The 230,686-nt window shown below is 53.4% G+C and carries 215 protein-coding genes, 6 tRNA genes, 1 other RNA gene, 2 pseudogenes and 1 riboswitch (2 of these 225 running past the window's edge); of the genes and pseudogenes, 104 read left to right on the top strand and 120 right to left on the bottom strand.

Annotated elements, in window-relative coordinates:
* The 3 genes from ACTJI9_RS09430 to ACTJI9_RS09420 all read right to left on the bottom strand — a co-directional run.
* A protein-coding gene (locus ACTJI9_RS09430) for a GumC family protein (RefSeq protein WP_440807517.1) crosses the window boundary here: on the bottom strand, positions 1 to 353 show its start. 1,822 nt of this gene lie to the left of the window's left edge; 353 of the gene's 2,175 nt are visible here — the first part of the coding sequence; the start codon lies at positions 351 to 353; its stop codon lies off the left edge, out of view.
* 121 nt (positions 354 to 474) lie between these two features.
* Positions 475 to 753, bottom strand: coding sequence for a helix-turn-helix domain-containing protein (locus ACTJI9_RS09425; RefSeq protein WP_307282839.1), 279 nt, complete (start codon positions 751 to 753; stop codon positions 475 to 477).
* Entirely contained in the window at positions 750 to 1,148 is a 399-nt protein-coding gene (locus ACTJI9_RS09420) for a type II toxin-antitoxin system RelE/ParE family toxin (RefSeq protein ID WP_337353618.1), read from the bottom strand. The genes ACTJI9_RS09425 and ACTJI9_RS09420 overlap by 4 nt, the downstream gene beginning before the upstream one ends.
* Before the next feature lie 68 nt (positions 1,149 to 1,216).
* On the opposite strand from ACTJI9_RS09420, the gene ACTJI9_RS09415 reads away from it, so the two are divergent.
* Positions 1,217 to 2,476 carry a lipopolysaccharide biosynthesis protein gene (locus ACTJI9_RS09415; protein ID WP_115051595.1) on the top strand — a complete coding sequence of 420 codons (1,260 nt, stop codon included), beginning with the start codon at positions 1,217 to 1,219 and terminating at the stop codon, positions 2,474 to 2,476.
* On the opposite strand, the gene ACTJI9_RS09410 is transcribed toward ACTJI9_RS09415, so the two are convergent.
* Genes ACTJI9_RS09410 through ACTJI9_RS09400 form a run of 3 tightly spaced genes read right to left on the bottom strand, consistent with a single transcriptional unit; the run spans position 2,473 to position 5,248 of the window.
* Positions 2,473 to 3,333: a DUF6492 family protein gene (locus ACTJI9_RS09410; protein WP_440807513.1), complete on the bottom strand. Its 861-nt coding sequence runs from the start codon at positions 3,331 to 3,333 to the stop codon at positions 2,473 to 2,475. The genes ACTJI9_RS09415 and ACTJI9_RS09410 overlap by 4 nt on opposite strands.
* Positions 3,330 to 4,076 carry a WecB/TagA/CpsF family glycosyltransferase gene (locus ACTJI9_RS09405; RefSeq protein ID WP_440807511.1) on the bottom strand — a complete coding sequence of 249 codons (747 nt, stop codon included), beginning with the start codon at positions 4,074 to 4,076 and terminating at the stop codon, positions 3,330 to 3,332. Before ACTJI9_RS09405 ends, ACTJI9_RS09410 begins: the two co-directional genes overlap by 4 nt.
* Before the next feature lie 2 nt (positions 4,077 to 4,078).
* Positions 4,079 to 5,248, bottom strand: a complete 1,170-nt coding sequence (locus ACTJI9_RS09400; protein ID WP_440807508.1) for a glycosyltransferase family 4 protein — start codon at positions 5,246 to 5,248, stop codon at positions 4,079 to 4,081.
* A 77-nt stretch (positions 5,249 to 5,325) separates the two neighbouring features.
* Between ACTJI9_RS09400 and ACTJI9_RS09395 the strand changes: the two genes are divergently transcribed.
* The 3 genes from ACTJI9_RS09395 (at position 5,326) to proC (ending at position 8,488) form a co-directional block, all read left to right on the top strand.
* Positions 5,326 to 6,324 carry a glycosyltransferase family 2 protein gene (locus tag ACTJI9_RS09395; protein WP_370878799.1) on the top strand — a complete coding sequence of 333 codons (999 nt, stop codon included), beginning with the start codon at positions 5,326 to 5,328 and terminating at the stop codon, positions 6,322 to 6,324.
* Positions 6,293 to 7,597, top strand: a complete 1,305-nt coding sequence (locus tag ACTJI9_RS09390; protein WP_440807506.1) for an O-antigen ligase family protein — start codon at positions 6,293 to 6,295, stop codon at positions 7,595 to 7,597. The genes ACTJI9_RS09395 and ACTJI9_RS09390 overlap by 32 nt, the downstream gene beginning before the upstream one ends.
* Before the next feature lie 72 nt (positions 7,598 to 7,669).
* Entirely contained in the window at positions 7,670 to 8,488 is an 819-nt protein-coding gene (proC, locus tag ACTJI9_RS09385; RefSeq protein ID WP_115051268.1) for a pyrroline-5-carboxylate reductase, read from the top strand.
* 61 nt (positions 8,489 to 8,549) lie between these two features.
* Here the strand turns inward: proC and ACTJI9_RS09380 are convergent, their stop codons facing one another.
* The 8 genes from ACTJI9_RS09380 to ACTJI9_RS09345 form a co-directional block, all read right to left on the bottom strand.
* Complete coding sequence (locus ACTJI9_RS09380; RefSeq protein WP_115051269.1) at positions 8,550 to 8,927, bottom strand: hypothetical protein; 378 nt, start codon at positions 8,925 to 8,927, stop codon at positions 8,550 to 8,552.
* 134 nt (positions 8,928 to 9,061) lie between these two features.
* Complete coding sequence (locus ACTJI9_RS09375) at positions 9,062 to 10,084, bottom strand: LLM class flavin-dependent oxidoreductase (protein ID WP_337353931.1); 1,023 nt, start codon at positions 10,082 to 10,084, stop codon at positions 9,062 to 9,064.
* 105 nt (positions 10,085 to 10,189) lie between these two features.
* Positions 10,190 to 10,396, bottom strand: coding sequence for a hypothetical protein (locus ACTJI9_RS09370; protein ID WP_115051270.1), 207 nt, complete (start codon positions 10,394 to 10,396; stop codon positions 10,190 to 10,192).
* Positions 10,397 to 10,571: 175 nt separating this feature from the next.
* Complete coding sequence (locus ACTJI9_RS09365) at positions 10,572 to 10,910, bottom strand: hypothetical protein (protein ID WP_440807501.1); 339 nt, start codon at positions 10,908 to 10,910, stop codon at positions 10,572 to 10,574.
* A gap of 601 nt (positions 10,911 to 11,511) precedes the next feature.
* Positions 11,512 to 11,724: a hypothetical protein gene (locus ACTJI9_RS09360; RefSeq protein ID WP_115051272.1), complete on the bottom strand. Its 213-nt coding sequence runs from the start codon at positions 11,722 to 11,724 to the stop codon at positions 11,512 to 11,514.
* A 154-nt stretch (positions 11,725 to 11,878) separates the two neighbouring features.
* Positions 11,879 to 13,150 carry a glycerate kinase type-2 family protein gene (locus ACTJI9_RS09355; RefSeq protein WP_440807498.1) on the bottom strand — a complete coding sequence of 424 codons (1,272 nt, stop codon included), beginning with the start codon at positions 13,148 to 13,150 and terminating at the stop codon, positions 11,879 to 11,881.
* Between the two features lie 5 nt (positions 13,151 to 13,155).
* Positions 13,156 to 13,467: a Dabb family protein gene (locus ACTJI9_RS09350; RefSeq protein ID WP_115051274.1), complete on the bottom strand. Its 312-nt coding sequence runs from the start codon at positions 13,465 to 13,467 to the stop codon at positions 13,156 to 13,158.
* Between the two features lie 85 nt (positions 13,468 to 13,552).
* Complete coding sequence (locus ACTJI9_RS09345) at positions 13,553 to 14,851, bottom strand: amidase (protein WP_440807495.1); 1,299 nt, start codon at positions 14,849 to 14,851, stop codon at positions 13,553 to 13,555.
* A gap of 182 nt (positions 14,852 to 15,033) precedes the next feature.
* Here ACTJI9_RS09345 and ACTJI9_RS09340 point away from each other — a divergent pair, with 182 nt between their 5' ends.
* From ACTJI9_RS09340 to ACTJI9_RS09330, 3 genes are all read left to right on the top strand, one after another.
* Positions 15,034 to 15,177, top strand: coding sequence for a DUF1127 domain-containing protein (locus tag ACTJI9_RS09340; RefSeq protein WP_336440595.1), 144 nt, complete (start codon positions 15,034 to 15,036; stop codon positions 15,175 to 15,177).
* A gap of 141 nt (positions 15,178 to 15,318) precedes the next feature.
* The gene (locus tag ACTJI9_RS09335; RefSeq protein WP_440807492.1) at positions 15,319 to 16,074 is read left to right on the top strand and encodes a glycosyltransferase family 25 protein; all 756 of its coding nucleotides are present in this window, start codon (positions 15,319 to 15,321) and stop codon (positions 16,072 to 16,074) included.
* 2 nt (positions 16,075 to 16,076) lie between these two features.
* Complete coding sequence (locus tag ACTJI9_RS09330) at positions 16,077 to 16,778, top strand: polysaccharide deacetylase family protein (protein WP_336440597.1); 702 nt, start codon at positions 16,077 to 16,079, stop codon at positions 16,776 to 16,778.
* Here the strand turns inward: ACTJI9_RS09330 and ACTJI9_RS09325 are convergent.
* The 7 genes from ACTJI9_RS09325 to ACTJI9_RS09295 form a co-directional block, all read right to left on the bottom strand.
* Positions 16,775 to 17,500, bottom strand: a complete 726-nt coding sequence (locus ACTJI9_RS09325; RefSeq protein ID WP_440807488.1) for a membrane-anchored protein — start codon at positions 17,498 to 17,500, stop codon at positions 16,775 to 16,777. The genes ACTJI9_RS09330 and ACTJI9_RS09325 overlap by 4 nt on opposite strands.
* Before the next feature lie 129 nt (positions 17,501 to 17,629).
* Entirely contained in the window at positions 17,630 to 18,358 is a 729-nt protein-coding gene (gene arsH, locus ACTJI9_RS09320; protein ID WP_115051280.1) for an arsenical resistance protein ArsH, read from the bottom strand.
* A complete protein-coding gene (arsC, locus tag ACTJI9_RS09315; protein ID WP_440807485.1) occupies positions 18,333 to 18,755 on the bottom strand; it encodes an arsenate reductase (glutaredoxin) in 423 nt (140 codons plus the stop codon). Before arsC ends, arsH begins: the two co-directional genes overlap by 26 nt.
* Positions 18,752 to 19,813, bottom strand: a complete 1,062-nt coding sequence (arsB, locus tag ACTJI9_RS09310; RefSeq protein WP_354342528.1) for an ACR3 family arsenite efflux transporter — start codon at positions 19,811 to 19,813, stop codon at positions 18,752 to 18,754. The genes arsC and arsB overlap by 4 nt, the downstream gene beginning before the upstream one ends.
* Before the next feature lie 11 nt (positions 19,814 to 19,824).
* Positions 19,825 to 20,316, bottom strand: coding sequence for an arsenic resistance N-acetyltransferase ArsN2 (arsN2, locus tag ACTJI9_RS09305; protein ID WP_440807479.1), 492 nt, complete (start codon positions 20,314 to 20,316; stop codon positions 19,825 to 19,827).
* On the bottom strand, positions 20,309 to 20,665 hold the full coding sequence (locus ACTJI9_RS09300; RefSeq protein WP_440807718.1) for an ArsR/SmtB family transcription factor: 357 nt from the start codon (positions 20,663 to 20,665) through the stop codon (positions 20,309 to 20,311). Before ACTJI9_RS09300 ends, arsN2 begins: the two co-directional genes overlap by 8 nt.
* A 69-nt stretch (positions 20,666 to 20,734) precedes the next feature.
* On the bottom strand, positions 20,735 to 21,265 hold the full coding sequence (locus tag ACTJI9_RS09295) for a DUF6428 family protein (protein ID WP_337353606.1): 531 nt from the start codon (positions 21,263 to 21,265) through the stop codon (positions 20,735 to 20,737).
* Between the two features lie 40 nt (positions 21,266 to 21,305).
* On the opposite strand from ACTJI9_RS09295, the gene ACTJI9_RS09290 reads away from it, so the two are divergent.
* The 4 genes from ACTJI9_RS09290 (at position 21,306) to chrA (ending at position 24,574) form a co-directional block, all read left to right on the top strand.
* The gene (locus ACTJI9_RS09290) at positions 21,306 to 21,635 is read left to right on the top strand and encodes an ArsR/SmtB family transcription factor (protein WP_307282780.1); all 330 of its coding nucleotides are present in this window, start codon (positions 21,306 to 21,308) and stop codon (positions 21,633 to 21,635) included.
* A gap of 32 nt (positions 21,636 to 21,667) precedes the next feature.
* Positions 21,668 to 22,930: an arsenite efflux MFS transporter ArsK gene (arsK, locus tag ACTJI9_RS09285; RefSeq protein WP_440807474.1), complete on the top strand. Its 1,263-nt coding sequence runs from the start codon at positions 21,668 to 21,670 to the stop codon at positions 22,928 to 22,930.
* A gap of 77 nt (positions 22,931 to 23,007) precedes the next feature.
* Positions 23,008 to 23,307, top strand: a complete 300-nt coding sequence (locus ACTJI9_RS09280; protein ID WP_307282771.1) for a PadR family transcriptional regulator — start codon at positions 23,008 to 23,010, stop codon at positions 23,305 to 23,307.
* Between the two features lie 52 nt (positions 23,308 to 23,359).
* The gene (chrA, locus tag ACTJI9_RS09275; RefSeq protein ID WP_440807716.1) at positions 23,360 to 24,574 is read left to right on the top strand and encodes a chromate efflux transporter; all 1,215 of its coding nucleotides are present in this window, start codon (positions 23,360 to 23,362) and stop codon (positions 24,572 to 24,574) included.
* A gap of 63 nt (positions 24,575 to 24,637) precedes the next feature.
* Here chrA and ACTJI9_RS09270 read toward each other — a convergent pair whose 3' ends face one another.
* From ACTJI9_RS09270 to ACTJI9_RS09255, 4 genes are all read right to left on the bottom strand, one after another.
* A complete protein-coding gene (locus ACTJI9_RS09270) occupies positions 24,638 to 25,387 on the bottom strand; it encodes a hypothetical protein (RefSeq protein ID WP_307282769.1) in 750 nt (249 codons plus the stop codon).
* A gap of 511 nt (positions 25,388 to 25,898) precedes the next feature.
* Positions 25,899 to 25,958: transfer RNA gene (locus ACTJI9_RS09265), tRNA-OTHER, on the bottom strand.
* A 45-nt stretch (positions 25,959 to 26,003) separates the two neighbouring features.
* Positions 26,004 to 27,242: a tyrosine-type recombinase/integrase gene (locus ACTJI9_RS09260; protein WP_440807470.1), complete on the bottom strand. Its 1,239-nt coding sequence runs from the start codon at positions 27,240 to 27,242 to the stop codon at positions 26,004 to 26,006.
* Positions 27,242 to 27,631 (bottom strand): Arc family DNA-binding protein, encoded by a 390-nt coding sequence (locus ACTJI9_RS09255; RefSeq protein ID WP_440807468.1) that lies wholly within the window; start codon positions 27,629 to 27,631, stop codon positions 27,242 to 27,244. Before ACTJI9_RS09255 ends, ACTJI9_RS09260 begins: the two co-directional genes overlap by 1 nt.
* 118 nt (positions 27,632 to 27,749) lie before the next feature.
* Here ACTJI9_RS09255 and ACTJI9_RS09250 point away from each other — a divergent pair, with 118 nt between their 5' ends.
* From ACTJI9_RS09250 to ACTJI9_RS09225, 6 genes are all read left to right on the top strand, one after another.
* On the top strand, positions 27,750 to 27,938 hold the full coding sequence (locus ACTJI9_RS09250; protein WP_440807465.1) for a DNA-binding protein: 189 nt from the start codon (positions 27,750 to 27,752) through the stop codon (positions 27,936 to 27,938).
* A gap of 69 nt (positions 27,939 to 28,007) precedes the next feature.
* Positions 28,008 to 28,850, top strand: a complete 843-nt coding sequence (locus ACTJI9_RS09245; RefSeq protein WP_440807462.1) for a hypothetical protein — start codon at positions 28,008 to 28,010, stop codon at positions 28,848 to 28,850.
* A gap of 230 nt (positions 28,851 to 29,080) precedes the next feature.
* Entirely contained in the window at positions 29,081 to 29,386 is a 306-nt protein-coding gene (locus ACTJI9_RS09240) for a hypothetical protein (protein ID WP_440807460.1), read from the top strand.
* A 15-nt stretch (positions 29,387 to 29,401) separates the two neighbouring features.
* Entirely contained in the window at positions 29,402 to 30,799 is a 1,398-nt protein-coding gene (locus ACTJI9_RS09235) for a helicase HerA-like domain-containing protein (RefSeq protein ID WP_440807457.1), read from the top strand.
* Positions 30,800 to 30,893: 94 nt separating this feature from the next.
* Positions 30,894 to 31,826, top strand: coding sequence for a patatin-like phospholipase family protein (locus tag ACTJI9_RS09230; RefSeq protein WP_440807455.1), 933 nt, complete (start codon positions 30,894 to 30,896; stop codon positions 31,824 to 31,826).
* 1 nt (position 31,827) lies between these two features.
* On the top strand, positions 31,828 to 32,730 hold the full coding sequence (locus ACTJI9_RS09225; protein WP_440807452.1) for a nucleotidyltransferase domain-containing protein: 903 nt from the start codon (positions 31,828 to 31,830) through the stop codon (positions 32,728 to 32,730).
* A 459-nt stretch (positions 32,731 to 33,189) separates the two neighbouring features.
* Here ACTJI9_RS09225 and ACTJI9_RS09220 read toward each other — a convergent pair whose 3' ends face one another.
* A complete protein-coding gene (locus ACTJI9_RS09220; protein ID WP_440807450.1) occupies positions 33,190 to 33,606 on the bottom strand; it encodes a hypothetical protein in 417 nt (138 codons plus the stop codon).
* Between the two features lie 248 nt (positions 33,607 to 33,854).
* On the opposite strand from ACTJI9_RS09220, the gene ACTJI9_RS09215 reads away from it, so the two are divergent.
* Complete coding sequence (locus tag ACTJI9_RS09215) at positions 33,855 to 36,014, top strand: hypothetical protein (RefSeq protein WP_440807448.1); 2,160 nt, start codon at positions 33,855 to 33,857, stop codon at positions 36,012 to 36,014.
* A gap of 43 nt (positions 36,015 to 36,057) precedes the next feature.
* Here the strand turns inward: ACTJI9_RS09215 and ACTJI9_RS09210 are convergent, their stop codons facing one another.
* Together ACTJI9_RS09210 and ACTJI9_RS09205 are read right to left on the bottom strand one after the other, a co-directional pair.
* A complete protein-coding gene (locus tag ACTJI9_RS09210; protein ID WP_440807446.1) occupies positions 36,058 to 37,281 on the bottom strand; it encodes a YbfB/YjiJ family MFS transporter in 1,224 nt (407 codons plus the stop codon).
* Between the two features lie 150 nt (positions 37,282 to 37,431).
* Positions 37,432 to 38,517 (bottom strand): NAD(P)H-dependent flavin oxidoreductase, encoded by a 1,086-nt coding sequence (locus tag ACTJI9_RS09205; RefSeq protein WP_440807444.1) that lies wholly within the window; start codon positions 38,515 to 38,517, stop codon positions 37,432 to 37,434.
* 516 nt (positions 38,518 to 39,033) lie between these two features.
* Between ACTJI9_RS09205 and ACTJI9_RS09200 the strand changes: the two genes are divergently transcribed.
* The 3 genes from ACTJI9_RS09200 to ACTJI9_RS09190 all read left to right on the top strand — a co-directional run bounded on the left by ACTJI9_RS09200 (position 39,034) and on the right by ACTJI9_RS09190 (position 43,145).
* Entirely contained in the window at positions 39,034 to 40,563 is a 1,530-nt protein-coding gene (locus ACTJI9_RS09200; RefSeq protein WP_440807441.1) for an aldehyde dehydrogenase (NADP(+)), read from the top strand.
* 758 nt (positions 40,564 to 41,321) lie between these two features.
* A complete protein-coding gene (locus ACTJI9_RS09195) occupies positions 41,322 to 42,359 on the top strand; it encodes an alpha/beta fold hydrolase (RefSeq protein WP_440807439.1) in 1,038 nt (345 codons plus the stop codon).
* A 471-nt stretch (positions 42,360 to 42,830) separates the two neighbouring features.
* Complete coding sequence (locus ACTJI9_RS09190; protein ID WP_440807436.1) at positions 42,831 to 43,145, top strand: antibiotic biosynthesis monooxygenase family protein; 315 nt, start codon at positions 42,831 to 42,833, stop codon at positions 43,143 to 43,145.
* 237 nt (positions 43,146 to 43,382) lie between these two features.
* On the opposite strand, the gene ACTJI9_RS09185 is transcribed toward ACTJI9_RS09190, so the two are convergent.
* Together ACTJI9_RS09185 and ACTJI9_RS09180 are read right to left on the bottom strand one after the other, a co-directional pair.
* Positions 43,383 to 43,853 (bottom strand): YybH family protein, encoded by a 471-nt coding sequence (locus tag ACTJI9_RS09185; protein ID WP_440807434.1) that lies wholly within the window; start codon positions 43,851 to 43,853, stop codon positions 43,383 to 43,385.
* Positions 43,854 to 43,919: 66 nt separating this feature from the next.
* Positions 43,920 to 44,594, bottom strand: coding sequence for a type 1 glutamine amidotransferase domain-containing protein (locus ACTJI9_RS09180; RefSeq protein WP_440807432.1), 675 nt, complete (start codon positions 44,592 to 44,594; stop codon positions 43,920 to 43,922).
* 307 nt (positions 44,595 to 44,901) lie between these two features.
* Here ACTJI9_RS09180 and ACTJI9_RS09175 point away from each other — a divergent pair, with 307 nt between their 5' ends.
* Both ACTJI9_RS09175 and ACTJI9_RS09170 read left to right on the top strand, forming a co-directional pair.
* Positions 44,902 to 45,561, top strand: a complete 660-nt coding sequence (locus tag ACTJI9_RS09175) for an MEDS domain-containing protein (RefSeq protein ID WP_440807429.1) — start codon at positions 44,902 to 44,904, stop codon at positions 45,559 to 45,561.
* 28 nt (positions 45,562 to 45,589) lie between these two features.
* Entirely contained in the window at positions 45,590 to 47,701 is a 2,112-nt protein-coding gene (locus ACTJI9_RS09170) for an ATP-binding protein (protein WP_440807426.1), read from the top strand.
* Positions 47,702 to 47,915: 214 nt separating this feature from the next.
* Here the strand turns inward: ACTJI9_RS09170 and ACTJI9_RS09165 are convergent, their stop codons facing one another.
* On the bottom strand, positions 47,916 to 48,152 hold the full coding sequence (locus ACTJI9_RS09165; RefSeq protein ID WP_440807423.1) for a hypothetical protein: 237 nt from the start codon (positions 48,150 to 48,152) through the stop codon (positions 47,916 to 47,918).
* A gap of 388 nt (positions 48,153 to 48,540) precedes the next feature.
* Between ACTJI9_RS09165 and ACTJI9_RS09160 the strand changes: the two genes are divergently transcribed.
* The 5 genes from ACTJI9_RS09160 (at position 48,541) to ACTJI9_RS09140 (ending at position 52,131) form a co-directional block, all read left to right on the top strand.
* Positions 48,541 to 49,266: an SDR family NAD(P)-dependent oxidoreductase gene (locus ACTJI9_RS09160; RefSeq protein ID WP_440807421.1), complete on the top strand. Its 726-nt coding sequence runs from the start codon at positions 48,541 to 48,543 to the stop codon at positions 49,264 to 49,266.
* 11 nt (positions 49,267 to 49,277) lie between these two features.
* Positions 49,278 to 49,763, top strand: coding sequence for a RidA family protein (locus ACTJI9_RS09155; protein ID WP_440807418.1), 486 nt, complete (start codon positions 49,278 to 49,280; stop codon positions 49,761 to 49,763).
* Positions 49,764 to 49,783: 20 nt separating this feature from the next.
* Positions 49,784 to 50,773, top strand: a complete 990-nt coding sequence (locus ACTJI9_RS09150; protein WP_440807416.1) for an enoyl-CoA hydratase/isomerase family protein — start codon at positions 49,784 to 49,786, stop codon at positions 50,771 to 50,773.
* Between the two features lie 157 nt (positions 50,774 to 50,930).
* A complete protein-coding gene (locus ACTJI9_RS09145; protein ID WP_440807414.1) occupies positions 50,931 to 51,458 on the top strand; it encodes a hypothetical protein in 528 nt (175 codons plus the stop codon).
* 37 nt (positions 51,459 to 51,495) lie between these two features.
* The gene (locus tag ACTJI9_RS09140) at positions 51,496 to 52,131 is read left to right on the top strand and encodes an isochorismatase family cysteine hydrolase (RefSeq protein WP_440807412.1); all 636 of its coding nucleotides are present in this window, start codon (positions 51,496 to 51,498) and stop codon (positions 52,129 to 52,131) included.
* 89 nt (positions 52,132 to 52,220) lie between these two features.
* Here the strand turns inward: ACTJI9_RS09140 and ACTJI9_RS09135 are convergent, their stop codons facing one another.
* On the bottom strand, positions 52,221 to 52,856 hold the full coding sequence (locus ACTJI9_RS09135; RefSeq protein ID WP_440807410.1) for a DsbA family protein: 636 nt from the start codon (positions 52,854 to 52,856) through the stop codon (positions 52,221 to 52,223).
* 325 nt (positions 52,857 to 53,181) lie between these two features.
* On the opposite strand from ACTJI9_RS09135, the gene ACTJI9_RS09130 reads away from it, so the two are divergent.
* On the top strand, positions 53,182 to 53,736 hold the full coding sequence (locus tag ACTJI9_RS09130; RefSeq protein ID WP_440807408.1) for a VOC family protein: 555 nt from the start codon (positions 53,182 to 53,184) through the stop codon (positions 53,734 to 53,736).
* Positions 53,737 to 54,197: 461 nt separating this feature from the next.
* On the opposite strand, the gene ACTJI9_RS09125 is transcribed toward ACTJI9_RS09130, so the two are convergent.
* From ACTJI9_RS09125 to ACTJI9_RS09110, 4 genes are all read right to left on the bottom strand, one after another.
* On the bottom strand, positions 54,198 to 55,028 hold the full coding sequence (locus tag ACTJI9_RS09125; protein ID WP_440807405.1) for an enoyl-CoA hydratase/isomerase family protein: 831 nt from the start codon (positions 55,026 to 55,028) through the stop codon (positions 54,198 to 54,200).
* 371 nt (positions 55,029 to 55,399) lie between these two features.
* Positions 55,400 to 56,386, bottom strand: coding sequence for a D-cysteine desulfhydrase family protein (locus ACTJI9_RS09120; RefSeq protein WP_440807714.1), 987 nt, complete (start codon positions 56,384 to 56,386; stop codon positions 55,400 to 55,402).
* A 287-nt stretch (positions 56,387 to 56,673) separates the two neighbouring features.
* Positions 56,674 to 57,483 (bottom strand): SDR family NAD(P)-dependent oxidoreductase, encoded by an 810-nt coding sequence (locus ACTJI9_RS09115; protein ID WP_440807402.1) that lies wholly within the window; start codon positions 57,481 to 57,483, stop codon positions 56,674 to 56,676.
* A 61-nt stretch (positions 57,484 to 57,544) separates the two neighbouring features.
* Positions 57,545 to 58,834: an epoxide hydrolase family protein gene (locus tag ACTJI9_RS09110; RefSeq protein WP_440807399.1), complete on the bottom strand. Its 1,290-nt coding sequence runs from the start codon at positions 58,832 to 58,834 to the stop codon at positions 57,545 to 57,547.
* Positions 58,835 to 59,052: 218 nt separating this feature from the next.
* Here ACTJI9_RS09110 and ACTJI9_RS09105 point away from each other — a divergent pair, with 218 nt between their 5' ends.
* From ACTJI9_RS09105 to ACTJI9_RS09090, 4 genes are all read left to right on the top strand, one after another.
* Positions 59,053 to 59,721, top strand: a complete 669-nt coding sequence (locus ACTJI9_RS09105; RefSeq protein ID WP_440807396.1) for a VOC family protein — start codon at positions 59,053 to 59,055, stop codon at positions 59,719 to 59,721.
* Positions 59,722 to 59,854: 133 nt separating this feature from the next.
* Positions 59,855 to 62,881: a PAS domain-containing sensor histidine kinase gene (locus ACTJI9_RS09100; RefSeq protein WP_440807393.1), complete on the top strand. Its 3,027-nt coding sequence runs from the start codon at positions 59,855 to 59,857 to the stop codon at positions 62,879 to 62,881.
* Entirely contained in the window at positions 62,878 to 63,252 is a 375-nt protein-coding gene (locus ACTJI9_RS09095; RefSeq protein ID WP_440807390.1) for a response regulator, read from the top strand. Before ACTJI9_RS09100 ends, ACTJI9_RS09095 begins: the two co-directional genes overlap by 4 nt.
* Before the next feature lie 36 nt (positions 63,253 to 63,288).
* Entirely contained in the window at positions 63,289 to 63,990 is a 702-nt protein-coding gene (locus ACTJI9_RS09090; protein ID WP_440807388.1) for a response regulator transcription factor, read from the top strand.
* On the opposite strand, the gene ACTJI9_RS09085 is transcribed toward ACTJI9_RS09090, so the two are convergent.
* The 3 genes from ACTJI9_RS09085 to ACTJI9_RS09075 form a co-directional block, all read right to left on the bottom strand.
* On the bottom strand, positions 63,987 to 64,226 hold the full coding sequence (locus ACTJI9_RS09085) for a tautomerase family protein (RefSeq protein ID WP_440807385.1): 240 nt from the start codon (positions 64,224 to 64,226) through the stop codon (positions 63,987 to 63,989). The two genes, ACTJI9_RS09090 and ACTJI9_RS09085, sit on opposite strands and share 4 nt — an antisense overlap.
* A gap of 79 nt (positions 64,227 to 64,305) precedes the next feature.
* Positions 64,306 to 65,016 (bottom strand): SDR family NAD(P)-dependent oxidoreductase, encoded by a 711-nt coding sequence (locus ACTJI9_RS09080; RefSeq protein WP_440807711.1) that lies wholly within the window; start codon positions 65,014 to 65,016, stop codon positions 64,306 to 64,308.
* Between the two features lie 111 nt (positions 65,017 to 65,127).
* Positions 65,128 to 66,075 (bottom strand): LysR family transcriptional regulator, encoded by a 948-nt coding sequence (locus ACTJI9_RS09075; RefSeq protein WP_440807383.1) that lies wholly within the window; start codon positions 66,073 to 66,075, stop codon positions 65,128 to 65,130.
* Positions 66,076 to 66,239: 164 nt separating this feature from the next.
* On the opposite strand from ACTJI9_RS09075, the gene ACTJI9_RS09070 reads away from it, so the two are divergent.
* Both ACTJI9_RS09070 and ACTJI9_RS09065 read left to right on the top strand, forming a co-directional pair.
* Positions 66,240 to 67,526, top strand: coding sequence for an epoxide hydrolase family protein (locus tag ACTJI9_RS09070; RefSeq protein ID WP_440807380.1), 1,287 nt, complete (start codon positions 66,240 to 66,242; stop codon positions 67,524 to 67,526).
* A 196-nt stretch (positions 67,527 to 67,722) separates the two neighbouring features.
* A complete protein-coding gene (locus ACTJI9_RS09065; RefSeq protein ID WP_440807377.1) occupies positions 67,723 to 70,032 on the top strand; it encodes an FdhF/YdeP family oxidoreductase in 2,310 nt (769 codons plus the stop codon).
* A gap of 143 nt (positions 70,033 to 70,175) precedes the next feature.
* On the opposite strand, the gene ACTJI9_RS09060 is transcribed toward ACTJI9_RS09065, so the two are convergent.
* Positions 70,176 to 70,736, bottom strand: coding sequence for an NADPH-dependent FMN reductase (locus ACTJI9_RS09060; RefSeq protein ID WP_440807375.1), 561 nt, complete (start codon positions 70,734 to 70,736; stop codon positions 70,176 to 70,178).
* Positions 70,737 to 70,955: 219 nt separating this feature from the next.
* A pseudogene (locus ACTJI9_RS09055) lies at positions 70,956 to 71,362 on the bottom strand (alkyl sulfatase dimerization domain-containing protein).
* Between the two features lie 133 nt (positions 71,363 to 71,495).
* Between ACTJI9_RS09055 and ACTJI9_RS09050 the strand changes: the two are divergent.
* Positions 71,496 to 72,713 carry a hypothetical protein gene (locus ACTJI9_RS09050; RefSeq protein WP_440807372.1) on the top strand — a complete coding sequence of 406 codons (1,218 nt, stop codon included), beginning with the start codon at positions 71,496 to 71,498 and terminating at the stop codon, positions 72,711 to 72,713.
* Positions 72,713 to 75,127 (top strand): PAS domain-containing sensor histidine kinase, encoded by a 2,415-nt coding sequence (locus ACTJI9_RS09045; RefSeq protein ID WP_440807369.1) that lies wholly within the window; start codon positions 72,713 to 72,715, stop codon positions 75,125 to 75,127. Before ACTJI9_RS09050 ends, ACTJI9_RS09045 begins: the two co-directional genes overlap by 1 nt.
* A gap of 1,031 nt (positions 75,128 to 76,158) precedes the next feature.
* Here the strand turns inward: ACTJI9_RS09045 and bla are convergent.
* Positions 76,159 to 77,016: a subclass B3 metallo-beta-lactamase gene (gene bla / locus ACTJI9_RS09040; protein ID WP_440807367.1), complete on the bottom strand. Its 858-nt coding sequence runs from the start codon at positions 77,014 to 77,016 to the stop codon at positions 76,159 to 76,161.
* Positions 77,017 to 78,120: 1,104 nt separating this feature from the next.
* Between bla and ACTJI9_RS09035 the strand changes: the two genes are divergently transcribed.
* The 4 genes from ACTJI9_RS09035 (at position 78,121) to ACTJI9_RS09020 (ending at position 86,830) form a co-directional block, all read left to right on the top strand.
* A complete protein-coding gene (locus ACTJI9_RS09035) occupies positions 78,121 to 79,530 on the top strand; it encodes a nucleotidyl transferase AbiEii/AbiGii toxin family protein (RefSeq protein ID WP_440807365.1) in 1,410 nt (469 codons plus the stop codon).
* Between the two features lie 111 nt (positions 79,531 to 79,641).
* Positions 79,642 to 80,283 (top strand): hypothetical protein, encoded by a 642-nt coding sequence (locus ACTJI9_RS09030; RefSeq protein WP_440807363.1) that lies wholly within the window; start codon positions 79,642 to 79,644, stop codon positions 80,281 to 80,283.
* Between the two features lie 713 nt (positions 80,284 to 80,996).
* On the top strand, positions 80,997 to 85,370 hold the full coding sequence (locus ACTJI9_RS09025) for an ATP-binding protein (protein WP_440807360.1): 4,374 nt from the start codon (positions 80,997 to 80,999) through the stop codon (positions 85,368 to 85,370).
* Positions 85,371 to 85,612: 242 nt separating this feature from the next.
* Positions 85,613 to 86,830, top strand: a complete 1,218-nt coding sequence (locus ACTJI9_RS09020; RefSeq protein WP_440807358.1) for a hypothetical protein — start codon at positions 85,613 to 85,615, stop codon at positions 86,828 to 86,830.
* Positions 86,831 to 87,498: 668 nt separating this feature from the next.
* On the opposite strand, the gene ACTJI9_RS09015 is transcribed toward ACTJI9_RS09020, so the two are convergent.
* A tRNA-Phe gene (locus tag ACTJI9_RS09015) sits at positions 87,499 to 87,574 on the bottom strand.
* A gap of 185 nt (positions 87,575 to 87,759) precedes the next feature.
* Between ACTJI9_RS09015 and ACTJI9_RS09010 the strand changes: the two genes are divergently transcribed.
* Positions 87,760 to 88,845 carry a Gfo/Idh/MocA family protein gene (locus ACTJI9_RS09010; protein WP_440807355.1) on the top strand — a complete coding sequence of 362 codons (1,086 nt, stop codon included), beginning with the start codon at positions 87,760 to 87,762 and terminating at the stop codon, positions 88,843 to 88,845.
* A gap of 27 nt (positions 88,846 to 88,872) precedes the next feature.
* Here ACTJI9_RS09010 and yacG read toward each other — a convergent pair whose 3' ends face one another.
* The 9 genes from yacG to ACTJI9_RS08965 all read right to left on the bottom strand — a co-directional run bounded on the left by yacG (position 88,873) and on the right by ACTJI9_RS08965 (position 94,666).
* Positions 88,873 to 89,082, bottom strand: a complete 210-nt coding sequence (gene yacG / locus ACTJI9_RS09005) for a DNA gyrase inhibitor YacG (RefSeq protein WP_370878797.1) — start codon at positions 89,080 to 89,082, stop codon at positions 88,873 to 88,875.
* Between the two features lie 29 nt (positions 89,083 to 89,111).
* The gene (locus ACTJI9_RS09000; RefSeq protein ID WP_440807351.1) at positions 89,112 to 89,738 is read right to left on the bottom strand and encodes a Maf-like protein; all 627 of its coding nucleotides are present in this window, start codon (positions 89,736 to 89,738) and stop codon (positions 89,112 to 89,114) included.
* A 33-nt stretch (positions 89,739 to 89,771) separates the two neighbouring features.
* Positions 89,772 to 89,990, bottom strand: a complete 219-nt coding sequence (gene infA, locus ACTJI9_RS08995; RefSeq protein ID WP_008122731.1) for a translation initiation factor IF-1 — start codon at positions 89,988 to 89,990, stop codon at positions 89,772 to 89,774.
* A gap of 127 nt (positions 89,991 to 90,117) precedes the next feature.
* The gene (locus tag ACTJI9_RS08990; RefSeq protein ID WP_115051291.1) at positions 90,118 to 90,585 is read right to left on the bottom strand and encodes an arsenate-mycothiol transferase ArsC; all 468 of its coding nucleotides are present in this window, start codon (positions 90,583 to 90,585) and stop codon (positions 90,118 to 90,120) included.
* Between the two features lie 17 nt (positions 90,586 to 90,602).
* Entirely contained in the window at positions 90,603 to 91,079 is a 477-nt protein-coding gene (locus tag ACTJI9_RS08985) for a UPF0262 family protein (protein WP_115051292.1), read from the bottom strand.
* Positions 91,080 to 91,086: 7 nt separating this feature from the next.
* Positions 91,087 to 92,379, bottom strand: a complete 1,293-nt coding sequence (hisD, locus tag ACTJI9_RS08980; protein WP_115051293.1) for a histidinol dehydrogenase — start codon at positions 92,377 to 92,379, stop codon at positions 91,087 to 91,089.
* A gap of 25 nt (positions 92,380 to 92,404) precedes the next feature.
* Positions 92,405 to 92,842 (bottom strand): DUF2948 family protein, encoded by a 438-nt coding sequence (locus ACTJI9_RS08975; RefSeq protein WP_440807348.1) that lies wholly within the window; start codon positions 92,840 to 92,842, stop codon positions 92,405 to 92,407.
* 129 nt (positions 92,843 to 92,971) lie between these two features.
* Positions 92,972 to 94,261, bottom strand: coding sequence for a UDP-N-acetylglucosamine 1-carboxyvinyltransferase (murA, locus tag ACTJI9_RS08970; RefSeq protein WP_440807346.1), 1,290 nt, complete (start codon positions 94,259 to 94,261; stop codon positions 92,972 to 92,974).
* A gap of 213 nt (positions 94,262 to 94,474) precedes the next feature.
* Complete coding sequence (locus tag ACTJI9_RS08965) at positions 94,475 to 94,666, bottom strand: hypothetical protein (RefSeq protein ID WP_115051296.1); 192 nt, start codon at positions 94,664 to 94,666, stop codon at positions 94,475 to 94,477.
* Between the two features lie 155 nt (positions 94,667 to 94,821).
* Between ACTJI9_RS08965 and ACTJI9_RS08960 the strand changes: the two genes are divergently transcribed.
* A tRNA-Thr gene (locus ACTJI9_RS08960) sits at positions 94,822 to 94,896 on the top strand.
* 157 nt (positions 94,897 to 95,053) lie between these two features.
* On the opposite strand, the gene ACTJI9_RS08955 is transcribed toward ACTJI9_RS08960, so the two are convergent.
* Entirely contained in the window at positions 95,054 to 95,956 is a 903-nt protein-coding gene (locus ACTJI9_RS08955; protein ID WP_307282722.1) for a LysR family transcriptional regulator, read from the bottom strand.
* A gap of 108 nt (positions 95,957 to 96,064) precedes the next feature.
* On the opposite strand from ACTJI9_RS08955, the gene ACTJI9_RS08950 reads away from it, so the two are divergent.
* Together ACTJI9_RS08950 and ACTJI9_RS08945 are read left to right on the top strand one after the other, a co-directional pair.
* Positions 96,065 to 96,682: an FMN-dependent NADH-azoreductase gene (locus ACTJI9_RS08950; RefSeq protein ID WP_337353588.1), complete on the top strand. Its 618-nt coding sequence runs from the start codon at positions 96,065 to 96,067 to the stop codon at positions 96,680 to 96,682.
* Between the two features lie 452 nt (positions 96,683 to 97,134).
* Positions 97,135 to 97,578, top strand: coding sequence for an MgtC/SapB family protein (locus tag ACTJI9_RS08945; protein ID WP_115051299.1), 444 nt, complete (start codon positions 97,135 to 97,137; stop codon positions 97,576 to 97,578).
* Positions 97,579 to 97,592: 14 nt separating this feature from the next.
* On the opposite strand, the gene galE is transcribed toward ACTJI9_RS08945, so the two are convergent.
* Complete coding sequence (gene galE / locus ACTJI9_RS08940) at positions 97,593 to 98,582, bottom strand: UDP-glucose 4-epimerase GalE (RefSeq protein WP_115051300.1); 990 nt, start codon at positions 98,580 to 98,582, stop codon at positions 97,593 to 97,595.
* Between the two features lie 525 nt (positions 98,583 to 99,107).
* On the opposite strand from galE, the gene ACTJI9_RS08935 reads away from it, so the two are divergent.
* Together ACTJI9_RS08935 and hemA are read left to right on the top strand one after the other, a co-directional pair.
* A complete protein-coding gene (locus tag ACTJI9_RS08935; RefSeq protein WP_440807341.1) occupies positions 99,108 to 102,497 on the top strand; it encodes an autotransporter domain-containing protein in 3,390 nt (1,129 codons plus the stop codon).
* Positions 102,498 to 102,693: 196 nt separating this feature from the next.
* The gene (gene hemA / locus ACTJI9_RS08930; protein WP_115051302.1) at positions 102,694 to 103,971 is read left to right on the top strand and encodes a 5-aminolevulinate synthase; all 1,278 of its coding nucleotides are present in this window, start codon (positions 102,694 to 102,696) and stop codon (positions 103,969 to 103,971) included.
* Between the two features lie 12 nt (positions 103,972 to 103,983).
* On the opposite strand, the gene ACTJI9_RS08925 is transcribed toward hemA, so the two are convergent.
* A complete protein-coding gene (locus ACTJI9_RS08925) occupies positions 103,984 to 105,150 on the bottom strand; it encodes a pyridoxal phosphate-dependent aminotransferase (RefSeq protein ID WP_307282709.1) in 1,167 nt (388 codons plus the stop codon).
* Between the two features lie 193 nt (positions 105,151 to 105,343).
* A complete protein-coding gene (gene mscL / locus ACTJI9_RS08920; protein ID WP_336440614.1) occupies positions 105,344 to 105,748 on the bottom strand; it encodes a large conductance mechanosensitive channel protein MscL in 405 nt (134 codons plus the stop codon).
* A gap of 196 nt (positions 105,749 to 105,944) precedes the next feature.
* On the opposite strand from mscL, the gene ACTJI9_RS08915 reads away from it, so the two are divergent.
* Entirely contained in the window at positions 105,945 to 109,430 is a 3,486-nt protein-coding gene (locus tag ACTJI9_RS08915; protein WP_440807338.1) for a PAS-domain containing protein, read from the top strand.
* Between the two features lie 27 nt (positions 109,431 to 109,457).
* On the opposite strand, the gene ACTJI9_RS08910 is transcribed toward ACTJI9_RS08915, so the two are convergent.
* Positions 109,458 to 110,120: a response regulator gene (locus tag ACTJI9_RS08910; protein WP_115051306.1), complete on the bottom strand. Its 663-nt coding sequence runs from the start codon at positions 110,118 to 110,120 to the stop codon at positions 109,458 to 109,460.
* 226 nt (positions 110,121 to 110,346) lie between these two features.
* Here ACTJI9_RS08910 and pip point away from each other — a divergent pair, with 226 nt between their 5' ends.
* Complete coding sequence (gene pip / locus ACTJI9_RS08905; protein ID WP_440807334.1) at positions 110,347 to 111,297, top strand: prolyl aminopeptidase; 951 nt, start codon at positions 110,347 to 110,349, stop codon at positions 111,295 to 111,297.
* Between the two features lie 40 nt (positions 111,298 to 111,337).
* On the opposite strand, the gene ACTJI9_RS08900 is transcribed toward pip, so the two are convergent.
* Both ACTJI9_RS08900 and ACTJI9_RS08895 read right to left on the bottom strand, forming a co-directional pair.
* Complete coding sequence (locus ACTJI9_RS08900) at positions 111,338 to 111,781, bottom strand: VOC family protein (protein ID WP_115051308.1); 444 nt, start codon at positions 111,779 to 111,781, stop codon at positions 111,338 to 111,340.
* 123 nt (positions 111,782 to 111,904) lie between these two features.
* On the bottom strand, positions 111,905 to 112,345 hold the full coding sequence (locus ACTJI9_RS08895; RefSeq protein WP_115051309.1) for a hypothetical protein: 441 nt from the start codon (positions 112,343 to 112,345) through the stop codon (positions 111,905 to 111,907).
* A 134-nt stretch (positions 112,346 to 112,479) separates the two neighbouring features.
* On the opposite strand from ACTJI9_RS08895, the gene ACTJI9_RS08890 reads away from it, so the two are divergent.
* On the top strand, positions 112,480 to 112,827 hold the full coding sequence (locus ACTJI9_RS08890; RefSeq protein WP_115051599.1) for a DUF952 domain-containing protein: 348 nt from the start codon (positions 112,480 to 112,482) through the stop codon (positions 112,825 to 112,827).
* Complete coding sequence (locus ACTJI9_RS08885; RefSeq protein ID WP_440807330.1) at positions 112,824 to 113,921, top strand: quinone-dependent dihydroorotate dehydrogenase; 1,098 nt, start codon at positions 112,824 to 112,826, stop codon at positions 113,919 to 113,921. Before ACTJI9_RS08890 ends, ACTJI9_RS08885 begins: the two co-directional genes overlap by 4 nt.
* Here the strand turns inward: ACTJI9_RS08885 and ACTJI9_RS08880 are convergent.
* The 5 genes from ACTJI9_RS08880 to ACTJI9_RS08860 form a co-directional block, all read right to left on the bottom strand.
* Positions 113,918 to 115,273: an MATE family efflux transporter gene (locus ACTJI9_RS08880; RefSeq protein ID WP_440807327.1), complete on the bottom strand. Its 1,356-nt coding sequence runs from the start codon at positions 115,271 to 115,273 to the stop codon at positions 113,918 to 113,920. The genes ACTJI9_RS08885 and ACTJI9_RS08880 overlap by 4 nt on opposite strands.
* A gap of 89 nt (positions 115,274 to 115,362) precedes the next feature.
* Positions 115,363 to 115,857, bottom strand: a complete 495-nt coding sequence (locus ACTJI9_RS08875) for a CAP domain-containing protein (protein ID WP_115051312.1) — start codon at positions 115,855 to 115,857, stop codon at positions 115,363 to 115,365.
* An 86-nt stretch (positions 115,858 to 115,943) separates the two neighbouring features.
* The gene (locus ACTJI9_RS08870; protein ID WP_115051313.1) at positions 115,944 to 116,210 is read right to left on the bottom strand and encodes a DUF6460 domain-containing protein; all 267 of its coding nucleotides are present in this window, start codon (positions 116,208 to 116,210) and stop codon (positions 115,944 to 115,946) included.
* Between the two features lie 93 nt (positions 116,211 to 116,303).
* Positions 116,304 to 116,377, bottom strand: a tRNA-Gly gene (locus ACTJI9_RS08865).
* Between the two features lie 60 nt (positions 116,378 to 116,437).
* On the bottom strand, positions 116,438 to 117,529 hold the full coding sequence (locus ACTJI9_RS08860; protein ID WP_440807323.1) for a 2'-deoxycytidine 5'-triphosphate deaminase: 1,092 nt from the start codon (positions 117,527 to 117,529) through the stop codon (positions 116,438 to 116,440).
* A gap of 82 nt (positions 117,530 to 117,611) precedes the next feature.
* Positions 117,612 to 117,691, top strand: a riboswitch (SAM riboswitch).
* A 61-nt stretch (positions 117,692 to 117,752) separates the two neighbouring features.
* Between ACTJI9_RS08860 and ACTJI9_RS08855 the strand changes: the two genes are divergently transcribed.
* The 3 genes from ACTJI9_RS08855 to ACTJI9_RS08845 all read left to right on the top strand — a co-directional run bounded on the left by ACTJI9_RS08855 (position 117,753) and on the right by ACTJI9_RS08845 (position 119,885).
* Positions 117,753 to 118,961, top strand: a complete 1,209-nt coding sequence (locus ACTJI9_RS08855; RefSeq protein WP_440807320.1) for an O-succinylhomoserine sulfhydrylase — start codon at positions 117,753 to 117,755, stop codon at positions 118,959 to 118,961.
* Between the two features lie 220 nt (positions 118,962 to 119,181).
* Positions 119,182 to 119,574 (top strand): Co2+/Mg2+ efflux protein ApaG, encoded by a 393-nt coding sequence (gene apaG, locus ACTJI9_RS08850; RefSeq protein WP_336440620.1) that lies wholly within the window; start codon positions 119,182 to 119,184, stop codon positions 119,572 to 119,574.
* 14 nt (positions 119,575 to 119,588) lie between these two features.
* Positions 119,589 to 119,885 carry a hypothetical protein gene (locus tag ACTJI9_RS08845; protein WP_307282669.1) on the top strand — a complete coding sequence of 99 codons (297 nt, stop codon included), beginning with the start codon at positions 119,589 to 119,591 and terminating at the stop codon, positions 119,883 to 119,885.
* Between the two features lie 11 nt (positions 119,886 to 119,896).
* On the opposite strand, the gene ACTJI9_RS08840 is transcribed toward ACTJI9_RS08845, so the two are convergent.
* From ACTJI9_RS08840 to ACTJI9_RS08825, 4 genes are read right to left on the bottom strand one after another with little or no spacing between them, the layout of a single operon-like run.
* Positions 119,897 to 120,109: an alkylphosphonate utilization protein gene (locus ACTJI9_RS08840; RefSeq protein WP_115051318.1), complete on the bottom strand. Its 213-nt coding sequence runs from the start codon at positions 120,107 to 120,109 to the stop codon at positions 119,897 to 119,899.
* 11 nt (positions 120,110 to 120,120) lie between these two features.
* Positions 120,121 to 121,173: an Hsp33 family molecular chaperone gene (locus ACTJI9_RS08835; RefSeq protein WP_440807317.1), complete on the bottom strand. Its 1,053-nt coding sequence runs from the start codon at positions 121,171 to 121,173 to the stop codon at positions 120,121 to 120,123.
* Positions 121,118 to 122,056: an ornithine carbamoyltransferase gene (argF, locus tag ACTJI9_RS08830; RefSeq protein ID WP_115051319.1), complete on the bottom strand. Its 939-nt coding sequence runs from the start codon at positions 122,054 to 122,056 to the stop codon at positions 121,118 to 121,120. Before argF ends, ACTJI9_RS08835 begins: the two co-directional genes overlap by 56 nt.
* Positions 122,057 to 122,066: 10 nt before the next feature.
* Positions 122,067 to 123,272 (bottom strand): aspartate aminotransferase family protein, encoded by a 1,206-nt coding sequence (locus tag ACTJI9_RS08825; RefSeq protein WP_440807314.1) that lies wholly within the window; start codon positions 123,270 to 123,272, stop codon positions 122,067 to 122,069.
* 499 nt (positions 123,273 to 123,771) lie between these two features.
* Between ACTJI9_RS08825 and ACTJI9_RS08820 the strand changes: the two genes are divergently transcribed.
* The gene (locus ACTJI9_RS08820) at positions 123,772 to 124,293 is read left to right on the top strand and encodes a GcrA family cell cycle regulator (protein ID WP_115051321.1); all 522 of its coding nucleotides are present in this window, start codon (positions 123,772 to 123,774) and stop codon (positions 124,291 to 124,293) included.
* A 63-nt stretch (positions 124,294 to 124,356) separates the two neighbouring features.
* Here ACTJI9_RS08820 and phoR read toward each other — a convergent pair whose 3' ends face one another.
* A complete protein-coding gene (gene phoR, locus ACTJI9_RS08815) occupies positions 124,357 to 125,622 on the bottom strand; it encodes a phosphate regulon sensor histidine kinase PhoR (protein WP_115051322.1) in 1,266 nt (421 codons plus the stop codon).
* A gap of 92 nt (positions 125,623 to 125,714) precedes the next feature.
* On the opposite strand from phoR, the gene ppk2 reads away from it, so the two are divergent.
* The gene (gene ppk2 / locus ACTJI9_RS08810) at positions 125,715 to 126,620 is read left to right on the top strand and encodes a polyphosphate kinase 2 (protein WP_440807310.1); all 906 of its coding nucleotides are present in this window, start codon (positions 125,715 to 125,717) and stop codon (positions 126,618 to 126,620) included.
* On the opposite strand, the gene ACTJI9_RS08805 is transcribed toward ppk2, so the two are convergent.
* Positions 126,613 to 128,439, bottom strand: coding sequence for a glycosyltransferase (locus ACTJI9_RS08805; protein WP_440807307.1), 1,827 nt, complete (start codon positions 128,437 to 128,439; stop codon positions 126,613 to 126,615). The genes ppk2 and ACTJI9_RS08805 overlap by 8 nt on opposite strands.
* A 299-nt stretch (positions 128,440 to 128,738) precedes the next feature.
* Here ACTJI9_RS08805 and ACTJI9_RS08800 point away from each other — a divergent pair, with 299 nt between their 5' ends.
* From ACTJI9_RS08800 to ACTJI9_RS08790, 3 genes are all read left to right on the top strand, one after another.
* Entirely contained in the window at positions 128,739 to 129,578 is an 840-nt protein-coding gene (locus tag ACTJI9_RS08800; protein ID WP_307282651.1) for a transporter substrate-binding domain-containing protein, read from the top strand.
* Positions 129,579 to 129,705: 127 nt separating this feature from the next.
* Entirely contained in the window at positions 129,706 to 131,361 is a 1,656-nt protein-coding gene (locus tag ACTJI9_RS08795; protein ID WP_337353577.1) for a lysine--tRNA ligase, read from the top strand.
* Positions 131,362 to 131,384: 23 nt separating this feature from the next.
* The gene (locus tag ACTJI9_RS08790; protein WP_307282645.1) at positions 131,385 to 131,768 is read left to right on the top strand and encodes a VOC family protein; all 384 of its coding nucleotides are present in this window, start codon (positions 131,385 to 131,387) and stop codon (positions 131,766 to 131,768) included.
* A 4-nt stretch (positions 131,769 to 131,772) separates the two neighbouring features.
* Here ACTJI9_RS08790 and ACTJI9_RS08785 read toward each other — a convergent pair whose 3' ends face one another.
* The 7 genes from ACTJI9_RS08785 to ACTJI9_RS08755 all read right to left on the bottom strand — a co-directional run bounded on the left by ACTJI9_RS08785 (position 131,773) and on the right by ACTJI9_RS08755 (position 141,995).
* A complete protein-coding gene (locus ACTJI9_RS08785; protein ID WP_440807303.1) occupies positions 131,773 to 132,651 on the bottom strand; it encodes a thermonuclease family protein in 879 nt (292 codons plus the stop codon).
* A 12-nt stretch (positions 132,652 to 132,663) separates the two neighbouring features.
* A complete protein-coding gene (locus ACTJI9_RS08780) occupies positions 132,664 to 133,305 on the bottom strand; it encodes a S24 family peptidase (RefSeq protein WP_115051328.1) in 642 nt (213 codons plus the stop codon).
* 168 nt (positions 133,306 to 133,473) lie between these two features.
* On the bottom strand, positions 133,474 to 135,693 hold the full coding sequence (locus ACTJI9_RS08775) for a 3-hydroxyacyl-CoA dehydrogenase NAD-binding domain-containing protein (protein ID WP_115051329.1): 2,220 nt from the start codon (positions 135,691 to 135,693) through the stop codon (positions 133,474 to 133,476).
* Between the two features lie 11 nt (positions 135,694 to 135,704).
* Entirely contained in the window at positions 135,705 to 136,913 is a 1,209-nt protein-coding gene (locus ACTJI9_RS08770; RefSeq protein WP_115051330.1) for an acetyl-CoA C-acetyltransferase, read from the bottom strand.
* Positions 136,914 to 136,940: 27 nt separating this feature from the next.
* Positions 136,941 to 138,113 carry an acyl-CoA dehydrogenase family protein gene (locus ACTJI9_RS08765; RefSeq protein WP_440807299.1) on the bottom strand — a complete coding sequence of 391 codons (1,173 nt, stop codon included), beginning with the start codon at positions 138,111 to 138,113 and terminating at the stop codon, positions 136,941 to 136,943.
* A gap of 66 nt (positions 138,114 to 138,179) precedes the next feature.
* Positions 138,180 to 139,973, bottom strand: a complete 1,794-nt coding sequence (locus tag ACTJI9_RS08760) for an acyl-CoA dehydrogenase C-terminal domain-containing protein (RefSeq protein ID WP_115051332.1) — start codon at positions 139,971 to 139,973, stop codon at positions 138,180 to 138,182.
* Between the two features lie 186 nt (positions 139,974 to 140,159).
* A complete protein-coding gene (locus tag ACTJI9_RS08755) occupies positions 140,160 to 141,995 on the bottom strand; it encodes a glycoside hydrolase family 9 protein (protein ID WP_440807296.1) in 1,836 nt (611 codons plus the stop codon).
* Positions 141,996 to 142,318: 323 nt separating this feature from the next.
* Between ACTJI9_RS08755 and ACTJI9_RS08750 the strand changes: the two genes are divergently transcribed.
* The 3 genes from ACTJI9_RS08750 (at position 142,319) to ACTJI9_RS08740 (ending at position 147,406) form a co-directional block, all read left to right on the top strand.
* The gene (locus tag ACTJI9_RS08750) at positions 142,319 to 145,483 is read left to right on the top strand and encodes a peptidoglycan-binding protein (protein WP_440807294.1); all 3,165 of its coding nucleotides are present in this window, start codon (positions 142,319 to 142,321) and stop codon (positions 145,481 to 145,483) included.
* Positions 145,484 to 145,736: 253 nt separating this feature from the next.
* Complete coding sequence (locus ACTJI9_RS08745; protein WP_370878855.1) at positions 145,737 to 146,615, top strand: sulfite exporter TauE/SafE family protein; 879 nt, start codon at positions 145,737 to 145,739, stop codon at positions 146,613 to 146,615.
* Entirely contained in the window at positions 146,612 to 147,406 is a 795-nt protein-coding gene (locus ACTJI9_RS08740) for a TIGR02186 family protein (RefSeq protein ID WP_440807292.1), read from the top strand. Before ACTJI9_RS08745 ends, ACTJI9_RS08740 begins: the two co-directional genes overlap by 4 nt.
* 3 nt (positions 147,407 to 147,409) lie before the next feature.
* On the opposite strand, the gene ACTJI9_RS08735 is transcribed toward ACTJI9_RS08740, so the two are convergent.
* Both ACTJI9_RS08735 and ACTJI9_RS08730 read right to left on the bottom strand, forming a co-directional pair.
* Complete coding sequence (locus tag ACTJI9_RS08735; protein WP_440807290.1) at positions 147,410 to 148,324, bottom strand: methyltransferase domain-containing protein; 915 nt, start codon at positions 148,322 to 148,324, stop codon at positions 147,410 to 147,412.
* Positions 148,325 to 148,329: 5 nt separating this feature from the next.
* Positions 148,330 to 149,409: a hypothetical protein gene (locus tag ACTJI9_RS08730; RefSeq protein ID WP_440807288.1), complete on the bottom strand. Its 1,080-nt coding sequence runs from the start codon at positions 149,407 to 149,409 to the stop codon at positions 148,330 to 148,332.
* Positions 149,410 to 149,619: 210 nt separating this feature from the next.
* Between ACTJI9_RS08730 and ACTJI9_RS08725 the strand changes: the two genes are divergently transcribed.
* On the top strand, positions 149,620 to 150,582 hold the full coding sequence (locus tag ACTJI9_RS08725) for a nitronate monooxygenase (protein WP_115051339.1): 963 nt from the start codon (positions 149,620 to 149,622) through the stop codon (positions 150,580 to 150,582).
* Here the strand turns inward: ACTJI9_RS08725 and ACTJI9_RS08720 are convergent.
* Positions 150,579 to 151,088 carry an N-acetyltransferase family protein gene (locus tag ACTJI9_RS08720; RefSeq protein WP_440807286.1) on the bottom strand — a complete coding sequence of 170 codons (510 nt, stop codon included), beginning with the start codon at positions 151,086 to 151,088 and terminating at the stop codon, positions 150,579 to 150,581. The genes ACTJI9_RS08725 and ACTJI9_RS08720 overlap by 4 nt on opposite strands.
* Positions 151,089 to 151,126: 38 nt before the next feature.
* On the opposite strand from ACTJI9_RS08720, the gene ACTJI9_RS08715 reads away from it, so the two are divergent.
* Positions 151,127 to 151,696, top strand: coding sequence for a helix-turn-helix domain-containing protein (locus ACTJI9_RS08715; RefSeq protein WP_440807284.1), 570 nt, complete (start codon positions 151,127 to 151,129; stop codon positions 151,694 to 151,696).
* Between the two features lie 170 nt (positions 151,697 to 151,866).
* A tRNA-Thr gene (locus ACTJI9_RS08710) sits at positions 151,867 to 151,942 on the top strand.
* 5 nt (positions 151,943 to 151,947) lie between these two features.
* Here the strand turns inward: ACTJI9_RS08710 and ACTJI9_RS08705 are convergent.
* Positions 151,948 to 152,190, bottom strand: coding sequence for a helix-turn-helix domain-containing protein (locus ACTJI9_RS08705; RefSeq protein WP_440807282.1), 243 nt, complete (start codon positions 152,188 to 152,190; stop codon positions 151,948 to 151,950).
* A 96-nt stretch (positions 152,191 to 152,286) separates the two neighbouring features.
* On the opposite strand from ACTJI9_RS08705, the gene ACTJI9_RS08700 reads away from it, so the two are divergent.
* Entirely contained in the window at positions 152,287 to 152,613 is a 327-nt protein-coding gene (locus ACTJI9_RS08700) for a hypothetical protein (RefSeq protein WP_440807280.1), read from the top strand.
* A 131-nt stretch (positions 152,614 to 152,744) separates the two neighbouring features.
* Here the strand turns inward: ACTJI9_RS08700 and ACTJI9_RS08695 are convergent, their stop codons facing one another.
* Positions 152,745 to 153,323, bottom strand: a complete 579-nt coding sequence (locus ACTJI9_RS08695; protein WP_440807279.1) for a TetR/AcrR family transcriptional regulator — start codon at positions 153,321 to 153,323, stop codon at positions 152,745 to 152,747.
* Positions 153,324 to 153,461: 138 nt separating this feature from the next.
* On the opposite strand from ACTJI9_RS08695, the gene ACTJI9_RS08690 reads away from it, so the two are divergent.
* Entirely contained in the window at positions 153,462 to 154,019 is a 558-nt protein-coding gene (locus tag ACTJI9_RS08690) for a DUF308 domain-containing protein (protein WP_440807276.1), read from the top strand.
* A 152-nt stretch (positions 154,020 to 154,171) separates the two neighbouring features.
* Here the strand turns inward: ACTJI9_RS08690 and ACTJI9_RS08685 are convergent, their stop codons facing one another.
* Positions 154,172 to 154,348 carry a YegP family protein gene (locus ACTJI9_RS08685; RefSeq protein WP_115051345.1) on the bottom strand — a complete coding sequence of 59 codons (177 nt, stop codon included), beginning with the start codon at positions 154,346 to 154,348 and terminating at the stop codon, positions 154,172 to 154,174.
* Between the two features lie 141 nt (positions 154,349 to 154,489).
* Here ACTJI9_RS08685 and ACTJI9_RS08680 point away from each other — a divergent pair, with 141 nt between their 5' ends.
* Positions 154,490 to 155,125: a class I SAM-dependent methyltransferase gene (locus ACTJI9_RS08680; RefSeq protein WP_440807273.1), complete on the top strand. Its 636-nt coding sequence runs from the start codon at positions 154,490 to 154,492 to the stop codon at positions 155,123 to 155,125.
* Between the two features lie 58 nt (positions 155,126 to 155,183).
* Here the strand turns inward: ACTJI9_RS08680 and ACTJI9_RS08675 are convergent.
* Positions 155,184 to 155,257 (bottom strand) — tRNA-Gln (locus ACTJI9_RS08675).
* A gap of 183 nt (positions 155,258 to 155,440) precedes the next feature.
* On the opposite strand from ACTJI9_RS08675, the gene ACTJI9_RS08670 reads away from it, so the two are divergent.
* Both ACTJI9_RS08670 and ACTJI9_RS08665 read left to right on the top strand, forming a co-directional pair.
* A complete protein-coding gene (locus ACTJI9_RS08670) occupies positions 155,441 to 156,865 on the top strand; it encodes a phosphomannomutase (protein WP_440807271.1) in 1,425 nt (474 codons plus the stop codon).
* Positions 156,866 to 157,100: 235 nt separating this feature from the next.
* A complete protein-coding gene (locus ACTJI9_RS08665; RefSeq protein WP_307282499.1) occupies positions 157,101 to 158,075 on the top strand; it encodes a LacI family DNA-binding transcriptional regulator in 975 nt (324 codons plus the stop codon).
* Positions 158,076 to 158,115: 40 nt separating this feature from the next.
* Here ACTJI9_RS08665 and ACTJI9_RS08660 read toward each other — a convergent pair whose 3' ends face one another.
* The 9 genes from ACTJI9_RS08660 to ACTJI9_RS08620 form a co-directional block, all read right to left on the bottom strand.
* Positions 158,116 to 158,571 (bottom strand): RbsD/FucU family protein, encoded by a 456-nt coding sequence (locus ACTJI9_RS08660; protein ID WP_307282496.1) that lies wholly within the window; start codon positions 158,569 to 158,571, stop codon positions 158,116 to 158,118.
* 18 nt (positions 158,572 to 158,589) lie between these two features.
* The gene (rbsK, locus tag ACTJI9_RS08655) at positions 158,590 to 159,519 is read right to left on the bottom strand and encodes a ribokinase (protein ID WP_440807267.1); all 930 of its coding nucleotides are present in this window, start codon (positions 159,517 to 159,519) and stop codon (positions 158,590 to 158,592) included.
* Positions 159,520 to 159,544: 25 nt separating this feature from the next.
* A complete protein-coding gene (locus ACTJI9_RS08650) occupies positions 159,545 to 160,540 on the bottom strand; it encodes an ABC transporter permease (protein WP_440807264.1) in 996 nt (331 codons plus the stop codon).
* Between the two features lie 8 nt (positions 160,541 to 160,548).
* Complete coding sequence (locus tag ACTJI9_RS08645; RefSeq protein ID WP_115051351.1) at positions 160,549 to 161,526, bottom strand: ABC transporter permease; 978 nt, start codon at positions 161,524 to 161,526, stop codon at positions 160,549 to 160,551.
* Positions 161,523 to 163,022, bottom strand: a complete 1,500-nt coding sequence (locus tag ACTJI9_RS08640) for a sugar ABC transporter ATP-binding protein (RefSeq protein ID WP_336440646.1) — start codon at positions 163,020 to 163,022, stop codon at positions 161,523 to 161,525. The genes ACTJI9_RS08645 and ACTJI9_RS08640 overlap by 4 nt, the downstream gene beginning before the upstream one ends.
* Positions 163,023 to 163,107: 85 nt before the next feature.
* The gene (locus ACTJI9_RS08635; RefSeq protein ID WP_115051353.1) at positions 163,108 to 164,151 is read right to left on the bottom strand and encodes an autoinducer 2 ABC transporter substrate-binding protein; all 1,044 of its coding nucleotides are present in this window, start codon (positions 164,149 to 164,151) and stop codon (positions 163,108 to 163,110) included.
* Positions 164,152 to 164,360: 209 nt separating this feature from the next.
* Positions 164,361 to 165,743, bottom strand: coding sequence for an FAD-containing oxidoreductase (locus ACTJI9_RS08630; RefSeq protein WP_440807261.1), 1,383 nt, complete (start codon positions 165,741 to 165,743; stop codon positions 164,361 to 164,363).
* On the bottom strand, positions 165,740 to 166,201 hold the full coding sequence (locus ACTJI9_RS08625; RefSeq protein ID WP_307282484.1) for a DUF4126 domain-containing protein: 462 nt from the start codon (positions 166,199 to 166,201) through the stop codon (positions 165,740 to 165,742). The genes ACTJI9_RS08630 and ACTJI9_RS08625 overlap by 4 nt, the downstream gene beginning before the upstream one ends.
* Before the next feature lie 322 nt (positions 166,202 to 166,523).
* A complete protein-coding gene (locus ACTJI9_RS08620; protein WP_336440648.1) occupies positions 166,524 to 166,703 on the bottom strand; it encodes a hypothetical protein in 180 nt (59 codons plus the stop codon).
* Positions 166,704 to 166,906: 203 nt separating this feature from the next.
* On the opposite strand from ACTJI9_RS08620, the gene ACTJI9_RS08615 reads away from it, so the two are divergent.
* Complete coding sequence (locus ACTJI9_RS08615; protein ID WP_115051607.1) at positions 166,907 to 167,833, top strand: transglutaminase-like domain-containing protein; 927 nt, start codon at positions 166,907 to 166,909, stop codon at positions 167,831 to 167,833.
* 112 nt (positions 167,834 to 167,945) lie between these two features.
* Positions 167,946 to 168,212: a hypothetical protein gene (locus ACTJI9_RS08610; protein ID WP_115051356.1), complete on the top strand. Its 267-nt coding sequence runs from the start codon at positions 167,946 to 167,948 to the stop codon at positions 168,210 to 168,212.
* Between the two features lie 4 nt (positions 168,213 to 168,216).
* Here the strand turns inward: ACTJI9_RS08610 and ACTJI9_RS08605 are convergent, their stop codons facing one another.
* The 6 genes and pseudogenes from ACTJI9_RS08605 to ffs all read right to left on the bottom strand — a co-directional run bounded on the left by ACTJI9_RS08605 (position 168,217) and on the right by ffs (position 173,454).
* On the bottom strand, positions 168,217 to 169,464 hold the full coding sequence (locus ACTJI9_RS08605) for a lytic murein transglycosylase (RefSeq protein WP_115051357.1): 1,248 nt from the start codon (positions 169,462 to 169,464) through the stop codon (positions 168,217 to 168,219).
* Positions 169,465 to 169,494: 30 nt separating this feature from the next.
* Positions 169,495 to 169,944, bottom strand: coding sequence for a pyridoxamine 5'-phosphate oxidase family protein (locus tag ACTJI9_RS08600; protein ID WP_115051358.1), 450 nt, complete (start codon positions 169,942 to 169,944; stop codon positions 169,495 to 169,497).
* Between the two features lie 95 nt (positions 169,945 to 170,039).
* Complete coding sequence (recR, locus tag ACTJI9_RS08595) at positions 170,040 to 170,645, bottom strand: recombination mediator RecR (protein ID WP_307282478.1); 606 nt, start codon at positions 170,643 to 170,645, stop codon at positions 170,040 to 170,042.
* 438 nt (positions 170,646 to 171,083) lie between these two features.
* Positions 171,084 to 171,407: a YbaB/EbfC family nucleoid-associated protein gene (locus ACTJI9_RS08590; RefSeq protein ID WP_008122553.1), complete on the bottom strand. Its 324-nt coding sequence runs from the start codon at positions 171,405 to 171,407 to the stop codon at positions 171,084 to 171,086.
* A gap of 17 nt (positions 171,408 to 171,424) precedes the next feature.
* Positions 171,425 to 173,257 (bottom strand): annotated as a pseudogene (locus ACTJI9_RS08585) (DNA polymerase III subunit gamma/tau); the annotation flags it as partial.
* A 100-nt stretch (positions 173,258 to 173,357) separates the two neighbouring features.
* Positions 173,358 to 173,454, bottom strand: an RNA gene (gene ffs, locus ACTJI9_RS08580) — signal recognition particle sRNA small type.
* 70 nt (positions 173,455 to 173,524) lie between these two features.
* Here ffs and ACTJI9_RS08575 point away from each other — a divergent pair.
* The 3 genes from ACTJI9_RS08575 to ACTJI9_RS08565 are packed head-to-tail and all read left to right on the top strand — an operon-like array spanning position 173,525 to position 175,748.
* A complete protein-coding gene (locus ACTJI9_RS08575; RefSeq protein WP_115051608.1) occupies positions 173,525 to 173,929 on the top strand; it encodes an HIT domain-containing protein in 405 nt (134 codons plus the stop codon).
* A gap of 40 nt (positions 173,930 to 173,969) precedes the next feature.
* Complete coding sequence (nudC, locus tag ACTJI9_RS08570; protein WP_440807253.1) at positions 173,970 to 174,914, top strand: NAD(+) diphosphatase; 945 nt, start codon at positions 173,970 to 173,972, stop codon at positions 174,912 to 174,914.
* A 24-nt stretch (positions 174,915 to 174,938) separates the two neighbouring features.
* The gene (locus tag ACTJI9_RS08565) at positions 174,939 to 175,748 is read left to right on the top strand and encodes an alpha/beta fold hydrolase (RefSeq protein WP_440807250.1); all 810 of its coding nucleotides are present in this window, start codon (positions 174,939 to 174,941) and stop codon (positions 175,746 to 175,748) included.
* Here ACTJI9_RS08565 and ACTJI9_RS08560 read toward each other — a convergent pair whose 3' ends face one another.
* The gene (locus ACTJI9_RS08560) at positions 175,749 to 176,612 is read right to left on the bottom strand and encodes a prephenate dehydratase (protein ID WP_307282471.1); all 864 of its coding nucleotides are present in this window, start codon (positions 176,610 to 176,612) and stop codon (positions 175,749 to 175,751) included. It lies immediately after the preceding gene.
* On the bottom strand, positions 176,612 to 177,355 hold the full coding sequence (locus ACTJI9_RS08555) for a 3-deoxy-manno-octulosonate cytidylyltransferase (RefSeq protein ID WP_370878854.1): 744 nt from the start codon (positions 177,353 to 177,355) through the stop codon (positions 176,612 to 176,614). Before ACTJI9_RS08555 ends, ACTJI9_RS08560 begins: the two co-directional genes overlap by 1 nt.
* Before the next feature lie 176 nt (positions 177,356 to 177,531).
* Here ACTJI9_RS08555 and ACTJI9_RS08550 point away from each other — a divergent pair, with 176 nt between their 5' ends.
* From ACTJI9_RS08550 to ACTJI9_RS08520, 7 genes are all read left to right on the top strand, one after another.
* Positions 177,532 to 178,188 (top strand): c-type cytochrome, encoded by a 657-nt coding sequence (locus tag ACTJI9_RS08550; RefSeq protein WP_336440653.1) that lies wholly within the window; start codon positions 177,532 to 177,534, stop codon positions 178,186 to 178,188.
* 139 nt (positions 178,189 to 178,327) lie between these two features.
* Positions 178,328 to 180,208 (top strand): extracellular solute-binding protein, encoded by a 1,881-nt coding sequence (locus ACTJI9_RS08545; protein WP_440807245.1) that lies wholly within the window; start codon positions 178,328 to 178,330, stop codon positions 180,206 to 180,208.
* The gene (locus ACTJI9_RS08540; RefSeq protein WP_440807708.1) at positions 180,205 to 182,073 is read left to right on the top strand and encodes an extracellular solute-binding protein; all 1,869 of its coding nucleotides are present in this window, start codon (positions 180,205 to 180,207) and stop codon (positions 182,071 to 182,073) included. Before ACTJI9_RS08545 ends, ACTJI9_RS08540 begins: the two co-directional genes overlap by 4 nt.
* A 30-nt stretch (positions 182,074 to 182,103) precedes the next feature.
* Positions 182,104 to 183,207, top strand: a complete 1,104-nt coding sequence (locus ACTJI9_RS08535) for a microcin C ABC transporter permease YejB (protein ID WP_337353554.1) — start codon at positions 182,104 to 182,106, stop codon at positions 183,205 to 183,207.
* The gene (locus ACTJI9_RS08530) at positions 183,207 to 184,343 is read left to right on the top strand and encodes an ABC transporter permease (RefSeq protein ID WP_307282462.1); all 1,137 of its coding nucleotides are present in this window, start codon (positions 183,207 to 183,209) and stop codon (positions 184,341 to 184,343) included. Before ACTJI9_RS08535 ends, ACTJI9_RS08530 begins: the two co-directional genes overlap by 1 nt.
* The gene (locus ACTJI9_RS08525; RefSeq protein WP_440807241.1) at positions 184,340 to 185,971 is read left to right on the top strand and encodes an ABC transporter ATP-binding protein; all 1,632 of its coding nucleotides are present in this window, start codon (positions 184,340 to 184,342) and stop codon (positions 185,969 to 185,971) included. Before ACTJI9_RS08530 ends, ACTJI9_RS08525 begins: the two co-directional genes overlap by 4 nt.
* A complete protein-coding gene (locus ACTJI9_RS08520) occupies positions 185,968 to 186,927 on the top strand; it encodes a 2-hydroxyacid dehydrogenase (RefSeq protein WP_440807239.1) in 960 nt (319 codons plus the stop codon). Before ACTJI9_RS08525 ends, ACTJI9_RS08520 begins: the two co-directional genes overlap by 4 nt.
* A gap of 179 nt (positions 186,928 to 187,106) precedes the next feature.
* Here ACTJI9_RS08520 and ACTJI9_RS08515 read toward each other — a convergent pair whose 3' ends face one another.
* From ACTJI9_RS08515 to ACTJI9_RS08505, 3 genes are all read right to left on the bottom strand, one after another.
* Positions 187,107 to 187,976, bottom strand: coding sequence for a C40 family peptidase (locus tag ACTJI9_RS08515; RefSeq protein ID WP_440807237.1), 870 nt, complete (start codon positions 187,974 to 187,976; stop codon positions 187,107 to 187,109).
* Entirely contained in the window at positions 187,973 to 188,320 is a 348-nt protein-coding gene (locus tag ACTJI9_RS08510; protein WP_115051373.1) for a MarR family transcriptional regulator, read from the bottom strand. Before ACTJI9_RS08510 ends, ACTJI9_RS08515 begins: the two co-directional genes overlap by 4 nt.
* A gap of 66 nt (positions 188,321 to 188,386) precedes the next feature.
* Positions 188,387 to 189,757: a leucyl aminopeptidase family protein gene (locus ACTJI9_RS08505; protein WP_440807234.1), complete on the bottom strand. Its 1,371-nt coding sequence runs from the start codon at positions 189,755 to 189,757 to the stop codon at positions 188,387 to 188,389.
* A 123-nt stretch (positions 189,758 to 189,880) separates the two neighbouring features.
* Here ACTJI9_RS08505 and ACTJI9_RS08500 point away from each other — a divergent pair, with 123 nt between their 5' ends.
* Positions 189,881 to 190,714, top strand: a complete 834-nt coding sequence (locus tag ACTJI9_RS08500; protein ID WP_440807232.1) for a tetratricopeptide repeat protein — start codon at positions 189,881 to 189,883, stop codon at positions 190,712 to 190,714.
* Positions 190,715 to 190,756: 42 nt separating this feature from the next.
* On the opposite strand, the gene ACTJI9_RS08495 is transcribed toward ACTJI9_RS08500, so the two are convergent.
* The 9 genes from ACTJI9_RS08495 to ACTJI9_RS08455 form a co-directional block, all read right to left on the bottom strand.
* Positions 190,757 to 191,782: a type II secretion system F family protein gene (locus tag ACTJI9_RS08495; RefSeq protein ID WP_336440657.1), complete on the bottom strand. Its 1,026-nt coding sequence runs from the start codon at positions 191,780 to 191,782 to the stop codon at positions 190,757 to 190,759.
* A gap of 15 nt (positions 191,783 to 191,797) precedes the next feature.
* Positions 191,798 to 192,811: a type II secretion system F family protein gene (locus ACTJI9_RS08490; RefSeq protein WP_440807229.1), complete on the bottom strand. Its 1,014-nt coding sequence runs from the start codon at positions 192,809 to 192,811 to the stop codon at positions 191,798 to 191,800.
* A 27-nt stretch (positions 192,812 to 192,838) separates the two neighbouring features.
* Positions 192,839 to 194,284: a CpaF family protein gene (locus ACTJI9_RS08485; RefSeq protein WP_307282447.1), complete on the bottom strand. Its 1,446-nt coding sequence runs from the start codon at positions 194,282 to 194,284 to the stop codon at positions 192,839 to 192,841.
* 23 nt (positions 194,285 to 194,307) lie between these two features.
* Complete coding sequence (locus tag ACTJI9_RS08480) at positions 194,308 to 195,591, bottom strand: AAA family ATPase (RefSeq protein ID WP_115051379.1); 1,284 nt, start codon at positions 195,589 to 195,591, stop codon at positions 194,308 to 194,310.
* A gap of 20 nt (positions 195,592 to 195,611) precedes the next feature.
* Complete coding sequence (locus ACTJI9_RS08475) at positions 195,612 to 196,289, bottom strand: CpaD family pilus assembly protein (protein ID WP_337353548.1); 678 nt, start codon at positions 196,287 to 196,289, stop codon at positions 195,612 to 195,614.
* A 14-nt stretch (positions 196,290 to 196,303) separates the two neighbouring features.
* Positions 196,304 to 197,863: a type II and III secretion system protein family protein gene (locus ACTJI9_RS08470; protein WP_440807226.1), complete on the bottom strand. Its 1,560-nt coding sequence runs from the start codon at positions 197,861 to 197,863 to the stop codon at positions 196,304 to 196,306.
* Between the two features lies 1 nt (position 197,864).
* The gene (gene cpaB / locus ACTJI9_RS08465) at positions 197,865 to 198,662 is read right to left on the bottom strand and encodes a Flp pilus assembly protein CpaB (RefSeq protein WP_115051381.1); all 798 of its coding nucleotides are present in this window, start codon (positions 198,660 to 198,662) and stop codon (positions 197,865 to 197,867) included.
* A 203-nt stretch (positions 198,663 to 198,865) separates the two neighbouring features.
* Positions 198,866 to 199,390 (bottom strand): A24 family peptidase, encoded by a 525-nt coding sequence (locus ACTJI9_RS08460; RefSeq protein WP_307282438.1) that lies wholly within the window; start codon positions 199,388 to 199,390, stop codon positions 198,866 to 198,868.
* Between the two features lie 3 nt (positions 199,391 to 199,393).
* Positions 199,394 to 199,594, bottom strand: coding sequence for a Flp family type IVb pilin (locus ACTJI9_RS08455; RefSeq protein ID WP_440807223.1), 201 nt, complete (start codon positions 199,592 to 199,594; stop codon positions 199,394 to 199,396).
* Between the two features lie 223 nt (positions 199,595 to 199,817).
* Here ACTJI9_RS08455 and ACTJI9_RS08450 point away from each other — a divergent pair, with 223 nt between their 5' ends.
* From ACTJI9_RS08450 to ACTJI9_RS08430, 5 genes are all read left to right on the top strand, one after another.
* Positions 199,818 to 200,252 (top strand): pilus assembly protein N-terminal domain-containing protein, encoded by a 435-nt coding sequence (locus ACTJI9_RS08450; RefSeq protein WP_115051384.1) that lies wholly within the window; start codon positions 199,818 to 199,820, stop codon positions 200,250 to 200,252.
* Positions 200,253 to 200,412: 160 nt separating this feature from the next.
* Complete coding sequence (locus ACTJI9_RS08445; protein ID WP_307282434.1) at positions 200,413 to 200,958, top strand: TadE/TadG family type IV pilus assembly protein; 546 nt, start codon at positions 200,413 to 200,415, stop codon at positions 200,956 to 200,958.
* 13 nt (positions 200,959 to 200,971) lie between these two features.
* Positions 200,972 to 201,565: a TadE/TadG family type IV pilus assembly protein gene (locus tag ACTJI9_RS08440; RefSeq protein ID WP_440807219.1), complete on the top strand. Its 594-nt coding sequence runs from the start codon at positions 200,972 to 200,974 to the stop codon at positions 201,563 to 201,565.
* Positions 201,566 to 202,471: 906 nt separating this feature from the next.
* Positions 202,472 to 203,338 (top strand): sensor histidine kinase, encoded by an 867-nt coding sequence (locus ACTJI9_RS08435; RefSeq protein WP_440807705.1) that lies wholly within the window; start codon positions 202,472 to 202,474, stop codon positions 203,336 to 203,338.
* On the top strand, positions 203,335 to 203,937 hold the full coding sequence (locus ACTJI9_RS08430; RefSeq protein WP_440807217.1) for a response regulator transcription factor: 603 nt from the start codon (positions 203,335 to 203,337) through the stop codon (positions 203,935 to 203,937). The genes ACTJI9_RS08435 and ACTJI9_RS08430 overlap by 4 nt, the downstream gene beginning before the upstream one ends.
* Before the next feature lie 89 nt (positions 203,938 to 204,026).
* Here the strand turns inward: ACTJI9_RS08430 and ACTJI9_RS08425 are convergent, their stop codons facing one another.
* Positions 204,027 to 205,955: an autotransporter domain-containing protein gene (locus ACTJI9_RS08425; RefSeq protein WP_440807214.1), complete on the bottom strand. Its 1,929-nt coding sequence runs from the start codon at positions 205,953 to 205,955 to the stop codon at positions 204,027 to 204,029.
* Between the two features lie 1,172 nt (positions 205,956 to 207,127).
* Here ACTJI9_RS08425 and ACTJI9_RS08420 point away from each other — a divergent pair.
* The 8 genes from ACTJI9_RS08420 (at position 207,128) to ACTJI9_RS08385 (ending at position 217,227) form a co-directional block, all read left to right on the top strand.
* Positions 207,128 to 208,357, top strand: coding sequence for a phosphopentomutase (locus ACTJI9_RS08420; protein ID WP_440807212.1), 1,230 nt, complete (start codon positions 207,128 to 207,130; stop codon positions 208,355 to 208,357).
* A complete protein-coding gene (mutM, locus tag ACTJI9_RS08415) occupies positions 208,350 to 209,243 on the top strand; it encodes a bifunctional DNA-formamidopyrimidine glycosylase/DNA-(apurinic or apyrimidinic site) lyase (RefSeq protein ID WP_440807210.1) in 894 nt (297 codons plus the stop codon). Before ACTJI9_RS08420 ends, mutM begins: the two co-directional genes overlap by 8 nt.
* An 11-nt stretch (positions 209,244 to 209,254) precedes the next feature.
* Positions 209,255 to 210,028: an enoyl-CoA hydratase gene (locus ACTJI9_RS08410; protein ID WP_115051393.1), complete on the top strand. Its 774-nt coding sequence runs from the start codon at positions 209,255 to 209,257 to the stop codon at positions 210,026 to 210,028.
* Positions 210,029 to 210,247: 219 nt separating this feature from the next.
* Positions 210,248 to 210,514, top strand: a complete 267-nt coding sequence (rpsT, locus tag ACTJI9_RS08405; protein ID WP_008122492.1) for a 30S ribosomal protein S20 — start codon at positions 210,248 to 210,250, stop codon at positions 210,512 to 210,514.
* A gap of 845 nt (positions 210,515 to 211,359) precedes the next feature.
* Positions 211,360 to 212,940 carry a chromosomal replication initiator protein DnaA gene (gene dnaA / locus ACTJI9_RS08400; protein ID WP_115051395.1) on the top strand — a complete coding sequence of 527 codons (1,581 nt, stop codon included), beginning with the start codon at positions 211,360 to 211,362 and terminating at the stop codon, positions 212,938 to 212,940.
* 167 nt (positions 212,941 to 213,107) lie between these two features.
* Positions 213,108 to 214,226, top strand: a complete 1,119-nt coding sequence (dnaN, locus tag ACTJI9_RS08395; RefSeq protein WP_115051396.1) for a DNA polymerase III subunit beta — start codon at positions 213,108 to 213,110, stop codon at positions 214,224 to 214,226.
* Between the two features lie 17 nt (positions 214,227 to 214,243).
* The gene (recF, locus tag ACTJI9_RS08390; protein WP_115051397.1) at positions 214,244 to 215,407 is read left to right on the top strand and encodes a DNA replication/repair protein RecF; all 1,164 of its coding nucleotides are present in this window, start codon (positions 214,244 to 214,246) and stop codon (positions 215,405 to 215,407) included.
* A 158-nt stretch (positions 215,408 to 215,565) separates the two neighbouring features.
* Complete coding sequence (locus ACTJI9_RS08385; protein WP_115051398.1) at positions 215,566 to 217,227, top strand: lactate permease LctP family transporter; 1,662 nt, start codon at positions 215,566 to 215,568, stop codon at positions 217,225 to 217,227.
* Between the two features lie 59 nt (positions 217,228 to 217,286).
* On the opposite strand, the gene ACTJI9_RS08380 is transcribed toward ACTJI9_RS08385, so the two are convergent.
* Positions 217,287 to 217,700 (bottom strand): pyridoxamine 5'-phosphate oxidase family protein, encoded by a 414-nt coding sequence (locus ACTJI9_RS08380; RefSeq protein ID WP_307282417.1) that lies wholly within the window; start codon positions 217,698 to 217,700, stop codon positions 217,287 to 217,289.
* Positions 217,701 to 217,809: 109 nt separating this feature from the next.
* Positions 217,810 to 218,028: a DUF2945 domain-containing protein gene (locus ACTJI9_RS08375; protein WP_307282415.1), complete on the bottom strand. Its 219-nt coding sequence runs from the start codon at positions 218,026 to 218,028 to the stop codon at positions 217,810 to 217,812.
* Positions 218,029 to 218,162: 134 nt separating this feature from the next.
* On the opposite strand from ACTJI9_RS08375, the gene ACTJI9_RS08370 reads away from it, so the two are divergent.
* A complete protein-coding gene (locus ACTJI9_RS08370) occupies positions 218,163 to 218,609 on the top strand; it encodes an SRPBCC family protein (protein WP_440807206.1) in 447 nt (148 codons plus the stop codon).
* A complete protein-coding gene (locus ACTJI9_RS08365) occupies positions 218,596 to 218,925 on the top strand; it encodes an ArsR/SmtB family transcription factor (RefSeq protein WP_307282411.1) in 330 nt (109 codons plus the stop codon). Before ACTJI9_RS08370 ends, ACTJI9_RS08365 begins: the two co-directional genes overlap by 14 nt.
* On the opposite strand, the gene ACTJI9_RS08360 is transcribed toward ACTJI9_RS08365, so the two are convergent.
* Entirely contained in the window at positions 218,902 to 219,516 is a 615-nt protein-coding gene (locus ACTJI9_RS08360; protein ID WP_115051402.1) for a TetR/AcrR family transcriptional regulator, read from the bottom strand. The two genes, ACTJI9_RS08365 and ACTJI9_RS08360, sit on opposite strands and share 24 nt — an antisense overlap.
* A 115-nt stretch (positions 219,517 to 219,631) precedes the next feature.
* Here ACTJI9_RS08360 and ACTJI9_RS08355 point away from each other — a divergent pair, with 115 nt between their 5' ends.
* Positions 219,632 to 220,837 (top strand): MFS transporter, encoded by a 1,206-nt coding sequence (locus ACTJI9_RS08355; RefSeq protein ID WP_115051403.1) that lies wholly within the window; start codon positions 219,632 to 219,634, stop codon positions 220,835 to 220,837.
* A gap of 154 nt (positions 220,838 to 220,991) precedes the next feature.
* Entirely contained in the window at positions 220,992 to 223,730 is a 2,739-nt protein-coding gene (locus tag ACTJI9_RS08350; protein ID WP_440807203.1) for an autotransporter family protein, read from the top strand.
* A 268-nt stretch (positions 223,731 to 223,998) separates the two neighbouring features.
* On the opposite strand, the gene ACTJI9_RS08345 is transcribed toward ACTJI9_RS08350, so the two are convergent.
* Entirely contained in the window at positions 223,999 to 225,150 is a 1,152-nt protein-coding gene (locus ACTJI9_RS08345; RefSeq protein WP_440807200.1) for a DUF2778 domain-containing protein, read from the bottom strand.
* Positions 225,151 to 225,355: 205 nt separating this feature from the next.
* Complete coding sequence (locus ACTJI9_RS08340; protein WP_307282403.1) at positions 225,356 to 226,282, bottom strand: adenylate/guanylate cyclase domain-containing protein; 927 nt, start codon at positions 226,280 to 226,282, stop codon at positions 225,356 to 225,358.
* Positions 226,283 to 226,549: 267 nt separating this feature from the next.
* On the opposite strand from ACTJI9_RS08340, the gene sugE reads away from it, so the two are divergent.
* The 4 genes from sugE (at position 226,550) to ACTJI9_RS08320 (ending at position 229,578) form a co-directional block, all read left to right on the top strand.
* Positions 226,550 to 226,864 (top strand): quaternary ammonium compound efflux SMR transporter SugE, encoded by a 315-nt coding sequence (sugE, locus tag ACTJI9_RS08335; RefSeq protein WP_307282400.1) that lies wholly within the window; start codon positions 226,550 to 226,552, stop codon positions 226,862 to 226,864.
* A gap of 287 nt (positions 226,865 to 227,151) precedes the next feature.
* Complete coding sequence (locus tag ACTJI9_RS08330; protein WP_336440674.1) at positions 227,152 to 227,931, top strand: molybdopterin-synthase adenylyltransferase MoeB; 780 nt, start codon at positions 227,152 to 227,154, stop codon at positions 227,929 to 227,931.
* Positions 227,921 to 229,177, top strand: a complete 1,257-nt coding sequence (locus ACTJI9_RS08325; protein WP_440807196.1) for an aconitase X — start codon at positions 227,921 to 227,923, stop codon at positions 229,175 to 229,177. Before ACTJI9_RS08330 ends, ACTJI9_RS08325 begins: the two co-directional genes overlap by 11 nt.
* Entirely contained in the window at positions 229,174 to 229,578 is a 405-nt protein-coding gene (locus ACTJI9_RS08320) for an aconitase X swivel domain-containing protein (protein ID WP_307282395.1), read from the top strand. The genes ACTJI9_RS08325 and ACTJI9_RS08320 overlap by 4 nt, the downstream gene beginning before the upstream one ends.
* A gap of 199 nt (positions 229,579 to 229,777) precedes the next feature.
* Here the strand turns inward: ACTJI9_RS08320 and ACTJI9_RS08315 are convergent, their stop codons facing one another.
* On the bottom strand, positions 229,778 to 230,686 hold the 3' portion of the coding sequence (locus ACTJI9_RS08315; RefSeq protein ID WP_440807703.1) for a 2-hydroxyacid dehydrogenase. The gene runs 93 nt beyond the window's last position; the window shows 909 of its 1,002 coding nt (coding positions 94-1,002); its start codon lies off the right edge, out of view — the gene reads right to left on this strand; it ends in the stop codon at positions 229,778 to 229,780.

Below are 230,686 nucleotides of genomic sequence, written 5' to 3'. Positions count from 1 at the left end.
GGCAGCAGGTCGTCATAGGTCGCCTCGGGCATGCGAACTTCGCTTTCGGCAGCATCAACGCGGCGATTGAGCTCGGCCTTGATCGCCGCCATATCGGCGCGCATACGGTTTATGGCATCCTGCTCGGCTGCCTCATCACTGAGATTTTCAGGGATATCATTGAGCGGCGGCTGGATAGATTCGGACTCAGCGGCAAGGCGTAAATTGCGCATTCTATGATAATGATCGAGATTGGTCTCGTTGCGCACAGATGATGCAGGCCCAACTGGCGATGGCTGTGCCTCCAAGCCCTCCTCGCTGGCAAACGAGAGCAGCGAGCGCCGCTTTACCGTCTCGTTTTCACGACTAGTCATCCGCAACTGAACTCCAACATCTCAACCCAAATGCGATCAATCGCGGATGCTGAGATCCACGGTTAATCCACACTAAAGTTCTATGGAAAATAAAACGTTAATTGTCATGGCACCTTCCGGCTTACAGGGGAGTCATATCAACACGCAACTCAAATCCCGTGGCCTCAGCGTATCGTCGCAAAGTTGCAATAGAGGGGGAGACCCTCCCGCCTTCGAGCCTTGCAATTGCGGACTGCGTGGTTGCCATGCGCTTGGCCAGTTCTGCTTGAGTCATTTTGGCCTGGGTTCGGCTGCGAATAAGCAACTCTATCACCGAATATTCCAAATCTGCTTGTTTGTAATGCTTCCGGAATTCCGGATCATTCATGTATTTTTCTTTCAGTTTCCCGAGAGTTTTCATGTTTCCACCTCATTCATCCGCCGATAGGCCAATGCCAACGCATTTCGGGGTGTCCGTTGTGATTTTTTTACAAAGACATGCAAAATCACAATTCGCCTGCCTGTTACAGCCACGTATAACCCTCGTGCTATTCCTTCCGGTGCCTTGGCGCGAAGCTCCCACAGCTTTCCATCAATATGTTTTACATGGGGCTCTCGCATGGCTTCGAGCCCTATACATTCCACCATCTCCATAAGGCGGGTCAATCGCGCCTGCAAACCAGAAGGCAGTGCATCCATCTCCGCTTCCGCCGAGCCTAGAATTTCAACAGACCAATCCATTTCAGTATAGCCTATATGATATAATTTTGAAATATGATGCAGAGAAAATAAGAAGCTATCTTCCGCAAGCGCCATTTACAATTGCTCCAATACGAGCCGTTAAGCCTTTTACGCTAAATCATTGAAACGTTGTTATGCAGGATATGAAATTGGTCGTTCGGCACGTGAAAGCCAATGCGGGGCTCATCCGCGACTATTTCTCGGTGATCAGCGGATCGGCGGGGCGGCTGGTTATATCGCTGGCCTATTTTGTCGCGCTGGCCAACACGCTGACAATTGCAGAGTTTGGACTGTTCGCCACAGCATCGGCGACCGGCGTGGTACTTTCACGCCTTGTCTCTTTCGGTTTTGTCTCGCCGCTTTACCGTATCTCGACGGTGAAACCGCAGTTAATCGGTGCATATACGGGCGGGTTTCTGGCGGCCGTCATCATATCTCTACCGATCTTCATACTCGCTGCCTATCTGGCTCATCTGGTATTTTTCGGTGCCGATCTTGCGCTTGGAACTTTTGCCGTCATTGTCGGCACTGAAGCCCTGCTCTGGCGCTCCATGGAAGTTGTCGTCATTGTCAATAATGGCCTCAACCGATTTGGCCGGGCAGCGCTGCTTGTCATTATCGGCACGGCATTACGAGCCGGTGCAGCGGTATTATTTGCATTTTCCAGCATTGCCAATCTTGCCATCTGGAGCTGGTGGTATGCAGGCGCCAATGGCATTGCCCTGATCATTGCCATCCTGTTTTTCTATCCGAGAGTGCGGTTGCGGCTGGTGCCGAAACTTTATCGCCGCAGGCTAAGTGACTCATTTGCGGTCACCGGCGCGGAAGTATTGTTCTATGTTCAGTCAGAACTGGACAAATTGCTGGTTCTGGCTGTTGGCGGACCGCAGACAGCCGGTGTGTACACGATCATCATGCGTCTCGTTGATTTGACCGCGCTGCCGGTGCGCTCTTTCAATATGATGCTGGTTCAAAAGCTGATGCGCACGCCCGATATGCTCAAGTCGATGAAAATCCGTGGCGGGTTGGAACTGGGCGTGTTTCTGGTCTCGACTCTGGGCTTGGCCGCGCTAGCGCTTTTCCTGCATATTTTTCCACGGGCCCTGGGCGACAATGTTGCATCAGTGGTTGCCCTGCTGCCCTTGGTCATCCTCGTACCGGGCCTGCGCAATCTCGTTGAATACCAAGCGGAAATACTCTATGCGCGCGGCCAATCGGGTTTGAGGGCAGTCAATCTTGCCGTGCTCGGTATTATCAAAGCGGGGCTGCTGTCCTGGCTTTTGGTGACATTCCTTGAGGTCAATGACTGGCTTGTCTGGCTCAACGCAATGTTCGTAGTGATCTATATCGCTTCTACCGCGCTCACCTACAGCGCGATCAAGAAACCGGCGCGGCGCGTCTAAAAGAACAGTTTGCGAATGCGATCGGTGCCATCACCAAGAAATGACTGAATGCCGATTGCCACCTGATAAGGTGCCATTTCCTCAACGAATTTCACCAGTTCGGCATCGGTTGGCGCGGGTGCCGACCAATGAATCCGGCAGAATTCGCGGCCATCATGGTAATGGCCCCTGGCGTTCAAAACTTCATCGACATAGCGGCCATAGATCATGCATTCTGAAAACTTGCGTGTGCGGCCAATAGCTGCCACCCAGTGCTTGCCGCTGCGCTTCTCTATGAGATTGCACATGCCGATCACCGCATCGCGCCGCCATGCAATGAGGGTTCCGATGTAATCATGCCCCACAATACTAACCGGCGTCACGCCGAGCAGATTTCCCGCATTTTCCGACCAGATGAGCTGATCGCCCGGGACTGGCCGCAACAGATCACCATCGCGCCGGAACAGCCGCATAGTGTTACCGCGCCAGAACGAAGCACAGTCAAATGGCTTGAGAAAAGTCACGTCTGAATCAATGTAGATCAGCGCATCATCATCTGTATATTTGGCAATAGCGATGCGCCGCAACTGCTGCATATGCCAGCCACGCAACGGCATGGTTTTTGGCGACAGCCAGATACGGCGCCTGCCAAAATTCGTGGGATCAGGAAAAGGCCTTATCCAGCCGGGTAAAAGATCGTTTTCATCGATGATGATGCGGTTGGGCGTTTCGAGCTGCTTGAACAAAGCAATATCGCGGTGCTCTACTAGGATATAATGCTTGGTATAGCCCGTCACAAAACGGTCAATGGTCTCGCACAGAAGTTGGCAACGCCGGAAATCCGGCGCGTAACTCGCGGTAACCAGTGCGTTCTTCAATTGCGACCCCTTAATTTTGCTCGCACGACGCGTAGCAGAAAAAGCGGGTTGCCGACAACATAGCGGCGCCACAAACGTCCCGGTTCCTGGGCTAGACGATAAAGCCACTCAAAACGCATTTTTTGTATGAGCAGCGGAGCGCGAGGCACGGCGCCCGCCATGAAATCGAACAATGCGCCGACGCCTAATGCCACGGTGCAATGCTGTGCCGTCAATTTTTGCGCCATGAATATTTCCTGGCGCGGAACGCCCATCGCGACAAGAAGAATATGCGGCGAGAAGTCGTTCAGTGATTCCAGGATACGCGGTTCATCTGCCGCGTTAAAAAACCCGTCGCTGATCACGCGAATCTCGTGCTGAGGAGCGATCCGCCGGAACTTGCCCGCCGCTTTTTCAACGACATCCGGCCTTGCGCCAATCAGGCCGATGCGCAGCGGATTGATTTCGGCTTGCAACAGAGCAGGCGTAAAGTCTGTTCCATTCAAATTGGCGGGAAACCGTGAGCCATGCAGAATCTTTGCGGCGATATCTACGCCGATGCCATCGGGTAGAACCAGAAAATTATCCAGCGCTGCGCGAAATCCGGCGTCTGTTTGTGCAACATTGGCATTGTGAGCATTGAGCCAAGTGATGAGCGTAAAATCATGCGTGGCAATGCACTGGCGCAGCAGATCAATCGCTTCCTGCCATGGCAAAGCAATAACAGACACGCCGAGAATAGAGCGGCTGGGTAAAGCGCTCATGCTCATTTCACCGCTTCAATTCGGCCAAGGCCGAGCTTTAGCTGGCGATCAAAACGGGCCTGTTGCGCTTGCCGGAAAACTTTACCGGAGCGGATCATATCTTCGCCGGACCGTACCTTGCGAACCATTTGGCTGACAGCCTTGGCGAACACTATCGGATCGTCGGCCACCACGCAGTTGTCCGGTATATCGGCAATGCCCCGTATAGACAGCGCTGTAGCGACACTCGGTAAGCCCAGCTCAAACGTTTCGATCGTTTTCAGCTGAACGCCTGTTCCCGCCCGGCTGATCAATGGAATCACCGCGCAGCTGCGAACAAAATCCGTTGCGTCCGGCACACGCCCAGCAAAATTTACCTTTGGCCATGCCGCTTTGAGATCAGCCGGGATGCTGCCAGCAACTGTAATACCAATATCATTGTCCAGATGGGGCGCTACTTCGCGCAGAAACCATTCAAGGCCAATACGATTGGGCTGCCATGTCCACGTGCCTATCAGGCCCAAATCATGTTCAATCGTGCGGCTGGACATTTTCGCCGGGTCCGCTTCAGTTACCAAAGGCAAGGCGGCGGCACGATCAGTTGTATCAAGTTGCAATGCGGCTATGTCTTCATCAGCCAATGTAAAGACGAATGCAGCACTATCGCAAAGGCGCTTTTCCAATCCTGCCAACAGCCGGGATTCGCGATCGAACAGATATTTTTGTATCGGGCTCGTCGCGGCCTCTGCGTTTTCGCGAGCGGAGCGGTGCTCGACATTATGGGCGATGAATATTTGCGGCTTGCCGGTAAAACAATCTTCGAAAGCACCCGCAAGCGCCACACCATTCAATATATAGGCGTCGAATGGTTCCGCAGAAGCAAGTGCGGCTCGAAACTTTGCCCTGGTAATGATGCGCAGTTTTACTGAGGATACGGTTAGTCCTGTGAGCACGGCCTTGCCCAGCCAACGCAATTTGCGGCTAAAGCTCGCCGTATCGTTTCTAACATCCACCTCGCCGAGCAATATTGTATTTTCCGGATCAAGCGGCGTGCTGCCCGGCCAGACAAAGCCGATTACCGTGACCTTTACGCCAGCGCGCTTCAGCCCATCGATAATTGCCTTATTGGCTATTTCATAGCCGGTGGCCGGTTTACCGTCCGGGACGATAGATGTGACGAAAACTACATGCATTGCGGCTCGAACGTAATGAAATATTGAACAAGTGTCTTCTATATCCTCATATAGATAAATAACGGATAAATAGCCCCGTGATGAAACTGAACGGCCACGACAATATAAGTATCGTCATGCAGTCGCCCGGCCTTTCGCCGGAAACGATTGACGTTGTTGTTACTCTGCCAACCTTCAAGCGGCCCGATCACCTGCTGAGGACCCTCGCCTCGCTCAAGGAACAGGCGACAGACCGGTCATTTGCAATTATTGTCATGGAGAATGAGGCGGAGAAACGCGAGGGCGCGGCTGTCGCTTCACCACTGTTCGAAAGCGGCGACTATAGTGGCTTGGTAATCGTCGCGCATGATCGCGGCAATTGTAATGCCTATAATGCCGGTTGGCAGACAGCGCTGGAAATCTTCCCGAACTTCACATCCTTGGTGGTGATCGACGATGATGAGATCGCGGCCCCCGATTGGCTCGAAAATCTTTGCAGAACGCGCGAAGCCTATAATGTCGATTTTGTCGGCGGCCCTCAAATCCCGATATTTGCAAAGCCGGAACACCAAATATGGGCAAAGCATCCTGTATTCAGCCCGCATTATGATACAACCGGACGTGTGCCGATTATTTACTCCTCGGGCAATCTGCTGATTGGGCGAAATGTGCTTGAGGCGATGCCTTTCCCGTTTCTCGACCTCACCTTCAATTTTATGGGTGGCGGAGATTCTGATTTTATCAGCAGGAGCGTGGTCAAAGGCTTTACCATTGCGTGGTGTGCAGAAGCGCCCGTCTATGAAACCGTGCCTGCCCGGCGCGTAGAAGCTGGCTGGATCAGAGCACGCGCTTTGCGCAATGGCGTCATCTCAAGCCTCATCGAAAAACGCAAACGCGCTGACGAACCTTTGGGCAAGGTAAAGACCGTTTTGAAAAGCCTTGCGCTGCTTGCAATTTCGCCTTTTCGCGCCGCGCTGAAAACAGCGCAAACCGGCTCGCTATCTATCGGTGTCTATCAAATTTATATTGGGCTTGGCCGCGTCTTGGCAGAATTCGGATATTCGAATGAGCAATATCGGCAACCTGAAAAGAACTGACGCGCCTATGGCGATACCGATGCGGCTTGTCGCCAGCCTTCTTGCCGGGCTGATTTTGTGTGTTCTGCTTGTGTCATTCCGGCCATTTCAACCGGCGAGCACTGCCATTGCCGGGGGCGGCGGTGATCTGGTCAACCAGCTGGGTTTTGGCGCCCTTGGCGGCGTTTCAATTCTTGCGATGATTGTGTTGGCTGATCCACGCCGTCTGCTTTCTCTTGCAAGCCCGCTGTGGATCGTCATGTTCGGGTTTGTTTTCCTTTCAACGCTTGTTGCTGTCGATCCCGGTGCGGCACAACGTGCGGTCATCTTCACCATTATCGGGGTATTATGCGTCGTGGCTGTTCTGGCGCTTCCACCCGACATGGACGGCTTCTCGCTTGCTCTGATTATTGCTGCAACGGCAGTACTTGTTCTGTCCTATGTCGGATTGGTCGTCGTACCCGATCTCGCCAAGCATACGGCGGGTGAAATAGAGTCTGAACATGCCGGACTTTGGCGCGGTATTTTTGCCCATAAGAATGTTGCCGGGCCTGTCATGGCCTCCTTCGCCTTTGCAGGCATTTATCTCATTCGCCGTGACTGGCGAAAAAGCGGGGCAGCAATTTTGGTATTTGCGCTGGTCTTTGTTGCGCATACTGGCTCCAAAACATCCACTGCGCTGGTCCCCATGGTGATCCTGCTTGTCATGGTTCCAGGTCTATTCGGATTACGAATACTGACTGCGCTGCTCATCGTGGCTGCGCTTGCAGGCTTTTTCTGTTTCACCATTGGCACGCTTTTCTTTCCTCCCTTACACGATCTACTGGTTCAAATGGGAGCCGATGCAACCTTTACGGGCCGAACATCAATATGGCAGTTTGGTCTTGAAAAGCTCAGCGAAACGCCATGGCGAGGCTATGGACTGGAAAGCTTTTGGGAGGCGGCAGTTGTCCGGCAAGCGGAAAACCCATATTATCTGGACTGGGATGTCCGCGGCATAGTTCATGCACATAATGGCTATCTGGATATTGCCATTGCCATGGGCGTTCCCGCGTTGATTTGCGCGATGGTCGTTCTGGTCGTGCTTCCGCTTGTGGACTATGTGCGAACTTTGAGGAAACGCGAGAATATATTTCTCTCCGATTTTCTTATGATGTGCCTGACCTTCTCGCTTATGAATGCCTTTCTTGAGAGCTTTTTCTTTCGCCGGGCGGATCCTGTCTGGTTGATTGTCGTCATGGCCTGTTTCGGATTGCGCATGACGGCCCGGGTTCCATTGCAATCGCGTTCCTGATTTTGACGGAAGCCAGTTGACCGAAGCACCCGGACCGGATCAAAGTGCCGCCCATTCAAATGGAGAGAAAAAATGTCCGATAATGTGGTTCTGGTTGGATGCGGCAATATGGGTTTTGCCATGCTTAAAGGCTGGCTGGACGCCGGGATATTGCAGCCTGACCAAGTCACTGTTGTCGAGCCAACCCCTGCCCTTCTCGAACGCGCTGCAAGTTTGGGCGTGAATGCTGTTGATGACGCATCAAAGGTTGAGGACGATCTCGCACCGCGTGTCATACTTGTCGCGGTGAAGCCTCAGGTGATGCGCGACGTGCTTCCTGCCTATGCGCGATTTGCAGGAACATCGACATTTGTCAGTGTGGCAGCGGGAATAAAAGTAGCATTCTTTGAAGAACATCTCGGTGCAAGCGCAGCGATCATCCGCACCATTCCCAATACGCCGGCAGCAATCGGCAAGGGCATGATAGTGACATTTCGCAATGCCCATGTCGCAGATGATAATGCAGCATTTGTTGACCGGCTGCTTGAAACCAGCGGCGCCGTGGCCGCAGTGGATGATGAAAGTCTGATTGATGTTGCAACAGCCGTTTCAGGATCGGGACCGGCTTATGTATTTCATTTCATAGAAGCGCTGACAGAGGCTGGTGTCCATGCAGGGCTTGAACGGAAGACCGCAGAAATACTGGCCATGCAGACAGTGTTCGGAGCAGGCGCATTGGCCGCTTCAAGCGAGGATACGCCGACAAAGCTGCGGGAACAGGTAACCAGCCCGAAGGGAACAACGGCCGCCGCCCTCGATGTCTTGATGGGTGCAGACAGGCTTAAAAACCTCGTGATCGAAGCGGTTTCCGCTGCACATAAGCGTGCTGTCGAATTGGGTAATCAGGCATAGAAATACGACCGGAAGTTTCCGGTCGTATTCACTGACTTTGCTGGAGGCAAAGAAATTTGGATCAGCTCGGCTTTTTGGTGACGAGCGTCAGCAGCCCTTTTGAATCGAGGCTGGCTATCACAACTGCTTCGGATGTGAGGCCTTTTTCCTTCAACGCGGATGTTACTTCCGGCGATTTATCGATGGAAGAACGCAGTTTCTTTACGTCTTCGTCGCTGCGCTGAGCAACGGCATCGTTGACCTGCGTTTTGGTGGCATCCGGCAATTCATTGATATCGACAATATTGATGGTCGTGATCTGCGGTGCCCCTGTTTGAGCTGGCGCTTCAGGTGATGGAGCAGCAGCGTTTGGAGCGGTCTGCGTAGCTGTCTGGGCATAAGCGGCCGAAGTGGCCAAGGGGAATGCCGCGCAGAGCGCGAGCACTATCATCTTTCGCATCGTTTTTCCTTTCAGATGATTGGCGAACGATCATCTATTGATGATGCCCGCCACTTCACCTGCGAAATTCGATCTCAACCAGTCGATGGCCGGGTTTTTTCAAGGCAATATTGCGGCAAAAATGCGTCCGCCACTTATGCCAACAGACCAACTGGCGCGGGCGTACTATCATGTCCAATCATTGTTTTGGCCAGAATTTCATATGATCGCACCCGCGCCTTATGCTCGAAAATATGGCCCGTAACCATGATCTCATCGGCGCCGGTACGATGGATAAACTCTTCGACACCGGTCTTGATGGCAGGCGCGGCACCAACGACAGAACAGGATAGAGCTTGACGCAGAATCGCCTTTGCATGCAGATCAAGCGTTTCTTCATAGCCCTGAACAGGCGCTGGAAGCGGTCCGGGATTTCCGGTACGCAAATTTACAAAGGCCTGTTGCTGGGATGTTTGCAAAAGTTGGGCTTCTTCATCGCTCTCAGCGGCAAATACGTTGAGACCAAGCATCACATAGGGTTTGTCGAGATAGCGAGACGGCTCGAAACGCGCGCGATAAATTTCGATTGCGCGCTCCATTTCCGCTGGCGCGAAATGGGATGCAAAAGCATAAGGAAGCCCCAATGCGGCAGCGAGCTGAGCGCCGAAAAGGCTGGAGCCCAAAATCCACACGGGAACATCAAGTCCCGCACCCGGAACGGCTATGACATGCTGGCCGGGTTGAGGCTCGCCAAAATAACTCAGCAATTCGACGACATCTTGCGGGAACCCATTAATATCCTGATTGAGATTACGGCGAAGCGCCTGAGCCGTGATCTGATCCGTACCCGGAGCGCGGCCAACGCCAAGGTCAATGCGGCCAGGGTGAAGAGAGGCAAGCGTGCCAAAAGCTTCGGCGACCATCAAAGGCGAGTGGTTGGGCAGCATGATACCGCCTGCACCAAGGCGAATTTTGGAGGTCCCCGCCGCAACATGCGCGATCACAACGGCTGTCGCCGCACTGGCAATGCCGCGCATACTGTGATGCTCGGCAAGCCAAAGACGATGATAGCCAAGGCGCTCGGCATTCTGCGCGAGATCCAGTGAGTTACGAAGAGACTGCGCGGCAGTGCTGCCTGCTGCAATCGGTGAAAGGTCGAGGACTGATAATGGGATCATGAGCTGAATATAGGCCGCGACAAACGCTACACAATGAGGCCACGCGATTTCATGATTCACAAAAATTGAACGTCGATTAAATCGGGATCTTGTTAAATCCTGTTCTTATCCGACTGTGCCGCTGCGAGAGGAAGCCAAGCGCAACTCCATGCCAACAACGGGGCGTCTTTCCTGTGAAAGCTGTTCATCGGATTCGCGAATGGCGGTTTCAATGAAATAGGCAATCATTTCAAAACCCTCATCATCTGCAAGAGCGCATAACCGGGAAAGCTCTGCTTTCAGAACTTCCAATGTCTCGGTCCTCTTATTCATGCCTGCCGCTCCCACAACCCAAAGTTGCGGGACCCTAATACCACATTTGGCATTTTGAAAAGACTAAATCTTGCACGGACCACAGGTTTCGTTAGTAATTTACAGTAAAATTAATTTCAAATTTTATCATGTTGCATGCAACCCTATGAGATCATTCAGTAACGTACTTGCTCAATTAAAAGCTAGACATTTGCACTTCAGGAGTTTCACACATCTTTTTTGATCCGGTCTTGGTGGCATTATCAATAATACCAGAGGCGAGGTCGGAAACGACTTCAACAGCGATATCTTCCGGCAAACCGGTCTCCGCCATGACGGCCCGCATAGCTGCCTCACTTGCTTCAGTACCAGTACCGCAAATATAGGCCTTGGCTTCCAATACAGCCGCCCTTTGGAACTTCTTATTACTAATATCGCCGCCCTCACCTTCGGTTTCCAGAGACCCCTTGATGCTGAAAGCATGACTTGTCATAACAGGGGCAAATGCCAGAAACCCTGTCGTAAGCAATATCATTGATGATCTTAAAAGGTGCATGATTCGCCCTTTCCAGCCATAATCCAAAGCGCGGCAGTTTGCCGTTTTCACCCTCGTTAACCTATTATAAACGATGCGGAGCCGTTTGCGTTCCCCAGGCCTCTTCAACTGGCTGTGATGTCTCGCTTAGAACCATGCGAAAATGTTGCATTGCACCAACTGCAATGCTGCTATGCAATATTGTCTGTATTAAATCACGGTGATTGAGTTATTTTCAGATCAGGAATTTTCGACAGCGTCACCTCCTCCCGACCCTGTCGAAACGGACGGTCTCTTCTCCTCCCAGAAGACCCTCCATAACCAACGAAACCCACCGCACCTCCTCCCGCGGTGGGTTTTGTTGTTTCTGGGCCTCAGGCTGCGCGGGCGCAGAACGGCCACCCAGCTGCTAGCCTCCCATGGAATTGTTCAAAACCCTGCTTCTACAGTGGATTGTGCCAGTCAGGTCATTGCGGGATAGCGGCCACACTCGAAATTTCATTCTCTCGGATGCTCGCCCGGCTCTCATTCAAATAAAAATGCCGTTTCAGTTCTTGCGAAATGAAACGACATTGTAATCAGGCCATAAACGTATCAGGGCTTATAGCTTGCCCGTCTCCAGTTTGCGCCTTGCGACGCTCTCTTCGAGGGTCAATTTCTTTTCAGGCTTTGCACGTTCAGTAAGAGACTTCGGCGGCGGGACAAACGAGACGTCCTTGACCGGCGAATTGGCGGGAACGCCACCAGTCGAACCGGTTGTGCAACCAGCAACGACGATTGCCGAAAGAATAATCAAGGTAGGTGCAACTCGCATTCAACTTTCCTTTTGCATAAAACGCCATTGAGTGGCGCAGGCCTCAAGCGCTGCGAATTTGACATTTGCGTCCCATCCGGTCGCAAACTCTTATGCAAATGTCAAACCCGTAAACGCGGACCACGGTTGACCATCGAATAATGGCGATAGCGCGTCAACGAACAAGAATTGCCCGCAAATCGTTTACATTTGTTCCAGTGGGTCCGGGTACAAAAAGATCCCCAATGGCATCGAATGCCGTCCACGCATTATTGCCATTGAGATAGGCCGATGCGTCCTGTCCCTTTGCCAGCAAACGCGCCACCGTTGTGCTATCGGCAAATGCGCCTGCATTGTCTTCGGAACCATCAATGCCGTCCGTATCGGCGGCAAAAGCACTGATGCCATGGGCGCCATCAATATCCATGGCGAGCGACAACAGGAATTCGGTATTGCGACCCCCTTTGCCTTTTCCGCGCACTGTGACTGTGGTTTCGCCGCCGGAGAGGATCACAACGGGTTTCGTAAAAGGCTGTCCTTTTGCAAGCACGTGTTTTGCAAGAGCCGCATGCACATGAGCAACCTCCCGCGCCTCGCCTTCTATTGCGTCAGAGAGAATGACGGCCTCGATGCCATTTTCCCGCGCAACTTTGGCAGCAGCTTCGAGGGAAACACCAGCCGATGCTATGACATGGTGTTCGTGACCTTTGAAAACAGCATCGCCTGGTTTTGGAGCATCCGCAGCATGTGATTGAAGATGCGCAAGAGCTGCGGCCGGCAAGTCGAGACTGTAGCGGTCCACAATTGCCAGCGCCTCTTCCCGCGTTGTTTCGTCCGGAACCGTAGGCCCGGAAGCGACAAATGCAGGATTGTCTCCGGGAATATCCGACACGACAAGCGAATATACCCGGGCCGGAAATGCCGCTGCAGCAAGACGTCCGCCCTTGATGGTGGATAAGTGCTTGCGAACCGCATTCATTGCCGAAATTGGTGCTCCTGAAGCCAGAAGAACCTTGTTCACTGCAATCTCGTCCTCAATGGTCATGCCGTCCGGCGGCGATGGCAGCAATGCAGAGCCCCCACCCGACACAAGGGCGATGACAAGATCATCCGCCGTCAAACCAGACACGGTTTCCAGAAGACGTTTCGAGGCGACGAGACCCGCCGCATCGGGCACTGGATGGGACGCTTCGATAATTTCTATGTGCTCGCAGACCACGCCAAAACCATAACGGGTCACGACCAGTCCTTCGATGGATGAATCAGGATATTTGGCCGTCCATGCTTTTTCAAACGCGCTCGCCATTTGCGCCGAACCCTTGCCTGCGCCGATTACAATCGTCCGGCCTTTTGGCCTTGGTGGCAGGTGAGATGCAATCACGCGCTCAGGATTGGCGGCGTCCACAGCAGCGCGGAACAGTTTGGTGAAAAACTCCTTGTCTCGCATGGGTGTCAAACTTCCAGATCGAACACAAAGACGCCGTCCGGACCGCCAATGGCTGAAGAGACGATGCGCCCGCCAATGGCTTGATGTTCCGGATGAATGAGATAGGCATCCCGCGCTGCGGCGTCAGCGAAATCAATCAGAAAGCCTTCGGTAAATCCTTTATCCATGCCCACCTCCGGGCTGACATTGACACCGGACCGGAAGGTCAGGGCGCCCGGCAGTTTCGCGCAGAGTATGGCGAGATCATCATAACAAGCCTGTCTATCCGACGTGGGAACCCCGTCACGAAAACGGATAAAAACACAGTGACGGATCATGAAAACCTTCCTTCTGAATATTGGATGCGCATCCTGACGGGATTGCTGAAAATTGCGAGCAATATTTCACTCCCTCAACAAAACGTCAGGTGAAAATGCGCTCTACGGCCATTGCCATAGCAAGCAACCTGCGGTCGGTGCCGTGCTGCGCCATGAGCATTAGCCCCGCTGGCAGTGCCATATCCGGCATCGGCAGGCTGATCGCGGTCAGATCAAACTGGTTGGCCACCTGCGTATTGCGCAGCAGCAGCGATTCTGTTTCCCGGTAGAAATTTTCATCGCTGACCGCCTCGATCGAAGGAGCCATAATTGGCACAGTCGGCAAGGCCAAAAAATTATAGACTCTCAATCGCTGATCCATTTCATGCATCAAAGACTGACGTTTCAACATGAGGTCGATGTAATCGGATTCGGACGTCTCCAACCTACGCAAGAGCGGACGCTGCACACGCTGGTCTACGTCCAGGCTTTCATCTCGCAACCATCCCGCGTGAATCCTGCTTGCTTCGATACCTGCAATCGATCCGGCCAAGGTTGCTCGCGCCATGGCCTCAATCAGGTCATCTATTGAACAGTCGACAATCGTCGCACCGGCTTTTTCGCAGGCTTGAAGACTTAAATCGAATGCCTTTTCAATTTCCGATCCGATATTGCTGAATAATATACCGCGCGGCACGCCAATATGCAGGCCGGACAATGAGAACTGATCGAGGGGCTGCGGACGCTCACCCGCCAAGACCGTGTCGGTAGATGCGCAGTCTGCTACGTTTCGCGCCAAAGGCCCAATGGAATCCAGACTGGGCGAAAGGGGAAACGCGCCTTGCAGAGGAACGCGCCTGGCGGTTGGTTTAAAACCGGTCACGCCATTCAAAGCCGCTGGAATTCGTATCGAACCGCCCGTGTCCGAGCCGATTGAAATTTCGCTCGTGCCTTCCGCTATCGAAATTCCAGCTCCGATAGATGAGCCGCCAGCCACGCGCGAAGAATCCATGGCATTGCCTGCTGTCGGATAGTGCGGATTCAAGCCTACTGCGGTGAATGCAAACTCGGTCATGAGTGTTTTGCCGATGATGACCGCACCCGCTGCGCGCAATCGCTGCACGATGAGCGCATCATTGGCCGCTGCCGCAGCCGTTTTCCGTATCACCGAGCCAGCCAAGGTCGCCTCCCCGGCAACGTCGAACAGATCCTTGATGGAGACTATTCGCCCATCGAGCGGCCCAAGCGTTTCGTTCTTGCGGAAGCGACTGTCCGAGGCCTGCGCCTCCTGGCGCGCTGAACCGGCATAGAGGCGGGTAAAAACCCGCTCGTCTGCCTCACGCTCCATCAAGCGCGCAAGAATATGTTCAAGCCTTTGGGAGGCCGACGGATTTGGATTTGGCAAGAAAATATCCCGCTGGAAATGTTGCGTCACGCTTTCTATAGCGCGAAGACCTTGCGGGTTAAAGTCCGGTAACTTGCCATGCACCGAGTGCAAGGGTGCGTTGCAACATTCACAGTTTTAAATCGATATTATTTGAAGCAATCTACGCAACAGGGAGGGCAACAATAAAAGGGGTAAGAGCCATGAGCCTTCGCAATCGCATTCAGAAATATCGTCAATATCGCCAGAATCTCCATGAGCTGCGCCTGTGCAGCGATCGCAATCTTGCTGATCTTGGTATTTCCCGCGCCGACATCCGCCAGGTTGCCTGGATGGCGTGCAACTAATCAAACCCGTAAAGTTTTAAAAGGGCGCCGTGGGCTTTGCTCCGGCGCTTTTTGTTGAGTGTTTGGTGGCACGACATCCGATGCATCGCATTGCACGGCGCACATCAAACCGGTACTAAGAAGCTCGTGGGACAATATCCGATGATCGGAGCCCGGGGTGAGCATTCTACAGTGATCAAAGCATTCATCATACATCTGGCACGGTCTACAGACAGACAGCAACAGGTAGATTTGCTTAGCCAAACGCTCCCTGTTTCGACCGATGTCGTCGACGCTGTCGATGCCAGAAAACTGACCGATGAAGATGTCCGCCGTGTCTACAAAGCCGGACTGCATGCTCCGCGCTATCCCTTTGATCTCAATATCAGGGAAGTCGCCTGTTTCCTGTCGCACCGGAAAGCATGGCAAGCGATCGTCGACCAAAATCTCACAGCGGGGCTGGTGCTTGAGGATGATGTTGCCCTGACGCCCGAATTTGCCGCGGCATATTCCGCAGCTGCCCGATTTGCAGGCCCGACGGATTTTATCCGCTTTCCATTCCGGCCTCATCGCGAACAGGGGCCGGAGGTTTTTGCCGCTGACAACGCCCGCATTCTGCGCGCCAAACCGGTCGGGCTGGGAATGGTAACCCAACTCATCGGCTACGAAGCGGCCAAACGATTACTGGCTGTCACCGAAACCTTTGACCGTCCGGTTGATACGATGTTGCAGATGAACTGGATAACAGGACTGTCGCCGCTCGCAGTCGTTCCTGGCGGCGTCAGGGAAGTTTCTTCGCAACTTGGCGGCAGCACAATTCAACAGAAGAAACCTTTGCTGGAAAAATTAAGGCGCGAAATATTACGGCCGATTTACCGAATGCGGGTCAACGCCTATTCTCGCGGCAAGGAGAGCTGACCGTGCCTGTACCAATTCTCCTATATCATCAGATCGCCACGCCACCGTTTCGCAAGACGCCCTTTAGAAGCATGATTGTAAGCCCGGAATCCTTTCGGCGGCAGATGGGCTGGCTCAAGCGATTGGGTTATCAAGGGCTCTCGCTGCGCGAAAGCTTGCCTTACATTTCCGGTCAGAAAACCGGAAAAGTGGCCGCTATCACCTTCGATGATGGCTTTACCAATGTTTATCAAAATGCCATGCCGATCCTGCAGGAATTCGGTTTCACCGCGACCAATTTTTTCGTCAGCAACCAGATTGGCGGCTCTAATGAATGGGATCGTCCGCTCGGTGTTTTACCAGCAACCTGCATGGATATCAGCCAGATAAAACAATGGCTTTCTTCCGGTCACGAAGTTGGTGCGCATACAATGGATCATGTGCATCTCAGTCAGATTCCCGAGACGCAGGCTTTCGAGCAGCTCTCCCTTTGTAAGGAAAAGCTGCAGGAGATCGTCGGCGACAGGGTCGAGACTTTTGCCTATCCCTATGGCGACCACAATGACAGGGTGCGCGAGCTCGTAAGGCAGGCAGGCTATATAGTGGCAGCAGGCACAGAACGGCGCCGCTCGACCGGCAATGACGATCTGATGAACCTGCCAAGGCTGACAATCCGCCGCGATGATACCTGGTTACACTTCGTCGCAAAGTGCCTGCTGCGCTAAGAACCCAGAGTCCAGTTATCCGCTTTCCAGAGCGGCAATCCCGTTGATTGCGCAACGTCCGGATCAGCGGTGTAAACAGGATGGCCAGCCCGAAGAAGTGCAACCAGCACATCATGATCAGTCTGGCTATGCTGACGACCCAGATTGAGATTGTTGTAAATGTGCCCTTGGGACGCAGGATTGATGCCGGTGATGATAACGGCGCGAGCCCCACTGGCCAGCGCGTAAAGCACGGCAGTCACACCATTTGAGAATCTTGTTTCAAGATCGTCTTCAGTGTTCAGATAGCCCATAATGCGCTTGAACAATGCCATGCGTTGCAGCCTGTTCACGATATGCAGGTGGCGATAGCTGTAATTGAACGCAGCCAGCCCGTCTTCAAGCTCTTTCCTGCTCTGGGTCCAGCGCATCACATAAAGATGCCCTGTCGACTGGTCTTTCAATGCCTTGCGTACCGCCACGGCATTGTCATTGGTGCCATAGACCTGCCTGTATTGAAGGAAAGTCACATCGGGATCGGCCAGCCCCCAACCGGTCGACACCGATTGCGACCCGTTGATCGTAAGAAGGTGGTAATTGGATTGATAACCTTCCGGCAGATTTGAAACAGGCGCAGATCCCACAATCAAAACAGGATTGCGAAAGGGCGAAGGATAGTGAGGCGGTTGCGGGCGAAGCGCATAATAACCGACCCGGCGAATGAGTGATTTATAAGCTTTCAATTTTCAAACCCGATGCAAGAGACCGAATGGTACATAGGCTATTTGCAGGGTTCTGCCCATCCTCAGTCTGCATAAGTTTGAACAGGACGGCCGCTACACGCGCCATCTCATGGAAGCCCCAAAGTGTTGTTAAACCGCTTCGTTCAGTTTCACACGCTTTTCCAGCATCGCGATGCTCTCTTTTCGCTCGCTATAGCGATCTGTCAAATAACCGGAAACATCGCGAGTCAGCAGTGTGAATTTGACCAGCTCCTCCATCACATCCACCACCCGATCATAGTAGGCGGAGGGTTTCATGCGACCGTTTTCATCAAACTCCTGATAGGCCTTCGCCACAGAGGACTGATTGGGGATAGTGATCATTCGCATCCAGCGTCCAAGCACCCGCATCTGATTGACCGCGTTGAAAGACTGTGAGCCGCCCGAGACCTGCATGAGGGCAAGCGTGCGGCCCTGCGTCGGACGGATTGCTCCCATTGCGAGCGGTATCCAATCAATCTGCGATTTCATGACGCCTGTCATTGCGCCGTGGCGTTCTGGACTGGTCCAGACCTGGCCTTCGGACCAGAGTGATAATTCCCGCAATTCCTGAACTTTTGGATGATCGACCGGTGCGTCGTCCGGCAGTGGCAGACCGGAAGGATCATAGATCCGCGTTTCGGCACCAAAATGCTCAAGCAACCGGGCTGCTTCCTGCGTCAGGAGACGACTATAGGCGACTTTGCGCAATGAGCCATACAGCAGAAGAATGCGTGGACGATGCGTCGACATCGGAGCACTGAGCTTTGCGGACTCTGGGAGACGCAGAGCCTCCGGATTTGTGTTCGGCAGATCAGACAAGGCGATTTCCTTCCGCATCTATAACGACTTCACCGTCTTCCTTGGTGAAGGGGCCTTGTTGTGCAGCAGGTAAAATATCCAGCACCCGTTCAGATGGCCGCGCCAAACGCACGCCGAGATCCGTTACAACGAAAGGGCGGTTGATCAGGATCGGATGTGCTTCCATTGCGTCTAATAATTGCTCATCCGTCAGGGATGGATCGTCAAGACCAAGCTCGGCGTAAGGCGTTCCCTTCTCGCGAATAGCCTCACGCACCGTCAAACCGGCTCGCTTGATCATGTCTTTGAGTTCTTTGCGGCTCGGCGCTGTCTTCAAATATTCAATCACGACAGGTTCAATGCCCGCATTGCGAATGAGTGCCAGCGTATTGCGCGACGTGCCGCAGGATGGATTGTGGTAGATGGTGACGGTCATCCGACTGTCCTTTCAATTTTCTTGAGATTTTGAACGGCGGCACCGCTTTCGTACCAGCCCTTGCTGCGATTTACGATCCACACGACAGACAGCATGACGGGCACTTCGATCAACACTCCCACAACTGTGGCAAGGGCCGCACCGGAATTAAAGCCAAACAAACTAATGGCGGCTGCAACGGCGAGTTCGAAGAAATTGCTGGCGCCGATCAGCGCGGATGGCCCTGCAACGCAATGCTGTTCCCCGCTTATGCGATTGAGCAGATAGGCAAGTCCCGAATTGAAATAGACCTGAATGAGGATCGGCACTGCCAGCAAGGCAATGATCAACGGCTGGGCTATGATCTGCTCACCTTGAAAGCCGAAGAGCATGATGAGGGTTGCCAAAAGCGAGACCAACGAAATTGGTTGCAAGATACCAAGAAGGCGTTCAAACGCAGCATTGCCCCGTCCCAGCAACTGGCGGCGGGCAACCTGCGCAATAATCACCGGAATAACAATATAAAGCACCACGGACAGGACAAGCGTATCCCAAGGCACGGTAATTGCCGAAAGGCCGAGCAGGAGGCCGACAATGGGAGCAAAAGCCACGATCATGATCGCGTCGTTCAAGGCAACCTGCGACAGGGTGAAATGCGGCTCGCCTTTTGTAAGGTTAGACCAGACGAATACCATTGCTGTGCATGGAGCCGCTGCCAGAATGATCAGACCGGCAATATACGAGTCGATCTGCATTTCAGGCAAATATGGCCGAAACAGCCAGCCGATGAACAGCCAACCGAGCAATGCCATGGAAAACGGCTTGACCGCCCAGTTGATAAATAGCGTGACGCCGATACCACGCCAGAACTGTCCTACATGGCCAAGCGAAGCAAAATCAATGCGCAGCAGCATGGGGATGATCATCAACCAGATCAGTACTGCCATCGGAATATTGACCTTGGCATATTCCGCCGAACCTATGGCCTGGAAAACGACTGGAATGAAATGACCAAGCGCAATGCCGACGACAATGCACAGGGCAACCCACACGGTGAGGTAGCGCTCGAAGATAGACATTCTGCTTTTCCTTAAAGAGAGACCGAGCGCACCATCATGGTAGCGGTTGAAGGGCAAAGACCAGAGGCTTGCGGTGTCGCCAGAATCTCGGGGGGCGCTTCGCTTTTGGCGATGGTCTTGAAACCGAGCTTGTTGAAAAATGGCGCGGCTCCCATTGTCAGCAAATATCCAGATTCTGCACCCGCCATCTCGGCGTAGCGCAACAGCGAGCGAGTAATGGCAGTGCCGTAACCGGACTTCTGCATGCCTTGCGGGACTGTTATTGAACGTAACAGAGCACTCTTGCCATGCAATTCGATTCCACCAAACCCGGCAGGCTCACCCTTATCATCCGTGAAGCGAAAGAATGTGCCTCCGGACTGCAACAGATCGTCAATCGGCAGCGAGGCTTCCTGCAGCGCTTTTGCCAATTCCTCATCGGACGACAGAATCGATTCGGCAATGACGGAGCGGGCGGAGTTTCCAGTGCACTGGATCGAGACATTGGAGATACGGTCAGCCATTGAAGGTCTCCTTGGGCGGGCAACAGGGAACGATATCCGCAAGCAGTGGCGCGCAAATGTCCGGATGTCCGGCACAGCAATCTTTCAGAAGATAATTGATCGCTCCGCGCAGGCTTTCGAAGTCCGCACGATAGATGATGGATCGACTTTGCCGTTCGGAGGAAATCAAGCCGGCCCGGGAAAGAATGCCAAGATGAGTGGACATGGTGTTTTGCGGCACATTGAGTATCCGTGAAATTTCACCCGCAGGAATGCCGTCAGGCTCATGCATAACGATAAGCTTGAACGCATCCATCCGCGTGGTCTGGGCCAAGGCGGCGAAGGCATCGATTGTGTTTTCTTTTTCCATATATCGAGATATACGGATATAAATGCTTGCAGTCAATTGATTTTGCTGCTCAACGAGAGCAAACTTGCTCTAGTTGCAGCATGTGGACGATGCACTGCTCGAGCCACAACAGCTAGTGGCAGCAACTTGCGCCGCACGATGTCTCGGCTTGCAGATCGCCGGACGAGCAACCAGGTTCAACACAAGCCGTTCAGCCTCAAGAATCAACGTGCTCGCGTCGAATATTTGCATGGGCATATCTGGCAGCCCTACTTCGAACGTCAGGCGAGCATCGGCACGAAGCTCAACCTTCTTTCCTACCAGGCTGAGGATGCTGCTGAATTTTTCCACAGTCATAAAGTCTCTACCCTGTTCCGACGGCAAGTCTTCGACCTGCAGGACCGATTCATGCCAGCTATCGGGATTGCCACCGCAGTCCAGCGTTACAAACGAACCTGCCTTCACCTCTGTAACATGATATCCGGGCTGGATGGTCCTCCCTGCATATTCAATAACAAGAGGGCGTTCGTGATAGGGTTCGAGCGCTGACAGCAATGCATGAAGTGAAGCATCGCCATGAAAATCTATGAGTATAGGGCTGGTAACGGAGTTCATGATCATATAACCTCATTTCAACATCTTTTGAGATATTGAGGTAATTATGAATGAATTGCAAGCCCTTGACGCTTTTGCGTCGCTCTCACAAGAAACCCGGTTGAGGATTGTGCGCCTGCTGGTCAAGGCTGGCCCGGAGGGAATGCCTGCCGGAGCGGTAGGCGACGCTATGGGAGCATCATCGTCCAAGATCTCGTTTCACTTGAGCCATCTGGAGCGCTCTGGCCTGATCCAGTCACGGCGCGAGGCGCGTTCCATCATTTACAGCGCCGTCTATCCCGCGCTCTCCGGGTTAATTGAATTCCTGATGAAAGATTGCTGTCAAGGACGGTGCGACCCAGTCGAGAAAAATTGCGCTGATACCTGCACCGACTGAGCCGCGTACCCGTTTGATCCAAGAGGTCCAGAATGTCCGCTTCCTCCCATCGGGACTACCTCGTCGTTGCCGTTCTCGGCCTAACGCAAATTATCGGCTATGGCACGCTGTATTATAGTTTCAGTGTACTTGCCCAAGCTATGGCGGAAGATTTTGGCTGGCCACCGGAATGGGTTTTTGGCGTTTTCTCAATTTCGCTTCTTGCAGGTGGATTGGCCGCTCCAGTGGCGGGCGGCTGGATAGATCGCCACGGAGCAGGCAAAGTCATGAGCTGGGGCACCATTGGCGCAGTGACGGCATTGATCGCCTGCGCGATTGCCCCAAGCCCCATAACCTTTACTGCTGGATTGATAACGATAGAGCTTGCCTCCACCTTCGTTCTCTACAATGCCGCCTTTGCTGTATTGGTACAGATCAACCCTGTCACCGCACCACGGGCGATCACTTATCTCACGCTTATCGCAGGCTTCGCTTCGACAATATTCTGGCCCTTGACCTCAGCGCTCCACGCGTCTTTGTCGTGGCGAGAGGTCTATATCGTCTTTGCCGCGCTCCATATAACTCTCTGCCTTCCAATACATGTCTGGCTGTCCTGTCTACCCGCCAGATCGAGGGCAGATATGTCTGGTGAGGCACCGACAACGCCCTCCGTCGAGGGCAGCCTTGCTCAAGACCGGAGACGATCAGGCTTTATCCTGATGTCCATGGGACTCGCCCTTGTAAGCTTCGTTGACGCAGCAATTCTTATCCACATGTTGCCGATGTTGACCTCATTGGGAATTGGAAGCACAAGCGTCCTGATCGGAACATTGTTTGGCCCCGCTCAAGTTGCCAGTCGACTATTCAGCATGTTCAGCGGCAATCATATCCCACCATTGGGTCTGGCGCTGATCTCAGCACTGCTCGTGCCTGTGTCCGTTTTCATCCTGCTGTTGAGCGGCTCATGGGTTCCCGGGTCCCTTGCATTTGCTATCATTTTTGGTTTGGGAGCTGGGCTTGCCAGCATCGTACAGGGAACGCTGCCGCTCGCTCTCTTCGGCAGCTACGGTTACGGACAACGCGTCGGAAAGGCCACCGCAATTCGCTTGGTTGCGACTGCCGCGGCGCCTTTCGCATTCGCATTTATCATGCAACATTTTGGTGTTCGAGCCGGCTTGATAGCCTTTGCGGTACTTGGATTAATGGCCGTCATATCGTTCGCCGCTCTCGGCAGGCAGGGCCATGGCGTTTTTGCCAAGAAATCAGCCCGCAAACCTCTGTCTGACTTGGCTGAGTTGACCAGTATTCCCGATTGACGACCGGCTTCTTCTCCCTATAGATTGACGATATCGAAAATCGCTATTGTGAGCCGAATAACTATAGCCGGGCAAACATGGAACATCAGGATTTACTCAGCGGCCTCATCCGGCTCCACGTCTTGCATCACGCAGTCGAAGGGGAACTTTACGGCCAATGGATGATCGATGAGCTTGCCCATCATGGGTATAGGCTGAGTGCGGGCACGCTTTATCCAATGCTCAAGGCCATGGAAAAGAAGGGCTATCTTGTGTCAGAAAATCGGCGCGACGGACGTACGGCCCGTAAATTTTACCGTGCCACCCCTTTGGGACGCGAGGCATTGGAAATCGCCCGTCTCAAAGTAAAGGAACTCTTTGGAGAAATGATTTCTTAGAGCTCTGGAAAAGAGCGCCCTTCCATCCGCAATAAGGAACTGCTGAGTGACCATGGTCGAACCCACCCCCATCGCTTCCGCCATGAACCGGATTGTCGAAGTATTCATTGTGTTCCTGAAACTCGGCCTTACCTCCTTTGGCGGGCCCATTGCCCATCTTGGCTATTTTCGAGAGGAATTTGTAAATCGCCGCAAATGGTTGACCGATGGAGCCTTTGCCGACCTGGTGGCCCTATGTCAGTTTCTGCCCGGCCCTGCTTCCAGTCAGGTTGGCTTCGCTATCGGAACATTCCGTGGTGGCGGGGTATTGGGAGGAATCGCAGCCTGGACGGCTTTTACGCTCCCTTCCGCGATTTTGTTGATCGCATTTGCTTATGGAGCAGCAAATTTTGCGGGGCCAATCGGTCAGGGCATTATCCATGGATTGAAACTTGTCGCCGTCGCCGTTGTAGCACAGGCAATCTGGGGCATGGCTCGTACTCTGACACCTGATAAAACCAGAATCGCCATTGCGCTGGCCGCAATAGCTGCAGCAGTTTTCCTTAGCAGCACACTCGGACAGATAGGCGCGATTGCAGGTGGCGCATTGGCCGGTCTGTTCTTTTGCCGCAATACCGATACTCAAGACACACATCGTCTCGGCTTTTCCGTTACCAGGCGCAGCGCCATCCTGGCCCTCATTCTGTTTGCGGCTTTGTTTGCTCTTCCTGTGATATTGCCAGATAGCTTGCACAGCCAAGCGATCTCGCTGTTTGACGCATTCTACCGTTCTGGCGCGCTCGTCTTTGGTGGCGGCCATGTGGTTTTGCCACTGCTCGAAACAGCGGTCGTGGCTCCCGGCTGGGTGAGCCATGAGGCGTTCCTTGCAGGTTATGGGGCAGCACAGGCAGTTCCCGGGCCGCTTTTTACGTTTGGTGCCTATCTTGGCGCAATCGTGAATTCACCGCCCAACGGGCTGCCCGGCGCGCTTATTGCAGTGATTGCATTGTCTCTGCCGGGATTGCTTCTTGCCTATGGAACCTTGCCGTTTTGGGACGACCTCAGACGCCTCCCCTTAGCGCAAGCAGCCATGAGAGGCGCCAATGCCGCTGTGGTGGGGATTCTTGCAGCTGCATTCTATAATCCTGTTTGGACGAGCGCAGTTTTCAAGCCATCGGACTTCCTGCTGGTGACAGCCGGATTCCTGTTTCTGACAATATGGAAGATGCCGCCTTGGATTGTCGTAGTCGCTCTTGCCATTGCTGGCGCGATCATGGGCGCTGCGTAGACTTCAGTCGTTACAAGAAAAGTGGCCCCCATTTGGGGCCACCTAACATTAATTTGACGTGGATCAGATACCGCGCAGCATCTTGCAAAGAGCGACAAGCCCGCCGTCATAGTTCATTGCATTAGCGGAAATATCGCGGCAACGCACCTTCAACTTCGTGCGCTCGGTTGCACTCAAGCTGGCGAACCGGGCGGATACCACACGGGCATTCAGGCGCGTACCGGGACTGACAGAAGTTCCCCTGGGAGTCACTCCAGCAGTCGTCCTGGTGCCGGGATTTATGCCACTGCCAGGATTAGTGATGGTGTTACCAATGCCGACGCCAACGCCAGCATTTATGCCACCTGCCCCACCAACGCTTAAGCCCGCCCCTGCACGGACCCCGCCAGTGACACTGGCGCCCACTCCGGCCGTAACACCACTGGTGCCGCCAACATTCGCTCCCGCGCCGACCGCCGTTCCTCCGGATCCGCCGATCGAAGCACCCGCGCCCGCATTTACGCCGCTTGCCCCGCCAACGTTTAAGCCTGCACCTGCATTGACCCCGTTATTGACAGAAGCTCCCACTCCGGTCGAAATACCGCTCGTGCCGCCGACATTTGCTCCAGCGCCGACCGTCGTTCCTCTGGATCCGCCAATTGAAGCGTCCACTCCAGCCTTGATGCCGCCGAGATCTGCACCAACGCTCGCACCGAGGCCGCCATTGCGCGAGCCACCGACGGAGATACCGCCTGCAAATGCTGGAACAGTAAGTGCTGTTATGATGACAGAATATGAGAGTAACTTGGTAACATTGGTTATAATTCTAGTCATTATGTCCTCCCTTATCCCAATTTTCAAACCAATGTGAAATACAATGGCAGCTTGGGTTGGAGAATAGTATTCATTATTTATTTCAAAATTACAAGTAAATCTAATACTAAGCTAATTACTATTCATAATACTATTAAAAATTCAAACAAAACTCTAACTCATCCAACGGGATGCGAAAACAAACAACACACTACTCAAGCATTCGTTACAATTTTATCAAAGTTGAAATGGCCCTCCATTCTTTTATGCCTATTCTATACTATTTTTTAACTTGTGCTTACAAACATTTGCAATCATCTGTCCATGGGAGCTTCACCACAATTCGCACGCCACTGGTTTGATTGTGGGTCACTGGAGTCGCAATGATCTGACGGACTTTGAGTGGCACGTGATCGAGCCGCCGCAAACGAACTAAAAAAGGAACAAAAGTGTCCAGCTTTTCACAGTGGTATGCGTTTGCTGACCAGTCTGGGCAAAGATAATCAACAACAAAAATGGGTAAAATGAGAAGTGGTGCCCAGACGCGGATTCGAACCACGGACACGCGGATTTTCAATCCGACATTGCCTATTGTTTTTATTACTATATTTCCTTTTATGTCGCGTTCATGTCGCACTTACGCCAGAAGCGCGTTCTCGGCAGCGGCCAATTCGTCTGCATCATCACCCCTCGGGAAAAGGTGTCCGTAGACGTCCATAGTCATCATTATCGAGGCATGACCGAGCCGTTCTTGCACTACTTTCGGGGGCAAACCCAAGCCACCATCTGTTGGCCGATTAATGCACCACGAGGCATAGAAGTGCCTCAGCGCGTGCATACCGGTGTACTTGGCTCTCATGATTGGATTGCTTTCTTTATCCTTCTCCCCGGTATCAACCGACACTCCAGCCAATACCTGTACCGGCAACAATGCGCGGTTAATGATGTTGGCCAAGGACTCGATATTTCCTGCTCCGTTCGGAAAGACATAGTTGAGTTCTTTGATCGGCTCGCCTTCTGAATTGTATTTTCCCGTCGCCAGTTTCGGACAAACCAGTTTCCACTCCCGCAACGCGTTTATCACTATGGGAGGAAGCGGAACTGAACGCTCTCCGGCTTCTGACTTCGGTTGACCCATTTCATTGAACCGATCCGCGCGCTCCCTGACGTGCAACTCACGCTTGTCGAAGTCAACATTAACCCACCGTAAACCTCGCAGCTCGGAAGCACGCAGTCCAGTAAATATCGTCGTGAGGAGCAAGGGGCGCCATTTGCCCTGCAAAACACCAACAATGGCTTTGACTTCTTCGCGAGTGGGAATATCCACACCGACCCGAAGTTTGCCCTTCTGGCGTCTCTCTGCCCGCCTGTCTTTGCCCTTGCGTCGTTTGCCCCGCATATCGCGGACAGTGTTTTTTGAGGTCAGCCCGCGTTCCTGAGCATCAGAAAGCAGAGAACCTAAACTTACCAGCACCTTCTTCACCATGGCGCTGGATCGACCCTTATGAGCCAAATCATCCTCGAATGCCCGGACGGCTGGAATATTCAACGCTGAAAGTTTGGTGTCTCCGATCAATGGCTTGATATGGAGATTCAAGTGCTGCCGGTATTGATCGACACTCGATTTCTCAAGGCCTGCCTTCTCAGCAGATGTGATCCAGAACTCACCAGCCTTTGCCACGGTTGTGCTGGCACTGTCAGCAACGTGGACCCCCTCCCTCACTTCGACGCTGGCCGTCGCAGCAAATTGGTCTGCTTCTTTTTTGAGTTTGAAAGTTTTCAGCCGACGGACACTGTTGGTATCGAGGTAATCTACCACCCAGGCGGTTTTTACCTCGCCCTTGGCATTGGTCCATGTGCGCTTGCGGATCGACATTAGAAAGGAGTGTCCTCGTCTAGCATCTTCTTTATTCGGTTACGGAGCTCCTTCCCAACCGACGTATCCTCATCAAGATGGAACATTGCTCCCGCTATCAGCCTCCTCATCAGCTTTTGGACGGTTAATCCTCGACGGTCAGCTTCTTGTTTGAGCCGCTCGTAAACAATGGGTGGCAAATCAACGTCGGTAGCTTCATCCAAAAGAAGCTCTTCCTGTAGCTCTGACAAGGCGCGAATCAAAGGGAGCTTGGGGTCGTCGAAAGTAGACTCGAGCCGAGAGACTATTTCTGCGGTCATACTTCGATGACTCAGCGAAGCAGCTGCCTGCACCTGGTGCTTCAATTCCTCCGGAATCCGGAGTCTAAAATGCAAATCTTCTCGAGCCATGCCTCACCAATGACACACTTTTTGATTGACAGCTATGCCCCACGCATGACACACATTACATGACACACGCATGACACACGCTTAATACGCGTCTTTCATTAATTTCCAAGGATTTCCTATGAACACTAACACAGATGAGTTGGACTTGGTTTGGGGACTGGAAGCGATCTCCAAGGTAATAGGAAGAACAGTGCGACAAACGCACTACATGCTTTCCACTGGCAAACTTCCTGCAAAACAAATTGGAAGTCGGTGGGTTGCCGAGCGCGGCAAACTGATACGCTTCTTTATGGAAGATGCTGCATGACTTTGGTTTGCAAAATATGTTCAGTTTGCGGCGTGCTCTTGAGCAGGTTTCGTGAGAGGGCGCTTTGAAATGAGCAGCGCGGCCCGCAAATGGCTCGACAAGCAGGCGGTCGAGGATGCAACGTTGCGCCACATCTTAAAAGTCTTGGCCGATGAAGCCGACACTGAAGGAGCCTGCCAAATCACACAGGCAAAGGTAGCCAAACGGACCTCGCTTGAAGAACGCACTGTTCGAAGGTCAATCATCTTACTTGAGAGCGTCGGGATGCTGTCGCGGTCACGTCCCAGCGCCTGGCATAAAATTGGTCGGGCCAGCGACCATATTTATCTCACCCTCAATGATGTTTTTAATCTCAACAGAGACGCTATTTTGGCGGCTCGGAAAGCGGGAGCAACCGGACATAAGGTCCCGCTGAACAGCGGGGAGCAACCGGACTTAGAGTCCGCTTCGCCCCGACCTCTCCCTATAAGAAAGACTATATATGGCAAACACTGTGCTGAAAATTCTCCAGGATTTATATACTCCAGTCGCGTCTGGTGGGATGTATCTCGGAGCAAGTGGCGCGCTCGATTTCGCTTAAACGGAATTGAACTTGATCTCGGCCGCTTCGGTTCCAAGGAGGAAGCAGAAGACGACCTCGCGATTTCAATGTCTGACGTTAAATTTACCTCCACTCACAGATCCGGCAGTCCTGTAAACGCCGTCAAAAATCCTTCACTCCAAAATCTTTCTGGCAGAGCGCTTCATAATTTTTTGGTTGGGGAAAGACTCCCATCTCAAGAACGGATCGAAGGCAGCAGCATTCGGCAGGGGATGGCCCTGAAGGCCACCCCCAGCGTTGGAGCCGTAGTTTCGACAGTACGACTGGCGCCGAGTTCGGGCCGGCCGTCAGGGCCGGACCCACAAATGTAAACCGCCACAAACTCCGGCGGGATGGGAGCGGACGAGAATACTTAGAAGTCAGCGGCGAACTCACCGCAAATTTCAACAAGGTCAATCTGGAGATTTCGATGAATAAAACATTGCATAGGATCGTGTCGTCAGACTGCCTCGATGCGCCTATTGCGACCGCGGCCACCAGGCCACACTTCCTTATCGACACGGAGCACGTAGCATGTGACCACGGCACGGGAGCTATCCACATGCAGAACAACCGTCACGACGCTGTCCCAATTCCTTTTCTTAATCCCACCCCTGCAAGAACTACTCTATTCGGGTTGATCGAAGCACATCAGCACGCACTCGTTCGAGTGGATAACGTGAGTGACGCAGATCAAGATGTTGAAGCAGGCTGTGACGCAGAAGAGAGTGCTCTCGAAAACCTGCTGAGCTATTCCCCGCAAGACATGGCTGAAGTGCAGGCGAAAGCTGCCTATTTCATTGACCGCCTGGAATTCCTTGGTTGCGAAGACCCGCGCATGCTGATGTTCATGCGTGCGATGCTGTAAATTTTGGAGGGATCGATGGCACTGGATTTAGGTGTTACTTCAAATGGCGCAACTGCCAGTCTGCCTCTCCGATTTGCTAATCGTCATGGTCTCGTCACCGGCGCAACCGGTACCGGCAAGACGGTCACGCTCCAGCAATTGGCCGAAGAATTTTCCCGAAATGGCGTCCCTGTTTTCGCTGCTGATGTGAAAGGCGATCTATCAGGGATTGCCACCTCGTTTCCTGCAGAGTTTTGGGACATCTATGGTCGCAAGGGATTCCAGATCAGGACAAGCGTGCAGGAAATGGGCGCTCAGCTCATCTCGCGGATGCTCGGATTGAATGAGACGCAGCAAGGCGCAATTGAGATTGCATTCCGCATTTCTGAGAAAGAACAATGCTTTTTGCTCACGCTTGACGATTTGCGCTGGGCACTGTCGGACATGCTCGATAACCGTGAAGACGTTTGCAAAGAGCACGGCAACATCACAGTAGCATCAATATCCGCGATCCAGCGCAACTTGCTGGCGCTCGAGGCGCAAGGGGGCGCCAATTTGTTCGGCGAGCCTCCCTTTGATATTCTTGATTTTATCCGAACCGATGACACTGGGCGAGGAATCGTCAATCTGCTTCATGCAGATCAATTGATGGAAGCGCCCAAGCTGTACGCCACATTCCTGCTCTGGTTGCTGACAGAACTATTCCGCCGTCTTCCTGAAGCTGGCGATCTGGACAAGCCCAAGCTGGTATTCTTCTTTGACGAGGCACACTTGCTATTCCGCGATGCTCCTCGCCCTCTCGTGCAGAGCATCGAGCGACTGGTGCGCCTAGTGCGCTCCAAGGGCGTCGGCGTGTACTTTGTGACCCAATCTCCCGCCGACGTGCCTGACACCGTGCTGGCGCAGCTTGGCAACCGTATTCAGCACGCTCTTCGCGCCTATACTCCCAGCGATCAGCGAAATGTGAAGGCATCGGCAAATTCATTCCGCCCTAATCCCGGAGTGGATGTCAAAGCAGAAATTACGGCGATGGGTGTGGGTGAAGCGCTCGTTTCAATGCTTCAGGACAATGGTGTCCCCCAGCCTGTAGAAAAGGTTCGCATAACCAAGCCTTCAGCTCAGATCGGTCCGGTTTCGGATCTCGAGCGTGAAACCACAATTGCGGGGTCCAGGATGTTTGAAAAGTACAAGGCGGGACTGCTCCCTCACGAGGCGTGCCACGCGTTCGGCAATCGGATGAAGGCGCAGAGGGGAATTGAATTTGATGCTACTGCTGACGCTCTTCCTCCCGAGGATAGCGTGTATTTGAAACACATTCCTAATCTCGGCGTCGAAGAACTTGGTGAACGGCCAAGTTTGGCGAAGCTCCTGCTGGAAGTCGGGTTGTGGGGGGCGGTGGTTCTTGGAGGGCTGAAAATAACAGGCGCCTTGTAGTCGATACATAGTATTCACGAACGCTCTGTGGAAAGATCAACTTAATCCAAACAAATATATAACAAGTGGTTACAGTGTGCTCAGAGGTTTCAATATGGCCGACGGCACTTTTAAAGTTCTGAGCTTGGACGGTGGCGGCGCAAAGGGCTTCTACACTCTCGGAGTGTTGCGGCAACTTGAAGGAATGCTCGGTGGTCGCCTAGCTCATCATTTCGACCTCATTTATGGTACCAGCACTGGTTCTATCATTGGTGCATTGCTTGGTCTCGGGCACTCCGTTGAATCAATCAAGGAACTTTATGAGGAACATGTTGTTAAGATAGTCGGGAAGAAATTGCCTTGCCAAAAATCAGCGGCACTCATGGAACTTGCCTCGTCGGTATTTGGTAAGCAGAAGTTTGATGCTTTTCAAACCGAGGTTGGGATCGTGACCACTAAGTGGCTCACGGAACGACCGATGATCTTCAAGACCAGCGCTTTCCAAGCATTTGGCGGCAAGGAAATGTTTGAGCCAGGCTTTGGTTGCTCAATAGCTGAGGCAGTCGAAGCATCGTGTTCGGCATACCCTTTTTTCAAAAGAAAAATAGTACGCACAAATGATGGAGAGCTGGAGCTTATTGATGGAGGCTATTGCGCCAATAATCCGACCCTTTACGCGGTTGCGGACGCTCGGGAAGCTTTGGGGATAGCAAAAGATCGCATACGTATTTTGAGCGTGGGCGTCGGTGAGTATCCACCTGTTCGGCGCCCTTTAAACGTCATGTGGTGGCTTAGTCGGTTGCCTAGCGTCAAGCTCCTCCAGAAAACACTTGAAATCAACACCCAGTCAATGGACCAGTTGCGAACTGTTTTATTCCGAGAGGTAAAAACTGTGCGTATAAGCGATAGTTTTTCGCAACCAGAGATGGCCACCGACTTATTTGAAAACGACATTCGTAAACTAAATATCCTACGTCAGCGCGGGAAAGACTCTTTCGCAAAAAAAGAAATAGAAATTAGGGAGCTGCTTGGACTGCAGGCTGAATGATATGGCTATTACTGAAGAGCAGCTGACAACTTGGTCGAATATCGGCTCACTGGTTCAGTCAGCTGAAACATATTCTTCAATTAAGCAAGTCATCGAGGATAAAGACGCGCCTTATGCAACAAGGAAGCCTGACTCGTTTTTGCAAGGATCTTACGGAAATAGAACCAATGTTTTAGGCACGGAAAGTGATGTGGACGTTGTTCTGAAATGCGGGTCAGTTTTTTATTACGATATAGAAAATCTGGAAAAAGACTCTCAGCAGCTTTTTAAAGCAATGAACCAAGCCGCAGATTATCGGTACGAAAATTTCAAAAAAGAGGTTTCCGATTGGCTCGAGGAAAACTTTGGTGCTGATTTTGATCCAGGCCAAAAGGCAATTCGAATTAAAGGTCGCAATAATCGACGTGAAGTGGACGTTTTGCCATGCGTAAATTTTCGCCGCTACACTCGCTTCACGGGTGCAGGGGATCAGGCAGATAGCTATGTTGAGGGCGTGTGTTTTTTCCTCCCCGATCAAACCAAGGTCGTGAACTATCCCAAGCTTCACCATGATAATTGCGCGTTGAAGAACCAGGATACAGCGGGATATTTCAAGGAAATGGTCCGTATTTTCAAGAATATGCGAAATAGAATGCGGGCCGATAATGTGGTGGAGGAGGGTATCGCACCCTCATATTATCTTGAAGGAATGCTTTGGAATGTACCGAACGAGCTTTTCGGTGGTTCGTACGAGCAAACCTTTATCGAGAGCTATAATTGGCTAATCAATGCAGACGAAGCTGCCCTAGTATGCGCGAACAGGCAGGCGTGGTTACTGCGCGAAGGTACACCAACGAGTTGGAATCCCGGCCATTTCAACGAATTCATGATAGCATTAGCGGACTTTTGGAAATCCGGCGGATAATCTTTTAATTAATGTATGTCTTACCACACCGCGACCTGTCCCTGGTTCAAGCTAGAAGCTATTACTTCGGCAGCTTTATCGCGACGCTGGTGGAATGTCGTGTATGACCATCCCCGTTTCCGACACTCTTTGCCAACAGTCCCCGCGATTTCCAAATGAACGATGCTACCAGGCATCGACGCATGCCATCACTTCCACTCAAGTATCCAACAACTTATGCCGGATGCTCCTTGCCGTCATTGCCGCTACGCCCAAGCAAGACCTTGTCTATATTGGAAATGTCGCGGGCCGAGCGCTGGATGCGGGCTTTCATGCGGCCGTCAGAGTTGGTGCCAGCAAGCTGCTATTCTGCGCAATAACCTGCCGGCCAATTCCTGGTGTGCGCGCGGGCCGACACCGCCAAAACCTCGAAAGCAGTCATCATCCGCTTTCACATATTTCGGGGTCCATTCAACCTGCTCATTCACCGTCGAACCGGCCATCCGTCACCGCTGCGTAGAGATCATCTGAAACAGCGCATATCGCAATCCGACGAAGATACTCCTCCGGCGGAATTCTAAGTTTTTTGGCGCGTTGGGTTAAGAGATGGCGTTCGTGGGCGACCAGCGAGACAGGTACCGTCGCAATATGCCTCCCACCGGTGGGAGTCATTGGCAGACGCCAACGCCGCCACATCGCCCGAATAGTTTCAGCCCGAACACCGTCATTCAAAACTCGAGCAATTTCCGTGGCGGGAACCCCTTTGCCGGTCAGATAGGCGACGTGGGCTGCCTTGGCATTTGTCCAACGCTCGACGAGCAGTTGCTTGCCGCGAAATCGGTCAGTGTGGTGGGTTTTTCGTTTGTTGAGCTTTTTCGGGAGTGGATCGGGCGTCATTTTTCTCACTTCAAGCGCTGGAGGCAGGGAATAATTTAGGATTTTACCGAATAGTAGGAGAAAACCCCTAAAAATTACCAAATGGTTTAGATCATGAATGAAATTTTGGAAGAGAGGCAGAACGGCGGGCGCGGATACACCCGGTCAGGACGACATTGGCGTTTCAACTCAGCCATGTGCCTTGGGAAGCAACTGAAACCCGGGCTTGAAACAGCCTAACTTTCACGATGCTAGCAAAGGAAAATGCAATGTCACGAACGTTTCTGGGGCAACTTATTCTGCGCCTGCAGGATCAAATGTCCGGCAAAGCCAAGAGAGCTGCGACCGACGTCACCGGCTCGATGAAAATGATTGAGGATCGTGCCCGCAGGCTCGCTGGCACCCAATGGGGCGTCGGCTTTCAGCGGCAAATGGAAAAGATGGGTGCATCTGCTAAGGAATTTGACCAGGTGCGCCGTTCATGGGACCGGCTTCAGCAGGATCTCAGGTCACGCAATCTCGGTACAGCGCTTCAAAAATCAGAGGTTGGTGGATGGAAAGTTGCTACGCTGTCGCATCTGGCAGAGGTTCGCTCCAGTATGCGCTCAACCGAGAAAGAAGCCCGTCGCATCGGACTGGCAATGAAACTGGCACTGAAGCCCGCTTACATCGCCATGGGAGGCTACAGCGGTGCTTATATGGTTGGACATGGGGCAAGTATGGCTCTTGCAGCGGCATCCGAAGATCGGCGCGTTCAAGCTGAAGCCAAATACTCGGGCCTCTCAGGTGGTGAACGGAGCAAGATTGATACTCGCGCAAATGACCTTTCGGAAAAATATCGGCTGAACAAATCCCAAATTTACGAGGTGATGAAAGAAGCATCGCTTTCCATGCCTTCGACCGATTCTGCCTTGGCGGTCTCGGATGATATGGCAAAGGCGTTTCTGGTACTGTCCAACGCTCTTGGAAGTACCGAACAGGCTATCGCTGGCCTGCGATCTTTCAACAAGGCAATGGACAATATCGAGCAGGTCTCTCCGGATGAGTACCGGTTCGGTCTCGAGAACTACATAAAGGCCCAGCAGGTTATCGGCAAGGATATTGATCCGGATGCCTTTGCCCAGGCAATCAAATATTCGCGGTCGGCTGGCAAGGTTGTGTCTCCCGAGTTTCTGTTCAAATGGCTACCAATGCTGATCGCGGAAACAGGCGGATCAGACGCAGGTACCAAATTGCGCGCAGGGTTTGATCAGTTCGTTGTTGGTCGGGCATCGAAGAAGTCTCTCCTGGCTCAGAAAGAGTACGGGATCCGCAGCGAGGACGGAAAACTTCTTGGCGAGGAAACGTTCGGTGAAAATCCTATCAAATGGATTTACGACGTACTCCTGCCGCAACTGGAAAAAAAGGGATTTAACAAGGATAACGAAGTCGAACTGGCCCGGGTTGTCGGTGAGCTGACCAACAACAGGTTGTCGTCTGACTTGATTATGAGTGGTATCCTGTCCTTCGCTCAGTATCGCAGGTTGGTGGAGGAACGTCTCCCAAATGCAACCGGACTGGACGCCGCCAACCAAGTGCAGACAGACAATCCATTTGCTGCGTTTCAAGGCTTTAAGGACAGCATATCAAATCTCTCCTCAGCTATCATGCCCATGACGACCATCAGTCAGGGTCTCAACAGCTTCGCCGATGGCCTGAATGCCTTCACCGCCAAAGTTCGGGAAGGTGATCCGAGCATAGCAACCGGTCTTGCTGTCGGCGGCATCGCGGCGGCAGGTTTGGGTACCTATAAGATTGGTTCGGCCATTTACGGCTTGATCACCGCCGGAACAAACTTGAATGCAGCCGCTCTTGCCCTGCAGCAAGCCGCTGCGATGCAAGGCGGGGGCGGTGCAGGAGAATTGCTCGAAGGCAAGAATAGCGGTAAGGCCGGTTGGTTCGCCGCCCTTATGCTGAAAGCAAGAAACTTGAGCTTGGCGGCCGCGCCGGGTCTTGCTGCTGGCGCTTTGACCTATTCGCCGGAATCATTCGAGGAGCAGGTTGCTCAGCAGCGAAAGAACAAAGAGCAGATGCAGCGCATGGCCGGATTCTTCGGTAGCAAGCAATTCTGGCTGGGCAAAGCTGCAGATCCGGATGTGAACGTCAAAGATGCGTTCGGCATAAAGCTCGGCAGGCCCGATGCCGGCGCCTCGCCAGAAGCCATGGACGAGATCCTGAGGAGTTCTGCTGATGTTGGCCGGCAAATGGCTGAAAACCTTTCCGTGACAGCCAAACCCAATGTTGATGGCTCCGGTATCAAGTCCGCATTGGCCGATGCAAAAGAGCTGAAAGCTGTTCTCAGCAGTCTTGGGTCGCTCGTGGCGACAGCACAGGAGAAGGTCGACTCGCAGATGCGCCGCAGCTTCGCGGATTACGGGGTGTCGCCATAACTGTAACAACGCGCATCGAGCGTACGTATCGACTTCGGTCGTCTTAGGTACGGGGCGTTCGACCAAGCTTTCCGAGACTTTTCATGCTTGGAAATAGGAGGATCATAGCGACGTATATAGCGGCACCGATAACGAGGGCGATGCTGGCGACTGAGAGCGCCAGATTGAAACCCGTATCGATGTTTACAACGTGCCCCATAATCGCACTAACAGCTGGCGGGCCCATGATCTGGCCAATGGCGAAAACGGCCGTCAGCAAACCCATGTAGCGTGCATGATGGCTGGACCGAATTCTCCTGACTTCGTTCATAGCAAAGTAGCTGATTGCAGTGAATGGCAGACCCACCAATACGCTGCTGAGGGCAAGACCGAGAGGGTCGCGCCAAATCACAGATATCGCAACGCCCAAAGCCTGCACCAGATGGGCGCCCACGAGATGGAGCCTAACGTCATCGGCGTGCTTCACGCGTGCTGCCAGCAACGACCCTGCGACCGCAGCCAACCCAAATAAGGGCCAAAAGACGGTAAGAAGAGCTGAACCCGGGATGCTATTTTTGGCAATTACCGGTAGGTAGGTCGCCGTGATAATATATCCGAAGCCTGCTAGCCCGTAGGCGATCGCAAACAACGGCATTTCCGACTTCGGTACTTTCCCGGAGGCTCGTGTAGCCACGCCAACGGAATATGCTTCTGATGGCGATGAATTTTTCCCGAAGGTACGCCAAATAATCCCGCTGATTGCGGCGGAGATCAAGGCGAAGACGAGCCAAGCCGTGGCTGCGGACAGGCCGAGAACCGCCATCCCACTGGCTGCCAAGCCCGAAACCGCTATCCCAGCGCCGGGTCCAGTGAATATGGCACTGGCGAACGAGTTCCCGCTTCCAGAGAGCTGGGCGAGGCACCAGCCGGAAGTAAACACGAAGCCAACCGCCGAGGCCACGCCCGCCAGAAACCGAAGAGCCGACCATGCTTGGGCATAGGGCGTGCACATCATGGCCGTAAGCAAAACTGTAGATGCCAGCGCTAGCCGAATGAGGAACGTATGGTCCCACGTTTTGGGCACAAGCATTGCCGCCAACGCGCCAACAAGGTAGCCGACATAGTTCGCGGTGGCCAATCCTCCTGCACGAGAGAAATCAAGCACCCCGTCATGAAGCATCATGGGAAGGATAGGGGTAAAGGCGAATCGGCCAACTCCCATAGCGATGGCGAGTGACGCGGATCCTGCGAGAACTACCGCATACGGATTGTGCCTTTGCTTCGACATTTGCTATCCTTCATTTTCTAAAAAATGTGGCCGTTGAAGTATGAGCGCCGGGATGGCGTGAGTTCGAGATGGTGCACTTGAGCGTCTGTGGGAACCTGCGATCCCCGCAAGGCAGCCCACCGCGTTTTGAAAGAATTGCGACGGCTCAAATCATGTGGGATTGAAGCGGCCAATAATCTCTTGGGCCCTTCGATAGAGCTCTCGGGTTAGTTCCTCGGCACCAGTTCTTGGGGCGAGCCTTGCGGCCTGACCTGACCATAAGTTCGTGAAGTCGTTTCGCGACGCCGCCTCTGCCCTTGCTCTGATCGGGGCGAGAGCGGCGCCCGCTGTTGGGAACGAGGGTACGCTGTCGGAAATCGGTCCCAAATCTCGCATCAGTCGGTTGACAACGCTTCTCGCTGGACGACCGGTAAACAGATTCGTGATCGCGGTACTGTCGTCTCCGGCTGCTGCCAGCGCTTTGGCGTGAACGGGGTGAACCCTTGCTTCAGGGCAGAACAGGTAAGCCGTTCCAACCTGCACGGCGGAAGCGCCGAGCATCAGGGCGGCCGCAACTCCTCGCCCATCAGAGATACCCCCCGCTGCGATGACCGGGACCCGAACGGCGTCCACCACCTGAGGAACAAGTGCCATCGTACCGACTTGCGTCGCCATATCATGCGTCAGGAAGTTTCCACGGTGACCGCCCGCCTCAAAGCCCATCGCAATGACAGCATCGACGCCATTTGCTTCCAGCCAGATAGCTTCGGCGACAGTTGTCGCCGAAGCTATTATCCTTGCACCGGTTGCCTTCACCCGCTGGACGAGTTCGTTCGCGGGCAGCCCAAAATGAAAGCTCACCACCTCCGGCCTGAATTCTTCCACGACTTCACAGAATGTCCCGTCAAATGGCGCGCGACCGACTCCGGTGATCGGCGTTCCCGAATCGAGACCGTACTCAGCATAGTAGGGGGAAAGCATGGCCTCCCAACGCTTCTGGGCCTCAAGGTCGGCGGGTGGAGAACGGTGCGAAAAGAAGTTGACGTTTATCGGCGCATTCGTCGAGGTCCGGATATGATTCAGTGCTTGACGCAATTCATCGACATCCAAGAGGGCACTGGGAAGAGACCCCAAACCGCCTGCCTTGGCAGTGGCGACAACCATGTCAACCGTTGTCGCACCCGCCAAGGGTGCCTGGATAATGGGAAGCTCTATTCCGAATAGGTCTGGAATGCGTCGATCCGGCCAATGAGTCATGTTGAACTCCGTCGTACTTGCTGCTGCAAATTTTGATATTCCTGGCCGTGTCGTACGTCTATTGTACCTTGGTCTATGTTGTGAGGCCGCCTTATAGACACTTTGGTATAATATCGTTGGTGGGCTTTAGCGTTATAGTTTCCGTTGGACGAGGCGGCAGCCTCTCTCAACTCTCATTGACTAGGTCAACATTGGAGCACGAACTTGTGCCCTGAAACTACTCTCGTTTGGACGTTCAGGACGGGAGCCGTGACTGAATCGTGGATTTTGACACTCGACTGATGAAGCTGTCAAAAATGGCAGGAACGACAACGACAGCACCTGTCCAGACATCTTTCGATACCTGGAATTGCTGACGGATGTTTAAATTCGCTGCAATAATCATACTTTTGCGTGCAATAGGTTGGCAAGAAGACCATCAATACCTATTTGAGGTCATCTCGCGCTCGTCAATTACCTTCAAATATCTCCTGTCCAATCTGTAGGGAATTCACAAATGATGGTTGGTAAGAACACATGAAAATCTCCGGTGACCTTTTGATCGGTGGCGCGGGCATCCGGGGAGCGGCAGAGGCTTTCTCCGCGGTCAACCCCGCCAACGGCATGCTCATGGAACCATCCTTCGGGGGTGCCACAAAAGAGCAAGTGGAAAAAGCCACGGCTTTGGCGTGGGAAGCCTTCCCGATATACAAGGAGATATCCCTCAAAGATCGTGCGTATTTCCTCGAAGCGATTGCGGAACGCATCCTCGAACTCGGCGACACTCTAATCCTTCGAGCATTAGATGAAACTGGCCTGGCGCGTGGACGCCTTGAAGGCGAGCGCGACCGAACCGTGGGGCAGCTTCAACTATTCGCCAACGAGGTTCGCGAAGGCAACTTTCAAGAGCTCCGCTTTGATCCGGCGGACGCTGATCGGAAGCCCGCCGCCAAGCCGGATCTTCGGCTACGCAACATCGCCCTTGGACCCGTTGCAGTGTTTGGAGCATCGAACTTCCCGCTTGCCTTCTCGGTAGCTGGGGGTGACACCGCGTCCGCTCTGGCCGCCGGCTGTCCTGTGATCGTCAAGGCCCACTCCGCGCATCCGGGAACATCTGCCTTGGTTGGTAGTGCGATCGTTGATGCTGTCAAAGCCTGCGGGTTTCCACCGGGCACCTTCGCACTGCTCTACGATTCGGGCTATGAGGTTGGGCAGGCTTTGGTAGCCGACCACCAGATACGTGCTGTCGGCTTCACCGGCTCGCGCCGGGGCGGTACTGCGCTCATGAAGATCGCCTCGGAACGGAAGCAGCCAATACCGGTTTATGCGGAGATGAGCAGCATTAACCCAGTCATCCTCTATCCGAATGCATTGCGCCATCGGGGAGCTGAGATCGGACATTCGTTCGCGTCATCGCTAATGCTGGGGGCCGGCCAGTTCTGCACGAATCCTGGCCTCGTCATTGCCATTGACGATACAGGGCTTGATGCCTTCATCGCAACAGCCACTTCAGCCCTCGTAAAATCTCATGCTCAAACCATGCTGTCCGCCAGCATCTGCGAAGCCTATTACAAGGGCGTCGCCAAGCTGACGGCATCTTCCTCGGTGTCACAGGTCGCCGCGGGAATGGGTGGAACGCCCCGTCAAGCCCCAGCGTTCCTTTTTGAAACAACGGCAGCCGCGTTTCTGGCGGAACCTAGCCTGCAGGATGAGGTATTCGGCGCCTCAGGATTGGTCGTCCGCTGCCAAGATGAAGCAGAGCTCAAGAACGTTATTGGATCCTTGGAAGGTCAGTTGACGATTGCTCTGCATCTGGACGAAGGCGACGTTCAGGCCGCCTCGAAGATGATCCCAACGTTGGAACTGCTTGCTGGTCGCCTACTTGTTAATGGCTTCGGGACCGGTGTCGAAGTCTCGCCGGCGATGGTTCATGGAGGGCCCTACCCCGCGACTTCGGACGGCAGATCGACCTCAGTTGGCACTTTGGCAATCTATCGGTTCTTACGACCAGTCTCTTATCAGGACTTCCCGATGGAACTGCTTCCGGAACCGCTCCGACAGTTATAACGTCTCCGACAGTACGATTGCGTCGTGGCTAATTTGCTTTCCTATGGTTTCGTCGAGTACGAACGGCTTCCTGCTGCCTTCGCCGCCTCACGCAGTAGTTGCTCTGATAACAATGGCAGGATTTTCCCTATTTGGAGCTAGTCTTCGACACCATTTCGCTAGCCGGTGTGGTCCCCGAGCGGGAGTTTTCGGCCGTGCCTATCGAAACCGAAACCAAAGTATAATTACGGCAAAAATTCCGTTGAATTATGGTTCTTCCAGACGGCAGCTCCTCCCCAATGCCGTTTCGGACTTTGTTCCGTTGAGGCCGCTCTCCCTGTGAGCGGCCTCTTTTTTAGCCGTTTGATTGGCCAGATGACAGATACTTCTAACGAAGCAAGAATCAAACTTTACCGACAAGTTAGTGAATGTCCGCGTTGGCCATCTTTCTCAACAATGTGTTGAGCAGTAAGCTCACGTTTCCCCTCCGACATCATAACTCAGGCGGTTTCGTCAATCGTGGCGATAATTTTGTCTCAGAAGCCGATACCCTGTTCTATTTTGTTTACCCTCGATGAGGGCAGGTACGCTGCTTTGAGTGTGGCCCGGTACTAAGCTCCGTCCTCGTGCAGTTGCACCTATTCTGTGGCATCTACGAATGTGGCAACAATCGCAACACCATCGTATAATAGAATTTATCGCCGTTTCGAGCGATTGAAGATCAGCAGCTTCGCCCGAAAGGTCGCGACTGTCCTCCCTCAATCAATTGGAGCATGGCGATGCAAGAGTTTCAGATCAATAATTTAAACCGACGTTCATTCGGCGCAATCACGTTGGCTCTTTCGGCTGCAGGAATTACGGGCGTGGCCGGCGTTGCAACCGACGCAACCGGCCAAGAAAAACCTCAACCAGCCGCCACCTTTCAGAATGTAAAGAAGATAAAGGCCGGCGACTTGAACGTGGAGTACGCCGATATTGGCCCAACTGATGGTTCCCCGATTCTACTGCTGCATGGCTGGCCATATGATATCTTCAGCTTCAGTGAGGTCGCGCCCATCTTGGAGGCAAAAGGTTACCGAGTCTTCATTCCGTACTTACGCGGCTATGGTGGCACTACGTTTGTCTCGCCGAAGACTAAGCGAAACGGACAGCAGGCGGCGCTCGCCATGGACATGATAAACTTCATGGATGCGATGAAGATTGATCGTGCAACAATCGGTGGGTTCGATTGGGGTGCGAGGACCGCGGACATAATGGCAGCTCTCTGGCCGACCCGCTGCAAGGCACTCGTCTCAGTGAGCGGTTACCTCATCGGAAGCCAGATGGCCGGGGCGACTCCTTTGCCCCCACAAGCTGAGTTGCAATGGTGGTACCAATATTATTTCGCGACAAAGCGTGGACGTGAAGGATATGCCAAATACACCAATGACTTTGCAAAACTCATCTGGAAGCTTGCCTCGCCGCATTGGCGATTCGATGACGCCACATTTGAAAGAAGCGCACCAGCGTTCACTAGTCCCGATCACGTTGATATAGTCATTCACAACTATCGCTGGCGTCTGGGCTTGGAAAAAGGTGAGCGCCGCTTCGATGAATTGGAAACGAAGCTTGCGAACGCTCCGGACATCACAGTACCGACTATCACACTCGAAGGCGACGCGAACGGCGCTCCGCACCCCGACCCGAAGGTCTACGCGAAGAAATTCAAAGGGAAGTACGAACACCGTCTTATATCGAATGGCATTGGCCACAACCTTCCGCAGGAAGCGCCGGAAGCATTCGCTCAAGCCATTATAGATGTAGACTCGTGGGCATAGCCTGCGATTGTGTCACGATGTTTGGGGTACCGTTTTTCTCGGTGCCCCCTTCGGACACGGAGATTCACGGTACTCTCCGGGACTAAGACCCAATCAACTAACGAAGATGACAGGGCCCTACAAATGCTTGATCATTAGATTACGACGCCCGTGATTTTGACGACGGCCTGCCCCATTTAACAAGGGCCCGCTGCTGTCTGGATCACGACCAAATCCGTTCCTAAGAGTCTGTCCGAGAATAGGGCTAAGTGATCGGATCGATGATTTCGCGAAGGTGTCTGCGGCTAGAGCGTCACGGACGCGTGGTCGTGTTGGGCATGACAAAACGGCGTAACAGGTGAAGCATGACGCTGCTCACTGACGCTCTACTGGCCTCAATGGATTGTCTTCGAAACTATTTATCCCCATGTGTGCGGAACAGCCGTGAACGAGCGGCCGAAAAATCACAAGATAAACGAAAGCAATATACCAATGACCGATGACCAAAGCATCGTAATGATCAACGTCTTTACCGTCAGCCCGGGCGATCAAGATAGGCTTGTGGATCTTTTGACATCCGCAACGAGCGGCGTGGTGGATCAAGCGCCTGGCTTCATTTCAGCAGCTCTGCACAAAAGTGTCGACGGTACCAAAGTCGCCATGTATGCGAGGTGGAGAAGCGCCGCCGACTACGAGGCCATGCGTGCCGATCCTAGGCCGCTGCCCTACCTCAAGGAAGCGCTGGGTTTCTCCACATTTGAGCCCGGGATGTACCGTGTCGAGCGTGCGTTCTCTCCTTCCGTATAGCAGTCCTATCTGTTCACACGATGAAACCATTATCTGACGGCAGCGCCATTATCGGCTTGGGCTAAGGCTGCGCCACTCGCCGGAACAGTAGTCGATCCCCAATGAGAAAATGGCCCGGATGATTGTCCGGGCCATTGCCATGTTAATTGTTCTCGTGTTCGTTTCGGTTGGTCGGGCTCCACATGGCGCTTCCATTTAGGATCGGCCCGATCACTCAACTCTATTTTCGGCGAGGCTCTAAGAAGTTTTACCGAAAATAATTCTCTGATAGTCAGCAAGCAATTTAGGATCTTCTACCGAACCATGATGGTGAAGCTGCCGCCACCCAGCGCTCGTTTTAATAAACCACCTTGTCGTTCGAAAAGCCAAGTCCAATGTTTCACTGGGCGTCTTGCATATCCCGCGTTCCCGGCCCACAAACAAGTGCCAGTTCGTGTCTCCCTGACTGGTAAAATCGTGGAAGGTAACAGAAACCTTCGCACTTCCGCCAAAGAGCTTCGAATAGGCCTCACCTATAGAGTCCCAGCCGCGTCGGATGCCGCCGATGGGATTGTCCATGCTGGCGGCCTCGCCCTCAATCCAATTGGCCTGAAGGCCTAAAGTGTCACCACCATTGAAGGCTCGATAGAATTCGACGAGCGCATCCATCGCGCTGCCGTCGCCAGCTGTGGCTTCCGAGCCGTCTATTTCGTTATAAATTGCGTCCATGGAAGTACCTCCTGCCCGGCAATCCAATCAGATAGGCCCAATTGGATTGCCTACAAGCATCTCTGATTAAAGAAGCATCAACAGGGCTTGCGCTGCGGCGGTGGACGACGCGGGATTCTGGCCGGTTATAAGCCGTCCATCCGTGATGGCAAAGCTTCCCCAATCGGCTACCTTCTCAAACAGACCACCCATTTGCTTGAGGTCATCTTCGACAAGAAACGGAACTACATCGGTAAGATCCACCGCCGCTTCTTCCGAGTTGGTAAATCCTGTCACACGCTTGCCCTTGACCAGCGGCTCACCTTGATATTTCACATGGTGAAAAACAGCAGGGGCGTGGCAAACTGCGGCAACGGGTTTTCCGGAGTTATAAAAACTCTCGATGAGCGAAATGGATTTCTTGTTGTCGACGAGATCCCACATGGGACCGTGACCTCCGGAATAGAAGACCGTATCGAAATCGCCCGCGTCGATAGTTTCAAGCTTAACTGTATTGGCGAGAACCGCCTGGGCCTCTTTATCGCCTTTGAATCGGGCCATCGAAGCGGTTTGATTGCCGGGTTCATCACTTTTTGGATCAATTGGAGGTTGCCCGCCCTTCGGCGATGCTACGGTCAGGTCAGCCCCGGCATCTTTGAAGACGTAGTACGGTGAGGCAAATTCCTCGAGCCAAAATCCAGTCTTCCTTCCAGTGTTTCCCAAACGGTCGTGGGACGTTAAAACCATCAAAATCTTGCTCATCGGCTTTCCTTTATGTTGAAATGTTCACGGCCGCTTCAAAGCTTGCCGGTGTTCTGGGAATTGGCCCGCGATACGCCAAACCAATTGCAACAAAAGGACGATAGCTAATACGTAAGAGATGAACTATTGTACTAAGGTGTCGCCAAATGGCCATCTGGTAGCTCACTACCGTTAGAAGCCCTGGGTGACATTCCACGAATAACACGATGATTTTGGATTTGTTACGGTACGTAGACGAGAGCAGTCGGTGGGGACGATCGAGTGACCAATTTCCGCACCAGTTGCCGATTGGGAGGGATAGAAAGCGGTGACAAAAGAAAACTTGAACGCTATTCGCTTCGCCGGCTCGGAACTCGGCCAAAACAGACACGCATGTGCGTTCTTTAACGGCGACGATGAAGCCTATCGGGTTCTCGAGCCATTCATCTGTGACGGATTTGACTGCGGCCATAAAGCGGTTCATCTCATCAAGCCTGGACAACGCGAAAACCATATGCATCGACTGCGTTGCGTGGGGATTGATACAGTTCTGGCAGAACAAACTGGTCAACTTGAAGTCCAAACAGCGCTGGAAGCCTATCTTCCAAATGGCCGCTTCGACCAAGGCCGGTTGCTGCAAAAATTTGAAGGATTGGCTAGCGGTAACGCTGAGGGCCCTTTTCCGCTGAGTCGGATAGTTTGCAATATGGATTGGGCGGCCGACGCAGACGTTCCCAAGCTGGATCTTATCGAGTTTGAGTCACGCATAAATGAGGTCTGGAGCAAGCACGACGACGTAGTGATCTGCGTATATGATCTGGCAAAGTTTAGTGGTGAAACGATAATCGCCATCCTGCGCACCCACCCTTTGGCTGTAGTCGGTGGCGTGTTACATGCAAACCCGTTTTACATTCCACCTGCAGAATTTTTGAAGGAGTTGGGGACGGGACATATGGCAGGGGAAGAGTTACTTGACGCAACTGGCTGAAGGTTCCGCAACACAAAGCGCTGCGGCGTTGGAAATCAAAAAACTCCGCCGTTGTATGAACGATCTCATAACACTGACCGCCCTTCCTTCGATCTGGAATGGCGGCGACGTCACATTGATCGGAAATACTCTGCTCGATGCAGTCGACGCCATAATGAACGTCGACTTCCTCTATCTGCGCCTACCGTCGCCGCAAGGCAACGCCGATTTAGAGTTTGCCCGTTTGCCAGGTATAAATAACTTCAGCGACGCGGGTCGATTTGGAGAGTATCTCTATAGTGAATTTGATAGTGCCCCTCCCCATTGGCCACGCTTTGCTACGTTGCAGCTAGAGTCAAAGTCTTATTCAACAGTTCTGGTGCAGTTGGGTCTTCATAGCAATGCAGGAATCTTGGTGGCGGGTACCAAAAGCGCCTCATTCCCCACCCAGCAGGACACGCTTATCCTAAATATTGCAGCAAATCAGGTAGCGATGGCGACTAGCGAAGCCGTACGCTTCCTTGAACAGCGAAATATCGCAGCAGAACTTGATCGCCGCGTCGTTGAAAGAACCGCAGAACTTGATGCACTCAATGTTGCATTGCGCACGGAGATCGCTGAGCGGAGACAGACCGAGGAGGCGTTGCGGAACAGCGAGCTCACGTCGCGACGAAGCGCGGCATTTCTAACGCAAGGGCAACGTCTGACCGCAACCGGCAGCGTTTGGTGGAAACCATCGACACGGGATATATTCTGGTCTGAAGAAGCGTACCGGATCGCAGGATATCCTGATACGCAGAAGCCCAGCGTAGAATTGATGCTCGATCGATGCCACCCAGACGACTTGCCAATGCTTCGGGAGTTGGTGGAACGTGCGGCGCAGCTCGGCGCTAATGTGGATATGGAACACCGGCTGCTCATGCCGGATCGCAGTGTAAAATATGTCCATGTTGTTTTGCAGAACATAAGCAAGGAGACGGCAGAACCGGAATTCATAGGTGCAGTGACGGACGTCACTGCGAGAAAGGTTGCAGAAGAAAGAGTACAGCGCAGCGATTTATTGTTGGCGGAAGGGCAACGCATAAGCCAGACGGGGACATTTTCCTGGCAAGTCGATACAGATAAGCTCTCGTTCTCCAGCGAAATGAATCGCATCTTTGGCTTTAAGGACGGCACAGTTATCGATTTCGACCTGATAGCCGGCAGAGTATACGAAGAGGATCTTCCACTCCTTGCAGTCAAGATGGCGGACGTACGTTCCGGGGGCGATAATCCCGATTATGAGATCAGATTGCAGGTGGACGGCTCCATAAAGCATGTCAGAGTCGTCGGCAGGATAGTTCGACATCTTGACGGATCAACGGAGTGTATTGGCGCGGTACAGGACGTCACCGCCCAAAGAGTGGCGGAAGCGGCCCGCGATAAGTTACGGTCTGAACTGACGCAAATCGCTCGTGTGATGAGTCTTAGCACGATGGCCGCAGCGATCGCGCATGAGGTCAATCAACCTCTTTCTGGCGTCATTACGAATGCCAGCACGGCTCTTCGTATGCTATCTGCAACCCCGCCGAATATAGAAGGGGCACTAGAGACCGCACGTCGGACAATACGCGACGGGAACCGAGCGGCAGACGTGGTTACACGATTGAAGACGCTGTTTCTGCGGGGTATTTCGACAATCGAATTATTCGACCTTAACAATGCTGCGCGGGAAGTGATTGCTCTTTTCGCAAACGATATCCAGCGCGAACGTATATCTTTGCGCGCGGAACTCTCCCAAGCGCTGCCGTTTATCGGGGCGGATCGGGTACAGGTTCAGCAGGTGATAATGAATTTGATTCGCAACTCCATCGATGCAATGGCGGAAATATCGCAAGGAGCTCGCGACATTCTCGTCCGCACTGCAGTCGGCAGCGACGAGGAGGTGCTGCTCACTGTCGAGGATACAGGACCCGGTATTGCCAGCGCCGACATAGCCTGGCTGTTTGATCCGTTCCATACGACAAAGGCCAAGGGTATGGGTATCGGCTTGTCAGTCAGCCGTTCTATTGTCGAAGCGCACGGAGGAAGAATTTGGGGCATATCCAATCCTGCCGGGGGAGCCACTTTCGGGTTCTCTATTCCCTATCGGTCGGACAATACTCAACCTCGACGTGATTAGCGCCTGGAGAATTGACATCGACAAGGCAGCCATTCGTCCTCACATGATATCTGCAATATCGGTGCCGGCTTGGTTCCACAGAAGCAAGCCGAGTTTTTGCTCCCCCAGCTCATTTGGTTTTCACGGTGTGATACGCTGGTAACGTAGATGGCCAGAGAACGAAGATAGAGTTAAAAGCCGATGTATTTTTCCTGATTCTCGGGCCGGATTCACCTCACTCATTCATTGCGAAGAGGCTTGTGGCAGTGAAAGTTCGCAGTTGCCATTTATCCGCAAGGCCCAGCTCGAGCGCACTATCGTAAAGCATCATCGGCATGATCGGCGTGAAAGCAAATCGGCCGACACCCATTACGATGGCAAGCGATGCTGAACCCGCAAGGGCGACTAAAAGCGTTGTCGAACATATCCGTGCATTAAAGTCCCTTCCATTTGCATTCTTTAAAACAGGCATAAATGCCGCTGGTTTGATCAGGTCCAGCCGCAACGGAAACAACTGGTCAGCGGCACGAGTTGCATCGGTAATACCGGAACGCTTGTGGAATTAACGAACTTTGAACGGGGCACCGCCTGCCGGTCACGCTCGATTAACGTGGGCTGAGAGAGGACGCCTGTCGGACGGCCCAATGAAAACAAGGCAGTCCGAAACAGCGTCAATCAAGCCATGCCGAACCGATACCAAGGTGTCGGCGACACTTTGGTACAATATACGGCTGGTTCTTTTTGCTGGATGCTCAGGCTTCATTGGCGCTGGCCAATTCAACGGAAATCTACGGCTTGGACGTTCTCGGTCTTCTTTAGGAGGAGCGGACGAACTCGCGTTCCATACAAGGGAGACGGCGATGACTGGGCACAAAACGGTCCTGATAACAGGAGCATCACAAGGCATAGGTGCCGGACTGGTGAACTTCTTTTTAAAGAGCGGATACAACGTCGTAGCAACCTCGCGACGGGTCAGCCATGCCGGAGGACTTGTTCGTTCGCATCGACTGGAGCTTATCGACGGTGATGTTGGCGATCCCGAGACTGCTGAGCGCGTGTCAAACGTCGCCATCGAAAGGTTCGGATCAATCGATGCCCTTGTGAACAATGCCGGTATTTTCCTGACGAAGCCGTTTTTGGAGTTCACCATCGAAGATTTCAGACAATTGTCGTCTACCAACATCGAAGGTTTCATCCACTTCACCAAACACGCGATCAGCCAGATGCTCCGACAAAAAACAGGAGGAAGCATCGTCAGCATAACGACGTCGCTGACCGATCATCCCATCGCAGGCGTGAATGCTTCTGTTGCCATGATCACCAAAGGTGGAATCGAAGCGGCTACTAGAAATCTTGCATTGGAGTTTGCAACGGAAAACATCCGGTTGAACTGCGTTGCGCCGGGAATAGTCGACACCCCGATGCACGCGAACGACCCGCAGGATTTCCTGAGATCGCTGTCTCCAATGGGTGAGATATCACCTGTTCAGGACATTGTTGACGCTGTGATGTTCTTAACGGAAGCCGCACACATTACCGGGGAGGTGCTGCACGTCGACAACGGCGCACATCTGGGAAAATGGTAAGCGCTGCCGTTATGCCGAAGAACGGCCCGGAGAGCCGCCTGGTAGAGCTGGCGATCGAACTCCCGCCAGAACCAACTCCGTTTGGGGCATATGTCGAGGCTGTCCAATGCGGTTCACTGCTGTTCCTGAGCGGAATGCTTCCTGTGATTGGACACGACCCGAAATATATAGGCCGCATAAGAAGGGATCTTTCAGTCATCGAGGGCTATGACGCAGCGCGAACCGCCTGCCTCAGTGGACTTGCCGCGGCGAAGGCTTACCTAGGCACCTTGAACTCAATCAGGACCGTCGCGAAGCTCGGCGTTTATATTGCGGCGACCGAAGACTTTCTGGAGCATCCAAAAGTCGCAGATGGAGCATCCGAGCTTCTGCTGCAGGTTTTTGGCCCCGACAAGGTTCCACCCCGCATCGTTCTGGGCGTGGCCAGCGTACCGTTGGGAATGCCTATCGAAATCGAACTCGTATTCGAGCTCGAATCCCCCCGAGCACCTCGCTAACCCTGTACATGGAGGCTATCATGAACATTAAACACAATGGCGGGTCCAATCATGGTTTGAATTTCCTGATTGGAACATCGAAGTTCCTCAGCGCAGCGGCGTTGCTTATGCTTGCGGTGTTGGCGCTATCTGGGCCGTCGGCAATCCTTGCGAAAGCGGAAGGTACGCAAAAGGCGAATGGCAATCAGTCGCAAGTCAAGCTCGAGAAGCGGACGCCTACTTACTGGCGCGTGACAATCAACAATCCGCCGTTCAACATATTCGGGCCCGAAACAATTCCGCAGTTCGAAAAAGTCATCTCTGCGATCGAATCTGATGACAATGTGAAAGTGGTCGTCTTTGACAGTGCAGTGCCGGACTTTTTCCTTACGCACTATAACTTCACGCCGCCGCTCGCGGAATCAACGGGACTTGCCTCGGGACCAACCGGGCTTCACCCCCTGCCCGATATGCTGGTTCGCTTAAGCAAGTCACCCGTCGTTTCCATTAGTCTGATCCGCGGTCGTGCCACTGGCGTCGGCAGTGAACTGGCGCTTGCAAGCGACATGCGGTTTGCGAGCCGGGAAAAGGCGATCCTTTCGCAATGGGAGGTTGGCGCGGCACTTGTCCCTGGCGGCGGACCGATGGCACGACTACCGAGGCTGATGGGCCGCGGACGCGCACTTGAGGTTTTGCTGGGTTCGAATGACGTGGATGGAGATCTGGCCGAAAAGTACGGCTACGTTAACCGCTCGCTTCCTGACGATGAACTCGACAAGTTCGTCGACGCCCTGGCAACGCGCATCTCCGGGTTCGACCGTCAGGCGATTGCGGATACAAAGCGGCTGGTCGATTTTGCCAGTCTACCGTCCGATCCTGAGATCGGTGCCGGCTGGGATGCGTTCATCACGTCAGTGCAACGGCCAGCCGCCCAGGCCAACATCAAGAAATTGATGGAGATGGGACTACAGACCAACCCTGACATTGAAGGAAGGCTCGGCTACTACACCGAAACCTTGCAGGAGAAATAGCACTACAGTCCCGGCGATTGCCCCGCCCCGACGGGACCTTTCAACGGGTGCCACACTCCGAAGCCGCAGCTTCGCCGTCAACAACCAATCATGACTTCTATTCAACGCCCCCACCGCGGTGGCGATAGCCGCCGCTAACCTATCAAGGAGATTTGATATGAAAGAGAACCAGATCGTTGACTCCAGTTTTTCGGCAATCATTAATGCGCCGATTAGGCAGATCGACATCCCGGAGTGGTGTTTTTCCCTTCCGGAGAAAGAATACCAGGGTTGCTCACCCGCACACATCGCCGCCGGGTTCACCACCGCTGCTGACGGCAAACGGATGTCCATCAACGTCGAGTCGATTGGCGGCAGCCTGATGGTTCAGCATTATATCGAAACGCTGGGTCAGAAAGACCATTTGATCCTCGATTCTGATTCTGACGTCTTTACCCCCAACGGCAGGACCACAATTCATGTGACCTGGGAGCTCAGCGTAAAGCCAATCGACGAGCACCGCTGCGAATTCACCAATCGGGTCCAGTCCTTTGCAACAGACGAGATGATCGCATTCCTCGCTCGTCAGGGTATTCCCTTCGACCTTTTCCGGGCACAGCGCCAACCAGCCTCCATCGCCCACAATCAAGGTGAAACGCCCCTGTTCGCAGCCAGTATTGAACGCGCCGCGCGCCGGAACAACTGAATCATCAGGGCGTCTGGTCCAGGATATGGAGATAACGATGACACAGCTGACTTATGAACCCGACATCACAGGACTGGTGGTAGTCGATCCCTACAACGATTTCATTTCCGAGGGCGGCAAGATCTGGCCCCGTATCAAGGCCGTAGCTGAAGCAAACAATTGCGTCCCTCACATGGAGCAGGTTCTAAATACGGCCCGCAGTGCCAATCTGCGAGTTTTCTTTGCCATGCACCACAGATACCGGCCCGGCGACTATGAGGACTGGAAATACCTAGCGCCCATTCAACGCGCTGCGTGGCATCGCAAGAGTTTTGAGTATGACACTTGGGGCGGTGAGTTCCGTGCCGGGTTCGAGCCTGCGCCTGGAGAGATCGTCGCGTCGGAGCACTGGTGCTCCAGCGGCTTTGCCAATACCGATCTCGATATGCAGTTGAAGAAACATGGTATCCATAAGCTCATTGTGATCGGATTGGTCGCCCACACCTGCATTGAGGCTACAGTGCGTTTTGCCGCAGAACTTGGCTACGAAGTCACAGTTATCAGGGACGCCATAGCGGACTACTCAGACGAAATGATGCACGCAGCGCTTGAGATTAATATGCCAAATTATGCGAGCGCAATTATAGAAACCAAGGATATCGTCGCGGCGCTGTCGGCACACCACACCGCCTAGATTGACCGCAACTAACACTACCCTCGGTGAACGCCAGTGCACCGAGGGGTAGTGGCCTAACGGCAAAGTTGTGAGCTCAGATCGATCGGCTATGCAGCCACCATTGCCGAAAGGTGCGCCTCAAGTTCATCGACGGGCGCATATCCCTGACCAACCATACGAAGAGTGTCACCCTCCTTGATGAACAGAGCGGGGAAGCTTAAAACGCCCATGGCACGGCTCGCCGCGAAGTCAGCTGCGGTCTCTTCTATGGTGCCCCTCTTGTTCCACGTTGAAAGAAATTCCTCTGCGGAGACGGGATGACCAAGCTGCGTGAGTGCGCGGGATCCAACATCCGCAAGCACCGCGCCATCCGTGGTATCGAGCGCATCGACATAGAAGGCATGTTGGAATGCACGAAAGACTTTGAGAATTTCCGCTTCCGGTTGAAGGACCCGGGCTGCCACGACGGCTCGGCAAACGGGTTCGGTGTCATAGACAAAATTGGTTCTGGCGAGGACGCCTTCACGGTTGAAAGGAAGCCCGCTGGCTTCTTCGACCTTTGCCCAATGATGCAGTCTGAAAAGCTTGCCCCCGTCGTCGAGAATGTCCGTTGCCCCCGCGCGCAGCCCGCCGAGGACGATCTTCAAGGACGTTTCCGGATGGCGCTGCAGTAACAGCTCCATTTCTTTACCAAATCCATAGCACCAAGAGCACATGGGATCAGCGGCCAACACAAGTTCCATTATCTTTCCTTCCATTCATCAGGGACAATTCGTTGTGCGACGGACAAGGACCGACGCCCTCTGCAGTGGATCCTATGCATTTATATGCTGCCGACTATCGGGTGAATTACTGAGGCACGGCGATCACTCTCCCGTTCCACGGGATAATGTATGGGTTTCAGCGGGCTGAAAGTTACACACTAAAGTCGGAGCTCCGCGGCGTAACATTACTCGGCGATACTATAGTATCGGCCATACCATGGTTTAATATCCCTCTGCGCACTCCTCGGTATCCTGCAAAGAACCTCGACAGTCCTTGGCGAGTGTCACAATAAAGGAGCCCGACATGACCAATGCCACGCTGCATACAATGCCTCCGACCGGAACTTCAAACATCAAACCGATAGCTACGAATCTCGAACTGCTCGTCATCCCGGTTTCCGATGCCGACCGCGCCAAAACATTCTACGAAAGCTTGGGCTGGCGGCTCGACATCGATCATTCTACGGGAGAGGACTATCGCATCGTCCAATTCAGCCCGATAGGTTCCGGCTGTTCGATAATGTTTGGGCGAAACATCACTGCCGCCGCACCAGGTTCCGCACAGGGGATGCATCTCGTGGTCTCAGACATACTCACCGCGCGTGACGACCTGATCCGGCGCGGGGTGAGGGTGAGTGAGCCGTTCCACGACGTCGGAGGGATTTTTCATCACTCCAACGGCAAGGATATTGTCGGCGGTCCTAATCCGGACAGGAAAAGTTACGCTTCCTACGCTACATTCCATGACCCTGACGGAAACCAGTGGACTCTCCAGGAAGTGACCGCGCGTCTCCCCGGACAACGCGGAGACACAAGTTTCACGGCGCAGCTTTACGATGCCGTTTGGGGGCCCGCATGAACGCCATCCTTGGCGGCCGGCCCGTCAGGGCAAGCTGCCCATCTTTGGCGCTCGCCCTGCCACCTTCAGGCGGGTATCGGCGCCACATCTGCTCAGACTACGTACACTCTCCAGATTTACCCCAAGGACTTTTAGCCAAAACATAAGCACACCATAGGTGGAGCGCGTTGCGCTCCACCTAACTGGTACCAGGATGTTGAGTGGAAAGCCGCTCGTGCTCGCCGATCAGTACCGGACGTTTGTGAACCTCGTTCGATCCGCCTGCCAGTCCATTGGTTCTTTTCTTGGATGATCATCCAATATGGCGTACCAATGGAGAAACGCCGCGAATGGTCGTAAGGAGATGTCGCGTTGCTGACGTCAGCTGCCGCCATCAGTAAGGCTGAAAATGATCAAGCCAGGTTAGGCCCATCCCTTGGGATTTGCGGGTAAGCGACTATTCCGTCGGGATTCTGCTATCGCTAGAGCTGGCCCAAGTGATAGCCAAGGCGGTCCTCAACATCACCGGGTTTATGGAAACCTTGATCGATTAGGGTCCTGATACCGGTTTGTGCTGCGGGACGCGCCAGAGATGCCATACAAGCGTCCCATCCAGCACCCAGTTCAATGTCCGGCGACAGGCTCGTGTTAACGAGGCGCTTAGTATTAGCTATCGCCCACTTGTCGAATTTCGCAATACGTGAAGCGAGTTCATTGACGAACGCGTCAAGACCGCTATCCGGCAGAGCTCGATTTACATAACCATACGCCTCTGCTTGTTTTGCGGATATGTCGTCGGAACCCAATAACACTTCCAGCGCGCGATTTCTGCCTATGAGCTGAGGGAGGCGAGCCATCGGACCACCTCCTGCGACCATACCAACGCCTACTTCCCACTGCGAAATAACCGCTTTTTCCAGGCTCGCGAAGCTCATATCGCAGGCGAGCGCCAACTCACTTCCGTTTCCGGTGGCGCGTCCTCTGATCAGTGCCATTGAAACCACCGGAGCCCGGGGTAAGCGCATAAGGAAATCAGGCCATGGTGGAAGTCCAGTAGTCCCAGGCGGCAATGAGGTAATGTCGTCGAGCGGCGCTAGAAAATCGGAGTGGTTGAGAAAAAAGCCGCTTACAGCGCTGTCGAAGATTACCACCTTGACATCCGCATCAGTCTCCAAGGCGGAGATGAGTTCTTGGAATTGTTTTACCATCTCCGCGCCCATGACATTAAGAGGCGGATGATCGATGGTCACGCGCCAACAGGCTCGCGACATCTTGGCAAGCCTGAGCTGCGTGGGTTTTAACGTGCGGTTCATAAGGTCCTCCTGAATCCTGACACTCGAATATTGGGGAAACTTGAACCGACGGAGCTGAAGCCACAATTGAACGAAAGTATCGCCTATACCAAGGTATTGCGCTCTACCCCGCATCCGCCCTACTCAGCTGCTTCAGGTCTTGGGAACCACGAATCCCGACCGGACGGGTGTACAAGGAGCGGAGAAAGGTCTTTCCAGAGAGGAACCGCCCTATCGCGAGCGCCCTCCCCCTGGCGTATCGGGTTGACCATTGTCCAAAACGACAGGCGTCAAGGACAACGGTTAACGAGACCGCGAAAATGGTTAAGCGCAAAAAGGGCAATCCTCGCTTCGGCGGAAGAAGCCAATGTTTGCGAAGAAAAGGCGGGATATCATTGCTGGTACATGAAGACATCCGAATAGGCATAAAGACCGGGAATTCCACCCGTCATCACAAACAGAACGTTTGACCGGGGCGCTATTACGCCGCTGTCGATATCGGCAAGCAGACCTGCAAGTGCCTTACCCCCGTATACCGGATCCAGCAGCAGCCCTTCGGATCTTCCGATCATCCCGACAGCGTCCACCATGGCAGAGGTGGGTATGCCATATCCACCTCCTAGCTCGTCGCCGCCGATTTCCACATCCGTTTGCTCAATTCGCTTGTCGATCGACAAGAGATCAAAGATCGCATTGACCTTATCAGCAGTGGCGGTGATGCACGCTTCGCGCGGCGACAAGACCGTATGTGCCCTGATCTTAGTTGCAGTATCTCCGGCGAGCACCATTCCTGCAGCAAGACCGGCATGCATGCCGCCGCTCCCGTTCGGAATAACGATGTGGTCAAACACAATATCGAGTTCCTTTGCTTGCATAGTCAATTCGAAGGCACAATCAACGTATCCGAGGCAACCGATCGGGGTTGAACCACCAAGCACGGCTATAAAAGCCTTCCCACCGTCGGCGGCAATTTCATCTGATCGGCGTTTGACTAACACCGCGGGGTCTTCGTCTTGCGAAAGGATGTGTACACGTGCGCCAAACAATTGGTCGAGCAAAACGTTACCGTTGTTCTGATAGTTATCGCTCTGGCGAGGAACCATTTGCGCGAGCACCAGCTCACACTTGAGCCCGGTCTTTGCACACGCGGCTGCCGCTAACCGTGCAAAATTTGACTGAACCCCTCCAGTGGCAATGATCGTATTGCAGCTTTCCGATATTGCCTGCCCCAGAAGAAACTCGAGCTTTCGGAGTTTATTACCGCCGCCGCCCAGCTCCATGAAATCATCTCGCTTGGCCCAAATCCTGACCTCCTGCCGCCGTGTGCCAAGTACGTCTTCAAGGCGGTCCAACCGTTGAATCGGTGTGCGGCCCTGCATCAACGAGACGCGGGGAAATTTCCCTAACAGATCAGCAGTTTGCATTGGCTTTCTCCCCGGGACAGCGGTGATACAGTCTCCAACCTATTGGCTGCCGGCATGGTATTGGCGGGTTTATGGATTATGAGAGAAGAATCCCCGCCCCGAATTCGGACCCGTGGGATGAATCGCGTTCGATGCCACCAGCGCGGCAACACAGGAAGCAATTTCCCGCATTCTTGTTCTGCCGCGTTTGCTGTCGTTTTCTTGTTCATGGCACTTTTCTGATTCCAGAAACGCGCTAGCTTCTAGGACGCAAGGGCCACAGTGTGGTAGCGGGATGCTGGCTCACTTCTGGACAACTGGGGGATAAGTGTCTGGCGAGCAGCTTCGTATGCCTCCCAATCACCGGCATTCGGGAGGGAAGGAAGCGTCACCAGTTCGCCCATGTCCAATCCGGCAAGAGCCGCGTCTACAGTGTTGTCGGGCCGCATCACAATATGTTCTGGAAGATGATCCAAAGAACCCCCGGCCACTTCCCAGAACTGCGTCGCTACTGCTCCCGGAAGAACCGCCTGCACTTGCAGGTGCTTTCCGGCCAATTCCTTATGCAAGGACAGTGTAAGGGCCAGCACATAGGCTTTGGTGGCTCCGTACACACCGTTAAAGAGCTCAGGAGCGATGGCCAGCGCGGAGGCTAAATTGATGATTGTTCCCCTTCCCCGCGAAACAAATGACGGCGCAGCGGCGTACACGAGGCGGGTCAAAGCAGTGACATTGAGGGCGATCATTCGCTCCATGTCCTCCACATCGGACTCGAGCAAAGGCTCAACTGCGCCTACTCCTGCATTGTTTACAAGCATTGTAATTGACGGATCGGATCGGAGCATTGTCTCGATCATTCGAAGGTCATCTTTGTTGCCGAGATCGGCCCGAACCGTGGTTATGGTCCGCCCGGTCGCCTGCGTGATATCACGGGCAACCCGATTCAGAGATTCCTGCCCTCGAGCAACGAGAATGAGATCAAATCCACGGTGGGCCAGTCTGTCGGCATAGATCGCTCCGATGCCTGAGGATGCGCCTGTAATCAGCGCGGTGCCTTTCGGGTTCGTAGTCATAGTACTTTCTCCTGATGGACGTTACGCCAATGTCGGCGCATGGAATGGGTCTGGCCGACTGTCAGCGCAGTGACTTGAAAGCGGCACGCAGCTCGGCAGTGAACAATGCGGGCTGCTCCCAAGCAGCGAAGTGCCCACCCTTGTCGACCTTGTTAAAGTAAATGAGCTTTCGGTAAGCCTTCTCGGCCCAGCTCCTGGGTGTCTGATAAATTTCACCGGGAAATACTGTAATCGCCGCAGGGATTGAGATATCGACAGCATTGAAGTTATTGGCGTTGTTCTCCCAATAGAGACGTGCGCCTGACGTGGCAGTGCTCGTGAACCAATACAGAGAGATATCGTCCAGCATTTCATCCTTGGTCAGAGATTTCTCGGGGTCCCCGCCGCTGTATGTCCAATCAGCGAATTTATCGTAGTACCAGGCTGCAAGCCCCACCGGAGAATCATTCAACGCATAGCCGATGGTCTGCGGCCGGGTCACCATCATCACGGCATAGCCTGCCCCCTTCGTATAAAGTGCGTTCATTTGTTCGTAGGCTGCCTTTTCGTCCGCGGACAAACCTGCAGGAGCTGGCTCGCCGCTCGCCAGTGCTTTTGCAACATCGGGTGGAACAGTGGCGGGCATATTCACGTGAATACCCAGAAGGCCCTTTGGTGCCTGGCGTGCCATCTTGTCGGTGATAACGGCACCCCAATCCCCGCCCTGGGATACGTAGCGGTCGTAACCAAGCCTCATCATGAGTTCGTGCCAGGCCATACCGATCCGATCTGGTCCCCATCCCGTTTCCCTTGGAATTCCCGAGAATCCATAACCCGGCATTGACGGAATGACGACATGAAATGCGTCACCACCCGTCCCGCCGTGGGCAGTAGGATCTGTAAGGGGGGCGATGGTTTTGATGAGTTCGAATATCGATCCTGGCCAACCATGAGTCATGATCAACGGCAGCGCGTCCGAATGCTTCGATTTGACGTGAATAAAGTGAATGTCCACGCCATCAATTTTGGTAATAAATTGCGGATGAGCGTTTAATTTTGCTTCGCCCTTGCGCCAGTCGTAACCGGAGCCCCAATATTCCACGAGTGGCTTCAATTTGTTCAATTGCGCACCCTGGGATCTATCGGACACAATCTCACGGTCCGGCCACCGCGTGGTGTGGATCCGGCGGCGAAGCTCGTCGATATCGTTCTGCGATACAGCGCAATGGAACTGTCGAATTTCTGCTCCGCCGGGAGCCGCGCCACGAGCGCTACGGGGAAGAAGGCTCAAAGCGGCAGTGGCCGCGGTAGCGGCAAGCAGTTCGCGGCGGGTGGTCGACGTGGCGATGGTTGGTAGAGTTCTATCTGACATGGCTGCCTCCGTGCTGTTTAAACGAATGCAACCAAGAAAGCCTGCCGTGCCAAAGGAATCTATTACACCATGGTATCCCCGATACCTTAGGATTGGTTTCACTGCGGGCAGCAAACCAATACCATCGAATAATAGCCATGCAGGCGCCAGTGAGCGATCATCCACACCAGCTGCGCGTTCAACCGCAGAAATTGTTCAATGGTTCTTAGGAGAGTGAAATGACGTCGGTCATTCGAACGGAACAAGCCGCACAACGCTATAGTCAACCTGACATGAAGCTGGAGGTCATCGTCATTCCGGTCGCCGACGTTGATCGTGCAAAGGACTTCTACGCCAGCCTTCACTGGAGGTTAGATGCGGACGTCTCCGGTAAGGACTCTTTTCGGGTCGTGCAATTCACGCCTCCGGGCTCCCCTTGTTCTGTGATCTTTGGCAACGGCGTTACCTCAGCTGTCCCAGGATCTGCGAGGGGGCTGCATCTCATTGTCTCTGATATCATCGCGGCACATGCAGCGGTTGCCGAACGCGGAATTGAGATAAGTGAACCGTTCCACGACATTGGCGGTGTCTTCCATCACAGCGACCAAATCGGCAGACTGAAAGGAACCCATCCAACGCGAAGCAGCTACTCAACCTTCGCATCTTTCAACGATCCGGACGGAAACGAATGGATATTCCAAGAAGTTACCGCCCGATTGCCTGGGCGGGTTGAGGCAGCAAATGCCGCGTTTACTTCATTCATCGATCTTGCCGGCGCGCTTCGACGCGCGGCGGCAGCACATGGTCAGTACGAGGCACGGAGCGGCGGAGTTCATGATGAAACCTGGCCGGACTGGTACGCTGACTACATCTGGAAGGAGCAAACGGGCCAGCCTTTGCCCTCCTGACCGCAGCCCAAAACACCGCGACCATAGGATCCAGCACAACTTGGCGGTGGTGGCAACCAACACCATTGGATAATACATCGCGGGTTGTCACCAGTTTAAGTTGGCCAAACGGCTAACCGCGAAGGGGACGGCTATGGGAATGGAACTCTGCCGGGTTCTTGAAATGCTACCGGTAATGGCGTTTATTGCCCTTCCGGACGGACGATTTGACTTTATGAACAACAGAATGGCTGAGTTCACCAACAGCAACGGTCAAATGCCTGACTTCTTGACCTGGGCAGCGACAGCCAATCCCGAGAATTCAGCCGGATTGGTTGACAGTTGGCAGGCTCATCTATCGACGGGAGAGCCTTTCGAACTGGAAATGCCGATCCAGCGACCCGACGGCGCACAGCGGTCGCTGGTTCTTCAATGCAATCCCCTGAAGGACGAGTCAGGCCTAACTCTGAAATGGTGTGGTCTGGCGAACGAGTTGAGGCTTAGTGAGACCAGCGATTTTCAGCTCATTATAGACAGCGTTCCTGTTCCGGTCGCCGTCACCACACCGACGGGCGACGTCGAAGCGCTCAACCAGCCAGCACTCAACTATTTCGGAATGTCGCTTGAGGAGCTCAAGGACTGGAAAGCAACTGAAGTCGTGCATCCGGAGGACCTTCAAAGGACAGCCCAGGACCAACTTGCAGCTCATATGAACGGCACCCCATATAATGTGGAAAGCCGCCATCTGAGGGCCGACGGCGTATATCGGTGGCACAATGTGCTGGGCTTGCCTTTAAGAGACTCCCGAGGACAGATCTTGCGGTGGTTTCATTTACTCGTCGACATCGATGACAGAAAGCGGGCGGAGGTTGAACTGGCGGAACGCGAGCGGGAAGCTCAGCTGATTCCCGAGAGCATCCCTGCCGGCATCGGCGTTTTCAATGCAGACGGCGAGGTCTTGGCGATAAACAGCCATCTGTTGCAGTATTATGGGCGGACGCTGGAAGAATTGCGAGAATGGGCTGCGACTGACGTCGTACATGCTGATGACATGCCACGTATGATCGAAGCGGTCGAAGGAGCAATTTCCACCGGCACTCCGTACAATGTAGAAGTCCGTTTACGGAGAGCCGATGGTGAACATCGCTGGTTTCAAGTGCGCGGCCATGCGCTCAGGGATGACAACGGCCAGATTATTCGCTGGTATGCACTTCACATTGATATCAATGAACGGAAGCAGGCCGAAGTATCCCTGCAGGAGAGCGAGCTGCGGCTTCGCAAGATTATCAATGCGATGCCGACCACCGCATGGACGACGCGTCCAGACGGCTATTGTGATTTTCTGAACGACCGCTGGCTGGATTACGCTGGGTTTACCTCAGAGCAAGCACAAGGATGGGGCTGGGTGTCAATCATTCATCCTGATGACGCTAACGTGTTTACAAACAGTTGGAACGCAAGTTTAGCATCGGGTGCTCCACTCGACATTGAGGCACGAATGCGCAGCTCGCACGGTGAGTATCGCTGGTTTCTTTTTCGGGCCACGCCTTTTCACGATTCCGAAGGCAAAATCACCAAGTGGTATGGGACGAACATCGACATTGAAGACCGAAAGCGGGCCGAAAAGGCACTTGCCGAGCGTGAACGGGAATCACGGTTTATCGTGGATGGCATTGCAGGAATGATAGCCATTTTTTCACCCGATGGGGTGTTAGAAGGCGGCAACCAACAAATTCTAGATTATTTCCGGCTACCGCTCGCAGACTTGAACGACTGGTCGACGAACGGGATAACCCACCCTGATGATTTGCAATTGTGCATAGACAACTTCATGAGCTCGATCGCCACCGGAGAACCTTATGACTACGAGACGCGGTTCCGTAGGTTTGATGGCGTTTACCGCTGGTTTCAGCTGCGTGGTCTGCCGCTGAGGGACGCCGACGGCAACATTGTCCGCTGGTATGGTCTCCTAACCGACATCGATGACAGAAAACGTGCCGAGGAGCAGCTACGGCGGAGCGAAGCATTTCTTGCCGATGCCCAACGCCTCAGTAAAACAGGTAGCTTTTCACTGAAGATTGGCGCTGATGTGGTTACCTGTTCAGAGGAGACATACCGCATATTCGGTTTGGTGCCCTCTGTTCGTGCTACACTCGACGATCTTTTACGGCGGCTCCACCCCGATAGTCTCGCATTGGTAGAGCAGGTTCTCGATCAAACACGCACGGGCCTCAGCGATTTTGATTTTGAGATTCGGCTGTTGATGCAAGACGAGTCAGTCAAGAACGTACATGTTCTTGCACACAGCGAGCAAAACAAATACGGCGAACAGGAACTCGTGGGCGTTGTGCAAGACATCACCGAAAACCGTATCGCCGAAGAAGCGCTCAATAAAGCCCGATCCGAGTTGGCATACGTGGCCAGGGTCACCAGCCTCGGCGTTCTGACCGCCTCGATTGCACACGAGGTGAATCAACCGCTTGCAGGCATAATAACGAACGCTGACACATGCCTTCGAATGCTTGCCATGGACCCTCCGAATATTGAAATCGCACAAGAGACGGCGCGACGTACGATTCGAGACGGAAACCGCGCTGCCGATGTTATTGTCAAGCTGCGTGCGTTGTTCAGTAAGAAACCGCCACTAATTGAGGAGCTGGATTTGAACGAGATTGCGACAGAAGTCACAGCACTCGCTTTAAGCGAAATTCAGCGAGAAAAAGTGGTGCTGCGAACCGAGTTCACACCGAAACTACCCCGCGTTGGAGGCGCTCGCGTACAGCTTCAGCAAGTCATCATGAATCTTTTACGCAATTCGATTGAGGCGATGAGTGCAGTGACGGACCGCCCCAGACGCCTGGTGATAAAGACAGAACATGCTCCAGACCAAGGAGTGCAACTTTCCGTTCAGGATGCCGGCGTAGGTTTCGCGCCGGACGAACCAAAAAGGATTTTTGACGCCTTCTACACGACAAAGCAGGACGGAATGGGGATCGGATTGTCGGTGAGCCGGTCAATCATAGCAAATCACAACGGTAGGCTATGGGCTCAAGCTAACCATGACCACGGCGCAACCGTAGCTTTCTCTGTTCCAGCCTATGGCAGCAGTAGTGAAACGATAAACCCTCAGATTGGAAATCCAAACGCAATGGACAGCGAATATTTTGGGAGATCGTCATGACGTTCCAGTCAGCGTTTGTATCTGTTGTTGATGACGATGACTCGGTCCGAGAGTCACTCCCCGATCTTTTGCGATCGTTTGGCGTTCGGGTTGAAGCTTTCGCTTCTGCAGAGTCCTTTCTGAGTTCCAAGGCTCTCGACACGGTGGACTGTCTCGTATTGGACGTTGCGATGCCTGGAATGACGGGACCGGAGCTTCAAGGCGAATTGGCCCTACAGGGGCGGAAAATCCCCATCATCTTCATTACGGCGATGAAAGACGAAAACCTTCGCGCACGTCTGAAGCATCTTGGGGCAGTGGAATGTCTGTTTAAGCCATTCAGTGATGACGACCTTGAAAAGGCATTACGGCTAGCATTTGGGAATTCATAAGAGGTTGTTGAACAGATGATACTAGGAGTATGATCGATGTATTCTCTTACGACGAATGCGGTGAAAGCAAACACGATGCCGGATGACTCGCCTCTCGTGATCGTCGTCGATGACGACATCTCCGTTCGAGAGTCACTTGAACTTTTGATTCGATCGGTCGGATGGCAACCGGAACTATACGAATGTGCAAAGGATTTTCTCTCGCGACAGCCAATCAGTCAGCCTGCATGTTTGATTTTGGACGTTAATCTTCCGGATCTCAGTGGCCTGGAGATTCAGGAAAGTGTTGCGATCAACCGTGCGGACCTGCCGATCATTTTCCTGACGGGATATGGAGATGTTGCTATGACCGTCAAGGCCATGAAGGCTGGAGCAGTAGAGTTCCTGACGAAGCCTTTTAGCGACGATGTGTTGATTAGTGCGATCGAGAGCGCTTTGGAGCGAAGCCGCGTTTCACTTGCAGAAAACGTTGGATTGCGTTCTTTGAGGAGCCGGTTCGATTCGCTTACGCCGCGCGAACATCAGGTGATGACCCTCATCGTGAGAGGTCTGTTGAACAAACAAGTTGCATATGAGTTAGGCATCAGCGAAATCACGGTGAAAGCGCATCGCGGCCAGATGATGCGGAAAATGAAAGCGCGTTCGTTACCTGACCTTGTAAATATGGCCGCCCAATTGGGTCCCGCTGCCATGGACGATATCGGCGCGCGTCAGCCGCACGCCGATATCACAGCTTAAAGTTCCCCGGCTGCAACCCGTTTCTTACGATACTCTACCGTTGGAAGACCTCCCCACCCCCAGTTGTCGAGATCGACCTCTTCGATGACGACATAGGTGGATTCCAGCGGCTTGTTCAGTACGTCCAGCAAGACTTGGCTGACGCCCGCAATGATCGCTGCCTTCTGCTCCCTAGTGGCAGCGTTTCTATCAGGGGTTGTACCCTCACGGGTGATTTGTACAGTGACGATCGGCATGCTGATTCCCTTTCTGACAGTTGAAGAATGATTCAGGTTCCGAACTCCGGCTAGCTTCTCGCCTGCCGGAGTTCCACTGTCAGCGGCCTGCCTGCTGTCCGCCATCCACGTGAAGAATTTCTCCGGTCACGAAACTTGCGCTTTCAAGATAAAGTACAGCTTCAACGATGTCGCGGATTTCTCCCATGCGTCCAACCGGATGCAGTGCGGAGAGAAAACCATGGGTCTCCGGCGGATTCATCGGTGTCTTGATGATGCCGGGAGCGACAGCATTGACCCGAATTCCGCGTGTTGCGAACTCGATCGCCAATTCCTGCGTAACAGCGTTCAACCCCCCCTTGGTGAGTGAAGCCAGAGCAGATGGAACGCCTGCTATGGGCTGTTCTACAAGGCTCGTGGTGACACTGATGATATGTCCGGATCCTTGGTCGATCATATGCTTGGCTGCGCGTTGCGTAATGTGAAAGAAGCCGGCGACATTAACGCCCATATTGTGGTCGAAATCTTCCTGAGTGAACTCAACGAATGGCTTAGCAAGAAAAACGCCGGCATTATTCACCAGTGTATCGATCCGGCCAAATTTTTGGATCGCTTCTTGGACGACGCGATCGGCCGTTGCCGGATTTACAATGTCGCCTGGGACGGCATGTATCCCGGCATCGGCGCTTTGAACAATCGAGCGGGACGTCGCAACCACATTGTAACCACGGTCGCGATAAGCTTTGACGATGCCCTCGCCTATTCCTTGTGACGCGCCAGTAACGATGACGACTTTCTGTGTAGACATGATATTGCATCCTTTTATCCAGTGGACCTACGAGGCCGCCAACGCCGGTGGCGTCGGTCCGAATAAGTTAGGGGCTGGCGCAATAAGGGGGAATTGTCGGCGTCAGGCGATCACTCAACCGATATTCGGGATAATAAGAGCGTTGGCTTCTGCAGCGATACGCGCGAGTTCGGTGCGCAAACGCGGAACAGCGTGATCCACGAAAGCGCGGACTTTCGGGACGGATATCCGACCGTGTGGGGCAAGAAGATGCACTGGCAACGGTTCGGGCTCGGCATCAGCAAGTACAATCGTAAGCCGTCCCTCTTTGACGTATTCTGAGATATGATAGGAATAAAGCCTCGTCACCCCTACTCCGGCGGCTGCGGAAGCTGCGGCCGCCCTCACGCTGTTGACGGTGTACCTCGGGGAGAAATGAACGGTTCTCGGGATGGAAGACGCCTTGGCGGGTTTGAAGCTCCAGGAATCAAGACCAAAATTGCTGAACGCCACGATCTGGTGTTTGAGCAGATCTGACGGCTCTTCAATCTTGGGATTGCTCGCGAGATATCGGGGAGAAGCCACAACAACGCGCCGCACATCGCCTCCGATCTTTGTCGAAATGTGGGACGAGTCCGCCAGGTTTCCTATTCGCAAAGCCAGATCCACTCCCTCATCGATCAGATTTACAAATCTGTCGAGCATATGGAGCCTTACGGAAACGCCGGGGTGAATTTCAAGAAACTCATCCACGATCGGGCGCAGTATCTCTTCACCCAGGATCGGTGGTGCCGATATCGTCAAGGCGCCGCGAGGAGAAGCGCGTTCGCTCCCCGCAATGATGTCCGCTTCTTCGAGGTCGACAAGAATGCGCCTGCACACGGCTATATATCGTTGCCCCACATCACTGAGCTTGAGGGAGCGTGTGGTTCTGTGCAGCAGTTCGGCCCCCACATGATGCTCCAGCGCATTCAGGGCACGGCTGATGGCGGTCGGAGAGCGTTTCAGCTTTCTCGCGGCCCCCGCGAGACTTCCTTCGTCTACGGCGACCACGAACACTCTCATCGCATCAATACGGTCCACACTAAGCTCCGTAGACTATCACATTACAATCATCGGCATATACCATCGCGGGAGATCAAAAACCAATCCAATGGTATTGGGGATACCATCGTATAATAGTGAAACGACACCCTGACTGAGATGTTGATCCCGTCAAACAAATCTCGGATTTTCAGGAGAGTTCCATGTCAACTTCTTCAACCTCAATCACACGTCGAAATCTCCTTGCAACAGCGGCCGTGGCGAGCGCGGTCACCATCCTACCAAGCGCCTTTGCTGTGGCAAAAGTCAAAGGAGACGAAATCCGGCCATTCAGATTTACGGTTTCAGATGCACAGTTGCACGACTTACGCCGTCGCATCAAAAGCACCCGTTGGCCAGACCGGGAAACGGTTGGAGACAATTCACAAGGCGTCCAGTCCGCCACGATCGAAAAACTGGCCCGTTACTGGATCAAGGACTACAACTGGCGCAAAGTCGAAGCTCGGTTAAATGCTTTGCCTCAGTTTATCACGACGATCGACGGTGTGGACATCCATTTCATCCACGTCCGCTCAGAGCATAAGAACGCTCTTCCCATAATCGTGACACATGGTTGGCCGGGTTCGATCATCGAACAAATGAAAATAATCGATCCTTTGACGAATCCTACCGCGCATGGTGGCTCTCCGGCCGATGCTTTCGACGTCGTAATTCCGTCCATCCCCGGCTACGGTTTTTCCGGAAAGCCGACTGAAAAAGGTTGGGACCCCGTGCGGATTGCGCAGGTTTGGATCCAGCTCATGAGGCGATTGGAATACAAACAGTACGTTGCCCAAGGTGGCGACTGGGGCGATGCGATCACCGAGCAGATGGCCTTGATCGCGCCACCGGAGCTCTTGGGTATCCACGTCAATATGCCGGCAACAGTTCCGGACGACATCGCAACGGCTCTTCAGCCTGGCGGAACAAAACCCGCAGGTCTCTCAGCCGACGAGGAACACGCCTATAACCAATTGGATGACTTTTATAAACACGGTCTTGGCTACGCAATTGAGATGGCTAACCGCCCACAGACACTGGTCGCAATTGCTGACTCTCCGGTGGGACTGGCAGCCTGGATGATTGATCATGACATTCGCAGTTATGAGTTGATTGCGAGGGTTTTCGACGGAAAACAAGAGGGACTGACGCGGGATGACATTCTTGATAACGTCACCTTGTATTGGCTCACAAACACCGCGATTTCGTCAGCGCGTCTCTATTGGGAAAACAAGCTCGCATTCTTCCAGCCAAAGAACGTGAAAATTCCTGTTGCTGTCAGTGTTTTCCCCGACGAAATCTACGCTGCACCCCGCAGTTGGACCCAACGCGCATATCCGAACCTTATTCACTACAATAGGCTCGCAAAAGGTGGACACTTCGCAGCTTGGGAACAACCTCAAGTACTGACCGAGGAACTCAGAGCATCGTTTCGTACCTTGCGGGTATGACCGACAGGCTGCCGCTGCCGGTAGAGAACACGCTTGGGTAACGGCCATTGCCTGATAAGAGATCTGCAGATTTACTTGCGACCTCAGTCAGTCAATATGAGCATGCTATGCATCCGGACTGGCACGATACCACCCCGCTACAAGCGGGGTGGTCCCAAGGGGCATCTCCGCTATAGTCGTCTGATTGGAAACAGCCATGAACCAAAAACGTCCTACGGGCATCAAGCGATATGATTCACCGGCTGGAGGATGGGACGCGCTGAAAGCTGTCGCGGCCGCGTTAAAGCAGCAGCAGGTTGTTATTAAAGGTGCCGCGACCCTTCTTAAGACAAACCAACCAGATGGCTTCGATTGTCCGGGGTGCGCTTGGCCGGATCCAAATCACACATCGGCATTCGAGTTCTGTGAAAACGGTGCCAAAGCGATAAGTTGGGAGGCGACATCCAAGCGCGCCGGCCCGGAGTTCTTTGCCCGCAATCCTGTATCAGCGCTCTGGAATTGGACGGACCATCAGCTCGAGGATCAGGGGCGGCTTACGCATCCACTGATCTATGATGCCGACACAGACCGCTACATCCCTGTTGAATGGAGCGCTGCCTTCGCCCGCATTGGCACCGAACTGCTCAATCTTGAAAGCCCAGACGATGCGGAGTTCTACACATCGGGACGTGCCTCAAATGAGGCGGCATTTCTCTATCAGACTTTCGTGCGAGCGTTCGGAACTAATAACTTTCCCGACTGCAGCAATATGTGCCACGAAGCAACTAGTGTGGGCCTTCCCCAGTCAATCGGAGTCGGCAAGGGAACCGTGACCCTCGAAGATTTTGAACGTGCTGATGCAATTATCAGCATTGGGCACAATCCCGGAACGAACCACCCCCGCATGATGACGACTCTTCACGTAGCTGCGCGGCGCGGCGTACCGATCATTGTGTTCAACCCACTCAAGGAACGAGCGCTCGAGCGTTTTGCCGCTCCCCAAAATCCGGTGGAAATGGCAACGTTCTCGTCTACGCCAATCGCTTCGGCGTATCATCAGGTCAGCGCTGGAGGTGATCTTGCCGCCTTAAAGGGTCTTATGAAACTGATACTCGAAAGGGACGCGGTCGACCTCGCGGCCGGAGGACCGGGTGTTTTGGATCGGGACTTCATTGCGCAGCATACGGCAGGGATTGAAGAGCTGAGATACGATCTTCAGTCAACTGAATGGAACCAGATCTACCAAAAGTCTGGTTTGAAGCATCAAGCGTTCGAGAGCACAGTGGATGCCTATCTAAACGCACAGAGAGTTATTATTTGCTATGGCATGGGAGTCACCCAGCACTCCTGCGGGACCCAAATCGTCCAGCAGCTAGCAAATCTACTCCTCCTTCGAGGAAACATCGGACGACCAGGCGCGGGCCTTTGTCCGCTGCGCGGTCACTCAAACGTACAAGGGGATCGAACGGTTGGCATTACGGAAAAGCCAGGCCCCGCGCTGATCAACGGTATGGAAAGAGCATTCGGCTTTCGGCCCCCTGCTCACAAAGGTCACGATGCAGTCGAAGCGATCCAGGCGATAATCGAAGGGCGCTCCAAAGCGTTGATTTGTCTGGGCGGCAACCTCGCAGTAGCGATGCCCGAACCTGATGCTACATTCGCAGGCTTACGCAAGCTCGATCTCGTCGTTCACATTGCAACTAAACTAAACCGATCGCATCTCATCACGGGAAGAACATCAATCATTCTTCCAACGCTTGGAAGAACCGACATTGATGTTCAATTGTGCGGACCTCAAGCGATAACAGTAGAAGACTCGATGTCTTTCGTTCACGCCTCGCGCGGTTTTCTTAAGCCGCCGAGCGACCAGATAAAGTCGGAACCCGCAATTATTGCGGGAATCGCGAAAGCGACGTTAGGCAAAAAACATAATATCGATTGGGATAGCTTAACGGCAGACTATGGTCGTATCCGGGACAAGATCGAAATTGTTTTTCCAGACTTCCACGACTTTAACTCCCGAGTGCGACAGCCAGGCGGTTTTCGATTGACAATCGCCGCATCTGACAGAATCTGGTTAACCGCCAACGGAAAGGCTAATTTCCTGGTAGCAGGCGGCCTGAACGAAGACACCCGGCTGTCGGACCCCAACACACTGATCCTGACAACCATAAGGAGTCACGGCCAGTACAATACCACGATTTATAATCTTGATGATCGATACCGCGGGGTTTTCGGTCGGCGTGATATCATTTTTATGAACTCCCTTGACCTGGAAAACCGTGACTTGAAAGAAGGCGACCTCGTTGAAATTGTCAGTATGCAAACAAGTTTGCCATCGCCGCGTGCCTTGATCGGGTTCACCGTTGTTTGCTATGATATCCCGATGGGCACGATTGCTGGATATTATCCGGAAATGAACAAGGTCATTGCGCTATCCGAGTACGATAGAGCTTCCGGCACCCCTTCATATAAAGCCGTTCCAGTCATCGTTAAAAAAACGTCCACGGCCCACCCGGCGCAATAACAGCTTAAGGTTCTTTTAGATATAGATGACTGTCACAAGTCGCAGGTGGAACGCTGCGATTTTTCGAAAACCTTATACGCGTTGTGAAAACATCATGGGTCTTGTCTAGCTGCTCCAAGAAGTCCTGCCAGTAGCGGATTATTTTATTTTTTGCGAATGGGTGCGAGAGCATTTGACCAAGTGACGACTTGGTCCAGTGTGGCTTGCAATGCCGCAGCCTGGTGAGCACCGGGTTTGAATACACTGAAATTCTCAAAATCCGTAAAGAGAGAAAGCGTAACCTGATTGCGAACATCTGCGAGTTGCAGCTCACCGGCGATGAGCCTTAGATGTTCGACGGCACGGGCCCCGCCAACGCTTCCATACGAGACGAATCCGCAGGCCTTGTTGTTCCATTCGGCGAATAAATAGTCGATGGCGTTCTTCAGGACGCCGGAAGTCGAATGATTATACTCCGGGGTAACAAAAACAAATCCGTCAAAAGACGCGATTTTTGAAGCCCACTGTTTTGTGTGATTGTGCTGATACTGATTCAGTGATGGCGGCACGGGCTCGTCAAGATGTGGTAGCGGATAATCGATAAGGTCGATCAACTCGAATTCGGCATCGGTTCGCCCAGACGCCTCTTGAAGCGCCCAATCCGCAACTGCCTTGCCATTGCGGCCGGGACGAGTAGAACCAAGTATGATGGCAATCTTTGTCATAATCTTATCCCTTTTTGTTGATTCGGATTACCGCTAACCAAGGTCAGCACAAGAACTTCCTGTCGACACACTTAGGTATAGGTATCCGAACAGACGAAGCTATTGTACGATAGTATCGCCACATCCCAGAACGGACACGGATCTGTTCTGAGATTCATGAGATGACGAGCCGTCTTAATTGCTTAGTGCTTCAACAGGGGCCGACCGCCGCCCATCCGCTTAGTTAACTGGTAAATATTTCATCAGAAACTGGGCTGTCGTCAGATAGTAGTTGCGTGCGGTTGCGTTAACCTGTCGCTCACCCAATTCCATTAACGCGCTCGCCTTGACTTCCTTGACGCTGAAATCCCCGGGATCGACAGCAAGAACGAAATCGCTGAGTTCCGCTGCCCACTGAAATTCCTTGGCTTTGATGGCCTCGTTGGCGCGCATCACTGCCTTGTCAGACCCACCCATCACATCCAGCATCTTTTGACCACGACCGGCAGGAGCGAGAGGATAAAGGTTCGTGGGTTTCCATCGAACCACCCGGCATAATCGGCATAGATGCCGCGGACCGTCCATGCGACGTTGCCGTAGTATTCCTGAAGATATGGGCTTTCTGCCAGTTCCGGCGAGAGCTTCACTTCCCGCCGCAGTCCATCCAGTCTTGCCCTCTTTGATGCCCGCGAGCGCCTTATGGACTTGATGCAAGTTTGCGATAAACTTATCCTGTTGGTGAGTACTCCAAGTCGTAGGACGCGGGGCGCTCCACAACGTGTGCTGCAAATACTTTGGCAAGGTTTATCTGCGGACGATACGGCCAGAATTGGCGGAAAAATGAACTGGGGCGGTCTACAAAATAATCAGACTATCCGCTGGGCGGTCGCCTACGGCTTGTTCGGCGCACCTCGTGCAGGAGCGTCGATAGCCTTCGCATTGGCAGCCCTCTCGATCACCGGAGACCCTGCTGATGGGGCAACGGCGCTCGCGACCATGACAACCGCGCAACTTGTCGGAGCCTTGCCAATCGCCCGGTTGGGGCGGGGTGCGAACTCAATCTCATTCTTCAAGACTCTTATCTTTATTCGGACGACAGCACTGCTCGCTTGCGCTGCTGCGTGTGGAACGGGCGCGCCGTACGCAGTTTTCATTGCTGCGGCAGTGGCCGCCGGCCTCGTGCAGGGTGCGGCCTTCGGCTATCTGCGTGACAGCGCAAACTACCTTGTGGTGCAGTCACAGATGACAAGAGCCGTTGCCTCGGCAGCTTTTGCTTCGGAACTCACCTTCCTCGCCACCCCTATTCTGGCGGCTAGTCTTGGATCGGTATCTGCATCATTCTCGATCGCTACAATTGCAATACTCGGCGCGGTGCCCGCAATGATCTTGCCGTCCCCACGATGCAATGTTGAGTCGCGCGGGGCAGCCCCCCTAACTAAGTCGCTGACGCCTGAAGTCCTTCTCTGGCTGGGGTGCGCGTGTGCCAGTTCCGCCGCGATCAGCGGAATTGAAGTTGGCGCGGTGTCGCTTGCGATGGGGTTCAATCTGCAAGCGGAGTACGGCGCGATATTCACCGGAACTCTGTGTGCGGCGTCGCTTGTTGGGTCCATAGGAAATGGACTGCTCAACAAAGCTTACTCGAACCAGCAAGTCGCCGCAATGTTCCTGTCGATTATCATCGGCCTGGCACTGATCCGTCAGAATTCCTTCGGTTTATCGATACTCGGCTGCGCGCTTGTGGGGATATGCGTCCCGTCGCTCGGCATCCACTACTCGTTGCAGCTCAATAGGCTGGTGACGCCAGAAATGAGGGCTGAGGTATTCTCCGCGATGAAAATTTCAACTTCGTTCGGAACGATCCTAGCCTCGGCGATGCTCGGCTGGACTTCTGTCACGGTGACCTTGACCGCTTCAATATGGATGCTCGCTTGCGCGCTGGTGGCTATTTTCTCGAAGGACTTCATCATGGGGCGACGAAGCGAACGGATCGATTTTTGATGTCAATTTCGCTCGACGAGGAGGCAAGCACATTTGGGTCCAGCCACGGCTTGGGAATCTTGAACAGTCTGTCAGGCCTGGTGTGGACAACGGACGAAACAGGCACCTTGAGCTATGCAAACTCGCGCTTCACAGACTTCACTGGCTTGATAATCGATCAGGGTGGCTTGCAGCAGTGGACAAACTTTCTGCATCCGGGCGATCATCTCCTCATAGTGCCGGCGCAGAACGGTGGCGTTCAACAGTTCGCCGCACGTTTGCGGCGACAGGACGGAAAATTCGAATGGTTCAATATTTCTGCATCGCCAATGAAAGGGCTCGGAGGGGAGATCATCTGTTGGCTTGCAATAGAACGTCTTGAGAGGACCAACAAACAGATTGGCAATGCCGACCATGACTTTCGGAGTTTCTTAGATTCCCTGCCACTCCAAGCGCTTCTACTGACACCTTCTCTTGAGCTTGAGTTTGCAAATCAGGCTGCATGGCGGTGGTGCGGCTTATCACCAAGCGCTCTGCTGCAAGACCAATCATCCCACTTCAATCTTAGCAAACTGAAAGAAATCGCTGTTCATTTGCAGGCGGAGCAGGACGGAAACGAACCATTTGTCATGTCGTATCAAGCGCTCGCTGCGGACGGAACGCTGCGCTGGCTGGAGGCACAGGTCGTACAAATCCGGATGCGAAACGGAGAGTTGGCGAGCTATTGCGTACTTCAAACCGACGTTCAGGACAGTCAGAACTCCTCCCGCCTCCTCGGAAAGGAAATGGAGATACTCGAAATGGTCGCGCGCGGCGCTCCGTCGGCAAGTGTTCTTCAACGGCTTTGCGATGTCGTTTCGGATGTGGTTCCGGACCTCGTTTGTGGCTTCCTCGAGCTTTCGCTTGACCGCGAGCTCTTTCGAATGGGGGAGGCTACTAGGCTGCCAGGCGGGTTCAGGGAGATCTTCGACGGGAAGAAAGTGATTTCGGACAAGAATCCCTTCTCCACGGCAGCTCTAACAAAAAGGACTGTCGAGATCGAAAATCTGGCCGAAAGCGACCAGCTTGAGACGTCGATGGGTGAGATCATGTTGGCCAACGGTCTGAATTACTGCGAGGCCATTCCCATTCTGTCCCCCTATGGGAACACGGCCGGAATATTTATAATCCTACGTCATCAGCAAGCACACCTCGAGCCTCGCGAGCAGCAAATAGTCGATCGAGCAAAGCATATCGCAGCTATCTCCATAGACCGGACACGTCACGAGGAAGCTCTTGTCAGGCGAGAGACGCAGGTCGAGCAAAGCCAAGCGCAGCTCGTCGCAGCTCAACGGATAAGTTCAACTGGGAGCTTTACATCTGATATCCATCGGGATGAGAACATATGGTCTGAGGAGTTCTACAGAATATTCGACCTTGACCCCGAGCTCGAGCCAAGCATCGATGCGGTCAGGGAGCGGGTCCATCCAGAAGATTTGGAACTCTTTGACTTTGAGATGGAGAGAGGGTTTGCAGGTGAGGATTCCGATTTTGTCTTTCGGATCATCAGGACAGACGGGTCGGTCAGGTTCATTCGAGGACTTGCAAGGGTAACACACTACACCGGCGATCACCCCACGTTCATGGGAACGGTACAGGACATCACCGAGACAAGACGAGCGGAAGATGCTCTCCGACGCGGGGAGGAAGCACTGATAAAGGCCCGAGAAGAACTCGCGTACGTCTCCCGCGTGATGACAATTAGTGCTCTGACTACCTCCATAGCGCACGAGGTGAGCCAACCACTTTCGGGCATTCTCGCGAATGCCCATGCATGTGTCCGTCTATTGTCGCTCGATCCGCCGAACATCGCTTCTGCAACAGACACTGCCCGGCGGACGATCCGAGACACCATGCGTGCGACCGAAGTTATTAAGCGACTTCGGGCTATGTTCCATCGACAGTCTCCAGTCATGGAGGAAATCGACCTCAATGAGATAGCTCGCGAGGTGATTGCATTATCCGCGCGAGACATGCGTGAGAAGTTTATCGTCCTGGATGTGAGGCTGAACCCAGAGCTCCCATCCGTCAGTGGCGATCGCATTCAGCTTCAGCAGGTCATTCTGAATATGGTCCTTAACGGAATCGAGGCCATGGCAGAGATCGAGGGGCGACCCCGACGCCTGCTCGTGCGAACCGGGCTGGTGAGCGAGTACATCCTCACTTTGTCAATTATCGATGCGGGCGTCGGCATAGCCGCTGACGCTGCGGACAAGATGTTCGAACCATTTTTCACGACTAAGCGGAACGGGATGGGTATAGGTCTCTCCATCAGCCGCTCGATCATTGAAAATCATGGCGGCCAAATGTGGGCGGTGCCGAACGAGGGACCAGGTGCGACCTTTTCGTTCTCTCTTCCTAGCCTTGGCGAGCCGACTCACCGACACCGTACTTGAAGCAAGCGAGTCAAATGGCCGAACCTAATGCTGGTTTTGCAACAGCCCGGTGTATGTATCAACTGCACCTTAGTGCCATCTAATTCGATGGTTTCACTTTCGCCAAGTACTGTCCGGGTATCCGGCTGCGACTGCTCGTGTGACCGCCCAATGCAATTGCCTTCCACAACGTCCTGTTGGCGGCAAGCGTGAGATCTCTAATTATTCCGACTGTTAGGTTTTGGTTTCACAAAGCTATAGCGCTGAGTTGTCTTGTATCTCGTATTCCTCACCTCAATAATACCGCCTTCCAGCATTCTATATGTGACTTCCCCGTTTTGAGAGGTCGCGGTGTCTCCAGCTTTTCCCTCTCCACTTACAATCTGATTTATTGTGATGTGCGTGGGCGTACTATCTTCTGAGGCAAGCGCCACGCCACAATAAAAGCAGGGGAACAACGCAACAGCTGAGAGCAGCAGAATTCTATTGTCTATCATTTTGCAGTCTCCAATATTATGGCCCGATAGAATCCGTTTCCCCCTGCCAGGTCGCCTTCGCAAAAAGACGACCTGGGTTGCGGAGGTGGGAAGTTCCGCTTTGCGAGCCGAGGAATCGACCGCCTAGTCCACTCTACGAAGGGGATTGGAGAGCGACACAAGAAACATAATTCAAGTGCCACCCTGTGGTTATTGTACTTTAGTATGAGATCAACGAAGTCACAGTCGTTCGGTGTATTGTATTCCGATCTTTAAGTTGATTGAGCTTTCCCAATTGCCTGCCCACTCGAAAAGCAATTCGAATTCAATGTCGCTGACAGAAGAATTTTTATCAGGGAGTTTTCTCCGTTGTCCCGCTACTGTCCCGCGTTTGTCCCGTTTCTGTCCCGGTAAGAGCACTTTCGCGATTGAGAGTTTCAAACATAAGAGCTCTTCCTCCTTATGCGTTCTATCCCAGACGCAACGTTTTGTCGGTCAACACGCGCGACCGTGGACCGAGCAGAATGCCTTGGTGTTGGCCAAGGCACCTATGGCAACCAACAGTGTGCCGCCTGTTCACTCCGGCTCCCTTTGTCTTTGCAGCTCCTCGCCAAATGCCACCCTAGATTTTCTAACAATCTCAGCCAACAGATCGGGATCCTCGAATGCCCTTGCTTCGCCCGACTCTACCCGCCGTTTCTTACCCATGACATCCGCAATCTCCGGATGGCTTGGCAGCACAATGTCCGCTTTTAGATTTTGCATGAGATCAAGACTGCGCTGAAAATCGTCCACAATATGCGGATAACGGTCGTTTCCAACCAGAATGTTGCCCGCCACAGAAAGACTGCAGGGAAACACCACGTTTAGAGCCCTTGTTCCCTCGCGCACTGCCGTGCTCCACGTCGTGCATCCTGGAGTATGACCTGGCGTCAATGTAGCCGATATACCGACATTGCCAATTTTCACCTCGTCGCCATCATCGACGACCTGATCAACTTTGACAGCGGGAAATTTTCCCCGTGGATAGCTCGTCTCCCCATCGTGAAGGCCATGCTCCATTGCCCATCGATCAGGTTTGCTCACGACAAGCTTTGCACCAGTATCGCGTTTGATCCTCGCCACGCCGCCTGCATGATCAAAGTGCGCATGGCTCACAATAATGATCTTGACGTCGGTGAGGGCGAAACCGAGCTTGATAATATTGCGCTCGACCATCTGCGCCGTCTTGTCCAATGCGCCGTCCAACAAGATCGCGCCTTCGTTTGAGGTGATCAGATAGGCGCCGATCCCCTTGGTCCCCACGTAATAGATGTTGCCAACAACATGGAATGGTTCTGTGGGCTGCGACCACTCGGGATTGTCCTGCGCCATGCTTCCTGAAGAAGCCAAAACGGTGGAGATAATTGCGCTGGTAATCAGAAGTTTTCTCATGCTGTTTCCTGTTCATGTTTTTAAGTCCGATGTTGGCATAGTTCAGTCGGAGCCAGCAGCACAAACGATGAAATTTGAAAGGAACTAATAGAAAATCTAGGCCTTCAGGGGCTGTGCATCGCGAGCAGCTATCGAAGTCCCTTAAGCAGCGTATGTGCGCTACGAAGGTGTACTCAACGTCACGATCGACGCAACTAAGTATACCGCCGGGGGTATGCGTGACGCCAACACGAACCGACTATGCGCGCCTCACACGAGGCCACGGGAGCACGCGGTGCAGCATGGGTCACGTATGCAACAAGACCTCTGACGCCATGCTGGCCGCTGCTCGAGGCCACGAGCGGGCGTTTTGAAAGCTTTAGGGACCGTATAAAGGGCCTGGCTGGAGCGGGGCGCAGCACCCCGGTTACTCGCCGAAGTTATCTCTTCTAAGGGGCTTCCTCCCCGAGGAGGTCAAAAACCGGAATTTGGGCAAATCCTGTCAAGGGAAATCGACCGGATTTCGGGTGCTTAACGAAGATATTTTTGAGGGCGAAAACGCGTGAAATTGCAGTCCGTTGAATGGTTAACGGCGAGGTGATTTCGACGGGTTTGGGAAAGAGGGGATTGACGAACCACGAGAACATCGATTCTTATTCGCGTGTTCCCTCTATTATATATACTCTGAAGGTTGCAGGGCGGGCGGCGACAAGCCGATCCGACCCCGGTGATCTGCACTCGAGACTACTAATAGTATAGAGTAGAGAAAGCTGAATTCAGTTCTGCGTCTCCTCGACACTACTGCGTCTCTTGTCCCGCATTTGTCCCGGTAATGTCCCGCTTTGAAGGCGTTAATTTGCTAGCAGTGACAGCGTTGGAATTTTTGACAATCGAGCGATAACTCTCGACCCTATTCCTTAGAGCGTCGCATCCGGAGCTCCTAGGTTTTGGCCTAGATCTGATACACTTAATCATCAATCGGATGCTCAGCGTGCCCATTTCAGCCGTTCATCACTGTTCTCGAACGACGCCATATCTTTGACGGCAGCTTCAAGCGGCGACACTAGGACTGAGGACGCTCGACTCATAGCCGTGAGGCCGTTACCGTGCCTAGGGGAATCAAATATGATCGCTCAAGAAGAAATTAAAGCGAAAGCGATAGAGTTCGACATTCATCATCCGAACGTCGAACGCGACTATGTCTTCGGATGGCTACTCAAATCGATTTTCGAGAACGATTATCTACAGTCTAGGCTCGTGTTGAAAGGCGGCAACTGCCTGCGCAAAGCCTTCTATTCGGACACCCGCTTTTCAGCCGACCTCGATTTTTCCGTCAGCGACGCCATCGACGCCGAGAAAATGGGCGAACAGATCAATAACGCCTGCCGGGAGGCTCAAACCGCCTGCGGTGTTGAATTCCTGATCGACCGCAATACTTTCGCGGCGGGGCCTGTTGTGGACAGCGCCCGGCGCTCATACAAGGGCCGCGTATATTTCACCGACTTCTTTGGCAACCAGGACGATTTGACGATCAGCGTTAAATTGGACGTGACCGACTTTGACCGCCTCCATCTCCCCGCGACCAAGCGTCAGCTTATCCACCCTTATTCAGATGCCGCCGCCTGTAGCGCGGAACTGAACTGCATGGCGCTGGAGGAGGTCGTCGCCAACAAGCTAAAATGCCTGATACAGCGCAGGCACTCACACGACCTTTTCGACCTTGTGTATTCGTCCTTCATCGACCGCTCTATCGAGCTGGATCGCGGCTTGGTCCTGCGCACCTTTCTGAATAAAACTATTTTCAGCTCCAGCCCTGGCACAGCCAAGGGCATTTTGCTCGGCATCCCAATGGCCTTTTTCGGCAGCGTCTGGGAGAAATATATCCGGTGCCCAAAATCGACTCGCTTCGGCTTCGACCGCGCAGTGGAAGGTTTCAAAGATAGCATTGAACGCTTGTTCGACGGCGTGGACAGCGGCGGTTGGGGCGAGCAGCTCTATTTCGGCGGAGAGCATCGGCACTTGATCCTAGAAGCAGGGGCCGAGCGCAGGCTGATGAAGCTCACCTATCACGGCGTTGAACGGATCATCGAACCCTACTCACTCGCCTATAAGCAAGCGGCAGGGAAACCCGCGCGCGAGTATTTCTACGCCTATGACACGACAGGCGGACAAAGCAGGGGGCCAAGCATCAAGGCATTTCTCAACACGGACGTTGAGGCGCTGTCGCTTACCGACGACAAATTCGAGCCGCGCTATGAAATTGAACTTTCGAAGGCTGGAGAAGAGGCCCGGAACGCCTATTTCGGCCGAGGTTTCAGTGCCGGACGTGCTGGAGGCACCGCTCGCTCTGTCAGAACTCGTATCGGAAAAATGCCGAAGGCGAAAGTGTTCCGGGGCTATGAACCCACTTACAAGGTTCAATGCCCGTACTGCCAAAAGACGTTCACGCGTAAAACGCAATCGCTTGACCTAAACGAGCACAAATCGCCAGATGGGTATCGATGCGGCGGGCGGCGAGGCTATCGCGTGTTCTGAGCACTAGTCTCCGAGACTTCCGCAGAGCTGGATAAGCGGACGTTGGAACTTCTCCCGCCTGACCGCAACTAAATGCTCGCAAGAGCTAGTTCTTTTTTGTATTGCAGAGGAATGAAGCTTCCGACCGCACTCAACAGGACTTTTGTCGTCATCAGCGCTTGCTTCTCAATACTGGGCCTATCCAGTATCGTCGATGGCTTCGTCACGTGGGTAGACTTCTTTCGGCGCATCCTCGATCTCTATCAGGATAACGTTCGAGAACCGGTGGCGAGGGCCATCAATTGGATGCTGCCAGACGTTATTCAGTTGCCGTTCTTCGTCATCGACATCCTTATTATCTGGTCCGCCTGCTTCGCGGTGTTTCGCCTTTTCGTCAGCTTCGAGAAGGAGCACAGCGTCATTTTCGGGTATCGGCGGCACGCTTGGTATTTCTATCCCCTGGTGTTGGCACTTGGGCCGTTCCTGCCGCTGTATCTTAAATACTGGACGAACAAGCGTACAACATACGAACAGCGGATCGCTGAACGGGAATTGAGAGTAGGCACCGTCGGGAGTGAGGGCTGGCTGTTGAACAAAACCGGAAAGGTCGCCATCCGCAAGCGCATCGAGGCGGCTCGCGAGTGGCGAGAAGCCGCAAATAAGGTCCACCAAGTCTTCGCGACCTATTACGGTGCCGCAATCGCCATCTTCGTCCTAGTCCTTTTCATTAACTACCAAGTTCTGGATCAGGACTGGAGCAAAATCGGAAACTGATTAAGGACATGTGTTTAGCGAACAGAAAAAAGAGGCATCGAACGACACCATCAGTTGGAGCCACGACACTCGCTTCCCCATCATAAAATTTGGTGACCTGAACGCCGGTTTGAACGATAGCCCAGAGTCGCGCAGCACTCGGTGATTGTTCGACCCCTCATTATCCGCATGCGACCGCATCTCGGTCATTGCGCGCCACGTCCACATCCGGCAAGCGGCCAGGCCGCTTTGCGCGAGCGTTAAAGACCCGTCACATTTCCGCTACTGCCTCAAACCGTACGGGAGAGGCAGCTGAACGACCTCCGCTTAGCGCCTTCATTTCGGTCGTTCCAGCCGCTTGGGCCATCTCCTGATACCTGCCGGTCCACTATGTTTTGCAAACACTCCATGATGGGTCGGGATACGGAGGTAGTGGTGTGTAAATGGGATCATGCATGAGTCGCCGCTGCAGTGGCGGTTGTCGGCCGCTGGCACGGACGTGATGGCAGAAGCACTCATGCTTAGGACATGTCTGGCCGGGTAGTCCCGCGCCTGCTGAATGCCAGAACACTTCTAAGCCGCCCGCAGGTCGCTGTTTAACGATTGGCACGTCGGCTCTCAACATCGCACGCAAGCTGTAGAAGTGGTTTGCCAAGGAGGTAGAAATGAGGTCGCTATTCAGGCAGACGTAAATGAGATTCTTGGCCGTTTGATTCGGCTATTGGGGCGCGCATATGGCCGGCAACAAAGTTATCAAACATACAGCGATTACTCGCGCGGGATACGAGTATCAGGACCTTGTTGGTATCGAGGTACTCATTCGCCACTATCGTGACCCTGACCTGTTCGAATGGGTTCAGATCGAGTCCGATGATCCGGGGGTAAAAGCTCTCGACGACGTTGTAGCTCTGCGAAAGGACGGGTCGGTCGAATACTTTCAGGTGAAATTCACTGTCGATCCCGACAAGTATCCTCTCAGCTGGGACTGGCTCCTTCGCGTCGAGGGATCTGGCACAAGCATGCTGACAAAATGGTCGAAGTCCTTTGCCAGAGCGCGAAAAAGCGGAGGGATATATAGTGCTCAGCTAAAAACGAACCGTTCGCCAGACAAGGCATTCGAGGCGTCCCTCAGAGACAGACGAGTTGACCTCGCGAAAGTCGATATCGCACTTCGCGCAAAAATTGACGCTGCTTGCGGTGATGCCAAGGAAGCAGAGAATTTCTTCAGCGAGTTCGTGTTCGAGGCTGCGATGCCGGACCTCGCGCATTTTGAAGAGTCCCTAAAAACACAGCTTGTGCCGACGGATACGGATGGGGCGGGATGGCTCCTACTCCGGGACAACGTCCGGAGATGGGCAGTTCTGCAGCGAGAGCCGCCCCCAGATGGGAAAATCTTGCGTGATCATGTGGTCCGCCTCATCTCGAAGAAGCGGCCTAAACCCATTCACCAGGACTTTTTCGTCCCTGCGGAATACGAGCCGCCCAACGCAGCATTCGACGCCTATATCAGATCACGCATTGCGGACGTGGCGACACCGCTTACCATCCTGTGGGGCACGCCTGGGCGCGGTAAGAGTACCTATTTAAGCCACCTTACGAGTGATCTTCAAACGAAAGGAGAAGTGGTTCTGCGGCACCACTACTTTTTGTCATCAGAGGATTCTAGCGCCAATCGGACGTCGTATGTTGATATCGCTGCGTCCCTATATGACCAGCTTGTAAGCCGATATCCGGAGGACTCTACTGGGGTAGTCGATGATCCGGATCACCTGCAAGGTGGGCTGCGGACGGTGGCAGAGAACCTGCGGGCAAAAGGCAAACGCCTCTATCTTGTGGTCGACGGGCTGGACCATGTTTACAGGGATACTCATCGCACTGATCAGCTTGATCACTTGTTCAATCAGCTGTTCCCTTTGCCGGACAACATTAGCTTGATTATTGGAACGCAAAGAGTCGCTGACCAACAGTTGCCGGGCAAGCTTCTTGTCGCAGCTAGAATCGATGACTGGGTCGAGATTCCCCGCATGGACGCGCCAGCGGTCCATCATTGGGTGACCCGGCAGGATCAGGCCAGGCCTCTTGTTCTGCGATGGCCTGATAAGCGAACAGATCAGATAGACGAGATAGCAGCTGCATTTTTCAAGATCAGCCAAGGGCACCCTCTGCATCTGATCTACGCCTATGAAGAGGTGTTGCGCGCCGGGCAGCCGATTGCGGCGGACGACGTCAAGGCATTGCCCCCGTGTCCGGATGGAGACATCCGCACCTACTACAAAGGACTGTGGCAACAGATCAACCAGCCAGCGAGGAACATCCTTCATATGCTCGCAGGCTCCGATTTTTTCTGGCCAAGCCTCGGGGTGCGGCAAACGATAGGAGACTACAAGGAAATTGATTTTCTCTTGGAGCCCCACAACTCAGGGCTCATGCCTTTTCATGGTAGTATTTTCGCTTGGGTCAAAGAGCGGGATGATCACGAGGAAAGCTATCGGGCACTTCTCCCAAAGATCGTTGACTGGCTTGAAAACCTCGCAGACGAGTATTGGCGATGGGGTTGGCTGTGGCTTACCAAGCGGGCCGCGGGAGACTCAGCGCCGCTGCTTAGCGGAAGCACAAGGGAATGGGCCGTTGAGTCGCTCGCGCGCGGGTGGCCAGAGCGGCAGATCGAGAACATCTTTGCTGCAGCTGAGAGGACGACTTTCGAGGCTGGTGACCTTCCTGCTACGGTCCGGTTTCGTAGCCTAAAGACAAGGGTCGCCAACGTAAGAGAATACCAAGCTAGGGACTTCGGTGCGTTTCGTGGGTCTGCGTTGGCGATCAACGAGAACACGCAGCAGGCGCTTAACCTTATTGACGACCTTGCCGATCTTACCGATGAAGAACTTGGCTCGCTCGCCAGATACGGTCCACGGTCGGTGCGTGCCGAGGTCATCGAGGCCTGCTATCGGGAACTGGCTCGGCGGATTAACACATGGGTCGTACTGAGGCACCGCCCCGGCGATGATTTTTCCAAGCTATCAAACCAATTCTTGTTGGTTGCCGCATTAGCAGGCAGGAATCGCGTTGCGCGCGCCCACCAGTTTCTGATGGGCTACCGAGAGCCTCGGTCGCATGTCTCGCGCTATGTGGATTTTCTCGCCGAGGCCCAAGACTATGAATCGCTTGCGGCTCTTCGCGACTTGCTTATTGAGGCGGAGTGGGCCGATCTTCGCAGGAAGATTCAGCAACACATTGTTCGTGGTGCGCTTTTCGCGGGAGCAGACCCTTCCCCATGGTTGAAGCTGGATGGGGACGGGGTTCGGCCGATGGTGGCTGTATGGCTTGAAGCTCGGAAGGCTAACGACCCGTATACGGTTGAAAAAGCACCAATACTCGCATCCCTGCTAAGGGAGCGGAACACTCCCTCAGAAAGCGAGGATTTGCAGCTGTTCTTCTACGAGGCGTTCTGGATATGCCTCAACTCTGCCCAGCGGGCGGAAGGAGAGTTCGCGCCGATCTACCCCCCGCTTGAGCGGGGCACACTTGAGTTCCTGGATACAGCGCTCGACGCATTGGAGCAGCTTGCTTTTGAACTTGCCGACAATCGAACGAATTGGTCATTCTCCTCCGTTTTCGTAGCAGCAGCAAGCGTCCCCCATGTTACCTTTGAAGGCCGCGCGGAGACTAAGCACGCCCAGTACCTTAGCTTTCGAAAGGCAATCTGGGCAATCGCCATTGACCTTCACCTTATGGGCCTGCCGGACAAGGATGTCCCCGAGATATCGATGGAGGAGTTTGAGATTGCCCGCGGCTCTATCCACTGGGTTGACGAACTCTGGATCGACAGCAACTTCGAAACAAGAGTTCGCTGGTTGTCGGGAGACGCGGTTTCAAAACTTCTTTCTGAGGCAAGTGACGCTCTCGCACAGAAAGTAACCGAGTTTAACGAGCGTGCCGATCAGTGGACAAAATACGCGGTACTCATGGACCTGTACGATGTTGGTGACGCTATCGGCATATTCCGCCGAGCATCATCGTGCCTCTTGGGGTATGGGTATCGGAAGGACTATTTCGCCATCGACGTGCTCGATTGCGTCGAAGACGTTCACCAGTATGACCAATCCCACACACTCAGCTGGCTGCAGACGCTAACGCCGATCGTTGATCGGATAACTGATTTTACAGACGGGGATGAGACGGACCATGCGAGAAGCCAGCTGATTGACGTTGTTGCTTCGACGTACCCGGACCGATTGCCGCTATTTTACCAGCATCACATCGCCAAAGATGAGTGGCGATATGCTGACGAGACGATCGAAGAATATCTGAAGGTAGCTGACCTTAACACGCCGGAAGCAGAAGCAATGTGTAGCACTCTGCTCGAGCACCGAACCTTAAGTGTGCTGGAGAAGAGAGCGCAAACTGAGCCACGCGCCAAGGAATTATACAACAAGCAGATTGACTTCTTGGGAGGCAAGCCAATTAGCGACGATCGCAACTACTCCACCCCAGAATCACCACCATCAGAAGAAGAATTAGCTGCGCTGGCCCAAGACCCAACAAGCTTCGCTCCCGATGCTTTTGAAGGGCTCGTAAAGACGATAGGCGCGCATCACTTCCCTTTTTCGCGTCGAGGAGACTTTCAGAAACGGTGGTTGGAGCATTGGAAGGAGAACGGCAAGGCAAAAGAGGCGCTCGCCAGTGCGGACGCATACTTCAATTCTGGTGAGAGCTCCCATGGAGCTGACGACATTTTGGACACTGCCTTCCGCATCAGCTTGGAGGTTGAGGGCAAAAATGCAGCATATCACTGGATCGTCCGAGCTCATCGCCTTAGACACGGATGGCATCGATATATGCATTCATCCGAGGAGGTCTTGGAGCGACTAAAAACTGTCGCCAAGATTTATCCGAAACGGTGGATGGAATTCATCTATGACACCTCGCCTCCTCTGCCATTCTACGAACGCCGTGGTTACTCGTTCTCTATAGGCGGCAGGTACTTGGTTAGTTTCCTGCTATTTGCAGGCCAGATTGAGCTAGCAGTCAAGGTAGCGTTGGCATTCGTTGAGCTGTTCGCGGAGGAAGTTAACGATCAACCCATAGGAAGCACCCCATGGCTCCAGTGATCGCTCCACCTTCAACATCGTTAAGCTTTTTGTTTCAAAGGCTCCGCTGGCCTGTACCAATGGTCAGATGGCGTGCTGCCCGAGGTATTAGGCAGCTCCTGGAACGAGCTGATACGCGAGTCGCTACGTCGGATGCCCTTTTGAGCTTCTTAGAAGGATGCGAGACTGAGTCGGAGGTTTGTTCTGTTCTGACGATTGTGTTCCTTACAGCACACTCGTCGCGCCCGGAACGAGATGCGTTGGTGAGCCGCATCAAGCAGCCATCAATTCTTTGCGACATAATTCTCGAGAGAATCTACGGGCCGGGCAAACAGCTGGGCGGATGGGACGAAGCCTACTCGGGAAGTCTTCCATGGGATTTCGAACCGGATGCGTACTTCGAAGAAGTAAAAACGGCGCATCTCCCCCCAATATTCACGACGAAGCTACAGAACCTTAGCAGACGGACCGGGCTACCCTTCTACGAGCAATGGGCCTACGAATGGGAGAGGCTTCGCGAGCGTCTCGGCACACGATATACGAAGTACCCCTACTATTTCGACGGCTTTGGAGAAGTTAGGTCTGGTGTGGTTGGCCAATACCTGCAGCGGCAAGCAGAGGTCTTTCGGTCAGCATTCATCCGTACTCTTGCAGCCGCAATAGCTGAATGGGGAATGCCAGTTCGGAACGCAGAACAGGAAGTTTTTGAACACATTCCGGCCGTTGCAGGTCTGTTTGATGTCGACCCGATCGCGAGGCCAGATTGGCTTGGCGAGTTTCCCGCACTATCTGTTTCAAAGGAGGCCGATCTTGAGCGGTTGCTGAAGGACTTCGTTGTTCTAACGCGCGGGCAGGAGGAGCGCTGCGTATCGCTCACATCACCCCTTCCATTCGAAGAAGCGAGATACGGTGACATATATATCGGCGCCTTCTTCGTGTCGGACGACTTCGAGCTTCGGGAAGACGTCGGACTTTATGAGCCGATGGACCTACTCGTCGTCGAGGAAAGGCTCGACATACGTGGCCCGCTTCCGAAGTCACCTTTAAGCGACGATCTACAGGATGGCGCGCCAGGGTCGGCTGCCCCGATATGTGTCGGGTTGTTTCCTGTCCCGCACGGGTATTGGCAGGCCGACTGGTTTGGGATCACCATTCCAATAGTTGCCGACTTTTGCGCACCATCTGGGCGATCAGTGCAAATAAGCGGCGATACGCTTGAGGTCGTGTCGAACGACAAGAGGCTTTCACGGACATATTTCTGGCATGACCATTGGTCGCCTCGCTATCCGCGGGGTGGCACAACACGATGCGGCGCCGCAGCTGAAGTGAACAAGGATGTGGTGGACGAAGCAGCTAAGCTTGTAGAGGGTCGCAAGCTCGCTTGGTACATGCGCGTGAGGGTGTGGGAGCGTGAGAGTAGTTACGGCGATTTCGCACTGAGGGAACGTCGTATTTTGCTGCGAGATGATGAAGTGCGGTAGGCTATTTGACGTGCGTGGACACTATTTAAGTCCAAGGGCGGCGAAACGTCCCGGCCGCACCCCTGGAGCATTCACGCTGGCCTTGAGGGGTTCTCAGGGATGGGGCAGGAAATACGCAAAATTTCATGAGTGCCTGAGCGCAGGCTGCGTGCCGATTGGAGGGGACTCCCGCTCGGCCGCGCCGCCGCACCCGAAAAGCCATGTTCGTTGCACGGGAGTAACAGCAGCAATCGTGTGGCTGGTATCCAAGACCGGACTGGCTGCTTGCGGCTCCGATTCGGTAATTCTTTCAACTCAAGGCTGGGCATCCGCTCCTGGAGCAAAGCAGCTGCTAGCCTCGCCGAGCCAGATAACTTCCAAATAAAAGCATTGCGCCAGGTCCTACAAAAAGTACATCAGCAAAACGACATGTCCATCCCTTGCCCTGATTGTTTTTAGGATTGCAGTGATTAATAAGCTCCAGCTTCCGCTAGGTTCTTTATCTCGACATCAGTGCAGAGAGCCGCGAATCCGTCAATCCATGTTGCATCCATGTCGCATGGATTCGCCGTCACTGATTTGAAACGCGTGCAAATGCTGAGGATTGAGTGCAACACAGTGTGACATGAAACAAGCATGTGAAGCTCACGCCACCGAGCACTATCTTTTTGATTTTATTAAGAAAAAAGTGGTGCCCAGACGCGGATTCGAACCACGGACACGCGGATTTTCAATCCGCTGCTCTACCAACTGAGCTATCTGGGCACTTTTGGCTGCCAAAGTTGGCAGGCCATTCCGACGCGTTGGTTTTCGTTGGAAGCGGGTGGGTTATAACACTAAAAATCCTGCTGTCCAGCATCAACTAAGGATTTTTTCGCCGTTTTTCTGCCTCTTGCAAAGGGCATAGATCGATGCGTTCTTGATGGGGTTACAGACAGGATTCGTTTTATATGATTGATACGGGGGATAAAACCGCCAAAGCGACGCCTTTTGGCTGGGGCATTCTTGGCAGCGGTCAAACTGCTGGACAATTTGCCGCTGATCTGGCGCTGGTGCCCGGCGCGTCGCTTGTGGGTAATTTTTCGCGGACAACAGCCAATGCAAAACGGTTTCAAGAAAACTTTGGCAGCAAGCGTGCCTATTCCGACATTGATGCATTTGTAGCCGATCCCGAGATTGATGCGGTTTACATTGCAACGCCAAATTCGGTCCACGTGGCGCAGGCTCTCAAATCCATCCGCTCAGGCAAAGCGATTCTGACGGAAAGGCCGCTCGCACCTTCCCATACGGAAGCCTCCGTCATCGAACGGGAAGCCACCCGCGCCGATGTATTCGCCATGGAAGCGATGGGGACAAGATTCCTGCCAGCAATCGCGGCCGCGAAAGCCAAAGTGGATGCCGGAGAAATCGGAGCAATCCGCAAAATAACCGCCGAGTTATCCTATGAACATCCATACGATCCCAAGACGCGCTATTTCAGCAGATCATTGGGCGGCGGTGCCAGTCGGGATCTCGGGATCTCGTGTGTTTCCTTGGCAATGTTTTTCCTTGGTCAACCACAAAAGGTTTCGGGGCTGTGGCATGCGGCCCCAAACGGCATCGACATAAGTTCTGAAATCGTGCTGCATTATGATCATGTGAAAGCAGAACTTTCCTGCGGCTTCGACCGAAATGGCAAGAATCATTTTATCATCGAGGGCACAACCGGCACGATTCGGCTGAATACTCCGTTCACCGAGGCAAGGGAACTGACGATCTACCAGGGGTTTTCCCGGCAAGCGCTGTTCAGCCCTCTATCAGGCCCAGGCGGAACTATCGGAAAAATACTGGATCGCCTTCCTGTGCCGGGCCGGACTGTTGAGGAATACGATTTTGACGGCAATGGCCGCCAGTTTGAAGCAATTGCATTGATGGATGCGATGAGGCAGGGCAAAACCGGCTCTGCTATCATGCCGATAGCAGATAGCATAAGCGCATTGCGGGCTATCAATATTGTATTGTCGCAGCCTGCAACGCAGCGGGTGATAAGACTTTAGAGCTCGTCAGCCCCCCCGGGCCGACAGCTACATGTCTTCTTCGCCGTCGCTGTCTTCCGAGCTTTCGACGGCGGGCAATACATAGGCGCCCGTCAGCCAACGATTAAGGTCTACATTGCGGCAACGTGACGAGCAGAATGGATAGTGTTCACGTTGGGATGGCCGCTTGCATTCGGGGCAAGGACGTGTCGGTCGCAGGGGCGTAACATTCGCCATACTGTTTTTGTTGTCAGTCACTATTGCAGTCCATTGGAAACATATAGTTGCTAGTGGCCTGAGGCCTGCCAATTGGCATAAACGGGAAACCCTTCACCCTGCAAAAGGTTCAAGGTTTCATAAAGCGGCAAGCCAACAACATTGGTGTATGAGCCGACCAGCTTGATAACGAAGCTGCCCGCCAAACCCTGAATTGCATAGCCGCCTGCCTTGCCGCGCCATTCGCCTGACGCAAGATAGCTTTCCAGCTCCTCCCGCGAAAGCCTTTTGAAGCGAACGCGGGTTTCAATGAGGTCCTGACGCAATTTTCCTGCCGGCGTTATCAGGCAAAGGCCCGTATAGACGCGGTGGGAGCGACCGGACAGCAGACGTAGGCATGCGGTCGCATCATCAAGTATTTCCGCCTTCGGCAAAATGCGCCGCCCGACAGCGACAACCGTGTCAGCGCTAAGGATATAGGCCTTGCCAAGCTCGGCACTTTCCTTCAGTTCTGCGGCAACTTTTTCCGCCTTCAGGCGGGAAAGCCGACGCGCCAGCGAACGCGGGTGCTCCGCCCGTAGCGGCGTCTCGTCCACGTCGGCGGGCAGCAGACTATCCGGCTCAATACCGATCTGACCAAGCAGCGACAGGCGGCGCGGCGAACCGGAGGCAAGAACGAATTTGTGCTGATCGCTCATAAAGAGAATTCCTGCGGACAGGCTGAAGGACGTTTACTTGAAACGGTAGGTGATGCGACCCTTGGTGAGGTCATAGGGGGTCATTTCAACCAGAACCTTGTCGCCTGCCAGAACACGAATACGGTTCTTGCGCATGCGCCCAGCCGTGTGAGCAATGATTTCATGATCGTTTTCGAGCTTTACCCGGAACATCGCGTTGGGCAACAGCTCCGTCACGAGGCCAGGAAACTCCAGTACTTCTTCTTTCGCCATGCGTAGTTCTATCTCCAGAAATTGAATTTGCGGCCGTGTTCGACCGCAATTTTGCGCGGAACCTATAGTATTGCGTAGCATTTGTGAACAAGGGAGTTCGATCCAATTGTACGGACGCACAAGAGTATCAAGTCAATGGACCGAAACGATCCTCAATATGTTGTTTCAGATGATCCCGAACATCACGATAAGCGTCCAGAATCTGATCCCTGCGACCGCGCACCAATGTCGGGTCAGGCGTGGGCCAATATTCCACATGCACCGACGTCGTCCGGGTCAGCTCCAGAGCCATATGGTGCGCCTTGGGTGATAATGTAATAATCAGATCGAAATAATCGTCTTCAAGCTCCTTGAAGGTGCGCGGCGCTACGGACAGCCGCTTCAATCCGATTTCTTCGAGCACGGCATCCACAAAGGGATCGGGATCGCCCTTTTCAACGCCCGCTGATGCCACATAGACCTTTGACGGCAGTATTTTTCGAGCCAGTGCCTCGGCCATGGGAGAGCGAATGGCATTCATGCCGCATATGAAAAGAACGGCGCCCGGAATCCTCGGTTTGCCACCTGCCGCATCATCCGGCAGATGGTCGGGCATTCCCGGCACGGGTGCGCCTATCCCCGCCAATGGAGCACACATACCAGTGTAAAAAGCCGGCGGGCAGTGTCGAAATCGACATCTATCTTGCCGCCAAGTCGATCCATCAGAGCCTGCGATCCCTCGTTGTGCAGCCCTCGCCGACCCATATCGATGGCTTCGATCTTGCTCGGGCTGGATGCGCGAATGGCATCATAATAGCTTTCGCAGATAAGGAAGTAGTCCTTGATGACCTTGCGTAAAGGAGTGAGCGAAAGGATGTGCGTGACAACATCGTCGCCGCTTTCCCGTGAAATCGCAAAAATCAGACGTGATTCGACCAAAGAAATCTTCAGCTTGTAGGGCCCTGTCCCCTCATCGCTGACAGGACGGAAACTATTCTCTTCGATAAGGTCAAAAATTGCGACCGCTCGTTCATGCTCGACGTCGGGTGTTGAACGGCCGATCGTGTCGTCCAGTTCCACATCGATCAATCTCGCATCACTTGCCGTCATCAGATTCCTAAAGGTTCAACCGGATTGCAACCGAATTGCCATGCGCATCAAGCCCCTCCGCACGCGCCAGTTCAATCGCTGCCGGTCCCAAGGCACGCAGTTGCTCAACGCCAAGCCTCAGAATGGAGGTTCGCTTGACATAGTCAAGCACGGAAAGCCCCGAAGAAAAACGGGCTGAACGGGCTGTGGGCAAAACATGGTTGGAACCACCAACATAGTCACCGATGACCTCCGGGGTATAACGGCCAAGAAAGATCGCGCCTGCATTGCGGACGCCGGCCAAAAGCTCTTCTGTATCGGCGGCTGCAATCTCCAGATGCTCCGGCGCGATGCGGTTGACCAGAGGCAAAGCTGACGGCAAATCATTGACCAAAATGACCGCGCCATAATCCCGCCAGCTCTCGCTCGCGGTCTGGCCGCGCGGCAATGTCTTGAGTTGATGCTCGACAGCGGCCATGACCGCCTCACCGAAAGTCTCATCATCCGTTATGAGAATTGATTGCGCGGCGCTGTCATGCTCGGCCTGAGCCAGCAAGTCAGCAGCGATCCAATCCGGATTGTTATCAGCATCGGCTAAAATGAGAACTTCGGATGGGCCGGCAATCATGTCGATACCGACAGTGCCGAAAACTCGGCGTTTGGCAGCAGCCACATAGGCGTTTCCGGGGCCGACAATCTTGGCGACCGGCGCAATGGTTTCCGTGCCGTAGGCAAGTGCCGCAACCGCCTGCGCGCCGCCCACACGGTAAATCTCGGAGACGCCAGCAAGACGCGCTGCAACCAGAACCAGCGGGTTGAGCTTGCCGTCTGGTGAGGGAACCACCATGACAATGCGCTCAACACCCGCCACTTGTGCCGGAACAGCATTCATCAAGACAGAACTTGGATAGCTCGCAGTACCGCCTGGAACATAGAGCCCGACTGAATCAATTGCGGTCCAGCGCGAGCCAAGTTCAACGCCCAATGCATCCGTATAACGGTCATCCTTGGGCATTTGCCTTGCGTGGTGGGAATGGATGCGATCGCGCGCAAGCTTGAGTGCCTCGACCGTTGCTTGCGGCGCCGATTCCATAGCGGCATTAACCTCGTCCGCAGAAATGGCGATACCATGTTGCGCCAAATCTATACGGTCGAATTGCTTCGAGTAGTCAATCAGCGCCGCATCACCATTGGTGCGAACATTCTTGATAATCGTCTCGACCACGCGGTCAACATCTTCGGAGACCTCGCGTTTAGTCGAAAGAAATGCGGAAAAACTCTCGTTAAAGTCAGAGTCAGACTGTTTCAGCACAATTGCCACGATACATATTCCTTAGGGTCAGAAGCTAGACTTCGTGCTCTGGACGCGATTGTGTTTCCCAGGCCGGGCCCAAATCCGCCATTTGGGCTTCAATAGCTTCAACTTCGAGACGCAAGGCTTTATTGGCGGCAAAAACCAGCTCGATAAACCCGGATGGAGCCTCGGTAACGATGAAACGAATTGCCAATACGGAAAGAACGTCATCCGGATAATGGCGGTCGATGCCCGTGGCTTTGAGACTCAAGACCTGACCAAAATGGAGTGCTGTACGCCGACGCTCGAAACTACGATGGCGCTTGCCATCATCGGCCAGTTCCCAGACGAAGCGATTGACGCCAAGTACCAGCTTCTTTTCCGCTACCAGATAGTCGATATCGCTGACTTTAAGCACGGAATCCTGCAGATGCGCAGATAGGATTTGCAGATCTTCCTCATCAAGCGCGATGAGTTTGAGAGTGTCCATGTCTACCCTTTGCCTTAATTTGCGGGATCAGGGCTTCCGGTGAGGAAGCCTGCTCTCTTCCCTGTTAGAGGAAAGCGAAGGCAAAGGGAATTATGCAAGATGCATAATCGACGTGGAAATTCCGGATGATCAGTCGCTGATGCGCTCAACCACCGCACCGCAACGTGTCAGCTTTTCTTCGAGACGCTCAAAACCGCGGTCGAGATGATAGACGCGATTGACCGTCGTCTCTCCTTCGGCCGCAAGACCGGCAATAACCAGCGAAACAGATGCACGCAGATCTGTCGCCATGACCGGCGCACCGCGTAGGCGCTCGACACCCTCGATCTTCGCGGTCTGACCTGACAGCGAAATTTTGGCACCGAGCCGAGCCAATTCCTGCACATGCATGAAGCGGTTTTCAAAGATGGTTTCGGTAATATGGGACGTGCCCTTGGCCTTGGTCATCAGGCCCATGAACTGCGCCTGCAAGTCGGTCGGGAAGCCCGGGAATGGCTGCGTCGTCACATCGACGGGCATGATGCCATGGCCATTACGCACAACGCGCAAGCCGGAATTGGTTTCTGAAATTTCAACGCCGACCTGGCCGAGCGTTGCGAGGGCAGCAGTCAAAAGACTGGCATCGGCGCCTTCCAGGATGACATCGCCACCCGTCATGGCCACAGCCATGGCATAGGTTCCTGTCTCGATACGATCAGGAATGACGCGGACGCGCGCGCCGGAAAGACTTGTTACGCCCTCGATTGTGATCGTCGCCGTGCCAGCGCCGCTGACCTTTGCACCCATGGCATTCAGGCAGTCAGCCAGATTGACGACTTCGGGCTCCTGTGCGGCATTCTCAATGATTGTTTCGCCTTTGGCGAGCGTTGCTGCCATCATCAAAACATGGGTTGCACCGACCGATACTTTCGGGAACACGTAGCGCGCGCCGACAAGACCGCCCTTCGCGCTGGCTTTGACATAGCCGTTTTCAATCTCGATATCGGCACCGAGAGCGCGCAGGCCATCAATGAACAGATCAACCGGCCTGGTACCGATTGCGCAACCGCCCGGCAAAGAAACGGTTGCAACGCCCATACGGGCGAGAAGCGGCCCGATAACCCAGAAACTTGCCCGCATCTTGGAGACAAGCTCATAGGGTGCTACGGTATCGACGATATTGCGTGCAGTAAAATGGATCGTGCGTGAATAAGCGCCGTCCTGACGCTCGCGGCGTCCATTGACGGAATAATCAACCCCGTGATTGCCAAGGATGCGGATAAGCTGCTCGACATCCGCCAGATGCGGCACGTTTTCCAGCGTCAGCGTGTCATCGGTCAAAAGAGAAGCAATCATCAACGGCAGGGCCGCATTCTTGGCGCCCGAAATAGGAATGATGCCGTTGAGCTTGTTACCGCCAACAATCTTGATGCGATCCATAATTTGTCACTTTCGCGGGGGAAATACCCGTCCTGTCGTTAAAGGCCCTTTGCAGAGCGGGTTCATTTAAACCATCACGTGTGCTGGTTCAAGAAAGGCTTGTCATTGCTGTGCATAACGCTGATCTTCGAATCGGCTTTACACAGATCTTTCGATCTTGATTGTGAGTGCGTCGTTTCTGCGTCAAAGAAGGAGAGGCAGAAAAATAATGCTCTATTTTTCGCTATCGGCTGACTCATTTTGCGACGCCGCGGCTTTCAAACCTTCATCGCGCCCATCTTCAGCGCCTGAGCGGCGCGATCTCGTCTGCTGTTTGCGCCGCGCAAGATTTGCGCGCAGTTGTTCCGAGCGGCGTTTTTCCCGCTCCTCTTGTTCGCGGCTCGGGTTTTTGGGCAATAAGGACATTGGTTTTATCCGGTATTTTGACCAGTGCCGACAGCAATCTGCCGGTAGCCAGCCTATGTTTTTTGCTCTCTATGGATATTTTACCCAAGAGATTACGATTGCTTGCTTGCGATTTCAGCAATGATATGCCAGAAGTCCGCCGCGTTCGCAAATCGGCTGCGGTAGCTCAGTGGTAGAGCACTCCATTGGTAATGGAGAGGTCGAGAGTTCAATCCTCTCTCGCAGCACCAGTTTTCCAAGCAGACAATATGGCTATTCCTTATCGTCGGTTTTGCCCGGAACAAGGCCAATTGCGATGCCTATGACAATTCCCATTCCTATATTGCCGAAGACAGTTCCGATCGCAGTACAAGGCGATATTGAGTGGCTTGTATTGGTCATCTGGCTTTAATCGAACTTTGCCAGCTCTTGTTTGAATCGTTCAACCATCCACGTCGTTGCGGGGCCCATTGCTGCATCAACAGGATGAAGAACAACTAAATTATAAGGCAGTTCCGGATAGGGCTCCAGATCAAGGGGAACAAGCCTGCCTTCGGCAATATCATCCTTGACCATCCATTTAGGCAAACCACCCCAGCCAAGGCCAGCCAACATGAGCGAATGCTTTGTCGCGACATCAGTCAGGCGCCACGTCTTATAGGCAAACACGCCAAAGTCCTTACCCTTTGTATGTTCGCTCAAATCTGTCACCACCAATTGGATGTGGTTGCGGATAACAGCCAATGGCACCGGCCCTTCATATAGTGCCAGCGGGTGATCAGGCGCTGCCACAGGCATCATCGTTGTTTGCCCCAAGCGGCCAATGGCCAACTCGTCGTAAGGCTCCAATGGCTGCCCGCCAAATCCGATATCCGCCTGCTTCTTGAGAACCAGATCCCAGACAACACCCAGTGCGCCGACGTGCAAACGCAGGCTGACCGTGGGAAACTGCGTTTGAAATGCAGTCAACACAGCAATGAGGACAGGCGACGGCAGAGTGACATCCACCGCCACTGCAATTTCCGCTTCCAGCCCCTGTTTTAAACCCTCGGCCCGCGAGCGCAGGTTTTGAAGCACCGAAATCATGCGCCGCGCATCCTCAAGCATGGCTGTGCCAGCATCAGTCAATCGCGGTTCCCGTACTCCGCCGCGCTCGAAAAGCTGCAATTCGAGCTGTGCTTCCAGATTGGCGATTGTATAGCTGATTACTGACTGCGAACGATTGAGCCGTCTTGCGGCGGACGAGAAACTCCCGGTTTCGGCAACTGCTACAAAGACTTGCAACTGATCAAGTGTAGGATTGGGCAGCATTTAAATATCTATCTTATCGATGGGTTCAATAGATATTTTCCCAGTTTTATAGATAAATGTCCAGTGCCAAATATTGCCTATCAGTTTCGTTCCTGAAAGGACAATACGATGTCATCCATTCTTCTCGTTACTTCGAGCCCACGCGGTGAAGCATCTCACTCAACCCGTGTTGCAACCGAATTTGCAAAAAAGCTGGCTTCGGCAAAGCTTGGCAATACACTCGTCACACGTGACCTCGCCACCACTCCCCTTCCCCATATCGATTCCGATTTTGCGGCAGGCATCTACACACCCGAGGAAACACGTACAGCCCCACAAGCAAAGGTGGTGGGTGTCTCTGATGTGGTTGTCGATGAGCTTATGGCGGCCGACACCATCGTTCTGGCAACCGGCATGATCAATTTCAACATCTCGTCGACGCTTAAGTCGTGGCTCGACCACGTTATGCGTTCCGGCAAAACCTTCAGCTACGGTGCAGAGGGTCCCAAAGGTCTTGTAACCGGCAAAAAGGTTTATGTCATTCTCGCCTCCGGCGGCGTTTACTCCAATGGTCCGGGCGCATCATTTGACCATGCCACACCCTATCTGAAGACAGCGCTTGGTTTTATCGGCATGACTGACGTGGAATTTATTCGCATCGAAGGCGTTGCCATGGGTGCGGATGCAGAAGCGAAAGCCGTTTCATCGGCCATCGAACAGACCAACGGTCTTGCACTCGCGGCCTGAATTGATCGGCATAAAAAACAAAAGCGGGCTTAACGGCCCGCTTTTTGTTTGGTCTGCAATAAAATTGATAGTCTATCCTTGGCGATTCCGTTCTGCATCATCAAGCCGCTTCAATTGATCCAGCAGGCTTTCAGGCACGGTTTCTTCTATTTTATATATTCCGGCAGCTCTAATTGCCGACCGGTAACAAGACTGCGATATATGTCGTCGCAATATTTGAGAGAGTTGTTTTTCGTAGGTCCGGTTGCTGCCGTCCATTGTTTTAGACTCCAACTTTCTTGTCCTTTAAACCCGTTCGCTACGACGAAGGTTCCCCTTTTCCTACATTGCAAGGTCTTAACGCAATGTGTCGCTGCGCCGCAGCCTAACGTATCTCCCCGGTTTTCAACAGCTTGGTGGAACGTCTGGTCGTGCCAAACGTTAACCGCCAAATCATTTCAGGGGAAAATTCATTGATCGAGACGTTCCATTATCTCAATTCCTTGCCTGTCGTTCCGCACGTGATTGCCCTCTTTATAGCCTATGCGCTTGCAGTCCCGATTGGCATTGAGCGCGAGGCGGAAGAGCGCAGCGCCGGCGTGCGGACTTTCCCTCTGGTGGCGCTTGCCAGTTGCGGTGTCATCCAAGGGACGGAGCATTTGACCACTGATAATCCCGAGGCAATGGCCCGCATTGTTGAGGGCCTGATTACCGGTGTCGGTTTCATTGGCGGCGGCGCCATCCTCCAATTGAAGAATTCCGTGCGCGGGACGGCTACGGCGGCAAGCATATGGGCAACAGGCGCCATTGGCATTTCGGCTGGGCTGGCAAGCTATGATGTCGCGATCATCATTTCACTGTTCACATTCCTGACGCTGCGGCTGATGCTGCCCTTCAAAAAAGAGCCAAAGGAATAGCCTGTCCCCCTGACCTATCGTTGATTGCGGAATTGCAACGCCGCCTCCCACTTCAGCGCGGACTCAACGATCTTGTCCAGATCATCCAGCTGCGGCACCCAGCCCAGCTCATTGCGGGCCTTGCTGCTGTCGGCCACAACCGAGGCGGCATCGCCCGGTCGCGCACTGGTGGGGCGGGCATCGATCGGCGCACCGTGTACGCGCTCAACACTGGCAATGACCTCCTTGACAGAATAACCACGGCCATAGCCGCAATTGGCTACCATGCTGCTGCCCCCCGAACGCAACCGCTCCAGCGCGAGACGGTGCGCTGCAACCAGGTCAGAGACATGTATGTAATCTCTTACGCAGGTGCCGTCGGGCGTGGAATAATTATTGCCAAAGACTTCCATGAAACGGCGTTTGCCAAGCGCGGTTTCACAGGCGATCTTTATCAAATGTGTTGCGCCACGGGTTGACTGGCCCGTGCGGCCCTTTGGATCAGCACCCGCGACGTTGAAATAACGCAGGGCCGTGTAGTGAAAATTATGGGCTGCGGCGGTATCACGTAACATCCATTCGGTCATCAGCTTCGACAGGCCATAGGGCGATTCCGGACGGGGGGGATGTTCCTCATCTACCGGCAGCAGACCAGCATCGCCATATACAGCGGCGGTTGACGAAAAGATGAAATTCTTGACCTCAGACTTAACTGCGGCGTCAATAAGCGTGCGGGATTTTGACGTGTTGTTTTCATAATAGGCGAGCGGGTCGCGGACAGAGTCGGGCACAACGACGGAACCCGCAAAATGGATGATGGCGTCGACATAATTGCGCTCAATGGTCTGACGCATCAGTGCCTGATCGGCAATGTCCCCGACGACCAGCTTTGCCTCAGGCGGCACCGCCCATTTGAAACCGGTGGAAAGAGCATCAACGACGACGACAGATTCGCCAGCCTCAAGCAGGTCCCAAACCATGTGACTGCCTATATATCCAGCACCACCCGTCACAAGTACAGTCATTGCGATCGCCTATCCTTTATGTCCTCACTCCAACCTATATTGCAGCATCTGGCGCAACGGAAAAGCCTTGTGACTGCCTCGGAACGCATTTCTATCCGGTTTCCGGTCATTTATACGTCCAATTGCTGAGATACTTACCGGCCCATTCCTTCAACCGAACCTTGCTGCTGAATGCTCGCCGAAAAACTAGAGTGAAGATCAACCATCCGCAACTTACAGTAGCTTGACGTCATTTGCCAAATAACGTTTATATTAAAGATATTACTTCATATAAATTTGGGATGATTTATTATGAATCGCGTTTCTACAAAAATATTTTTTTGTATTATTCTAATCTTATAATGCGATCAGTTGAAAATTTCTGACGTTGTCACCGATATATACTAAAGAACAATTGATTTAGGCCGGAATGTTATCCAGCCAAAGAAATCATCTGCGATTCTTGCTTCATACTGACATGCCGTCCGCGTGTCTGCGCACAGCTCGAGTTTCATTGCGTATTTTTTATACTGGGAGGATTTTAAATTGAGCATTTTACGGAAGTTCAACAGGGTAAGCACTCTGGCAATTGTTGCGGCGGCTTTGTGCATTACGCAGGCCCAGGCAGAAGAATTTGTAAACAAGCCCTTTCCCTTTAAGCGAATGGTTACATTTGGCGACAGCCTTTCGGATATAGGGGCGCTGAAACCACCACTGGACCTCATTAGGCAAAACCAGCAAAAAATAACGCAGACGCTCAGAGATATTTCTGGTTCGATTGAGTCTCCTCCTGCGGACACTCCAGATTTCGACTGGTGGAAACTATTTGAGTATTCTAATGCTCTTCTTGCATTTTCCGAGCCTCCATACTCTGTTCCCAGGCAAACTTTAGCTACGCTCGGCAAGTCTCTGTCTTCTGAGACCAAGAAAGCGATTGTTGCTACCCTGAAAGACGTTGAGAACAAAATCAAAGGCATGGCAGAGTATGGCGCCAATATGCCGTTTGGCAGGTTTAGCAACGGCCCGGTCTGGAACCAGTATCTTGCGGGTGATCAGGTCCAAGCAACAAGCTATCCCGACAATGTCGACAAGCTTATATCAAGAGCGCTCATTGAGGCTGTTTACCAACAAAATGATGTTGGACTTAAATACCTGAGCACCCTTGCACAGGCTACGGGACACCTTTGGGAATATCCAGCGCAGCCTGCTTCTGACAGCTCGTCGATGAATTATGCCGTCGGGGGCGCGCGCGTGGGGCGTAAGGGTGATGACCTTATTTCAACACTGCTCATCCCCGGCTTACTCGATCAGCTGGAAGAATTGGATTACGCTCACATCGAAAAGGATACGCTTATTGTCAGCTGGTTCGGCGGCAATGATTTGTTTGCGCTGAGCAAGCTCCTCGCGTCTGGTGCAAATCCTGCCCCCTTGGTGAAGGAAGTGAAAGACAATCTGGAGCAAGGGCTGGAGACGCTCTATTCTGCCAATGGGCGCATTTTCCTGCTGCCAAATGTGCCGGATGCCTCCCTGACTCCCGAGTTCAAAAACAATGGTGATACAGCTCGCGCCCTGACAAAGGTAATAAACGATACGATCGCATCGGTTGCAGCCAATTTCGAGGCAAAGCACTCCGGCGAGGTGACGATCTATAAGCCTGACATGCTGAAGCTTATGGGTGTTGTTACGCGGTACCCGCGCGCCTTCGGCTTCTCAAATACAACCGATAAATGCATTGACGATGAAACCTGTCGGCTAAATCCAACGCCATTGGAAACTGGCTATCTCTTCTGGGACGGCGTTCATGCGACCACGCGTGCGCATGGATATATCGCGAATTATTTCGCCACCCATTGGCAGCACCCTGACCTTGCCGGATCCTACTTCTCATCACCTGAAGGCTTTTACGACACGAGGCGCCACTATTTCTTTCCGACAAACGACCTCACCTTCGGCGATCAGCTGAACGGCAACAATGCTCTATACAAATTGAATGATGCGACCCTCACGCTGACCGATGCCAATAATTATACGGGCGAAACCTTCATCGAGGGAGGAAAGCTTCAGCTTGGAAATGGCGGACTGAGCGGCTCTATCGTCGGGGATGTTGCGGTATCCAAAGGAGCCGAGCTCGGTTTCAACCGATCTAATAGTTATACTTTTGCCGGCTCGATCAGCGGCGAAGGCACTGTGGTGCAATTGGGAACGGGCGTGACCATTTTAACGGGTAACAGCACCTATACCGGTCCAACAACAATTTCGCATGGCGGATTGAGTGTTACCGGTTCACTGATTTCGGACGTTACCGCCCAAGGTAATACGTTCATAGACGGAAATGGGAGCGTCGGTTCGCTTCATGCGGAAACGGGCTCCAAGATTGCTCCTGGAACGAGGGATCGTATAGGTGATCTTCGCATCGCCCGTGACGCAACCATAGAAAAAGGGGCTCTGCTCGATATTGAGATTGCTGATGATCTATCCTCTGCCGATCGAATCGACATAGGTGGCAAGGCCATGTTGCGCGGCGGCCATGTTCAGCTCCGCATGCTTGGTCACCCCGAGTTACTCACCTCGGAGCAGGTCGAGCAGCTATTTCTCAAACAATATGAGATTTTACATGCGAATGGTGGAGTAGAGGGCCAATTTGAAGCGGTTTCTCCACAGTTCAACTTTATTAGCCCGTCTCTCATTCAGGATGCGAAAAACGTCAATGTCCTTTTTGATCCGACCAAATCGGTTTTGAACAGGATGCTGGCGCTGGAGGACCCCATTTACGCGAGTTCCAGTAACCACCGCAGCGTCTGGGGCGGGTTCAAGTCCTTTGGCACAAAAAGCCCGCTTTTCAATACTGTTCTATTCTCCACAAAGGACAGGCCTCTGGATTATGACACGTTGACCGGTGAGGTTCATGCCTCCTTGAGCAATACCCTTGTGCAGAACAATCAGATGATAGGCGATGCTGCCGCAAGCCGTATCCGCAGTGCATTTGACGGCATTGCTACCAAGGGGCAGTCGGCGCAGTCTGTCAGCGTGGCACCTCTTGCCTACGGACCGGACCGGACGAAAATCCCTGAAGCTTTCGCCCTCACCGAACCAGAAGCGACAACGCAGCTTTGGGGACAGGGCTACGGCTCCTGGGCGCGGCTTGATGGCAATGGCAATGCAAGCGGCGTCAGCAGCAAGACGGGCGGTCTGGTCACCGGCTTTGACGGTATCATCGAGGATGATTTTCTCGGTGCACAGTGGCGTGCCGGTCTGCTGGGAGGCTATGGCAGCAGTTCCGTCAATAACGCCTATGGCAAAGCCAATATAGACAGCTACCAGATGGGTGTCTATGGCGGGGCAAACTGGGATGCGCTTGGCTTGCGCTTCGGCGTCAATCTAGCTCATCACGAGATCGAAACCGAGCGCGAAGTGCATTTCGGTAATATTAACGGCGACCATCATGCGGATTATGGCGCGAACTCGGTTCAGGTTTTCGGCGAACTCGGCTATGAGTTCAAACCTGCGCAGGGGCTTGTGGTCGAACCATTTGCCGGTATCAGGCATGCTTCGGTCAAAACTGAGGCATTTGAGGAAAGTGGTGCGGTCAGTCAGCTTGCGGCGCTCGCAAACAGGACAGACAGTACAAGCTCGACACTCGGTCTGCGCGCTTCCTACCAAATGGTCTTTAGTGGCGATATTTCAGCCATGTTGCGCGGTACGATAGGCTGGAATCATGGCTTCGGTGACCTGACACCGCAACAAAGATTGTCGTTTGCAGGCGCATCCCCCTTCACGGTTGAAGGGCTGCCCACGGCGCGTGATGCCGCCTTCATCGAGGCAGGAATGGACTTTAATGTCAGCCAACGGACGACACTGGGTGTAACTTATACAGGCCAATTCTTGCAATCGGGCCATGCCAATGGTGTCAACGCCGATATCGCCGTGCGTTTCTGACGTAAGCAATCGCCGGGGGATGGCCCCCCGGCATTGTCCTGCGTAATTATCAAGTGCAGGCTGCTGATAGGCCAGCATTTCCATAAGGTTTCCACTGTCCATTGCGCATTATGCGAAGCGTGGCAAATTGCCCACCCCGCAGTCGTGGATTTTGGCGGGCAAAAACGGTAGTAAATGAAGCATATAGGAGCACTTCATGGACTATCGTCGTTTTTTCGAAGACGCTATTGACCAGCTGCATGCTGAAAAGCGCTATAGAGTCTTTGCCAATCTGGAACGGATTGTGGGAAAGTTCCCGCGCGCGCTCTGGCGCTCGGCGGAGGACACGCGCGAGATTACTGTCTGGTGCTCCAATGATTATCTCGGCATGGGCCAGCATCCCAAGGTGATTGCAGCGATGCATGACGCGTCGAGCCGCATGGGTTCGGGCGCTGGCGGCACCCGCAATATTTCAGGCAACAATCACCCGCTTGTCGAGCTTGAAGCTGAACTTGCCGATCTTCACGACAAGGAGGCCGGGCTTGTTTTCACATCGGGCTTTGTTTCCAACGAAGCTTCGATTTCAACCATTGCCCGGCTTCTGCCCAACTGCCTGATTTTTTCCGATGAGTTGAACCACGCTTCCATGATCGAGGGCGTCAAGCGTTCGGGTGCAGAGAAGCGCATTTTCCGTCACAATGATCTGGCGCATCTGGAAGAACTCCTGAAGGCTGCCGGACGCGAACGCGCCAAGCTGATTGTGTTCGAATCTGTCTATTCGATGGATGGCGATATCGCCCCCATTGATGCCATTGCCGATCTTGCCGAAAAATACAATGCCATGACCTATATTGATGAGGTTCATGCGGTCGGCATGTATGGCGAGCGGGGCGGTGGAATCACCGATCGCGAAGGCCTTTCGCATCGAATCGACATTATTGAGGGAACGCTGGCAAAGGCATTCGGCACCTTGGGCGGCTATATAACCGGGCCCAAAAGTGTCATCGATGCAGTTCGTTCCTATGCACCGGGCTTTATCTTCACAACGGCCTTGCCGCCGGTGATCGCCGCTGCCGCGACAGAATCCATCCGGCACCTGAAGGTGTCTCAGGAAGAGCGCCGATTGCACCAGCAACAGGCGCAATTGACCAAACATGTTCTTGCACAGGCCAATCTTCCGGTCATGCCCTCAGAAACCCATATTGTGCCGGTTCACGTGGGCGATCCGGAGTTGTGCAAGAAGGCCAGTGATCGCCTGCTTGAAAAGCATGGCATCTATATCCAGCCGATCAACTATCCGACAGTTCCTCGCGGCACCGAACGGCTGCGCATTACGCCAACACCGTTCCACAGCAATGAGCTGATTGTTGAGCTGAAGGATGCCCTCGTGGAAGTCTGGACCGCGCTCGGCATTCCATTCTCCACCGGAGAAGCGACACCTGTGGAAGCCAGTGACCGGGTGGTAACGCTGGCCGTATCCAAGGCAGGCGGCTGATAAGGCCGTCCGCTACCGGGACCTGATCCATTCGGCCAGTCGATCGGCAGCGGTCTCAATCTCATCGAGCCTACGGGCGAAGCAAAGCCTCAAAAAGGCCCCTCCTCCATCGCCAAAAGCTGTTCCGGGCGCGAGGCCAACCTTCGCCTGGTCGACAATATCGAAGGCAGCCCGATAAGAATCGCTAATGCCTTCAATTCCGAACATGAGATAGAATGCGCCGGCAGGTGGCGATAGGTGCACACGTCCCGTGGCAGCCAGGCGGGCACACAGGATATCGCGAGCCTTGTGGGCGCGTTCTACCTGCGAACGGATGAAATCATCACCCTGATTCAGCGCGACTACGGCCCCACGCTGCATGAATTGCGCAACACCTGACGTGGAATACTGAATCAGGTTTTCAATGGTCTGGCCGAGCGAAGGGTGGGCAACGAGCCACCCCACCCGCCATCCAGTCATGGCCCAGTTCTTCGAAAAACTATTGACGAAGATGATGCGATCTTCCGGATCCATGACATCAAGGAATGACGGAGCCCTGCGCGCGCCATAGTAAAAATGCGCATAAATCTCATCGGCAATTATCCATAGGCCGTGCTGGCGCGCTATTGCCAGCATCTCCCGCAATGTCTCCACATCCGCAGTCCAGCCGGATGGGTTGGATGGCGTGTTGATAAACAAAGCTTTGGTTTTTGGCGTGATTGCATCGCGAATCTTTTGCGGATCGAAGGTCCAGCCATTGCCGGTAAAATCCTGCGTCACCGCAACGGGCGTTGCTCCGCCAATGGCGGCGGCGGCAGCAAAATTTGGCCATGCGGGAGAAAGATAAATAACTTCATCGCCCGTCCCGGCGGTGGCTTGCACGGCGAGTTGAATGGACTGCATGCCTGAGCCTGTCACATAGAAATGCTCGACAGGAAGATCGACAGAGAAATGACGCTTATAATAGTCGGATAGAGCCTGCCTCAACTCGGGAATGCCGCGTTGCCAAGTGTAAAATGTCTCGCCATTGTCAAGACCTTCGCCCGCTGCGGCCCGTATGAATTCCGGGGTCGGAAGATCGCCCTCACCGGCCCAGAGAGGAATAACTCCCTCCTGCTTTCTGCCGTGGTTCATAACCGCGACGATGCCGCTTTCCGGTGCCACTGCCGCTTCGTGCCGGAGATGTTGAATTAAACTCATGGCGCTTCCCACTCAATATTTTGCAGGTCCCCAAGGATCATTCCGTAGAGACCCATTGAGCAGAAGGCCTAACGCAACGCAGGTCTTTTATCACGCGGATATTTGTGATGTTTCCATCAGCCGAAATGATGTGCTGCTGACAGAAGATGACAAAAGAAAAACCCCAGCTTGCTGGCTGGGGTTTGGGGAAAACTTATTTCTTCGCAAGCAGATCGCGAATTTCCGTAAGTAGAACTTCTTCTCTGGCTGGAGTGGGATCGGCCGCCACTTCCTTTTTCTTGAATCTGTTCATGGCTTTAACCACCATGAACAACACCCAGGCGATGATCAGGAAGTTGATAAGGAGAGTGATGAAATTGCCGTAAGCAATGGTTGCACCGGCTTCGCGCGCAGCTGCAAGGGTTGGGGCCGGAGCACCCGACAATTGGATGTAGAGATTTGTAAAATCAATACCGCCGGTCAAGAGGCCGATAATTGGCATCAACAGATCAGCTACGATGGATTCTACCAGCTTGCCAAAAGCGCCACCGATGATCACACCGATTGCAAGATCAACCATGTTACCTTTCAAGGCAAATTCTTTGAATTCCTTTAGCATGATATACCACTCTCCAGTATTGTGTGATAAAGCGAATCATCCGCCCCAGATAGTCTTTATTCCAAGCGCCACACTACCAGAATTTGCGTATTAATTAATAGACCGGTTGAATGTTTCTACAGCTGATTTGCCGGCTGACTCGCTTGCTTCAGCGTAAATCACTCAACGTTTTCGGCCCAATACGGGGACATAGCGAATGGCAAGCTGGACCGCGATAATCGTCGCGATTCTCTACTTCTCGATACAATTCTGTACGATCTACATTACGGATCATCAGAGCGAAGCCACAATAAACCGATCACGCCCATTGCTATATTCACTCGCAATTGCCGCGAGTGGCAGTAGTTGGCTCTATTACGGGTCGACGGGCTACGCTGTACTGCATGGCATAGAATTTGTTGGTCTGTATGTGGGAATTCTACTGATCTTTACTGTCGGCTTCCCCTTCCTGCTCAAATTGCGACAGTTGGCGCGGGCAGAAGGTATCACTTCGATTTCCGACATGATTGGTGCGCGATACGGTAAAAGCTTCCTGGTGGCCGCCGTCGTAACATCCATCACGACCGTGGGTTTAATCCCCTATTTCGCCCTGTTGATGAGTTCGATTCACTACCTCTTCGACGTGCTGGCAGGCGCTTATACGCCGCAAACCGGCCATGACCACACCGACCACCTTGTCGTCCCATTTTTGTTTATCGCACTGATCGCCGTGTTCATTGTCTTTTACAGCGGTCGATCCAATCCTTCAGCAGAGCGCTACAATGGAATCGTTCATAGCTTGGCCTTGGACACTGTGATCAAATATGCGGCGATTTTATCCATTGGAATAGCCACTGCCACTTGGCTCTTCGGCTCGCCGTCAGAAATTCTTGCTATGATTTCGACCAATCCAAGCCACATAACCGCTCTCAAGCATGAGTTTTCCATTGGGGACTTCATCAGTCTTGTCATATTCGGAGTGTCTTCAGTATTTCTTCTCCCCAGTCAATTTCATCTCATCATCGTTCAAAACAGGAATGATAGCGAGCTGCGCACGGCCCGCTGGTTCATTTCGGCAACCATGCTGGTCCTTGGAGTTTTCATCTTTCTCATAGCGACTGTTGGCTCGATCGTTCTTCCGGCCAATGCTTCCGTCGACTTCTATTTCCTGGCGCTGCCTGTGGCCGCAGGACAATTCTGGCTGGCAATAATCGGGGTTGCGGGCGGGTTGGCAGCAGCCGCGACAATGATGCTGTTTCCATCGATATTATTGTCCGTCATGATTTCAAATGACCTGCTTTTGCCGCTTGTTCTGAAACGGACATCGGTGGGCACAAATGCAGCCAAGGATTATTCAAAAATCATTCTTGGGCTCCGCCGCGTCGTTGTTTTCGCGATTCTTCTGGCCGCATTCGGCTATCAATTTGTCCTTTCGGTGCATGTGAGCTTTGCATCACTGATACTTATCTCCGCCACGGCCATGATCCAGCTTGCTCCTGCCTTTTTGGGTGGAATGCTGTGGAGCCGTGCCAATGCGCGCGGCGTTTTTCTTGGCATATTCGGAGGCATTTCCATCTGGTTGTACACGATGGCCCTGCCAAGTCTCGTGCCGATGGATTCCAGTCTTCTCACCAATGGCCCATTCGGCATTGTAACGCTACGACCACAGGCCTTGTTTGGCTTCGAGACATCCGAACTGGTCAATAGTCTCTTCTGGACGCTGGTGGTGAATGTTGCGCTCTTCATCCTCGGATCGGTTTCCAGAACCGCTACTCCAAGCGAACGCATCCAGGCATCGATATTCATTGCAGATAAGGTTCATTCAAAAAACCCACTCAATAGTGTGGAATCGAACCTCACGGTCAGGCAATTGAAGGCTACGCTGGCAAAATATATTGGCAGCGCGCAGACGGAATTTGCTTTCAACAATTTCTACAAACAGTCGAACATCACGCTGGGCGATGATGAACCGGCGGACTTTAACACCATACATTTTGCCGAACAGTTTTTGTCCGGCATCGTTGGGCCACCATCAGCCCGACTGATCTTGTCGCTGGCGATGGGACCGGCCAGCACAGCGCAACGGCAGGCGCAAATTCTGCTGGATCACGCTACCGATGCCTTCTCGCAGAACCGCCAGCTTCTCCAGACCGCTTTGGACCAGATGGATCAGGGAATTGGCGTCTTCGACAGTCAATATCGCTTGAGCTGCTGGAATTTGCAGTTTCAACTCACTTTGGATTTGCTCAGTGAACAACAGCGGATGGGGACACCGCTCGACCGGATTCTGACCGCATTATTTCGCAATGGGGATAGTTTGAACACGCAACAGCCGCTCAATATGGACGCGTTCATCAATGCCAAAGAACCCCTGCGCGTGAAGCTCCGAATCAGCGGAAAAACCATCGAAATTCGCTCCAACGCCATGCCTGACGGCGGATTGGTTGCTACCTTCACTGATATCAGCGACACCATCAATGCTGATGAATTACTGCGGCAAACAAACGAGTCTCTCGAACAGCGCGTGCGCGATCGCACAAGCGAACTGACATTGGCCAATCAGCAATTGGCGAAGGCCCAAAAGCGTGCGGAAGAGGCCAATATCGAGAAAACCCGTTTCCTGGCAGATGCCGGCCACGATATTCTTCAACCGTTAAATGCCGCGCGCCTTTACTCATCGGCATTGATCGAACGCTTGGGCGATTTGCGTGAGCGAGAGCTTGTACAAAATGTTGACTCATCGCTTGAAGCTGTCGAGTCCATCATCAGTGCACTCCTCGATATTTCCCGGCTGGATACGGGCGCATTGAAACCGGTCATGTCTGTCTTTCGCCTTGATCCGCTCCTGCAGCAGATAGTCAGGGATTTTGCTCCCGCAGCGCGTGAAAAAGGGCTGGATCTTCGCCTCGTGCAAACCTCTGCTATCGTAACGACGGATCGCAACTTGCTGCGACGTCTGATCCAAAACCTGATTTCCAATGCGATTAAATACAGCCGAAGCGGCAAAATATTGGTGGGCATGCGTAAACGCGGCCAATCTGCACAGCTGAGTGTCTGTGACACAGGCATAGGTATTGCCCAGTCAAAACTCGATTATATTTTCCATGAGTTTGCCCGGTTATCAGAAGGCATGAAAGAATCTGATGGACTTGGCCTTGGTCTGTCTATCGTGGAACGGATTGGCAAAATCCTTGACTTGGGTATCAACGTACAGTCGGTTGTCGGCAAGGGCTCGATATTTTCAGTCACGATGCCGCTTTCCGATAAACTTGCCTTATCCTCCAGTGAAACCGCGTCCACACTGCGTCCAGCGAGTTCGCTGACAGGAATGCGCATAGTCTGCATTGACGATAATGCGGATTCGCTGGCTGGTCTGCAAGAACTGTTGAATGCCTGGGGTTGCAGCATAGTGGCATTTCGAACGGGCAAAGCAGTCCTGGAGTATTGTTCTAAAAACAAGTCCCCGCCTGATGCTATTCTGGCTGACTATAATCTCGAGGACGAGAACGGACTCGACGTCATTCAATCGGCAAGGGACTATTATGGCAGTGATATTGATGCGGCGTTGATTACAGCCGACAGATCTGAAGAGGTCCAGCGCCGGACAGCCGCATTGGGTGTATCGCTGATCAACAAGCCAGTGCGGCCAGCCATATTGCGCGCGCTGCTCTCACATTTCCGGCAAAGTATCGCAGCCGAGTGATCCTCGAAGGTTAGGCCAAATTTTACTCTAGCCCTGTGGCAGTTCCACCGGTTGCATTTCGTCCCTGAACCGGGCCAGCCTGATAACGGCTTGGGTGCGACTTTCCACGCCCAGTTTGTAAAGCACCGCAGAAACGTGGGCCTTGATTGTGGCTTCTGACACATTCAGGTCATGGGCGATCTGCTTGTTCAGCATTCCATCCGCCATCATATCGAGCACGCGCGCCTGCTGCGGCGTCAACTTGCGGATACACCGGATCAGATCGGCTAAATCGGCGTCCAATTCACCTTCTTCGCTTCCATCCAATGGGGACCAGATACCCCCGTCAAGAATGGTTTGCACGGCTGCATTAATGACATCTGGTGTGGAGGATTTGGAAATGAATCCGGAAGCGCCCAGTCCGAGCGCAGCCCGTATGGTTACCGGATCATCCGTGGCTGATACTATAGCTATCGGAACAAGTGGCTGCAGCGCCCGCAAGGTGATAAGACCGGTCATCCCACCAATGCCGTTCAATGAGAGATCCAGTAATACAAGATCAATCTCGGCCGATGACTCAATAAGACGCTTGGCACCATCAAGATCGCCAACTTCAATAATTTCTACATGTTCGTTTGAAGAGGAAAGCGCTAATTTTAAAGCGCCTCTAAACAAGGGATGGTCATCCACAATGACAATTGTATATTTCATAGTCCAAACGATCCCTTGGTATTGAAAATAACTGCAGTTATTAATGCGAAATATCTAATTCAAACGACTAAATCCAATTCATCTGATATATCAACTAGATTTTTACAGGTCGCAATTTTACTGCGCCCTACTCAAACCTATTAGGGTCAGAGAAATGAAATGCCTTGTTAAAATCTTATTCCCAAGCGATTATCGCTTGTGGGGAAAAGTTTGAAAGTAGAACTGGATGATCACACATACTCTCTACCCTGAGGCGCAGCCTTATTCGGAAGAAATGTTGGAAGTTTCCGAATTGCACACAATCCACGTGGAAGAGTGCGGTAATCCTGATGGCAAACCTGTCATCATGATTCACGGCGGTCCGGGTGGTGGGATAAACCCCACCATGCGTCGGCTGCACGACCCGGAACTTTATCGTATTATTCTGTTTGATCAGCGTGGTTGCGGAAAATCAACGCCCTATGCCGAATTGAATGAGAATACGACATGGGATCTGGTCGCCGACATGGAGCGTATTCGTGCGCATCTTGGCGTCGAGAAATGGCAAATATTCGGCGGATCATGGGGATCAACGCTTGCGCTGGCCTATGCGCAAACCCATCCTGAAAAAGTAACCGAACTTATCTTGCGCGGCATATTCCTTATTCGCCGCTTCGAGATTGATTGGTTCTATTCAAACGGTGCCAGCATTATATACCCGGATCGCTTCGAAGCGTATCAGGAGCATATTCCTGAAGAAGAGCGCGGCGATATGATCGCGGCCTATTACAAGCGCCTGACCGATCCTGATGAAGCTGTGCGCCTGGCTGCGGCCAAGCTGTGGGCGCGCTGGGAAGGTTCAGCCCTCTCCCTACTACCTGATCCCGCCAGAGCGGATGCCTTCGCCTCCGACCATTTCGCCATCGCTTTTGCGCGTATCGAATGCCATTACTTCCAGAACAAGGGCTTTTTCGATACGGATGATCATTTGCTGCGCAATGCACATCTGATCCGCGATATTCCAGGGATCATCGTGCATGGCCGTTACGACATGTGCACTCCCCTTCTGAACGCATGGCATTTAAAGAAGGTGTGGCCGGAAGCCGACTTGCGTATCGTGGAAGATGCGGGACATGCGGTAAGCGAACCCGGGATAGTGCATGAGCTTGTGGCGGCGACGAAACGCTTTGCCACCTGATGTCGGCAGTATAAAAGGCCGGCATCCATTTTCTGACCAGTCACGCTGCCAGATGCTTGCGGCGTGACTTGATGACCCAAATATGGCCGAACGGGTCGACCAGCACGCCAGCGCGATCGCCGCTCTCAAGCGTCTCCACTTCGTTGCGTGCCGTTCCACCTTCCGAGATTGCATGATGCATCACGCGATCCGCATCATCCACATGGATATCCAGCATAACGGGTGTTGCGCCAATAGCATGGGCAGAGCGAGGACCACCCAGCGAGGCATCAGCATCACGTTTCGGGTTGGCTCCCACAATCATAATTACCGATTCACCCATGCGTATTTCGGCGGCAATCAAAACACCGTCATGCAAATAAGGACGCCCCGCCAGTTTTGCCCCGAATACATTCTCATAAAAATCGAGGGCATCCTGCTGATCACCATGTCGCACAAAAAGCCTGATCGAAACCTCTCCAATCAATGTTGGTACGGCAAACATTTCATCGCTCCCAGAGAAGAATTCCAAGCGATAAAGGTGCACGAAGTTGCAGAACAAATCAAGAACAAATGCGATTCAATACACAATGCCTACTGCCAACTTACTGTCAAAAATCAAGGCATTTCAGGTCTTTTGCGGAACAGCCGGATTTGACGGCGCATCCTTGTTTTCGCCATCGAGTTCCTTGGCCAATCCCATGAAGCGCCGCATGAACTTTTCCATGTAGCTCAGGCCTTTTTCAAAATCCTCATCTGAAGGAAGATTATCGCGGACCACCGGCGGCAGCTTGCCGATTCCGGCCACCGTATCTTCCAGCTTGGCAACACGAGCCTTCAGATCGGCAATGTCTTCTTCGTAAAGCGTGCGTTCTTCCGCTGCAACTTTGCAGACCAGTTGGCCAAGCTTTTCATGACAGATCGACATTTCACCAGTTTTATTATTCATCCGGACATAACCGTCTGCGGTTTTCTCCAGCGAGTAACTTGTTGTTTCTTGTGCCGTTGCTGATCCTGCAAATAGCGATGCAGCAGCAAGAAAGGCGAATGGTGCGAGTGTGCGTGACATTGAGTTCCTCCAGCCTTTGCAGACGATCCATCATGATCAAACAATACGCCAAAAATCCGAAAACGACCGATATTTCTGTTATCGAGTGCAGTCTACGCTTTGCGCATGGCGGTTTTGCGTCTAGTAAATCTGTAATGACACAAATGATTTATAAGCTGACACCGCGTGCGCTTTGGCAGGTGGCCGAAAGTAAGGGTGTATTCGATGGCGCGCCTATCGACCATGCCGATGGCTATATCCATTTTTCGACAGCAGAGCAGGTTCGGGAAACGGCCGACAAGCATTTTGCCGGACAAGATAATCTGCTTCTGGTCGCTGTACGTGCCGACAGACTTGGTCAGGCGCTCAAATTCGAAGTATCGCGGGGCGGCGCCCTCTTCCCCCATCTTTATGCACTATTGCCGCTCGATGCTGTTGAATGGGTAAAGCCGCTGCCTCTCGGCAGTGATGGCAAACACATATTTCCGGAGCTAACGGCATGAGCGGCCTGTTTCAAACAATCGGTCGCAATCTGCTCTTCAAATTCGATCCGGAAGACGCTCACGGCCTTTCGATCAAGGCGCTCAAGACTGGCCTTGTCCCAGCCTGTGCCCCGATCAGCGACCCGGCATTGCGTGTCAACGTAGCGGGCCTCGACTTTCCCAACCCGCTTGGCATGGCGGCTGGCTATGACAAGAACGCTGAAATTCCCGATGCCTTGCTCAAGCTCGGATTTGGATTTGCTGAAGTCGGCACGTTGACGCCGCTGCCCCAGGCGGGCAACCCAAAGCCACGTATTTTCCGTCTTGTCGAGGACGAGGCAGTGATCAATCGCCTTGGTTTCAACAATGGCGGGCACGATGCTGCATTTAAACGTCTGAGTGAGCGACGCGGGCGCGGCGGTATTGTCGGCGTCAACATTGGCGCGAATAAAGATTCCTCTGATCGGATCGCCGATTATGTGGCGGGAATTCGCAAGTTCCATGATCTTGCAAGCTATTTCACCGTCAATATTTCATCACCAAACACGCCCGGCTTGCGGGATTTGCAAACTCGAGACAGCCTGAAAGAGTTGCTTGGCAAAGTTCTGGAAACGCGTGACGATCTCGCTGCGCGCTCTGGAGTCAAACGACCGGTTTTTCTCAAGATTGCACCGGATTTGCCCGATGCCAGCCTTGATGACATCGCGGCGGAAATTGCCTTGCATCCGCTCGATGGGCTTATCATTTCCAATACGACATTGGCTCGATCTGGCTTGAAGAATACCGGCAACGCTGCCCAATCCGGCGGCCTCTCAGGCCGTCCTGTTTTTGAGCGTTCAACGATCATACTCGCCAAAATGCGCCAGCGGGTCGGCGTACGCCTTCCCATCATAGGCGTGGGCGGTATAGACAGCGCTGCAGCGGCGATCAGCAAAGTTCGCGCAGGAGCTGATCTTGTGCAACTTTATACCAGTATGATCTACCAAGGGCCGGGTCTTGCAGGCCAGATCATCAAGGAAATTTCGGCGATCATGCGCAGGGAAGCTATCTCCAATATTGCAGAATTGCGCGATCGCGATGTCAATGATTGGGCATCAAGAAGCACCCCGGACTAATCGGCAAACTGTACGCGTGCTCTGCTGGGCAGGATGTATAAGAGCGATATTCCACGCAGTCCGAGAAACAGGTATAAGGCAAGCCATAGCCCGTGATTGCCCAAATATTTCGGCAATATGAAGTAGGCCACAAAATAGCCCAGCAATGACAGAACCATCATGTTGCGCATATCGCGTGACCAGGTTGCGCCGATAAACACGCCGTCCATATGGAACGCTAACAGGCCGACGACCGGCGATAGGGCCGCCCAGGGCAAATAGATCGCGGCAAGAGCCTGCACTTCCGGTGATTTTATCAGCACCGCGACAATGGCATTGCCATAGATCAGAAAAAACAACGCCATGAGGGATGCCAGCACCATCCCCCACAAAAATGACAGCCTGATACCACGGTCAAATGCCGGGCGATAATGCGCACCCACGGCCCGCCCGGCAATCTGTTCTGCGGCAGTGGTAACGCCGTCGATCAAATTGCCCGAGATCAGCAGGAAATTCATCAGGACAGCATTGGTCGCAAGCGTTACAGCGCCTGCTTCCGTCCCTGCGCGCGTGAAATAGGTATAGGCGATCAACAGGAAGAACGAACGCAACATGATATCGCGGTTGACGGTAAACATCCTGCGTATTTCGTGCATATCCAGAATGCGCGCGCGGGATGGATTGGGTACAGCACGAAACTGCCTGTAAACGAGGGCGAGCCCGACAAGAAGCGCGGCGGTTTCGCCAAGCACTGTGCCCCATGCAATACCCACAACGCCCCATCCCATAACAAGTCCGAGCCAGATCGTCATGATGACATTGATGCCGTTCAGCAGGAATTGAAGATAAAGACCCTGCATCGCCTTGCCTTGCCCCAAAAGGAGGCCGAGCACCACAAAATTGCCAAGCGCCATGGGCGAGGAAAGCAGCCGGATCGATACATATGTCGATATGGCATCGGCGATTGCCTTACCCGGATTCATGAAGCTGATCGTAGCACTGAGGATAAGTGGCGTTGCCGCTATAAAGACGAGTCCCGCAACAACCGCGATGCCGATAGCGCGCCAGAAGACCGCCTGTTGCTCAATATTGTCGTGCCGCCCCATAGCTTGCGCAACCAGCCCGGTCGTCCCGGCGCGCAGGAAGTTCATGGTCGAAAACAGAAAATCGAAGACCAACGCCCCAATGGCAAGACCACCCAGCAAATGTGGATCACCAAGCTGACCAACCACGGCAGTATCGACGAGCCCCAGCAATGGCGTTGTCAGCGATGCCAGCATTACTGGAATGGTAATAGCCAACATGAGGCGATTCGTTACCTCAAAAGGGCGAATAGTTTTTGAACTGAGAACAGGTGGCGTATCGATCATCATCTATGGCACCGGCATTGCAACCGGAATCAGCTGCTGTTTCTCTATGCCACCGCGCATCAAACCTTGCCAGAGTAATTGCGACAACCACCTTAGCTTGCAAGAACCAGCGCCCAGTATCGCTCTCCGCTACCACCCTTTGCCTCGGCATAGGCCAAGCCATAGCGTTTGAAACGAGCATCCAGCATATTGCGACGATGCGGCGGGGACGCCATCCACATCGCGAAAAGCCGATCGATGTCCATGCGCCCCATTGCAATATTCTCTGCAGCGGCACCATGAATTTCGTTGGTCTTGACCCGTGCTTCGAAACTCTTTCCCCAGCCCGTGGTGTGAACCATGCGCCCGGCCTTCGCCATATAGGCTGCCTGTTGCCCGGCGGCTCGCTCCAGAATGGCATCGCTCTCCAAACCAGAAAGTCCATTGCCGTTACGAATATTATTGATGTTTGCGCTCGCAGAAGCCGAAGCGCCCATGCTGTTTCCGGCAGGCCCGATGGTCTGACAGGCGGCCAGCGGGAGCAAGGTTCCAACGGCAGCCAGACCGATAAAGTGGCGGCGGGAAATTTGAAAACTGGTGTTTGGCATGAGCAACCCTTGAATATCGAGCGCATGCGGGTAGCGCCCAATTATGGCTGCTTCACGTTAAAGCTGCTGTGCAAGTAATTTTTGTTTTACCGGCGGTAATTCAAAATCCGCAGGATGATGAAACATGGAACAACAACCGCTGCTCCAAGCAGCAAGTAGGATGCAAAACCTTCAATCGCCCCGAATCCGAGATTCCAGATACGCCGGACGAAGTTTTCGACCCCGTAAACAATATCCATCGGTGACCAATTGAAGGCGCTCATGACGACGCCAACAACCAGCGAAACAATTATCAGTTTCAGCAATACCCTTCCCGGCGTATCTCCCAAGAAACGGTTTGTGCGTTCTGACATTTTAACTCCGGGGCTCGCTCTTCATCGCGATAACTCTTATGGCCTTTGCAGACTGCAATCAAGGCGGAGCTATCAGGCTTGAAGGTTTCAATCTGGAGCGGGTGAAGGGAATCGAACCCTCGTATTCAGCTTGGGAAGCTGCTGCTCTACCATTGAGCTACACCCGCATGACCTTATCAGGACCGGTTGAGCCCGGCTTTGTCAAGCCGGGCTTTAGCACCGTAAGTCTATTTGAAATGCTTGGAGAGTTTCAAGCCTTGAGCCTGATAGTTTGAACCGAGGTCGGTGCCGTAAAGCGCGGCTGGGCGTTCCAGCATATGCTCGTAGATCAGTCTTCCAACGATCTGCCCATGTTCAAGAATGAACGGCACCTCATGGCTGCGCACTTCCAGCACAGCACGGCTTCCTGTGCCTCCGGTAGCGGTATGTCCAAAGCCCGGATCGAAGAACCCTGCATAGTGAACACGGAACTCACCAACCAGAGGATCAAAGGGCGTCATTTCAGCCGCATAGAGGGGGGGGACATGCACTGCCTCCCGGGAAACTAGAATATAGAACTCGTCTGGATCGAGCACGAGCTCACGCGCACCGCGATCATGGATTGGTTCCCAAAAATCGAACAGATCGTGAGCGCCGCGCTTGTCGACATCGACCACGCCCGTATGATGCTTGCCGCGATAACCGACCAGCCCGTTTGCATCGCCTGTCAGATCGATAGAAAGCGCTATACCTCCGCCCGATATATTCGGCGTCTCCGAAGCCACCAATATTTCATTGGCATGGAGCGCTGTCAGCTCAACTTCTTCCAATTGCGCCCTGCCTGTACGAAAACGTATCTGTGACAGCCTGGAGCCTGCTCTTGCAACGATAGGGAATGTGCGCGGGCTGACTTCCAGATAAAGTGGCCCCTTGTACCCTGCGGGCACCTTGTCGAATTCCTGCGCACCGTCGACTATGACACGTGTGAAAATGTCGAGCCTGCCAGTTGAGCTTTTCGGATTGGCTGAAGCAGAAATATCCGGCGGAAGATCGAGGCTTTCCAGAAGCGGGACGATATAGACACAGCCCGTTTCAAGAACAGCGCCCTCGCTCAGGTCGATCTCGTGCAGCTTTAGACGCTCCAGCTTCGACAAGACAGCCGTTCCAGGCCCCGGCATGAAACTGGCGCGCACCCGATAGGCTTTGGTTCCAAGCCGCAAATCCAGGCTCGCCGGTTGAATTTGATCGCTGTCAAAATCACGCGCAGTCTTTAGCGACCCCGCCTGATACAATGCCCTGATACCGTTATCGGCAAGAATGCCCGCTTGGTGTCTGCTCATGTTAGCCGTTCAACCCCGTAAAACATGAGGAAAGCTTTAGCGTTTCACCCCGTTGACGCAAGCGCCAGAGAGGATTAAAGCAGTTTTATCCCGTGGTGATTTGGCCGGCCGGCTTGCAGCCACGTAAAATAATTTGCTAAAAGAGGCCCGGTATCGTTCCGGCCTTTTTGCGAGACACGCAAGGCCGGTTTTTTATTGCCTGATCAGGCAGATTGAGAAGACGATGCCAGAAGATACAAAAATCGGGAACATTACCCGCACGCTCCGCCCTGCCACTCAGCTCGTTCATGCCGGAACGCTTCGCTCCGGTTTTGGCGAGACATCCGAATCCCTGTTTCTGACGCAAGGGTTTGTCTATCCCAATGCGGAGGCGGCGGAAGCCCGTTTCAAGGGCGAAGAACCCGGTTTCATTTATTCGCGCTATGCCAACCCTACGACAGACATGTTTGAAAAGCGCATGTGCGCCCTCGAGGGTGCCGAAGATGCACGCGCCACTGCATCGGGCATGGCAGCGGTCGCAGCGGCCATTATCTGTCAGGTCAAGGCCGGTGATCACGTGCTGGCCGCCCGCGCCATGTTCGGCTCGTGTCGGTATATCATCGAGACATTGTTGCCGCGCTATGGCGTGGACTTCACCTTGATCGACGGTTCCAAAATTGAGAATTGGCAAAATGCCATTCGGCCGAATACAAAGGTCCTGTTCCTGGAGAGCCCGACAAATCCAACGCTTGAAGTCATTGATATCAGCGCGGTGGCAGACGTCGCCAATTCAGTTGGCGCAAAACTTATCGTCGACAATGTGTTTGCCACACCGCTCTTCCAGAAGCCGCTCGAACTTGGCGCGCATATCGTCGTTTATTCAACGACCAAGCATATTGATGGACAAGGCCGTTGCCTCGGCGGCATGATCCTTTCGGACAAGGCATGGATCGACGAAAACCTGCATGAATATTTCCGCCATACTGGTCCGGGCCTGAGCCCATTCAATTCATGGGTGATGCTCAAGGGTCTGGAAACACTATCCGTTCGTGTTCGGCAGCAAACTGAAAGTGCTGCGAAAATCGCAGACTTCCTTTCCACCCATTCCGCGATCTCGAAAGTCATCTATCCGGGGCGTGCGGACCATCCGCAAGCCGATATTATTTCCCGGCAGATGAAGGGCGGCTCCACTTTGCTTGCCTTTGAAGTAAAGGGCGGCAAAAAGGCAGCATTCAAATTTGAGAATGCTCTTGAGATTGTCCTGATTTCCAACAATCTGGGCGATTCAAAAAGCCTCGTTACGCATCCGACGACGACAACCCATAAGAACCTTACCGACGAAGCGCGGGCTGAGCTCGGAATTTCCGACGGATTATTGCGCTTGTCTGTCGGGCTGGAAGATGCTGACGACCTGATCGAAGATCTCGACATTGCATTGAAGGCTACTCTTTGATCGGGTAGCTGTCGCGCCGGGAATGAAACCGGCGCGGTTTGTCTCATTTGAAGCTCCCAAGCTGCGATCACAAATGATTTAGATTGAGAAGGTTGACGTCACGGCTTTGAGCCGTGATATCAAATACATACGTCACGATGATTGTACTGATCGCGGATACTTCAATTGCGCGTAATGCTTTCCGGATGAGATGGAGAAGGCTCACGCGATGAGAGCAGGAATGTATAAAGCCACCACGTGCGACATAGAGGTTAGTGTCGAACCGTTTTATCTGGAGGAGCAATCCGACCCGGCCGCTAACCATTATGTGTGGGGCTATCGTATAACCATCGCCAATGAATCTGAGCGTACGGTACAATTGCGCTCCCGGTACTGGAAGATAACCGATGCCCATGGCCGCGTGGAAGAAGTAAGCGGCGCTGGCGTTATTGGAGAACAGCCCGTACTCAATCCAGGAGACAGTTTTCAGTATTCATCTGGTTGTCCGCTCAAAACCGCTTCGGGCGTCATGGTTGGACACTATGTCATGCAAACCAATGGCGGAGATCGTTTCAACATAGAGATTCCAGCATTTTCGCTTGATCTTCCCGATCAATTGCGGACATTAAACTGATTATGGAAGAAACGATGCAGGAAACCAACCGAACCCAATCGCCTTACATCAAGGCGCTTAGCTGCTCCGCCATTGCCTTGTTGGTTGGACTTACCGCGCTTTTTTTCGGATTTCGGCTTCCAAGCTTTACCACAAATGCAGAAGCCGCCAGCCAGCTCGTGGCACTCGTTGCCGTGCCCGGATTGATCGTTGGCCTGCTGGCCAAGAAGTCAACCCGGCCATGGCCGCTGTGGCTGATCGTCAGCGCCTTTATCGTCCTGTTGATTGTGGTAACGATCGCACATGAAATGACGGCCGAGTTTCGAGCCTAGGCTCTCACAGGTCAGGCCTTCTTGACGAACTCTGTCTTTAACACGAGCCCTTTTACCTGCTTCGTATTGCACTCAATTTCACCGTCGCGGCCATTCAAGCGGATATTCTTGACCAAGGTTCCCCGCTTGATTGTTTCCGACGTACCCTTAACTTTGAGATCCTTGATCAAGGTTACAGAATCGCCGTCGGTCAGTTCGGCGCCGTTACTATCCCTGATTGTCATAATGCGAATTCCTAGTTTTTTGGCAGAAATTCTGCTGGATCGAAATCATATTGTGTCGAGCAAAATTCGCAGGTAACGCTGATTTTGCCTTCCTCGATACTGTCATTGATTTCTTCAGCTGTGAAACCTGAAAGAACCCCGGCAATCTTCTCGCGAGAGCAGGAACAATCATCATTGACCGGAACCGCGTCGAAAACCCGGACGCCCCGTTCGTGGAAAAGGCGATAGAGCAATCGCTCCGCGCCCACCTGCGGATCAGTAAGCTCTGAGCTTTCGATCGTGGAAACCAGCGCCTTTACTTCCGCCCAATCATCATCCTCGAAGAGTTCGGCATCATCTTCAGAATCGCCATTCGGAGCATCGCCAGCAGGCAGATCACGCTGCCGCATGCGCAACTCAGACTCGGGAAGGAATTGGACAATCAAGCCGCCAGCACGCCATTGCTCAACAGGCTTGCCATCTTCTCCGCGCTCGATCAACTTGGCGACCGACAACCGCAAATCGGTAGGAATCTGCTCCGACTGACGAAAGTAGGTTTTCGCGATTTCTTCAAGATTGGAACCGTCAAGCGCGACAATGCCCTGATATCGCTGCGAATACTCGCCCTGATCCACGGTCAATGCCAGCGTGCCGCTGCCCATGAGTTCGACCTGGGAAAGCTCGTCCGCTTCAATCGCATCAGCAAGACGTTCTTCATCATAGCGTGCATAGGCACGCACAGAATTCGGGGTGCGGAAATCAACAACCAGCATGTCGACGGGACCGTCTGACTGCGATTGAAAAATGAACTTGCCTTCAAATTTCAATGAAGTGCCGAGCAGGACAGTCAGAACAATCGCCTCAGCCAGGAGTTGCGCAACAGGATCAGGATAATCGTGGCGGCTCAATATATCATGCAGCGCAGGCCCAAGCTGGACCGCTCGACCGCGGGCATCCAGACCCTGAACCTGAAACGGGACTACAGCGTCATCGCCTGCAAATACATATTCATCGGGAAAGCTTGATGATTCAGACACCAGGGCGCCCTCCTTCAAGACACCATGCGAGAATGGCCTTTTGCGCATGCAACCGGTTTTCAGCCTCATCGAAAACCACCGAGTGCGGTCCGTCAATAACAGAATCCGTAACTTCCTCGCCCCGGTGCGCGGGCAGACAATGCATGAACAATGCATCAGGGTTTGCATGCTTCATCAACGCATCATTGACCTGATAGGGCATGAATACATTGTGACCACGGGCGCGGTTTTCCTGCCCCATGGAAACCCAGGTATCGGTGACAATACAATCCACACCTTCAACAGCAGCAACAGGATCGGTGGTAAGCTTGATCTTGCCCCCGGCATTACGCGCCCAATCGAGATATTTCCGCTCCGGCTCACTGCCGTCGGGCGTCGCAATATTCAGATTGAAGTCAAATCGCGCTGCCGCTTCGACCAATGAATGCAGAACATTGTTGCCATCGCCTGTCCAGGCAAACGTCTTGCCCTTGACGGGGCCGCGATGCTCTTCAAACGTCATGATATCAGCCATGATCTGACAGGGGTGCGTATCATCGGTCAGCGCATTGATAACCGGCACAGTGGCATTTTCCGCCATCTCGATGAGCCGTTCATGGGTTGTCGTACGCATCATGATAATATCGACATAACGCGACAAAACCTTGGCGGTGTCGGCAATGGTTTCGCTACGCCCCAGCTGCATTTCCGAGCCGGTCAGCATAAGTGTTTCACCACCGAGCTGACGCATGCCAACATCGAAAGACACGCGAGTACGGGTCGATGGCTTGTCGAAAATCATCGCCAACACCTTACCGGCGAATGGCTTTTCAATATTGCCGGATTTCAAGCGCGTCTTGCGCGCGCGCGCATCGTCAAGAATAAGCCTAAGATCGCCTGATGAAAGCGCCGAAAGATCCGTAAAGTGACGGAGATCCTGCTTGATTGTCATTGGATTACCCTCACGCGATCTTCTGTCTGGATGCTGGAGCAAGACGTGCTGCCGCAGCTTCGATTTTCGACAATGCTTCGCGCATTTCTTCTTCGCTTACAATCAATGGTGGCAGAAGACGAATAACATTGTCGCCGGCACCCACAGTCAAAAGATGTTCATCGCGCAGCGCCTGTACCAGCGTCGTGTTCGGAACAACCGCTTTAAGACCAACAAGAAGGCCACGCCCCCGGACCTCGGAAATAACATCCGGATAGCGATCGGAAATAGAAGCCAGTCCCTGCTTTATCAGCAGAGCCATTTGTTGCACGTGATCAAGGAAGCCGTCCGCAAGAACGATATCGAGCACGGCATTGCCAACGGCCATTGCCAAGGGATTGCCACCATAGGTAGTGCCATGCACGCCAGCGGTCATGCCCTTTGCAGCTTCAGCTGTTGCAAGACATGCACCCAGCGGAAAACCGCCTCCAATACCTTTGGCCACAGCCATGATATCAGGCGTGATGCCTGACCATTCGTGGGCAAAAAGCTTGCCGGTACGACCCATTCCTGACTGCACTTCGTCCAGGATGAGCAAAATACCCTCGTCGTCGCAAAGCTTGCGCAGGGCTCGCAGATCCGCATCGGGAACCGGGCGAACGCCGCCCTCGCCCTGGATCGGCTCGATCAGAATAGCTGCGGTCTGAGGACCAATTGCGGCTTTCAAAGCCTTCTCGTCACCAAAAGGCACCTGGTCGAAACCTTCAACCTTGGGACCAAATCCTTCGAGATACTTCGCCTGTCCACCTGCGGCGATTGTCGCAAGCGTCCGGCCATGGAAAGCACCCTCGAAAGTGATGATGTGGAAGCGTTCCGGATTGCCATTTACATAATGATAGCGGCGCGCGGTCTTGATGGCGCATTCAAGTGCTTCGGCACCGGAGTTCGCAAAGAACACCTTATCGGCAAATGTATTGTCGACAAGGCGCTGTCCCAGCCGGGTTTGGCCGGGAATTTCATAGAGGTTCGACAAATGCCAAAGCTTTTCGGCTTGGGCCTTCAGAGCTTCGACCAGATGCGGATGCGAATGACCAAGCAGGTTCACGGCGATACCGGCAGCAAAATCAAGATAGTTTTCGCCACTCTCGGTCGTCAGCCATACACCGTTTCCTCGCTCAAAGCGCAGATCCGCACGAGCAAAAGTGTCGTATAGCGGTTGCGCGTTTGCGTCCGTCATTTTTCCCGGGCCTCCATAACCCTATTTTTCGTACTGCTGACCCTTAAAGGAAATCGGCAATGATTAAATCAAAAAGCCGCCCCACAATGCCATTTTTGGGGGCGGCCACACCAAATCAATATCATCATTCAGTTTCCAATTGTCAAATAAACAGTTCAAAAGACTTACATCACAAATATTGCTGTATTTTGATTGCAACCGGCGGGCTCAACGGCCCGATATTATTTGGTTTGTCGACAAAGCCGTAAAACGTCATTTTTGCAACAGTTTAACGCGCAAGTTGGGGAAAACCAAAAAAAGCACCCCTGCAACCCAAGCCTGACTCTTGTCACGGAGTCATCGCATATTGTAGCTTGGGAAACGAAATAGCTAGATTTCGTACGGCGTCCTCGTCATCTGAATAGATATAGTATCGATACAATCTGGAGCAATCCAGATGCGAGGAAGGATTCAGTCCGCAAGCCGTACAAAACAAAGCCCCATATGGAGCTAGGGAACAATGAACTGGACAGATGAGCGCGTAGAGCAGCTGAAGAAACTTTGGGCCGAAGGCCTAAGTGCAAGCCAGATCGCAGCACAACTGGGCGGCGTCAGCCGCAATGCCGTCATCGGCAAAGTGCACCGGCTAAAGCTGTCCGGACGCGGCAAGACAACCTCGTCGCAGACCCGCAGCAAGAAGGTCAATACCGCAGCATCCAGCAGCCAGCGCAGCAGCAGTGCAACCGTCGGTCACATGTCGAGCCGCGTTGTAAATCGCAGCGTTGGAGCGACCGCATTACAGGCGGAATACAGCACCGATCTCGTGCCCATGGTTACGCGGACGGTTACCGATGTTGTGGTGCCGATCTCTCGCAAGCTCGAATTGGTCGAGCTGAGCGAACGCACCTGCAAGTGGCCGGTTGGCGATCCATTGCTGCCCGGCTTCAATTTCTGCGGCAATGATGTGGGCGAAGGCGGGCCTTATTGCACATACCACTCGCGTCTGGCCTATCAGCCAGCTTCGGATCGTCGCCGTCGCTAATTAAGCCGCTATCAAAGTTCTACAAAAAAGGCGCCAATTGGCGCCTTTTTTGTAGGTCGGCGGCTACACTTTTTGCGGACCGAAAACCACCGTGAAGGATGAGCCTTCTCCGACCTGCGAGCGAATTATCAGTCGCGCGCGATGCCGCGTCAGAATGTGTTTTACAATGGCAAGTCCCAGACCAGTGCCTTTTTGCGCCCGGCTTGTTTCCACATCGATCCGGTAAAATCGCTCGGTGAGGCGCGGAATATGTTCATCGGGTATTCCCGGCCCGAAATCCTGCACGGTCACCTTGGTCATATCGCCCGTCTGCTTGAGCTCCAGAATGACACGTTTTCCGGATTGTCCATATTTGCAGGCGTTTTCCAGCAGATTTTGAAACACCTGCGTGAGCTCGTCACGATCCCCAAGCACGTTGACTGGCCCCGGATCGATATCCCGCTCGATAGTAATACCCAAATCGGAGGCAACGGGACGAAGTGAATCGGCAACGTGATTAAGAATAGCGGCCAGATCAACCTGATCTTTCACAGCAATATGCGCCTTCATTTCGATGCGCGACAGCGACAGAAGATCGTCTATCAGCCGAGCCATGCGTTCGGCCTGTTTTTGCATGATTTCCAGGAAATTATCGCGAGCCGCTTCGTCTTTACGTGCCGGGCCTCTTAATGTCTCAATGAAGCCTGAGAGCGAGGCGAGCGGCGTGCGCAGCTCATGGCTGGCATTGGCGATAAAATCTGAACGCATGCGCTCAAGCCGACGGGCTTCTGTCTGGTCGCGGAAGGATAGAAGATATTGCCGATCACCCGCTCGCGCTTGATCCAGCAAAAGAACCGTCGCGCTATACCAGCGCTCGACCGGCACCCGCTCAAAATAATCCACCGAACGTGCTACGCCATCCGCCATGACCGAATGAACCAGCGACTGCATTTCCGGCGCGCGGAAATGCAACATGAGAACCCCGCCGCGCTCCACCGAGCGAAATGCGCCGCTCGCCGCCGGGTTGACGTAAAGAATAGTGCCCTCATGATCGAAAATTATCAGCGGGTCCGGTAATTGCGCCGCCAATTGCTGGCCCGACAAGTGGAATATCGCCGGATCGCCGGGATCCGCTGTTACGGGTTTTTCCGTCCTCGGCAATGCTGCGGATACCACCACGACGCTCACAAGAACGATCATCAGAACGGCAAAACTTAGCCACCAGGATTCACTTACTCCAAGTATCAAGGCGGTAATGAAAGCGGCGGCGGCAAGTATGAAACGCGAACGGATAATGCGCTCCAATGCCCGGCGCCTTAGCCCGCTACCATCCTGCCCCCAGATACTCATCCACTAACCTCCCGATCAGTCAGTGTTTTTAACCACTAGACGCCACACTGCTGTCCCAATAACATGGATTTATGTCAATTGAGGACCTCGCATTGGGCAAAGATTCAAAAAAGAAATCAACATCATCCAAACCCGAGATCGCGACCCTCAAGCTGAAGATTGATGGCAAGAAGCGTAAGTTTGATATCAACAATCCAATATTGCCAGACTGGATTGATGATGGAGACCTGACATCGGGAGGCTTTCCTTACACCGAAAAAATGCCCAGCGATGAGTATGCGGAGACACTGGAGAAGCTCCAGATCGAGCTTGTTAAGATGCAAAGCTGGCTTCAGAAGACAGGCGGCCGCTTGATTTCGGTGTTCGAGGGAAGAGATGCAGCTGGCAAAGGCGGCACAATATTCAACTTGCGCCAATACATGAATCCGCGTTCTGCACGCAATGTTGCCTTGCCCAAACCAAGTGAAACCGAGCGCACACAATGGTATTACCAGCGCTATGTTTCGCATTTCCCAAGTGCGGGTGAGTTCGTGACCTTCGACCGCTCCTGGTATAATCGTGGCGGCGTAGAGCCTGTTATGGGGTTTTGCACGCCCGAACAGCACGAGTCTTTTCTGGAGGAGACGCCCGGCTTCGAACGCATGATCGTTGCGGATGGTATCCATTTCTTCAAATTTTGGCTGGACATTGGCCAGACGATGCAGCTGAAACGTTTTCATGATCGCCGACACAGTCCACTGAAAAACTGGAAGTTTTCGCCTATCGACATTGCCGGTGCCGAAAAATGGGATGATTATACCAAAGCACGCGATAGCATGCTGGCGCGAACCCATACGGCATATGCACCTTGGACGATCGTCCGATCAAACGATAAACGTCGTGCGCGAATTGCCGTAATACGGCGAATTTTGTTGAGCCTGCCCTATGCGGATCGTGACCTGGCGGTAATCGGCAATGAAGATTCCCTGATCATCGGAAACGGTCCAGATTTTATTTGAAAGAAATTGCCGAGTGAACGGGACGATGCGGCGTCTTTTCCCAAAGAAAAGGCGCGACATATAATTGCCAAAGCGCCCGCCACGCCGCCAAAGATATGAGCGCCCAATAGATTGGCAAGCCCGGTAATATCCAACCCGACATTTTCTCTTTTTTCAGAGCCGCCCGGCCGAGGGAATGAAATGAGAGGAAACCCGAAACAATATTCATCAAATCAAAAATGAGGATGGGACCCGCAAAACCGGTACCCTTCACAAGCGTGATCATAAGCAGCATGTAGCTGACGAAAAGCACCATGAAGGGAAAGAGCAGCGCAGAACCCAAAACGCCTGCCGTCAGGACATGGTAAACCAGAAAGCGCTTTAATCCGGCCTGCTGGAGCATTTCCCTGGGTTGCCGCATCTCAACCAGCCATGTTTGCATCCAACCTTTCAACCATCGCGTTCTCTGTTTCAGCCATATTCCAACTTCGATTGGTGCATCCTCTGCTGTGGGCAGAGTGAGCATTTCGATGCGATATCCATGACGCGCAAACCTTGAACCCAACTCTGCATCTTCGGTGACATTGAAGGGATCCCAGCCTCCAACCTCCACCAGACACTCACGACGAAAATGGTTGGATGTGCCGCCGAGCGGAACCACAAATCGACCATCGGCCAGCCAAGGCAAGAGCCCTCTGAAATGCGCTGCATATTCAAATGCAAATTGCCGTGCGATCCAGCTGTCCCTTTCATTGGTAATGACGAGCGGGGCCTGAAGACAGGCCAGCTTCCCGTCGGTGCTTTCTGAAAATCTTTGCCAGGCCTCGCGCAACTGACCGGGATGCGGGCGATCCTCCGCATCATAGATAACGACGTAATCACCCTCCGCCAATTGCAGGCCATAATTAAGCGCTTTCGGCTTGGTTCGTGGGCCTGTGCAAGGCACGCAGATAATTTTGAAACTGGCGGGTAGCATTTCTTTTTCGAAGGCCGCGCGGGTGTGATAATCGTCCGTTTCGCAAAGGAACAAAACTTCAAGACGCGAGCGCGGCCAATCAAGCTGCTTCATCGCTTCTACAAGCTGAGGAACCACCTCAGCTTCCTTATACAGCGCCACCATAACGGTGTATTTTGGTAAGCTGCCGCTCGTACTCTTCATGAGTTGCACGGTTTGATTGGAGGCATGGCGGCCCGCCAGAAACCGCAAAAGAATACAGCCCATAAACAGCAGAGAGAAAAGAGCGTGAAATGCCTGCCAAAGCGAGTTCGGAGCGAGCATTGCGAGGAACAGGCAAACAGTAATTATCATTCCAATAATAACGCCTTGCTGACCGTCGGCCACGGTGCGAGCCGAATGTCTTGGACCATTCTCAAGCATATTAACAGCGTTGCGTACTAGATGATCCGAATGCTTTGCCAGAAAAAACTGCGTCAGGCGTGCTGGGGAGATTATGTTGACGGGAGGACCCTCAACACTTCTATCGACAAGACCCTGCTTGATCCGGGCAATGGTTGAGAGCGTGGGTGCGGTATAAATCTTCAGCGTAAAGTCCGCAGTGACTCCCACGATATGCCGCCTGTGGCGCACATCCACAAATTCCGCGCCGCTTGGTGAGATAATATGAAGATCATCGTCTATGTTCTCAAAGACCAGACCTGCTTCCTCTGCGAGACATTGCGTGAGCAGCAAATGGTCTATGCCATTTACCGCGTAAAGTTCCTCGATAAATGACGTGCCGTTTTGACGATACCGCGTGAATGCCTCTACCAAGGCGGTTTTTGGCAGGCCCGCATAACAAAGCCGTGCTGCAATGGATGGCTCCAGACGGCGCTCCGTCATCGCAAACTCAATATCGCAAAAGGCTCATTCCGTGCCCACACATAGATACGAGAATAATCGTCTTTTGGTTGCATCGGAATATACCTACAATTATAAGTAATTATTGCTTTTTATAAAGCAACCATACAATAAATCACTATAATTGTTCAATATATACGCGGGTCAATAGTATTTTAGTCTATATACAACACTGCTGCGTGCAGCCCGCGCAATTATATAAACCTATGCGTTCAAATAGCGGTTTCGGTTTTCCGCCTTATGCGCTAGCCTCTGTGCAAATCAGTGCGTTCCGAGACCTCATGTATTTTCGATCTATCGTCACCTTTGTGTTGGGGCTTCTTCTGCTAATGATAGCGCAGACGGCTTATGCCGGGGATTTTCCCCACTATTGGGACGGACGCGAGCGGGTGTCCAAACCTGATCTGACGGCGGTCAAGCGCATCCGTTTTGTTACAACCGTCGACTACCCGCCATTTAATTTCATTGACAATACCGGCCGCATATCGGGTTTCAATATTGATCTGGCGCGGGCGATATGCGCCGAGCTTGATGTTACAGCGATCTGTCAAATAGAAGCGCGGCCATGGAACGAACTGCAGACAGCTCTGGAGAGCGGTGAGGCGGAAGCCATACTTGCCGGACTAAGACCTACGGCTGCGCTTAGGCAAAAATATGCCTTTACGGCACCATATATACGCTTGGTGGCGCGCTTTGTGACATTAAGAGACAATCAATTGAGCGACCCAATCGACAAAGTATTGGAAAGCAAGAATGTCGGCGTGATTTCAGACTCCGTGCATCAGGCGATATTCGCAGATTACTTTCCAAAAGCTCATTGGATTGGCTATCCCACACGCGATCTTATGCTCAAGGATCTTAAAGCAAAAAAGATTGATGCCGTATTTGGTGATGGTTCAGATTTGTCATTCTGGATCGGCAGCACCGATGCTGCAAACTGCTGTGTCTTTGCAGGACGCCCCTATACCGCCCCGCAATTTCTCGGCGACGGATTGATGATTGCTACAACGCTTCAAAACAATGACCTTGCCGAAGGCTTCAATTTTGCCCTGAAGTCAATGGAAGCAAAGGGTACGATATCGGAGCTGTATTTGCGGTATTTCCCCGTCGATTTTTATTAACGGCACCCTATAAGCGTAAAAAATCAATTCTGACCGGGCGCTGCAGGGACACATGCGATTGACGCGGGATATCTGCCGCCATAGTGTCCGCCCGCTCCACAATATAGCAGCAATACAGGATAAACGAATGACTTCGCGCCCAAACACCCATATCGAACTGACCCCCGAATTGATCGCGGCGGCAGCAGAGGCCAAAGCTTGGCCCTTCGAAGAGGCGCAGAAGATTGTCAAACGCTACCAGAAGACCGGATATCCAGAGACGGTTCTTTTCGAAACTGGTTACGGCCCTTCCGGCTTGCCGCATATCGGCACATTCGGTGAAGTTGCTCGCACTACTATGGTGCGGCATGCCTTCCGGGTTTTGACCAATGACACCGTGAAAACGAAACTTTTGTGCTTCTCCGACGATATGGATGGTATGCGCAAGATACCGGACAATGTGCCGGACCCGTCAATGCTGCAACCTCACCTGCATAAGCCGCTGTCATCGGTCCCTAATCCCTATGGCGGTGACTATAAGAGCTTCGCTGACCATAACAACGTCATGCTGTGCCGGTTTCTCGATACGTTCGGCTTCGATTACGAATTTGCCAGCGCAACTGAATATTACAAGGATGGCCGCTTTGATGAGGTCTTGCTGCGCGCCGTCGAACGCTATGATGACATAATGAAGGTCATGTTGCCGACACTTGGTGAAGAGCGTCAGGCAACTTACAGCCCATTCCTGCCAATTTCGCCAACAAGCGGGCGGGTTCTCTATGTGCCGATGAAGAAGGTTGACGCGAAGAATGGCACGATAACCTTTGACGATGAAAATGGTGAGGAAACGACCCTTTCCGTAACGGGGGGCAACGTCAAGCTGCAATGGAAGCCGGATTTCGGCATGCGTTGGGCAGCCCTTGGTGTTGATTTTGAGATGTTCGGCAAGGATCATCAAACAAATGCGATTATCTATGATCGCATTTGCGAGATACTAGGCGGACGCGCGCCCGAGCACTTCGTCTACGAATTGTTCCTCGATGATATCGGGCAGAAGATTTCCAAGTCAAAGGGAAATGGCCTCAGCATCGATGAGTGGCTGTCCTATGCTCCGACTGAAAGTCTGGGGCTGTACATGTTCCAGAAGCCGCGCACCGCAAAGCGCTTGTATTTTGATGTTATTCCCAAGGCTGTAGACGAGTATTTCACGTATCTTTCGGCCTATGAGCGGCAATCATGGAAAGACCGGCTGAATAATCCGGTTTGGCACCTGCACAGCGGTAATCCGCCAACCGTGGAAATGCCTGTGCCCTTTGCCCTGTTGCTCAATCTCGTCAGCGCATCCAATGCGGATAGCAGCAGCGTTCTTTGGGGATTTATTTCGCGCCACGCCGCAGGTGTTACGCCGGAGAAAAACCCAGAGCTCGACGCATTGGTGACCTACGCCATTCGGTACTTCAACGATTTCGTCAAACCCACCAAGAAGTTCCGCATGCCCGATGAGGTAGAGCGGGTCGCGCTGCAAGAAATGTCGGAAAAATTGTCGACATTGCCGACCGGTGCCGATGGCAATACCATACAGAATGCAATTCTGGATGTTGCGCGTGCAATAGAGCGTTATCAGGATCACACCAAGAAAAGCCCGGAGGGTGGCCCCGGCGTCGCCGTATCGTTCTTCCAGATGCTCTATGAAGTTCTAATCGGTCAGGAACGCGGGCCACGTTTTGGTTCATTCGTGGCATTATATGGTATCGAGGAAACACGTGCTTTGATTGCTAAAGCGCTGGCTGGTGAATTACTCTGATCGGAGTTCATTTGGAGACGTGAATGATTGACCATACCGGGATAATCGTCAGCGATTTCGAGCAGAGTAAAAAGTTCTACGCCAATACGCTGGCTACAATCGGATACACGTTGATTACCGAAATCCCGGCTTCGATCACCGGCCATGCCGACGTCGCCGGTTTCGGCGAAAATGGTAAACCTGATTTTTGGGTGATCAGCGGCACACCGAACAAGCCGCCCCTCCACGTGGCCTTTAGAGTGAACAGCCGCGATATTGTCGATGCTTTCCACAAAGCGGGATTAACAGCAGGCGGCAGTGACAATGGGCAACCCGGGTTACGGCTTCACTACCATCCAAACTATTACGCGGCGTTCATTCGTGATGCCGACGGGCACAATATCGAAGCCGTATGCCACCTGCCTTGAAACATTACTGCGGGGCGGGCGGAAACGGAGCGCCGGGAGAGGTAAGTGGCGGGGGGGCGACGGGATTTTCAGTGATCTCGGGTGTTTCTACCGGCTGAGGCAGCGGCAGTTCCATGTCCGTTGGTAAGGATGGCGGCGCACTGCCGAACATGCCGAGCTTTTGCTCCTGGGCTTTTTTCATCATCTCAACCGCAGGCGTACCGTCTTGGGCACGCGCCCAGCCATTTGACACGAGCCAATCGGCAATATCCATACTTCCCAGCTTGCATTCTGTTGCAATCAGTTCATCCGAGGGCTGCCCCGGTACGTTGCACTCGATTGCGCGTGAGCGCAGCCAATTGCGCAAGGCAGTGCGCGCAGCCATCCCACAGGGCCAATCAACGCCATCGGCATTGCAGGTTTCTTCAATAGCCGGCGCATTTATCCCCTTAAGTGAAATCTTGTATCCGGATACTTCGATGTCGCCTGCACTTGTCGCGACAGGCCGGTAAAGCAAGGCCGGTTTTGCGGTATCGTCCACTGCCACAGGTGCGGGGGGTGGAGCAGGAGGCGTAGCTTGACCGATATCGCTTAAAGGCTGGCGGGGAGCTATGCGCTCCAATGGTCCCACCTTCGTGGGAGCAGTGCCATCATCCGGATCTACCTGACGCAGAGGAAGCTGATCAATGGTTGATTGAGCCTCATCTTGTGGGGCTGGTTGATCCTGCTCTGGCGAAGCTCCGCTCTGCATTTCGGCCGGCAGCTCAAAATCCTCGACAGCAGCACTCACTTCCTGATCCGACGCAATGGTTGACTCAAGCGCTCCATGGAAGGGTGCAATGAAGGAATAAGCCAGCGCCAGCGCGACCAGACTGGTCAGGATATAGAGCGGTATCTGGCGCATGAGTGCGAATTCCTATTGGCTCGCCCAAAGGATACGCGCAATCCAATCAATATGGGCTGCGTCAAAAGTCCTGTTTGTATGCTCGGGATTCATTGACTGTAGTTCTATTGTCCGAGGCGTCTGACGTGAAAGAATTTTTGCCATGACTTCGCCGTCCTTGGTTCGAACAACCACACGGTCACCCCGCCTTATAGCTGCGCCGGGCGCCACGATAATTGTATCGCCATCCCGGTAAAGAGGCAGCATTGAATCTCCCGACACTTCAAGCGCATAGACCGCATCGTCCGGTCCGATAGGAAACTCCACAACATCCCATCCCTGGCCGACAGGAAAGCCGCCATCGTCGAAAAATCCGCCTGCACCAGCTTGTGCGAAACCCAGAAGCGGGATGGATCGCATCGCTGCGCCAGCAGCATTGAATGCTTTTCCGTGCACTAGCGTCATGAACTCATCCAGAGAAGCGCCAGTTGCTTCCATGATCTTTGCCAGTGACTCGGTTGAGGGCCAGCGCGCGCGGCCATCCGCAGCATATCGCTTGGATTTGTTGAATGTCGTCGGGTCAAGGCCGGCACGCTTCGCCAACCCGGACACGGAAAGAGAATGACGTTGAGCCAGCGCATCGATGGCCGCCCATATGCGGTCATGTGAAAACATGGACATATCCAAGTAAAAGGAAAAAATACCTTGAACATGATTTTAAGCGGCATCTTAACAAAAGTCGAGAGAAATTACGGAAAACTTTCTTATTCCGCTTATTCAAACCGCCATTATTCCATTATTCTAGAAAAGGCGGGAACCGTTCAAACGGTCCCCGCCTTGATACTAAGCGGCTTTCTTTGTCTTTGCCGCAGGATAGGGATTGAAGCGCTCGTAAAACGTATCGCCCTTTTCGGCCATATCGAGCAAGAGCTTTGGAGCTTTGAATTGCGCTCCATATTTCCGCTGCAGACCTTTGGCGATCTCAACGAACTTCGCTGCGCCGATACCGTCAATATATGACAGCGTTCCACCCGTATAAGGAGCAAAGCCGAAGGCCAAAATGGAGCCAACATCTGCCTCGCGCGGATCGGTAACGATCCCCTCCTCCATCACGCGTGCCGCTTCCAGAGCGATCGTTACAAGGAAACGCTGTTTAAGCACTTCAACGTCGATCTTATCGGCATCCTGTTGCGGATAGAGTGTCTTCAACTCCGGCCACAAATGTTTTTTCGCAGGCTTGGCAGGATAGTCGTAGAAGCCCTTGCCATTTTTGCGGCCACGACGATCATATTTATCAACCAGCGTATTGATCAGCTCTACGTGACGCGGGTCGACCGCCTTGGGGCCAAGATCAGCAAGCGTCGCCTTCAGGATTTTCTGAGCAAGATCGATTGCCGTTTCATCGCCGAGAGCCAATGGGCCAACGGGCATCCCTGCCATGCGAGCGGCATTCTCGATCATTGCCGGAGGAACGCCCTCAATCAGCATGTTGTAGGACTCTGACATGTACCGCAGGACGCAGCGATTGACGTAGAACCCACGGGTATCGTTGACGACAATGGGCGTCTTCTTGATAGCGCGCACATAATCGAGCGCCACGGCAAGCGCCTTTTCGGAGGTTTTCTTGCCCATAATGACCTCCACCAGCATCATCTTGTCGACGGGCGAGAAGAAATGAATGCCGATAAAGTTTTTTGGCCGGACAGAAACTTTTGCTAGACCAGTAATGGGAAGCGTCGAAGTGTTTGACGCGAAAACAGCGCCGGGTTTAAGCACGGCCTCGGCCTTTTCCGTCACGACCCGTTTCACTTCACGATCTTCAAACACCGCTTCGATAACAAGGTCAGCACCATCAAGATCGGCATAGTCCGACGAGGTGGTGATCAGGTCGAGAAGCGCCTCTTTATCCTGAGCAGTCGCTTTGCCCTTCTGTACTTCCTTGGTAATCAGATCAGCAGAGTGAGCCTTACCCTTCTCCGCGGCTTCAACGCTTTGGTCGATAAGAACGACAGGAATGCCGGCTTTCGCGGTAACATAGGCAATACTTGCCCCCATGAAACCAGCGCCGACAACGCCGACCTTCTTGAATTTCGTGGGCTTCACATCGTCAGGACGGCGCGCGCCCTTGTTCAATTCCTGCAGGGAGATGAACAGCGAGCGGATCATCATGCTTGCTTCAGTGGTCTGCAAAATTTTCGTGAAGTAGCGCTGTTCGATCTTGAGAGCTGTATCGAAGGGGACGAGCAGACCTTCATAGACCGATTTCAGGATCGATGCGGCACCTGGATAATTGCCATAGGTTTCACGGCGCAAAATAGCCGTGGCAGCTGGCCACAGATTAGCACCGGCGGCAGAATAGATTGCCCCTCCTGGCAGTTTGAAACCCTTTTCGTCCCAAGGCTGCACCGGCTTCAAGCCATCCTTGATCATCTTCTTGGCGGCTTCGACCAGTTTCTTGGCCGGAGCAATTTCATGCACCAATCCCATAGCCTTGGCGCGCGATGCAGTCAGGCTTGAGCCAGTTGTCATCATCTGCAAGGCATCTTGCTGATTGGTCAGGCGCGGGACGCGCTGCGTTCCGCCGGCACCGGGGAAAATACCGACCTTGACTTCAGGCAAAGCCATCTTGACCGAAGGATCGTCAGAAACCACGCGGCCATGGCAAGCGAGCGACATTTCAAAAGCACCGCCCATGCAAGTGCCATTGATCGCCGAAACCCAGGGCTTGCCCGATGTTTCGAGTTTGCGGAACAGCCCGCCCATTTTGCCTGTCGTTTCAAAAAGCAGCTCTACTGCTTTTTGAGGATCTTTTGCTTTCTCGTCCTGAAAGAGCTGGAACATGCGCTTGAGCATGGTCAAATCCGCGCCGCCAGAGAACGTATCTTTGCCGGATGTTATCACAGCGCCCTTGATCGCAGCATCACCTGCAACCTTGTCGACGATGGCATCCAGTTCCTTCATGACCTCTTCTGTGAAGACGTTCATGGATTTGTCGGGCATGTCCCATGTGACGAGAGCAATACCATCTGCATCGACGTCGAATTTGAAGTTTGTATAAGTCATATTCTCTCTCCTCAAACGCGTTCGATGATGGTTGCAGTGCCCATACCAGCGCCAATGCATAGGGTTACCAGCGCGATATTCAGATCGCGGCGCTCAAGTTCGTCAAGAACCGTGCCAAGGATCATTGCGCCTGTTGCGCCGAGTGGATGGCCCATGGCAATCGCGCCACCATTGACGTTGATCTTGTCACGCGGAATGTCGAATGCCTGCATGTAACGCAGAACGACAGCGGCAAAGGCTTCGTTGAGCTCAAACAGATCGATGTCCGAGATTTTCATCTTGGCGCGCTTCAACAACTTCTCTGTCACATCGACAGGACCAGTCAACATCAGAGCCGGATCAGAACCTATATTGGCAAATGCGCGGATGCGGGCACGCGGTTTGGCCGATAGCGCCTTACCAGCACTCTTGGAGCCAAGAAGAACACCGGCGGCACCATCAACAATACCGGATGAATTACCGGCATGATGCACGTGATTGATAGTTTCAACTTCCGGATGGGCCTGAATGCCGACAGCATTAAAACCGCCCATTTCGCCGGGCATGACAAAGGAAGGATTGAGCGATGCCAAAGCCTGCATATCTGTTGTTGGACGCATATGCTCGTCATGGTCCAGGATTGTCAGACCGTTGACATCCTTGATGTTCAGGACGGAATTCTTGAAATAACCCTTCTTCCAGGCTTCGCCCGCACGCTTCTGACTCTCGACAGCGTATGCATCGACATCATCGCGGGTGAAACCATATTTCGTGGCGATAAGATCGGCCGAGACGCCCTGAGGCATAAAATAGCCCGGCAAGCCGACTGACGGATCCATATACCAGGCACCGCCGGACATGCCCATTCCGACGCGTGACATGGATTCAACGCCGCCAGCGATAACGATATCATCTGCGCCTTGCACAATCTTGGCCGCAGCAAAATTTACTGCATCGAGGCCGGAAGCGCAGAAACGCGATATCTGCATGCCTGGAGCTTTGAAATCATACCCGGCTTCAAAAGCGGAAGAGCGAGGGATAACAGCGCCAGCTTCGCCGACCGGATCGACGCAGCCATAAATGATATCGTCCACCAGGCCAGTGTCCAACCCATTGCGGTCACGCAAGGCTTCGAGAACATGCGCACCAAGGCGAACGGCAGGAACCTCATGCAGGCTGCCATCTTTCTTGCCCTTGCCACGCGGTGTGCGGACGTGATCGTAAATATATGCGTCGGCCATAATATACTCCCTGTTGCTACCGCAGGCTCAAAGGCTGCGGGCGATCAAAAGCTTCATGATTTCGTTGGTGCCGCCATAAATCCGCTGGACGCGAGCGTCACGGAACATGCGGGCGATTGGATATTCATTCATATAGCCGTAGCCACCATGTAGCTGGAGGCACTCATCCACGACCTTGTTTTGCAGGTCTGTCAGCCAATATTTGGCCATCGAGGCTGTCACCGGATCAAGCCCGCCATTTACATGCCGCTCAACACAATGATTGTAGAACACCCGGCCTATCGTTGCTTCGGTTTTTAATTCCGCCAGCTTGAACTGGGTGTTCTGGAACTCGATCACAGCCTTGCCGAAGGCTTTACGCTCCTTCACATAGTCACTGGTAATTGCAATGGCGCGTTCCGCCATGGCAATGGCAGTACCGCCAATTTGCAACCGTTCCTGCGGCAATTGCTGCATTAGCTGGACAAATCCCTGTCCTTCTTCGGTGCCCAAAAGATTAGATGTCGGTACCCGCACCTCGTTGAAGAATAGCTCGGATGTATCATTGGATTTCAACCCGACCTTATCGAGGTTACGGCCACGCTCAAAACCCTCCTGCCCGTCAGTCTCAACAATCAGCAGCGAGGTACCTTTGGCGCCCTGAGCCGGATCAGTCTTGGCGACAACAATGACCAGATTTGCCAATTGACCATTGGTAATAAAGGTCTTTGAACCATTGATGACATAGTGATTGCCATCTTTCTTCGCGCTGGTCTTAACGCCTTGCAGATCGGAACCTGCACCGGGTTCAGTCATGGCAATAGCGCCGATCAATTCGCCAGTTGCCATTTTTGGCAACCATCTCTGCTTTTGCTCTTCTGAGCCATAATGCAGGATATAGGGTGCTACGATGGAATTGTGCAGGGCAATGCCAAAGCCATCGACACCGACATGGCTGATCGCTTCGAGAATGGCGCTTTCATGGGCGTAGGTACCGCCAGAACCACCATATTCCTCTGGCATAGAGGCGCAGAGAAGGCCGTTTTGACCTGCCAGTTCCCATACGGAACGGTCAAAAATTTCCTGCTTTTCAAAGCGGTCATAATGCGGCAGGACCTCGGCCTCAAGGAATTTTGCGGCCATTTCCTGCAGCATGACGACGTCCTCAGTTTTCCATTCAGGCCTTGGAACACCCAACACGTCTTCTGGTCGCACACCCATGACAATCCTCCCGAGATTTGTTAAAGCAGGCCGCGCGACCGCGGCCCGTGGCTGCGTTGCATCAGCTTAGAATGCTTCTGCCGCAAGCGCCATCATTGTATCGGCTCCAGTCTGGATACGTGCCAGATGGGCAGAGGTCTCAGGCATTACACGTTCCATGAAATACTTGCCCGTGATCAGCTTGGTTTCGTAAAACGCTTTGTTTTCTGCGCCATCAGCCAATTTGGCATTTGCCGCCTTGGCCATCTGCGCCCACATATAACCCAGCGACACCAAGCCAAAGAGATGCATGAAATCGGTGGATGCCGCTCCGGCATTGTCCGGATTGGCCATGCCATTTTGCATCAGCCACATGGCCGCTGCCTGCAGGTCATTGAGACCTTTTTTCAAATGCTTGGTGTAGAAGGCAAGCTTCTCGTCACCACGATTTTCTTCGCAGAAGTCGCCGACCTCCTTAAAGAAAGCCATGATAGCGCGGCCGCCATTGGCGCCAAGCTTGCGTCCGACCAAATCCAAGGCCTGAACACCGCTTGCGCCTTCATAGATCATGGCAATGCGCGCATCGCGGACATATTGGCTCATTCCGTGCTCTTCAATATAGCCATGGCCACCAAAAACCTGCTGTGCCATGACGGCATGCTCAAAACCCTTGTCCGTCAGAACGCCTTTGAGCACAGGGGTCATCAGGCTGAGAATATCGTCGGCCAACTGCTTTTCCGCTTCGTCTGCGGAGCGATGTGCAACATCGGATTTCAATGCAGACCAGAGAATGAAGGCCCGCCCTGCCTCGTTGAACGACTTGATCGTCATAAGGATGCGGCGCACATCAGGATGAACGATAAGTGGATCAGCCTTTTTATCCGGCGCTTTTGGACCTGTCAGAGAGCGGCCCTGAATACGCTCACGCGCATAAATGGCGGCGTTCTGATAAGCGATCTCGCCAATTGAAAGGCCCTGCAAGGCAACACCAAGCCGAGCTTCGTTCATCATGGTGAACATGGCGCGCAGGCCCTTGTTCTCGCCACCGATCAAGAAGCCCTTGGCTTCATCATAGTTCATCACGCACGTCGAATTGGCGTGAATTCCCATTTTCTCTTCGATGGAACCGCAGGAGACGCTATTGCGGGTTCCCGGATTGCCATTATCGTCGAGATTGAACTTGGGGACAATGAATAGGGATATGCCCTTTACGCCCTCTGGCGCGCCTTCAATGCGAGCGAGTACCAGATGGACAATATTCTCCGCCATATCGTGCTCGCCAGCGGAAATGAATATTTTCTGTCCTGAAATCTTGTACGAGCCATCGCCATTTGGAACAGCTTTTGTGCGCAACAGTCCAAGATCAGTGCCGCAATGCGGTTCTGTCAGGTTCATGGTACCGGTCCAGGTGCCGTCAACCATCTTTGGCAGATAGGCTTGCTTTTGCTCATCCGTTCCGTGCGTAAGGATTGCGGCAATAGCCCCTTGCGTAAGCCCCGGATACATGACCAGCGCCATATTGGCTGAAGCCATATATTCACCAACCGCCACATGGAGCGCGTATGGCAGGCCCTGCCCACCGAATTCCTGGGGTACAGCCAATCCGACCCAACCACCTTCGCGATACTGATCAAATGCCTGTTTGAAGCCTTTCGGCGTTGTTACCGAACCATCGGCATTGCGTACACAGCCTTCCCGGTCGCCTGATTGATTAATCGGGAACAGGGTGTTTTCCGCAAGCTTTGCGCCTTCGCCGAGGATTGCGTCAACGATATCCGGCGACGCATCTGCAAATCCTTCAAGATTATTGTAACGCTCAAAACCCAGAACATCATTGAGAACAAAAAGCGTGTCTTCAACGGGCGCGCGGTAACTCGGCATAAGCTTCCTCCAAAACAAAAACGAGTAAAAACAGCACGCAGAGCATCCGTGCTGCCAATATTTCGTACTTCTTAGCAAATTTTGACGTTTCCGTAAACGTCAAAATTTGCAGGCACTGGCTTTTTTGAAACGGCAGAGCATGTACATCATGATTTGAAATGAACAATGCAAGATCAGAAATACGGATCACTTCGTGCGTGTATTGTCGAGAAAATTGGCAATGTAGACCAGAGGGGCATTCCAGTTGATCGTAATCTCGTTGGAGCCATAGGCTTCAATATCGTCAAGATAGCATCGCTGGGGAGCGCAGCCAGCAAGCTTCTCCTTGGAAATATCATCAACAAGCGACGAGTTTGCGCCTCCCGCAAGAGAACCCGGCGGCGGATTAGGCAGGTCGGAATCAATTTGGTGAGCAAACCAGCGGCTATGCTGATTCTTTGAAAAAATCGTGCCGTATCCTGTAATATAAGAAATGTTCATGGCATTGCGGCCCAGAAGATAATCCATGCTTTCGCGAACGCTATCGAGATATTCCTGCTTATCGCTCAAATCGTAAGCAGCGGACACGACGATCATATTCTGCAGGATGGAATGATTGCTCCCCCAATCATATCGGCCATTGTCGGGATGATATATTTGTCCGAATGGCTCTTTCTTCTGGAGTTCAATAAAATCCACGGCAGCGTCAATTACAGAGGTTCTAGCGTCATCCCAGTCCTCCCTTCCCAGCAGCTTGCTTGCGTAAAGAGCGAGGTGCAAACGAGCAAGCCCGGCAACATTCGCCCAGTCGAAGGCACCATGCCCGCCCCGGCTGAAGACGTCACCACGCCAGTGCGGCGAGCTTTTGATTGCGGAAAGATAGATCGTATCGCCCGTCGCAAGATAAAGTTCAGCGGCGGCCCAATAGAATTCATCACTGACATCATCATCGCCATAGGCGCCACCGCCGTGGAAATTTGCCCATGGCGCAATAATATCAGGATGGGCTTGTGCGGCAGACCATGCCTGTTTTGCCGAGGTCAAAAGCCGTGTTGAAAATGTTTCGTCGTAATTCTTGAACACGCGGGAACCCTGGGCTGCGACGGCCGCCAGATTCAGAGTGGCTGCCGTGGAAGGAGCATAAAGTGCGCGCGGTTGCGGATCATTATGAGGCAGCATGGGCACACCGGTCCAACTTGTATCGTGAACCTTATGATGAACCATGCCAGCCAATCGCTCCTCATGCGGAACCACCATTTTCAGCATGAATTCCAATTCCCACCGCGCCTCATCGAGAATGTCCGGCACGCCATTGCCCTGCTCCGGCAAACGTGACCGCCTGTCGCTCAGGACTTTTTCGGCATTGCTGGCAAAGAGCTTTCCCCGCTCGACTGTGTCCATAAGCTGGGAAACAGCGATACCACCATTCACGACATACTTGCCTTGGTCACCTGCATCATACCAGCCACCCGTCACGTCGAGCTTGTAGCTGCAGTCCCATTTTAATTCGGTATAAAATTTTGCAGCGGCGTCGCGATCAAGACATGGAACAGATGTGTCGCCCACGTTCGGTGCAATGCCCAAATGTCCTGCGGGGCGCGCATAGAGTGATCCGGCAATATCCTTTCTGATTTCTGTGCCACTTCGGGCCAGATAAAACCAGGATTGCGCATCCACACTCAACCGATCATAGATATTGGCTTCGATGGAAAAAACCGGGCTCGTGCTTTCGCCCACGACCAGATGATAGCCTTCGCCTGTCTTACGATAATTTGTGAAATCCGCCAGATGGGTTTTCAGTCCCGCCATCGCGTCGAAACCCATAGGCCTCGTCCTGCCCTTCAACACCGGTACATTTTCAGCATCCACAAGCTGAAATTCCAAAGGCGCATCTGACGGCGATATAATCGTCGCCAGCTTTGGTCCATCCGGCAAATAGCCAAGTTGGTTGGTGCGAATGGACAATTCATCTGCAAAGGCGACCGCTGATGCAATATGGGCAAATACCGCGACCAACAGCAGCAATAAACAGCGATGTATCATTCAATATTTCTCCGCAGGATGCAGACTGCAATCGGTTATCTGAGCTTTCGCGCGTTGTATCAGATCCCTGCCACGAAATTAGTCGTTATTTTAGCGCTTTAACCGGGGTCTTAACCACTTGTTTACCACGTTTCGCCAATGTCAACGTGACGGTGAACCGTGTCTATAAGTGATTTGTTTTTCACGGCTTGTCGGAACGCATGGGGCATGGGCCCCGGCTCTCCGGATTGGCCCCGACGCGCAACGCGGCCTCGGCTTTCCTTCGAGCATCCACAGTATAAATTGCCAGCCAACTGGCGAGTTAATTTGAGCAGCAGACGTTCATGACGAACCAGAGGTCACTGATGGAACAGGTCAATGTCAATCGCGCCCGCCGCGATGCCACGTCGCTGGACAATCTCAATCGCACGCTCGAAGCACTCGAAAGCCAGTTGCGCAATGCCATGCGGCCCAAAGCGCCGGAAAACGAGCAGGACGGCAGTGATATTGCTGATCGCTTTGCTGCATTGGCTTCGCGCGCCGGATTGGCATCACCATCCCGCCGTGAGGTTGCGCCTGCAAGCCCGCTGCAAAATGGCAAGCATGACCTTTCTGCCATAGCCGCGCAATTAAAGCAGTTGCGTACGGAAATGCGTGATGATGCTGAAACATCCAATAATTCGATCTTGCACAATACGACGCTAAATCGGCTGCAGCAGTCATCGGCACCTGCCAACCATTTTAACAATAAGCAGTTGGACAACGATCCGGCAGCGATTTCCATGCTGCGGGGCGACCTTAACGAATTGAAGCAGGCAGTAGCCAAACTTGGCCGCAATGATGCACCTCAACACAATGCTTCAATGCCAGTCCGCTATATGCAGCAGATCGATGATCGCCTCGACGAAATAAGTCGGGCGCTCGTTGCGACCTCCCACCAGACACCAGCACGCTTTGCCGAAGCCGATGCTTTTGAACGCCTGGAAGCGCGCATCGCATCATTGGCAAGCAGCGTGCAAGCAACAACGCCAGATCGCACTTCTGATGTCATACTGCAACGCATGGGCGAACTGGCACAGCGTGTTGACCATCTCGCCGAACAGGCCAAGCGCCCCGCTATCAACATTGATGCGCTTTCCGAACATCTTGCCGCCGTAGCGCGTCATTTGCAGAATGCGCCTGCCGCCATCAGCATTTCGGATTTCCGCGATCTTGAAGATCGGGTACTGCAGGTCATCGAAAAGCTCGAAGCCATGCCGCAGCAGTCTGCGATTGATCCCCTCTTCAGTGCCACGATCGATCAGCGATTTGCAGAGCTTACGCAGCGGCTCGACGATCACCACCAGATGAGCGAGCATAGCGGTATCCGACTGTCAGACAGTATTGAATCGCGCTTCGATGATATGGCCCGCTTCATTTGGGAAAGCGCTCCGCAAAATAATAAGACTTCCGACGCTATCCATAATCTCGAATTGCAGATTGCGGGTCTTGCAGAGCATTTAGCCAAGTCCAATGATCACTACGCTGAAATGGCCGCCATTCCTCCCCGTCTGGAAGCAATTGAGGAATCAATCGCCGCCAACCGGGATTTTATTGTCGAAACCGCGCGTAATGCTGCCGTTGAAGCTGTCCGCAATATTTCTGGCGTGACGAATGTCCATGATAGCGCGGTTGCACGCGAACTTGCTGGCGACCTGAAGACTCTTGAAAGTCTTGCCCGCAAGTCGGAAGACCGGAATACAAAGACATTTGAAGCGATCCACGACACGCTGTTGAAGATCGTTGATCGTCTGGCATCTTTGGAAAGCGGACCTGTTCCAGTCTATCGTCATGTTCAGGATACCGTAACAAATGAACCGACGATAACCGAACCTGCTTTTGCAACTCCGACGTTCTCCAAGTCCGAAGAAATATCTCCCGAAGCAACAGCCGCTTACAATAGCGAGATGGCTGACCCTGAGCCGAATGCAAAGACATCGATATTTGGAGGTCTGACCCGCGGTCTGAAGAGCCGTAGCAAACAAGCTCCGGCACAAGACCCAGAAACCGACATGGGGCGCGATGAACCCGATTTGAAGCTGGATATCGATCCAAGCCTGCTTAATCGTCCGCTTGAGCCGGGTTCCGGCATGCCTGATCTGAATTCCATTCTCAAGCGTGTGCGCGAAGATCGGCGCGAGATGCAACTGGCTGGATCCGGCAACGGCAAGGCGGATTTCATTGCCGCCGCACGCCGCGCAGCACAGGCTGCGGCATCGGAAATGGAGAATCAGCAAAATTCACCATCCACAGCCGATGAACTGGCTGGCGAGGATCACCCCAAGCGGAGTTTTCTCGCAAGGCAGCGCAAACCTATTCTTTTGGCCATTGGCGCCATTATGATTGCTATTGCCGGACTGCAGTTGAAGGCAACCTTTCTGGACCATCCTGTCGCACCTCAAGCTACAGCGTCCAAAGCCGCGCCAGCCAAGGTCGTGGAAAAGCCCGCTCCGGTAGCAGCTGCACGCGAACTTGCAGCGGTGCAACCTGCGCCGGTAAGCGTGGAAAGTGTTATTGCTGCGCAGCAACAAATGCCGGCGACCGTCAATGAAGCGGTCGACACCAGCATGACAACCCAATCCGTGCCGCCGAAGTCATCTGAGCCCGTGGCGATCCCTGCCATCCCAACCGATGGATTGCCGGATGAACTTCACACAGCTGTCGTCTCTGGCGATAACAAGGCGCTGTTTGAAATTGGCGACCGCTACATGGATGGGCGTGGCCTTGCGAGCGATTATGGCAAAGCCGCCGAGTGGTACAGGCTGGCCGCAGAGCGCGGTTTTGCTCCTGCTCAATACAGGATCGGCAACTTCTACGAAAAAGGGCTTGGCGTAGACCGCGATGCCGCGAAGGCCAAGCACTGGTACGAACTTGCCGCCAATCAAGGCAACGCCAGCGCCATGCATAATCTCGCAGTACTGTTGGCCGCCGGGACAAATGGCGCACCGGACAATGAAGCGGCGGCACGCTGGTTCACGCGTGCTGCCGAGCTTGGCGTCAAGGATAGCCAGTTCAACCTTGCCATACTTTCGGCGAAGGGCGTTGGCATGAAGCAAAATCTGGAAGAAAGCTACAAATGGTTTGCCATCGCGGCGCAAGCCGGTGATAGCGATGCTGCTTCCAAGCGTGAGGATGTTGCGCACGCGATGACTCCCGATCAGCTTGCCCGTGCCAAGGCTGCCTTTGCCCTGTGGAAGCCAAAGGCGATGGATGCCGACGCCAATGCGCTGAATATTCCTGAACAATGGCGCGAAACGCCTGTGAAGACCGGTTCGCTCGACATGGAAAAGGCCGTGCGCAACATCCAGCTGATTTTGAACAAGAACGGCTATGATGCTGGTGGTTCTGACGGGAGAATCGGCTCTAAAACCCGCGAGGCGATCATGGCGTTCCAGAAGGATAATGGTCTGAAGCCGACCGGCAATATCGACAAGGATCTGGTACAAAACCTGTTGAAGAAAAACGGCTGAACGCTCCAAGCGCTTTGCCGTGATAAAATTGCCTCAGGACCCGAAAAAATCCATTGCGACAAAGGGTTTCGCGTTTAAACCTATATTAAAGTCAAACTCTCAGTCTAAACTCCAATAAAGCCCGCAAGCGAGCAAGAAACCTTAAAGAATTGCTGTCATCGTGGTGCTTGAGCACCATAATGGGGTTTGAAGAGACTTGGGTATTTACCTGCCAATAGCCGAGATTTCGGTCAATATCTTCGTGCTGTTCGGCATGGGAGCGGCTGTGGGATTCCTGTCTGGCATGTTTGGTGTCGGTGGGGGATTTCTCATCACCCCGCTCCTGATTTTCTACAACATTCCCCCTGCTGTCGCCGTTGCGACGGGTGCAAATCAGGTCATCGCCTCTTCTTTCAGCGGCGCTCTTACGCATTTCAAGCGCGGCACGCTGGACGTCAAACTTGGGTCATTGCTGGTTATAGGCGGCATTGTTGGTGCTGGCATAGGCATTTATGTTTTCGTTCTCTTGCGCGAACTTGGTCAGCTGGATCTGATAGTTTCCCTGCTTTACGTGGTCTTCCTGTCAACAATCGGTGGTCTGATGCTTTATGAAAGCGTCCAGGCCATGCGACGAACCCGAGCAGGACAATTGGCAACGTTGAAAAAACCGGGGCAGCACAATTGGGTGCACCGGCTTCCATTCAAAATGCGGTTTCGTGCCTCAAAGATCTATGTGAGCATTATTCCAATTCTGGTATTGGGGGCAGCAATTGGCTTCCTGTCGTCAATTATGGGTGTGGGTGGTGGCTTCATCATGGTTCCAGCCATGATCTATCTGCTTAAAATGCCGACCAATGTCGTTATCGGCACGTCGCTCTATCAAATCGTCTTCGTTACCGCCTTTGCAACAATCATGCAGGCAACCACCAACCAGTCGGTCGATATTGTGCTTGCGTTTCTGTTGATGTCCGGCGGTGTCATCGGCGCGCAATATGGAGCGCGTATCGGTCAGAAATTGCGCGGCGAGCAACTGCGCGCCTTGCTGGCTATGCTGGTTCTCGCTGTTGGCCTGCGTCTTGCTATCGAGCTTTTTGTCACTCCTGATGATCTTTATTCGATCAGCCTTGCAGTTGTAACCGGGGGCGGCTTATGAGGCTGGCCCGGTATTCATTCATTCTGCTTGCCGCATTTCTTGCCGGGCAACCTGCCCTGGCCCAACAGCGTCCGGCAAATACGGAAACAGTGGAGATTGGCCTTTCGACCGATACGATTGCAATCACCTCGGGCTTTCGCGGCACTGACCTGATCGTATTCGGGGCCTTGGATAATGCCGACCCGCTCATTCAACGGCAGGGGCGCTACGATATTGTCGTGGTTCTAGAAGGACCGGAACGCAGTTTTGTTGTCCGCCGCAAGGACCGCTATCTGGGTATTTGGGTCAATGCCGAATCTGCCTCGTTCCAGCACATTCCAGCGTCCTATTCCCTTGCCTCCACGCGAAATCTACAGGACATTGCGACGCCGAAAATCTTCACGCAGCTTGGGCTTGGCGTGAACAATATGTACTATGAACCGATGCCGGACGGTTTCAGCTCCAGTGAATCACTCAAGGAATTCACGACCGAATTGCCGCGCCTCAAGCTTAAGCAAAGGCTGTATAACCAGCGTCCCGGCGATGTTCAGTTTTTGTCGGCGACTCTTTTCCGCGCGACGCTATCCCTGCCTGCCAATGTTCCTGTTGGCAAGCATGTGGCGCGGGCTTTTCTCTTCCGCAATGGTGAGTTCTTGCGCGAAAATGCCACCAGTCTCAATATTGTAAAGGCTGGGCTTGAGTTCCGCATTTATCGTGCAGCGAACCAATATAGCTTGCTTTACGGTATTTTCGCCGTGTTGCTGGCCGTGGTTACCGGCTGGGCTGGCCGCCTGATTTTCCGTAAGGATTGATCCTCAATCCCGCAGTCTTGCAACAATAATCAGCCCTTGCAGAGGTTCGCCGCGATCAAGCCGAATGGTTTCTCTGGCAAGCGAGACCAAAGCCATGCCCTGCGCCGACAAAAGCCGCTCTATATAGGATTGCGAGTGGGTATAGCGTAGCGAAGGTTGCAGGATCGGCTCATCGCTGCCCTCTTGATTTTCGACCGAAAAGACAAAGAGTCCATCCACCGCCAGTGACTTTGCGATCGTTGCAAAGGCGCGCTCAAGATCGCCCACATATACGAAAACATCGGCGGCAATCACAAGATCGAGGCTACCGGGTTCCACCTCGAATTCGTTGACATCGCTCTTGCGTAGATCATCATAGATTTGCTTTTCGGCAGCCTTTTGTAACATGGCTTCCGACAAGTCCATTCCGTCCAGACGGTCAGCGACCGGTCGCACATATGGACCCATCAAACCCGTGCCGCAGCCCAGATCAAGCGCCCGATGATATCTGCGTGCACCGCCATGCACTTCAATGGCTTGTGCCAAAAGCTCTGGAACGCGATAGTCGAGTTTGTCTAGCAAGGCGCTTTCAAAAGTCGGCGCATAGGCGTCAAAAAGAGTTTCGACATAGGCCAAAGGCGGCGTTGCAGGCACTTGCGCATAACCGGTCGCGGCAAGCTTCAGGCCTGCCCCAAAGCGATCTTCCGGATCGCATTCCAGCACCTTGCGCCAAGCCGCAGCAGCTGATTCATGCTGCCCGGCGGCTTCCCACATTTCACCGAGGCGAAACCGCCCTGCAGTCCAACCCGGAACAAGTTCCAGCGCCTGCGCCATAAGATCGGCGGCAGCGGCATGATCGCCGCTGTCGAACAGCATATCAGCATAGGAAGCGCGGCGGTCGGCTATCAGATCACCAGATGAGTGGAACGCACGCGCCACTATTGTCAGTTCGTGATCTGCACGCGGATGGCGATAATATCGACAACCTTGCCGGTTTGGGAAATATCCGAATTGATCCTGATGGCGCCATTGCCCGAAGGTTTCTTGTCGGCGGGAAAATCAACCTGCACAAGATATTCCTTGCTGGCGTCGGAAACATCGTAGCGCTTGCGGCCACATTCGCCCAGATTGCCGAAGTTGCAACTGACCGCCATTTGCGTCGCGGTGCCATCCGGCGTCCTTGCCACGATATCAAACAGCGCGGTCTTGCCCGCCAGTTGCTGCAATACGCCCTCACCGATCTGGAAGCTGATCTCATCTGCTTCGCTCGGCGATTTTATACGCAGATATTTCTGCACCTGATCGCCATCAATGGTTGCCGTTGCCCGCCCCGAAACGGAAACCTGTGTTGTATCCGAAGGTTCGAAAATGCCAATCCACGTACCTTCGCTGGGCAATTGCCCTTCTTTCAAAGGTTCGTGGCTGCCGCTGGCTGCTGGATTGCCCGTGCTGGCCGGGACGCTGGAAGGCTTCGAATTGATTATGCCCGTCGCCACCATCCACAATACAACGATCGCGACGACAAACAGGGCAAGAACAATCAAAAGCTTTGTCAGGCCTGTAGCCTTCTTGCTCTCCTGGCGCTGCTTTTTCTCGCGCCGGTAACGATCTTTCTTCACATAGTCTGGGCGTTCATTGCCGGCAGTAAAAGGCCTGTCTGTGGCCAGTTCCGGAGCACCGAGCTCTGGGGCTGGTGCGTTGCCGATGGTCGGCTCGATACGTGCATCACGGCCACGAGGGGCCGCAGGCGCTGCGGAAAAGCTTGGCTCACGCGGCTCGACAACCGGCGCTGGCGCAGCATTAACTACCGGGCGCGCAGCCTGCGCTTCATTTTCGATCTTGGTAATGGCGAGCTTCAGGCGCTCGCGCCGCTCCTCGCGCTGCGCGTCGTCAAGCGCCCCATTGGCCGCCAGCGAACGCTCATGCGCGCCCCAGGCCGACTCGTAAACCTTCTGCCGTATTGCAGGGTTCTTGGCATCAGCCTTGGCCAATGCATTGCGGATTGCTTGTTCGATCGCTTCCAAACCGACGATTATCCCTTAAAAGAATCAGAGGCTAGCCATAACCTATCTGACTGCTTATTCAAGACAGAGGCGGCGCAATCATGGCCGCATCATACTTTTTGATGAGATCATTTTTGGTCCACATAGCTTTTGCTTGCTCAAAATCAAAGGCATGATAAAAAGGCTTACGTTTACGCAAACGTCAAAATTTGTCATATCTGGGAGGTAGTCATGGCATTGCCGGAAATTCTGAAGAAAAACCTGCGGATTCCGGTTGTCGGAGCGCCCTTATTCATCATTTCCCATCCGGCTTTGGTCATTGCGCAGTGCAAGGCTGGCATTGTCGGCTCCTTCCCCGCGCTCAATGCAAGGCCGGAAGCTCAGCTTGATGAATGGCTGGCGGAAATCACCGAGGCTCTGCGCGACCATGACGAGAAGAACCCGGACAGCCCCGCCGCGCCTTTTGCGGTCAATCAAATCGTCCACCGCTCCAATAAGCGACTAGAACATGACCTGACCATGTGCGTGAAATACAAGGTGCCTATTGTCATCTCGTCGCTGGGCGCAGTTCCCGAGGTAAATGACGCGATCCATTCCTATGGCGGCATTGTCCTGCATGACATCATCAACAACCGCCACGCAAACTCCGCCATCCGCAAGGGCGCCGATGGGCTGATTGCCGTTGCCGCCGGTGCAGGCGGCCATGCGGGCCCGCTCTCCCCCTTCGCGCTTGTACAGGAAATCCGCGAATGGTTTGACGGCCCGCTGCTGCTTTCCGGCGCTATAGCCACAGGCAAGGCCGTGCTGGCCGCGCAGGCCATGGGCGCAGACCTTGCCTATATCGGCTCCTCCTTCATCGCCACTGAAGAAGCGCGCGCTGTTGACGACTACAAACAGATGATTGTCGATAGCGCCTCTTCCGATATTGTCTATTCCAACTATTTCACCGGCATTCACGGCAATTATCTGAAACCATCCATCGCCAAATCGGGCATGGACCCGGACCATTTGCCCGAAGCCGACCCTTCCAAGATGGATTTCGAAGCGGCGACCACCGGCGCAAAAGCCTGGAAAGACATATGGGGCTGCGGCCAGGGTATCGGCGCAATCAAACAGATTGTTCCGGCAGGCGAACTCGTCGCGCGGCTTGAGCGTGAATATAAGGAAGCCAAGGCAGCGCTCTGCGCCGCCTAACGCGCAGCCGCCTTGTCCAGGACGATCTGCATAAATGTCAGATCAAGCCATTTGCCGAATTTGGTTCCTACTTCCGGCAGATGGCCAACCACCTGAAAGCCAAGTTTTTCATGCAGGCGGATGGAAGCTTCGTTGCCGGATTCAATACCGGCAACCATTACGTGCTTGCCCAGCTCGCGCGCTTTTTCAATCAACGCCAGCATGAGCATCTTGCCGATACCACCGCCACGCGCAGTCTTATGGACATAGACCGAATGTTCCACCGTGTGGCGATAGCCCTCAAAGGCTCGCCAATCGCCAAACGATGCATAGCCGGTGACTTGCCCCTCATTATTGACACTGACAAGCACGGGGAAACTCTTTGACTGCCGGTCGAGAAGCCAAGCCTTGCGATTATCGAGATCAACCAGCGTCTCATTCCAGATCGCCGTCGTGTTGAGCACAGCATCATTGTATATTTCCAGGATAATTGGGAGATCCGATTCCACAGCCGCACGCACAATCACAACTTGCACCTTTAATATTTGTCTACTATAATTCTAATATGTCTCATAAACTAGATAATGTCGATCAAAAAATTGGCTCCCGCATCCGCATAGAGCGGGAAGCACGCGGCTGGTCTCTGACAGAACTTGCACAAAAATCCGGCGTCTCCCGCGCCATGATCAATAAGGTGGAACGCGGCCAGAGCAGCCCGACAGCCATGCTGATGGCGCGGTTTTCCGGCGCCTTTGGCTTGAGCATGTCAACATTGATGGCGCGAGCGGAAATGCAGGCGGGGCGTTTGCTGCGTCGTGGTGACCAACCCATATGGACCGACCCGGAAAGCGGCTATACTCGGCGCCATGTCTCGCCCGTCTCGGACCTTCCCATGGACGTGGTTCATATCGACCTGCCGCCACAGACGCGTGTGCCGCTGCCTGCCTCGGCCTATATTTTCCTGCGCCAGTTGATCTGGGTTCTTGGCGGGACACTGACCTTCATCGAGGGGGAGACGACCCACACCTTGCAAGAAGGCGATTGCCTTGAGCTTGGCACCCCCAGCGACTGCGTGTTCGCCAATGAGACGAATGCGCCCTGCCGCTATGCCGTGATCGTGCTGAGCAAGCGCTAGAGTGCACTGACGAGAGGGCTTGCCGCTTGTTCACGCATAAAGGGATTGTGGGTATTTGCGTCAAAGCTGGCATCGCAAGGCTTGCAATTTAGCCACAATGACGATATCAGGCGCGTCATCCACGGCCGATCAAGTTTGGCCGCTTTTGGATCAGGGAAACCAGCGTTCCCGCCGCTTTAGCTCAGTTGGTAGAGCACATCATTCGTAATGATGGGGTCCTCGGTTCGATTCCGGGAAGCGGCACCAGCCGGTTATTTAACACGATTTACATACTCTTTGAAAGCTTCAATTGGGTCTACACCTAAAGCGCGCGTATAAGCGATGAATTCCGCAATATCTATTCGTCGTTCGCTCCCTTCCACTTTCGCAATATATGATTGTGGCTTTCCAAGCCTTTCAGCAACGAACTTTTGTGTAAGTCTGTTGTCTAGCCGAATGCCCTTGAGCAACAAGACCAGTTCTGTATAGCCATCAGAATGTAGCGATTTCATCATATGCCTCAATCGGATCATGAGGCATTTGGAATAATCCCACTTTCGGATTATCCCATTTTAGGATACTACTCATCTAGCCAATGGATGTTTAGATAGATGGATAATTACAATTTCTGGGCTGATTTTCTTGATACCTTTCAATCGTCACCCGACTGGATCAAGGCCCTATGGCTGCTCATCCCGCCCGGTTTTCTGCTTGGCCTTATAGCGATTGTGATGCGCTTCAGCATGGCAAGCAAACAGATGAATCATACCTCAAAGGGTGAACTGATTTATTCAATCCACCGCGATGCGGGAAATCAGCTGCATATCGTCAGGCATATCCCACTTATCGACGGTAACCCGGCATTGCTCATGCTTGATCCACCAAAAGCCAATGAGCACGCCTCTCAAAATGCAAAACCCCTTGCTCCGCCCGCATAGGAAGGCGTCAGAGCGCGCAAGTAGCTAGTGCCAGTATTAGCGCGGGCCAAGCAGCCGCCAAGCCCGCCTCGGGCAACCTCGGAGCACCTATGGGCTGTGATAAAGGCAAGCGTAGCGTGCTCTTCCGCTGATTACTTCGTTAGTTTGGCAATCTGGCTGCTGATGATTGCGATGAACAATCCGGGATCGTCAAAAGCCCTTGCAGAGAGCATAGCCCCATGAACCGAAGCCATCAGCATTTGGGCCTCCCCTTCCGGGGACCTGTTCAACCGGAACAGACCCTGCTCCGCTCCTGCGCTCAGCACCGCCGCAAGCCATGTTGCAAGGCTTTGGAAATGGGCGCGCACGCGCGAGGCGACCTCATCGGGCAGCATCTGCATCTCGCCAGCCAGCATCGCGCAGACGCAAAAGGGCTGCGAGGCATCGCGGATGCATGTGTCCCAGTAATTCAAATAGGCCTGCAACTGTTCGTCAGGGCTAGCAACCTGGCTTCGCAGCGAGCTCAAACCCGCTTCAGCCTGCCCCCGGTAACGGTCCACCAGCACGGCAACCAGCTCGGCCTTTGTCGGAAAGTGATGGTGGATACTCGCCTTTCGGATGCCTATTGCAGCCGAAATATCAGCATAGCTGAATCCGTTATAGCCACCCGCGACGATGAGAGACTGCGCGATGTCGAGAATCTTTTCTGAAGTGGAAGCCATTGATTTCATAAGCTCGCCTACCTTCTGGTAGGCTGGATGTCAAGACCATGCGCCGCCGCCCCTTTCACAATGAGGTGTTCAGAAACTGGGTTGACTCTCGATTTTAACCTTCCTACTAGTAGGTAGATTTCAAACAGGAAAACGTCCATGCAAACTCAACCTTCAACCCCGTCCAACTGGCTGCGAAACTATTATTTCACACGCGCCATCTTCTCTGTCGCGTGGGTTACCGCCGCCATTCTTTTCAACGCGCAATCCTCTTTCGTCGTGCTTCTGCTCGTCATCTATCCGGCATGGGATGCGCTCGCCAATCTGGTTGATGCCCGTGTCAATGGCGGCTTGAAAGCCAATCCGTCTCAAGGGTTCAATGTCGTGGTCAGCACGATAACAACCATCGCCGTTATCATTGCTGTCAGCAACAGCATGTATGCGGTTCTGGCCGTGTTCGGCGTTTGGGCGATCTTTTCAGGTTTGTTGCAGTTAAATACGGGTCTGAAGCGCTGGCGTTCTTATGGCGCGCAATGGCCGATGATCCTGAGCGGCGCACAATCGGCCCTCGCCGGTGGCTTCATGATCAGCCAATCCATCGGCACTGTGGTGCCGACGATTCTGGAAATCGTTCCCTATGCAGCCTTTGGCGCGTTCTATTTCCTGCTTGCGGCAATCTGGCTTGTCGTCACAGTCTATCGCAAAGCAGAGGCGTAGGGGTCGTCGCTCTCTATTTGCGATCTGATAAAGCTTAGCTGTCCTGTTAAGCACAGACCTAAACCAAACGTGCCGTCGCAGTAGCAATGCGGGCAAAAAATTGGCCGGGCAGGCGCAGTCTATGCGCCTGCCCGGCGCCATATAATATAGGCTTAGCTTATGTCTTCGACAGGAGCGCTTGGACCATTTTTCTTGATTGAATCAATGGCGTTTTGCGCGCTGGACTTGGATGTATAACCCTCGGTCGAGAACATGACTTCGCTGTTATATTTAAAGCGAACGCGAAACTCGCCAGCTTTGTCTTTATAAATTTCGAACTTGTGGGCCAAAATATAGCTTCCTTTTGCAAGCGTGAATCACACAACCTCAACGTGCCATTTGCAAAGACTATTGACAAGGGTTGCATTGGTGCCAGTCTCCCCTCGGCTTGGCCGACCTATCTGCCATTCAAACAAACAATGAGCGCCATTATGAACACTGCGAGTGACGCCCGTTTCTGGGACCGATCTTCACGGAAATATGCGGCGGGCAAAATCGCAGATCAGGCCGGATATGAGCAAACGCTGAACCGGACCCGCGCTCTGTTACAGCCGGGCGACAGAGTATTGGAGCTCGGCTGTGGCACAGGCACGACGGCGCTGCGGCTTGCGGGCAGTGTACAAGCCTATCTCGCGACGGATATTTCCAGCGAGATGATCGCGATTGCCGAAGGCAAGCGGGCAGCAGACCCCATTGCAGGGCTTTCCTTCCGCGTCGCCACAGCCGAAGGATTGGCGCTCAGCGATGGCCCATACAACGCCGTTCTCGGTTTTAATTATCTCCATCTGGTCCGCGATCTGCCCGGCACGCTGCGCCATATCCATGCCTTGCTCGCGCCTGGCGGGCTGTTTATCTCCAAGACGCCCTGCGTCGGCGAGATGAACCCACTCATTCGGCTGGTCTTGCCGCTTATGCGAGCGGTCGGGCTTGCGCCCTACGCCGGTGTCTTCCGGGCTGCGGAGCTTAGCCAGATCATCAGCGCCGCTGGCTTTAGCATTCTTGCCTCGGAGAACCACGCAACCAAGGGAAATGACAATCGGCCCTATATCGTCGCGCGCAAGCAGTGACCAAGCGTGGTTGTCACGGTAGCGGGCGGGAGAATTTGCATAATCGGGGATTGATATTTGGCTGGGGAACCTGGATTCGAACCAGGACTAACGGAGTCAGAGTCCGTGGGTCTACCGTTAACCTATTCCCCAACAGTTGCCCGAGGGACAACAGTGATGCGGGTCGTCATATAGTTGAAATCAATCGGCTTGCAAACCCCTTGATCGCATCTTTTGACAATTGTTTTATCTTGTCGAAAAGGCTGCCCTGATCATAAACTGTTATATATGTGCATTACCACATATGCGCAGGCCCGGGGGCATGAAGAATAAACAATGACAAGCTTGAAATTTGGAACGAGCGGCCTTCGCGGTCTGGTAAGCGAACTTCCCGATGCGATTTGCCGGGCCTATACGCTGGCATTCCTGCGTCACATGCAAAAGGCTCATGCTATTGCGCCAGGCGGCAAGCTGCTGGTCGGTTATGATCTGCGCGAGAGCAGCCCGCGAATCGCCGCCGCCTGTATCGACGCTGCCCGGGTTTTCGGTATGGAGGTTGAAAATAGCGGCCCTCTGCCGACGCCTGCGCTGGCTCTGCGGGCGCTTGCCCAAAAGCTTCCGGCTATCATGGTTACTGGCAGCCACATTCCCGCTGACCGCAATGGCTTGAAATTCTATCGGCCGGATGGCGAGATCGACAAGAGCGATGAGGCGGGTATTCTCGCCGTGCTCGACCTTGCCGGGAATGATATCCCCGTTCCCGATGATGCCGGGGATATTTCGCCAAAGGCGCTGGCAGAATATGAAAATCGGTGCATATCCATGCTCGACGCCGGAGCACTTGCAGGCAAGCGCATCGGCGTCTATCAGCATAGCTCGGTCGGGCGCGATCTGATCGTGCGCGTGCTCGGCGCACTGGGCGCGGAAACGGTCGCCATCGCCCGTTCGGATGTATTTGTGCCAGTGGATACGGAAGCATTGCGGCCTGAAGATATTACGCTGGCCGCTGGCGCTGCCGAAAAATACCGACTCGATGCAATGGTCTCAACCGATGGCGATGCGGATCGCCCGCTGGTTGCCGACGAAACCGGGACCTTTATTCGCGGCGATAGTCTTGGCTTGCTGACGGCGCGCTTTTTGAATGCCGATGCCGTCGTGACACCCGTCACCTCCAATACAGCTATTGAGCTAAGTGGCCTTTTTGCCAAGGTCTATCGCACAAAAGTAGGCTCGCCCTATGTCATTGAGGCGATGCAACAGGCTGCCAGGGATGGCTATCAGCGGATCGTCGGCTTTGAGGCCAATGGCGGTGTGCTGCTAGGTTCAAATGTTGATTTGGGCGGCGGCACTGTGGTGGCATTGCCTACGCGCGATGCCATGCTGCCGATCATCGCGGTGCTTGGTATGGCGGCGAGAGACAAGGTGCAGGTGTCGAAATTGCTGGAAGACCTTCCCGCGCGCTTCACGCGGAGCGGCCGCATTGAGCATGTTGAATCCAGCAAGAGCAGCCCATTCCTGCAGGCTTTGCTTGACGATGAGCAACGCGCAAGCTTTTTTGCCCAGCTCGGCATTATTGAGGCTAATGACGCCATTGATGGTATACGCATTGTTTTTGCGACTGGTGAGGTGGTCCATTATCGCGCCTCGGGCAATGCGCCAGAATTGCGCTGCTATGCGGAAGCTGCAACTGATGCGCGGGCCGAACAATTGCTTGAGTGGGGCTTGCAAAGAGCTGGCGAGCACTTACGCAAATATGGCTGAGCTGGCCTCACGGGAATAGAGCATGCGATTGGAGTAAGGCTGAGACCAATTGTCAGCTGGTTGTCTGATTCTAACTGCCTTGGGCGCGCTCGTAGCGACTGTTAGCATCAACAAGGCTTCAGTTAAGTATATGTATCTGGTGGCGTTTACGAATTTGACATTTGTATAAGAGTTTGCGACCGGAGGGGATACAAGTGTCAAATTCACTCCACTAGCGATTCGGAAAAGGTTCTCGATGGTCAACATTAAGGACGTAGCGGCGCGGGCCAATGTTTCCGTCGGTACAGTCTCTCGCGTGCTGGCCAAAAACGAAACCGTCGGGAAAGAACTGCGCGAGCTGGTAGAGGCAACCATCCGGGAGCTGAACTTCCGGCCAAGCGGCGTTGCAAGGGGCTTGAGACGCAGCCGAACCGATATGATCGGTCTGGTTATTCCCGATATTACCAATCCGTTTTTCGCAGAACTTGCAAAACACGTGGAAGCCAGCGCGTCGCAAGCCGGTTTTTCCGTTTTGCTGTCCATCACCAATGATGATCCGAAGATCGAGCTTTCACAGATAGAAACTCTGCTTCGCAGTTATCCGACCGGCTTGATCGTCGTTCCCACGCAATTTGGCGCACCTGCAAAGTGGCAGAGCGATATTGCGACTGTGGCTGTAGACCGCCGCTTGAAAAATTATCCGCTGATTTCGGTGGATCATTATGCGGGCGCTGGCCTTGCCGCGCAGCACCTTTTGCAACTCGGCCATAGGCGTATTGCCTATATTGCGGGGCCCAATGAATCCCCCGTTTCCCGGGAGCGACGCAAAGGGTTTCTAGATACACTTATTGCCGCCGGCATTCAGCCAGAGGTCGTAGAGGGGCATTTCGATTATCAGTCGGGTGAGGTTCTGGGAAAACACTTGCTGAGCAGTCCTGAAGACGTCCGCCCCACCGCAATCGCTACCGCCAGCGACCAGCAAGCTATTGGCTTGATGCGCGCGGCGAGCGATCTTGATCTTAAAGTTCCCGATAATCTCTCAATCATCGGATTCGACGATATTCCGCTCGCTAATCTGATCACGCCAAGACTGACCACGATCAGCCAGCCTGTGGAACAAATCGCAGCGCGAGCAGTGGCGTTTGTTATCGGTGAAAACGCCGCGGGTACCAACGCCGGATTGCTTGATGCGACGTTGGTTATACGCAATTCAACGGCTGCACCGCGCTAAACACTCGTAAGCATCTAGTGGAGCGGCCTTTGCTCCAGGCTCAAGCGTTATCCGGCGCAATGACGCCCTTCGTCAGGATAAAGCATCCATAAAAGCGGCGCTCACCTGTTGCGATAACGCAGTAGGCGTTTTTGGCATGCTCATAAAACGCCATCCGGTCGATTGAAACCATTGGCCAATGCTTGCCTTCAGCCTGATCAATCTCCGCCTGCATTTCGATTTGCACATCCGGCACTTCGTCAGGGCTTCCGACAATCTCCATTCGCGCCGCTGCGTCGTCGATGAATGTATCAAGCGGCATAACCGAAAGGATCGCTCGGGCAGCACGTGGCGCCGTTACGGCGTCGATACGCAAAAGACGGCCCAATTTCGTTTGCCGTGCGATGGAATCGCCCGGGAAATTGGTGTCGCAAATAACAAGCCGGTCACCATGCCCCATGGATTTCAGGGCGTAGAGAACATCGGCATTCAGCAGCGGATCGAGATTCTTCAGCACGGTTGCTTACCTCTTCATTTAAGCGGATTGGGTGGTCAGAAACTGCTCGAATTCCCTGGCTGTGGAATAGGACTTCTGCGTGCCTGGGCGTGTGATGGAATCTGCCGCATAAATGGCAGCTTTCTTCAGCGATGGTTCAAGTTCACCGGTTTCGACATAGAACCGCGCGAAGCTGCCTATAAAGGCATCGCCAGCGCCGGTTGTATCTTTCGGCGTGACCTTGACCGGAGCAATCATTGTTGATTGATCTTTTGTTATCAAGCGGGCTCCGCGCGCGCCCAGCGTGACGATGACTGTGCGTATACCTTTGGCGATCAGCGACCGCGCTGCTTGTTCGATTTCGTCATCTGTTCCCGTCGGCAATCCGGTCAACAAGGCTAGCTCAGACTCGTTAGGAACGACGAAAGTGGCTGTCGTGACTTTTGAAGGATCCAAATCCGGTGCAGCAGGTGCCGGATTGAGAATTGTTTCAATTCCATGTTTTTCGGCAAAGGCGAGCGTGTAATACACAGTTTCCAGCGGCACTTCCAACTGCATCAGTATCAGACTGCACTTTTTCAAATCGTCCGCCGCCGCATCAATGTCAGCAGGCTTCAGATCATTATTGGCACCCTTGATAATGAGGATGGAGTTTTCACCCGTTTCATCAACGAATATTGGCGCAACGCCGCTCGATTTGCCGGGAACTGTCCCGACATGGGAGATATCAATTCCGTTGTCTTTGAGATTATTGATCGTGCTTTGACCAAAAACATCATCACCTACTTTGGTGAGCATCAAAACGTCAGCACCAAGTCTTGCCGCAGCAACAGCCTGATTTGCGCCCTTGCCGCCAAAGCCCATGGAAAACTCAGGCGCTTCCAGTGTTTCACCGGGTGCAGGCATGCGGATGATCGATGTGACCAGATCAGTCATGTTGCTGCCGACCACTGCGATGCGTCGTGCCATATGTATGTCCCTCAAATTACAACTCTTATCTATCTGTATTGCGGAAAGCATTCAGGGCAATAACGATGAGCAGAAATCCACCCCATATGAAATCGATCAGATGGTTGGAGAACCGCAATATCTGGAAGCCGGAAGAAAGCAGCATCAGCGCAATCAATGCAATGGAGACGCCAAGCACCCTGCCTTTGCCGCCCGCGGGGTTGGTGCCTCCAAGAACGGCAATCAAAACAGCTTGCAGAAGATAGGATGCACCATAATCCGACTTGGCAGCATTTGTGCGGCCGGAAAGGATAATCCCGGCAATGGCGGCCATCATGCCTGTCAGCATATAAGAATAAAGGATCATGCGATCCTTGCGCAGACCGGCAAAAATTGCAGCGCGGGGGTTGGTACCGATGAGCATCAGGTTGACGCCGAAGGTTGTACGCGTCAGCAGGAGGGCGACTGCACCTGCTACGATAACGAACAGCACGAATGGCGTTGCCAAGCCCAGCACCTTGCCATTGCCAATGAAGTTCCAGCCATCCGGAAAGCCCGTTATTGCGGGACCGCCGGTGAGAACCACGGCAAGACCAGTGAAAATCTGTCCAGTTCCCAGCGTCGCAAGGATAGGCGTAATCCGCAGCTTCGAAATCAGGAACCCGTTCAATAATCCCGCCAGCAATCCGATGCCGAGCGCGAGCAATATGCCGATACCTGTATAGAGCAGGATCATCCCGGTGGATTGATCTGTTCCGACAATGACCGAGTGGAAGAATACGCCGGCAAGAATACCGGCAAGATTGGCAATGCCTACCACCGACAGATCGATGCCGCCGGTCAGCATGGCAATCATCATGGCAATCGCCAGAATGCCAAGCTCAGGCATGATGTAGGTAATGGACTCAAAATTATAGTAGCGCAGGAACTTGTCCGGATTCAGCCATGACATCAGTGCAAACACCAGAATGGTTATGGCAATAAGCTGCAGGATATTGCGGTCCTGCCCGAAAATACGTTTGGCGATTGAACGGTCTGACATTGTGCTTCTCACACCAGTTTCTTGCGATCGCGCCACGCTGTCAGCGCAGTCGCTCCAACGATAATCAAGCCGACGACAACGCGTTGCCATGTTGTATCGACCTTCATGATGATCAGGCTATTCTTGACCATGACGAGCATGAACACTCCGAGCAAGGTTCCGGCAACGCTGCCGCGTCCACCAAAGATCGAAGCGCCGCCCAGCACGACCGCTGCAATGACATCAAGCTCGAAACCTGCGAAATCACGCGGGTTCGCTTGCCAGATCATCGAGCCCTGCAAAAGACCGGCAAATCCTGCCAGAGCGCCTGCAAAACAATAGACAAAGAACAATGTTTTGCGCGTATCGAAGCCCACGCGCTTGGCAGCTTCCGGCGCACCGCCATAGGCAAAAATGCTGCGCCCGATCATCGTGTAGCGCAGAAAAAGATGCGTCACGAGCGCAAGGCCGAGATAGATGAGGATCATGGCCGTCAAGCCGAAATTCGTTCCGGTCGCCGATGTTGAATTGACGAGATTGACCTTGGCAAAATTGATCAGCTCCGGCGGCATCTTATCGATATTGATGATGCTGGTACCGACCAGGCCGAGTAACAGACCGCGCACGACACTGCCGGTTCCAAGCGTGACAATAAGCGGAATCATCCGGAATGTATGAATGAAAAACGCATTGAACGCGCCAAGAACGAGGCCGATAAGGGTTGCAGCTATAAAGGGCACAAGCACGCCTTCATAACCGAAATAGAGCATGCCCTTGACGGTCAGATACATCGCCGCCACCGCAAAGGCGGTGAAGGATACGTCGATACCGCCGGAAATCATTACGACAAGGACGCCCAGCGCCATGATACCGATAATGACATTGCTGCGGAGCAACCCGAACATATTGTCCAGCGACCAGAAGGCCGGGTTAATCAATCCAATAAAGATCATGGCGACCAGTAGAATGGCGGCGATGATAAATTCTGATCGGCGAAAAATCGTCATTTCAAAGCCTTCAACCGGTCGTTCAATGCGTCTTCGTTCAATGCATCTGCGGCGACTTCATCAACAAAACGTCCGCGATGCATGACAATGACACGGTTACAATTCTGCACGAGTTCGGGAACATCGTCAGATATCATCAGCACAGCCAAACCATTCTCGGTAGCCAGCTCACGGATTTTCCGATGAATTTGGGCTTTGGAGCCCACATCGACGCCAACAGTAGGGCCGTTTAGGATAAGGACACGCGCGCCTGTCAACAACCACCGGGCGAGCACCACGCGCTGCTGGTTACCACCGGAAAGATGGTTGACCGGAGTCTGGGGACCGGGCGCTGCAATCTGCATCGCTCCAAACATGGCTTTCGTCGCCGCATCCGCTTTTTTGCGGTCAATGAACATCCCGCTGACGAAGTTTTCGAAGGAGGTAGCGAGCATATTGCGCTCGATTGACTGGGTAAGAAACAGCCCTTCGGTCAGACGGTCCTCGGGCACATAGGCAAGACCGCTGGCGATAGCGTCCTGTACGGTCTTCGGGTGGACGGCCTTGCCATCAATTGTCACCGAACCCGTATATTTTGGGTTCATCCCGAAAAGTGCCAGCGCAAGCTCCGTACGACCGGAGCCGATCAGACCGGACAAGCCGACGATTTCGCCCGCGCGCAATGTCAGGTCAATATTCTCCAACGTGCCCGGAATACTCAACTGTTTGACATTCAGACGCGGCTGCTCATCACCTTTTACAGGCGTCCATTCATAGGTCTGATCCGTGAGGTCATGCCCTGTCATGGCGCGGGTAATGGCCGCCTCGTTAAAATCGCTGATCGGGCCTTCTGCAACTTTTTTGCCATTGCGAAGAACAGTCAACCGCTCGCTGATTTCCAGCATTTCGCGCATTTTATGGCTGACGAAAAGCACTGCAATTCCCTGAGCCTGAATATCGCGGACAATACGGAACAACGCGTCAACTTCTGGGCGTGTAAGGGCAGTTGTCGGCTCATCCATGATGATAAGCCTGGCATCACCCATCATGGCGCGGGCAATTGCCACGATCTGCTTGCCGGATGTCGGTAGCGATTCCACGTCGGCATCAAGGTCCATGGTGACGCCAAGACGCGCCAGGGCTTTGGTCGCCAGATCGCGAATCCGTTTCCAGCTGACTGACTTTTTGCCTTCAAGAAGCAACGTGTTCAGCGCCAGATTTTCTGCAACGGTCAAGTTCCCGAACAGAGAAAAATCCTGATAGATAACTTGGATGCCCTGTTGTACGGACCGCGCAGGCGTAAATCCTGTTACCGGCTTACCGTCAATCAGGATCTCCCCCTCGGTGGGCGTATAAACGCCTGCTATGGTCTTGATGATCGTCGACTTGCCGCAGCCGTTTTCACCCGCAAGGCAGTGGATTTCCCCGGGCTTCACAACAAGCGAAACATTATCGAGCGCCACAAGGCCGCCAAACCGCTTGCTGATATTCTTAAGTTCCAGAAGGTTTTCGCTCATGCTTTCCCCGCTATGGTGGAGATCCGCGAATATCAGGAAAGCGGGGGCCTTCTGCAACGCCCCCGCTTTCCTGTCACGTTAAAAATCAGAAATTATATGAATTCATATTGTCTGCGGTAACACCAACCCAACCGGCACCAAAAAGTACATTTGGTCTGGATGCATCTGGAGCGAGCAGATTGTCATAGCCGGGCAGTCCGAGATTGAGACCAGCCTTAATAAGGTCCGTCTTTTTGTTGAGGGCCATGACAGCCAGTTCATTCATGGCATAACCGGCTACTGCTGGATCCCAGAACTGAATGTACTGGATATCGCCATTCTTGAGATATTCGCCTGCAACCGAAACAAGACCTGTACCAGCAAAGAAGACTTTACCCTTTAATCCGCCTTCAGAGATCAGACGTCCAGCACCCGCAGAGGTCGGCATTGGTGCGCCGAGGATACCTTTGACGTCCGGATAGGTTGTCATGGCTTCCTTCAGCTTGGTGTAATCTTGATTGGCATCATCATAGGTTTCCAGACGTTCTGTCGCGAGCGACATGTCGGGGAAATTCTTCTTCTGATATTCAATGGCGCCGTCAATCCAGTCCATCTGCGATTTCGATGTCAAGCTGCCGACGGTAGCAAGATACTTACCCTTGCCGTCCATGGATTTACCCAGAACTTCCATCAACTTGGCCCCGTAGGCCTTGTTGTCAAATGCTTCCAGAACATAATCAGCGTTGACGATGTTCGAAGCTTCATGCGCAATCACGACGATGCCGCGCTCGCGTGCTTTTTTCAGAACCGGCTCAACAGCCTCTACCGAGAATGGCACGATGCAAATGGCATCTACGCCCTGAGCAATAAGATTTTCTACGATCTGCACCTGTGCAGCAGCATCCGCAGAGCTAGGACCGACCATCCAGACGTCAGCGCCTGTTTCGGATTTGAACTGCTCGACACCCTCGCGCATGCGGTCGAACCAGGCAATGCCATCGACCTTGACGACAGTTGCGATCGTATAGGACTTGCCGTCGGCTCCGGTCACATATTCCTTGTTGACCTTCGAGGTGTCGACGGGACCCTCAGCCAGCGCCGGCACGGCCAGTGCCAGCGTTATTGCCAGTAATGCTAAAAGTTTCTTCACGAGGCTTCCTCCCTTGGTTGCTCTTTCGGAGCGAGCACAAACCCGCCAACTCCATCTCTCCCTGACAACCGCAATCATTCTTTTGAATTCATCCGGTCATCGTCGTTTCTTCAATATGAAACGTTTCATTTGACTTTCCAGATCATACGGCAGTTGTCAATACGTTTGTATGTCCATTTAAGCAAATGTATCCGATTATGGATGTCTGTCTAGTTATCGACAGGCTTCAAATCACCAAGCAAGGTGGGAATCAGCTCCGAAACGGTAGGGTGGATAGGCACTGCCCATTGCAATTTCCCATAATCGACATCGGCATTCATCATGTCGAGTATGCCATGAATGGCCTCATCACCGCCGGTTCCCAAAATTGCGGCACCTAGAATCTTCTTTGTTTCCGCATCGACAATAACTTTCATGAAACCCTTGGTCTCATCCTTTTCAATTGCGCGCCCGACGCGTGTCATCGGCCTCTTGGAAATCAGAAGTGGTCGGCCTGACTTGCGCGCCTGTGTTTCGTTCAAACCTACTCGGCCAAGCGGCGGGTCGATATAAAGCGCATAGCCCGGAATACGCGCGCTGACCTTGCGATCTTCTCCGTCGAGCAAATTGGCTGCGACAATCTCAAAATCATTATAGGCCGTATGCGTGAAGGCCCCTCGCCCGTTGCAATCACCAAGCGCCCAAATTCCATCCGCGCTGGTCGAAAGATCATCATGGACCTTAATGTAGCCGCGTTCGTCCATCTCGATACCGGCTTTTTCTACATCCAGATCATCGGTATTGGGTAGCCTCCCGATAGCCAGAAGCACATGCGAACCGACGATAGCCGGTGCGCCCGAGCTGCAATCGACACTGACTTGCGCGCCCATCGCATGGCGTTTGAACGAAATACATTCGGCATTCAGACGGCATTCAATGCCCTCGGCCTCAATTATCTGTCTGATTGCCTCGGAAACATCTTCATCTTCCCGGGAAACCAGCCGCGGCCCCTTCTCGACAATTGTCACTTTTGCACCGAACCGGCGGTACATCTGTGCAAATTCGAGTCCGATATAGCTTCCGCCGATCACGACAAGATGTTCGGGAAGTGTGTCCAGCTGCAAGATGCCGGTATTGGTCAGATAATCGATCTCATCAATTCCGGGCATATCCGGAATGACGGCGCGTCCGCCGGTATTGATGAATATTTGAGGCGCCGTATAGGTTTCGCCGCCAACGACTATTTCATGCGGACCGATAAATTTCGCATGACCCTGCACAATGGTGCAATTATCCATGCCCTTCAGCCAACTCTCGATATTATTTCGGGCGGTTGAGGAAACGGTATCGGCTCGTTGCCATATGCGTTTCATGTTAATGCGGATCGGCGTGTCGATCGTAACGCCAAAATCAGCGCCACGTCGCGCCAAATGCGCTGCATAGGCGCTTGCCACCAGCGCCTTGGTCGGCATACAGCCAGTGTTAACGCAGGTGCCGCCGAAAAGCTTCCGCTCAATGAGTAAAACCTTTCTGCCGGCGCTTGTAAGTCTTCCTGCCAGCGCGGGCCCCGCCTGCCCCGCCCCAATAATGATCGCGTCGAAAGAATTACTCATGGCAGCGAAGCAACAATCAGATAGGCACCGATAATAGCCACTGCGTCCTCGATCAATGCCGCAGGCCGATCCTGTCCGAAGCGGGCAGCAAGCGCGCTACGGATATAAGCACCACCATAGGTGCCGATGACAGCGCCTATTGCCCCGGCAATCAACCCGGCAACCAACATGCCGCCGGCAATGCCTATGGCAGCGCCACTGACTGCGCCCATTAGAACGCGTGTGCCAAATTGCACCGGTACTTTTCGACTCGGGGTCGATGGCAACTGATCTGTGATGAGCTCGCCAATGGCGAGTATTGAAATAATCCAGGGCGTGAAGGCATAGCCCAAAAACGCCAGCCAGCTATCACCGAGATTGAGCCAACCCAAATAGGCAGCCCAACTCACCGCCGCCGGTGCCGTCATCGCTCGCAAACCTGCAATGACACCAATCAGAAGTGCTAGTGTAATGATCATAAAAGTCCAACCCCCGTTGAATTCGCGATCGACCGACAACACAAATGCTCGATGAACAAGAGGTTCAGGCGGCGTTCATATTGCGACACATAATTTGTAAAAATTCAACTGCTGCGCGCGTTACTATTCGCAGCAAATACCGACGGGATTTGTCATGCTTGTTCAGCGTCTTGGCATCGTATTTGTAATATTCTTCGCCTTTGCACTCTCGTTCGGATCCTTCGTGCACAATGCAAAATCAGGACGTGCGCCCTATCATGACAGCTTGATGCAAATCAAAAACTGAGCCTGATGACCTGTTTTTGATAAGATAGCCACGCTGCTAACGGATTTGCTTCTTTTCAGCCGCATCAAGTCTTTGCAAAAGATCACGTAGAACGTCCGGAATATTCTTTTCAACTTTTGATGGACGGGCTGTTTCGATCGTTCGGCGATAATCAGCGCGCACGACCTGCTCGCGAAGCACATTTGCAGTCCGGTCGTTCACTGGATGTCGTGCCATGATCATTCCAATCCACTCCATGCGGCGCATCTCACACCGTACTAGCATAACTCAAATAAGCTGATTTGGTTCGAATTGCCGTGATTTATAGTCAACAGTTTATGAATCAACCGAATTGCAAAATCCTTCTAAGCAAAAAATTCAAGGCTGCGGAACCAGCATCCCGTCCCGGCGTTGTTCTGAAAAGATTAAAGGATATGCCCATGTTGATCCGTGTTGGTTACGAGATAGGAATTCGTTGCAACGAGCCAACCCCTATGACGACCTATCTAAATCTGGAATCCGCACGGCTGAAAGATGTTCAATGCGAACGTGGACCCACGGCAACGCCAGAGGTTAATCTGGAAACATTCACAGATCTGTTTGGTAATAATTGTCTGCGGCTGGTTGCACCGGCAGGCAATTTGTCACTGAAATATGATGCTGTTGTCAACGATGATGGCCTGCCGGATCCGGTCGATGAAAATGCCGAAGAAGTTTCCGTCGACAAACTTCCCACGGAATGCCTGGCTTACCTTTCTGCCAGCCGCTATTGTGAAACAGACGAGTTGAGCAATCTTGCTTGGAGCCTGTTCGGGCATGTCAAACCGGGTTGGACACGAGTTCAGACAATCTGCGATTACGTCAATCAACGCCTGACATTCAGCTATGGTTTTGCAAGGGCCACACGCACGGCTGCACAGGCCCATGAAGAACGTGTCGGCGTGTGCCGGGATTTCGCTCATCTTGCCGTGGCCTTCTGCCGCTGCATGAATATTCCTGCCCGTTACGTGAATGGCTATATGGGCGATATTGGCGTACCCGCTGATCCGGCCCCGATGGATTTCAATGCATGGTTCGAAGTCTTTCTAGGTGGCAAATGGCACACGTTTGATGCCCGCCATAATCAGCGCCGCATCGGCCGGATTGTCGTCGCCCGCGGCCGTGATGCAGCGGACACCCCCCTCATTTATACATTTGGCCCGCATGAATTGACCAATTTCAAAGTCTGGACGTTCGAAGAGAACGCTCCAACATTTACCAACAGGCGTTTTGAGAAAATATCGCTGGTAACCCCGTGGTTTAGCCAAAGGTGGTCCCGGCTTTCACGGCATATCCGGCAAGCATCCGAGACAGAACCAACGATTTAGAGCCTTTCTCGCTCAGAACCATTGTACCGGAACAAACATGCTTGAGGTTTGCCATGCCACATTTGGCAGGGTAATTTGCTGCTTCGGTTCGGTCTGAGGAGGAGCCCACAGGATGCTTTTCGATAATGCGTCGAAGTCGATTTACTCGCAAGAAGACTGGAACATCATGCAAGCGGCCTACGACAAAGCCGCCAAAACGCTCGTTGTAAAGTCCAGTACCGATGACGACGCCAGGATCATTGCAGAAACTGTTATGACAGCCTTCAACCGCGGCAATAAGGATATTAATTCTCTGGCTGCCTTGGCGGTCATTACCGCGATCAACTCGCATCCAAGCCTGAACCAAAATGGATTTGAGCAGCGCAAGCGGTCAGGATAAGCGTTTATCTGATCGCTTTGACAAGCGCATTGTCCGGAAAACAGGTTGGCTCCATTCCCTGTTTTGTCTGCCATGCTCCAATTGACCGCCGCGTCTTGAACCCGGGAAACCCATCCGCGCCGCCTGCGTCATATCCCTGCTTTTCCAGCGTCTTTTGCATGCTGGCAATGTCAGAGCGATAAAGTCCGCCAACGTCGCCCCAGCCAGTGCTGAATCCTTTTGCACCATGGGCAATTCGATCACCAATATGCCCGATGAACAGGGCATATAGATCACTCATATTGTACTCTTTTAGGACATAAAAATTCTTGGTAACGATGAATGCAGGCCCGTGCCTTCCGGCGGGCATCAAAAGGAAGCCTTCGCGCTTCATCTCGCTGGACGGAAAAGCCTTGCCATTGACCCGGCTGATACCCAGTTGTTCCCAGGCGGAAAACAGCTTGCCCTGATCCGGCCCCTCGAGGGAACAGCTCACGGTTTCCGGCACGGTGACCTCATAGCCCCAGTCCCGTCCTGCCTGCCAGCCATATTGCTTGAGATAATGACCGATAGAACCCAGCGTGTCCGGCACCGAGTTCCAGATATCCCGTTTGCCATCACCGTCAAAATCCACCGCATGTTGCAGGTAAGAGGTCGGCATGAATTGCGGCTGACCGAGCGCTCCGGCCCAGGAGCTTTTCATGGCACCAGCGTCAATATATCCCTTCTGGACAATCTCCAGCGCAGCCATCAGTTCCTTGCGGAACATTTCCTTTCGCGAGGCCAGAAATGCTTTTGTACCAAGTACGGTAAAGGCGTTATTTGGAATTTTTACGCTGCCATATCCGCTCTCGCGTCCCCAGACTGCAAGCACGATCTCACCCGGGACACCATATTTGCTTTCGACGGCCTTCAGGGTCCGGGCATATTGCCCTGCCCGCGCCACGCCGCCAGCAGTTGTGGCATTTATGGTCTTATCATTGAAGTATTTTCCCGGCGAGCCGAACTCGGACTGAGCCTGCTTCTTTGGTGTCTTTGGCTTTTCGCCCGGCAGAATCAGATCAGGCAAGTCCAGATTGGGCGATACGCCGGCAAAAGCCTGATCGAACACTGCTTTCGAAATGCCCGCTGTCTTGGCATCAGGCCAAAGATCATTGGCAAGCCAGTTTTGGAATTGCGCATCAACCTCGGGCTTGGACGCCGCCAAGGCAGATAATGTGCTTGTGCTCAGCACAAGCAGAATACGCAACCCAATGATAAAATGCTTTTTCATCAAATCTTTGAGCCCCGCACTGTTGGCGTCTTAACTGGCAACGGTTTTGTGGCCGGTGGTATGAATGATGGCAACACGGAAATATACCGGTTCCAGCGGACGGACATGATTTCTTGAAATCGTTTTTACATAGGCCGGTTCCCACCACTCAGCCGTTCGGCTCAAAAGACGATGCGCATTATTGCGCGCCTCTATATGGCCGGGTTCGCTTGTCAGCTCTTCGAAAATTCCGGTGACGACGACGCTTTGCCAATTATTAGTGGCAACGATCTCATCAAACTCTATGCACACTTTGGGATTTTCACGCATCCAGTCGACTTTCGTGCCCGCTGACGTGAGTGAATAAAGAGAAACGGCATCGTAAGCGAAACTCAGGGGAATAACGTAGGGTTGATTATCTTTCGCGCACGCCAATCGCCCGATTGTTGCGCGTGCCAGAAACTCCTTGATTTCCTGCTGCGTCATATCCTGGATAATCATGAAACTTCGCCCCTGTTGCCCGGCCCCGAAATTTTTCGGTCCTATCGCATTTTAGTATAACGACCATAAATCTCGAAAAAGACAAGTTAGCGGCTTCACAGTGTGGTTCTTGCGCGCAAGGCAGCCGTTAATGTTCCTTCGTCAAGATAGTCAAGCTCACCCCCAACCGGCACGCCATGAGCAAGCCTGGTAATTCGGACATCAAAATCTGCCAGCTGATCGGTGATATAGTGTGCTGTTGTCTGACCCTCGACAGTCGCATTCACCGCAAGAATAATCTCCTTGATCTCCCCTTCGGCAACCCGTCCGACAAGCGTCGCAATATTGAGATCATCCGGGCCGATACCATCAAGCGGAGAGAGGCGTCCGCCAAGAACATGATACCGGACATTCATCGACCCGGCACGTTCCAACGCCCAAAGATCGGAAACATCCTCGACCACGATCAGTGTCGCGCGTTCGCGGCGTGGATCGGTGCAAATCATGCAGGGGTCGGATGTATCCACATTTCCACATGTTGAGCAGATGCGCACCTTCTCGGCCGCATCCTGCATCGCGGTGCCAAGAGGAATCAGCAGCGCTTCTTTCTTCTTGATAAGGTGGAGGGCGGCGCGCCTGGCAGAACGCGGACCAAGCCCCGGCACTTTGGCTAGGAGCTGGATTAGGCGCTCAATTTCTGGACCGGCGATTCGTTTCGACATATCGCCGGTTTAGAGCAATTCGCGGCTTTAGGGAATCAAAGACCGGCGGAGTGTTCAACCCATCCAACATTTTGGTCGAAATAATACAATCTTGGATTGGTTGTTCCGGCTCCAAGACCCGATAAGGATCGTATCGGCGATCACAACGGGTTTGAGGGCAAAAGCAGCAGCACTGTGCCAGCCAGTGTATTGGAGAGGACGGACTTCTCCAACTGCGGCATCAGCCATGCTCTCGACTTGGAGGTGAAACTATGCGGAGATTTCCGTTTAGCGTAACTCTTATTGTGAAAAGAACCCGGACCAGCTGGTCACTGACATTCCGGGTTCAATTTTCAAAATGAGACCAGGGGACGGGCGAAAGCTCGTTCCCTACTCCAAGAACAGTCTATCTTAATAAGACATTCTTTCCAATAAACTTCTGGTTGCTTTCGAATAGGATTAAAACGGCAACTTGAATCCCGGAGGAATTGGCAGGCCCGCAGTCAAGGCTTGCGTTTTTTCTGCCATGATTGCCTCGACCTTCGCCTTGGCCTCATTGTGCGCAGCGATGATGAGATCCTCAATGACTTCGATATCATCTTCCTTGAAGAGTGAAGGATCAATGGTCAGTGCAGTCAGTGCGCCTTTGCCGGAAAGCTTGACAGTGACAAGCCCGCCACCCGCCTGCCCTTCGGCCTCAAGTGCGGAAATTTCCTCCTGCATCGAAGCCATCTTCGCCTGCATTTCCTTGGCCTGTTTCATCATGCCCATTATGTCACGCATGGGTTATCTCCTATCGTTCAATCATCTTCTTCAACGGGCGCCAATGTATCATCACCTGCACCCGCGGATAATTCATCATCGGCTTGCCCCGCGGGCGTGGCTATGCGCACGTTGATAATCTTGGCGCCCGGAAACTTCGAAAGTATGGCGGCCACATCCGGATCTGCGCGCGCATCGCTCAGCAAGCCTTCACGCTTTGCCGTTTCGACTTCGTTGAGGGTCTTGCTGCCTTCCTCGCGCGAAAGCGAAACCATCCAGCGAATACCGGTCCACTCGCCAAGCTTTTGCGACAAATCTGTCAGCAGGGTTTTCGGCGCAGCTTCGGTCAGATTAATCTCAAGACGCCCGGGCTTGATACTGACCAGCCGCACGCAATTCTTGACCATGATCTTGAACTGCATATCACGCTGCTTGTCTGCAAGTGCGATGATATCTTCAATACTGCCTATCTGAACCGAAGGAACGGCCTCTTCAACAATCTGCGGCGAAGCGAGCATGGCCGGTTCCGGTTGGATAGCTGGTTCAACCAGCCGCATGGTTGCGCCGCCACTCGCGTTCACAGTGCCGCGAGCAGTTGACACCGCATCGCTGGCACGTGCCATTGAGGCACCGCCATTGCTCGGATTCGGACGCGGCCCATTATTGTCGCCAGCGGTACCAGGCAAAGCTGTGCCATCATCCAGCGACTTCAATGCTTCATCAAGCGTGGGCAAATCTGCGGCATGGGCAATGCGGATGAGCAGCATTTCGGCTGCCTGAACGGGACGATTTGAATTCTCGACCTCGGCCATACCCTTCAGCAACATCTGCCAAGTCCGGGAAAGAACGCGAATGGACAATTTCTCTGCAAAATCACGTCCGCGCAGCCGCTCGTCTTCTGACAATGAAATATCGTCGGCAACATCCGGGGTAAAACGGATGCGTGTGACCAAATGATTGAAGTCGGCAAGGTCGGTCAACACTACGCTGGGATCAGCTCCAACATCATATTGCGAGCGGAACTCACGCAATGCCGAAGCCACGTCGCCGCGCATCAGCATTTCGAACAAATCGATGATCCGCGCACGATCCGCCAAGCCGAGCATCGAACGCACAGCCTCGCCATTCACTGTGCCTGCTCCATGCGCTATGGCTTGATCGAAAATGGACAGCGAATCACGCACGGAACCCTCGCCTGCCCGCGCGATCATGGACAGCGAGGTATCGTCCACCGTTATGTTTTCCAGACCTGCGATCTTGCGTAAATGCGAGGTCAACAGGCTGGTATCTATGCGGCGCAAATCGAAACGCTGGCAGCGCGACAGAACGGTGATGGGAACCTTGCGGATTTCCGTCGTCGCAAAAATGAATTTCACATGGGGCGGCGGCTCTTCAAGCGTCTTCAACAGGCCGTTAAAGGCCTGATTGGAGAGCATATGCACCTCATCGATGATATAAACCTTATAACGCGCCGATACCGGACGGTAACGCACCTGTTCGATGATCTCGCGAATGTCATCAATGCCCGTATGGGAAGCAGCATCCATCTCGATCACGTCGACATGCCTGCCTTCCATGATTGCCTGACAATGCTCGCCCATGACAGAGAGGTCTATGGTTGGCTTGTCTATATCACCATTCTTGTAATTGAGGGCGCGGCCAAGAATTCGCGCAGTCGTGGTCTTGCCGACACCGCGCACACCCGTCAGCATCCACGCTTGCGCGATCCGTCCTGTCTCGAACGCATTGGTCAGCGTCCTGACCATTGGCTCCTGGCCAATCAGATCGTTGAAATTTTCGGGGCGATATTTGCGGGCGAGCACGCGATAGGCGCTGTCTGGCTTTTTCGTGTCCATCGCGTTTGTTCCGCTCCTGCATTTACTTCTTGTATATGGCGCAAGTTTGGACCGCCATGCACCATAGCGTCAATGCCGGTTGCGGCTTTGACACAGGCAGGTACACATAAAAAGGGTGGGAGGCTGGCACGGCGACCCGTGCCTGGCTCGTTGGGGCTGCTTCCTTCCGGACCTGACCCGGTTGGCGAGTGGCTCGTCCACCACCAACCTCCCGGTTTTCATATCGGCAATCCGAACGCAAAAAGCAAGCGCACACAGAAAAAAACTGCTATTTACTCGTACATCATGACATTCGCACTCGACGCAAAACTAAACGCAGATACCTTCCCCATCGTAAAACTGGGTCTTTGTGACCTGCGCTTGATGAATGACCGGCGTTGGCCATGGCTTATTCTTGTGCCGCAAAGACCGGGAATCACTGAAGTTCATGAATTGACGCCGCTCGATCAGACGATGTTGACATTCGAGGCGGGCATCGCGGCGCAGGCACTCAAGTCGATTACCAATTGCGAAAAGATCAATACGGCTGCACTTGGCAATATAGTTCGCCAACTACACGTGCATGTCATTGCACGGAACACTGGCGATCCGGCATGGCCTGGGCCGGTCTGGGGCCATGGAACACGCGAGCCTTACAGCAAAAACGACGCAAAGGTCTTTGCGAAAACGATTCTCGACGCTATTTAAACAATCCCCGTCCAGTTTCCCCGTTCTGGAGCTTCCATTCATGTCGTTTCGTCTTTTTGATGCTCCGCTAGCCGAGCCCAGCCATTTTGTGGGATTCGCCGGGAACAGGATCAATCGGCATTCGGAAAAACGGAGTGACGACGTTGTCACCCTTGCGCTGGCAAATGCCGATGCGCGCATGTTGCTGGTGGGCGATGGCAAGATACTGGTTGATTGCAGCGCCTCGGAAGGGAATGCGTTTTTCGGGATGGAAGCAGCCTCGGCGCTTCTCCCGGGGTTGAACAAGACAATTTATCTCGGCCTTCAAGATGATATGCCAATATTGGCAGGACCGAGCGGCCTTTCTCCGGAAGCGCTACCTCTGGGCATTGAGGCGGTTGACTATCGTTCGGCCTATACGCAAGGGCTTATTCCCCCAGATCAGATAGGAGCCATGGCGCAAGCCGTGTCACTGCTCTCATGGCATGACACCCACAAGTTTTGCGGGCGCTGCGGCCATGAAACCGTCATGCGAGATGGCGGCTATCGTCGTACATGCCCCAATTGCGAGGCTCAGCATTTTCCGCGCACAGACCCGGTGGCAATCATGATGGTCGTGCGCGGCGACAAGTGCCTGCTGGCGCGCGGGGCGCATTTTGGGACCGGCATGTATTCCTGCCTCGCCGGGTTTATCGAACCCGGAGAGACTATCGAAAATGCAGTGCGCCGCGAAACCATGGAAGAAACCAACCTGCCTGTAGGGCGTGTTCTCTATCATGCCAGCCAGCCTTGGCCCTTCCCCTATTCTTTGATGATCGGTTGCCATGCCGAAGCCCTCTCCGACGATTATATATTGGATACGGCTGAGCTTGAGGCTGGACGCTGGTTCAGCCGCGAAGAAGTCAGGACCATGATGGACCGCACGCATCCAGATGGTCTTATGACGCCGCCCGCAGGGGCCATTGCAGCCCACCTCATCCGCAGCTGGGTGGAGAGCAAGTTTTAATCATTGGATAGAAAGGCGACGCCTGTGGACTTTCGCGATGATGAGCTGAAAAACTTTGAAGCCAATGGTGCGCTGCCATTACCGGACGCGACCGACGAGGGTTTCGTTGAGAACGATGGAGCCAGCATCCACTATTCTGCCTATGGTGCCGGACCGCCGGTAATCCTGCTTCATGGCGGATTGGGCCATGGCGGCAATTGGGGCTATCAGGTTCCAGCTCTTGCCGATGCCGGACACCGCGCGCTTCTCATCGACAGCCGTGGACATGGCCGCAGCACGCGTGACAGTAAACCCTATAGCTATGAGCTGATGGCATCCGATGTGCTTGCGGTCATGGATCGATTGAGCATTGCCAAGGCCGCTCTACTTGGCTGGAGCGACGGCGCCTGCACATCAATGGTGCTCGGCATAAAGGCATCGCATCGCGTCACCGGTGTCTTTTTCTTTGGCTGCAACATGGACCCGAGCGGCACCAAGGAAGTTCAGCCAAGCCTAGCGCTCGATCGTTGCCTCAGCCGCCATGTCAAGGATTATGCCGAGTTATCGGCAACGCCTGATCAGTTCGAGGACTTTCTGGCAGCCGTCGGCAGAATGATGAAAACGGAACCTAATTATGGTGCCGCCGAGCTGGCGAAGATTACGGTGCCGGTCACTGTCGTTCAAAGCGAGCATGATGAATTTATCAAGCAGGAACATGCCGAATATCTCGCGCGCACCATCCCGGGCGCAGAGTTTCTCCTGCTACGGGGTGTCAGTCACTTCGCGCCGCTGCAACGGCCTGACCAATTCAATCAAGCAGTCCAGCAATTTCTCGACCGAATCTCAGCTCAATAATTAGTCTTCGCTTATTTGCGAGCTTCGGAATGTCGTGTCAGCTGGGTAGACACCCAATACACGCACTTCCTTCGAGAAAAATTCCAGCTCCTCCAACGCCTGGGCGACATTCTTATCGTCCGGATGGCCTTCAATGTCCGCGTAAAACTGCGTCGCCGTGAATTTACCGTCGATCTGGTAGCTTTCCAGCTTGGTCATATTCACCATGTTCGTGGCAAAACCGCCCATCGCTTTATAAAGTGCAGCCGGAACGTTGCGGACGCGGAATACAAAAGTGGTCATCATCAGCGCATCGGAGGTACGCGGTGCCCATTTTTTGGTTTTTGTCAGCACGACGAAGCGCGTGACATTGTTTTCAGTGTCCTCGACATCCTCTTCGAGAATATCCAAACCATAGAGGCTTGATGCCAGACGCGGCGCCAAAGCAGCCATCGTCCTGTCCTTGACTTCCGCGACCAGCCGAGCTGCACCGGCGGTGTCGCCAGCGATTACCGGCTTCCAGCCATTCTTGCGAATATATTTGCGGCATTGGCCAAGTGCATGGATATGGCTGTGGACAGAGGTGATCTCGCTGCGCTTCGTGCCCGGTAGAACCATCAGCTGAAAATGGATCGGCAGAAAATATTCGCCAACAATGTGTAGTCGCGATTCCGGTAGCAGATGGTGGATATCGGCAACACGTCCGGCAATGGTATTTTCAATTGGAATCATTGCCAGATCGGCTGCACCGCTTTCAACCGCATTGAACGCATCTTCAAAGGTCGGGCAAGGCATGGGTTCCATCGTTGGAAACATGTTGCGGCAAGCCGTATCGGAATTTGCGCCGGGTTCACCCTGAAAAGAGATGCGGTTGGTCTTGGTCATTATCCTTGGCCTTGTTTCATATTCAATAATTCGCGGGCGCGATCCAGATCTTCCTGCGTGTCCACACCCAACGGCACAGAATCGACAATCTCGACATCAATGCGCATCCCAGACTCAAGCGCGCGCAGTTGCTCCAGCCGCTCACGCCGCTCCAGCGGCGAGGGTCCCAGCCTGACAAAACGCTCAAGAGCGGCCCGGCGATAGGCATAAAGCCCGATATGGTGGTAAAGCGGCCCCTCGCCCCAAGGGGCTGTCGCACGCGTGAAATAGAGTGCACGCAACTGGGTTTCACTCAAAGGCGAGCCGATGATCTTGACCACATTGGGATTGGTCTTTTCCGCTTCGTGGCGAATCTCGACCGCCAGCGTACCAATATCGGCAGGACCATTGAGCAATGGCAATAGAGCGCGCTTTATAACATCCGGTTCGATGGTTGGCAGGTCACCTTGCACATTAACAACCGCATCAATATTCCCATCAGGGTCGAGTGCTTGCAGCGCTTCATAGATGCGGTCGGAGCCGGATTCGTGATCGCTTCGGGTCATGACAGCTTCCAGCCCGTAAGCTTCGACTGCCAACTTTACCTCAGCCGTATCAGTGGCCACAACGGTGCGGCCAAGGCCCGCAGCTATGGCGCGCTCAGCAACGTGAACAATCATCGGCTTGCCTGCAATATCGGCCAAAGGCTTGTTGGGAAGCCGTGTCGAAGCCATTCTTGCCGGTATCAGGTTCAATATTCTCATCATTCCTCACACCCCTACGGTGTCAAAAAGTCTCAGGCAGAACCGCCCTTATATGTGTTGCAAGTGGGAGATAAAACCCCTAGTTTCCGCGCAATCACGAGGGGTTTCTGCCACAAATGCAGCGGTTTGCATTGATCAGATATTGAAGCCCTCCGCAAGAGGAGTAATGAGCGACGATGGGATCCGCATTTAATAAGTACGCCATGGCGTTTCTGGCAACAGTGTTCGTTGTCATGTCCGCGGCCATCATGTCCGACTCCCTGTTCAATTCGCACGCTCCCGAAAAGCCAGGCTTTATTATTGAAGCACCTGAGGGCGGCGAAGCAACCGCAGGCGCAGAGGCTCCTGCCGCAGCGGTGCCGGTGGCAACCCTGCTCGCTTCAGCTGATGCGAAGCGCGGTGAAGCTGTGTTCAAGCGTTGCGCTGCTTGCCACACCGCAGAAAAGGGCGGCGCTAACAAGGTCGGCCCGAATCTTTGGGACATTGTTGAGCGCCCGATCGCGACCCATGAAGGTTTCAGCTATTCCGGCGCCATGAAGGAATTCTCCAAGGGTGGCCAGGAGAAGTGGACCTATGATCACCTCAATCACTTCCTGACCTCGCCAAAGGGCTATATCAAAGGCACCGCCATGGGCTTTGCGGGTGATAAGAAAGATCCGGAGCGTGCCGATTTGATCGCCTATCTGCAGACGCTTTCAGATAGCCCGAAGCCATTCCCTGCAGCTGATGCTGCTCCAGCCGGTGAAAAGCCTGCTGAAGGCGCTGCACCTGCCGCTCCGGCACCAGCGGGCGAAACACCCGCAGCGCCTGCTCAGCCAGCGCCAGCACACTAAAACCTACTTATATCGATCTAAAAGCCGGGCTCAATGCCCGGCTTTTTTGTATCAACTCCCCGTGTTTTTTAAGCGAAGGCCTGTTCTCTGCCGCATTTTCTCTTAGACTGCCTGTCAGATAGAACTGTGGAGACCTGTTTTGAGATTTCGCCGCTTCGTTATCAGCCTTGCGCTGCTCGCTGCCACAACCCTTGGCACCCTTCAGATTGCACATGCGGCGGAACCGGAATGGCGTCATGCAACGAGTGCCTTGGGCGAGCCCAAATATAAGGCCGGTTTCAAGCATTATGACTTCGTCAATCCGGATGCACCCAAAGGTGGAACTCTCAATCTCATAGCTCAAGGTTCCTTTGACAGTCTGAACCCATTCATCGTGCAAGGAACCTCTGCTGCGGGCCTTCCCGGCGGTACAATTATGGGAGGGCATCTCTACGATACGTTGCTCGACCGTGCCCTTGACGAACCCGCCACGAGCTATGGTTTGCTCGCCGAAGCGGTCTCTTATCCTGAAGACTTTTCATGGGCCAAGTTCCGATTAACCCCGACAGCAAAATGGCACGATGGTCAGCCGATTACGGTCGACGATGTAATATGGTCATTCAATGTGCTGAAAGAGCAAAGCCCGCTATATAACAAATATTATCACGACGTGACCAAGGCCGAGAAAACAGGGGAACGTGAAGTGACATTCACCTTTGGCGTTAAGGGCAATCGTGAACTTCCAAGTATCATCGGTGAGTTTCCGGTACTTCCAAAGCATTGGTGGGAAGGAACCGATAAAAACGGCAATAAGCGCGATATAACAAAGCCTACATCGGAAATCCCGTTGGGCTCTGGCCCCTATAAAATTGAAAGCGTCGATTTCGGTAAGACAATCATCTGGGTTCGTGTCGCTGATTACTGGGCAAAGAATGCTCCGACCGTTCTTGGACGCAACAATTTTGAGCGTATCCGGTATGAATATTTTCGGGATGCCAATGCCAGCTGGGAAGCTTTCAAGAAGGGTGGCTTTCAGGATTTTCGTGGCGAACCCAGCATTGGACGCTGGACACGTGAATATGACTTTCCGGCAATTGTCCGGGGAGATGTCATTAAAACGATCTTTCCGACCCGATCTTCGGGCCGGATGCAGGGTTTCCTGCTCAATACACGGCGCGACAAGTTCAAGGATATACGAGTTCGGCAGGCGCTAAACCTGGCTTTCGACTTTGAGACCATGAGCAAGAATATGTTCTTTGGCGAATACAAGCGCATCAACAGCTATTTCTCAGGTACAGAACTCGCTTCGAGCGGACTTCCTCAAGGCAAGGAGCTGGAAATCCTCCAAACTGTCAAAGGCGAAGTCCCCGAAGAAGTATTCACTCAGGAATTCAAGAATCCGGTTTCTGATACACCGCAAGCGTTGCGTGAGAATTTGCGCAAGGCAGTGGGATTGTTGCGTGAGGCTGGGTATGAACAGAAGAATGGCAAGCTGGTCAATCAAGCCGGCCAGCCAATGACCATTGAGTTTCTTGGTGATGATCCTCGTGATGAGCGAACAATCGGGCCGTTCATGGCCAGTTTACGCAAACTGGGAATCGATGCACAAATAAGAGCTGTCGATGCCGCGCAATATGCGGCAAGAGTGAATGATTTTGATTATGATGTTTTGGCAATTATGGGTATTGGACAAACGCTTTCTCCCGGCAATGAACAACGCGATTACTGGGGTTCAGCCAATGCGGACGTAAAGGGGGGGCGCAATTATATGGGCATTAAAAACCCCGCCATCGACAAACTCATTGACAAGGTAATCCTTGCTAAGGATCGCGAAGAGCTTATTGCCGCAACCCATGCGCTGGATCGTGTACTCCTGTGGAATTACTACGTCGTACCGCAATGGTATGACGACCGAAGCAGGGTGGCATACTGGAACAAATTCGGAATGCCGGAAAAACAGCCCGACTATATTGGCATGGATCCCTTTTCATGGTGGATCGACACCGCAAAGGAACAGGCTTTGAAAGCGCGCGCCCAATGACGGGATTTAACCGCCGCGAACTTATGAAGCTTTCGGGCGCTGCAATGCTCACTGCCATGGCTCCAAAACTGGCCTTGGCAGATGTGCAGACGGACGTTCCGCTTCATGGCCTCTCTGCGTTTGGCGAGTTGAAATACCCGAAGGATTTTACGCATTTTGACTATGCCAGTCCCGATGCGCCCAAGGGCGGAACCTTCGCTTTTTCGCCCAATACGTGGGTTTTTAATCAGTCGCCCCAAACCTTCAATACGCTCAATACGTTCTCGAACAAGGGAGATGCTCCGCCCCGTATGGAACTCTGTTTCGATACGCTGATGGCATCTGCACTGGACGAACCGGACTCGATTTATGGTCTGGTGGCAGAAACAGTTACCGTTTCCGCCGATCGCAATAGCTTCACCTTCAAACTGCGGCAGGAAGCCCGCTTCCATGACGGCTCGCCAATCACTGCGGAAGATGTTGTTTTCAGCTTTGAAACCCTCAAGGACAAAGGGCATCCCCAACTCCGTCTGGTTCTGACGGAGTTGAGCAAAATTGCTGCACTGGACGCGCATACCGTGCAGCTGATTTTTTCAGGCAAGCATTCTGACCGTGCGATACTCGATATTGCCTCAATACCTATTTTTTCCCAAAAATGGTACGCCACCCGCGACTTTGCGGCATCAACAATGGAACCGCCGCTTGGCTCGGGGGCATATCGTGTTGGCCGTGTCGCTCCTGGCCAAACCATAGAGTATGAACGCGTGGCGGATTATTGGGCCAAGGACCTGAATGTACAACGCGGTCAAAACCACTTTGATCGTATTAAAATTGATTTCTACCGGGAGCGCCAACCGGAATTCGAGGCTTTCAAAAAAGGCGATATTTTCTGGCGATATGAAGCAACCGCAAAAACATGGGCGACAGAGTACAATTTCCCTGCGGTACAACAGAAACGTGTCATTAAACGCAAGTTTACAACGGAAAAGCGCCCGCAATTGCAGGCTTGGGCCATTAATCAGCGCCGCGAGCATTTCCGCGACCCCCAGGTACGCGAAGCTATTGCACTGTGCTTTGATTTTGAGTGGACCCAGAAAAATCTTTTCTATGGTGCATATGAGCGCTCCCATTCAGTGTTTGAGCAATCGGATTTCCGGGCAAGCGGAAAGCCCTCTGCGGAAGAACTCGCCATTCTGGAGCCTTTTCGTGACAGGCTGCCCGAGGCCATATTCGGCGATGCATTGTTGCAAACACCTTCTGATGGCAGCGGGCGTGACCGCAAAAACTTGAAGCGTGCATCCGACCTTTTAAATCAGGCGGGATTCAAACGGGATGGTGACAAGTTGGTGGATGCGCAAGGCCGACCGCTCAATCTTGAACTCTTGATTTATGCTGAAGTCTTCACCCGCAGTTACTCACCTTTCGTAAACAATCTGAAGGCCTTGGGCATCAACGCCTATCTGCGCTTGGCCGATCCCGCGCAATATCAAAGCCGCATTCAGAATTTTGATTTCGACATGATCGGTATGGCGGTGCAACTCTCCCCTACGCCAACACGAGAATCACTGGAGGAGATATTCGGCTCCAAGGGCAGGGATATCCCGGGTTCGTATAATTTTCCCGGCACAGCCGATCCGGTTGTCGATGCGCTTATCGCTAAAGTGAGCGATGCAAAAACGCGTGACGAGCTGGTTTCGCTATTGCGGGTTTTAGATCGGCTCTTGCGTATCAGGCGTGATTGGATTCCAAACTGGTACTCAGCGAATCATCCGATCGCCTATTGGGACATGTTCGGCTTCAAGGAGCCCAAACCCGATTATGGTTTCCCGGTTGAAACGCTGTGGTGGTTCGACGAAGCAAAGGCGAAGGCAATTGGCAAAGTTTGATGGACTGAAAGCGATGAGAGGGCGCCCCTGATGGGAGCCTATGTTCTGCGACGCCTTCTGCTGATGATACCGACATTGTTCGGCATTTTGCTTGTCTGCTTCGTCATCGTGCAATTCGTACCCGGTGGGCCGGTTGAGCGTATTATCAGCCAACTGACCGGACAGGGCGGCAATGCCATGGACCGCATCAGCGGTGGCGGCGGCGATATTGGCCAGGCTCAGGATCAGCTTGGGACGGGATTGGGCAACTCCAAATATCGCGGCGCACAGGGCCTCGACCCGGCCTTTATCGCCAGCCTTGAAAAGCAGTTTGGCTTGGATAAGCCTCCATTGGAGCGTTTCGGCCTTCTGGTCTGGAATTATGTCCGTTTTGATTTCGGGCGAAGCTATTTCCGCGATATCAGCGTCATTGAGTTGATAAAGGAAAAACTGCCGGTTTCCATATCGCTTGGTCTATGGACAACTCTGTTATCCTACATGATTTCAATACCCTTGGGCATTCGCAAGGCCATCAAAGACGGATCATCCTTCGATATCTGGACCAGCGGAATTATCATCATTGGCTATGCGATTCCCGGCTTCCTGTTCGGTATCATGCTCATCGTGTTTTTTGCAGGCGGCTCGTTCTTTGATTGGTTTCCGCTGCGCGGCTTGACCTCAAATAATTTTAGCCAGCTATCCGGATTTGAGAAGATCGTGGATTACGCCTGGCACCTTGTTCTGCCTTTGACAGCGATACTCCTGTCGGCCTTTGCCACGACCACCCTGCTGACCAAGAATTCATTTCTTGATGAGATTCGCAAACAATATGTCACGACGGCACGGGCAAAGGGCCTCTCGGAACGAAAAATTCTTTATGGCCATGTTTTCCGCAATGCCATGCTGATTGTGATCTCCGGTTTTCCAAGCGCTTTCATCTCGATTTTCTTCACCGGTCAGCTGCTTATCGAGGCGATCTTCTCTCTCGATGGCCTTGGCCTTCTTGGCTATGAGTCGATCCTCAACCGCGATTATCCCGTGGTTATAGCCACCGTGTATATTTTTGCCCTTATCGGCATTCTCATGACCCTGTTATCTGACCTGCTTTACACTTGGATTGACCCGCGCATCGACTTTGAGCGGAGGGACGTGTGATGACCGATATCGTCGGAACCGCTCCCGCCTCCGTGAAGCGACCGCGCCTTTCGCCGCTCAATGCGCGACGCTGGCAAAACTTCAAGGCAAACCGGCGCGGCTGGTGGGCGCTTTGGATTTTCCTTTTCCTGTTTGCTGTCTCGCTCTGTGCGGAACTTGTTGCCAATGACAAGCCGATCATCGTCTCCTACAAAGGCGAGATTCTCTTTCCAGTTCTGGTCGATTACCCAGAAGAAAAGTTCAACGGCTTTTATGCGGTTACGGATTACCGCGATCCGGTCATTCAGGATGAGATCAATGCCAATGGCTGGGCCATCTGGCCGCCGGTGCGCTACTCCTACAGGACAGTCAATAATGAACTGCCCGAAACGGCGCCTTCAAAGCCCTTCTGGCTCTATACACCTGAAGAGCGTTGCAATCGCTATGCGCTCGGCGTCAATGATCCCAATTGCACTTTCGGCAATATGAATATTCTCGGGACGGACGATCAGGCCCGCGATGTCTTTGCCCGGGCACTTTATGGCTTTCGCATTTCTGTGCTGTTCGGCCTTATCCTGACCGCCTGCTCCGCGGTCATTGGTGTTACTGCGGGCGCACTGCAAGGCTATTTTGGTGGCTGGGTCGATCTTATCGCCCAGCGTTTCATCGAAATCTGGTCTTCGGTACCCACGCTCTACCTCCTGCTTATCATGTCATCCATATTGCCTCCCGGCTTCTGGATTCTGCTTGGTATCCTGCTGCTGTTCTCCTGGGTGAGCTTTGTTGGTATTGTCCGTGCCGAATTTTTGCGCGCCCGTAATTTCGAATATGTGAACGCAGCGCGTGCGCTTGGCGTCCCCGACCGGACAATCATGTTCCGTCACCTTCTGCCCAATGCCATGGTGACGACACTGACCTTCCTGCCCTTCATCCTCAATGGATCAATCACCACATTGACCTCGTTGGATTTTCTCGGTTTCGGCCTGCCTCCGGGCTCGGCATCGCTTGGCGAGCTGCTCGCACAAGGCAAGAACAATCTGCAGGCTCCCTGGCTGGGCATTACCGGCTTCGCCGTGATTTCGTTGATGTTGTCACTGCTGATCTTTGTCGGTGAGGCAACACGTGACGCCTTTGATCCACGCAAGGCTTTCAAATGACCAAAGCTCCCCTCCTCTCCGTCCGCGATCTCTCCGTTGCCTTCACGCAAAACGGGCGGGAAACGCTCGCGGTTGATCATATTTCTTTCGATATTGCTGAGGGTGAGACGGTCGCTCTGGTTGGCGAATCCGGTTCGGGTAAATCCGTCTCGGCCCTTTCAGTGCTGAAGCTTCTGCCCTACCCGCCTGCTTCGCATCCTTCAGGCCAGATTCTGTTCAATGGCGAGGATTTACTCGACAAGGATGAAACTGACCTGCGCCGTGTGCGTGGCAATGACATTACGATGATCTTCCAGGAGCCGATGACCTCGCTCAATCCGCTCCACACGATTGAGAAGCAGATCGTTGAAGTTCTCAAGCTGCATCAGGGCATGCGTGATCAGGCTGCGCGCAAGCGCACTCTGGAACTGCTTGAAGAAGTGGGCATTCGCGAGCCAGAAAAGCGTCTGGACGCCTATCCGCACCAGCTTTCCGGTGGGCAGCGGCAGCGCGTCATGATTGCCATGGCTCTCGCCAACAAGCCAAAGCTTTTGATCGCCGATGAACCGACAACGGCACTTGACGTGACCGTGCAGGCGCAGATTCTCAAACTCCTTGCGGAGCTGAAATCTGCGCAAGGCATGTCGATGCTCTTCATCACCCATGATCTTGGCATTGTCCGTAAAATCGCGGATCGCGTCTGCGTCATGACAGGTGGCAAAATTGTCGAGACGGGGCCGACAAAGGAAATATTCGACAATCCTCAGCACGCCTATACCAAGCATCTGCTCGCGGCAGAGCCAAAGGGCAATCCGCCATCGGCAGATCTTTCGGCTGAACCCGTCATGCGCGGCGAGAATATGAAGGTCTGGTTCCCGATCAAACAGGGTTTTTTCCGCCGCACTGTCGATTATGTGAAAGCAGTTGACGGTATCGATGTAATCATTCGTGCTGGTCAGACATTGGGCGTCGTGGGCGAATCCGGCTCCGGAAAAACGACGCTCGGCCTTGCCCTGTCACGCATGATTTCGTCCGAAGGCGTGATCCGTTTCGGCGAAAAGGATATAAACCAGTTTTCCTTCAAGCAGATGCGTCCCTTGCGGCGCGAAATGCAGATCGTGTTTCAGGACCCGTTCGGCTCGCTATCGCCGCGCATGTCCATCGCAGAGATTATCGCAGAAGGTTTGAAGGTTCATGAGCCGAAACTTTCTGCCGATGAACGCGATGCGCGTGTCGTGACTGCCCTTAAGGAAGTGAATCTTGATCCGGAAAATCGTTTCCGTTACCCGCATGAATTCTCCGGTGGTCAGCGCCAGCGCATCGCCATTGCGCGCGCCATGGTGCTCAATCCACGTTTCGTCATGTTGGATGAACCGACATCAGCGCTCGATATGAGCGTTCAGGCGCAGGTTGTCGATCTTTTGCGTTCATTGCAGCAGAAGCACAATCTGGCCTATCTTTTCATCAGCCATGATTTGAAAGTCGTCAGGGCGCTTGCCAATGATGTTTTGGTGATGCGCAATGGCAAGGCGGTGGAATATGGACCATCGGAGGAAATCTTCGCGCGTCCGAAGACAGATTACACAAAAGCCCTGATGGCGGCAGCTTTCAGGATAGAAACGGCCGAACAGGGAGCGGTTAGCGAATGACGAGTGTGGAGAGCAATAAGATTTTGTTGGCGGTAACCGGCTGGGACCCAGAGGTCTGGCAATCGGAATTCGCAAAATCAGCACCCGCGCGCAAGCTTGTGCTGGATAGCGAGGCTGACAAAAATGATGTTCGCTATGCGCTTGTCTGGAAACAGCGCCCCGGCTCCCTGATGAATCTCCCCAAGCTGGAGGTGATTTTCTCACTGGGTGCGGGCGTGGATCATGTGTTCCATGATACGCAGATTCCAGATGTTCCTATTGTCCGGATCGTCTCGCCTGACCTTACCATGCGCATGAGCGAATATGTGGTCTGGCAGGTGCTGGACCATCACCGTCTTGGTCTTCGTTACCGCGAGCAGCAAAAGCAGCGCGTTTGGCATGAAGACCGGCGCCAGCCAGCCGCTCATGAAGTAAATGTGGGCATTCTCGGCCTTGGTGTTCTTGGACGTGACGCCGCGCAAAAGCTTCGCACGCTCGGCTTCCGCGTCAGTGGCTGGAGCCGCCGCCTGCAAACCATCGAAGGGGTTACAACCCATTATGGCAAGGATGGATTGAAGGACTTTCTCAAGGACGTGGATATTCTTGTCTGCCTGCTTCCCTTGACGCCGGACACGAAGAACATCCTGTCGATGAACATATTTGCGCAGCTGAAGCCGGAAGGTCCTCTCGGCGCACCTGTCCTTATCAATGCCGGTCGCGGCGGCCTGCAAAATGAGGCGGATATTCTGGCAGCGCTTGATCGCGGCATGCTCTCTGCCGTGACCCTCGACGTGTTCAACAAGGAACCATTGCCGAAGGACAGTCCTCTCTGGACTCATCCGCAGGTCATTGTCACACCGCATGCAGCTGCAAGTTCAAGCCCGCAAGCACTGGTGCCTGAAATCGTCGCCCAGATCGAATCCTATGAGCGCGGTGAGCCTTTAAAGAACATTGTCGATAAGGCTGCTCAATACTAAGCTTGCATAATCAATGGTGCGTGGTTCGACAGGGCTCACCATGAGGAATGTGGGCTGGTTGCAACGACAATCGCAATTTAACGCGCTATGTTCCTGCAAGGAACCACCTCCCTCATGGTGAGCTATCCTGAGCTAGTCGAAGGGCGAACCACGCAAAGTTCTATTTGCCACCAATATTCTTACAACCGCCGAACAGCTGTTGGCTTTCCATACAAATAAGCGATGCGCTCTATCGCCTCCGATAAAGGCTCTAGTGTTACGCTCATTGTATGGCCGCTTGCGTGAAGCAGCGTGGAATGGCTGGCCATGATGCCCACATGGCCTTTCCAGAATACGAAATCACCGCGCTTGAGATTCTTGTAATGTTCATCGGGCTCGATCAATTCACCGACAGATCCCTCCTGCAAGTCCGTGTCCCGCAAAGCGCCTTGACCGGTCATTAACAGAGACAGTTGCACCAAACCTGAGCAATCAATGCCAAAGCCGGAAACGCCTCCCCAAAGATAGGGCGTGTGCATAAGGCTTTCGGCCACGGCAACATGGTCCTGTGCCACTTCATCAATAGGCACGAGATGCTTGGCAATGACCGCCTCACCGCTTGGCAGCATGGCGTAAAGCGTGCCGCGACGCTCCTGCCCGCCAGTGATTGTCACGAGGGAACCCATCGATAAGGCACGGGATCGCGGATAACGCAGATCGGAGCCGACATAAACGAATGTACGGGGAGCAATGACAATATGCGTCGCTTCATCGGCGCGGCGATAAAGCGATGTATCCACCACATAACCGACATAACCATCGCGCTCGTTCTGCACCCAGCACCAGCCATTATCGTCTTCGAAAACAAGAACGTCATCGCCGTAAAGAAACTGCGTTGTCATGCCTGCATCGCCGCGCGGCTCGGAACGGACATCCACCACAGGGTCGGCGATGCGCATCGGCTTGCCTTCGACGAAGCGCTCAGCCTCGACAAGCCCGCGCAGACTTTCGTCGGCAAGATCAGGCCTATATGCATTCAGCCGTGGGTCGAGTTTCTCAGGTGACTTCAAAGCGGCAATCCTCTTGCTTTGGCGATCACAAGATCACCGAGCCTTTCAACATAGAGCGCACCTTTTACCGTTCTCTTGACGAGAACGTTGCGCTTGTCCTTTTCGTCGCGGTGACGATCAACCAAACCATAGGCCCCCATTGTGTCGAGAGCACGGGTGATGACCGGTTTTGTTACGGCCAGCTTTGCAGCCATCGCGCGGATCGTGTGCGGCGGCGGCTCCAGATAGATCGTAAGCAGGATTGCAAGCTGGCGCATGGTCAGATCATGGGCGTCATCACGCACTTCTGAAAGGGCGATTTCCTTCCACAATGTCAGCGCCTGCAAGGGCTTGAGTTCAAGCATGAACGGCTTCCGCAATCATTTCGGTTCCGTTCCATTCTACTCTGTCACATTTGCGATGCAAGCCGCTCAACTTGCTGGATAGCGTTCTTTCAAAAGACGGTAAAGCGCCCTTATGGCTTGGGCCTCTCCGCCAATGGGTGAATGCGCTTTCTCTACCGGGTTCCAGCCAAATATATCGAAATGGGCCCAAGTCTTCGTCTTGGTCACAAAGCGCTGCAGGAACAAGGCGGCCGTAATCGAGCCGGCAAACCCATCCGTGGTGACATTGTTCATGTCCGCGACACGCGAGGAAAGCTTGGCCTCGTAAGGTGTCCAAAGCGGCATGCGCCAAACCGGATCGGCAACAGCGGTTGCACTGGCAGCCACGTCCCAGGCAAAAGCATCATCGTTGGAGTAAAATGGCGGCAGGTCGGGTCCAAGCGCCACACGTGCAGCACCGGTCAACGTCGCCATGTCGATGAGAATCTCGGGCTCTTCTTCATCGGCAAGCGCCAGCGCGTCGGCCAGAACCAGCCGGCCCTCTGCATCAGTATTGCCAATTTCTACCGTCAACCCCTTGCGGCTGGTCAGCACGTCGCTCGGCCTGAAAGCATTGGCAGCTATCGAATTTTCAACAGCCGGTATTAACAGGCGCAGGCGCACCGGCAATTTCGCGTCCATGATGAGTTGCGCAAGCGCCAGTACATTGGCTGCGCCGCCCATATCCTTTTTCATCAGAAGCATGCTGCTGGCTGGTTTGATATCCAGACCGCCCGTATCGAAACAGACGCCCTTTCCTACCAGAGTTACTTTCGGCGCGTTCTTTTTTCCCCATTCCAGATCAATCAGCCGGGGTTCCTCGCTGCCAGCGCGCCCTACCGCATGGATCATAGGAAAGTTCTTCTTCAACAGGGCATCGCCCTTTACGACATTGACCGAGGCTTTATGCTCGTCGGCAACATCGCGGACTGCAGCTTCAAGCGCAACCGGCCCCATATCATTGGTTGGCGTATTGATGAGATCGCGCGCGAGGGCGACTGCCTTGGCCAAGCGCTTTACATCTGCCTTGTCCGCGCCTTCGGGCAGCGTCAGGTTGATGCTTGTCTTGTCCTTTTTGGTGTAGCGGGTGAACTTGTATCCTCCAAGAAGGAAGCTCAAAGCTGTCAAATCAGGTTCGTTAACAGCGCCTGCAATATGCCAGGCCCCTTCCGGCAAAGCCGTTGCAAGTTTCCCCGCTGCAAGTCGATTTTCGTCCTTACCCAAACCGAAGAGCGCACCAGCAATTTCGCCGTTCACGCCAGGAACCGTCAACACACGTCCAGCCTGTCCTTCAAAGCCATTTGCTTTTGCCCAGCTGAGTGTTGCGCTTTCAAGACCGGCAGCTTCCAACTCGCCTTTGCGTACAAACCATATGGGTTTGCTGTCACGCGACTTTCTCGCTGTAATTTCGGCGGCCATGGGTTTCTCCTGATCAAACTTCTGCATCCCGGATCGACGTTGTTAAGAGTCCATTAGGGTTAACAGATTATTTCTTTCATACGGGAATGAGTCGCAGACGATAAACTGCGCGTGGGGCAAATTATGACAGGTCCAGCTTTTATTCAACGTAAGCGCAGTTTCATTTTGTCAGTAGCGTTAATCGCTCTGGCGAGCGGCATATCCGGGTGTTCCACCACGGATAAAACGACGACCGGTTCCATAAGTCCGGCGGCCAACAGTTCACCCACAATGCCAGCCGGCAATTTCGACCAGATGAACCAGCAACAATTGATGCAGGCATCGACTAGTCTTGGAACACGCTATCAAAGCAATCCGAAAGATAAAGCGACTGCAATCAATTATGCCACTGTCCTTCGCATGACAAATCGGAGCGATCAGGCATTGGCTGTCATGCGCAGTCTTGCCATCGCCTATCCCAAAGATCGCGATGTTCTGGCGGCCTATGGCAAGGCACTGGCGAGCAGTGGCCAGTTTGAAGCCGCGCTGGACTCTTTGCGCCGGGCGCAAACACCGGAATATCCGGACTGGAGATTGCTATCGGCTGAAGGCGCAATCCTCGACCAGCTCGGCAAGACTGGAGAAGCGCGTGACCTCTACCGCAAGGCCTTGCAGGTCAAGCCCGATGAAGCTTCCATCCTTTCCAACATGGGGATGTCCTACGTTCTCTCGGGCGAGCTGAGTACAGCTGAAACCTATATGCGTAAGGCAGTTGGTGCACCGGGTTCGGATAGCCGTGTTCGCCAAAACCTCGCGCTTGTTGTCGGCTTGCAGGGTCGCTTCGATGAAGCCGAACAGATTGCCAGTCAGGAGCTTTCCGCCCAGCAGGCAAAAACAAATGTTCAGTATTTGCGGTCCATGCTCTCGCAGCAGAATTCATGGAACATGCTCAAGGACAAGAAGTCGCCGAAAGGCTGATCGTCTGATCTGCGACCTCCGGGTATATAGCGGCTTCCACCGCTATTTCGCTGTGGCGTGACCGAAGATGCCGCCTTGCGCGTTGATCTGGATGATTGCCGGGCCAAGAATGACGCAGAACAATACCGGCAAAAGAAACACGATCATGGGCACCGTAAGCTTCGGCGGCAATGCGGCTGCCTTCTTTTCCGCAGCCATCAATCGCATTTCGCGGCTTTCATCTGAAAGCACCCGCAGCGCTCCACCAATCGATGTGCCATAGCGTTCAGATTGTGTCAGCGCCTGCACCACCGATTTGACCGTTTCCAGCCCGGTACGCAGGGCCAGGTTTTCATAGGCCTGACGACGCTCAGACAGAAATGATAGCTCCGCATTGGTCAGAACAAGTTCCTCGGCAAGCTCAGCAGATTGGACGCCAATCTCCTCCGATACTTTTTTGAATGCCGCCTCAATCGACATACCGGATTCGACGCAGATTAACAGAAGATCAAGCGCATCCGGCCATGCGGCCTGTATCGCTGTCTGACGTTTGGTTCCGGCATTCTTCACGTAGAGATTGGGCAAATAGAAGCCGACATAGGCCCCGGCGAAACATGCGGCCATCCGGACAAATGTGTTCTGATGGGCAAGCCCCCCCATCGCGAATATCCAGAATGCAGCAATTCCGAGCGTCAGGAAAGGCAAGCCAAAACGGGCCGCGAGAAAAATGTTGAGAGCATTTTGCCCGCGAAAGCCAGCAATCCGCAGTGCCCCTGCGGTTTTCTCATCCGCCAGGGCACGTTGAAGATCAAGTCGTTCCACGAATTGGCGAATGCCTTCCCGCTCAACCCGGCGTAGAGAATTCGAAGAGCTTTTCCGCTTGCTATCGCTTTCTGTCGCCAATCGCGCTCGTTCGCGCGTGCGGATCTGATCCCGTTCCAGTGCAACGGACTTCATTCTCGATTTTAGCGTGGAGCCAGAAAACACCGGCATGAGCAGCGTCACGATTGTCCCGAAAATGGACACTGCCACCAAAACAGCAAAAATGAAGGCTGGATCGTGAATGGCTTTGGTGAAGGTGTTGATCATGGCATACCCACGCTACTAGAATTTGAAGTTGATCATCTTTTTCATGATCATGATGCCAATCGACATCCACGTCCCTGCACATGCCAGAACGAAATTCCCGCTGGAAGTTGTGAAAAGGATCATGATGTAATCGGGGCTTGTCAGATAGACCAGCGCGGCGACAACAAAGGGCAATGCGCCAATAATATAAGCAGAGGCTTTCGCTTCCATTGAAAGCGCCTGTACCTTGGCCGCCATCTTCTTGCGATCGCGCAAAACCCGCGAAAGATTGCCCAGCGCTTCTGAAAGATTGCCACCGGCCTGTGATTGTATCTGGATAACGATGCCGAAGAAGCTTGCTTCCGAACAGGGCATATATTCTAACATGCGCATAGCGGCATCCGGGATGCTTATCCCCACCTGCTGCTGGTCGACGATGCGCCGGAATTCGGTTTTCACCGGCTCGTGCGCCTCCTGCGCAATAAGCCGGATACCGTCATTCAAGGGTAGGCCCGAACGAATGGCCCGGACAATAACGTCGATGGCGTTCGGAAATTCATGCAAGAATGCCTTGATCCGCCGGCCACGACGAAAATAGACATACCAGCGTGGCAAGCCCACTGTTCCGGCAATGAAAAGCCCGGGCAGCAGATAAAGCGGCGAGCCAAAGAACAGCCCCAGCACCGCAACGACGAGTCCGGCTATCGCTGAATAAAGATAGAAACGCGATGGAGACACGCGCATGCCCGCCTGCTGAATAAGCATTTTAAGCGGAGGTGACTTGATATTCTTGTCGCGCAATTTCTGGCGCTGCTCGATATCTTTCAGCGTATCTTGAACTGACTTGCGACGCTTGTTCGCCTCGGCCTGCTTGTCACGTATGGCGAACTTGCCAAAAGACTCGGCATTGGCCAATTTGATCGTGCTGAGACGTTCCTCGGTTTTCTTCTGACGCGCCATCGAGTCAAAGAGGAAGACATAGGCCAAGGCAGCAAAAGTGAATGCCACCAGACCGATGAAGGCCAGCTGTGTCAGATCAAGCCCGGCCATTCGACTGTCCTTCGATACGGGCTAAGCTCATAGCTTGGCCTTTTCCATGGAGTCGAGTGCGTTGGCGAGCCGCCTGTCTTCATTGTAATACCGCGCCCTCTCCCACATATGCGGCCGGCTGATCCCCGTAGAGACATGATGTCCGGTAAGCTTGCCATTGGCGTCCTCGCCGGTAATCTCATAGGTCAGAAGATCCTGCGTAATGATCACGTCGCCTTCCATGCCTATGACCTCGGTCACATGGGTAATCCGCCGTGAACCGTCGCGCAGGCGAGCCGCCTGAATAATGATGTCGACCGAACCGACGATGATTTCGCGCACTGTTCGCTGCGGCAACGCAAAACCACCCATGGCGATCATCGACTCGATACGGCTCAGACACTCGCGTGGACTATTGGAGTGGATCGTACCCATGGAGCCGTCATGGCCGGTATTCATGGCAGACAAGAGGTCGAAAACTTCAGGCCCGCGTACTTCGCCGACAATGATCCGTTCGGGGCGCATGCGCAGGCAGTTTTTAACGAGGTCTCGCATGGTAATTTCGCCTTCGCCTTCGAGGTTAGCGGGGCGTGTTTCGAGGCGTACCACATGCGGCTGCTGTAATTGCAATTCAGCTGAATCTTCGCAGGTGATGATGCGCTCATCCTTGTCGATGTAATTGGTCAGGCAATTCAACAGCGTGGTCTTGCCGGAACCCGTGCCGCCGGAAATCACGATATTGCAGCGGACACGTCCGATAATTTGGAGAAGCTCGGCTCCTGCCGGAGAAATAGCTCCAAACCGCACGAGTTGATCCAGCGTCAGCTTGTCCTTTTTAAATTTGCGGATTGTCAGAACAGGGCCATCAATGGCCAGTGGCGGAGCAATCACATTGACGCGCGAACCATCCGGCAGACGCGCGTCGCATATCGGGCTGGATTCATCGACACGCCGCCCCACCTGGCTGACAATGCGCTGGCAAATATTCAAAAGTTGCTGATTGTCACGGAACCGGACACCAGATTCCTCAACCTTCCCGAGAATTTCGATATAGGTCTTGCGAGCACCATTGACCATGATGTCGGAAATCTCATCGCGAGCCAGCAATGGCTCCAGCGGACCGTATCCCAGCACATCGTTGCAGATATCGTCGAGCAGTTCCTCCTGCTCCGAGATCGACATGGCAAAATTCTTGATTGCAATAATGTCATTGACGATATCGCGGATTTCTTCGCGCGCCACTTGCGGATCGAGCTTCGATAATTGTGCCAGATCAATCGCATCGATAAGAGCGGTAAAAACCTGCGACTTTGTATCGTAATAGGCCTCGTTTCTCTCGCGCACCGGCATGGCGATCTTCGGCACCTCTATCGGTGAGCGTTTGGGCTCCAAAATATCGCGCGGCAGCCGTCCCGCCTCCGGCTTGATTGACGCGAGGGGTGGTGTTGGAGCTCTGAACTCACTTGGCTGGGCATTACCGCGTTTACCGAACATGATGTCGCTTTACCTGCTCACAACTATTTCTTGCGTTTTAACTTCGAGAACACCGACCCCAAACCGGCCTTCTTCCGCGGACTGACCTTTTGCCGTCCTGTCAGAATATGGGCGATCTCATTGATGCTCTGGACCACTGGATTTGCTGGCTCCGTTTCACCCAGCATGCGTCCATTGTTGGAAGCCTGACCGAACAGGCCGGGGTCAAAAGCGATTGTCGCGATGGCCTTGAGTCCAAGCGGGCTGCAAAAATCAGTGGGAGCTATCTCCGGGCGTTTTGGAATACCCACCTGATTAAGAACAAGCTGCGGCGGCGTATCGTTCGGACGCAATTGCTTTAAAGCGTCGATGAGATTTTTCGTGTTGCGCAGATTGGCAAGTTCCGGCGATGCGACAATAACCACCTCATCTGCGCGGGCCAGCGTCGTGCGTGTCCAGCCGTTCCATGTATGCGGAACATCAAGTATGACATGTGGAACCGAACGCTGCGCTATGTCGATCAGATGCGCAAATGAGTCATCGCGAAAATCGAACACGCGTTCCAGACTGGATGGAGCTGCCAGGAGCGAAAGATTTTCGGCACATTGTGCCAGCAACCGATCAAGGTAAACGTCGTCGATGCGTTCGGGGGAAAACACCGCTTCCGCGATACCCTGAGCCGGATCCTGATCGAAGTTTATATTCGCCGTGCCATAGGGTAAATCCATATCGGCAATCACGACTTCGCTTTTGAATAGCGAGGAAATGGCCCAGCCAACATTATGAGCAATGGTCGAAGCGCCGACGCCGCCTTTTGCACCGATGAAGGCAATCGAACTACCCAGCGGCTTCAGGCCCGGATCGCTGTACAAACCGCCAATGACGCCGATAATATCCGATAGATCGATCGGGGCGACCATATATTCCGAAATGCCGTTGCGCATCAGTTCGCGATACAGCCACACATCATTGTAGTGACCGATAATGATGACTTTGGTGCTCGGGTCGCAAACTTCTGACAGGGCAGCCAATGCCGCAAGCATTTCCTTGGGCGCCGCGCCTGTTTCCAGCAGAATGAGGTTTGGCGTCGGCACCGTTTGGAAAAGTTCAACGGCAGTTTCCAGCCCGCCCATATGAATCTGGGCATGAGTTTTCGCCATGCGGCGGTCGTCACGCGCGCGAGACATTTGCTCGGCAACCGCTTCCGTTTCGCAGAATATCTGTATCGAAATGCGCGGAATCGGCCTGTGGGCATTCAGCCGCCCTACATGAGCGACACGGTTTGCCTCTTCCAAATATGGGTCTGTGTCCAAGGCCAATTGACTCATTGTCGTTTCCACCGGTGGGATTAATAGGTTACTTCCGATTCGGGCTTGTAGACCCATGTTGGCGCTTTACGGTATCCATCAATGACGGTACCGCGCCGTTCCGCATCAATCGGCGAAGATGCCCGCGGTCCGAGCAAGTCGGCGGGATTGGCAATCTGCGCAGCAAGGTTATTTTGGCTGGCACAGCCAAAATTCGCGTAGTGTTTATTGTCTGCCGTATCCAAAATATCTTTGGGCCACTGGCCACATTGATTTGTCGAGGCAGTCATCGCCGAATAGGACAAACGCACGGGCGCAGAAGCTCCCGGGGCTTGGTATGTTTCGCTGGAAATATTGAACGGCTTCACACCACCACGCCTCAAAGTAGCGGTAATATCGTTACGCAACGCTGCCGCCGCACGCTCATTTGGCGAACCGGCAGGCGTCAGAATATGAATAACGCCGGATCCGTTGGCGTGGTAGTTGCTGATGACCCGCTCCACGATGCTGCGCTGCGTAATGGACAAGCGCTTATCTGCATGGCCGACAGGAATGTCTGCAACTTGTTCCTGTTCGGAAATGACGATGGGATGATTCGTACGATAATCGTCCGGAATGCTGCCGGTCGTATTGCTCTTTGATGCGCATCCCGCCAGCAAAGCCATGGCGAGGATAGCCAGTACAGTCTTGCAATACGAACGCTTTGCGGTGTCGAACATGATCCTGTCCTTGTTCATTTGTAGATATATCCGACATTGCCCTCGTAACGGGCATCAGGCAGTTTTGCCTCTCTGGACCCGTAGACGCGGTTAACCTGGCCGAGGAATATCCCGGCCGCATCGCTGGCCAGATTAAGATTGTCATCCGGTCTCGCCAGCGCAGTGCGCGCCACCGGGCGAACCAGATAAGGCGTGATGATGACGACCAGTTCGGTTTCGTTTCTTACAAAATCACGGCTGCGAAAAAGAGTTCCGAGGATCGGAACCTTTGCCAATCCGGGAAAGCCGGAGATTGCCTGTCGTGACTCATCCCGCATCAATCCGGCGATCATCATGGAACCGCCAGAGGGAAGTTCAACCGCCGTATCGGCAAGCCGCTTGCGGATTGAGATAAGGTTGGCGTTAGGCTCCCGGACAGAAGTTCCAACGGTGAGCGATCCTTCAACCGTAGGTTCTGAAACGGATGTCCGCACTCTCAGACTGATACGCCCGGGTGAAAGCACGACGGGCAAAAACTCGAGAGCAATGCCATATTCAATTTTTTCATGCTCGCGGGTGATCTGTCCCTTATCGTCGACTTCCTGCCCCGACAGAACATTGTACTCGCCGCCTACTTTGAACGTGGCCTTCTCTCCGGAGATGGCGGTCAATGTAGGCTCGGCCAGCGTCTTCATGACGCCTGCCAGTTCCATGGCATTCATGTAGGCCCCAATGGACGTGTTCCCGATGGAGCCGGATAGACCCAGACCTGAGCCGCTCAAGGTCTGCCCCAGTCCCGTGGCGTTTTGCGATATGGCGCCATACTCGATGCCGTTGCTTGAGCCCGAGGCAACCAGATTGACACCAAGCTGTTTCATGACGGTGCGACTGACTTCAGCCACGGTAACTTTAAGCGTCACCTGATCTTCACCGGCAATTTGAATGAGATTGACGATCTTGCTCGTCCGGCGCTCTTCGTCCTGGTCACCGACAACGACGCTCGTACCGCCATTGCCCGCACTAACCGAGGTTTGGGCATATTGGCCCGTCGTGGCTTCACCACCTGAAACCAAAAGATTGGCAAGTTCTGAAGCGCGTTTGGCATCCAGCGGGGTCTGCACCGTCCCCGTTAGAATGACATTGTCATTCATCAACTCGACCTTGATATCGGAATCCGGAATGTACTTTTTCAGACTGCCTTCCAGACCGGCCACGTCGCGTTCAATCACCAGATCGAAGCTGGCGAGCTGCTCGCCATTGGGGCCGAAAACGAAAACATTCGTTTGACCGACCTGTTTGCCAAACAGATAGATCCGCCTTGCTGTGCGGGTAACCGCATCTGCAACACCCGGATTGGCAACCAGAATGTCATAGGCATCGGCTGGAAGATCGACAACCAGCGACTTGTTGAGGCCAAGATTGATGCGTTTGGCCTCGCCATGCCCCTGATTCAGTCGAACGACATTACTCTGTGCTGTTGCTGGGCTATGCACAGCTATTGACGCGAGCAAACAGCCCATGGCCGCTGCTGCAAATTTTGCTGCTATCGAACTCGTATACTCGCGTGAGAAAACCTTGCCTGGCTTGTTTGCCATGTTATTTGCGCCCCAGAATTTCGGTGACTGTACCGGACTTGATGAGTTTGACATTGCCGGCACGGCCGGGAGAATTGACAAGATATCCAGCTCCAGGACCGGTTGCTTCCTGCGCATCCTGAATAGAACGCAGCACCAGCGCGAGGCGCGTTGCCATCTGTTGCGAGACAGTCAGGATTTCCGCCTGCTCCGGCGTCAATTCAAGCGTCGCCGTTGAGCCGACTTTTGTTTTTTCACCCGATTCATCTTCCTGAATGGTCTGGTCGATCGCCAGCACACGGATGTTGCTTAGAATTGTTTCCGTAACATATTGCTTCTGCTCGCCTTCCATCTGGCGGATCATGATGACGTCGACATAATCATTGGGGAGAATGAACCCGCCTGCCGAAGTATCTGCCGCAATTTGCGTCGCTACTGCGCGCATGCCAGCTGGAAGCTGGGCTGACATGAAGCTTTGACCTTTACCGATCAGTTTGGCTTCGCGAATTGGTTCTCCTGGAAATATCTGAAGACGAACGGTGGAACCTTTCAGCTCCTCTTCGGCGCTAGGGCGTTCCGAGCGGGTGATGTACCCTTCCGCAAGAGCTGAAACAGGCCAGGCCTGCCACCGCATCTGGTCCTGCATTTCAGCTCCGACACCGAGACTTTCCGTGGCGACCAAGATATCCTGAAGTTCCAGCTGTGGCTTCTCTGCGGGCTGAACGACGGTCGCTTGCGGCTTCATGTTCATGGCCAGATATCCGGCCGCACCCGCAGCAGCCACTGCCACGATCAGGATGACCAGTCGTGCTTTTTGCATTTATGCGCCCCGTTAGACTTTTGTCTTGATACTAAGGTCGCAGAATGCCCGCCATTCGTGTATTTATGGTTAATAAAACGCTTATAAGTATGATTAATGTCGCTTAACGTCTTAATTTTTCGCGCGATTATGCGGGTATTACTTTTACGCCAAGAAGATCAAAGCATAAGTCTTGAAGGCCGATAGAGAAAACCTGCTCTGGGTCAGGAGTGCGCTAGTTGCTGCACGACCCAGGAGCCAAGCGGCGATGCGGGAAAACTCAGCAGTCCAGCGAGACCCAATGCAACACCGTATGGAACGCCTTCTTCTTTCTGGGCAAGGCGTCGCATAAAAGCAAAGCGTGCGGCGAATACAATAATGGTCTGTGAGTTGCGATAGCTCAGGATTGCGAGTGTAAGAACCCCGCCCAATAGCGAAAGCGTCAGCAGATAGCTGACGAGTTCAAGATTCCATCCGAGCCATATCGCAGTTGCGGACATGAGCTTTGCGTCACCACCGCCCATGGTGCCGGTCGCGAAGAGCCCGAAGGTTGCCGCCAGCACCGCGGCTCCGGCAACGAAATGCATGGCATAGGCATCCCAACCCATGCCCGTTAAAGGCGCAAGGATAACGAACGATACAAGCAGTATAATTGACACGCGATTCTGAATTGTCATGGAGAGCAAGTCGGAGATGGCAGCAAAAACCATGGCAAAGGGGAAAATGATAAGGATTGCAGCTTCAATCATCTTTCATTTCCCCGTAGAGGCGGTGACTTCCATCGCAACATCGGTGAAAAGCGTGTTTACGGCCCTGCCCATGGAATTCGCACCAGCTAGAATACCTATGCTGACGATGGAGGCGATGAGCGTATACTCAATGACCGTTGTGCCTGAATCTTCCTTGAAAAGCTTGGCCAGTATGGCAGGAAAGCGATTAACGCCGCGCTTCATCTTCAGCCTCACATCTTCTTGGATATTGTCTGGTCCAAAAATATCGTTTCGGCATTGCAATCAGTTTAAGAAACAGACTTAGGAAATAGTAAATTCCGCTCAACAACGTTTATTGCTGCGCTGATACCCGCGATATTATGCTTAATATTTCATTGCAGATTTAAATCTTCCTTCATGAATACTATCCATTCTATAGCCGACAGTTTCGGGTGAAGGGCTTCCCATGTTTTATACTAAATTCCAGCCAATACAAATATATGGAATGGCATTGCTCGCAGCCTTGCTCGGTCCACTGCCTGTCGCACAGGCCGATACCGGTATTCACGTCGTTATGAATCAAGCGCGTATCCTCAAGCTTGCTCGCCCGGCTGACACGGTTGTGGTCGGCGACCCCGCGATTGCAGATGCTGTTGTGAAGGATGCCCGCACTGTCGTCCTTACGGGCAAAGGCTTCGGAATCACCAATATTGTTATTCTTGACGCCGAGGGCGGGGCCATCGTCGACGACGAGATCATGGTCAGCCGTAGCGTCGTCAATACGACGCGCGTATATCGCCGCGCCAATGTACAAACTCTTTCCTGCACCCCCTATTGCGAAACAGCGCAAAAGACCGACGCCGAAAAAGAGTCTGACCGCACAATCGGCACGAGCGAGTAAAGCATTCGCGAGACCTAGTTTAATCGGAAACACCCTCACCCCTCTACACTTCAAGGTTGAGAAATAGTGAATCCTCCGCTTGCAATTTACGGGGTTCCCGGAACCGGTTTCTAACGATTGGCATGTTAATTCTCCCCCGAAATAAAGTGCGGGGAAATGCATGTCGCCCATAAAAAGAAAAACACCCCATAGGCAGGGTTTACTGACGCGGTTTTGGGGCAACCGGCGCGGCACCGTTGCAATTGAATTTGGAATGATCGCGTTGCCGTTCTTCTTCATGATCTTTTCGATTATGGAAGTGGGCGTCGGCTTTACCGCGCAACAGGCCATGGCCAATTCTACCGATATTGTGGCTCGCCAAGTTCTCACCGGGCAATTGCGTCCTGCCGACCTGACGATGACTTCCCTCAAGGCGAAGATTTGCGCTGGATTGCTCATGCCCGAAAAAGATTGCCCAAATCTGGTGGTTGATCTTCGGTCCTATGCAAACTTTGCAGCCATACCCAAAACCTTGCCCATAACATCAACTGGCGACGTGAACAGTACGGGGTTTGTCAGCACGCCGGGCGGGGCCGGTACGATCAATCATTTGCGGGTGTTTTACCGTTATCCCGTCGTGACGGATTTCCTGACACGGCGGATCACTGGAACAACACGTATTCTCCTTTTCTCAAGTGCGACGTGGCGAAATGAATCCTATTTATAAAATGAGTTCGGCCATGGGACGCCTCTTTCGCTTCGGCAAGCGGTTTTGTATTGACCAGCGCGGTGTTGCGGCGATGGAATTTGCGCTCATCGCCCCCGTACTAATCCTGATGTACATGGGCAGCGTGGAGACAATCACAGGCGTGGATGTCGACCGCAAATTAAATCGTGCAGCAACGATGATGTCTGCTTTGCTTACTCAGGAAAAGGGCACGATCACCAAGGCGAAAATTAGCGATATCATGAATATCGGGACAGCCACGCTGCTACCCTATACACGCGATACGCCAAAGATAACCGTTACCTCCATCAATGTTTCTGACGCAGGTGTAGCCACCGTCGAGTGGTCGCGTCGAAAAGTAAACGGAATTGAGACGCGGCCCTTTACCAAGGGAACAGTGGTTACGCTCGATTCCAATCTGCTTATCAAGAAAACATCCGTGATACGGGTGGATATGAGCATCGCCTATGTCCCCATGATCGCATGGACCATAACTGGTGCGGTCGAAAAGGCAGATGGCAGTGCCGCTGTCGGTATTGGGCTTTCCGATCAATCGTTCGGACGCGTCAGAATTGGTCAATCGTCAACCACATGCTCGGATTGCTGATCTTATCCAGCTTGCGGGAAACCCTCATTTTATTCGCGATCGCCTGAAACTCAGAAATTCAGCGGTGCGGCACCAGCATTTCAACCGCTCGGCGCTGTTATCTGGCGCGAGACTTGTTATTGTAGATTTTTTTAATGACGTTTTGATTTTGCTTTATGAGATTTCATGAACCCCAGACGTTTTCTAATTCTTGTAGTAACGGTGTGGCTTGCTGCTCAAATCGGCAACATTCTTATATCGGGATTTATTGCCTGGAGCTCCATATCGGACGAGTTCCTTGAGCAAAACCAAAAGATCGCGGAATTGGTTTCCAATCGATTAGCCCATCATGAAGCGATCATGGGATCGCTCAAAGCTTTGACGAGAGGCACGTCCGACAAGATTTTCCAACGGCTCACGTCAAACGTCTTCAAAAATTACCCAAGAATTCAAAGCGTCAAAATCTACCGGTTCGATTCCCGTTCCTATAGTGCAAAGCCTGAATTGCTCTATGAGGCTCCCAGCAAAAGCCCGGCATTTCCGATGTCGGTTTTGAATGCCTTGCCCAGACAAGAGACAAACGAAGTGCGCGTCTATGATGCGCCGGCAATCCCCAATCATTATCTTTCGACGATGGTTTCGAATAACCGGCAAGGCCTCATCGCAGTGGTTTTGCTAATCGACTCAACAAAACTTTTCGATTTGCCCCCGGCATCATATCCTCCGGAAATTAATCTCACCCTGAATGACGTGCTTGTTTTTGGCAGTACAGACCATGACAATGGACGCCACGATCATGAGAAGGATATTTCATCCATTCTCAAGAATGCTCTATATGCGGATCTTGATTGGGATCGGTCCGGCTATCGTTTCAAGATCCATGCACATCGCCCCATTGAGTTTGGTGAATTGGTCACTTTGCCTGAAGTGATACGCTTCGCCTTATTGTCGCTGGCCGCCATTTTGGGCGTCTCTTATGGGCGGTATCAGACCTTGGTTTCCCGGCAATCAAAACAAGCTGAGGAAAAAGCAATCAAACGCTCGGCAATGCTCGAACACGAAAATCTTCTCAGTCACGCCGCACGAGTCAATCAGGTGGGCGAATTGGCGTCCGGCATAATCCATGAGCTGACACAACCACTTTCGGCGCTCCTAAGCCAAAGCCAGGCCGGCATCATGATTATGGAAAAGCTTCAGATCACCGATGATTTATTAAATCGGGCTTTGAGCGCCAATATTATTGAAGCCAAGCGAGCCGGTGAGATCATGGATCGCATCAGAGATTACATTGTAAAAAAGCCCGTTATTTATGAAGAGCTAGACCTCAATATTGTCGTCAGCAACACCGTCAACCTCTTGCAGGGTGAACTGGATAAACAGAACGTGGTACTTGAATTGCAGCTGTTGCAACCGTCCCCCCGGTCGAATTTCAGTGCCATAGAGCTTGAGCAGGTGATTCATAACCTCATTCGTAACGCGACGGATGCATTGGGAACCACAACTCAGCTCGCGAAAAAAATCATAATAAAAACAGACATGGTGGGTCCGATGAATATCATCCGTATCTCTGACAATGGACCCGGAATAAAGGAGCATGTCCTTTCAAAAATCTTCGAGCCTTTCTTCACCACGAAAACAAATGGCATGGGCCTTGGTTTGTCCCTTTGTTCGAAATTGCTCGAGCGGGTGGGAGGCACCCTTCACGCAGCAAGTGCAGATGGCGCGGTTTTTACAATAGCTCTGCCGAAGCTGGTCGGCTTGATCGATGCTGGTGCTGATCCGGCTGCCACATGACGAAACATTATCCTGTTTATTTGGTCGATGATGATGCAGCCGTTCGCAATGGGCTGTGCATTCTCTTTGAGGCCCATGACAGAAAAACCCTGGCATATGAAGACCCTGTTGGTTTTCTTCGCTCTATTCCCAGTGCAAAACCCGGCTGTTTAATTCTTGATTTGCAGATGCCTCATCTGACCGGATTGGAGCTGCAAGCCGAACTCCTGCAGCGTGGATTTCGATGGCCCATTATCATGATTACCGGGCACGGAGATGTGCATCATTGTCGGGTTGCGTTTAAATCCGGCGTGATTGACTTTCTCTCGAAACCCATCGATTCTGGCCTGCTTTTTGAAGCGCTCCAAAAAGCCGATCAAGTGCTTGAAGCGCTGGTTGAGGTGGAAACAGCACGCGCAATTCTTGCAACATTGACACCGCGCGAAGATGAGATTGTCAGGCTCATTTGCCGTGGGTGGGGATCGCGGGAAATCTCCGTAGCACTGGATATTTCCCTGCGAACTGTGGATGCGCATCGTGTCCATATTTGCGAGAAACTGGGGACCAGATCTCCCGCCGAATTTGCTCAAATCATCATGACAGCCGATAGGCAGTCCTAGCGCAAGTTTTGCCGATCACCCGGCTGGCGGCCGGGATGCGAAGTGCAGTCCAAACTCACCACCAGGCGGATTCGGACTGTATAGACTACTCAAAACCTGAGCGACAAATTTGCCTTGGCCGCATTATCGCGGCTTTGTTGTGAAAATTGCCCGGTATATTTGATGCCAAGACGGGTATTTTTACCAATGTCGATATCAATTCCAGCTTCAACATTGAGCGCGTCCTTTGCAATCGGCAAGCCTTGGATGGCGAAATTTCCGCCGCCTGCAAAGGCATGCTGCCCCGTCACTGTCACGTCTCCCATTGCATGATTCCATCCGACCATGCCGTGAGCGGTCAGCGTGGTCTTCTCGCTTAACTGGAAGTGATGCGAAGCTCTCAGACCCAGCGTTGTCGTTGTAACATTATAATTTCCTGACCGCCCGGATAGAGCTGTACGCCCACCCTCTTCCCCAAAGCCGTCACTCTTCAAATACACATGGCTGATCCCTGCAAAGGGCTCAATCACCCCATAGGACGTGTTGATCGCATAGCTGATTTCACCAAAGCCTTGCACAGTTGTCGCTCCATAGATGGCATGGTTGCCGTCCACTGTTGCAAGCCATTCTGCTTGCCGATCGGTGCTGATGTCGTGACGTCCGAGATTGACGCCAAAACGTAATCCTAGCGGATTGCCTGCAATATCCCACTCCGTGCCGCCATAGGCTCCCATGTGATAGCTGTTCACGGAGGCGACCCCATTGCGCGTCGACAGAGACGTCGTGCTATACCCCGCCAGAAGTCCGAAACGCCATGTGTCTGAAACTGCACCGTCAAGGCCGGTCACGATACCGCGGACAGTGCGACTGTAACCGTCCGCATTGCCATTTTCTGCCGCATTGGCCCGGGAACCATAGGTCTGCCCCCATACAGCCAGGCGCGTATTCATTGCGGCATCGCGCTCCATGATTGCCTTGAATGCTACGTCCGAACTTTGCGGCTTGCTTTCAGTGCCATAGGCGAGTGGCTGCTTCAAAGCGGCGTTATCTCCAAAGGCGTCACGTAATCGGCTCGCAGCTATATTCGAGATGAAACGGCTGTCCTGTATAAGCACACCGGCGAGTGTTGCATGGATTTCACCACTCAACAGATCATAATCGGGGGTCGAGTTTCTTGATGATCTGAGTAGATCCGTGAACAGATCATTGCCAAGGCCCAACGACTTGATCGCTCCGCCTACGCTTTTCTGGTTTGCGCTGTTTGCGCCAATCAATTCAAAATCACGAATCTGAAGCTCAACTCGCTCAGCTTTCTTCCCGGCAATCGAATCAGCAGTCGCGGCCACCTCAGTTGGCTGAATGGCAGCCACTTGCGGAGCTGCAGGAGGAGTGTCTGCCTCCTTCGGCTCGACCGGTGGCGCGACAGTCTCCTTAGTCTCAACTAGTGGAGCAATAGTCTCCTTCGGCTCGGTCGGCGAAACAACAGCCTCCTTAGTCTCAACTGGCGGGGCAACAGTCTCTTTCGGCTCGGTCGGAGAAACAACAGCCTCCTTAGTCTCAACTGGCGGAGCAACAGTCTCCTTCGGCTCAGTCGGTGAAGCAACAGTCTCCGTTGGCTCGACCGGTGGGGCAACAGTCTCCTTAGTCTCAACTGGTGGAGCAACAGTCTCCTTCGGCTCAACCGGCGCGACAAAAGTCTCCTTAGTCTCAACCAGCGAAACAACAGTCTCTTTCAACTTGGCTTCTTCCTCAGCCCTCAACTTGGCCTCTTCATCCGCCTTCAGCTTGGCTTCTTCGGCGGCCTTCTGCTTGGCCTCTTCGTCCACTTTCGGCTCGATCGGTGGAACGATGGAGAATTCCAAGTCCACCGGATTTTCTGATTTGCTTGGCGTGGGCTCCGATATCCGTTCAAAACCAAGAACAACCTTGTTGCCGCTACAAGCGACCTTGCCCTTGACAGAGGTCATTGGCGTCACGTCCTCAAAACAGCCCTGATCCGAGATTCCATTGCCTGCGGGGGCATAAGAGTAAACTAACATGGCACCTTCTTTCAAAGGGGACAGTCCGCATCGCCTTCACCCATTCCATTCCGCCTCGCACCATAGCAACGGCTATCTGCAAGTGTTTCCAGCGAAGATGGAGCCAAGCAAATGCTCCAATTCTTTGCTTTTGCAAATTCTAACTAACACTACACGTTTGTTGGAACTGCACTTATCTCCTGTCAAAAACTCTAGATCGCCGGGCCTCCTCACGGACGCAAGATGGCAATCTTTCCTTTTGTCTTAGCATCAGATCATCCGAAAACCGGAATTCCACTTTTCAAGCGATGCTTCAGCTTGGCCAAGACCCTTCCGGGCAGAAAACGCAACCTATCTTTTACTTGGCATCGGATTTGCGAAAATCAGGATTCTATTTTGATCTGCATTATAGGCGAATGAATTGTCTGAAGCGTGAGCACTGAGTAAATCAACGTCTGTATATTGACATACTCCACAAATATATACCGCACTCACCATCAACTCTATCCGTACGGATACCTATTTTATGAAAATCATCAAGTTTTAATAGAATTTAATCTGGGACTTCTTGACAAATTCTTACCATATTTGTGACAAATTGTTAAATTTTTATCATTTCCAACTTATTATTGCACTTTTAATACTTAATAATTTGAACCGTGTTAAGTATACATTAGAAATAAACTTTCGAGAACCTATCCTATGCCAAAATCGAAATTTACTTCCGCAAATCCATTTTTTCCTGACAACGGCAACCGCTATTCCTCAGAATGCTCGGTAGTTTTACCGGTATTTAGCGCCACCAAGTTTCAGTAAATGCGCAAGCATACTAATTCAAACTGAAACTTCTAAAGATTGCCCCTTGAACCCATTCGTCCGATCTCGCTTGATCAGATCAACCTGAGATAGTCTGTAAAGAGTATTTCAAGGGCGAGATAGCGTTAAGGTTGCATTCCACTTGCATGATTGTCGACCGTACCTCAGGGCGCAATTAGTAATTTTATCTAGAACCACCGCACATCGCTGATCCGAGAAAATTATCGACGCCGAGGAGCCTTGGCACGTCTGCCCGGATCCTGAAAAATCCATACTCAAAGGCATGATGTATCCACAATTTGTCTTTGGGCGCCGTTTCACCTATCTGTGGTTTTTGGAGCAAAACAAGATCTGCTCAAACTTTCGTGGAGTGGGCCATGTCTCGCGCTTTTCTTTTTGTACTGGATAGTTTTGGCATTGGTGGCGCGCCGGATGCCGCAGCCTTTGGCGACGAGGGTTCCAATACCTATGGCCATATTGCTGAAGCTTGCGAGGCGGGACGAGGCGACAAAGCCGGACTTCGCTCGGGCCCGCTTTCATTACCTAACCTCAGTGCGCTCGGGCTGGCCCACGCCGCCCACCTGGCTTCCGGCTTTCAATTACCACCCCAGCCTCTAGAACTTACCTGCCTATGGGGTGCAGCGCAGGAAGTCTCCAACGGCAAGGACACGCCGTCCGGCCATTGGGAAATTGCTGGTGTGCCGGTGACTTTCAACTGGGGTTATTTTCCGCAAACGATACCCGCCTTTCCGGCAAGCCTTGTCAGCGCGGCTGTACAGCGTGCCAGCCTGCCCGGAATTCTTGGAGACAAACATGCATCCGGCACAGATATTATAGATGAGTTCGGCGAGGAACACATTCGGACCGGCAAGCCCATCTTCTATACATCCACCGATAGCGTGATCCAGATCGCCGCTCACGAAACACATTTCGGACTGCAACGGCTTTATGACCTTTGCCAGATCGTGCGCGAGCTAGTTGACCCGCTCAATATCGGACGCGTCATAGCGCGACCCTTTCTGGGGGAAAGCAAAAGCACATTTGAGCGGACTGGCAATCGCCGTGACTACTCCGTTCCACCGCCGGAACCGACGCTTTTGGACAGGCTCACCGAGGCTGGGCGCACTGTCTTTGCAATCGGCAAGATTGGCGACATCTATGCCCATCGCGGGGTAAGCCATGTGCGCAAGGCGAATGGCAATATGGCGCTGTTCGACGAGACGTTGAAAGCAATGGATGAGGCAAAGGATGGCGACTTGGTTTTCACCAATTTTGTCGATTTCGACATGCTGTATGGCCATCGCCGTGATGTTGCGGGCTATGCGGCCGCGCTTGAGGCGTTTGATCGTCGTCTTCCTGAAGCCCTTGCCAAGCTGAAACCCGGCGACCTCATGATCCTGACGGCTGATCATGGCTGTGATCCAACCTATAAGGGAACCGATCATACGCGTGAGCGGGTTCCGGTTCTGTGCACAGGGACTGGCCTGCCCCATGCCTCGTTGGGGCTTCGCCTCAGCTTCGCAGATATTGGCGAGACGATTGCCGCCCATCTGAGTATTGCCGCTGGCAAGCATGGTAAAAGCTTTTTGAAGGGCACCGATGCCTGAATTACCCGAAGTAGAAACTGTAAAGCGCGGCTTGCAACCCTCAATGGAGGGCGCAACCATTCGCCAGGTGGAGCAGCGGCGTCCTGATCTGCGCTTTCCCTTTCCCGAAAACTTTGCCGGGCGTTTGATCGGACAGCGCATCTCATCGCTGGAGCGGCGGGCAAAATATCTCATATTCCACCTTGATAATGGCCTTGGCCTTATCAGTCATCTTGGCATGTCCGGCTCCTACCGCATTGAGCAGGAGGATGGCAGCGATATTCCCGGCAGCTTCCATCACGAGCGCTCGAAACTTTCCGCTCATGATCATGTGATCCTGCATCTGGCAGGAGGCGACGGTATTAACCGCCGTGTCGTCTATAATGATCCGAGACGGTTCGGATTCATGCTTTTTGCCGAGCCGGACCAACTCAATGCCCATCCTCTTATCAAAGATCTTGGCACGGAGCCGACGGGCAACCGCCTTGATGGTTCCCTCATCGCCAGGCTTTTTGCAGGCAAGTCTGCGCCCTTGAAAGCGGCATTGCTTGACCAGAAGCTCATTGCCGGACTTGGCAACATATATGTCTGTGAAGCCTTGTGGCGTGCGGAGCTCTCTCCGGTGCGCATGGCTGGCAGTATTGCGGGCAAGGACGGCGAAGCGACGCCCATGTCCGATCGGCTCGCGACATCGGTCCGGGCTGTTATCGCCGATGCGATCAAGGCAGGCGGTTCCAGTCTCAAAGACTATGCACAGACCAATGGCGAGCTGGGATATTTCCAGCACTCGTTTTCTGTCTATGATCGCGAAGGTTCCCCTTGCCCCCGCAATGGCTGCGGTGGCACGATATCGCGCATTGTCCAAAGCGGCCGTTCAACATTTTATTGTCCTGTCTGCCAGCATTAGGAGATTTATTCATGGCCTATGAGAACATCATCGTCGAGACGCGGGAGAAGGTTGGTTTTATTCAGCTCAATCGGCCCAAAGCGCTCAATGCGTTGAACTCCGCTTTGCTGGCCGAATTGACAACAGCGCTCGAGCTCTTTGAGTCCAATGCCCGAATAGGCGCAATCGTGATTACGGGCTCTGAAAAAGCCTTTGCTGCTGGCGCCGATATCAAGGAAATGCAAACGTTGCAGTTTGCCGATGCCTATACGGGTGACTATTTCAGCGGCTGGGAGCGCGTTACCGCTATCCGGAAACCCATGATTGCAGCTGTGGCCGGATATGCGCTGGGCGGTGGCTGTGAACTCGCCATGATGTGCGATTTCATCATTGCTGCCGATACGGCCAAATTCGGCCAGCCGGAGATTACCCTCGGCGTGATGCCCGGCATGGGCGGCTCACAGCGGCTCACTCGCTTTGTTGGCAAATCCAAAGCCATGGACATGTGCCTGACAGGCCGAATGATGGATGCGAATGAAGCAGAACGCAGCGGGCTGGTTTCCCGCGTGGTTCCAGCAAATGAACTTGTTGAGGAAGCGCTGAAGGCCGCCCAAAAGATCGCGTCTTTCTCCCTGCCTGTCGTCATGATGACAAAGGAGACGGTGAACCGGGCTTATGAGACGACGCTGACTGAAGGTCTGCGTTTTGAGCGGCGCGTGTTCCATTCCATGTTTGCGCTGGAAGACCAGAAAGAAGGCATGGCCGCTTTTGCCGAAAAACGCGCCGCCAACTTCAAGGACAGATAAAAACCATTGCTCGACAGGCGGATCCAGTGCCCTTTTTGCCCTCTGATCAGCCTGTCGATGCCGACCTTGCGAATTTGCGGGAACTCTCCACAGATTCCAAGTTGACGCATAAGCAAACCTCATCTATAAGCCCGTCAACGTTCGGTGGCCCTTGGCCGCCCTATTATTTTGTGACGACAGCCTGAAGCTGTCGATTAGCTGACAGAAAAGAGAGGCATCATGGCCAACACTCCTTCGGCCAAGAAAGCGGCGCGTAAGATCGAAGCCCGCACCGAAGTAAACAAGTCCCGCCGTTCGCGCGTGCGTACCTTCCTTCGCAAGTTCGAAGATGCGGTAGCAAGTGGCGATCAGGCAGCTGCTGCCCTTGCCTTCAAGGCAGTAGAACCAGAAGTAATGCGCGCTGCATCGAAGGGTGTCTTCCACAAGAACACCGCTTCGCGCAAGGTATCGCGCTTGTCATCGCGCCTGAAGGGCATGACTGCTTAAAACCATTCTAAATTTACATATGAAAACCCGGCTATTCCTTAGCCGGGTTTTTTTATTGGCGTTTTTTTGGGAATAAATTCGTTTCCCGAGGAAAACAATACGGCTTGCCCATGCAATGTCATATGCTTGTCACAAGCAATGTGAGACAGAAAGCGACAGCCACTCTTTATCGTTTATTTTCAATAAGTTAGCGAAGGTAGCCTCCATAGATCAAATGGAGGGTTCGGATTCTCCGGCTGGAGCTACTGTCAAGCGAATATTTATTATTTTTTTTTGGTCGTCGGACTCCGCACTGCAACAAAATGTGAGCTCTAAAAAAGGCGTTGAATCCGAACACTTTTTCCCGCTTGCCCCGACAACAGTTAAAAAAAATGCAATTTCGTTAACCCTTGCTTCATTAAAAATCCCGCGACTCGCACTTGCCCTCACCGCAAAGGTTTTTGTAAGGTCCAGACATCGACGGGGTGGGAAAAACCCAATTAACAGGCTTATAAAATTTTGGTTGTGAACGCAGATTTCTAGTTTGCGTAACGGGTAGTTTTTGTCAGTGCTCAGGTCCAGCGGACTTGGAGTCATTTCATTAAACGAGGGCGTTGACGGCGCTGGCGAGAGCCGGGCGTGAGTCTTGTCGCGCTCAAAACTTGAGAAGGATAGAACGGTGACATTGATCGAAAATTCGCAGTACGAGTCTTCATTCCAAATGCGTGTCAGCGTTTCAAACTTTAACAACTAGCTTAAAATGAACGGACCGTTCGCAAAGCTGAACGTCCGGATTTACTGTGCGGTGAAAGCCGGCACGCAAAAACCACGGGCAAAACAAAAAGACCCGATACATATCTTTCAGGATGAGGCGAATGACAATGAACAGCGGAATAATGGAAAACGGCGCAAAAGCAGCCATAGTCCCGCTCCATATGGGTGAGGGGAAAGCTATGGAGATAGCCACCAGTCCAGGCGAAGCGATCTTTGAGCGTGTGAAACTCAAACTGAAAGCAAAACTGGGAAGCGAAGTTTATTCGAGCTGGTTTGGCCGCCTGAAGCTGGATGAAACATCAAAGAGCATCGTTCGCCTGTCTGTCCCCACAGCTTTTCTCCGGTCGTGGATCAACAATCACTACGCGGACATGATTGCAGCGCTATGGCGCGAAGAAGACGAACAGGTTCTCAAGGTCGAGATCGTTTTCCGTAGCGCAAGCCGGGCCGCTATCCGCCCATCCTGCGATGAAAGTGCATTGCGCAGCGAAGCCTCTGGAGCTGATCGCGCCGGTTCTGACAAGTCCAGCTTCGCCCGCGAAAAGCCGGTATTCCCGGTGGGCAACCTTGCTTCCGACAAGAAAACGCCTGCCCACTTCACCGACCGTGCGCAAAATGCCGTTTTCGGCTCGCCGCTTGATCCCCGCTATACATTCGACACCTTTGTCGACGGCACACCAAACCGTGTCGCTTTGGCTGCTGCCCGCACCATAGCGGATGCCGGCGCCAGTGCTGTCCGCTTCAATCCGCTTTTCATTCACGCCTCGGTTGGCCTCGGCAAGACCCATCTCCTGCAAGCCATTGCAGCCGAAGCCTTGAAGCGGCCAGAACGCGCCCGCGTTGTCTACCTTACCGCTGAATATTTCATGTGGCGCTTTGCAACCGCTATTCGCGACAATAACGCGCTGTCTTTCAAGGAGCAGTTGCGCGATATCGACCTTCTCATCATTGATGACATGCAGTTCCTGCAGGGTAAGTCGATCCAGCATGAGTTCTGCCATCTTATCAATACGCTGCTCGACAGCGCCAAGCAGGTCGTTGTTGCGGCTGACCGTCCCCCATCAGAGCTGGAATCGCTTGATCCACGCGTCCGTTCGCGTCTTCAGGGCGGTGTCGCGCTCGAAATGATCTCGCCAGACTATGCAATGCGCCTTGAAATTCTCCAGCGCCGGCTTGTGGCTGCGCAGGCGGAGGACAAGTCGCTGGATATCACGCCGGAAATTCTTGATCACGTCGCACGTTCCGTTACCGGTAGTGGCCGTGAGCTTGAGGGCGCGTTCAATCAGCTTCTGTTCCGCCAGACTTTCGAACCCAATCTTTCGGTTGATCGCGTTGACGAGCTTTTGAGCCACCTGATGCGTGGCGGTGAAGCCAAGCGTATTCGCATCGAAGAAATTCAGCGCATCGTTTCGCGTCACTATAATGTTTCCAAGCAGGATCTTCTGTCGAACCGGCGCACGCGGACCATCGTCAAGCCACGCCAGATTGCCATGTATCTGGCAAAGATGCTCACACCACGCTCGCTTCCCGAGATCGGTCGTCGCTTCGGCGGACGGGATCACACAACTGTGCTCCATGCCGTGCGCAAGATCGAGGATATTGTCGGCAAGGATCAAAAACTGTCGCAGGAACTTGAACTACTCAAGCGCCTCATCAACGATCAGGCGCAATAAGCAGCGCCATTCAACAGCTTATCAACAGAAAGCCTGCGGCGAGAACGTGTGTTGCTCCCCGCAGGCTTGCTTTTTACGTCTGTTTTCTGCCAATTTGCTTGACCTAAGGGGAATGCCTCCCCACCACCAGACACTTGTTTGGCAAAAGTCAGTGAGACCGGTTTATCATGCGTGTAACTCTTGAACGTTCCAACCTTTTGAAGTCGCTCAACCATGTCCACCGCGTGGTCGAACGGCGCAACACTATTCCGATCCTGTCGAACGTTCTTCTCCATGCCGACGGGGCCAGCCTGGCTCTGAAAGCAACTGATCTTGACCTTGAAGTGACCGAAGCGACTGCGGCACAGATCGAGCAGGCGGGCGCCACCACCGTTCCGGCGCATCTGCTTTACGATATTGTCCGCAAATTGCCCGATGGTGCGGAAGTCATGCTCGCAACCAATGCGGATGGCAATTCCATGGCCGTGACGTCCGGTCGCTCAAGCTTTCGTCTCCAGTGCCTGCCGCAATCGGATTTCCCTGAGCTTACAGCCGGTACCTTCACCCATACATTCCGGCTGCCGTCGAGCGCCATCAAAGGCTTGATCGACCGTACGCAGTTTGCAATATCCACCGAAGAAACCCGCTATTATCTCAATGGCATCTATTTCCATACCATTGAAAGCGACGGCACACTGAAGCTCCGCGCTGTTGCAACGGACGGGCACCGTCTTGCCCGGGCCGAGCTTGAGGCTCCCGCCGGTAGTGAGGGCATGCCCGGCATCATCATTCCGCGCAAGACCGTGGCTGAATTGCAAAAACTCGTCGACGACCCCGATGTTGTGGTGACCGTTGAATTATCGGAAACCAAAATTCGCTTCACGATCGGCTCCGTTGTTCTTACATCCAAGCTGATCGATGGTACATTCCCGGATTATCAACGCGTTATCCCATCAGGCAACGACAAGAAGCTCACAATTGACAGGCAGAGCTTCGCCGCCGCCGTTGACCGCGTTTCGACAATTTCGAGCGAACGCGGTCGCGCCGTCAAACTGACGATCGCCGAAGGTCAGGTTACGCTTACGGTTAATAATCCGGACTCTGGCAGTGCCACTGACGAGCTGGCGGCAGACTATGATTCAGATGCTATCGAGATTGGTTTTAATGCCAAATATCTCCTCGATATCACGGCCCAGCTGACGGGATCCGAAGCGATCTTCATGCTCGCCGATGCTGGCTCACCAACATTGGTGCGTGATACGGGCGATGAGAATGCGCTTTATGTGCTCATGCCGATGCGGGTCTAGCTGCACCTTGCAGTCTCATGGCCGATGATCCCCCTATGGACGCGGGCAAGCCAGCCCGCGTTTCGATCAGCAGGCTGAAGCTCAGCAATTTCCGCAATTATGAAAGCTTGTCCTTACGGCTGGCGCCTTCGCATGTGGTGTTGACGGGCGAAAATGGTGCAGGCAAGACCAATTTGCTTGAAGCTGTTTCGTTTCTGTCTCCAGGTCGGGGTCTGCGCCGCGCGACCTATACCGATGTCACCCGCAACAATGCAATTGATGGCTTTGCCATTCATGCGTCTATCGACACAGCCGAAGGTACGGTCGATGTTGGAACAGGCTTGGCCGGAAATGCACCAGGCGATACGGCCCGCCGCGTCCGCGTTAATGGCGTAACGGCCACCAGCGCAGACGATCTTCTCGACTATTCACGCATTCTCTGGCTCGTCCCCGCCATGGATGGGTTGTTTACCGGCCCTGCCGGTGACAGGCGGCGTTTTCTGGATCGCATGGTGCTTGCCATCGACCCCGCCCACGGCAAGCGTGTTCTAGACTATGAAAAGTCGATGCGAAGCCGTAACCGCCTGCTTACAGAGGAGCGTGCCAACGCTTCATGGCTTGATGCGATCGAGACGCCCATGGCTGAACTTGGCATCGCTATTGCTGCGGCGCGTGCGGAATTGATGCGCCTCATCAATGGCATGATAGAGCGAATGCCTGACGACACCCCCTTCCCCAAGGCGGACTGCCTGCTTGAGGGCGAGCTGGAACAGCGCATTGGCATAGAGTCCGCGACGGATGTGGAAGAAATATTCCGCCGCGCTCTGCATGATGGCCGCTCGCGTGACCGGGCAGCGGGGCGCACGCTTGACGGACCGCATCGGTCCGACCTGCTCGTGCGGCATCGGCCCAAATCCATGCCTGCGGAACTTTGCTCTACCGGCGAACAAAAAGCACTGTTGATAGGATTGATCCTTTCCCATGCCCGACTTACTGGCGAACTTGCAGGGATGGCTCCGATCCTGCTGCTTGATGAGATTGCGGCCCATCTGGATGAAGGGCGCCGGGCGGCGCTCTTTGACATTATAGAAGAGCTGGGAGGTCAGGCTTTCATGACTGGCACGGACCAGGCACTGTTTAAAAGCCTTGAAGGACGTGCGCAGTTTTTCGATGTGTCGCATGGCGAGGTAACTGGCGTCTAAATAGCGTTACACCACATCATTTGCAGCCCATGGTGCAATATCAAGTGGATTAATGCCCTCTACATCCCATGACTTACAAGTTGCGCTTGCAATATCTCCTGATCGCGTAACTACTAAGCGAATCTGACACATATATTAATGATGGGAGAGCATTCATTATGTGGAATCAGGTTTACAATCCCTTCAACAATGCTGTTCTGTCGACGCTTGCCGCAGCTATACCTGTCGTCATTCTGCTTGCGCTGATAGCGTCAAACAAGGTCAAAGTGCATCTGGCCGCGATTATTGCGCTTATCGCTGCCAATCTGGTTGCGATCTATATTTTCACCATGCCTGCTGATCTGTCCCTGCGCGCTTCGCTTTTGGGGGTCATCACGGGCTTTTTCCCGATCGGCTGGATCGTTCTCAATGTCATTTTTCTCTACCGGCTAACGGTTGAGAAAGGTGTCTTCGAGACCTTGCAGAACACGATTGGCGGCGTGACGCGCGACAGGCGCCTGCAAATCCTGCTTATCGCCTTTTCGTTCGGGGCCTTTTTTGAAGGCGCATCCGGCTTCGGCACGCCGGTCGCTGTCACGGCGGCCATTCTCATCGGCCTAGGTTTCTCGCCGCTCGCGGCATCCGGTCTATCGTTGATCGCCAATACCGCTCCTGTTGCCTATGGCGCTCTTGGTACCCCGATAGCCGGTCTTTCGAGCGTGACGGGGATCGATCCATTTTTGCTCGGCGCGATGGTCGGGCGGCAATTGCCATTCTTTTCGGTGATTATTCCATTCTGGGTAGTGTGGGCCTTTGCGGGCTACAAGGGTATGAAGGAAGTCTGGCCCGCCATTCTAGTCACCGGCCTGTCCTTCGCAATCCCGCAATTCCTGATTTCCAACTATGTTAATCCATGGATCGTTGATATTGGCGCTTCGTTGATTTCGATGGCCTGTCTAATTGGCTTCCTGCGCATCTGGCAGCCAAAGGTCATCTGGACATCGACAGCCTTGCGTATCCGCGATGATTCCGCCAGCCAGGTACCGCCGGTCAAACAGACAAAGAAAGAGCCGACGAGAGCGGAAGTCTGGGCTTCCTTGACACCATGGATCATTGTCTGCGCCGTGCTTTTGGTGTGGGGCACTGACTGGTTCAAAGGCATGGTCAACCCGTGGGCCACCTGGAGCTATCCCGTACCCGGTCTTAATGAGCAGATCATGAAGGTCGCGCCCATTGCCGCAACGCCGACACCGGAAAAAGCCGTATTCGCCTTCACATGGCTCTCTTATACGGGTTCGGGCATGTTGATTGCGGCGATCATTTCCGGCTTTCTCATGGGCTATACGCCGGGCGAGCTTGTCCGCAGCTATGGACGCACACTCAAGCTCTGCTCCTATTCACTCATTACCATTTCCGCCATGCTGGCAATCGGCACGCTCACACGGCTGTCCGGCATAGATGCTACCCTCGGGCTGGCTTTTGCGACAACCGGCGTTCTCTACCCGTTCTTCGGCACGTTGCTTGGTTGGCTCGGGGTGGCGCTCACAGGCTCCGATACCGCATCCAATGTGCTGTTCGGCAATCTGCAGAAAATTACTTCCGAGCAACTTGGCCTATCACCAATCCTCATGGGTGCAGCCAATTCATCCGGCGGCGTCATGGGCAAGATGATCGACGCTCAATCCATTGTTGTCGCCTCCACGGCGACCAATTGGTACGGGCATGAAGGAACAATCCTGCGCTTCGTCTTCAAGCACTCGATTGTACTGGCCTGTCTCGTTGGCATCCTCGTCATGCTACAGGCCTATGTCTTCACCTGGATGATCGTGACACCGCCTTGATTGATCGATAATGGCATAACAAAAGGCGCTGCTTACGGCAGCGCCTTTTGTTGGAAGCATCAGATTTTTATTTCGCCCTCTTCCATGCCATCCCAATAATGAGCGCGCTCAGCGCTAACCCTTATCATCGCCATTCCTTTTGTATCGACACCGTCCTTGAACCAATCATCGAGATCCGGTGTCCAATGTTCCTCAAATTTCTTCTTGTCTTTGATGATCTCGGCTTTCCCTTCGAGAGAAATGGAAAAAGCCTTTTCACCTTGAAAAGTCAGAGCCACCTTGGGATTTCCCTGGATATCTGAAACCATGTGAGAGTCATCCCAAGTGAAAAAGTAGGAATCCCCATCATATTCGACATCACGATTATTGCTCATGGGGCGTCCTGCAATTGCCCCGTTTTTGGCATGGGTCATCAGCATGCAAATATCGATGTCACGCATCTTCTCTGCCAGATAGGAAATGTTCTTGCTCATGGTTTTCTCCCTTTTATCGTGAAAGGGCAACGCGCTAAGGGTCATTTGGTTCAGCTTGAAACCAATTTTCGGTTTGTTGCCTTGCCATATCAATTTAGAGCCTTGTCTGTTACTCAGCAGGCTTCAGTTCCGACCCGCTTTTGAGAACCTTGTCGCCATTTTCCTGTTCGATCAGATAGGCAGGATCTTCCTTGGAAGCTTTGCGTGTTACCTCCGCGCCTTTTATTTTCCGCGTCACCTTGCTCGTGAACGTATGAACAATTTTACCGCTGCCGGTACCATTGCCCCAATTCCATTCAACCGTGTTGCCATTATAGAATTTCGTCATAGTTCTTCCTGTCGATCTCTAAAGACATATTAATCAGGAAAATTCCCATCTGCCTATTCAAACCAGAACCGCAACTTTTTGGTTGCATTTCTTTTCTTGATCTGCCAGATTAAAAGCAACCAGGAGGTTGCATAATGTCTGACCGCATTGAAAAGAACATTGAACTGAATGCGCCTGTCGAAAAGGTTTGGCGCGCGCTCACCGATCATCTCGCATTTGGCGAATGGTTTCGTGTCAAGCTTGATGGGCCCTTTGTTCCCGGTAAGGTTTCCACTGGCCATATTACCTATCCGGGCTATGAACATGTGAAGTGGCACGCGACGGTGAAAGCTATGGACGAGCCTCGTCTGTTCAGTTTTACGTGGCACCCCCACGCGATTGATCCCGATGTGGATTATTCAGATGAGACACCGACCTTGGTCGAGTTTCGCTTGCAGCCTTCGGATAAGGGAACGCGGTTGACCGTCACCGAGTCCGGATTTGACGCCCTGCCCGCCCATCGCCGCGACGACGCTCTCCGCTCAAATGACGGCGGTTGGGATGAACAGATAATGAATATCAAGACCTATGTTGAACGATAGCCATCTTCCCGATCCCGCACCTTTATTTGCGGCCTTGGGTGATCGAACCCGCCTGTCGCTGCTGACCAAGCTCAGCGACGGCCAAACTCGTTCAATTGCGGGCCTTTCTTCGGATGCGCAGATTACCCGTCAGGCTGTCACCAAGCATCTCAAGGTTCTTGAGGACGCTGGATTGGTGATCAGCACCAAGGTGGGCCGGGAGAGCCATTTTGCGTTCCGGCCGGAGCCGATCAAAGATATTCGTGCTTATCTTGATGGCGTTTCCCGGCAATGGGATGATGCTTTGGAACGCTTAAGAGTGTTTGTCGAGCGCTGAGGGTTTTGGCAATAATCCATCCAGCAACTGCCGGATGGCCTTGACTGCCTTGCGCAACGTGGCTTCCGGCTCTGTGGAATTCGCGACCCAAAGCGAAGCGTGGGTTAGCGCTCCATTGAGAATGCGGGCCATTGCTTCCGGCTCGACATCCCTTATCGCCCCTTCATCACGAAGTTGCGTCAGGCTGTCGGTCATGGAGCGAATACAGCTATTTGTTGTTGGCCAGTTTGCCGGGTCGCCCAGAACGGCAGGCCCATCCAACAATACAATACGCTGTATTTCCGGCTCGATCGCCATTTCGACATAGGCCACGCATTCATCGACATAGCCCTGCCAGCGGTTGGTTGCTTTCTCATTGACCTTGATCAAGCGATCATTCATCTCCGCATCGATCTGTTTGATAACAGCTTCGAGCAATCCCTTTTTGTCTCCAAAATGGTGATAGAGCGCCCCGCGGGTAAGCCCCGCCGAAGAGGTGAAATCGTCCATTGATGCGTCCGCATAGCCCACTGTACCAAAGGCGTGCCGGGCAGAAGCCAATAGTTTTGCTCGGGTTTCGACGATCATTTCACTGCGCGGCTTATGGGCCATCAAATTTCCTTTCACATACGCAACGTATATTAGTTGACATACGCGGCGTATGCAACTATTTCATTTATATACGTCGCGTATGTAAATGGCGGCTGTTCAACAAAGGATGTCTTTCATGGCCAATCCATATAAAGAAATTTTCGCTGCGCCGGGAAGCGTCGCTTTCTCGGCATCCGGGTTCATCGCCCGCCTGCCACTCGGCATGGTAACGCTCGGCATTGTCACCATGCTATCGCAGACTCACGGCACCTATTGGCTTGCCGGCGCAGTCTCCGCGACATTCGCATTGTCCAATGCGCTCATTGCGCCGCAGGTATCGCGTCTTATGGACCGTTTCGGTCAAAGCCGCGTTCTGCCGATTTCGTCCCTTATCACAATCGCTGCGCTCGCCGGACTTATGCTGGCCGCTCACTACCGCACCCCCGACTGGACATTGTTCCTGTTCGCCATGCTCGCCGGCTTCATGCCCAGCATGACGGCACTCGTTCGTGCACGCTGGACGGAAATTTATCGCGATACACCAAAGTTGCGCACAGCCTTTGCCTTTGAGTCGGTCGTTGACGAGGTGATCTATATGGTTGGCCCGATCATCGCCATCGGCTTCAGTGTTGCTCTTTTCCCGCAAGCTGGACCTCTTGCCGCAACTTTGCTTCTCGCTGTCGGGAGTGCACTGTTCGTTGCACAGAAATCCACTGAACCCGCCATCCATCCGCAGGACCGCACAGACAACGCCTCGGTAATCCGCCTGCCATCGCTGCAAATTATCGCTATCACACTGGCAGCTATCGGAGCGCTGTTCGGTACGGCCGAAGTCACCGCCATCGCCTTTGCCGAAGGGCAGGGCCAGAAGGCCGCCGCCGGTATTGCGCTTGCGAGCTACGCCGCAGGTTCGCTCATTGTTGGCCTCGTCTTTGGTGCTCTAAAGCTCCAGATGCCTTTGGCAAAACAGTTCCTGCTGGCAATCGGCCTTGCCATGCTGACGACGCTGCCCCTGCTCATCGTTGAGGGCATTGGCGGCCTCTCTATTGCTCTTTTTCTGGCAGGCGCTGCGGTATCCCCAACCATTATCATCTCCATGGGCCTGATCGAGCGTATCGTTCCAGCGGCGAAACTGACCGAAGGCATCACATGGGCAATGACGGGCGTCATGATCGGCATGGCGCTAGGCTCTTCCCTTTCAGGCTGGGTAATTGACGAATATGGCGCAAGCCGCGGTTTCTATGTTTCGGTAGGCGCTGGCGTGCTTGCATTCGTCGCCGCCTTTGCCTTCTGCCTCAGATACGGCCCCAAGCCGCAGGTACAGCTAAAAACAGCTGTTTGACAGCCAGCATCACAAAGAAACCAGCAGAGATGTTCGCACCTCTGCCGGTTTTATTAAGTTAATCTGCAACTCTTCAATAAAATGGCTTGTCTACACCTAAAGTATTACCTAACTTCCGCATCGAGTTCACTACATCGCACTTGGGGGGAAGTAGATGGTTCTGGATTTTCTGCGCGGCAAACCTGTGTTGTGCAATGGATTACACAGGACGATACTAACCGGCATCCTTCTTGCCTCAACTACATCAACATTTGGGCTTCTCGCATTCTCCGGCGTTGCGCAAGCAGCCTGCGATCTTACGCCGACAGCTGGCGACAGCACCTATGTCTGCGATAGCGGCGTCAGCACCGGCCTCACCGATAATACCGGCAACAATACGCTTACCATGCCTGCGGGTGGCAGCGGCGCGGTCAATGGAAGCATTGTTTTTGGCGCAGGCGCCGACAATGTGACAATTGGCTCCGGTACAATTACCGGCAATGTCCAGCAGGGCAGCGGCATAGACAATTTCAGTATGACTGGCGGCTCTGTCGGCTCCCTCAACCAGGGTGACAATCTCGATACCTTCTTCATGTCGGGCGGACATATCATCGATGCCTTTGATGACGGCGACCGGGCAATCATGACTGGCGGTCGCATCGGGCGCGTCAACATGAAGCTCGATGACAATCTGTTCGATATGTCCGGCGGTGTCATTGACCGCAATCTTGTTACTGGCTTCGGCAACGACACGATCATACTGTCCAACGGAACGATCGGCGGCAATATCAGCGTGAGCGGAGGCACTGACAGCGTTACAGTTACAGGCGGCAGCGTCGGCGGTAGCATCCTTCTCAGTTTCGGCACTGACACATTCAACTGGGACAGTGGCGGTATTATCTATGGAGCGATTGATCTGGGCGGCGACAATGACGTTGCCACACTCACCAATCTGACCGCTGCAAATATTGGCGCGACGACACAGGTTACGGGCGGCGCAGGCAGCGACGCGTTGACCTTCAGCAATGTCGCTGCAGACAATGTTTCGCGGTTTCAAAATTGGGAAAACATCGCTGCGACCAATGACACCGAGCTTACTTTCAATGGCGCCTTGACACTGGGCGATGCGGGTACGCAGACGGGCAACCTCTCGGTTGATTCAACCAGCACTATATTTGGCGGCGGCGCAAACTCAGCCGTTGCATCCTTCGTGGCTGGCCAGTTCGTCAATGTAGCCAATGCAGGCCGCATTGATCTGACCAATGGCACCGGCACAAGTGACAGCTTCCGCATTGCCGGTAATTATACCGGTAATGGTGGGCTGCTGTTTCTAGACACTGTGCTTGGCGATGACAGTTCAGCTTCCGATAAGCTCATCATTGACGGCGGCGTTGCTTCCGGTACGACTGGCATCAGCGTTATCAATAATGGCGGCACCGGCGCCAGCACGACACAGGACGGCATTCTTCTGGTAGAAACCGTCAATGGTGCAACGACCACCAGCAATACATTTGCGCTCAACAATGCTGTCGCGGCAGGTGCCTATGAATATTACCTCTTCAAGGGCGGCATCAGCGACGGCAGCGAACAAAACTGGTATCTGCGCTCCACGCTGGTAAGCTCCCCTGAGCCACCTGCCCCGGCTCCGGCACCCTCGCCGGTTGATCCTGGCCCGGTCGTCGAGCCGCAACCGCCGGAAGTATCTCCGCCACCGCCGCCACTACAGCAAGTGCCAGCGCCACCTTTGCCGGTAAATCCGGACGACCCGAATCCGGTCGATCCCTCGCCGCCTGTGCAGCCGGGAGACATAGCACCGGTCGCGCCTCCACCACCGGCGGAAGCGGCAGCGCCAACACCGCCGCCATCCGCACCGCCTATACCCGGAAATCCGGCGCCGGTGCCCGGGGCTGGTTCAGCCCCGCCGACGCCTGGTGCAACCCGCGTCCTTGGCGATATTGTGTCTCTATACCGCATCGAAGTGCCAACCTATTCGGCAGCAATTCCAGCACTGCGGCAGACAGCCTTTGCAACGCTCAGCACATTCCACGAGCGGCGCGGCGCTCAGGAAATTCTTGCTCCGGGCGAGATCGGTTCAGCCGCATGGGCCCGTGTCTTTGGCGAAGACGTCGAACAGGGTTGGGGCGGCACCGTTTCCCCGACCATCGATGGTACGCTCTGGGGCGTACAGGCAGGACTCGACATTCTGCGCTATGAGAGCGAGAGCGGCCATAAGGATACAGCCGGGCTATTCTACGGCTTTGCTTCGCTTGATGCCGATATTCGGGGACAAGCACTTGGTTGGAACAATCTGAAGACCGGCAAGATGGATACGGACACCCACAGCGCCGGTGCTTATTGGACCCATATCGGCCCCACAAACTGGTATGTCGATGCCGTTGTCATGGGAAGCTGGTTTAGCGGCACCGCCCGTTCGGATCGGGGCGTTGGCGTTGACGTGGAAGGCAATGGCGTGACGGCATCGCTGGAGAGTGGTTATCCGTTCAAGCTCAGTGATAATTGGGTTTTAGAGCCGCAGGCGCAGATCATCTGGCAGCATATCTCCCTGGACGATCAGGAGGATGAGTTTTCTGATATCGCCTTCGACGCCGATGATGGCTGGACAGGCCGTGTCGGCGCAAGGCTGCAAGGCAACTATCAGACATCATCCGGTCTGTTCCAACCTTATGTGAAGGCCAATCTCTGGCATTCGTTCAAAACCAAGGACAGCGTGAAGTTTGGCGGCGATGATATTGTCACGGAAGGTGAAAACACCTCGCTGGAACTTGGCGGTGGTATCGTTCACAGTTTCAACAAATCGGTCAGCGCCTTCGCTGTGGCTGACTATACGTTTGATATTGATGGCGACAAACGTGAGGTCTTCGAAGGCAATATTGGCCTTAAAGTAAGCTGGTAGGCGGTCATACCGCCTGGAGTATCTTGCGTTTGACCAGTAAATGGCTAGTGCGTGCTTCGACAAGCTCAGCATGAGGAATGTAGAGACTGGCAGGGAGCCTAATCTGAGACGTTGCAAGTAGACATTGCAATCCACTTCTTTCCTCAGGCTGAGCTTGTCGAAGCACGCACAACATCCATACAAAATTACTGAGTTTGCAAAACATTTGGAGCAATTGCAGCGAGAGCGTCAGCGGTTTTGCGTCAGGAATTGCGCAAGACCAACGGCTTTACCGTGACGCAACACTTGTGGATCCGCCAGGCAAACGGGCGACCACGACCAATTGTGTAATTTCGCCACGTTTGAAAGCGGCAAGGAAGCGCTTGTAGTCCTTGAACACAAGGCAACCATTGGAATCGCCGCGCTTGCCCAGCATGTAAGTGTGAGCCAGCAAGCCATCGCGCCCGAAAATCTTGCTCGGGTCGACCGGGTTGAGCCGGATTGCTTCCACTCCATGGAATAGGGCTTCCCGCATGGTCAGCTTATAGGTATGTGGCGGCGTCGCACCGCGCATTTTCTTATGTACGAAGCGTGGGTCGTCTAGCATTGGCCCCAGACCCGAATGCGCTTCAAGACGCTCCCCACTCGGCATATAGACCGTCTTCTGCTCGATACTGTAGATCGCCGTTCGGGCGCGAGCCGTAATAACAGGAGCGGGCTTGTAGCTCGGCGCCATATCCTGAATGTTGTTTTCCTGCGGCGCGTAAGCCATGACTTGCGCGTCGCGCTTTGCCGCATCCGCAAGCCGCTTTGGCTTCATGCCGGGCAGTGGAACTTCCGTCTCGACATCAGTCTCCGCCAGAACAAGGCTGAATGGTTCTTGCGGCGACGTGCCAAGGGCTGGGCCGGGCTCCTGCAAGGCGACGATTTCGGCAGGAGCAGGCGCGTCCAGAGAACTATAGGATCGGACAGGCGTATAGATTGACGAAACCTGCATTGTATCAAGCCCTGCAGCCCGCGCATCGAACGCATCTGCCTCAAGCGGCGGTTTTGATGCCATCACCACTTTCGGCTTGGGCGGGGTAATGACAATGACTTCGCCGTTCTTTCCGATAACCGAGCCTTCATCCATGTCACTGACCTGCCAGCCAGTCCGGTTCAACTCCGGCACACGCGGGAACTTTGGTGCGCTTGGATTGGCATCATAGGCAACATGTTGCATGGCATGCCCGGAAAATGGGCTGAAAGCCTGGCCACCGGCACTTGCCGAAACGTGGGGGATAAAGGCGCGCTGCAGGCTGACGACAGCGGCAACCGCACCCAGTGATCCAACGACCCCGAAACCGGCAAGAATAGCCGCGGAAAGGAAGCCGCGCGCCGGCTGACGGCCCTTTTTGGCTTCAGGCTTGGCGCCTCCAACCGTCTTGACTGCAAACGCCATGATACAAGCTTCCCGAACTCTTACTCGATACATATCAGCGCCCCGCAAAATCACTGCTTACAAGGCAGGATTGAGGCCGAGGGCAAAACATGCGCCCATGGCAGGTACTGATGAGAACAGAGAATGAAGAAACTTGGTTACCAAGTGGTTGATGGGGAGAAAATTCAGTCTGAAGTCCTTCTTCGCTCCCGGTGCAAGCCGGTAATCAACCGCCAGCACTGCGGCGATAGCGCATGACCCAACGAATACCTCCAATAACTGCTATGGCGAGTAATGGCCATGCCGCCCAGAATCTCCCTTCCCAGGAAATCATGTTGATGCCCGCTATTGTCAGTCCGATGACCACAAGAGCGGCAATAAAGCGATCAATGCGCTCCGCCGTTTTAGCCCAGCGCAGCCCCCATATTGCTGCCAACACAAGAAGCGGCCAGCGCGACCAGAAGGTGCCGTCCCATGAGAGAAAATTGATGCCGACCAGTCCGATGGCAATGATCGCAAGCAAAGCCAGGCTTGTGCTTTTAGATGCTGCGGCCGTCGCGCCTGTTCTGGTCAAATCAGCTCTGTACCCGTCATTTACTGCAGGAGTAACAGGCTGCGCCTGCTTTGTGTCTTCACCAATCCGCACCGCATAGCTGAGAACGCCACCCTCAATATTCTTGACCTGAAGTTGCCCGAGGCATTCAAATCCGACCGCCAGTTTGTTGCGAACCTGATCATAGACCGTATTGGATATAACGATGCCGCCAGCAGAAGCCGATGCCTGCAAGCGCGCAGCAACATTCACGCCGTCCCCGTAAATATCGTCGCCTTCTGCAATCACATCGCCAAGATTGATGCCGATACGAAACAGCATGCGGGTTTCATCCGGACGGTCGGCATTATAACCGGCAAGTTCCGTTTGCACATCGAGGGCAGCGCGCACCGCCTCCACGACGCTGGAAAACTCCGCGATCAACCCATCGCCCCAAGTGTTGATGACCCGGCCGTAATGTGCCTCAATCAGCCTGCTCATCGCTTCCCTGTAAAGCTTGAGCGTGTCAAGCGTGCCTTCTTCGTCAGCGCGCATCATGCGCGTATAATCCTGCACATCTGCGGAAAAGATCGTGGTCAGCTTGCGGCGCGTTTCGGGCATGGCATCCGTTCTCCCCCGGCTCTTGCCTTGCTTTTGCGGCGAGAAACCCTCGCGACTGAGTTGGAGAATATAGTTTCAAACCGTTTGTGGGAAGGACTGTTCTGCTCTTTCACTCCCCTTGATGTTAAACACCAAAAATACTCATCGCGTCGCTGGCTTGCCTAATTCGCCGTCCGACCTTAAATCAATCTGTGAAGGACGACCTTCACGCGATAATGCGCTTCAGACAAATCCGGGACGGCCCGACAGTTCAAAAGGATGGTCGTCATGGCCTGGATTATTCTCATAACCGCAGGACTTTTCGAAATCGGCTGGGCCATCGGGCTCAAATATACCGATGGCTTTACCAAGTTTACGCCTTCAATTCTCACCGCTGGCAGCATGATTATCAGCGTCGTGCTTCTTGGTCTTGCCCTACGCGATCTGCCAGTGGGTAGCGCCTATGCGGTGTGGACCGGCATTGGCACAGTGGGCACCGCGCTGCTTGGCATGTATATTTTCGGCGAGCCTGCTACTGTGGTGCGGCTTGTCTGTATCGGGTTGATTGTTGCCGGTATCGGCGGGCTGAAGTTTTTGGCGTAGCACGAGAGCTGCACATAAATATTGGGTGGTTCGCCCTTCAACAAGCTCAGGGGGTTCACCGTAAGAAAGGTGGGATGATCGCAATAATACCGCGGGCATCTCCGTGACATTCCATCCAGACCACCTCTCCGTCACCCTCGGGCTTGATCCGAGGGTCCAAAGACAGATGGTGGAAAATTGGATCCTCGGGTCAAGCCCGAGGATGACGAAGAGGTGGTGGTGTTTTCCTTGAGGGAGGGATAATTCGGCGCATTGGTTTCAGGTTCATCATCCCCTAGAGTAGCAGCATGATCGATCAGCCGAATACTGCCCTTTCCTCTTCTGAAGTTGAACGCTATGCCCGCCATATCATTCTTGGTGAAATTGGCGGCCCTGGTCAGCAAAAGCTGAAGCGCGCCCGCGTGCTCGTGGTGGGCGCGGGTGGGCTTGGTGCGCCTGTGCTGCAATATCTGGCTGCGGCGGGCATTGGCACACTCGGCATTGTCGATGATGACCGTGTTTCCCTGTCAAATCTGCAAAGGCAGATCATCCATTCGACCGAGCTGGTCGGCTCCCCCAAGGGAGAAAGCGCGGCGCGAGCAATCGCAGCGATTAATCCGCATGTCATCGCCGAGGTGCATGATATGCGCCTTGCGCCCGACAATGCCGCCGATCTCGTTTGCCGCTACGATATTGTTGTCGATGGCTCAGATAATTTCGATACACGCTATCTGCTGGCCGATACTTGCCTTGCTCAAAAGCGCCCGCTGGTTTCGGCAGCGCTGGGGCGGTTTGACGGATCGCTGACCACACTCATGCCCTATGCCACCAACAGCGACGGGGGTTCAAATCCCTCCTACCGCGATCTTTTTCCAAACCCGCCGCCACCCGGGCTTGTTCCTGCCTGCGCCGAAGCGGGGGTGCTTGGCGTCCTTCCCGGCGTCATCGGCACCTTGCAGGCAACCGAGGTCATCAAGCTTGTCACCGGCATAGGCGAGCCGCTGATCGGCAAGCTCCTGCTTTACGATGCGCTGACCTCTCGCTTTGAAACAATCAAATACCGGGCCAGAAAAGCCGATGGCGCTTGAACTTTCCGAGGAACAGCGCGCAATTGCCAGCGGTTCGCGCGGCGAAGGTTCCGCCATGGCCATGCGTATCGTTGCTGCGACAGCGCGGCTAATGGGTGCGCCATCGCTGATCCCGATTGCCTCCGCGCATATTGATGGCGCGCTTTACCATGGCGATAGCGGCACGCTTTTCGCAGAAAAGCTGGTTGAGGGCGGCGCCAAGGTTGCCGTGCGCGCCACGCTGAATGTCGGCTCGCTTGATCTTACCGGCTGTTCTAAAAATCGCTTGCCAGCCCATGAGCGCGATATGGCGCGGCGAATGATGGACGCCTATCGCGTGCTTGGCTGCGAGCCAAGCTGGACCTGCGCGCCCTATCAGGCCGGTCATCGTCCGGCGCTTGGCAGCGATGTCGCATGGGGCGAATCCAATGCGGTTGTGTTCTGCAACTCAGTACTGGGCGCACGCACCAATCGCTATGGCGATTTTCTTGATATTGCCTGCGCCATTGCCGGTTTTGCCCCCTATTACGGGCTGCACCGGCCGGAAAATCGCCGCGCCACAATCATTTTTGACGTCGGTGCGATTGATCCGGCATTTTTGCGCTCGGAAGTTGCATGGCCCATTCTTGGCAGTCTGTTTGGCCGCGAGATTGGCGCTGCCATTGGCGTTGTGGCTGGGGTCCATGCTCATCCCGGGGAAGATGCCTTGAAAGCTTTCGGCGCTGCATCGGCTTCGGCGGGCGCTGTCGGACTTTTCCATGTAGCAGGCGTGACACCGGAAGCGCCGGATCTGGCGACCGCGCTACATCATCAAGCGCCGCAAGCGGTCATCCATGTAACGAACGAGATGATTGCGGATTCGCGCCGCCGTCTTTCCACCGCGCGCGACATGGCGCGCATTGATGCCGTCGCCATTGGCAGCCCTCATCTTTCGGTGTCGGAGTTTGACCGGCTTGAAACCCTCATTGCCGGACGCAAACTCAAGATTCCGCTTTATGCCTGCACTGGACGCCACGCGCTTGCCGCATTGGAGGGCAATGGCCGCCGCCAGTCGCTGGAGGCGTCGGGCGTGGTCATTGTCGCTGATACCTGTGTTGTGGTTACGCCGATTCTGCCGGATATTGAAGGCGCGGTGCTTATGACCAATTCCGGCAAATTCGCCCATTACGCGCCGGGCAATACGGGCTATGGCGTCATTTACGGCTCCATGGCTGAATGCGTGGAAAGCGCTATATTGGCGCGTCCTGTCTTTGGTGCATCGCCATGAGGGCGGAAATTCTGGTTCAAGGGCAAGCGACGCGTGCCGATGCGCTGGTGCTGACCGCGCCGATCAGCTTCTGGGGCGGGGTTAACCCCAAGACAGGCTTGATCGCCGATGTCCGCCATCCGCAGCATGGTGTTTCGATCACCGGCAAAGTGCTTTGCCTGCCGGGAACGATTGGCTCATCTTCGGCAGCAGCCGTTTTGCTGGAACTGGTCTCGGCGGGTCTGGCGCCTGCCGCAATCGTCCTGCACGAGCCCGACGCAATTTTGCTGCTTGGCCTCATCGTTGCGCAGGAAATGGGCCATGCAACGCCGATGGCCCTGCGGATGGATCGCGGAGACTTTGCAGGGTTTGTTGAGCGTGAGCTTTGTATTAGCACTGACGGTTCGATCAGTGTTATTTAAAATCCTAGCATTGGCGTTTTGCGTGGTTCGACGGGGCTCACCATGAGGAATGTGGTGGGGTGCAGCAGATAGAGCCAACTTGTTGGCTCTATGCGTTCTGCTTCTTTTGCAATCAGCCAATCTTCCTCATGGTGAGCTCATCCTGAGCTTGTCGAAGGGCGAACCACGCAAAACAGGTTTGCCAAATCTCGATAAATTCTCACCGGTCCCTTGGCAACACGCGATCGGGCGGTCTGTGCCCATCGATAAAGGTGCGGATATTAATGATGACCTTCTCGCCCATATCAATACGACCTTCCAGCGTAGCGGAGCCCATATGCGGGAGGATGACCACCTTGCCCGCCTTGGCCAGTTTGCGCAGCTTGGAATTAACGGCTGGCTCATGTTCAAACACATCCAGCGCTGCGCCGGACAATTTGCCCTGATCCAATTGGTCGATCAGCGCCTGCTCGTCAATGATCTGGCCGCGTGCCGTATTAACGATAAAGGCAGTTGGCTGCATCAGCGCAATGCGGCGGGCAGAGAGCAAATGGAATGTCGCGGGTGTCGAGGGACAATTGACCGATATGATGTCCATCCGCGCCAGCATCTGGTCGAGGCTTTCCCAATAGGTCGCCTCCAGCTCTTCTTCGGTCTTCGGGCTCACCGGCTTACGGTTGTGATAATGGATTGAAAGGCCAAAGGCCTTGGCGCGGCGGGCAACGGCAGTGCCGATGCGGCCCATGCCAACAATGCCGAGACGTTTGCCCCAGATGCGGCGGCCAAGCATCCAGGTCGGACCCCAGCCCTCCCATTTTCCGTCATCGAGCAGAATGGACGCACCCTCTACGAGACGACGCGGTACTGCCAGCATCAGTGCCATGGTCATGTCGGCGGTGTCTTCGGTCAAAACGTTTGGGGTATTGGTTACAGTGATGCCGCGTGCAGCCGCGGCTACCACATCAATATTGTCGGTGCCATTGCCGAAATTGGCGATCAGCTTGAGATTTGGACCTGCCGCCTTGATGACCTCTTCATCAATACGGTCGGTTACGGTCGGCACGAGAACATTGGCCTGAGAAACCGCCTCGATCAACTCCACCTTGGTCAACCGCCGATCATCAACATT

The sequence above is a fragment of the Phyllobacterium sp. 22552 genome (genome assembly GCF_052044585.1).
GTDB classification, from domain to species: domain Bacteria; phylum Pseudomonadota; class Alphaproteobacteria; order Rhizobiales; family Rhizobiaceae; genus Phyllobacterium; species Phyllobacterium ifriqiyense.
Note: the sequence above shows the minus strand (reverse complement) of the source record. Positions and strands in the feature narration are given on the sequence as shown.

Coding starts and splice junctions, on each gene's coding strand:
- ACTJI9_RS09155 (WP_440807418.1), top strand. CDS start 49,278: ATGCCGAAGAACGGCCCGGAGAGCCGCCTGGTAGAGCTGGCGATCGAA.
- ACTJI9_RS08340 (WP_307282403.1), bottom strand. CDS start 226,282: ATGCCCGAAACGCGCCGCAAGCTGACCACGATCTTTTCCGCAGATGTG.
- ACTJI9_RS08695 (WP_440807279.1), bottom strand. CDS start 153,323: ATGAAATCAATGGCTTCCACTTCAGAAAAGATTCTCGACATCGCGCAG.
- ACTJI9_RS09420 (WP_337353618.1), bottom strand. CDS start 1,148: ATGGCGCTTGCGGAAGATAGCTTCTTATTTTCTCTGCATCATATTTCA.
- ACTJI9_RS08375 (WP_307282415.1), bottom strand. CDS start 218,028: ATGACGAAATTCTATAATGGCAACACGGTTGAATGGAATTGGGGCAAT.
- ACTJI9_RS09355 (WP_440807498.1), bottom strand. CDS start 13,150: ATGCGAGACAAGGAGTTTTTCACCAAACTGTTCCGCGCTGCTGTGGAC.
- ACTJI9_RS09195 (WP_440807439.1), top strand. CDS start 41,322: ATGCAAGAGTTTCAGATCAATAATTTAAACCGACGTTCATTCGGCGCA.
- ACTJI9_RS09000 (WP_440807351.1), bottom strand. CDS start 89,738: ATGAGCGATCAGCACAAATTCGTTCTTGCCTCCGGTTCGCCGCGCCGC.
- ACTJI9_RS08560 (WP_307282471.1), bottom strand. CDS start 176,612: ATGACCAAGACCAACCGCATCTCTTTTCAGGGTGAACCCGGCGCAAAT.
- ACTJI9_RS08385 (WP_115051398.1), top strand. CDS start 215,566: ATGTGGAATCAGGTTTACAATCCCTTCAACAATGCTGTTCTGTCGACG.
- ACTJI9_RS08440 (WP_440807219.1), top strand. CDS start 200,972: ATGGGACGCCTCTTTCGCTTCGGCAAGCGGTTTTGTATTGACCAGCGC.
- ACTJI9_RS08725 (WP_115051339.1), top strand. CDS start 149,620: ATGGCATTGCCGGAAATTCTGAAGAAAAACCTGCGGATTCCGGTTGTC.
- ACTJI9_RS08620 (WP_336440648.1), bottom strand. CDS start 166,703: ATGGCACGACATCCAGTGAACGACCGGACTGCAAATGTGCTTCGCGAG.
- sugE (WP_307282400.1), top strand. CDS start 226,550: ATGGCCTGGATTATTCTCATAACCGCAGGACTTTTCGAAATCGGCTGG.
- ACTJI9_RS08800 (WP_307282651.1), top strand. CDS start 128,739: ATGTATTTTCGATCTATCGTCACCTTTGTGTTGGGGCTTCTTCTGCTA.
- ACTJI9_RS08885 (WP_440807330.1), top strand. CDS start 112,824: ATGAGCGGCCTGTTTCAAACAATCGGTCGCAATCTGCTCTTCAAATTC.
- ACTJI9_RS09415 (WP_115051595.1), top strand. CDS start 1,217: ATGAAATTGGTCGTTCGGCACGTGAAAGCCAATGCGGGGCTCATCCGC.
- ACTJI9_RS08615 (WP_115051607.1), top strand. CDS start 166,907: ATGTTGATCCGTGTTGGTTACGAGATAGGAATTCGTTGCAACGAGCCA.
- ACTJI9_RS09165 (WP_440807423.1), bottom strand. CDS start 48,152: ATGCCTGTTTTAAAGAATGCAAATGGAAGGGACTTTAATGCACGGATA.
- ACTJI9_RS08460 (WP_307282438.1), bottom strand. CDS start 199,390: ATGATTGAAGCTGCAATCCTTATCATTTTCCCCTTTGCCATGGTTTTT.
- ACTJI9_RS08350 (WP_440807203.1), top strand. CDS start 220,992: ATGGTTCTGGATTTTCTGCGCGGCAAACCTGTGTTGTGCAATGGATTA.
- ACTJI9_RS08630 (WP_440807261.1), bottom strand. CDS start 165,743: ATGAGTAATTCTTTCGACGCGATCATTATTGGGGCGGGGCAGGCGGGG.
- ACTJI9_RS08330 (WP_336440674.1), top strand. CDS start 227,152: ATGATCGATCAGCCGAATACTGCCCTTTCCTCTTCTGAAGTTGAACGC.
- ACTJI9_RS09185 (WP_440807434.1), bottom strand. CDS start 43,853: ATGGACGCAATTTATAACGAAATAGACGGCTCGGAAGCCACAGCTGGC.
- ACTJI9_RS09145 (WP_440807414.1), top strand. CDS start 50,931: ATGAAAGAGAACCAGATCGTTGACTCCAGTTTTTCGGCAATCATTAAT.
- infA (WP_008122731.1), bottom strand. CDS start 89,990: ATGGCGAAAGAAGAAGTACTGGAGTTTCCTGGCCTCGTGACGGAGCTG.
- ACTJI9_RS08805 (WP_440807307.1), bottom strand. CDS start 128,439: ATGACGGAGCGCCGTCTGGAGCCATCCATTGCAGCACGGCTTTGTTAT.
- ACTJI9_RS09135 (WP_440807410.1), bottom strand. CDS start 52,856: ATGGAACTTGTGTTGGCCGCTGATCCCATGTGCTCTTGGTGCTATGGA.
- ACTJI9_RS08860 (WP_440807323.1), bottom strand. CDS start 117,529: ATGAGCAGACACCAAGCGGGCATTCTTGCCGATAACGGTATCAGGGCA.
- ACTJI9_RS08455 (WP_440807223.1), bottom strand. CDS start 199,594: ATGAAGCGCGGCGTTAATCGCTTTCCTGCCATACTGGCCAAGCTTTTC.
- ACTJI9_RS08645 (WP_115051351.1), bottom strand. CDS start 161,526: ATGACGATTTTTCGCCGATCAGAATTTATCATCGCCGCCATTCTACTG.
- ACTJI9_RS08510 (WP_115051373.1), bottom strand. CDS start 188,320: ATGCTTGAACTCAAGCCCTTGCAGGCGCTGACATTGTGGAAGGAAATC.
- ACTJI9_RS08895 (WP_115051309.1), bottom strand. CDS start 112,345: ATGTCACGCACACTCGCACCATTCGCCTTTCTTGCTGCTGCATCGCTA.
- ACTJI9_RS08770 (WP_115051330.1), bottom strand. CDS start 136,913: ATGGCCGACGCATATATTTACGATCACGTCCGCACACCGCGTGGCAAG.
- ACTJI9_RS08760 (WP_115051332.1), bottom strand. CDS start 139,973: ATGCCGAGTTACCGCGCGCCCGTTGAAGACACGCTTTTTGTTCTCAAT.
- ACTJI9_RS09210 (WP_440807446.1), bottom strand. CDS start 37,281: ATGTCGAAGCAAAGGCACAATCCGTATGCGGTAGTTCTCGCAGGATCC.
- ACTJI9_RS08855 (WP_440807320.1), top strand. CDS start 117,753: ATGCCAGAAGATACAAAAATCGGGAACATTACCCGCACGCTCCGCCCT.
- ACTJI9_RS08785 (WP_440807303.1), bottom strand. CDS start 132,651: ATGCGCCAGATACCGCTCTATATCCTGACCAGTCTGGTCGCGCTGGCG.
- ACTJI9_RS09120 (WP_440807714.1), bottom strand. CDS start 56,386: ATGCAGGGCCGCACACCGATTCAACGGTTGGACCGCCTTGAAGACGTA.
- ACTJI9_RS09100 (WP_440807393.1), top strand. CDS start 59,855: ATGGGAATGGAACTCTGCCGGGTTCTTGAAATGCTACCGGTAATGGCG.
- chrA (WP_440807716.1), top strand. CDS start 23,360: ATGGTCGAACCCACCCCCATCGCTTCCGCCATGAACCGGATTGTCGAA.
- ACTJI9_RS09270 (WP_307282769.1), bottom strand. CDS start 25,387: ATGACTAGAATTATAACCAATGTTACCAAGTTACTCTCATATTCTGTC.
- ACTJI9_RS09360 (WP_115051272.1), bottom strand. CDS start 11,724: ATGCGAGTTGCACCTACCTTGATTATTCTTTCGGCAATCGTCGTTGCT.
- ACTJI9_RS08345 (WP_440807200.1), bottom strand. CDS start 225,150: ATGGCGTTTGCAGTCAAGACGGTTGGAGGCGCCAAGCCTGAAGCCAAA.
- ACTJI9_RS09010 (WP_440807355.1), top strand. CDS start 87,760: ATGATTGATACGGGGGATAAAACCGCCAAAGCGACGCCTTTTGGCTGG.
- ACTJI9_RS08715 (WP_440807284.1), top strand. CDS start 151,127: ATGTCTCATAAACTAGATAATGTCGATCAAAAAATTGGCTCCCGCATC.
- ACTJI9_RS09090 (WP_440807388.1), top strand. CDS start 63,289: ATGTATTCTCTTACGACGAATGCGGTGAAAGCAAACACGATGCCGGAT.
- ACTJI9_RS09030 (WP_440807363.1), top strand. CDS start 79,642: ATGAAGCTTCCGACCGCACTCAACAGGACTTTTGTCGTCATCAGCGCT.
- ACTJI9_RS08665 (WP_307282499.1), top strand. CDS start 157,101: ATGGTCAACATTAAGGACGTAGCGGCGCGGGCCAATGTTTCCGTCGGT.
- ACTJI9_RS08915 (WP_440807338.1), top strand. CDS start 105,945: ATGGCAAGCTGGACCGCGATAATCGTCGCGATTCTCTACTTCTCGATA.
- ACTJI9_RS08625 (WP_307282484.1), bottom strand. CDS start 166,201: ATGATCATTACACTAGCACTTCTGATTGGTGTCATTGCAGGTTTGCGA.
- ACTJI9_RS09130 (WP_440807408.1), top strand. CDS start 53,182: ATGACCAATGCCACGCTGCATACAATGCCTCCGACCGGAACTTCAAAC.
- ACTJI9_RS09375 (WP_337353931.1), bottom strand. CDS start 10,084: ATGATCCCATTATCAGTCCTCGACCTTTCACCGATTGCAGCAGGCAGC.
- ACTJI9_RS08925 (WP_307282709.1), bottom strand. CDS start 105,150: ATGAGTTTAATTCAACATCTCCGGCACGAAGCGGCAGTGGCACCGGAA.
- ACTJI9_RS08640 (WP_336440646.1), bottom strand. CDS start 163,022: ATGAGCGAAAACCTTCTGGAACTTAAGAATATCAGCAAGCGGTTTGGC.
- ACTJI9_RS08590 (WP_008122553.1), bottom strand. CDS start 171,407: ATGCGTGACATAATGGGCATGATGAAACAGGCCAAGGAAATGCAGGCG.
- hemA (WP_115051302.1), top strand. CDS start 102,694: ATGGACTATCGTCGTTTTTTCGAAGACGCTATTGACCAGCTGCATGCT.
- ACTJI9_RS08990 (WP_115051291.1), bottom strand. CDS start 90,585: ATGCCCGACCATCTGCCGGATGATGCGGCAGGTGGCAAACCGAGGATT.
- ACTJI9_RS08650 (WP_440807264.1), bottom strand. CDS start 160,540: ATGTCAGACCGTTCAATCGCCAAACGTATTTTCGGGCAGGACCGCAAT.
- ACTJI9_RS08950 (WP_337353588.1), top strand. CDS start 96,065: ATGTCATCCATTCTTCTCGTTACTTCGAGCCCACGCGGTGAAGCATCT.
- ACTJI9_RS08410 (WP_115051393.1), top strand. CDS start 209,255: ATGGCCTATGAGAACATCATCGTCGAGACGCGGGAGAAGGTTGGTTTT.
- recR (WP_307282478.1), bottom strand. CDS start 170,645: ATGTCGAAACGAATCGCCGGTCCAGAAATTGAGCGCCTAATCCAGCTC.
- ACTJI9_RS09240 (WP_440807460.1), top strand. CDS start 29,081: ATGCAGAACAACCGTCACGACGCTGTCCCAATTCCTTTTCTTAATCCC.
- ACTJI9_RS09425 (WP_307282839.1), bottom strand. CDS start 753: ATGAAAACTCTCGGGAAACTGAAAGAAAAATACATGAATGATCCGGAA.
- ACTJI9_RS09180 (WP_440807432.1), bottom strand. CDS start 44,594: ATGAGCAAGATTTTGATGGTTTTAACGTCCCACGACCGTTTGGGAAAC.
- ACTJI9_RS08985 (WP_115051292.1), bottom strand. CDS start 91,079: ATGACGGCAAGTGATGCGAGATTGATCGATGTGGAACTGGACGACACG.
- ACTJI9_RS08480 (WP_115051379.1), bottom strand. CDS start 195,591: ATGAGTCAATTGGCCTTGGACACAGACCCATATTTGGAAGAGGCAAAC.
- ACTJI9_RS09245 (WP_440807462.1), top strand. CDS start 28,008: ATGAGCAGCGCGGCCCGCAAATGGCTCGACAAGCAGGCGGTCGAGGAT.
- rbsK (WP_440807267.1), bottom strand. CDS start 159,519: ATGGCACGACGCATCGCAGTGGTCGGCAGCAACATGACTGATCTGGTC.
- ACTJI9_RS08355 (WP_115051403.1), top strand. CDS start 219,632: ATGGCCAATCCATATAAAGAAATTTTCGCTGCGCCGGGAAGCGTCGCT.
- dnaN (WP_115051396.1), top strand. CDS start 213,108: ATGCGTGTAACTCTTGAACGTTCCAACCTTTTGAAGTCGCTCAACCAT.
- ACTJI9_RS09390 (WP_440807506.1), top strand. CDS start 6,293: ATGAGCAATATCGGCAACCTGAAAAGAACTGACGCGCCTATGGCGATA.
- ACTJI9_RS09140 (WP_440807412.1), top strand. CDS start 51,496: ATGACACAGCTGACTTATGAACCCGACATCACAGGACTGGTGGTAGTC.
- ACTJI9_RS08520 (WP_440807239.1), top strand. CDS start 185,968: ATGACGAGTGTGGAGAGCAATAAGATTTTGTTGGCGGTAACCGGCTGG.
- arsK (WP_440807474.1), top strand. CDS start 21,668: ATGTCCGCTTCCTCCCATCGGGACTACCTCGTCGTTGCCGTTCTCGGC.
- ACTJI9_RS09045 (WP_440807369.1), top strand. CDS start 72,713: ATGTCAATTTCGCTCGACGAGGAGGCAAGCACATTTGGGTCCAGCCAC.
- ACTJI9_RS09190 (WP_440807436.1), top strand. CDS start 42,831: ATGACCGATGACCAAAGCATCGTAATGATCAACGTCTTTACCGTCAGC.
- ACTJI9_RS08490 (WP_440807229.1), bottom strand. CDS start 192,811: ATGGCCGGGCTTGATCTGACACAGCTGGCCTTCATCGGTCTGGTGGCA.
- ACTJI9_RS08425 (WP_440807214.1), bottom strand. CDS start 205,955: ATGTTAGTTTACTCTTATGCCCCCGCAGGCAATGGAATCTCGGATCAG.
- ACTJI9_RS08420 (WP_440807212.1), top strand. CDS start 207,128: ATGTCTCGCGCTTTTCTTTTTGTACTGGATAGTTTTGGCATTGGTGGC.
- ACTJI9_RS09215 (WP_440807448.1), top strand. CDS start 33,855: ATGTCACGAACGTTTCTGGGGCAACTTATTCTGCGCCTGCAGGATCAA.
- ACTJI9_RS08360 (WP_115051402.1), bottom strand. CDS start 219,516: ATGGCCCATAAGCCGCGCAGTGAAATGATCGTCGAAACCCGAGCAAAA.
- ACTJI9_RS09335 (WP_440807492.1), top strand. CDS start 15,319: ATGATCGGAGCCCGGGGTGAGCATTCTACAGTGATCAAAGCATTCATC.
- dnaA (WP_115051395.1), top strand. CDS start 211,360: ATGAGGCGAATGACAATGAACAGCGGAATAATGGAAAACGGCGCAAAA.
- ACTJI9_RS08475 (WP_337353548.1), bottom strand. CDS start 196,289: ATGTTCGACACCGCAAAGCGTTCGTATTGCAAGACTGTACTGGCTATC.
- ACTJI9_RS09220 (WP_440807450.1), bottom strand. CDS start 33,606: ATGACGCCCGATCCACTCCCGAAAAAGCTCAACAAACGAAAAACCCAC.
- ACTJI9_RS08555 (WP_370878854.1), bottom strand. CDS start 177,355: ATGAGAATATTGAACCTGATACCGGCAAGAATGGCTTCGACACGGCTT.
- arsB (WP_354342528.1), bottom strand. CDS start 19,813: ATGTCTATCTTCGAGCGCTACCTCACCGTGTGGGTTGCCCTGTGCATT.
- ACTJI9_RS08795 (WP_337353577.1), top strand. CDS start 129,706: ATGACTTCGCGCCCAAACACCCATATCGAACTGACCCCCGAATTGATC.
- ACTJI9_RS09095 (WP_440807390.1), top strand. CDS start 62,878: ATGACGTTCCAGTCAGCGTTTGTATCTGTTGTTGATGACGATGACTCG.
- ACTJI9_RS09125 (WP_440807405.1), bottom strand. CDS start 55,028: ATGAACCGCACGTTAAAACCCACGCAGCTCAGGCTTGCCAAGATGTCG.
- ACTJI9_RS08325 (WP_440807196.1), top strand. CDS start 227,921: ATGGCGCTTGAACTTTCCGAGGAACAGCGCGCAATTGCCAGCGGTTCG.
- arsN2 (WP_440807479.1), bottom strand. CDS start 20,316: ATGGCTGACCGTATCTCCAATGTCTCGATCCAGTGCACTGGAAACTCC.
- ACTJI9_RS08430 (WP_440807217.1), top strand. CDS start 203,335: ATGACGAAACATTATCCTGTTTATTTGGTCGATGATGATGCAGCCGTT.
- ACTJI9_RS08875 (WP_115051312.1), bottom strand. CDS start 115,857: ATGCCAAACACCAGTTTTCAAATTTCCCGCCGCCACTTTATCGGTCTG.
- ACTJI9_RS08530 (WP_307282462.1), top strand. CDS start 183,207: ATGACCGATATCGTCGGAACCGCTCCCGCCTCCGTGAAGCGACCGCGC.
- arsH (WP_115051280.1), bottom strand. CDS start 18,358: ATGCGGAAGGAAATCGCCTTGTCTGATCTGCCGAACACAAATCCGGAG.
- ACTJI9_RS09035 (WP_440807365.1), top strand. CDS start 78,121: ATGATCGCTCAAGAAGAAATTAAAGCGAAAGCGATAGAGTTCGACATT.
- ACTJI9_RS09150 (WP_440807416.1), top strand. CDS start 49,784: ATGAACATTAAACACAATGGCGGGTCCAATCATGGTTTGAATTTCCTG.
- ACTJI9_RS08965 (WP_115051296.1), bottom strand. CDS start 94,666: ATGTCCTTATTGCCCAAAAACCCGAGCCGCGAACAAGAGGAGCGGGAA.
- ACTJI9_RS09200 (WP_440807441.1), top strand. CDS start 39,034: ATGAAAATCTCCGGTGACCTTTTGATCGGTGGCGCGGGCATCCGGGGA.
- ACTJI9_RS09365 (WP_440807501.1), bottom strand. CDS start 10,910: ATGATATTGCTTACGACAGGGTTTCTGGCATTTGCCCCTGTTATGACA.
- ACTJI9_RS08780 (WP_115051328.1), bottom strand. CDS start 133,305: ATGTTTTCACATGACCGCATATGGGCGGCCATCGATGCGCTGGCTCAA.
- mscL (WP_336440614.1), bottom strand. CDS start 105,748: ATGCTAAAGGAATTCAAAGAATTTGCCTTGAAAGGTAACATGGTTGAT.
- ACTJI9_RS08320 (WP_307282395.1), top strand. CDS start 229,174: ATGAGGGCGGAAATTCTGGTTCAAGGGCAAGCGACGCGTGCCGATGCG.
- ACTJI9_RS09110 (WP_440807399.1), bottom strand. CDS start 58,834: ATGTCAGATAGAACTCTACCAACCATCGCCACGTCGACCACCCGCCGC.
- ACTJI9_RS09065 (WP_440807377.1), top strand. CDS start 67,723: ATGAACCAAAAACGTCCTACGGGCATCAAGCGATATGATTCACCGGCT.
- ACTJI9_RS08700 (WP_440807280.1), top strand. CDS start 152,287: ATGGATAATTACAATTTCTGGGCTGATTTTCTTGATACCTTTCAATCG.
- ACTJI9_RS09295 (WP_337353606.1), bottom strand. CDS start 21,265: ATGATCATGAACTCCGTTACCAGCCCTATACTCATAGATTTTCATGGC.
- mutM (WP_440807210.1), top strand. CDS start 208,350: ATGCCTGAATTACCCGAAGTAGAAACTGTAAAGCGCGGCTTGCAACCC.
- ACTJI9_RS09235 (WP_440807457.1), top strand. CDS start 29,402: ATGGCACTGGATTTAGGTGTTACTTCAAATGGCGCAACTGCCAGTCTG.
- ACTJI9_RS09380 (WP_115051269.1), bottom strand. CDS start 8,927: ATGCGAAAGATGATAGTGCTCGCGCTCTGCGCGGCATTCCCCTTGGCC.
- ACTJI9_RS08845 (WP_307282669.1), top strand. CDS start 119,589: ATGCAGGAAACCAACCGAACCCAATCGCCTTACATCAAGGCGCTTAGC.
- ACTJI9_RS08670 (WP_440807271.1), top strand. CDS start 155,441: ATGACAAGCTTGAAATTTGGAACGAGCGGCCTTCGCGGTCTGGTAAGC.
- ACTJI9_RS08840 (WP_115051318.1), bottom strand. CDS start 120,109: ATGACAATCAGGGATAGTAACGGCGCCGAACTGACCGACGGCGATTCT.
- ACTJI9_RS09225 (WP_440807452.1), top strand. CDS start 31,828: ATGGCTATTACTGAAGAGCAGCTGACAACTTGGTCGAATATCGGCTCA.
- ACTJI9_RS08500 (WP_440807232.1), top strand. CDS start 189,881: ATGACAGGTCCAGCTTTTATTCAACGTAAGCGCAGTTTCATTTTGTCA.
- ACTJI9_RS08880 (WP_440807327.1), bottom strand. CDS start 115,273: ATGATGATCGATACGCCACCTGTTCTCAGTTCAAAAACTATTCGCCCT.
- ACTJI9_RS09340 (WP_336440595.1), top strand. CDS start 15,034: ATGAGCCTTCGCAATCGCATTCAGAAATATCGTCAATATCGCCAGAAT.
- ACTJI9_RS08450 (WP_115051384.1), top strand. CDS start 199,818: ATGTTTTATACTAAATTCCAGCCAATACAAATATATGGAATGGCATTG.
- ACTJI9_RS09105 (WP_440807396.1), top strand. CDS start 59,053: ATGACGTCGGTCATTCGAACGGAACAAGCCGCACAACGCTATAGTCAA.
- recF (WP_115051397.1), top strand. CDS start 214,244: ATGGCCGATGATCCCCCTATGGACGCGGGCAAGCCAGCCCGCGTTTCG.
- ACTJI9_RS08820 (WP_115051321.1), top strand. CDS start 123,772: ATGAACTGGACAGATGAGCGCGTAGAGCAGCTGAAGAAACTTTGGGCC.
- ACTJI9_RS08790 (WP_307282645.1), top strand. CDS start 131,385: ATGATTGACCATACCGGGATAATCGTCAGCGATTTCGAGCAGAGTAAA.
- ACTJI9_RS08610 (WP_115051356.1), top strand. CDS start 167,946: ATGCTTTTCGATAATGCGTCGAAGTCGATTTACTCGCAAGAAGACTGG.
- pip (WP_440807334.1), top strand. CDS start 110,347: ATGATCACACATACTCTCTACCCTGAGGCGCAGCCTTATTCGGAAGAA.
- ACTJI9_RS09160 (WP_440807421.1), top strand. CDS start 48,541: ATGACTGGGCACAAAACGGTCCTGATAACAGGAGCATCACAAGGCATA.
- ACTJI9_RS09085 (WP_440807385.1), bottom strand. CDS start 64,226: ATGCCGATCGTCACTGTACAAATCACCCGTGAGGGTACAACCCCTGAT.
- ACTJI9_RS08485 (WP_307282447.1), bottom strand. CDS start 194,284: ATGTTCGGTAAACGCGGTAATGCCCAGCCAAGTGAGTTCAGAGCTCCA.
- ACTJI9_RS08740 (WP_440807292.1), top strand. CDS start 146,612: ATGAGGCTGGCCCGGTATTCATTCATTCTGCTTGCCGCATTTCTTGCC.
- ACTJI9_RS08900 (WP_115051308.1), bottom strand. CDS start 111,781: ATGTTTGCCGTACCAACATTGATTGGAGAGGTTTCGATCAGGCTTTTT.
- ACTJI9_RS08775 (WP_115051329.1), bottom strand. CDS start 135,693: ATGACTTATACAAACTTCAAATTCGACGTCGATGCAGATGGTATTGCT.
- arsC (WP_440807485.1), bottom strand. CDS start 18,755: ATGACCGTCACCATCTACCACAATCCATCCTGCGGCACGTCGCGCAAT.
- ACTJI9_RS08835 (WP_440807317.1), bottom strand. CDS start 121,173: ATGCGCAAAAGGCCATTCTCGCATGGTGTCTTGAAGGAGGGCGCCCTG.
- murA (WP_440807346.1), bottom strand. CDS start 94,261: ATGGATCGCATCAAGATTGTTGGCGGTAACAAGCTCAACGGCATCATT.
- cpaB (WP_115051381.1), bottom strand. CDS start 198,662: ATGCAAAAAGCACGACTGGTCATCCTGATCGTGGCAGTGGCTGCTGCG.
- ACTJI9_RS09115 (WP_440807402.1), bottom strand. CDS start 57,483: ATGACTACGAACCCGAAAGGCACCGCGCTGATTACAGGCGCATCCTCA.
- ACTJI9_RS08705 (WP_440807282.1), bottom strand. CDS start 152,190: ATGATGAAATCGCTACATTCTGATGGCTATACAGAACTGGTCTTGTTG.
- ACTJI9_RS08975 (WP_440807348.1), bottom strand. CDS start 92,842: ATGGACACTCTCAAACTCATCGCGCTTGATGAGGAAGATCTGCAAATC.
- ACTJI9_RS08495 (WP_336440657.1), bottom strand. CDS start 191,782: ATGATCAACACCTTCACCAAAGCCATTCACGATCCAGCCTTCATTTTT.
- apaG (WP_336440620.1), top strand. CDS start 119,182: ATGTATAAAGCCACCACGTGCGACATAGAGGTTAGTGTCGAACCGTTT.
- ACTJI9_RS08745 (WP_370878855.1), top strand. CDS start 145,737: ATGGGAGCGGCTGTGGGATTCCTGTCTGGCATGTTTGGTGTCGGTGGG.
- ACTJI9_RS08750 (WP_440807294.1), top strand. CDS start 142,319: ATGACGAACCAGAGGTCACTGATGGAACAGGTCAATGTCAATCGCGCC.
- ACTJI9_RS09260 (WP_440807470.1), bottom strand. CDS start 27,242: ATGTCGATCCGCAAGCGCACATGGACCAATGCCAAGGGCGAGGTAAAA.
- ACTJI9_RS08755 (WP_440807296.1), bottom strand. CDS start 141,995: ATGATACATCGCTGTTTATTGCTGCTGTTGGTCGCGGTATTTGCCCAT.
- ACTJI9_RS08370 (WP_440807206.1), top strand. CDS start 218,163: ATGTCTGACCGCATTGAAAAGAACATTGAACTGAATGCGCCTGTCGAA.
- ACTJI9_RS08505 (WP_440807234.1), bottom strand. CDS start 189,757: ATGGCCGCCGAAATTACAGCGAGAAAGTCGCGTGACAGCAAACCCATA.
- ACTJI9_RS08680 (WP_440807273.1), top strand. CDS start 154,490: ATGAACACTGCGAGTGACGCCCGTTTCTGGGACCGATCTTCACGGAAA.
- ACTJI9_RS09250 (WP_440807465.1), top strand. CDS start 27,750: ATGAACACTAACACAGATGAGTTGGACTTGGTTTGGGGACTGGAAGCG.
- ACTJI9_RS09280 (WP_307282771.1), top strand. CDS start 23,008: ATGGAACATCAGGATTTACTCAGCGGCCTCATCCGGCTCCACGTCTTG.
- bla (WP_440807367.1), bottom strand. CDS start 77,016: ATGAGAAAACTTCTGATTACCAGCGCAATTATCTCCACCGTTTTGGCT.
- ACTJI9_RS08445 (WP_307282434.1), top strand. CDS start 200,413: ATGTCGCCCATAAAAAGAAAAACACCCCATAGGCAGGGTTTACTGACG.
- ACTJI9_RS09290 (WP_307282780.1), top strand. CDS start 21,306: ATGAATGAATTGCAAGCCCTTGACGCTTTTGCGTCGCTCTCACAAGAA.
- ACTJI9_RS08605 (WP_115051357.1), bottom strand. CDS start 169,464: ATGAAAAAGCATTTTATCATTGGGTTGCGTATTCTGCTTGTGCTGAGC.
- ACTJI9_RS08550 (WP_336440653.1), top strand. CDS start 177,532: ATGGGATCCGCATTTAATAAGTACGCCATGGCGTTTCTGGCAACAGTG.
- ACTJI9_RS08365 (WP_307282411.1), top strand. CDS start 218,596: ATGTTGAACGATAGCCATCTTCCCGATCCCGCACCTTTATTTGCGGCC.
- ACTJI9_RS08600 (WP_115051358.1), bottom strand. CDS start 169,944: ATGATTATCCAGGATATGACGCAGCAGGAAATCAAGGAGTTTCTGGCA.
- ACTJI9_RS09350 (WP_115051274.1), bottom strand. CDS start 13,467: ATGATCCGTCACTGTGTTTTTATCCGTTTTCGTGACGGGGTTCCCACG.
- ACTJI9_RS09205 (WP_440807444.1), bottom strand. CDS start 38,517: ATGACTCATTGGCCGGATCGACGCATTCCAGACCTATTCGGAATAGAG.
- ACTJI9_RS09300 (WP_440807718.1), bottom strand. CDS start 20,665: ATGGAAAAAGAAAACACAATCGATGCCTTCGCCGCCTTGGCCCAGACC.
- nudC (WP_440807253.1), top strand. CDS start 173,970: ATGTCGTTTCGTCTTTTTGATGCTCCGCTAGCCGAGCCCAGCCATTTT.
- ACTJI9_RS08690 (WP_440807276.1), top strand. CDS start 153,462: ATGCAAACTCAACCTTCAACCCCGTCCAACTGGCTGCGAAACTATTAT.
- galE (WP_115051300.1), bottom strand. CDS start 98,582: ATGACTGTACTTGTGACGGGTGGTGCTGGATATATAGGCAGTCACATG.
- phoR (WP_115051322.1), bottom strand. CDS start 125,622: ATGAGTATCTGGGGGCAGGATGGTAGCGGGCTAAGGCGCCGGGCATTG.
- ACTJI9_RS09025 (WP_440807360.1), top strand. CDS start 80,997: ATGGCCGGCAACAAAGTTATCAAACATACAGCGATTACTCGCGCGGGA.
- ACTJI9_RS09070 (WP_440807380.1), top strand. CDS start 66,240: ATGTCAACTTCTTCAACCTCAATCACACGTCGAAATCTCCTTGCAACA.
- ACTJI9_RS08540 (WP_440807708.1), top strand. CDS start 180,205: ATGACGGGATTTAACCGCCGCGAACTTATGAAGCTTTCGGGCGCTGCA.
- ACTJI9_RS08525 (WP_440807241.1), top strand. CDS start 184,340: ATGACCAAAGCTCCCCTCCTCTCCGTCCGCGATCTCTCCGTTGCCTTC.
- ACTJI9_RS08825 (WP_440807314.1), bottom strand. CDS start 123,272: ATGACGGACGCAAACGCGCAACCGCTATACGACACTTTTGCTCGTGCG.
- ACTJI9_RS09405 (WP_440807511.1), bottom strand. CDS start 4,076: ATGAGCGCTTTACCCAGCCGCTCTATTCTCGGCGTGTCTGTTATTGCT.
- ACTJI9_RS09060 (WP_440807375.1), bottom strand. CDS start 70,736: ATGACAAAGATTGCCATCATACTTGGTTCTACTCGTCCCGGCCGCAAT.
- ACTJI9_RS08910 (WP_115051306.1), bottom strand. CDS start 110,120: ATGAAATATACAATTGTCATTGTGGATGACCATCCCTTGTTTAGAGGC.
- ACTJI9_RS08765 (WP_440807299.1), bottom strand. CDS start 138,113: ATGGGTGTGCGACCAGAAGACGTGTTGGGTGTTCCAAGGCCTGAATGG.
- ACTJI9_RS08535 (WP_337353554.1), top strand. CDS start 182,104: ATGGGAGCCTATGTTCTGCGACGCCTTCTGCTGATGATACCGACATTG.
- ACTJI9_RS09400 (WP_440807508.1), bottom strand. CDS start 5,248: ATGCATGTAGTTTTCGTCACATCTATCGTCCCGGACGGTAAACCGGCC.
- ACTJI9_RS09255 (WP_440807468.1), bottom strand. CDS start 27,631: ATGGCTCGAGAAGATTTGCATTTTAGACTCCGGATTCCGGAGGAATTG.
- ACTJI9_RS08890 (WP_115051599.1), top strand. CDS start 112,480: ATGACACAAATGATTTATAAGCTGACACCGCGTGCGCTTTGGCAGGTG.
- ACTJI9_RS09370 (WP_115051270.1), bottom strand. CDS start 10,396: ATGAATAAGAGGACCGAGACATTGGAAGTTCTGAAAGCAGAGCTTTCC.
- ACTJI9_RS08870 (WP_115051313.1), bottom strand. CDS start 116,210: ATGTCAGAACGCACAAACCGTTTCTTGGGAGATACGCCGGGAAGGGTA.
- argF (WP_115051319.1), bottom strand. CDS start 122,056: ATGACAATCAAGCAGGATCTCCGTCACTTTACGGATCTTTCGGCGCTT.
- rpsT (WP_008122492.1), top strand. CDS start 210,248: ATGGCCAACACTCCTTCGGCCAAGAAAGCGGCGCGTAAGATCGAAGCC.
- ACTJI9_RS08955 (WP_307282722.1), bottom strand. CDS start 95,956: ATGCTGCCCAATCCTACACTTGATCAGTTGCAAGTCTTTGTAGCAGTT.
- ACTJI9_RS08380 (WP_307282417.1), bottom strand. CDS start 217,700: ATGAGCAAGAACATTTCCTATCTGGCAGAGAAGATGCGTGACATCGAT.
- proC (WP_115051268.1), top strand. CDS start 7,670: ATGTCCGATAATGTGGTTCTGGTTGGATGCGGCAATATGGGTTTTGCC.
- ACTJI9_RS09230 (WP_440807455.1), top strand. CDS start 30,894: ATGGCCGACGGCACTTTTAAAGTTCTGAGCTTGGACGGTGGCGGCGCA.
- ACTJI9_RS08470 (WP_440807226.1), bottom strand. CDS start 197,863: ATGGCAAACAAGCCAGGCAAGGTTTTCTCACGCGAGTATACGAGTTCG.